This window comes from Humibacter ginsengisoli, assembly GCF_054780095.1.
In genome coordinates this window covers 230,686-456,500 of the sequence record NZ_BAAGWZ010000001.1, presented here as the reverse complement: position 1 = coordinate 456,500, position 225,815 = coordinate 230,686, and the positions used below count along the sequence as shown (strand labels likewise).

At 66.8% G+C, this 225,815-nt stretch carries 213 protein-coding genes and 2 pseudogenes (2 of these 215 only partly in view); 61 read left to right on the top strand and 154 right to left on the bottom strand.

Going from position 1 to position 225,815, the window contains the following annotated elements:
• A protein-coding gene (locus ACYVI5_RS01870) for a hypothetical protein (protein ID WP_460578750.1) crosses the window boundary here: on the top strand, positions 1–714 show its 3' portion. Its footprint begins 345 nt before the window's first position; the window shows 714 of its 1,059 coding nt (coding positions 346–1,059); its start codon lies off the left edge, out of view; it ends in the stop codon at positions 712–714.
• Positions 715–1,037: 323 nt separating this feature from the next.
• Here the strand turns inward: ACYVI5_RS01870 and nagB are convergent, their stop codons facing one another.
• The 3 genes from nagB to ACYVI5_RS01855 are packed head-to-tail and all read right to left on the bottom strand — an operon-like array spanning position 1,038 to position 4,368.
• Positions 1,038–1,817, bottom strand: a complete 780-nt coding sequence (gene nagB, locus ACYVI5_RS01865; RefSeq protein WP_460578749.1) for a glucosamine-6-phosphate deaminase — start codon at positions 1,815–1,817, stop codon at positions 1,038–1,040.
• Positions 1,805–2,773 carry an ROK family protein gene (locus ACYVI5_RS01860; protein ID WP_460578748.1) on the bottom strand — a complete coding sequence of 323 codons (969 nt, stop codon included), beginning with the start codon at positions 2,771–2,773 and terminating at the stop codon, positions 1,805–1,807. Before ACYVI5_RS01860 ends, nagB begins: the two co-directional genes overlap by 13 nt.
• A complete protein-coding gene (locus tag ACYVI5_RS01855) occupies positions 2,770–4,368 on the bottom strand; it encodes a glycoside hydrolase family 3 protein (RefSeq protein ID WP_460578747.1) in 1,599 nt (532 codons plus the stop codon). The genes ACYVI5_RS01860 and ACYVI5_RS01855 overlap by 4 nt, the downstream gene beginning before the upstream one ends.
• A gap of 127 nt (positions 4,369–4,495) precedes the next feature.
• Here ACYVI5_RS01855 and ACYVI5_RS01850 point away from each other — a divergent pair, with 127 nt between their 5' ends.
• The 3 genes from ACYVI5_RS01850 (at position 4,496) to ACYVI5_RS01840 (ending at position 7,500) form a co-directional block, all read left to right on the top strand.
• Positions 4,496–5,608, top strand: coding sequence for an ROK family transcriptional regulator (locus ACYVI5_RS01850; protein WP_460532064.1), 1,113 nt, complete (start codon positions 4,496–4,498; stop codon positions 5,606–5,608).
• Positions 5,609–5,844: 236 nt separating this feature from the next.
• Positions 5,845–6,612: an enoyl-CoA hydratase/isomerase family protein gene (locus ACYVI5_RS01845; protein ID WP_460578746.1), complete on the top strand. Its 768-nt coding sequence runs from the start codon at positions 5,845–5,847 to the stop codon at positions 6,610–6,612.
• Between the two features lie 63 nt (positions 6,613–6,675).
• Complete coding sequence (locus ACYVI5_RS01840) at positions 6,676–7,500, top strand: SDR family oxidoreductase (RefSeq protein WP_460578745.1); 825 nt, start codon at positions 6,676–6,678, stop codon at positions 7,498–7,500.
• A 4-nt stretch (positions 7,501–7,504) separates the two neighbouring features.
• Here the strand turns inward: ACYVI5_RS01840 and ACYVI5_RS01835 are convergent, their stop codons facing one another.
• From ACYVI5_RS01835 to ACYVI5_RS01780, 12 genes are all read right to left on the bottom strand, one after another.
• Positions 7,505–9,220 (bottom strand): beta-N-acetylhexosaminidase, encoded by a 1,716-nt coding sequence (locus ACYVI5_RS01835; protein WP_460532055.1) that lies wholly within the window; start codon positions 9,218–9,220, stop codon positions 7,505–7,507.
• A gap of 4 nt (positions 9,221–9,224) precedes the next feature.
• Entirely contained in the window at positions 9,225–9,857 is a 633-nt protein-coding gene (locus tag ACYVI5_RS01830; RefSeq protein ID WP_460578744.1) for a bifunctional 4-hydroxy-2-oxoglutarate aldolase/2-dehydro-3-deoxy-phosphogluconate aldolase, read from the bottom strand.
• Positions 9,858–9,924: 67 nt separating this feature from the next.
• Positions 9,925–11,907 (bottom strand): FUSC family protein, encoded by a 1,983-nt coding sequence (locus ACYVI5_RS01825; RefSeq protein WP_460578743.1) that lies wholly within the window; start codon positions 11,905–11,907, stop codon positions 9,925–9,927.
• 24 nt (positions 11,908–11,931) lie between these two features.
• Positions 11,932–13,239, bottom strand: a complete 1,308-nt coding sequence (locus ACYVI5_RS01820; RefSeq protein ID WP_460578742.1) for an acyltransferase family protein — start codon at positions 13,237–13,239, stop codon at positions 11,932–11,934.
• A gap of 59 nt (positions 13,240–13,298) precedes the next feature.
• A complete protein-coding gene (locus ACYVI5_RS01815) occupies positions 13,299–16,295 on the bottom strand; it encodes an alpha-mannosidase (RefSeq protein ID WP_460578741.1) in 2,997 nt (998 codons plus the stop codon).
• On the bottom strand, positions 16,285–16,608 hold the full coding sequence (locus tag ACYVI5_RS01810; RefSeq protein ID WP_460532040.1) for a hypothetical protein: 324 nt from the start codon (positions 16,606–16,608) through the stop codon (positions 16,285–16,287). Before ACYVI5_RS01810 ends, ACYVI5_RS01815 begins: the two co-directional genes overlap by 11 nt.
• Positions 16,605–17,606 carry an ABC transporter ATP-binding protein gene (locus ACYVI5_RS01805; RefSeq protein WP_460578740.1) on the bottom strand — a complete coding sequence of 334 codons (1,002 nt, stop codon included), beginning with the start codon at positions 17,604–17,606 and terminating at the stop codon, positions 16,605–16,607. Before ACYVI5_RS01805 ends, ACYVI5_RS01810 begins: the two co-directional genes overlap by 4 nt.
• Complete coding sequence (locus ACYVI5_RS01800; RefSeq protein WP_460578739.1) at positions 17,603–18,637, bottom strand: ABC transporter ATP-binding protein; 1,035 nt, start codon at positions 18,635–18,637, stop codon at positions 17,603–17,605. Before ACYVI5_RS01800 ends, ACYVI5_RS01805 begins: the two co-directional genes overlap by 4 nt.
• Positions 18,637–19,488 carry an ABC transporter permease gene (locus ACYVI5_RS01795; RefSeq protein WP_460532031.1) on the bottom strand — a complete coding sequence of 284 codons (852 nt, stop codon included), beginning with the start codon at positions 19,486–19,488 and terminating at the stop codon, positions 18,637–18,639. Before ACYVI5_RS01795 ends, ACYVI5_RS01800 begins: the two co-directional genes overlap by 1 nt.
• Positions 19,485–20,525: an ABC transporter permease gene (locus ACYVI5_RS01790; RefSeq protein ID WP_460578738.1), complete on the bottom strand. Its 1,041-nt coding sequence runs from the start codon at positions 20,523–20,525 to the stop codon at positions 19,485–19,487. Before ACYVI5_RS01790 ends, ACYVI5_RS01795 begins: the two co-directional genes overlap by 4 nt.
• Before the next feature lie 149 nt (positions 20,526–20,674).
• Positions 20,675–22,495 (bottom strand): ABC transporter substrate-binding protein, encoded by a 1,821-nt coding sequence (locus ACYVI5_RS01785; protein ID WP_460532025.1) that lies wholly within the window; start codon positions 22,493–22,495, stop codon positions 20,675–20,677.
• 259 nt (positions 22,496–22,754) lie between these two features.
• Entirely contained in the window at positions 22,755–24,560 is a 1,806-nt protein-coding gene (locus ACYVI5_RS01780) for a periplasmic substrate-binding domain-containing protein (RefSeq protein ID WP_460578737.1), read from the bottom strand.
• Positions 24,561–24,811: 251 nt separating this feature from the next.
• On the opposite strand from ACYVI5_RS01780, the gene ACYVI5_RS01775 reads away from it, so the two are divergent.
• Together ACYVI5_RS01775 and ACYVI5_RS01770 are read left to right on the top strand one after the other, a co-directional pair.
• Positions 24,812–25,792, top strand: coding sequence for a Gfo/Idh/MocA family protein (locus tag ACYVI5_RS01775; protein ID WP_460532020.1), 981 nt, complete (start codon positions 24,812–24,814; stop codon positions 25,790–25,792).
• Entirely contained in the window at positions 25,789–26,811 is a 1,023-nt protein-coding gene (locus tag ACYVI5_RS01770; protein WP_460578736.1) for a Gfo/Idh/MocA family protein, read from the top strand. The genes ACYVI5_RS01775 and ACYVI5_RS01770 overlap by 4 nt, the downstream gene beginning before the upstream one ends.
• Positions 26,812–26,829: 18 nt before the next feature.
• Here the strand turns inward: ACYVI5_RS01770 and ACYVI5_RS01765 are convergent, their stop codons facing one another.
• The gene (locus ACYVI5_RS01765; RefSeq protein ID WP_460578735.1) at positions 26,830–28,137 is read right to left on the bottom strand and encodes an ROK family transcriptional regulator; all 1,308 of its coding nucleotides are present in this window, start codon (positions 28,135–28,137) and stop codon (positions 26,830–26,832) included.
• A 253-nt stretch (positions 28,138–28,390) separates the two neighbouring features.
• On the opposite strand from ACYVI5_RS01765, the gene ACYVI5_RS01760 reads away from it, so the two are divergent.
• Positions 28,391–28,816 (top strand): hypothetical protein, encoded by a 426-nt coding sequence (locus ACYVI5_RS01760; RefSeq protein ID WP_460578734.1) that lies wholly within the window; start codon positions 28,391–28,393, stop codon positions 28,814–28,816.
• Between the two features lie 208 nt (positions 28,817–29,024).
• Here the strand turns inward: ACYVI5_RS01760 and ACYVI5_RS01755 are convergent, their stop codons facing one another.
• The 6 genes from ACYVI5_RS01755 to ACYVI5_RS01730 form a co-directional block, all read right to left on the bottom strand.
• Positions 29,025–30,590, bottom strand: a complete 1,566-nt coding sequence (locus ACYVI5_RS01755) for an aldehyde dehydrogenase (NADP(+)) (protein ID WP_460578733.1) — start codon at positions 30,588–30,590, stop codon at positions 29,025–29,027.
• Between the two features lie 23 nt (positions 30,591–30,613).
• Positions 30,614–31,417 carry an NAD-dependent epimerase/dehydratase family protein gene (locus ACYVI5_RS01750; RefSeq protein ID WP_460578732.1) on the bottom strand — a complete coding sequence of 268 codons (804 nt, stop codon included), beginning with the start codon at positions 31,415–31,417 and terminating at the stop codon, positions 30,614–30,616.
• On the bottom strand, positions 31,414–32,568 hold the full coding sequence (locus ACYVI5_RS01745; protein ID WP_460578731.1) for a hypothetical protein: 1,155 nt from the start codon (positions 32,566–32,568) through the stop codon (positions 31,414–31,416). Before ACYVI5_RS01745 ends, ACYVI5_RS01750 begins: the two co-directional genes overlap by 4 nt.
• A 5-nt stretch (positions 32,569–32,573) precedes the next feature.
• Entirely contained in the window at positions 32,574–33,812 is a 1,239-nt protein-coding gene (locus ACYVI5_RS01740; protein WP_460578730.1) for an enolase-like domain-containing protein, read from the bottom strand.
• Positions 33,813–33,816: 4 nt separating this feature from the next.
• Positions 33,817–34,746 (bottom strand): 5-dehydro-4-deoxyglucarate dehydratase, encoded by a 930-nt coding sequence (kdgD, locus tag ACYVI5_RS01735; protein ID WP_460578729.1) that lies wholly within the window; start codon positions 34,744–34,746, stop codon positions 33,817–33,819.
• 78 nt (positions 34,747–34,824) lie between these two features.
• Positions 34,825–35,745, bottom strand: a complete 921-nt coding sequence (locus ACYVI5_RS01730) for a LysR family transcriptional regulator (RefSeq protein WP_460578728.1) — start codon at positions 35,743–35,745, stop codon at positions 34,825–34,827.
• A 180-nt stretch (positions 35,746–35,925) separates the two neighbouring features.
• On the opposite strand from ACYVI5_RS01730, the gene ACYVI5_RS01725 reads away from it, so the two are divergent.
• The 7 genes from ACYVI5_RS01725 to ACYVI5_RS01695 all read left to right on the top strand — a co-directional run bounded on the left by ACYVI5_RS01725 (position 35,926) and on the right by ACYVI5_RS01695 (position 42,902).
• Positions 35,926–36,891, top strand: a complete 966-nt coding sequence (locus ACYVI5_RS01725) for a carbohydrate ABC transporter permease (RefSeq protein ID WP_460578727.1) — start codon at positions 35,926–35,928, stop codon at positions 36,889–36,891.
• Positions 36,888–37,709 (top strand): carbohydrate ABC transporter permease, encoded by an 822-nt coding sequence (locus ACYVI5_RS01720; RefSeq protein WP_460578726.1) that lies wholly within the window; start codon positions 36,888–36,890, stop codon positions 37,707–37,709. The genes ACYVI5_RS01725 and ACYVI5_RS01720 overlap by 4 nt, the downstream gene beginning before the upstream one ends.
• A gap of 69 nt (positions 37,710–37,778) precedes the next feature.
• The gene (locus tag ACYVI5_RS01715) at positions 37,779–39,056 is read left to right on the top strand and encodes an ABC transporter substrate-binding protein (RefSeq protein ID WP_460578725.1); all 1,278 of its coding nucleotides are present in this window, start codon (positions 37,779–37,781) and stop codon (positions 39,054–39,056) included.
• 170 nt (positions 39,057–39,226) lie between these two features.
• Entirely contained in the window at positions 39,227–39,655 is a 429-nt protein-coding gene (locus tag ACYVI5_RS01710; protein WP_460578724.1) for a hypothetical protein, read from the top strand.
• Between the two features lie 92 nt (positions 39,656–39,747).
• On the top strand, positions 39,748–41,949 hold the full coding sequence (locus ACYVI5_RS01705) for an NADP-dependent isocitrate dehydrogenase (protein ID WP_460578723.1): 2,202 nt from the start codon (positions 39,748–39,750) through the stop codon (positions 41,947–41,949).
• Between the two features lie 111 nt (positions 41,950–42,060).
• Positions 42,061–42,513 (top strand): GNAT family N-acetyltransferase, encoded by a 453-nt coding sequence (locus ACYVI5_RS01700; RefSeq protein ID WP_460578722.1) that lies wholly within the window; start codon positions 42,061–42,063, stop codon positions 42,511–42,513.
• Between the two features lie 20 nt (positions 42,514–42,533).
• The gene (locus ACYVI5_RS01695) at positions 42,534–42,902 is read left to right on the top strand and encodes an MGMT family protein (RefSeq protein ID WP_460578721.1); all 369 of its coding nucleotides are present in this window, start codon (positions 42,534–42,536) and stop codon (positions 42,900–42,902) included.
• 32 nt (positions 42,903–42,934) lie between these two features.
• Here the strand turns inward: ACYVI5_RS01695 and ACYVI5_RS01690 are convergent, their stop codons facing one another.
• From ACYVI5_RS01690 to ddaH, 13 genes and pseudogenes are all read right to left on the bottom strand, one after another.
• A complete protein-coding gene (locus ACYVI5_RS01690; protein WP_460578720.1) occupies positions 42,935–43,375 on the bottom strand; it encodes a globin family protein in 441 nt (146 codons plus the stop codon).
• A 167-nt stretch (positions 43,376–43,542) separates the two neighbouring features.
• Positions 43,543–45,204 carry a chloride channel protein gene (locus ACYVI5_RS01685; protein WP_460578719.1) on the bottom strand — a complete coding sequence of 554 codons (1,662 nt, stop codon included), beginning with the start codon at positions 45,202–45,204 and terminating at the stop codon, positions 43,543–43,545.
• The gene (locus ACYVI5_RS01680; RefSeq protein WP_460578718.1) at positions 45,201–45,677 is read right to left on the bottom strand and encodes a MarR family transcriptional regulator; all 477 of its coding nucleotides are present in this window, start codon (positions 45,675–45,677) and stop codon (positions 45,201–45,203) included. Before ACYVI5_RS01680 ends, ACYVI5_RS01685 begins: the two co-directional genes overlap by 4 nt.
• Before the next feature lie 61 nt (positions 45,678–45,738).
• Complete coding sequence (locus tag ACYVI5_RS01675) at positions 45,739–46,761, bottom strand: tellurite resistance/C4-dicarboxylate transporter family protein (protein ID WP_460578717.1); 1,023 nt, start codon at positions 46,759–46,761, stop codon at positions 45,739–45,741.
• A 294-nt stretch (positions 46,762–47,055) separates the two neighbouring features.
• Complete coding sequence (locus ACYVI5_RS01670) at positions 47,056–48,870, bottom strand: ABC transporter ATP-binding protein (protein WP_460578716.1); 1,815 nt, start codon at positions 48,868–48,870, stop codon at positions 47,056–47,058.
• Positions 48,867–50,618: an ABC transporter ATP-binding protein gene (locus tag ACYVI5_RS01665; RefSeq protein WP_460578828.1), complete on the bottom strand. Its 1,752-nt coding sequence runs from the start codon at positions 50,616–50,618 to the stop codon at positions 48,867–48,869. Before ACYVI5_RS01665 ends, ACYVI5_RS01670 begins: the two co-directional genes overlap by 4 nt.
• A 463-nt stretch (positions 50,619–51,081) precedes the next feature.
• A complete protein-coding gene (locus ACYVI5_RS01660; RefSeq protein WP_460578715.1) occupies positions 51,082–51,228 on the bottom strand; it encodes a hypothetical protein in 147 nt (48 codons plus the stop codon).
• Between the two features lie 235 nt (positions 51,229–51,463).
• A complete protein-coding gene (locus ACYVI5_RS01655; RefSeq protein WP_460578714.1) occupies positions 51,464–51,940 on the bottom strand; it encodes a hypothetical protein in 477 nt (158 codons plus the stop codon).
• 7 nt (positions 51,941–51,947) lie between these two features.
• Positions 51,948–52,400, bottom strand: a complete 453-nt coding sequence (locus ACYVI5_RS01650) for a PEP-utilizing enzyme (protein WP_460578827.1) — start codon at positions 52,398–52,400, stop codon at positions 51,948–51,950.
• A gap of 1,291 nt (positions 52,401–53,691) precedes the next feature.
• Positions 53,692–54,471, bottom strand: a pseudogene (locus ACYVI5_RS01645) (PEP/pyruvate-binding domain-containing protein); the annotation flags it as partial.
• 93 nt (positions 54,472–54,564) lie between these two features.
• The gene (locus ACYVI5_RS01640) at positions 54,565–57,489 is read right to left on the bottom strand and encodes an ATP-binding protein (RefSeq protein WP_460578713.1); all 2,925 of its coding nucleotides are present in this window, start codon (positions 57,487–57,489) and stop codon (positions 54,565–54,567) included.
• Positions 57,490–57,530: 41 nt separating this feature from the next.
• The gene (locus ACYVI5_RS01635) at positions 57,531–58,610 is read right to left on the bottom strand and encodes a Glu/Leu/Phe/Val dehydrogenase family protein (protein WP_460578712.1); all 1,080 of its coding nucleotides are present in this window, start codon (positions 58,608–58,610) and stop codon (positions 57,531–57,533) included.
• 139 nt (positions 58,611–58,749) lie between these two features.
• Positions 58,750–59,958, bottom strand: coding sequence for a dimethylarginine dimethylaminohydrolase family protein (gene ddaH / locus ACYVI5_RS01630; RefSeq protein ID WP_460578711.1), 1,209 nt, complete (start codon positions 59,956–59,958; stop codon positions 58,750–58,752).
• An 80-nt stretch (positions 59,959–60,038) separates the two neighbouring features.
• Here ddaH and ACYVI5_RS01625 point away from each other — a divergent pair, with 80 nt between their 5' ends.
• Both ACYVI5_RS01625 and ACYVI5_RS01620 read left to right on the top strand, forming a co-directional pair.
• Positions 60,039–60,551: a PadR family transcriptional regulator gene (locus tag ACYVI5_RS01625; RefSeq protein WP_460578710.1), complete on the top strand. Its 513-nt coding sequence runs from the start codon at positions 60,039–60,041 to the stop codon at positions 60,549–60,551.
• A complete protein-coding gene (locus ACYVI5_RS01620) occupies positions 60,548–61,909 on the top strand; it encodes an MFS transporter (protein ID WP_460578709.1) in 1,362 nt (453 codons plus the stop codon). Before ACYVI5_RS01625 ends, ACYVI5_RS01620 begins: the two co-directional genes overlap by 4 nt.
• Here the strand turns inward: ACYVI5_RS01620 and ACYVI5_RS01615 are convergent.
• Positions 61,886–63,124, bottom strand: a complete 1,239-nt coding sequence (locus tag ACYVI5_RS01615) for an MFS transporter (protein ID WP_460578708.1) — start codon at positions 63,122–63,124, stop codon at positions 61,886–61,888. The two genes, ACYVI5_RS01620 and ACYVI5_RS01615, sit on opposite strands and share 24 nt — an antisense overlap.
• Before the next feature lie 252 nt (positions 63,125–63,376).
• Between ACYVI5_RS01615 and ACYVI5_RS01610 the strand changes: the two genes are divergently transcribed.
• Positions 63,377–63,724, top strand: coding sequence for a phosphomannose isomerase type II C-terminal cupin domain (locus ACYVI5_RS01610; RefSeq protein ID WP_460578707.1), 348 nt, complete (start codon positions 63,377–63,379; stop codon positions 63,722–63,724).
• A 956-nt stretch (positions 63,725–64,680) separates the two neighbouring features.
• On the opposite strand, the gene ACYVI5_RS01605 is transcribed toward ACYVI5_RS01610, so the two are convergent.
• From ACYVI5_RS01605 to ACYVI5_RS01585, 5 genes are all read right to left on the bottom strand, one after another.
• Complete coding sequence (locus ACYVI5_RS01605; protein WP_460578706.1) at positions 64,681–65,436, bottom strand: phosphotransferase family protein; 756 nt, start codon at positions 65,434–65,436, stop codon at positions 64,681–64,683.
• A 37-nt stretch (positions 65,437–65,473) separates the two neighbouring features.
• Positions 65,474–67,063: a bifunctional phosphoribosylaminoimidazolecarboxamide formyltransferase/inosine monophosphate cyclohydrolase gene (gene purH / locus ACYVI5_RS01600; RefSeq protein ID WP_460578705.1), complete on the bottom strand. Its 1,590-nt coding sequence runs from the start codon at positions 67,061–67,063 to the stop codon at positions 65,474–65,476.
• Positions 67,060–67,656: a phosphoribosylglycinamide formyltransferase gene (gene purN / locus ACYVI5_RS01595; RefSeq protein WP_460578704.1), complete on the bottom strand. Its 597-nt coding sequence runs from the start codon at positions 67,654–67,656 to the stop codon at positions 67,060–67,062. The genes purH and purN overlap by 4 nt, the downstream gene beginning before the upstream one ends.
• A gap of 185 nt (positions 67,657–67,841) precedes the next feature.
• Positions 67,842–69,620, bottom strand: coding sequence for a cell division protein PerM (locus ACYVI5_RS01590; RefSeq protein ID WP_460578703.1), 1,779 nt, complete (start codon positions 69,618–69,620; stop codon positions 67,842–67,844).
• Positions 69,621–69,708: 88 nt separating this feature from the next.
• On the bottom strand, positions 69,709–70,596 hold the full coding sequence (locus ACYVI5_RS01585) for an alpha/beta hydrolase (protein WP_460578702.1): 888 nt from the start codon (positions 70,594–70,596) through the stop codon (positions 69,709–69,711).
• A 106-nt stretch (positions 70,597–70,702) separates the two neighbouring features.
• Between ACYVI5_RS01585 and ACYVI5_RS01580 the strand changes: the two genes are divergently transcribed.
• Complete coding sequence (locus tag ACYVI5_RS01580) at positions 70,703–71,143, top strand: MarR family winged helix-turn-helix transcriptional regulator (protein WP_460578701.1); 441 nt, start codon at positions 70,703–70,705, stop codon at positions 71,141–71,143.
• A gap of 63 nt (positions 71,144–71,206) precedes the next feature.
• Here ACYVI5_RS01580 and sucD read toward each other — a convergent pair whose 3' ends face one another.
• Together sucD and sucC are read right to left on the bottom strand one after the other, a co-directional pair.
• Positions 71,207–72,115, bottom strand: a complete 909-nt coding sequence (gene sucD, locus ACYVI5_RS01575; RefSeq protein WP_460531941.1) for a succinate--CoA ligase subunit alpha — start codon at positions 72,113–72,115, stop codon at positions 71,207–71,209.
• Positions 72,116–72,127: 12 nt separating this feature from the next.
• Entirely contained in the window at positions 72,128–73,291 is a 1,164-nt protein-coding gene (gene sucC, locus ACYVI5_RS01570) for a succinate--CoA ligase subunit beta (protein WP_460578700.1), read from the bottom strand.
• Between the two features lie 234 nt (positions 73,292–73,525).
• Here sucC and ACYVI5_RS01565 point away from each other — a divergent pair, with 234 nt between their 5' ends.
• Complete coding sequence (locus ACYVI5_RS01565) at positions 73,526–74,383, top strand: oxygenase MpaB family protein (RefSeq protein WP_460578699.1); 858 nt, start codon at positions 73,526–73,528, stop codon at positions 74,381–74,383.
• 100 nt (positions 74,384–74,483) lie between these two features.
• On the opposite strand, the gene ACYVI5_RS01560 is transcribed toward ACYVI5_RS01565, so the two are convergent.
• Entirely contained in the window at positions 74,484–74,699 is a 216-nt protein-coding gene (locus tag ACYVI5_RS01560; RefSeq protein ID WP_460578698.1) for a hypothetical protein, read from the bottom strand.
• 177 nt (positions 74,700–74,876) lie between these two features.
• Positions 74,877–75,848: an N-acetylmuramic acid 6-phosphate etherase gene (gene murQ / locus ACYVI5_RS01555; protein ID WP_460578697.1), complete on the bottom strand. Its 972-nt coding sequence runs from the start codon at positions 75,846–75,848 to the stop codon at positions 74,877–74,879.
• A 122-nt stretch (positions 75,849–75,970) separates the two neighbouring features.
• Between murQ and ACYVI5_RS01550 the strand changes: the two genes are divergently transcribed.
• Positions 75,971–77,506 (top strand): hypothetical protein, encoded by a 1,536-nt coding sequence (locus ACYVI5_RS01550; RefSeq protein ID WP_460578696.1) that lies wholly within the window; start codon positions 75,971–75,973, stop codon positions 77,504–77,506.
• Here the strand turns inward: ACYVI5_RS01550 and ACYVI5_RS01545 are convergent.
• On the bottom strand, positions 77,478–79,979 hold the full coding sequence (locus ACYVI5_RS01545) for an ATP-dependent helicase (protein ID WP_460578695.1): 2,502 nt from the start codon (positions 79,977–79,979) through the stop codon (positions 77,478–77,480). The genes ACYVI5_RS01550 and ACYVI5_RS01545 overlap by 29 nt on opposite strands.
• A 74-nt stretch (positions 79,980–80,053) precedes the next feature.
• Positions 80,054–81,070 (bottom strand): PI-PLC domain-containing protein, encoded by a 1,017-nt coding sequence (locus ACYVI5_RS01540; protein ID WP_460578694.1) that lies wholly within the window; start codon positions 81,068–81,070, stop codon positions 80,054–80,056.
• An 86-nt stretch (positions 81,071–81,156) separates the two neighbouring features.
• Here ACYVI5_RS01540 and ACYVI5_RS01535 point away from each other — a divergent pair, with 86 nt between their 5' ends.
• A complete protein-coding gene (locus ACYVI5_RS01535) occupies positions 81,157–82,011 on the top strand; it encodes a Bax inhibitor-1/YccA family protein (protein WP_460578693.1) in 855 nt (284 codons plus the stop codon).
• Between the two features lie 94 nt (positions 82,012–82,105).
• On the opposite strand, the gene acs is transcribed toward ACYVI5_RS01535, so the two are convergent.
• The 11 genes from acs to ACYVI5_RS01480 form a co-directional block, all read right to left on the bottom strand.
• Positions 82,106–84,073 (bottom strand): acetate--CoA ligase, encoded by a 1,968-nt coding sequence (gene acs, locus ACYVI5_RS01530; protein WP_460578692.1) that lies wholly within the window; start codon positions 84,071–84,073, stop codon positions 82,106–82,108.
• 4 nt (positions 84,074–84,077) lie between these two features.
• Complete coding sequence (locus ACYVI5_RS01525) at positions 84,078–84,713, bottom strand: acetate uptake transporter family protein (RefSeq protein ID WP_460531911.1); 636 nt, start codon at positions 84,711–84,713, stop codon at positions 84,078–84,080.
• Between the two features lie 240 nt (positions 84,714–84,953).
• Positions 84,954–86,543 (bottom strand): glutamine-hydrolyzing GMP synthase, encoded by a 1,590-nt coding sequence (guaA, locus tag ACYVI5_RS01520; RefSeq protein ID WP_460578691.1) that lies wholly within the window; start codon positions 86,541–86,543, stop codon positions 84,954–84,956.
• A gap of 87 nt (positions 86,544–86,630) precedes the next feature.
• Positions 86,631–87,167 carry a DUF3817 domain-containing protein gene (locus tag ACYVI5_RS01515; RefSeq protein ID WP_460578690.1) on the bottom strand — a complete coding sequence of 179 codons (537 nt, stop codon included), beginning with the start codon at positions 87,165–87,167 and terminating at the stop codon, positions 86,631–86,633.
• 4 nt (positions 87,168–87,171) lie between these two features.
• Positions 87,172–88,059, bottom strand: a complete 888-nt coding sequence (locus tag ACYVI5_RS01510; protein WP_460578689.1) for an SURF1 family protein — start codon at positions 88,057–88,059, stop codon at positions 87,172–87,174.
• Between the two features lie 37 nt (positions 88,060–88,096).
• Positions 88,097–89,578 carry a cation:proton antiporter gene (locus tag ACYVI5_RS01505; protein WP_460578688.1) on the bottom strand — a complete coding sequence of 494 codons (1,482 nt, stop codon included), beginning with the start codon at positions 89,576–89,578 and terminating at the stop codon, positions 88,097–88,099.
• Between the two features lie 2 nt (positions 89,579–89,580).
• Entirely contained in the window at positions 89,581–90,093 is a 513-nt protein-coding gene (locus ACYVI5_RS01500; RefSeq protein WP_460531897.1) for a cation:proton antiporter regulatory subunit, read from the bottom strand.
• A 108-nt stretch (positions 90,094–90,201) separates the two neighbouring features.
• Entirely contained in the window at positions 90,202–91,923 is a 1,722-nt protein-coding gene (locus ACYVI5_RS01495; RefSeq protein WP_460578687.1) for a glycerol-3-phosphate dehydrogenase/oxidase, read from the bottom strand.
• A 7-nt stretch (positions 91,924–91,930) separates the two neighbouring features.
• The gene (locus tag ACYVI5_RS01490) at positions 91,931–93,049 is read right to left on the bottom strand and encodes a GuaB3 family IMP dehydrogenase-related protein (protein WP_460532815.1); all 1,119 of its coding nucleotides are present in this window, start codon (positions 93,047–93,049) and stop codon (positions 91,931–91,933) included.
• A 256-nt stretch (positions 93,050–93,305) separates the two neighbouring features.
• On the bottom strand, positions 93,306–93,590 hold the full coding sequence (locus ACYVI5_RS01485) for a DUF2277 domain-containing protein (RefSeq protein WP_460578686.1): 285 nt from the start codon (positions 93,588–93,590) through the stop codon (positions 93,306–93,308).
• Between the two features lie 60 nt (positions 93,591–93,650).
• Positions 93,651–94,166, bottom strand: coding sequence for a MarR family winged helix-turn-helix transcriptional regulator (locus ACYVI5_RS01480; protein ID WP_460578685.1), 516 nt, complete (start codon positions 94,164–94,166; stop codon positions 93,651–93,653).
• A gap of 153 nt (positions 94,167–94,319) precedes the next feature.
• Between ACYVI5_RS01480 and ACYVI5_RS01475 the strand changes: the two genes are divergently transcribed.
• The 3 genes from ACYVI5_RS01475 (at position 94,320) to ACYVI5_RS01465 (ending at position 96,855) form a co-directional block, all read left to right on the top strand.
• Positions 94,320–95,846: an FUSC family protein gene (locus ACYVI5_RS01475; protein ID WP_460578684.1), complete on the top strand. Its 1,527-nt coding sequence runs from the start codon at positions 94,320–94,322 to the stop codon at positions 95,844–95,846.
• Between the two features lie 82 nt (positions 95,847–95,928).
• A complete protein-coding gene (locus ACYVI5_RS01470; RefSeq protein ID WP_460536723.1) occupies positions 95,929–96,363 on the top strand; it encodes a DUF1707 SHOCT-like domain-containing protein in 435 nt (144 codons plus the stop codon).
• 21 nt (positions 96,364–96,384) lie between these two features.
• Positions 96,385–96,855, top strand: a complete 471-nt coding sequence (locus ACYVI5_RS01465) for an Lrp/AsnC family transcriptional regulator (protein WP_460536725.1) — start codon at positions 96,385–96,387, stop codon at positions 96,853–96,855.
• A gap of 90 nt (positions 96,856–96,945) precedes the next feature.
• Here ACYVI5_RS01465 and ACYVI5_RS01460 read toward each other — a convergent pair whose 3' ends face one another.
• The 4 genes from ACYVI5_RS01460 to ACYVI5_RS01445 form a co-directional block, all read right to left on the bottom strand.
• On the bottom strand, positions 96,946–97,956 hold the full coding sequence (locus ACYVI5_RS01460) for a glycine betaine ABC transporter substrate-binding protein (protein ID WP_460578683.1): 1,011 nt from the start codon (positions 97,954–97,956) through the stop codon (positions 96,946–96,948).
• Entirely contained in the window at positions 97,953–98,663 is a 711-nt protein-coding gene (locus ACYVI5_RS01455; RefSeq protein WP_460578826.1) for an ABC transporter permease, read from the bottom strand. Before ACYVI5_RS01455 ends, ACYVI5_RS01460 begins: the two co-directional genes overlap by 4 nt.
• 110 nt (positions 98,664–98,773) lie before the next feature.
• Complete coding sequence (locus ACYVI5_RS01450) at positions 98,774–99,979, bottom strand: ATP-binding cassette domain-containing protein (protein WP_460578825.1); 1,206 nt, start codon at positions 99,977–99,979, stop codon at positions 98,774–98,776.
• 34 nt (positions 99,980–100,013) lie between these two features.
• The gene (locus tag ACYVI5_RS01445; protein WP_460578824.1) at positions 100,014–100,661 is read right to left on the bottom strand and encodes an ABC transporter permease; all 648 of its coding nucleotides are present in this window, start codon (positions 100,659–100,661) and stop codon (positions 100,014–100,016) included.
• Between the two features lie 466 nt (positions 100,662–101,127).
• On the opposite strand from ACYVI5_RS01445, the gene pdhA reads away from it, so the two are divergent.
• From pdhA to ACYVI5_RS01425, 4 genes are all read left to right on the top strand, one after another.
• Positions 101,128–102,285, top strand: coding sequence for a thiamine pyrophosphate-dependent dehydrogenase E1 component subunit alpha (gene pdhA / locus ACYVI5_RS01440; RefSeq protein WP_460578823.1), 1,158 nt, complete (start codon positions 101,128–101,130; stop codon positions 102,283–102,285).
• Entirely contained in the window at positions 102,282–103,304 is a 1,023-nt protein-coding gene (locus ACYVI5_RS01435; RefSeq protein WP_460578682.1) for an alpha-ketoacid dehydrogenase subunit beta, read from the top strand. The genes pdhA and ACYVI5_RS01435 overlap by 4 nt, the downstream gene beginning before the upstream one ends.
• The gene (locus tag ACYVI5_RS01430; protein WP_460578681.1) at positions 103,304–104,650 is read left to right on the top strand and encodes a dihydrolipoamide acetyltransferase family protein; all 1,347 of its coding nucleotides are present in this window, start codon (positions 103,304–103,306) and stop codon (positions 104,648–104,650) included. Before ACYVI5_RS01435 ends, ACYVI5_RS01430 begins: the two co-directional genes overlap by 1 nt.
• 250 nt (positions 104,651–104,900) lie before the next feature.
• Positions 104,901–105,716: an LLM class flavin-dependent oxidoreductase gene (locus ACYVI5_RS01425; RefSeq protein ID WP_460578680.1), complete on the top strand. Its 816-nt coding sequence runs from the start codon at positions 104,901–104,903 to the stop codon at positions 105,714–105,716.
• 22 nt (positions 105,717–105,738) lie between these two features.
• Here the strand turns inward: ACYVI5_RS01425 and ACYVI5_RS01420 are convergent, their stop codons facing one another.
• From ACYVI5_RS01420 to paaA, 6 genes are read right to left on the bottom strand one after another with little or no spacing between them, the layout of a single operon-like run.
• On the bottom strand, positions 105,739–106,503 hold the full coding sequence (locus ACYVI5_RS01420) for an enoyl-CoA hydratase/isomerase family protein (protein ID WP_460578679.1): 765 nt from the start codon (positions 106,501–106,503) through the stop codon (positions 105,739–105,741).
• Between the two features lie 14 nt (positions 106,504–106,517).
• The gene (gene paaE / locus ACYVI5_RS01415) at positions 106,518–107,699 is read right to left on the bottom strand and encodes a 1,2-phenylacetyl-CoA epoxidase subunit PaaE (protein ID WP_460578678.1); all 1,182 of its coding nucleotides are present in this window, start codon (positions 107,697–107,699) and stop codon (positions 106,518–106,520) included.
• A complete protein-coding gene (paaD, locus tag ACYVI5_RS01410) occupies positions 107,699–108,202 on the bottom strand; it encodes a PaaD family protein (RefSeq protein WP_460578677.1) in 504 nt (167 codons plus the stop codon). Before paaD ends, paaE begins: the two co-directional genes overlap by 1 nt.
• A complete protein-coding gene (gene paaC / locus ACYVI5_RS01405; RefSeq protein WP_460578676.1) occupies positions 108,196–109,017 on the bottom strand; it encodes a 1,2-phenylacetyl-CoA epoxidase subunit PaaC in 822 nt (273 codons plus the stop codon). Before paaC ends, paaD begins: the two co-directional genes overlap by 7 nt.
• Positions 109,014–109,352 (bottom strand): 1,2-phenylacetyl-CoA epoxidase subunit PaaB, encoded by a 339-nt coding sequence (gene paaB, locus ACYVI5_RS01400; protein ID WP_460578675.1) that lies wholly within the window; start codon positions 109,350–109,352, stop codon positions 109,014–109,016. Before paaB ends, paaC begins: the two co-directional genes overlap by 4 nt.
• Positions 109,352–110,338, bottom strand: coding sequence for a 1,2-phenylacetyl-CoA epoxidase subunit PaaA (gene paaA, locus ACYVI5_RS01395; RefSeq protein ID WP_460536748.1), 987 nt, complete (start codon positions 110,336–110,338; stop codon positions 109,352–109,354). Before paaA ends, paaB begins: the two co-directional genes overlap by 1 nt.
• An 89-nt stretch (positions 110,339–110,427) precedes the next feature.
• Between paaA and paaI the strand changes: the two genes are divergently transcribed.
• The 3 genes from paaI to ACYVI5_RS01380 all read left to right on the top strand — a co-directional run bounded on the left by paaI (position 110,428) and on the right by ACYVI5_RS01380 (position 113,115).
• Positions 110,428–110,862, top strand: coding sequence for a hotdog family protein (gene paaI / locus ACYVI5_RS01390; protein ID WP_460578674.1), 435 nt, complete (start codon positions 110,428–110,430; stop codon positions 110,860–110,862).
• Between the two features lie 133 nt (positions 110,863–110,995).
• The gene (gene paaK / locus ACYVI5_RS01385) at positions 110,996–112,318 is read left to right on the top strand and encodes a phenylacetate--CoA ligase (RefSeq protein ID WP_460578673.1); all 1,323 of its coding nucleotides are present in this window, start codon (positions 110,996–110,998) and stop codon (positions 112,316–112,318) included.
• Positions 112,319–112,491: 173 nt separating this feature from the next.
• Positions 112,492–113,115, top strand: a complete 624-nt coding sequence (locus ACYVI5_RS01380; protein WP_460578672.1) for a TetR/AcrR family transcriptional regulator — start codon at positions 112,492–112,494, stop codon at positions 113,113–113,115.
• 123 nt (positions 113,116–113,238) lie between these two features.
• Here ACYVI5_RS01380 and paaZ read toward each other — a convergent pair whose 3' ends face one another.
• Complete coding sequence (gene paaZ / locus ACYVI5_RS01375) at positions 113,239–115,296, bottom strand: phenylacetic acid degradation bifunctional protein PaaZ (protein ID WP_460578671.1); 2,058 nt, start codon at positions 115,294–115,296, stop codon at positions 113,239–113,241.
• 66 nt (positions 115,297–115,362) lie between these two features.
• Between paaZ and ACYVI5_RS01370 the strand changes: the two genes are divergently transcribed.
• Positions 115,363–115,776, top strand: a complete 414-nt coding sequence (locus ACYVI5_RS01370; protein WP_460578670.1) for a PaaI family thioesterase — start codon at positions 115,363–115,365, stop codon at positions 115,774–115,776.
• Positions 115,777–115,780: 4 nt separating this feature from the next.
• Here the strand turns inward: ACYVI5_RS01370 and ACYVI5_RS01365 are convergent, their stop codons facing one another.
• The 7 genes from ACYVI5_RS01365 to ACYVI5_RS01335 form a co-directional block, all read right to left on the bottom strand.
• Positions 115,781–116,638 (bottom strand): 3-hydroxyacyl-CoA dehydrogenase family protein, encoded by an 858-nt coding sequence (locus ACYVI5_RS01365; RefSeq protein ID WP_460578669.1) that lies wholly within the window; start codon positions 116,636–116,638, stop codon positions 115,781–115,783.
• Positions 116,635–117,408: an enoyl-CoA hydratase/isomerase family protein gene (locus ACYVI5_RS01360; protein ID WP_460578668.1), complete on the bottom strand. Its 774-nt coding sequence runs from the start codon at positions 117,406–117,408 to the stop codon at positions 116,635–116,637. Before ACYVI5_RS01360 ends, ACYVI5_RS01365 begins: the two co-directional genes overlap by 4 nt.
• Before the next feature lie 336 nt (positions 117,409–117,744).
• Positions 117,745–119,247, bottom strand: coding sequence for an IMP dehydrogenase (gene guaB, locus ACYVI5_RS01355; protein WP_460578822.1), 1,503 nt, complete (start codon positions 119,245–119,247; stop codon positions 117,745–117,747).
• Positions 119,248–119,407: 160 nt separating this feature from the next.
• Complete coding sequence (locus ACYVI5_RS01350) at positions 119,408–119,788, bottom strand: hypothetical protein (protein WP_460536761.1); 381 nt, start codon at positions 119,786–119,788, stop codon at positions 119,408–119,410.
• A gap of 99 nt (positions 119,789–119,887) precedes the next feature.
• On the bottom strand, positions 119,888–120,949 hold the full coding sequence (gene rarD / locus ACYVI5_RS01345; protein ID WP_460578667.1) for an EamA family transporter: 1,062 nt from the start codon (positions 120,947–120,949) through the stop codon (positions 119,888–119,890).
• Positions 120,950–120,996: 47 nt separating this feature from the next.
• A complete protein-coding gene (gene groES / locus ACYVI5_RS01340; RefSeq protein ID WP_170024899.1) occupies positions 120,997–121,293 on the bottom strand; it encodes a co-chaperone GroES in 297 nt (98 codons plus the stop codon).
• A gap of 151 nt (positions 121,294–121,444) precedes the next feature.
• Positions 121,445–122,008 carry a flavin reductase family protein gene (locus ACYVI5_RS01335; protein ID WP_460578666.1) on the bottom strand — a complete coding sequence of 188 codons (564 nt, stop codon included), beginning with the start codon at positions 122,006–122,008 and terminating at the stop codon, positions 121,445–121,447.
• A gap of 297 nt (positions 122,009–122,305) precedes the next feature.
• Here ACYVI5_RS01335 and ACYVI5_RS01330 point away from each other — a divergent pair, with 297 nt between their 5' ends.
• Complete coding sequence (locus ACYVI5_RS01330) at positions 122,306–123,496, top strand: class I SAM-dependent methyltransferase (RefSeq protein ID WP_460578665.1); 1,191 nt, start codon at positions 122,306–122,308, stop codon at positions 123,494–123,496.
• Between the two features lie 54 nt (positions 123,497–123,550).
• On the opposite strand, the gene ACYVI5_RS01325 is transcribed toward ACYVI5_RS01330, so the two are convergent.
• The 9 genes from ACYVI5_RS01325 to glmS form a co-directional block, all read right to left on the bottom strand.
• On the bottom strand, positions 123,551–124,252 hold the full coding sequence (locus tag ACYVI5_RS01325) for a DUF4190 domain-containing protein (protein ID WP_460578664.1): 702 nt from the start codon (positions 124,250–124,252) through the stop codon (positions 123,551–123,553).
• Positions 124,253–124,341: 89 nt separating this feature from the next.
• Positions 124,342–124,797 (bottom strand): DUF4190 domain-containing protein, encoded by a 456-nt coding sequence (locus ACYVI5_RS01320; RefSeq protein ID WP_460578663.1) that lies wholly within the window; start codon positions 124,795–124,797, stop codon positions 124,342–124,344.
• Positions 124,798–125,045: 248 nt separating this feature from the next.
• Entirely contained in the window at positions 125,046–126,107 is a 1,062-nt protein-coding gene (gene tsaD / locus ACYVI5_RS01315; RefSeq protein WP_460578662.1) for a tRNA (adenosine(37)-N6)-threonylcarbamoyltransferase complex transferase subunit TsaD, read from the bottom strand.
• A complete protein-coding gene (gene rimI, locus ACYVI5_RS01310; RefSeq protein WP_460578661.1) occupies positions 126,104–126,589 on the bottom strand; it encodes a GNAT family protein in 486 nt (161 codons plus the stop codon). The genes tsaD and rimI overlap by 4 nt, the downstream gene beginning before the upstream one ends.
• Positions 126,586–127,221 carry a tRNA threonylcarbamoyladenosine biosynthesis protein TsaB gene (gene tsaB / locus ACYVI5_RS01305; RefSeq protein WP_460578660.1) on the bottom strand — a complete coding sequence of 212 codons (636 nt, stop codon included), beginning with the start codon at positions 127,219–127,221 and terminating at the stop codon, positions 126,586–126,588. The genes rimI and tsaB overlap by 4 nt, the downstream gene beginning before the upstream one ends.
• A gap of 130 nt (positions 127,222–127,351) precedes the next feature.
• The gene (tsaE, locus tag ACYVI5_RS01300) at positions 127,352–127,867 is read right to left on the bottom strand and encodes a tRNA (adenosine(37)-N6)-threonylcarbamoyltransferase complex ATPase subunit type 1 TsaE (protein ID WP_460578659.1); all 516 of its coding nucleotides are present in this window, start codon (positions 127,865–127,867) and stop codon (positions 127,352–127,354) included.
• Entirely contained in the window at positions 127,860–128,978 is a 1,119-nt protein-coding gene (gene alr / locus ACYVI5_RS01295) for an alanine racemase (protein WP_460578658.1), read from the bottom strand. The genes tsaE and alr overlap by 8 nt, the downstream gene beginning before the upstream one ends.
• The gene (locus ACYVI5_RS01290; RefSeq protein ID WP_460578657.1) at positions 128,975–129,352 is read right to left on the bottom strand and encodes a holo-ACP synthase; all 378 of its coding nucleotides are present in this window, start codon (positions 129,350–129,352) and stop codon (positions 128,975–128,977) included. Before ACYVI5_RS01290 ends, alr begins: the two co-directional genes overlap by 4 nt.
• Positions 129,353–129,459: 107 nt before the next feature.
• The gene (gene glmS / locus ACYVI5_RS01285) at positions 129,460–131,310 is read right to left on the bottom strand and encodes a glutamine--fructose-6-phosphate aminotransferase (RefSeq protein ID WP_460578656.1); all 1,851 of its coding nucleotides are present in this window, start codon (positions 131,308–131,310) and stop codon (positions 129,460–129,462) included.
• A gap of 59 nt (positions 131,311–131,369) precedes the next feature.
• Between glmS and coaA the strand changes: the two genes are divergently transcribed.
• On the top strand, positions 131,370–132,320 hold the full coding sequence (gene coaA, locus ACYVI5_RS01280; RefSeq protein WP_460536788.1) for a type I pantothenate kinase: 951 nt from the start codon (positions 131,370–131,372) through the stop codon (positions 132,318–132,320).
• Positions 132,321–132,366: 46 nt separating this feature from the next.
• Here coaA and glmM read toward each other — a convergent pair whose 3' ends face one another.
• The 6 genes and pseudogenes from glmM to aceB all read right to left on the bottom strand — a co-directional run bounded on the left by glmM (position 132,367) and on the right by aceB (position 137,659).
• A complete protein-coding gene (gene glmM / locus ACYVI5_RS01275; RefSeq protein ID WP_460578655.1) occupies positions 132,367–133,728 on the bottom strand; it encodes a phosphoglucosamine mutase in 1,362 nt (453 codons plus the stop codon).
• A 29-nt stretch (positions 133,729–133,757) separates the two neighbouring features.
• Positions 133,758–134,249: a 30S ribosomal protein S9 gene (rpsI, locus tag ACYVI5_RS01270; RefSeq protein ID WP_440292534.1), complete on the bottom strand. Its 492-nt coding sequence runs from the start codon at positions 134,247–134,249 to the stop codon at positions 133,758–133,760.
• 52 nt (positions 134,250–134,301) lie between these two features.
• On the bottom strand, positions 134,302–134,748 hold the full coding sequence (rplM, locus tag ACYVI5_RS01265) for a large ribosomal subunit protein uL13 (RefSeq protein WP_460536792.1): 447 nt from the start codon (positions 134,746–134,748) through the stop codon (positions 134,302–134,304).
• A gap of 209 nt (positions 134,749–134,957) precedes the next feature.
• Positions 134,958–135,869 (bottom strand): tRNA pseudouridine synthase A, encoded by a 912-nt coding sequence (truA, locus tag ACYVI5_RS01260; protein ID WP_460578654.1) that lies wholly within the window; start codon positions 135,867–135,869, stop codon positions 134,958–134,960.
• Between the two features lie 68 nt (positions 135,870–135,937).
• Positions 135,938–136,045: pseudogene (locus ACYVI5_RS01255) on the bottom strand (DUF6986 family protein); the annotation flags it as partial.
• A gap of 15 nt (positions 136,046–136,060) precedes the next feature.
• The gene (gene aceB, locus ACYVI5_RS01250) at positions 136,061–137,659 is read right to left on the bottom strand and encodes a malate synthase (protein WP_460578653.1); all 1,599 of its coding nucleotides are present in this window, start codon (positions 137,657–137,659) and stop codon (positions 136,061–136,063) included.
• Positions 137,660–137,885: 226 nt separating this feature from the next.
• Between aceB and ACYVI5_RS01245 the strand changes: the two genes are divergently transcribed.
• Together ACYVI5_RS01245 and ACYVI5_RS01240 are read left to right on the top strand one after the other, a co-directional pair.
• Complete coding sequence (locus ACYVI5_RS01245; protein ID WP_460536798.1) at positions 137,886–138,650, top strand: IclR family transcriptional regulator; 765 nt, start codon at positions 137,886–137,888, stop codon at positions 138,648–138,650.
• Complete coding sequence (locus ACYVI5_RS01240; protein ID WP_460578652.1) at positions 138,647–139,426, top strand: SDR family oxidoreductase; 780 nt, start codon at positions 138,647–138,649, stop codon at positions 139,424–139,426. The genes ACYVI5_RS01245 and ACYVI5_RS01240 overlap by 4 nt, the downstream gene beginning before the upstream one ends.
• Positions 139,427–139,467: 41 nt before the next feature.
• On the opposite strand, the gene ACYVI5_RS01235 is transcribed toward ACYVI5_RS01240, so the two are convergent.
• A complete protein-coding gene (locus tag ACYVI5_RS01235; protein ID WP_460578821.1) occupies positions 139,468–140,343 on the bottom strand; it encodes an HpcH/HpaI aldolase/citrate lyase family protein in 876 nt (291 codons plus the stop codon).
• 225 nt (positions 140,344–140,568) lie between these two features.
• Entirely contained in the window at positions 140,569–141,909 is a 1,341-nt protein-coding gene (locus tag ACYVI5_RS01230) for a cation:dicarboxylase symporter family transporter (RefSeq protein ID WP_460578651.1), read from the bottom strand.
• 139 nt (positions 141,910–142,048) lie between these two features.
• Between ACYVI5_RS01230 and ACYVI5_RS01225 the strand changes: the two genes are divergently transcribed.
• Both ACYVI5_RS01225 and ACYVI5_RS01220 read left to right on the top strand, forming a co-directional pair.
• Positions 142,049–143,749, top strand: a complete 1,701-nt coding sequence (locus ACYVI5_RS01225) for a sensor histidine kinase (RefSeq protein WP_460578650.1) — start codon at positions 142,049–142,051, stop codon at positions 143,747–143,749.
• On the top strand, positions 143,742–144,422 hold the full coding sequence (locus ACYVI5_RS01220; RefSeq protein ID WP_460578649.1) for a response regulator: 681 nt from the start codon (positions 143,742–143,744) through the stop codon (positions 144,420–144,422). Before ACYVI5_RS01225 ends, ACYVI5_RS01220 begins: the two co-directional genes overlap by 8 nt.
• Before the next feature lie 56 nt (positions 144,423–144,478).
• Here the strand turns inward: ACYVI5_RS01220 and rplQ are convergent, their stop codons facing one another.
• From rplQ to rpsJ, 30 genes are all read right to left on the bottom strand, one after another.
• Positions 144,479–145,081, bottom strand: a complete 603-nt coding sequence (gene rplQ, locus ACYVI5_RS01215; RefSeq protein ID WP_460578648.1) for a bL17 family ribosomal protein — start codon at positions 145,079–145,081, stop codon at positions 144,479–144,481.
• 45 nt (positions 145,082–145,126) lie between these two features.
• Positions 145,127–146,116: a DNA-directed RNA polymerase subunit alpha gene (locus ACYVI5_RS01210; RefSeq protein WP_440293699.1), complete on the bottom strand. Its 990-nt coding sequence runs from the start codon at positions 146,114–146,116 to the stop codon at positions 145,127–145,129.
• 124 nt (positions 146,117–146,240) lie between these two features.
• A complete protein-coding gene (rpsK, locus tag ACYVI5_RS01205; protein WP_170024924.1) occupies positions 146,241–146,639 on the bottom strand; it encodes a 30S ribosomal protein S11 in 399 nt (132 codons plus the stop codon).
• 40 nt (positions 146,640–146,679) lie between these two features.
• Positions 146,680–147,054, bottom strand: coding sequence for a 30S ribosomal protein S13 (gene rpsM / locus ACYVI5_RS01200; protein WP_440293700.1), 375 nt, complete (start codon positions 147,052–147,054; stop codon positions 146,680–146,682).
• Positions 147,055–147,287: 233 nt separating this feature from the next.
• Entirely contained in the window at positions 147,288–147,404 is a 117-nt protein-coding gene (gene rpmJ / locus ACYVI5_RS01195; RefSeq protein ID WP_460536811.1) for a 50S ribosomal protein L36, read from the bottom strand.
• A gap of 77 nt (positions 147,405–147,481) precedes the next feature.
• Positions 147,482–147,703: a translation initiation factor IF-1 gene (gene infA, locus ACYVI5_RS01190; RefSeq protein WP_011186713.1), complete on the bottom strand. Its 222-nt coding sequence runs from the start codon at positions 147,701–147,703 to the stop codon at positions 147,482–147,484.
• 233 nt (positions 147,704–147,936) lie between these two features.
• Positions 147,937–148,809: an aminodeoxychorismate lyase gene (locus tag ACYVI5_RS01185; RefSeq protein WP_460578647.1), complete on the bottom strand. Its 873-nt coding sequence runs from the start codon at positions 148,807–148,809 to the stop codon at positions 147,937–147,939.
• A 38-nt stretch (positions 148,810–148,847) separates the two neighbouring features.
• Positions 148,848–149,630 (bottom strand): type I methionyl aminopeptidase, encoded by a 783-nt coding sequence (gene map, locus ACYVI5_RS01180; RefSeq protein ID WP_460578646.1) that lies wholly within the window; start codon positions 149,628–149,630, stop codon positions 148,848–148,850.
• A 58-nt stretch (positions 149,631–149,688) separates the two neighbouring features.
• A complete protein-coding gene (locus ACYVI5_RS01175) occupies positions 149,689–150,318 on the bottom strand; it encodes an adenylate kinase family protein (RefSeq protein ID WP_460536930.1) in 630 nt (209 codons plus the stop codon).
• Positions 150,319–150,320: 2 nt separating this feature from the next.
• Positions 150,321–151,643, bottom strand: a complete 1,323-nt coding sequence (secY, locus tag ACYVI5_RS01170; protein WP_460536817.1) for a preprotein translocase subunit SecY — start codon at positions 151,641–151,643, stop codon at positions 150,321–150,323.
• Between the two features lie 111 nt (positions 151,644–151,754).
• Positions 151,755–152,327 carry a large ribosomal subunit protein uL15 gene (gene rplO / locus ACYVI5_RS01165; RefSeq protein WP_460536819.1) on the bottom strand — a complete coding sequence of 191 codons (573 nt, stop codon included), beginning with the start codon at positions 152,325–152,327 and terminating at the stop codon, positions 151,755–151,757.
• Positions 152,327–152,509, bottom strand: a complete 183-nt coding sequence (gene rpmD, locus ACYVI5_RS01160) for an uL30 family ribosomal protein (RefSeq protein WP_460536821.1) — start codon at positions 152,507–152,509, stop codon at positions 152,327–152,329. Before rpmD ends, rplO begins: the two co-directional genes overlap by 1 nt.
• The gene (rpsE, locus tag ACYVI5_RS01155) at positions 152,509–153,201 is read right to left on the bottom strand and encodes a 30S ribosomal protein S5 (protein WP_460536932.1); all 693 of its coding nucleotides are present in this window, start codon (positions 153,199–153,201) and stop codon (positions 152,509–152,511) included. Before rpsE ends, rpmD begins: the two co-directional genes overlap by 1 nt.
• A 35-nt stretch (positions 153,202–153,236) precedes the next feature.
• Positions 153,237–153,596 (bottom strand): 50S ribosomal protein L18, encoded by a 360-nt coding sequence (rplR, locus tag ACYVI5_RS01150; protein ID WP_460536823.1) that lies wholly within the window; start codon positions 153,594–153,596, stop codon positions 153,237–153,239.
• Between the two features lie 2 nt (positions 153,597–153,598).
• Positions 153,599–154,135 (bottom strand): 50S ribosomal protein L6, encoded by a 537-nt coding sequence (rplF, locus tag ACYVI5_RS01145; protein ID WP_460536825.1) that lies wholly within the window; start codon positions 154,133–154,135, stop codon positions 153,599–153,601.
• Between the two features lie 4 nt (positions 154,136–154,139).
• Positions 154,140–154,538 carry a 30S ribosomal protein S8 gene (gene rpsH / locus ACYVI5_RS01140; RefSeq protein ID WP_460536827.1) on the bottom strand — a complete coding sequence of 133 codons (399 nt, stop codon included), beginning with the start codon at positions 154,536–154,538 and terminating at the stop codon, positions 154,140–154,142.
• Between the two features lie 93 nt (positions 154,539–154,631).
• Positions 154,632–155,216, bottom strand: coding sequence for a large ribosomal subunit protein uL5 (gene rplE / locus ACYVI5_RS01135; protein ID WP_460536829.1), 585 nt, complete (start codon positions 155,214–155,216; stop codon positions 154,632–154,634).
• Positions 155,216–155,575, bottom strand: a complete 360-nt coding sequence (rplX, locus tag ACYVI5_RS01130; protein WP_460536831.1) for a 50S ribosomal protein L24 — start codon at positions 155,573–155,575, stop codon at positions 155,216–155,218. Before rplX ends, rplE begins: the two co-directional genes overlap by 1 nt.
• 3 nt (positions 155,576–155,578) lie before the next feature.
• A complete protein-coding gene (rplN, locus tag ACYVI5_RS01125) occupies positions 155,579–155,947 on the bottom strand; it encodes a large ribosomal subunit protein uL14 (protein ID WP_460520105.1) in 369 nt (122 codons plus the stop codon).
• Positions 155,948–155,982: 35 nt separating this feature from the next.
• Positions 155,983–156,330: a small ribosomal subunit protein uS17 gene (gene rpsQ / locus ACYVI5_RS01120; protein ID WP_460536833.1), complete on the bottom strand. Its 348-nt coding sequence runs from the start codon at positions 156,328–156,330 to the stop codon at positions 155,983–155,985.
• A complete protein-coding gene (gene rpmC, locus ACYVI5_RS01115; protein WP_460578645.1) occupies positions 156,330–156,650 on the bottom strand; it encodes a large ribosomal subunit protein uL29 in 321 nt (106 codons plus the stop codon). Before rpmC ends, rpsQ begins: the two co-directional genes overlap by 1 nt.
• Entirely contained in the window at positions 156,650–157,069 is a 420-nt protein-coding gene (gene rplP / locus ACYVI5_RS01110; RefSeq protein ID WP_460536837.1) for a large ribosomal subunit protein uL16, read from the bottom strand. The genes rpmC and rplP overlap by 1 nt, the downstream gene beginning before the upstream one ends.
• A 2-nt stretch (positions 157,070–157,071) precedes the next feature.
• Positions 157,072–157,830 carry a small ribosomal subunit protein uS3 gene (rpsC, locus tag ACYVI5_RS01105; RefSeq protein ID WP_460536839.1) on the bottom strand — a complete coding sequence of 253 codons (759 nt, stop codon included), beginning with the start codon at positions 157,828–157,830 and terminating at the stop codon, positions 157,072–157,074.
• The gene (gene rplV, locus ACYVI5_RS01100) at positions 157,830–158,195 is read right to left on the bottom strand and encodes a 50S ribosomal protein L22 (RefSeq protein ID WP_325454887.1); all 366 of its coding nucleotides are present in this window, start codon (positions 158,193–158,195) and stop codon (positions 157,830–157,832) included. The genes rpsC and rplV overlap by 1 nt, the downstream gene beginning before the upstream one ends.
• Positions 158,196–158,221: 26 nt before the next feature.
• Positions 158,222–158,503, bottom strand: coding sequence for a 30S ribosomal protein S19 (gene rpsS, locus ACYVI5_RS01095; protein WP_022900930.1), 282 nt, complete (start codon positions 158,501–158,503; stop codon positions 158,222–158,224).
• A gap of 13 nt (positions 158,504–158,516) precedes the next feature.
• Positions 158,517–159,356 carry a large ribosomal subunit protein uL2 gene (gene rplB, locus ACYVI5_RS01090; protein WP_460536843.1) on the bottom strand — a complete coding sequence of 280 codons (840 nt, stop codon included), beginning with the start codon at positions 159,354–159,356 and terminating at the stop codon, positions 158,517–158,519.
• A gap of 17 nt (positions 159,357–159,373) precedes the next feature.
• A complete protein-coding gene (gene rplW, locus ACYVI5_RS01085) occupies positions 159,374–159,673 on the bottom strand; it encodes an uL23 family ribosomal protein (RefSeq protein ID WP_460520086.1) in 300 nt (99 codons plus the stop codon).
• Complete coding sequence (gene rplD, locus ACYVI5_RS01080; protein ID WP_460578644.1) at positions 159,673–160,326, bottom strand: 50S ribosomal protein L4; 654 nt, start codon at positions 160,324–160,326, stop codon at positions 159,673–159,675. Before rplD ends, rplW begins: the two co-directional genes overlap by 1 nt.
• Before the next feature lie 4 nt (positions 160,327–160,330).
• Complete coding sequence (gene rplC / locus ACYVI5_RS01075; RefSeq protein ID WP_460578643.1) at positions 160,331–160,990, bottom strand: large ribosomal subunit protein uL3; 660 nt, start codon at positions 160,988–160,990, stop codon at positions 160,331–160,333.
• A 10-nt stretch (positions 160,991–161,000) separates the two neighbouring features.
• A complete protein-coding gene (rpsJ, locus tag ACYVI5_RS01070) occupies positions 161,001–161,309 on the bottom strand; it encodes a 30S ribosomal protein S10 (protein ID WP_022900935.1) in 309 nt (102 codons plus the stop codon).
• Positions 161,310–161,884: 575 nt separating this feature from the next.
• Between rpsJ and ACYVI5_RS01065 the strand changes: the two genes are divergently transcribed.
• Both ACYVI5_RS01065 and ACYVI5_RS01060 read left to right on the top strand, forming a co-directional pair.
• Positions 161,885–163,690 (top strand): polysaccharide biosynthesis tyrosine autokinase, encoded by a 1,806-nt coding sequence (locus ACYVI5_RS01065; RefSeq protein ID WP_460578642.1) that lies wholly within the window; start codon positions 161,885–161,887, stop codon positions 163,688–163,690.
• A gap of 2 nt (positions 163,691–163,692) precedes the next feature.
• Positions 163,693–164,325, top strand: a complete 633-nt coding sequence (locus ACYVI5_RS01060) for a low molecular weight phosphatase family protein (RefSeq protein WP_460578641.1) — start codon at positions 163,693–163,695, stop codon at positions 164,323–164,325.
• Here ACYVI5_RS01060 and ACYVI5_RS01055 read toward each other — a convergent pair.
• From ACYVI5_RS01055 to ACYVI5_RS01040, 4 genes are all read right to left on the bottom strand, one after another.
• The gene (locus tag ACYVI5_RS01055) at positions 164,311–165,432 is read right to left on the bottom strand and encodes a glycosyltransferase family protein (protein WP_460578640.1); all 1,122 of its coding nucleotides are present in this window, start codon (positions 165,430–165,432) and stop codon (positions 164,311–164,313) included. The two genes, ACYVI5_RS01060 and ACYVI5_RS01055, sit on opposite strands and share 15 nt — an antisense overlap.
• Positions 165,429–166,562, bottom strand: a complete 1,134-nt coding sequence (locus ACYVI5_RS01050) for a glycosyltransferase family protein (RefSeq protein WP_460578639.1) — start codon at positions 166,560–166,562, stop codon at positions 165,429–165,431. The genes ACYVI5_RS01055 and ACYVI5_RS01050 overlap by 4 nt, the downstream gene beginning before the upstream one ends.
• Before the next feature lie 183 nt (positions 166,563–166,745).
• Positions 166,746–169,766: a glycosyltransferase gene (locus ACYVI5_RS01045; RefSeq protein WP_460578638.1), complete on the bottom strand. Its 3,021-nt coding sequence runs from the start codon at positions 169,764–169,766 to the stop codon at positions 166,746–166,748.
• The gene (locus tag ACYVI5_RS01040; RefSeq protein ID WP_460578637.1) at positions 169,763–171,088 is read right to left on the bottom strand and encodes an O-antigen ligase family protein; all 1,326 of its coding nucleotides are present in this window, start codon (positions 171,086–171,088) and stop codon (positions 169,763–169,765) included. Before ACYVI5_RS01040 ends, ACYVI5_RS01045 begins: the two co-directional genes overlap by 4 nt.
• A 327-nt stretch (positions 171,089–171,415) precedes the next feature.
• Between ACYVI5_RS01040 and ACYVI5_RS01035 the strand changes: the two genes are divergently transcribed.
• Both ACYVI5_RS01035 and ACYVI5_RS01030 read left to right on the top strand, forming a co-directional pair.
• Complete coding sequence (locus tag ACYVI5_RS01035; RefSeq protein ID WP_460578636.1) at positions 171,416–172,627, top strand: ABC transporter ATP-binding protein; 1,212 nt, start codon at positions 171,416–171,418, stop codon at positions 172,625–172,627.
• Positions 172,624–173,442, top strand: a complete 819-nt coding sequence (locus ACYVI5_RS01030) for an ABC transporter permease (RefSeq protein WP_460578635.1) — start codon at positions 172,624–172,626, stop codon at positions 173,440–173,442. Before ACYVI5_RS01035 ends, ACYVI5_RS01030 begins: the two co-directional genes overlap by 4 nt.
• 712 nt (positions 173,443–174,154) lie before the next feature.
• Here the strand turns inward: ACYVI5_RS01030 and ACYVI5_RS01025 are convergent.
• Both ACYVI5_RS01025 and ACYVI5_RS01020 read right to left on the bottom strand, forming a co-directional pair.
• A complete protein-coding gene (locus tag ACYVI5_RS01025) occupies positions 174,155–175,090 on the bottom strand; it encodes a glycosyltransferase family protein (protein WP_460578634.1) in 936 nt (311 codons plus the stop codon).
• The gene (locus ACYVI5_RS01020; protein ID WP_460578633.1) at positions 175,074–175,937 is read right to left on the bottom strand and encodes a hypothetical protein; all 864 of its coding nucleotides are present in this window, start codon (positions 175,935–175,937) and stop codon (positions 175,074–175,076) included. Before ACYVI5_RS01020 ends, ACYVI5_RS01025 begins: the two co-directional genes overlap by 17 nt.
• 72 nt (positions 175,938–176,009) lie before the next feature.
• Between ACYVI5_RS01020 and ACYVI5_RS01015 the strand changes: the two genes are divergently transcribed.
• The 6 genes from ACYVI5_RS01015 (at position 176,010) to ACYVI5_RS00990 (ending at position 181,360) form a co-directional block, all read left to right on the top strand.
• Positions 176,010–176,630 (top strand): acyltransferase, encoded by a 621-nt coding sequence (locus tag ACYVI5_RS01015; protein WP_460578820.1) that lies wholly within the window; start codon positions 176,010–176,012, stop codon positions 176,628–176,630.
• Between the two features lie 51 nt (positions 176,631–176,681).
• Positions 176,682–177,911 carry a glycosyltransferase family 4 protein gene (locus tag ACYVI5_RS01010; protein WP_460578632.1) on the top strand — a complete coding sequence of 410 codons (1,230 nt, stop codon included), beginning with the start codon at positions 176,682–176,684 and terminating at the stop codon, positions 177,909–177,911.
• A 92-nt stretch (positions 177,912–178,003) separates the two neighbouring features.
• Positions 178,004–178,261 carry a PqqD family protein gene (locus tag ACYVI5_RS01005; protein ID WP_460578631.1) on the top strand — a complete coding sequence of 86 codons (258 nt, stop codon included), beginning with the start codon at positions 178,004–178,006 and terminating at the stop codon, positions 178,259–178,261.
• Positions 178,258–179,334: a glycosyltransferase WbsX family protein gene (locus ACYVI5_RS01000; protein WP_460578630.1), complete on the top strand. Its 1,077-nt coding sequence runs from the start codon at positions 178,258–178,260 to the stop codon at positions 179,332–179,334. Before ACYVI5_RS01005 ends, ACYVI5_RS01000 begins: the two co-directional genes overlap by 4 nt.
• Positions 179,331–180,377, top strand: coding sequence for a glycosyltransferase family 4 protein (locus ACYVI5_RS00995; protein WP_460578629.1), 1,047 nt, complete (start codon positions 179,331–179,333; stop codon positions 180,375–180,377). Before ACYVI5_RS01000 ends, ACYVI5_RS00995 begins: the two co-directional genes overlap by 4 nt.
• A gap of 155 nt (positions 180,378–180,532) precedes the next feature.
• Entirely contained in the window at positions 180,533–181,360 is an 828-nt protein-coding gene (locus tag ACYVI5_RS00990) for a class I SAM-dependent methyltransferase (RefSeq protein WP_460578628.1), read from the top strand.
• A gap of 25 nt (positions 181,361–181,385) precedes the next feature.
• Here ACYVI5_RS00990 and ACYVI5_RS00985 read toward each other — a convergent pair whose 3' ends face one another.
• From ACYVI5_RS00985 to ACYVI5_RS00925, 13 genes are all read right to left on the bottom strand, one after another.
• Positions 181,386–183,083: a hypothetical protein gene (locus tag ACYVI5_RS00985; RefSeq protein ID WP_460578627.1), complete on the bottom strand. Its 1,698-nt coding sequence runs from the start codon at positions 183,081–183,083 to the stop codon at positions 181,386–181,388.
• Complete coding sequence (locus tag ACYVI5_RS00980) at positions 183,080–185,584, bottom strand: glycoside hydrolase family 2 protein (protein WP_460578626.1); 2,505 nt, start codon at positions 185,582–185,584, stop codon at positions 183,080–183,082. Before ACYVI5_RS00980 ends, ACYVI5_RS00985 begins: the two co-directional genes overlap by 4 nt.
• On the bottom strand, positions 185,574–186,557 hold the full coding sequence (locus tag ACYVI5_RS00975) for a DUF1839 family protein (protein ID WP_460578625.1): 984 nt from the start codon (positions 186,555–186,557) through the stop codon (positions 185,574–185,576). The genes ACYVI5_RS00980 and ACYVI5_RS00975 overlap by 11 nt, the downstream gene beginning before the upstream one ends.
• Positions 186,548–187,474: a class-II aminoacyl-tRNA synthetase family protein gene (locus ACYVI5_RS00970; RefSeq protein WP_460578624.1), complete on the bottom strand. Its 927-nt coding sequence runs from the start codon at positions 187,472–187,474 to the stop codon at positions 186,548–186,550. The genes ACYVI5_RS00975 and ACYVI5_RS00970 overlap by 10 nt, the downstream gene beginning before the upstream one ends.
• A complete protein-coding gene (locus ACYVI5_RS00965; RefSeq protein WP_460578623.1) occupies positions 187,474–188,631 on the bottom strand; it encodes an acyl-CoA dehydrogenase family protein in 1,158 nt (385 codons plus the stop codon). Before ACYVI5_RS00965 ends, ACYVI5_RS00970 begins: the two co-directional genes overlap by 1 nt.
• A 7-nt stretch (positions 188,632–188,638) precedes the next feature.
• Positions 188,639–188,887 carry an acyl carrier protein gene (locus ACYVI5_RS00960; RefSeq protein ID WP_460578622.1) on the bottom strand — a complete coding sequence of 83 codons (249 nt, stop codon included), beginning with the start codon at positions 188,885–188,887 and terminating at the stop codon, positions 188,639–188,641.
• A 114-nt stretch (positions 188,888–189,001) separates the two neighbouring features.
• Positions 189,002–189,373, bottom strand: coding sequence for a holo-ACP synthase (locus ACYVI5_RS00955; RefSeq protein ID WP_460578621.1), 372 nt, complete (start codon positions 189,371–189,373; stop codon positions 189,002–189,004).
• Positions 189,373–190,140, bottom strand: coding sequence for an FAD-dependent oxidoreductase (locus ACYVI5_RS00950; RefSeq protein WP_460578620.1), 768 nt, complete (start codon positions 190,138–190,140; stop codon positions 189,373–189,375). The genes ACYVI5_RS00955 and ACYVI5_RS00950 overlap by 1 nt, the downstream gene beginning before the upstream one ends.
• A 148-nt stretch (positions 190,141–190,288) precedes the next feature.
• Positions 190,289–191,437 (bottom strand): nucleotidyltransferase family protein, encoded by a 1,149-nt coding sequence (locus ACYVI5_RS00945; RefSeq protein WP_460578619.1) that lies wholly within the window; start codon positions 191,435–191,437, stop codon positions 190,289–190,291.
• Positions 191,434–192,375 (bottom strand): hypothetical protein, encoded by a 942-nt coding sequence (locus ACYVI5_RS00940; RefSeq protein WP_460578618.1) that lies wholly within the window; start codon positions 192,373–192,375, stop codon positions 191,434–191,436. The genes ACYVI5_RS00945 and ACYVI5_RS00940 overlap by 4 nt, the downstream gene beginning before the upstream one ends.
• On the bottom strand, positions 192,372–192,761 hold the full coding sequence (locus tag ACYVI5_RS00935) for a lasso peptide biosynthesis B2 protein (protein ID WP_460578617.1): 390 nt from the start codon (positions 192,759–192,761) through the stop codon (positions 192,372–192,374). The genes ACYVI5_RS00940 and ACYVI5_RS00935 overlap by 4 nt, the downstream gene beginning before the upstream one ends.
• Before the next feature lie 61 nt (positions 192,762–192,822).
• Positions 192,823–193,989, bottom strand: coding sequence for an asparagine synthase-related protein (locus tag ACYVI5_RS00930; RefSeq protein ID WP_460578819.1), 1,167 nt, complete (start codon positions 193,987–193,989; stop codon positions 192,823–192,825).
• 64 nt (positions 193,990–194,053) lie between these two features.
• Positions 194,054–194,182, bottom strand: coding sequence for a lasso RiPP family leader peptide-containing protein (locus ACYVI5_RS00925; RefSeq protein ID WP_460578616.1), 129 nt, complete (start codon positions 194,180–194,182; stop codon positions 194,054–194,056).
• A gap of 154 nt (positions 194,183–194,336) precedes the next feature.
• Between ACYVI5_RS00925 and ACYVI5_RS00920 the strand changes: the two genes are divergently transcribed.
• On the top strand, positions 194,337–196,175 hold the full coding sequence (locus ACYVI5_RS00920) for an ABC transporter ATP-binding protein (RefSeq protein WP_460578615.1): 1,839 nt from the start codon (positions 194,337–194,339) through the stop codon (positions 196,173–196,175).
• Positions 196,176–196,303: 128 nt separating this feature from the next.
• On the opposite strand, the gene ACYVI5_RS00915 is transcribed toward ACYVI5_RS00920, so the two are convergent.
• From ACYVI5_RS00915 to ACYVI5_RS00900, 4 genes are all read right to left on the bottom strand, one after another.
• Positions 196,304–197,842, bottom strand: coding sequence for a sugar transferase (locus ACYVI5_RS00915; RefSeq protein ID WP_460578614.1), 1,539 nt, complete (start codon positions 197,840–197,842; stop codon positions 196,304–196,306).
• A gap of 762 nt (positions 197,843–198,604) precedes the next feature.
• Positions 198,605–200,419 carry a DUF4012 domain-containing protein gene (locus ACYVI5_RS00910; RefSeq protein WP_460578613.1) on the bottom strand — a complete coding sequence of 605 codons (1,815 nt, stop codon included), beginning with the start codon at positions 200,417–200,419 and terminating at the stop codon, positions 198,605–198,607.
• Between the two features lie 112 nt (positions 200,420–200,531).
• Positions 200,532–202,151: a hypothetical protein gene (locus tag ACYVI5_RS00905; RefSeq protein WP_460578612.1), complete on the bottom strand. Its 1,620-nt coding sequence runs from the start codon at positions 202,149–202,151 to the stop codon at positions 200,532–200,534.
• A gap of 59 nt (positions 202,152–202,210) precedes the next feature.
• Positions 202,211–202,996, bottom strand: a complete 786-nt coding sequence (locus ACYVI5_RS00900; RefSeq protein WP_460578611.1) for a glycosyltransferase family 2 protein — start codon at positions 202,994–202,996, stop codon at positions 202,211–202,213.
• A 68-nt stretch (positions 202,997–203,064) separates the two neighbouring features.
• Here ACYVI5_RS00900 and ACYVI5_RS00895 point away from each other — a divergent pair, with 68 nt between their 5' ends.
• Positions 203,065–203,508 (top strand): GtrA family protein, encoded by a 444-nt coding sequence (locus ACYVI5_RS00895; protein ID WP_460578610.1) that lies wholly within the window; start codon positions 203,065–203,067, stop codon positions 203,506–203,508.
• On the opposite strand, the gene ACYVI5_RS00890 is transcribed toward ACYVI5_RS00895, so the two are convergent.
• A complete protein-coding gene (locus ACYVI5_RS00890; RefSeq protein ID WP_460578609.1) occupies positions 203,492–205,171 on the bottom strand; it encodes a DUF4012 domain-containing protein in 1,680 nt (559 codons plus the stop codon). The two genes, ACYVI5_RS00895 and ACYVI5_RS00890, sit on opposite strands and share 17 nt — an antisense overlap.
• A gap of 373 nt (positions 205,172–205,544) precedes the next feature.
• Between ACYVI5_RS00890 and ACYVI5_RS00885 the strand changes: the two genes are divergently transcribed.
• The 10 genes from ACYVI5_RS00885 to ACYVI5_RS00840 are packed head-to-tail and all read left to right on the top strand — an operon-like array spanning position 205,545 to position 216,599.
• The gene (locus tag ACYVI5_RS00885) at positions 205,545–206,663 is read left to right on the top strand and encodes a DegT/DnrJ/EryC1/StrS family aminotransferase (protein ID WP_460578608.1); all 1,119 of its coding nucleotides are present in this window, start codon (positions 205,545–205,547) and stop codon (positions 206,661–206,663) included.
• 38 nt (positions 206,664–206,701) lie between these two features.
• Complete coding sequence (locus tag ACYVI5_RS00880; protein WP_460578607.1) at positions 206,702–208,564, top strand: sugar transferase; 1,863 nt, start codon at positions 206,702–206,704, stop codon at positions 208,562–208,564.
• Positions 208,561–209,367: a GNAT family N-acetyltransferase gene (locus ACYVI5_RS00875; protein ID WP_460578606.1), complete on the top strand. Its 807-nt coding sequence runs from the start codon at positions 208,561–208,563 to the stop codon at positions 209,365–209,367. Before ACYVI5_RS00880 ends, ACYVI5_RS00875 begins: the two co-directional genes overlap by 4 nt.
• Positions 209,342–210,292 (top strand): aspartate aminotransferase family protein, encoded by a 951-nt coding sequence (locus tag ACYVI5_RS00870; RefSeq protein WP_460578605.1) that lies wholly within the window; start codon positions 209,342–209,344, stop codon positions 210,290–210,292. The genes ACYVI5_RS00875 and ACYVI5_RS00870 overlap by 26 nt, the downstream gene beginning before the upstream one ends.
• Entirely contained in the window at positions 210,289–211,347 is a 1,059-nt protein-coding gene (locus ACYVI5_RS00865) for a GNAT family N-acetyltransferase (protein ID WP_460578604.1), read from the top strand. The genes ACYVI5_RS00870 and ACYVI5_RS00865 overlap by 4 nt, the downstream gene beginning before the upstream one ends.
• A 48-nt stretch (positions 211,348–211,395) precedes the next feature.
• Complete coding sequence (locus tag ACYVI5_RS00860; RefSeq protein WP_460578603.1) at positions 211,396–212,451, top strand: SDR family NAD(P)-dependent oxidoreductase; 1,056 nt, start codon at positions 211,396–211,398, stop codon at positions 212,449–212,451.
• Positions 212,448–213,542, top strand: coding sequence for a polysaccharide biosynthesis C-terminal domain-containing protein (locus tag ACYVI5_RS00855; RefSeq protein ID WP_460578602.1), 1,095 nt, complete (start codon positions 212,448–212,450; stop codon positions 213,540–213,542). Before ACYVI5_RS00860 ends, ACYVI5_RS00855 begins: the two co-directional genes overlap by 4 nt.
• A complete protein-coding gene (wecB, locus tag ACYVI5_RS00850) occupies positions 213,539–214,672 on the top strand; it encodes a UDP-N-acetyl glucosamine 2-epimerase (RefSeq protein WP_460578601.1) in 1,134 nt (377 codons plus the stop codon). Before ACYVI5_RS00855 ends, wecB begins: the two co-directional genes overlap by 4 nt.
• Before the next feature lie 32 nt (positions 214,673–214,704).
• On the top strand, positions 214,705–215,349 hold the full coding sequence (locus tag ACYVI5_RS00845) for a NeuD/PglB/VioB family sugar acetyltransferase (protein ID WP_460578600.1): 645 nt from the start codon (positions 214,705–214,707) through the stop codon (positions 215,347–215,349).
• Positions 215,346–216,599 carry a hypothetical protein gene (locus ACYVI5_RS00840; RefSeq protein ID WP_460578599.1) on the top strand — a complete coding sequence of 418 codons (1,254 nt, stop codon included), beginning with the start codon at positions 215,346–215,348 and terminating at the stop codon, positions 216,597–216,599. The genes ACYVI5_RS00845 and ACYVI5_RS00840 overlap by 4 nt, the downstream gene beginning before the upstream one ends.
• Here ACYVI5_RS00840 and ACYVI5_RS00835 read toward each other — a convergent pair.
• Genes ACYVI5_RS00835 through gmd form a run of 4 tightly spaced genes read right to left on the bottom strand, consistent with a single transcriptional unit; the run spans position 216,559 to position 221,132 of the window.
• Positions 216,559–217,794 carry an MATE family efflux transporter gene (locus ACYVI5_RS00835; protein ID WP_460578598.1) on the bottom strand — a complete coding sequence of 412 codons (1,236 nt, stop codon included), beginning with the start codon at positions 217,792–217,794 and terminating at the stop codon, positions 216,559–216,561. The two genes, ACYVI5_RS00840 and ACYVI5_RS00835, sit on opposite strands and share 41 nt — an antisense overlap.
• 34 nt (positions 217,795–217,828) lie before the next feature.
• On the bottom strand, positions 217,829–218,938 hold the full coding sequence (locus ACYVI5_RS00830; protein WP_460578597.1) for a DegT/DnrJ/EryC1/StrS family aminotransferase: 1,110 nt from the start codon (positions 218,936–218,938) through the stop codon (positions 217,829–217,831).
• Positions 218,935–220,125 (bottom strand): glycosyltransferase family 4 protein, encoded by a 1,191-nt coding sequence (locus ACYVI5_RS00825; RefSeq protein ID WP_460578596.1) that lies wholly within the window; start codon positions 220,123–220,125, stop codon positions 218,935–218,937. Before ACYVI5_RS00825 ends, ACYVI5_RS00830 begins: the two co-directional genes overlap by 4 nt.
• Positions 220,122–221,132, bottom strand: coding sequence for a GDP-mannose 4,6-dehydratase (gene gmd / locus ACYVI5_RS00820; protein WP_460578595.1), 1,011 nt, complete (start codon positions 221,130–221,132; stop codon positions 220,122–220,124). The genes ACYVI5_RS00825 and gmd overlap by 4 nt, the downstream gene beginning before the upstream one ends.
• Before the next feature lie 76 nt (positions 221,133–221,208).
• Between gmd and ACYVI5_RS00815 the strand changes: the two genes are divergently transcribed.
• Positions 221,209–222,393, top strand: a complete 1,185-nt coding sequence (locus tag ACYVI5_RS00815; RefSeq protein ID WP_460578594.1) for a glycosyltransferase family protein — start codon at positions 221,209–221,211, stop codon at positions 222,391–222,393.
• Here the strand turns inward: ACYVI5_RS00815 and ACYVI5_RS00810 are convergent.
• The 3 genes from ACYVI5_RS00810 to ACYVI5_RS00800 all read right to left on the bottom strand — a co-directional run.
• Positions 222,380–223,648 (bottom strand): nucleotide sugar dehydrogenase, encoded by a 1,269-nt coding sequence (locus ACYVI5_RS00810; RefSeq protein ID WP_460578593.1) that lies wholly within the window; start codon positions 223,646–223,648, stop codon positions 222,380–222,382. The genes ACYVI5_RS00815 and ACYVI5_RS00810 overlap by 14 nt on opposite strands.
• 91 nt (positions 223,649–223,739) lie before the next feature.
• Positions 223,740–225,605 (bottom strand): polysaccharide biosynthesis protein, encoded by a 1,866-nt coding sequence (locus tag ACYVI5_RS00805; protein WP_460578592.1) that lies wholly within the window; start codon positions 225,603–225,605, stop codon positions 223,740–223,742.
• 55 nt (positions 225,606–225,660) lie between these two features.
• On the bottom strand, positions 225,661–225,815 hold the final stretch of the coding sequence (locus tag ACYVI5_RS00800; protein ID WP_460578591.1) for a beta propeller repeat protein. The gene runs 814 nt beyond the window's last position; 155 of the gene's 969 nt are visible here — the last part of the coding sequence; the start codon falls outside the window, past its right edge; the stop codon is at positions 225,661–225,663.

Here is a 225,815-nt window from a genome sequence, read left to right as displayed (position 1 = left end):
CTGAAGACCACACACAGGGACGGACGGCCGGTTCCCCCACGCGGAATCGACGTGGGCGTCATAGCGCCACGACGCGCTCCGAAAGCGGCTGGAACCCGCGGAAGAGAGTTCTCAGGGCGGTTGACGACTGTTCGTGTTGCAGACGATCTCCGGGTGTCGAGCCCGGCATCTACCTGGGCGATGCTCGCGGGTGAGCTCACCCTGGACGAACTGATCGAGTTCGGCGACGCCATCGTGCGGATTCCGCGCCGACAGGGCATGGTGCGCGGCACGGAGTCCGACGCGCTCGCCACGATCGACGAGCTCGTCCGAGCTGCGAACGCACCGTACCGGCGGCATGCGGACAAGCTGGCGGCGGCATTGGCATTGATACGAGTCGGCAGCTCCTCGGCCGCTGAAACGAGGACGCGTCTCGCCTTTAGTCGTGCGGGACTGCCTGAACCGGAACTCGATTACGACGTGTACGCCGAAGACGGCACGCCTATCGGGTTCACTGAGTTCGCATATCCCAAGTTCCACCTGCTCGTCGAGTATGAAGGCGACCATCATCGCACCGATCGCAAACAATGGCAGCGCGACATCGACAAGCACGCGGCGTGTTTCGAGGCCGGTTGGCATGTCGAGCGCCTCACCGCCGCGAGCGTCTATCCATCGACGAGACCGGCGGTCGACCGGGTGCGCGCTGCGCTTATCCGTGGCGGCTGGCATCCCTGACCTTCGCACACCGCACACTGATACCGAGCGTACGGAACACGAGCGCACCCAGAATTGCCGTCCGTGTCTGCCGTTATTCGTGCCTGAAGCGACAACCCGGAACGGTAATCCTGCGTGCTGACCCTTAGGCGCACGAATTCCAGGCCGAAGTTGCCGTCATTACCGCGTAAAGCGACCATCTGGGACGGCAATTCGCCATGAACTCACGGTGGCGGTGGCGGAGGTGCTGGGCGCGGCGCCAGAACTGCCAGGCGCACGCCGCGATCAGCGGCGTGCCGACCAGCACAGTCTGGAAGCCGGCCTGGCAGCTCTGGGACGCAGGCCTAGAGCTGCCACGCCGGCTTGTTGTCGTACGTGTACTTGTAGTAGTCCGCCAGGTGCAGCTTGCTCGCGGCGGCCTCGTCCACGATCACCGTCGCGTGCTCGTGGAACTGCAGGATGGATGCCGGGCACACGCTCGACACCGGCCCCTCGACCGCGGCGGCGATGGCATCCGCCTTGCCCTCCCCCTGTGCGACGAGAACGAGCCTTCGGGCATCCATGATCGTGCCGAGCCCCTGCGTGACGCAGTGCGTCGGCACCTGCTCGAGCGAGTCGAAGAAGCGGGCGTTGTCCGCGCGCGTCTTCGGCGCCAGCGTCTTGATGCGGGTGCGCGAACGGAACGACGACGACGGCTCGTTGAAGCCGATGTGCCCGTTGCCACCGATGCCGAGGATCTGGATGTCGATGCCGCCGGCATCCGCGATCGCCTGCTCGTAGTCGCGGCACGCCACCTCGATGTCGACCGACCGGCCGTCGGGCACCTGCACCAGAGTCGGATCCATGTGCAACGGTTCGACCACCTCCGTGCGGATCACGGACGCGTAGCTCTGCGGATGGTCCTCGGGAATGCCGACGTACTCGTCGAGCGCGAACCCGCGCACACCGGTGAAGTCGAGAGTGCCGGCATCGACTCGCTGCGCGAGGCTGGCGTAGATCGCCAGCGGCGACGATCCGGTCGCCAGTCCGATCACCGCGCGCGGCTTCGACTCCACGACCCGCTCGATCAGATCGGCGGCGAGCACACCCACCTCATCGGCGGTCTGCTTGATCACGACTTCCACGGATGCCCCTCCAGAAGCTCTCGAGACTCGGTACCAGTCTGCTCTACCCGCGCGACGGGAGCGGACCCTCCCACCAGTGCTGCGCCGACGGCCGCGGCCGGCAGCCGCGATGGCAGTATGCGCACTCGCTCCGCAAGCCGGAGCGACGCGAGGAACGGCGACTCCCCGCCCCACTCGTGCAGCGCGTCACGCACCGGCTCGAGCAGCCTGTCGCCGAGGTTGCTCAGCCCGCCGGCGAGGATGACGGCGCCGACATCGACCGTGAGCGCGAGAACACGCACCGCGGATGCCACACCCTCCGCGAGCGCGCGCCGCACTTGCTGCGCGCGCGGGTCGCCGGCATCCGCAGCGTCGAACAGGGCGACGGCGGCCGGTTCGGTCTCGCTGGGCCATAGGCGGGCGACCGCGGATCCGCTGGCGACGGTCTCCAGGCATCCGCGCTGGCCGCAGCTGCAGAGCACGCCTCCCGGCACGAGCGGGATGTGACCGATCTCGCCGGCGCCGCCCTCCGCGCCGCGCCACAGGCATCCATCGACGACGATGCCGGCCGCGAGCCCGGTGCCGAGGTTGAGCAGCGCGGCCGACCCCCGCAGCCCGAGCAGGTGATAGGCGCCGAGCGTGGCCGCCTTCACGTCGTTCTCCACGCGAACCGGTGCACCGATGCGGGCGGCGAGCTCGTCGGAGAGCGCGAGGTGCTCGACGTCGAGGTTCACGGCGTGGCGCACTTCGCCGGTCGAGGCATCCACCATGCCGGGAATGCCGACGCCGACGGAGCTCACCTCCACCAACGACGCGCCGTAGGTCGTCAGCACCTCACGCACCGCTCGCTCGGCGGATGCCAGCACGCCGTCTGCTCCGCGCCCGCTCGGAATGCGCACGTTCGCCGCCGCCGTGAGGTCGTCGTCGAGTACGACGGCGTCGATCTTGGTGCCGCCGATGTCGAGGCCGACCCTCATCGCCGGTTCTCCGGGCCCGAGGGCGGATTCAGCAGCGACATCAGCGCCCGGCCGATCAGCCGAGACGCTCCGAACGTCGCGATGTCGGCATATGCCCGGTCGTCCGAGGGCCAGCCCAGGTCGACCACGAGGGTCGTGCGAGCCGATCGCAACGCGTCCACGGTCGCCCGTGCGAACGGATGCCTGTGCACGGCCTTGCCGATCACGACGACCCCGCGCTCCGCAGGCACCGCAGCCAGCACCTGGGCGATGCGGTGGTCGAGCTCACCGCGGGCCGCATCGGACTCGGAGACGATGAACTCCGGGTGCCCGGCCCACTCCACGGAGTCCGCGGATTGCGGCTCCGCGACGACCTGCGCGAACGGACCCCAGGGCGCGACACCGACGGCGATGTTCGCCTCGGTCTCCAGACGAACGACGGCGAATGGTCCGCGCGCGTCCCGCAGCGCATCCAGTGCACCGGGTTGCACCTCGAAAGCGTCCATGGCACGGTCCGGCGTGACGGCTACGCCGGAATCGTCGCCACCCGGCTGCGGGATTCCCGCCCGTAGCGCCTCGAGCCGCCGCCCCAGCGCGCGCACCCGGTGTGCGGCATCCGCCACGCGCTCGACGCTCAACTGTCCCGCGTCGATGGCCTCGCCCACGGCGTGGATGATCTCGCTCAGCAGTTCGTCGCTCGTGTCGGTGCCGAGGCAGAGCAGGTCACAGCCTGCGGCAAGTGCGCGCACCGCCGCCTCGGGGATTCCGATGTCACCGCTCGCGCCCTTCATGTCGAGCGCGTCGGTGGCGATCACGCCCTCGAAGCCGAGCTCGTCGCGCAGCAGACCCTGCAGAATGCGCGACGAGAACGTCGCCGGTGTGCCGGCATCCACCTGCGGAAGCACGATGTGCGACGTCATGATGCTGAGCACACCGGCGTCGACCGCGGCCCGGAACGGCACCAGTTCGCGCTCGCGCAGCTCGCTCAGCGAGCGATCGATCACGGGGAGCGCCAGGTGGGAGTCGAGTGCCGTGTCGCCGTGGCCCGGAAAGTGCTTCGCGCACGCCGCGACACCGGTGGACTGGATGCCGGTGATCCAGGCGACCCCGTGCCGTGCGACCAGCTCGGCCTCGGCGCCGAAACTGCGCACACCGATCACCGGATTGTCCGGGTTCGAGTTGACGTCGATCACCGGCGCGAAGTCCAGCGTGCATCCCGTGCGTCGGAGCGCCACGCCCACATCGTGGCCGACACGCTCGGTGAGCGAGACGTCGTCGAGTCTGCCCAGCACGGCGTTGCCGGGGTACGGCGAGCCGTGCGCGTAGTTCAGGCGCGTGACGTCTCCGCCCTCCTCGTCGATCGCGATCACCGCGTGCGGTGCAACGGAGAGGATGTCGTCGTTCAGTTCGCGCAGCTGCTGCTCCGACACGATGTTGGGCCCGAACACGCATACTCCGCCCAGCCCGTCGGCCAGTCGATCGCGCAACGCGCCGGGCAGGCGGATGCCGCTGAATCCGGGGAGCAGAGTGGCCGCGATGGCGCGGGCACGGGCATCCGCATCCGTCATGTCGATCAGCGGCTCGGCGAAATCGGGAGACACCTCTGGGTCGGACATGTTTGTTAGTAAAGCTTACGAAGGCGTGCCCGGGCAAGCCAGGTGACTTGACATGCAGTTTGTAAGCACAGTTCACTAATAGGGGTGGCACGGTTCCGGGCGACCGAGACACCTGTTGGAGGCGAACATGGCGCAACTGCGGGTGACCTCGAAGGCGCTTCCCGAGCACAACCGCCAGCACAATCGGTCGCTGCTGCTGCAGACCCTGCTGCACGACGGCGCCATGAGCCGTGCCGACCTCGCGCGCGCGTCGGGACTCACTCGCGTGACCGTCTCCGATCTGGTCAGCGAGCTGGCATCCGAGGGGCTCATCAGCGAGCTCGGCCCTCGTACCGACGCCCGCGTGGGCAAGCCGGCACAGCTCATCGGCCTGAACGAGAACGCATACCATGTGGCGAGCCTCGATCTCTCCGCCGCTGACCGATTCGTCGGCGCGATCGTGTCGATCGGAGGCGAGGTCGTCCATCGGGCCGACATTCCGCTCGACAATGCTTCCGGAGAAGACGCGCTCACCAAGGCCGTCGCTCTCGCCCGCGATCTCGTCAAGCGATCCACGGTGCGGTTGCTCGGAATCGGAATCGGCACACCCGGCGTGGTGGGCCCTGCCGGAGTCGTGCTGTCGGCGCCGAACCTCGACTGGACCGGCCTCGACCTCGCCGGCGCATTTCGCGCCGAGTTCGCAGTGCCTGTGCACGTGGGCAACGATGCGAACGCGGCGGCGCTGGCCATCAACACGTTCCGCGAGGCGGCGCCGAGCTTCATGCTCGTCGAGATCGAGCACGGCGTCGGGGCAGCGCTCGTGATCGGCGACATGCTCGTCGAGGGCAGCAACGGCAACGCGGGCGAGATCGGCCACCTCGTCGTCGACGAAGACGGCGAGCTCTGCGCCTGCGGACGGCGCGGATGCCTCGAGCAGATCGTCGCGGTCCCTCACCTGCGTGCACGCCTGCGTGCGGCAGGTCCCGGCGCACGCGAGACCGTGCTGTCGGATGCCGGCCGCTCGCTCGGGCTGGCTCTCGCGCCGATCGTGGCCGCACTGGGTCTCGACGACGTCGTGCTCGCCGGCCCGAGGGACCTCATCGAGGGTCCGCTTCTGGATTCCGCGCTCGACGTCGTGCGTGCGAGAACTCTGTCGACGGTGGGTGGCGGAACGCGCATGAGCATCGCCGACGACAGCCACGACCTCGTGCTGCTCGGCGCAGCGGTGTTCGTGCTCTCTGCTCAATTGGGAGTGTCGTGACTCAATTGGGAGTGTCGTGACGAGCACGACACCCCGGGCCGAATTGGGGGTGTCGTGACGAGCACGACATCCCGGGCCGATTTGGGGTGTCGTGATGCTGCTCCTCATTCCCCGGCCGCCGCAGAACGCCGCGCTGACGGATGCCTACAACACCGCAACCGCGCCGCGCACTCGCGACTGTGGCCCGCGTGCAGCGACTCGGGGCGGGCATCCAGAGCGGAGTAGGTTGCACGATTATGAGCGACACGATCCTGTTCGACGTCACCGACGGTCTGGCGCACCTCACCCTGAATCGCCCGGACCGGTTGAACGCCATCGACGGTGAAGCGGCGTACCGGTGGCGCGACCTGGCACGGGAGGTCGCCGAGCGCGACGACATCCGGGCCGTGCTCTTCGACGCGGCGGGCCCCGCGTTCTGCGCAGGCGGCGACGTGGCGGCGATGGCAGCGACCGGAGGCGACGGGGAGGTCGTCGCGGGTCTGGCCGACGTCATCCACGAGGGTCACCGCATCTTCAACGAGGCGGCCAAGCCGATCGTCGCGGCCGTTCAGGGCGCCGTAGCGGGAGGCGGCCTTGGCTTCATGCTCGTCGCCGACTACGTGGTCGCCGGCGAGGCCGCGTTCTTCGTCTCGAAGTACGCCGACATCGGCCTCACCCCGGACTGCGGCGTCAGCACGCTGCTGCCGCAGGCGGTCGGCGTACGCAGGGCCCTGCAGCTTCTGCTCACCGACCGCTCCCTCACCGCCGTCGAGGGACTCGAATGGGGACTCGTGGCCGAGGTGGTTCCGGACGACCTGCTGCACGAGCGCGCCCGGGCGATCGCCGACCACTGGCTCACCGGCGCTGCGGGCGCATACGGGCAGGCGAAGCGCCTCGTGCGTGGGTCCGTCGCCCGCAGCTACCGCGACGGGCTCGACGACGAGGCCCGCACCATCGCGGCTGCCTTCGAGACACCGGATGCCCGTGCCCGCGTCGCCGCCTTCGCCGCACGATCCGCCCGCTGACGGCATCCGAACCGACGATCCGCCCGCTGACGGCATCCGACGATCCGACCACGAGGAGACTCCATGACCACTCTCGAAGGACGCACCATCCTGATGTCCGGCGGCAGCCGCGGCATCGGCCTCGCGATCGCCGTCCGGGCCGCCCAGGACGGCGCGAACGTGGCCCTTCTGGCGAAGACCGACACCCCCGACCCGCGTCTGCCGGGCACCATTCACACCGCGGCAGACGACATCCGCGCCGCGGGCGGCAATGCCCTCGCCATCGTGGGCGACGTGCGCAACGACGACGACATCGCACGTGCCGTCGAATCGACGGTCGCGGAGTTCGGCGGCGTCGACATCGTGGTCAACAACGCCAGCGTGATCAACCTCTCCCGCACGCTCGATCTCGAGCCGAAGCGCTACGACCTCATGCAAGACGTCAACGTGCGCGGAACCTTCATGCTCTCCCGCGCGGCGATCCCGCATCTGAAGAACGGTTTCAACCCGCACATCCTCTCGCTCAGCCCGCCGATCAACCTCGAGAAGAAGTGGCTCGGTGCTCACACCGGATACACGCTGGCGAAGTACGGCATGAGCATGGTGACGCTAGGCCTCGCGGCCGAGTTCGCGCGCGATGGCATCGCGGCGAACACCCTCTGGCCGCGCACCACGATCAAGACCGCAGCGGTGGGCAACATCCTCGGGGGCGAGGCACTGCTCGCCAAGAGCCGCACGCCGGAGATCTACGCGGATGCCGCGTACGAGGTTCTCACGAAGCCCGCCCGCGAGTTCACCGGCCGCTCCCTCATCGTCGAAGACGTGCTGGCGGATGCCGGCATCACCGACCTCAAGACATACTCGCCCGGAGTGGACGAGAGCGAGCTGTTCCCGGACATCTTCCTGTAGGGCTCTAGAGCGAGGGTCCCAGCCCGTAGTCCGTCACCCGCGAGACCGTCGCTTCGGCCGGCGTTCCCGCCGACGCCGGCTCCGGCTGCTCTGCCGTTGCGATGCGAGCCGTCAACGGTGCGAAGTACGCGGCACGCTGCTGCGGCGTGACGGGGCGCCCGGTCACACCCGGCCGCTGCTGCCACGGGAGCGGGCCCGACGAGCGGCGGTACTCGACGCCGAAGGCATCCAGCCGCGTGAGGTGCTGGTCGAGCCGGCCGGCGAACTCGTCGTAGTCGCGCTCGCCGTCGAGCCAGAGCGCTTCGGCGAGTGCGCACATGCGCGGGAAGGCGAAGTAGTCGACCGTGCGCGGCGAATCCATGTGCTCCGTCCAGATGTTGCCCTGGCCGCCGATCACGTGGTGCGCGTCCTCCGGCCCGAGCTCGGCTGGAACCGGGTCGAAGCGGTACACGTCGGCGATGGTGAGCACGGTGCCGACGGGGATCGGCTCGTCCGAGCGGTCCGACTGCCGATAGTCGAGATACGCCTGGTCGTCGGGACAGGCGACCACGTCGTGGCCAGCACGCGCAGCGGCGATCGCCCCGGTCATCCCGCGCCACGACGCGACGGTCGCACCCTGACTCACCGACCCGGCCAGACCGCCCTCGAGGATCTCGTCCCAGCCGTAGAGCCTGCGGCCGCGGCGGGAGAGGTGGTCGTCGAGGCGGCGGATGAACCACGCCTGCAGTTCCTCCTCGGTGGACAGTCCGAGCTCGGCCTTGCGCTGCTGGGTGCGCTCGTCGAGCATCCAGCCGGTCTTCGGGCACTCGTCGCCGCCGACGCCGATGAACGGCGACGGGAAGATCTCGATCACCTCGTCGAGCACGTTCGTGAAGAACTCGACGGTGGACTCCTCGAGGTTGATGATGTTGTCGTCGATGCCCCACCTGGTCCAGACTCCGAGCGGATCGCTCTCCTCACGAGCCAGCCCGAGCTCCGGGTAAGCAGCGATCGCGGCCTGCGTGTGGCCGGGCGACTCGATCTCGGGCACGACGTTGATCGCCCGGTCCATCGCGTACCCGACGATCTCCCGCAGGTCGTCTTGCGTGTAGAAGCCGCCGTGCGGCCGGGAGTCGCCGCGCGAATAGGATGCCGCGCCCAGCTGGCTCTCGCGCCGCCACGACCCGACCTCGGTCAGCTTCGGGTACCGCTTGATCTCGACGCGCCAGCCCTGGTCATCCGTGAGATGCAGGTGCAGCGTGTTGAGCCGGTGCATGGCCATCAGGTCGATGAACCGCATGATGTCGTGCTTCGGCATGAAGTACCTGGCGACGTCGAGCATGATGCCGCGCCAGCCGAAGCGCGGCGCGTCTTGGATGCTCACCACCGGAACAACCCACGGCACGTCGACGACGCGGCCCTTGCGGTAGATCTGCGGGGGGAGAAGCTGCAGCAGGGCCTGGCATGCGTAGAACACCCCGGCCGGGCCGCCACCGGCGATGTGCACGCCCGCCGGCGTCACGTCGAGCGTGTAGCCTTCCGGAGCCAGCTGCGGATTCCACTCCAGCTCGATGCCGCCGTCCTGCCCCATCTCGAGCGGGAATCCGGTTGCCGGACGAAGCGCTCCCTGCAGCCACGAAGCGGCTCCGGCGAGTTCGGCCGGGGCTGTGATTCGGGCGATGCGGGTCAGCTCGAACTCGCCCTCGCCGATGGTGAGCGTCGTCGGTCGTGGAAGCAGCATGCCTCTACTCTCTCAGGTGCCGCACAGCATCCGCGAACGCCTCGGCGCGACGGCGGATGTCCGCCCAGTCCGATACGGCCAGCGATTCGGCCGGGACGACCGACGATCCCGCGGTGACGGCATACGCTCCGGCATCGAGGAACGAGCGCGCGTTCTCGGCGACGATGCCGCCCGAGGCGATGAGCCGCGCCATCGGCATCGGGCCCAGCAGGTGCTGAAAATGCTCTGGCCCGGCGGTCTGCGCGGGAAACACCTTCACCGCCCATACACCCTGGGCGAGGGCCTGCATGATCTCGCTGGGCGTGAACGCCCCCATCATCATGGGAACGGATGCCTGTGCCGCGATCTCCGCGACCGCGGGACTGAGCCCTGGGGTCACGATGAACTGCGCACCGGCATCCAGTGCGGCTCGAGCCTGCGCGGGAGTGAGCACGCTGCCCGCACCGATCAGGGCGCCTGTATCGCGTGCGGTGGCCCGCTCGATGTGCGCTTCGACGTTGGGCGTCGTGAAGGTGAACTCGACGGTGCGGATGCCCCCGGCGACGAGCGTGTCGGCGAGCGCCGCGGCATCCGGGATGACACTGGCCCGGATGAGTGCCATGGCGCGGTCGTCGCCGATGATGCCGATCGCCGCCATGAACGCCCTTTCGTGCTCTGCCGATTACTTCGCACAGTACCGCTCCCCTGCGACACGGCGGCGGCACCTACGACGCGAGAACGGACCTCGCCGCACCCACCTCATCGCTGATCGAGCGCAGCAGCTGGTCGGCCGGTAGCTCGATCGTCTCGGGCGGCCGGTCTGCCCGCACGGCGTCGGCGAGGTCGGTGAGGGCGTCGTGGAGCGTGCCGACGGCATCCTGGTTGGCGCGCAGCCGGGACTGCGCCGCGTGGATGGCCGTCGACGTCACCGCGTCGGTCACTCGTTCCAGCGCCACGATCTCCGGCCACCACGCGGCCGCCGCGGTGCTGATGGGTGGCGGTTCCGCGAGGGTCTGCTGCACGAGCGTGCGCAGGTCGGAGAGCCTTCGATACGTGGTGCGGCGCGCCGAGGACCTGTCGCGAGCGGCGGCAGGACGCTCCTCCTCGTCCGAAGGAAGCGGAGCGAGGGCCACCTTGAGGTACCCGGCGACGTCGGTGGCGACATCCGCCACCCGCCCGCTGAGCTGGCGCGAAGGCCGCCACGTCGATGGCCACGGCAGATAGCCCACCACGAGCACGATCGCACAGCCGATCAGCGTGTCGGCCACCCGGCTCACGATGAGTCCGGTGTCGCCGCTGTGCACGAGCTCGAGAAGGATGACGATCACCGGTGTGATGAACGTGGAGAACAGCCCGTAGTTGCGGCGGATGGCGATGGGCATCCCGCCCGCAAGCAGCGCGAGGGCCACGACCTGCGGCCACCCGGTGGGCAGGAGTTCCACGACGGCTGCACCGACGAGCACGCCCACCACCGTGCCTAGGCCGCGCTGTACCGCCCGGGCGAACACGGAGCCGAAGTCGGGCTTCATCACCACCGCGACAGTGAGCACGATCCAGTACGGACGCTCCAGCGGGAACAGCACGCTGACCGCCTCGGCGACCGCGACGCAGACCACGAGCCGCAGCACGGCGAACCAGGTCTCGCCGCCGCTGACCAGGTGATCGAGAGCCGTGCGCGCGCGCTGCCGCACCGTGACGCGCGGCAGGCCAACGGCATCCGGTCGCTGGATCGGCACGGTGGTCGTGATGGGACCGTCACCCTTCAGGAGCGAACCGGCCAGGCGCAGCGACGACGACAGCGCGGCGCGTCCGGCCGTGGACCGATCAGGAGGCGGCATGGTCGGTGGTGGCGCCTTCGGATCCTCGATGGATCTCGCGAGCGACCGAAGCGCATTCGGCAGCGGCGGCGGCAGCGTCTCGCCCTCTGCCGCGACCGTGGTCGCGGCCTCCACGATCGGGGTCGCCGCGTTGAGCTGCGTGACGAGCATGCGCCATTTCGGGTCGCGTCCGGCGAGCGTCGTACGGGCGGCGATCATGAGGTCGTATGCCTGGTTCATCGCGGTCGTCACGTCGCGTCGCGCGGCGTCGATGGCCGGGGTGCCGATGGCGTCGAGTTGCGCGGCGACGGCGGTGTAGACGGATGCCACGGCCGCCCGCTCCGGTGCCCGCGCGCGCCCCGTGATCGCGATCGCGATGCCGGTGAGGCCGAGTCGCCAGGCGGCGCCTACGAGCAGCGGGAGGGGCGCGATCCACAGCGGGCGCAGCCCGAAGTCGATGCCGCTGCCGACGATCACGTAGATGAGGAACTGCAGGGCGGCCTGCGAAGCGTTCGCGCTCACCACGCCGGCGATGCCCGACAGCACGGCCGCGGCGACCACGACGATCACCGTGGCGACGTCGTGGCCGAGGGCGAGGCATCCGGCGAGCAGTCCGATCGCGGCGGAGACGGCTGTGGTGAGGATGCGCCGCACGCGGTCGACCGCGGCGCCTCCGCGATCGGAGACCGACGTGATGAGCGCGCCGATCGACACGAGAACACCGAGCCCGAGGATCTTCGGGTCGCCGGGGAAGATGACCAGCGACACCCCGACCGGTACGGCGACCGCGATGGCCGTGAGCACCGCAAGATCCCAGGGCGCCGGGGCGGACTTCGGCCGCACCAGCTCGCGCACCCAGGAGCTGCTCGGGGCTCCGGGCGGTGTCGGCATGTGGTCGACGTTAGTCGTGTCGGCCTACGACACCAGCACCCGTTCCCGCGCCAGCCGCGTTCGGTGCTCGTCGAGTTCGGCGGCGACGGCGATGGGGCGCGTGACGGCGCCGACGGCGGCGGAGACGCGGCGTCCCGCCCACCCGGCGAGGTGCCGCGACGGCCGTTCGACGAGCACATACATGAGAATCGCCAGGGCGAAGCTGGTGCCGATCGCAAGGCCGGCGCCCAGGGGCCACTCCGATCCGGTGAAGTTGAGACCGAACAGCACCACGATCGGCGAGTGCACGAGGTAGAGGCTGAAGCTCACCTTGCCGAGCGCCGCGAACGGACGGGCCGCGAAGATGCGACCGGCGGCCGGCCAGAACGCGACGGCCGCGACGAGCAGCAGCGCGCCGGGCACGCGCATGGCCATCGCCACGTCATCGCCTGCCGTGCCGAAGAGCGGTCGCACGAACCAGTAGCAGATGGAGAGCAGAGGTCCGCCGACGAGGATGGCAGCGAACACGAACGTGAGCGCCCTGCTGCCCTGCCACCTGTCGACGAGGGCGCGAATGCGGTCGGCGTTGGCGCCCAGCAGTGCGCCGAGGGCGAAGGCGGGCAGGAACATCGCCGCCTCGATGTTCGCGAGATATCCGTAGACGCTGATCGCGATGAACAGCAGGCCCCACAGCACGGGGACGCGACGGCTGAACAGAGCGATCAACACGACGAGAGGAAGCAGCAGCGAGAACCACATCTCCCACGTCAGCGACCACAGCGGCGGATTGACCGACGGATGATTCGGGTCGACGATCAGCAGCGTCTCGGTCCAGAGGTTGTGAAAGCTGGTATCGGGATGCGCCTGCCTCGTCAGCCAGGACCCGTCGGATCCCTTCGATGGATGCGGGAACAGCGTGATGACGAAGTACGCCAGCACCATGGAGGCGACGACCGGTACGCCAAGCCGCAGAACACGTCGCGGGTAGTACGCGAACCAGTCGTACGCGCTGCGCCGCCTCCCGAACCCGGGGCGCCCCGAGAGCGGAGTGCGAGCATCCGCTCCGCTCCATGACTTCAGCGGCGCGAGCGCCAGCACGAACCCGCTGAGCACGAAGAACACGAGCACGAACTCCGGGCCGGCCACGAAGACCTTCAGCGGCGTCGCGACGAGCCACCACGCCGGCGCGAAGACGTCGAGGTCGCTCGCGCTGTCGTACCCGTTCGACACCGCCGGAATGGTCATCGACAGGTGGTGCAGCAGCACGATGCCGGCCGCCACACCCCGCAGACCGTCGAGCGAGCGGAGCCGGAGCTGAGGGTCGGAAACCGATGGTTCTGAAGCCGATCGCATCCACTCGACGGTACCGACGCAACCTAAGAACCCCCCGAATGCGGGTCAGGAGAGTGTCATCACGCCCTTCGAATGCGCAACGTGACGACCTGAAACGGCCGCACCGAGAGCATGCCCGTGCTCGCGTCGAAGCCGTCCGGCTCCTCGAGCGGCTGCTCCAGCAGGTCGGTCTGCACGACGGATGCCGCCTCGAAGCCGAGCCCGACACGCGCCGACGTGCGTCGCCCGAGCGCCTCGTACAGCCGCACGATCACGTCGCCGGAGCGGTCCTCGGCGAGCTTCACCGATTCGACGAGCACACCATCGCCGTCCACCGACACCAACGGCTCGATGGGAGCCGCGACCGCCCTGGGCGGGAGGTTGATGGCGTAGCCGGCGGCGATGGCATCCGCGATCTCCGCACCGACGGTGAGCGACGAGCGCACGAGGTGCTCCCCCTGGTCCGCCTCGGGATCCGGGAACAGCGGCGCGCGCAGCAGTGACTGCCGCACCAGGGTCATCGTTCCGCCGCCGAGTCGCTGGCGACGCGAGATGTCGTGACCGTAGGTCGAGTCGTTCGCGACGGCGACACCGAATCCGGGCTCGCCGACGTGCACCCAGCGGTGCGCCGAGGTCTCGAAGCGCGCGGCATCCCACGACGTGTTCTCGTGCGTGGGCCGGTACACGTGCCCGAACTGCACCTCGCTCGCTGCCCGATCCGCGCGCACATCGAGCGGGAATGCTAGCTTGAGCAGCTTCTGCCGTTCGTGCCAGTCCACCTGCGTCGTGATCTCGAGCGTTGCGGTGTCGGGCGCCAGGGTGAACTCCTGCTCGATCGTCGACTCCCCCACTGAACGCGTCACGCGCACTGCCGCCCGGCCGTCGTCGACCTCGAGCGAGACGACGGCGTCGAGCTCCTCCTCGTGCCTGCGGTAGTGCTCGTCGATGTCCCAGGCATCCCACAGGTTCGGGGTGTCGCGGAAGAGCTGCAACCCGGCGGACTCGCCGGGGGCGATCGCCTCGCGACCACTCGCGAGGTCGACGGCCGAGATCACGCGGCCACGGGCATCCAGGGTGAAGCGCGCCAGCGCGTTCTCGAGCACCACGACGTCGCCGTCGCGGCGGAGGGATGCCTGTGCCGCCGCATCCGGGATCCCCGCTCCCAGCGCGGGCACGCCGCGGACGGGCACGGGTGCCGCGTTGACCAGCGCTCCTCCATCGTCGCCCGCATCGTCGAGCGCCCTGAGCGCCCGTTCGATCAGCGCTTCCACCTGCTGCGCGACCACTGCGTAGTTGCGCTCCGCCTCGCGGTGCACCCACGCGATGGAGGAGCCGGGCAGGATGTCGTGGAACTGCTGCAGCAGCACGGTCTGCCACGCCGCATCCAGCTCGTCGTACGGGTACTCGGCTCCGGTGCGCACCGCCGCCGTCGTCGCCCACAGTTCCGCTTCGCGCAGCAGGTGCTCGCTGCGCCGGTTGCCCTGCTTCGTGCGCGCCTGCGACGTGTACGTTCCGCGGTGCAGCTCGAGGTAGAGCTCGCCCGACCACACCGGCGGATGCTCGTACTCGGCCTTGGCCCGCGCGAAGAAGTCCTCGGGTGTGCCGAGTTCGACGACAGGTGAGCCGTCGAGCGAGCGGGCCCTGCGTGCCGACGCGATCATCTCGCGCGTCGGTCCGCCGCCCCCGTCGCCCCAGCCATACAGCGCCAGCGACGAGTTCGCCGCGCCCTTCTCGGCGTACTGCCGGTCCGAGCGCGCGAGTTCGCGCGGCGACAGGTTGGAGTTGTAGGTGTCCATCGGCGGGAAGTGCGTGAACATCCGCGTGCCGTCGATGCCCTCCCAGAGGAACGTGTGGTGCGGGAAACGGTCGGTGTCGTTCCACGAGATCTTCTGCGTGACGAACTGCCGGATGCCCGCGCCCGCGAGCAGCTGCGGCAGCGCGCCCGTGTAGCCGAAGGAGTCGGGCAGCCAGCCGGTGACCGCCGGCTTGCCGAACTCCCGCTCGAAGAAGCCCTGGCCGGCAACGAACTGCCTCACCATCGCCTCGCCGCCAACCATGTTCGTGTCCGACTCCACCCACATGCCGCCGACCGGCACGAACCGGCCCTCCGCGACCCGCGCGCGGATGCGTTCGAACAGCTCCGGGTAGAACTGCTTCACCCACGCGTACTGCTGCGCAGACGAGCAGGCGAACACGAAGTCCGGATGCTCGTCCATCAGCGCCAGCACGTTGGAGAACGTTCGCGCGCACTTGCGGATCGTCTCCCGGGTGGGCCACAGCCAGGCCGAGTCGATGTGGGCGTGCCCCACGGCCGTGATGTGGTGCACGTTCGCGGCAGCCTCGTCGTGCAGCACCTCACCGAGCGCGTCGCGCCCCGCCTGGGCGGTTCCCGCGACGTCGTGCGGATCCATCACATCGCACATGCGCTCCAGTGCCCGCAGGATCCGCGCCGCCCGGTTGGATCCCGGAACGAGCTCGGCGTGCAGCCCCAACAGCGTGAAGACATCGCGTTCAAGCTCCCAGACGGTCACGTCGCGACGGGCGAGGGCGATGCTGCGCAGCCGGTAGATCGGCTCGGTACCGGCGGTCGCCTTGTCGCCCATCGGCGTTGCGCCCCAGCCCCACGAACCACCGATGTTCGGGTTCGATGCGGCCTCGACGTAGAGGTCGACCTCGTCACCCTCGATCGGCACGGCCGCGTTGAAGGGCTCGACCGCTTTCACGATGGTCCCGTCCGGCGCGTACACGAGACCCTCGGCCTGGAAGCCTGCACCATCGCCCTCAAATCCGAGGTCGACCACGAGCTCGACTTCAGAGGCGTCGGATGCCTCGCGCCAGGCATCCGGAACCCGCCCCTTCGCGTGGAACCACGTCGTGCCCCACGGCTTGCTCCACGGCTGCCCGAGCGCGAACGGCTCGAACGACTGCCCGACCGCCTCGGCGAACGGCACGGGTTCGTCCGGCACCTCCCAGGCCGTCAGCTCGACCGGAACGCGCTCCGGGTGGATCGCCGGGGCGATGCGTTCGCCGAGAAAGCGGTTGATGCGCTCGAGAACGAGGCGCGAATCATCGTGCACTGTTGTGCTCCCCTTTGGTCTTGGCTGAGTCGAACGCCGTTCCAGGCGCCACCCGTGTGCCGGTTCTCTTCGCGGCAGTCGAGAAGTCCTCGGCGCTGCCTCCGGGTTGTGCTTCGCGGGGGCGATCCCTCTCATCGTGCCCGCCGAATCGAAGGTAGAGCCCAGCCACGATCGTCAGAGCGATACTCGCGAGGATCGCCAGGTTGTCGCCCATGACGCTCGCCGAGGTGGTCGCGATGAAGCGGCACAGCACGCACAGAATGATCATCGCGATGCCGATGCGCATCAGCGCCTTGGCCGCGAGCCGGGTCATGCTGCTTCTCCTTTGTCGAGTTCGACATGGAGCAGCGGAGGAACCTCGTCGGCGTAGTGACAGGCCGCCGAGTGTCCGCTCCCCTGATCGACGAGCTCAGGACGGTCGGTGCGGCATCGCGCCCGTGCGAGCGGGCAGCGGTTCGCGAAGACGCACCCGGTTTCGGCGGGCGCACCGATCAGCCTGGCCGCCTCGTCGCCCTGGGCACGCTCGCGAGCCAGCACCGGGTCGGGGATCGGGATCGCCTCCAGCAACATGTGCGTGTAGGGATGCTTCGGTGCCGTGATCACCTCCTCCGTCGGACCCTCCTCCACGATGTAGCCGAAGAACATCACGGCGATCCGGCCACCCTGCGCGAAGTATCGCACGACACCGAAGTCGTGGCTGATGAACACGAACGCGATGTTCTGGTCCTTCTTGAACGAAAGCAGCAGGTCGAGAATGGCCACCCGCATCGACACGTCGAGCATCGACGTCACCTCGTCCGCGACGATGAGGTCAGGCTGCAAGGCGATAGACCTCGCGATCGAAGCTCGTTGTCGCTGCCCGCCCGAGAGCTGGTGAGGATAACGCTGCAGGAATTCCTTCGTGGCATCGAGGCCGACCGAACGCAACAGCGCGATCATCTTCTGCTGCACGTCACGGCCTGTTGCCAAGCCATGCTTGAGCATGCCAGGTGCGAGAGCGGAGCCGATGGTCAAGCCAGGGTTCAGGGAACCGTACGGGTCCTGATGGATCATCTGAACCTTGCGTCGCCAAGCCTTCTTCTGACGCCCCCTCAGGTTGGCGATGTCGTTGCCGTCGAAGGCGATCACTCCCCCGGTCGGCGAGTAGAGACCGGCGATCATTCGTCCGAGCGTGGTCTTGCCGCAGCCCGACTCACCTACGATCGCGACGACTTCGCCGCGATCGACGCGCAGGCTGACGTCTTTGAGAACCGGGCGCCCGGACCCCGATGCGTACGTGTGCGTTACGTTCCGAATATCCAGCATGCTCATCGTGCAAGCACCTCCAAACTCCGATTGGTGACATGGCACGCCACGAGGTGCCCCTTCCCGTCATCGATCAACGGCGGCTCGATCACCCGGCATTCGGCTTCGGCGAGCCTGCAGCGGGGAGCGAAGCGGCAGCCGGCCGGCGGATCCGCGAGCGACGGGACCGAGCCGCCGATCGGCTGAACCTTGAGTCCGGTATTGAGCACGCTGGGGATGGCATCGATGAGCGCGGCGACATACGGATGCCGACGTCCACGGCGCGCGAATATCTCGTCCACCGTGCCCGACTCGACCAGCTTTCCCGCATACATCACCGCGATGCGAGTGGCGAGCTCGGCGACGACCGCAAGATCGTGTGTGACGAACAGTACCGTGGTCCCGAGTTCGGCATGCAGGTCCTTGAGGATGTCGATCACGAGGCGCTGATTGAGCACGTCGAGGGCTGTGGTGGGCTCGTCGAGGATCACGAGTTCCGGTTGCAGCAGCAGCGCAACGGCGATCGCGACCCGCTGCTTCATGCCGCCCGACAACTGGCTTTCATACGAACGCCAGATCCGCTCGGGGGGAAGTTGCACGAGGTCCATCAGGTGCTCGAAGTAGGCCCGGCCGTCGGACTTGCGCGGGTAGACATCCGGATGGGCCTCGAGGATGTGCTCGACCTGAGCGCCGATGGTGAGGACGGGATTGAAGGCGTTCATCGCGCCCTGGAACACCATGGAGATATCGCGCGCACGAAGCCGGTCGAACTCGTGTTTGGACAGTTTGACGACGTCGCTGCCCTTGAAACGCACGGCACCGTTCGTGACGCGCCCCGGGGAGGGGACGATGCCCAGGAGGGCATACCCCAGCGTGGACTTGCCGCAGCCGGACTCGCCCACGAGCGCGACGATCTCGCCCCTCGGGATGCTCAGGCTCACGTCGTCTACTGCCTTCACGGATCCCGGGCCCTCCCCGAATCCGACGACAAGGTGCTCGACCTCGATCAGCGGCGGCTCGTCCGCGGCGGTCGATTCGTTGATCAGTGGAATAGACATCATTGGACTCGCAGTCTCGGGTTGAACACGCTGTCGAGTGCGCGGGAGAAGAACACGAAGGCGACCTGCAGCACCACGATCGCCACCATCGGCGAGAAGAGATACAGCGCGCTTCCCGGGGTGTACAGGGCGCCCTGCGACATGGCCAGATTGATCATGATTCCCCAGTTGGTGCCCGAGATCGGAGCGATCCCGAGCAGGAAGAGGCCGACCTGCGCATAGATCGCGCCGGTGATGCCGAGGAGGAAGTGGATCGCCACGTACGGCCCGACGTTCGGCAGCAGCTGCCTGCCGACGACGTTGCCGAGGCCGAGGCCCTGCACTTTCGCTGCCTCGATGAAATCGCTCGACCGCAGTGAGAGCGCTTGGGACCGAATCGCTCGAGCAAGCCCCGGCCAAGCCGTGACGGAAAGGATCAGGGCGAGCACGAACGGATTGGTCGTGTGCACGATCGCGGCGATGATGATGATCAACGGCAGGCCCGGAATGGTGAGGAAGACGTCGGTGACGCGCATGATCACCGAGTCGGCGAAACCTCCCACGTAGCCCGACACCAGACCCACGACGACACCGACCACGATGGTGATGATCGCCGAGACGACGCCCACGATCATGATCGGCCGGCATCCGACGATGATCTGAGCGAGAACGTCTTGACCTAGCGCGTCTGTTCCGAGCGGATGCTGCAGCGACGCGCCGGCGTACGCCGCCGCAGCGTTCTGCGAGGAGCTGATATGCACCAGCATGGGCCCGAAGATGGCCATAAGCACATAGATCAGAACGATGATGCCGCCGACGAGTGCGGGCTTGTCGTTCTTCAAGATGCGCCAGAGATCGCTCCAGAACCTCATAGGTCACCTCCCTGGGTCGCGATAGCGACGGTCTCGGTTGTCGTACCGACGCCAGGCGGCGCCACTTTGCGTCGTGATGGCCAGGCGATGCGCGGATCGATCAGCGGATATAGCAGGTCCACCAAGAAGTTCGAGACGACCACGGCGACAGTGATCAGGACGAAGCAGCCCATCATCAGCGAGTAGTCGCGAGAGTCGACGGACTGGATCATGTAGTAGCCGATTCCGGGGTATTGGAAGTAGGTCTCGACGAAGACCGAGCCCCCGAACATGAATCCGACGGCCAGCGCGAGTTGCGTGATCATCGGCAGCATGGAATTCCGACCTATATATGAGCGGCTGATGACCTGGTTGGAAAGACCTCGTGCTTCGGCCGCTCTCACGTACTCCGAGCCGAGCACGGAGACCGCGGACCCCTTCATCGCGAGTGCCCAGCCGCCGAACGCAGTAAGAATCGACGCCAGGATCGGCAGGAACGCGTGATAGGCGACCGAGACGATGAAGTCCCAGTTGAAACCCGGAGTGACATCCACTCCATAGGCGCCGTTGCTGGGGAAGATGCGCCATATTCCGGTGAAGAAGTAGAGCAGCACAATAGCCACCAGATAACTGGGCACGGCGCCCATAACGGAGACGATGAACGTCCAGACCTTGGCGAACACGCTCCCCGGATGAATGGCCATCCTGTTGCCGATATACACGCCGATCACGAAGCTGATCAGTAGTGACACCGCGACGACGAGGATGGTCCACGGGAGTGCCTGACCGATGACGGCGACCACGGTAGTTCCCGGGTTCGTGATCGGCCGACCGAGGTTACCCCGCAGGATGTTCACGAGGTAGTCGATGTACTGGGTCCACAGCGGCGCCTTGGGCGTCAGACCATAGATGGTCTGCACACGCTGTTGGATCTCTTGTTCCGTCATTCCCCCTTGCACGCGCAATTGCGCTTCGAGGGCGGACATCGGATTTCCTGGCATCAGCCTCACCATGAAGAACGACAGCGTGAGCACCACGAAGATGATCACTAGCGACATGGAAAGGCGCTTCAGGACATAGGACACCATTGTTGTTCCCATCAGATGCGAGCCGGCAGCGGCTCATGTCCATTGGATGACGAGTCGTGACCGGAGACTCCGGTCACGACTCGTCATCGTTATATCGGGCGCGTCCGTGCGGACCGCAATCACTTCGGCTGGATGTATCCGTTCTCCATCGCGTAGACCACTCCGGCGCTCTGGTTGTTTCCGATGATGTCCCAATACGACGAGGTGCCGTTGGAACCGACCTTCGGCCAGTTGGTGTAATGCGAATCCGAGAACGAGAACTGATAGACCTTGGTGGCGTACCAGATGTACGGCACCTGCTTGTTCACCAACTGCGCCCAAGACCAGGTCAACTCATTCATCTTGCTGCCAGGCCCGACGGTTCGTGACTGGTTGAAGATCGTCGTCGCCACATCGACATTGCCCAGCCCCGGAACGTCGGCCGTCGGCCCGAATCCCATTCCCTTCTTGCCCGCGTAGTTCCCCGAGGTCTGGAAGTTCTGGTCATGCAGCATCGCAGAGAGGGAGAGGAGCGGGGTGGCTCCGCTTGGGAAGTAACCGGCGATCTGGAAGTTGCCGTTCATCTCGTCAGCGGACAGCTGCGCACCCGAGGTCGCATTGACATCCGACTTGATGCCGAACTCGGTCAACGCCTTCGCCGCCGACGTGAAGGAAGTCACGATGTCGGACGTGTTGGAGTTCGCCTCGAAAGTGAGGGTGAACTGGTCGCCCTTCGGTGTGTACCACTGGCCGTTCTTCTTCGTAAATCCGGCACCGGTGAGGAGTTTCGCAGCCGCGGAGGTATCGGTGTTGTACTTGTTCAGCTTCGACAGCTCGCTCTTGGTGAGGTAGGTCGAGTTCTGCTGCGGGGACAGCCCCGTGATGTACTGCTGCCATACGCCACCCGCGCCCTTCGCGGACCCGTACGCAGCCTCGGTCATCTGCTGGCGGGGAATCGCGTAGGCGAGCGCCTGCCGAACGGGGGTGAGGTTCAGCGGGTACTGCTGGTTGTTGAACGCCAGCGCGAATCCGAAGGCTTGCGGCAATGCCAGGTTCGAGCCCGCCGTCGAATTCCAGCGCTTGAGCAGCGGCGGCGCCAGATAGACGTTGGAGAAGTCTGCGTTGCCCGAGAACAGCTGCGGGTAGATCTCCTGATTCGAACCGTTGCCATAGGTGATCGACGGTACGTGGATCTTGTCGGCGAGCCAGTACGTGTTCGACTTGACGAGCTTGGCTTCCGATCCCGTCACGCCCTGGAGCTTGAACGGCCCATCACCTGGCACTTTGCTCGGGCTGAGCGCGGCCAGTTGCTTGAACACAGCGTTGTTACGCGTGTACTCGGGCATGGTCACGGCCTTCGCGGGATCCGTGTTATACACCGCGTAGTACGCCGGAACGTCCTTCTCGACCTGCGGTGTCACGAACGACCCGTAAACGCTGGCCGGGTACACGACCGTATTCGCCAGGATGTCGTTCTCGGCCAACGCCACAGGCTCACCCTGACGCAGCGTGAACGCGACTGTGGAGTCGTCGACGATCTTCACGCCTGTGATGTCATTCCACGCCGCGGCCCCGTTCAGACCGTTGAGCAGCACCGTGTCGTAGACATCCTTCGACGTGACCGGAGTCCCGTCCTGCCACTTCGCCTTCTTCTCAAGGTTGACCGTGAGAGTTTGACCCGAGACCTTCCAGGACGACGCGAGTTGCGGCGCGTATTCCGTGATCGAAGGGAACTTCTGTATAGCGAGCCGCTGAAACACGAAGTCGCTGAACGCGGTGGCGTCGGTGTTGACGTTCCACGGGTTGATCGAGAACGTCGCGGTCGGCCAGGAGCAGCACGGCTGATACGAGAGCGAGGCCGCGCTGGCGTTGCTGCCGCTGCTTGCGCTCGCAGCGCCGCCATCCGGATTCGCCGCCGTGCACCCGGCAAGCGCGAGCGCCACCGTGCCTGAAATGCCCACAGAAGCCAGCCAGGCGCGTCGCCTTCGCCTTCGCGGGACTCGATCGCTCGGCCCTCGTTCGGCCCTGCGGGGGCGGAACATCGTTGCGAGTTGCTCCGCCCACCATGAAGTCGGCTGTGCCATTGATCCTCCTCGATCCAAGACAGGTTGAACACTGTCCGCCGATCCCCCCGATGGGGTACGTCGGCCGGGTGTGCTCACCCTATTAATAAATGCACTCGATGAAAAGACTTGTCAGAAACTTGTACCCCGGTGGTACTCAACCGGGCAGGATGTATCCGTTCTCCATCGCGTATACGACGCCCGCTTGCTGGTTGTTGCCGATCAGGTTCCACATGGCCGATGTGCCGTCGGAACCCACTTCTGGCCAGTTCGTGTAGTGCGATGTCGAGAAAGAGATCTGACGCACCTTCGTGGCGTACCAGAGGTACGGAACGTCGCGGTTCACGAGCTGCGCCCATGACCAAGTCAGTTCGTTCATCTTGCTTCCGGGTCCGACATTGCGTGACTGTCCATAGATCGTCGTCGCCACGTCCACGTTGCCCTGACCCGGGACATCCGCTGTCGGCCCGAACCCGATGCCGCGTTTGCCGGCGTAGTTGCCCGAGGTCTGGAAGTTGTTGTCATGCAGCATGGCCGAGAGCGTCTGGAGCGGGGTGACGCCATTCGGGAAGAAGGCCGCCACCTGGAAGTTGCCGTTCTGCTCGTCAGCAGTCATCTGGGCGCCGGACGTGGCGTTGACGTCAGACTTGATTCCGAACGCTGTGAGTGCTTTCGCGGCCGATGTGAACGACGTCACGATGTCCGAGGTGTCCGACTGCACCTCGAACGACAGCGTGAACTGCTGCCCCTTCGGGGTGTACCACTGACCACCGCGCTGCGTGAACCCGGCGCCGGTGAGCAGCTTGCTCGCTTTGGCGGTGTTCAGTGCGTATGGGTTCAGGCTCGAGAGCTGCTTCTTGGTCAAGAAGGTCTCGTTCTGCTGCGGAGTCAACCCGGTCATGTATTGCTGCCAGACGCCTCCAGCGCCCGAGCCTGTTCCGTAGGCGGCTTCGACCATCGTCTTGCGCGGCAGCGCATAGGCGATCGCCTGCCGCACAGCCGTGAGATTCAGCGGGTATAGCGCGTTGTTGAAGCCGATGACGAAACCGTTCGCCTGGGGCGTCGCGAGCTTCGCCCCGGGCGTCGTCTTCCACCGTTGGAGCACGTTCGGAGGCATCGTGGCGTTGGAATAGTCGACGTTGCTCGAGAGCAATTGCGGGTAGATCTCCGCGTTAGAAGCGTGGGTGAGTGTGATTCCGGGAACCCGGATCTTGTCGGCCAGCCAGAAGCCATCCCACTTGACGAGCTTGGACTGCGGCCCGTTCGTGCCCTCGAGCTTGAACGGCCCGTCACCCATCATCCGGCTCGGGTTCACCGCCGCCAGCTGCTTGAAGGTGGCGTTGTTCCGTCCGTATTCCGGCATAGTCACGGCCTTAGCGGGATCAGAGTCATACACCGCGTAATACGCCGGGACATCCTTCTCCAGTTGCGGTGTGACGAACAAGCCGTACACGCTCGAGGGATACACGATCGTGTTGGCGAGGATGTCGTTCTCGGCAAGCGCCACCGGTTGGCCGGGGCGCAACTGGAAGGCGACGGTCTCTTCGTTCACGATCTTCAGCCCCGTGATGTCGTTCCACACCGAGGACCCGTTCAAGCCGTTCAGCAGAACGGTGTCGTACAGGTCTTTGCTGGTGACCCTGGTGCCGTCCTGCCACTTCGCCTGCTTCTGGAGATTGACCGTCAGGCTTCCCCCTGATGCGGACCATGACGCGGCCAACTGCGGTGCATAGTCGGTGAGGGAGGGGTACTTCTGCACAGCGAGCCGCAGATAGACGAAGTCGCTGATCGTCGCGGCGTTCGTGCTCCATGGGTTGTACGAGACAGTGGGCCCAGGAGCGCAGCACACTGTGTACTTCAGCGGCGAGGCACTTGCGCCGGTATGCGTCGCGGTGGTGTCCGGTCCACTCGCGGTACACCCCGCTAACGCCATCGCCGCGGACGCCATGATCGCCAGTCCCACGAGCCTTCCGCGCCTACCGTGAACGATGCGTCTCGGTGACCGACGGTCCGACAAGAACACCCTTCCGAACCGCTTCGCTCGTGTCGTAGCCCCAGCCATCGTCGGCCTCCCTCGGTCAAGCGACGGGTTGCGTCCGCGCCTGCGCCCGAAACCCGAACCTGATCGCGTGACCCATCCTCTGCTTTAGTAAATATGCTATAAGAATTAAAACAATCTGACCACCCTCAAGGTCGAAGGGACGAAATCTCGTCATGTCATCTCCACTTCGTGTGGCCGCATTGAGCTTCTGGCATGTCCATGCCGGCGACTATGCGAGGTCTGCGCAGAACCATCCAGGGACGGAGCTCGTGGCCGTCTGGGACGACGACCCGGATCGAGGCCGAGCCGGCGCGGAGCAATTCGGCGTCGAGTTCGTGCCCGATCTCGACGCGTTGCTCGCTCGCGACGACATCGACGCGGTGACGATCACAACCTCGACAGTGGATCACCGCGACGTGATTCTCAAGGCGGCCGCCGCCGGCAAGCACGTCTTCACGGAAAAGCTTCTGGCTCCCACCGTCGCTGAGGCGACGGAGCTCATCCGCGCGTGTGACGACAACGGAGTAGCACTCATCGTGTCGCTCCCAAGGCTCTATCACGGTTATACGCAGACGGTGAAAGAAGTCCTTGCGAGCGGCGTGCTCGGCAAGATCACGTATGCACGAGTGCGGCTGTCACACGACGGCGCCGTAGCGAACTGGTTGCCCGACCGGTTCTACGACGCAGCCGAAGCGATCGGCGGTGCGCTCACCGACCTCGGATGTCACCCGGTTTACCTCACCCAGCTGTTCCTCGGTGCCGCTCCGGCAACGATCTCCTCGACGTATGCATACGCGACCGGCCGGGCAGTGGAGGACAACGCCGTCGTGAGCGTCACATATGACGACGGCGCCATCGGTGTCGTCGAGGCAGGCCTCGTATCAAGCAATCCGTTCGTCATCGAGATCGGGGGCTTCGATGGATGGCTGAGCTACACGGCATATAACGACCACCTGGAGCTGGCGCTGGGCGGCGACCGGGTTGAGCGAATACCCGTTGCCGAGGACCTTCCAGGCGCCTTCGACCAGTGGGTCGAACACATCGCGAACGGAACCCGTGCCGATGACAATCTCGCCCGCGCCGTCGAACTCACCAGGTTCGTCGCTGCGGCCAACCACGCAGCAGAGACAGGAAACACGGAGGACTACTCATGATCAAGGTCGGGCTCATCGGCGGCGGCGGAATCGCTTCTGCCCATATTCACGGCTACCAGATGCACAGCGACAAGATCGCCGTCGCCGCGGTCACCGACGCGGTCGAGGAGACTGCGAGGCGACGAGGTGACGAACTCGGTGTCCCGTGGTTCACCGACTACCGGCAGATGATCGCCGATCCGACGCTGGCCCTGGATGCAGTGGATATCTGCCTACCGCACCACCTCCACGCCGAGGCCATCATCGCGGCCGCGAATGCAGGGCTCAATGTGCTGTGCGAGAAGCCGCTCTGTCTCACCGCTGACGAAGCACGCCGCGTCAACGACGTGGTGAAATCCAATGGCGTGACACTGATGTGCGCACATAACCAGCTCTTCATGCCCGCTGTGGCCAAGGCCAAGCAGCTCTTGGAGGACGGGACCATCGGCACCGTGTACGAGGTGCGTACCACGGACTCGTTCTACAACGATTTCGATCCGGCCAACATGGGATGGCGAGCGCACGCGAGCACCTCGGGCGGCGGTGAGCTGATCGACACGGGCTACCATCCCAGCTACCTGCTACTCCACTTGGCGGGCGGAAAACCAGTCGAGGCTACCGCGATGCTGTCGACGCATCGGCTGAAGTTCATGGAGGGCGAGGACTCCGCGCAGGTTCTGATTCGGTTCGACAATGGTGTGGTCGGACAGATGGTCACCAGCTGGGCGTATCAGCCTGCCACGTCCACCGAGCGGTTCTCTGCGGTCGGAGAGTTCGGCGCACTCACCAGCGACGGCACGACCGTCAGTTATCGTCTGCGCACCGGCGAGGAGGAGTCTTTCACCTTCGAACCCGTTGAGACCATCCCGGCGGAGATCGGCCATTTCGCCGATTGCCTCACCACGGGCACGCGTCCTCCGCATACGGAAGACGAGGGCATCCAGGTTCTCGGCATGCTCCTCGCCGCGTACGAGAGCGCGAGGGAGAAGACGGTCGCGCCAGTGCTGGATGTGCTCGCCCGGGTTCCAAGCACGTTGTGAAGCCAGTTCGCCGGCCCGTCATCGCGCCGCGGTGACGGGCCGGCGAATGAGCATGTCCTGTGGTTTGGGAGACAGAGTGTCATCGAGCACGAGACATGCCGCACCACGCGCCGCAACGGCTTCTCCGGCTGAGGATATGACGAACTCGATGTCGTGAGGGACGGATGCACGCACCGACGCCCGTACACGTCCCGGCAGGACCTCCAGAAGCACCTGCCCGATCGGTGCAATGAACGGGCCGCCGAAGACGACTCGGTCCACATCGAGCAAGTTCACCAGCCGCACGATGGCGTCGGCGATTCCGTCGAACATCAAGGTGAAGAGTCCCTTCGCTCGAGGATCGTCGCGCAACATCATCAGGTCGGCGAGCGCGCTGCGCAGTTCCGTGATGGCCATTCCCGACGCGTCCCCGTTGACGAGCTCCGAGGGATCCCCCGGCAACAGGCCGTGAATGATCGCCTGTCCTATCAGGAACGGGGCTCTGAGCGCGTCACCCACCGGCCACGTGGTCGGATGGCTGACGCCGTCGAATCGCATAGTGTCCAGCCAGCCGATCCCGCCCGCATTGCCGGAGCTCCCACGAATCGCTTCACCGCCGATCGCGAGTCCGGCACCCACGCCAGTGCCTGCATAGAAGAACACGATGTCGTCGCTGGCTCCGGTGGAATCGAGCCAGAGCTCGGCGATCACGGCGGCGGTCACATCCTTTTCCAGCAGCACGGGCATCCCGAGCCGATCGGAAAGCACTGAGCGCACCGGAACGTTGCGCCACCCCGGCAAGAGCGGGGGGTCCAGTACGATCCCGTGGGTGACGTCGATGGGCCCTGGTGCGGCCACGCCCGCTCCTAGCACTCGTCCCGGCTCGATCCGCTGCTTCTTCAACATCGCGGGAATGGCGGCGGCAATGCGCTCGACGGTCTCTTCGGCTCGCGCCGTCGACGCGGTCAGAAGCTCGCGTCGAGCGACGACCTCTCCGGCAAGATCCAGCAGCACCAGCGTGACCACCGATGGATCGAGATGGATACCGATCGCGAAGCGCGCCCGCGGGGCGAGCCGCAGAATCGTACGTGGCTTTCCGACGCCGTTCACCCGTGTGCCGTCCTCGACCACGAGGCCCTCGTCCATGAGCCGGCGCACGATGTTGGTGACGGTCTGGGCCGAAAGCCCGGTGTTCTTCGCCACCTCGATACGGCTGACGCCGTCGACGGCATGGCGAACGGCGTCGAGAATTACCGCGTAGTTGTAACCCCCGACGGCAGGAAGGTTGCTTCCTGCGCGCATAAACGAGCCCGCCTCACCCACGTCGGCCGCGCGACGCGTTCGCATGACACTATCTCAGTCCTTGAGGTCGCATCCTTGCCCGGCATGGACCACGCCCCATAACTTACCCACGACGCTACGTCAATGCGCACCATCGTGAACCGGACGTCTTGTCCCGGATCGCGACTGAGGCCTGTCCGCCGTTCGCGGGCGCGCCACAGCACCTGCACCGTGGACAGATAGGGTGTCATGGGCTCCGTCCGGGGCTCGATGCATCCATCGGCGGTCCGGTGGGGGGAAGGACACTGTGGAGAACACCTTGCACATCAGAAAGCGCGTCGCGACGATCGCCGTCGCCGTCGTACTCGTGGGCGGTGCGCTCAGCGGCTGCAGCGCAGTGAGCGGCCTCAGCAAGGCGGCCGGATGTGCCGAGCTCGCCAAGGCGGGCAACACGCTGAGCTCCGCCGCGAGCGGCGCGATGACCGAGGCCACGAGCGACCCGAAGAGTGCAGCCGCCAAGCTGGACTCCGCCGCGGACAAGTTCGACGCCACCGTGCAGAAGATCACGGATGCCGGTGTCAAGGAGAAGGCGCAGGCCATGTCGACCGCGTACAAGAAGTTCACCACCGACTTCAAGGCGTACGCGGACGACCCGGCGAACGGCGACCCGGCATCCATCACGTCCGACGCATCCGCGATCTCCGACGCAGCGACAGCGGTGGGCAAGGTGTGCGGCGGCAAGTAAGCAGGAGCGCGCACCTCAGGCTGACCACGCCTCATCAGACACACCGCACTCCGAGGACCAGATGACGAAGGGCCGCCCGGGCAGCTAGCCGGCGGCCCTTGCACTGCCCACTTGACAAAACTCGGCACGTATCTGCCGATGGGGACGTTGAGCGCGTCCGGGGCCGCACCTATTGCCTGTGTGACCTCGATCGTATTGCCCCGGGCTCTCACTGCGACGCCGGCGACGGCGAGCGCGTCGCGCCACCGGCCGGCGGAAGGCTGATCGCGGTCGCTTCGCCGGCGAGATCCGCAGGTATCCCGTCGCATTGGTGCACACCGTCGATGCGTCTGACGATTCTCCATGGGTTGTCGTCCTGCAGCGGCGGGGGCAGGAGCGATCCGGGTACGTCCTGATAGGCGACCGGGCGCAAGAAGCGCGCTATGGCAGCGGTTCCTACGGACGTCGTGGCGGGTGCGGTGGTGGCCGGGAAAGGCCCGCCGTGCTGCTGCGCGTAAGTAACGCTGACCCCGGTCGGCCAGCCGTTGTACAGAACCCGGCCGGTCTTGCTCGATAAAGTTCGTAACAGTTTCGCGGCATCGTCGGTGTCCGCGTCGGCGTGCATGGTTGCGGTGAGTTGACCGCCGATCCGTTCGGCGAGTTGCAGCAGCTGCGCGGATGTCTCGTACTCGACAATCACGCTCGCCGGACCGAATAGCTCGTGTTCCAACAGCTCCGGTTCAGCAAGAACCGTGGTCGCGCTGGTGATCAGCACCGTCGTACCGGGCGCAGTCTCAGCTCCGGGCGACCTGGCGATCACCTCAACGCCGTCGGCGTTTTCAAGTTCAGCCAGTGAGCGTTCGAACGACGCTCGTAGCGACGCGGAGAGCATCGGATGCGACGGCACAGGTGAGGCGTCGAGCAGTCCTCTCGTGATCTGGTCGCGGTCGCCAGCGGGGGCTATGAGGTAGCCCGGTTTCGTGCAGAACTGGCCCATACCGATCGTGATGGACTCGACGAAGCCGGCGAGGATCGATTCGCGTCGAGCCGCCCATGCGTCGGGCATGACGAAGACCGGATTGGTGCTCCCGAGTTCGCCATAGAACGGGATGGGCTCGACGCGGCCCGCGGCAAGTGCCGCGAGGGCGAGCCCGCCGCGAGTGGACCCGGTGAATCCGACCGCCTTTACAAGCGGATGCGTAACCAGCGCAGGGCCGTCGTCGTAGCTCTCGATCAGGGAGAACAGTCCGGATGGTGCGCCGGCATTGTCGAGAGCATCCACGGCAAGTCGGGTTGTCATGCGTGCGAGACGGGGGTGGGCGGGGTGCGCCTTGTGCACGACCGCGCAGCCGGCGGCTAGGGCGGAGGCGGTGTCGCCTCCGAGCACGCTGAACGCGAGAGGGAAGTTTGATGCACCGAAAACGCAGACCACACCGACCGGTTCGCCGACGCGTCGGATGTCGGGGCGAGGCCCCATGGCCCATCCGGGGTCCGCATGGTCGATCGTGGCCGCGAGCGGCTCACCCGTGGCGGCGTACACGCCGAGCAGTCTCAGCTGGAAGGCAGTTCGAACGAGCTCTGACCGCAGGCGGCTGGTCGGCAAGCTCGTTTCATTGTGCGCGAGCGCCACGAGTTCCTCAGCGTGCGTCTCGAGTGCGGTCGCGAGCGCGTCCAGCCAGGTCGCTCGGATCGCGGGACTGAGGTCACGGGCAGCCGAGAACGCAGCATCGGCGGCTGTGACGGCGTATTCGACCGATCTGTGAACAGTGTTGCGGGTGAGTTCAAACTCGATCATTCGTTGCGCGAGCCCTTCGCGGATCAGATCCAGGGGCTTCCCGGCGGGAACCGGTCGGTTGCGAGCGGTCCGCCGAGAAACTGGCTAGCCGAAAGCACCTGCTCGGCGTCCGCTCGAAGCTGGTCGGAAGCGCACATCTCGGCGTCGTCGAGTGGGAAGTAGCCGATCTCGTGGCCCGGTTCGAGGTCGAACCACCGCCTCGAGTTGTTCGAGACGCCCCAGATGACACGGTGACCCGGCTGGTCGAACGTGAGGCATGCCTCGACGATTCGTGAGGCGTCGTCGGCGGACAACCAGGTGGCGAGCATCCGTGGTTCACGCACCGTAGTGCCGAAGGTTCCGATGCGCACAGACGTGATCGACATCTCATAGCGGTCGGCGTAGAGGCTGCCGAGCGCTTCGATCGCAGCCTTGCTTACTCCGTAGTACGAATCAGGACGCGGAGGGGGCGCAGGTACATCGCGGGCGTGACCGGGCGCGAGGAAGCCAACGGCGTGGATTGAGCTGGCGAGCAAGATGCGAGGAACGTTTGCGATGCGGGCGGCTTCCAACAGCTGCTGGGTACCGCTTACGTTGACGGACATCAGTTCGGACCAGGACTGCTCCTTGCTGTGTCCACCCAGATGGACGATGAGATCGACGCCTTCGCAGGCTTTTGCTGCGACGGCCGATTCGGCGAAAGATCCGACCACGACTTGCTCGCCATCGGCCGGACTCGCGGGCTCGACAGTATCCAGGAGTCGTAGGGTTCGCCCGGGCCTGGCGAGTCGGGGGCGGAGGGCGCTGCCGATCATTCCGGTCGCCCCGGTCAGCAGCAGTGTCGTCACCGGCGCCGCCCCGAGAAGGAGCTGCGCTCGAAGGCAGCGGTCATCGTGTCGATTCTGCCCTGAGAAGCCAGGCCGTAGTGGTATCCGTGCACGCTGCTGATGCCAGCGCCGCTGAGGGCAGCGAGTCTGTCATCGATGGTCGCGCTGAAGTCCTCCGTGAGGAGGCTGACGTAGGCCGCGATCGCGGCGGGAGCCAGACGCGCGAGCGCGGCCGCCCGCATCGCATCGTCCTGCCAGTCTCCGAAGCAAGGCAGGAGCCAACGGTCGACCCCGTCGATGCTGCCGAGAGGCGTGATCGTTGCGCCTGTAGTCCACGGGTCGGGATCTGCGAAGACCGTGACATCACGTGCGCCGGCTGCTCTGGCGTGACTCACGACCTCACGTAACAACTCATCGTCGGCTGCTGCCCGCGCCGGCGGCACGACCGACGACAATCTGGCCCGAAGCCTGGCAGCCGCCTCCGCGTCAGCGAGGGCGTCAGCGATTTCGGAGCGCATAGCGGCGGGTTCGATGCCGGCCCGCGTATAGAGCTTCTCGCAGGGCGTGCAGAAGCAAATTGAAAGCAGAGCCTGTTGCGCCCGCGACCAGTCGGCTCCGGCGGTCTTCTCGTGGGCGGAGCCGTGCTCGAACCCCAGCTGGCCGGCCGCCTCGAGCACGATCTCCTCGACTTGGCCCAGCAAGACGATCTCGGTGACGAGCGTGGCGGCGTACTCGCGCACCTCGGGCCGTGCGGGACAGAGGGCGTACGAGAAACGGTCACCGAACGCGTTCCGCACGGTGTGCTCCCCGAAACGGCTTTCGAACGAGCACGAATGCGTGAGCACAGACCAGGCGGCCACTCGAAGCCCCGCCTGCGCCAGCGCTTCACGCGCACGCACGAAGCTGTCTGCCCCGGCCCACGCCTCAGCGCTTTGCGGAACGAGCTCGTGCCCTTCCCATACGTGGGCTCGAATCGCAACGTACGCGGCGCCGTGCGGGGCTTCGACGATCTTGTGCCGGGGATGATGCGGTGTAGCCGCGCGAACGGCGTGGTACGAGGCCGCCAACGCCACTCTGGTCACACCGGCGTCAACGAGCCGCGCCGCCGCATCCGGGTCGCCGTTGACGTCCCAGGGGTACAGGTGAGCGGTGATCTTTTCCGATGAGGTCACATGCATCAGAATCTCGGGAGAGCGGGGTCGTAGTGCGCGTCGACGCGCCGCATGTAGGCGGTGTCGTCTCGCGTGGTGCGTCCGGAACTGAGGTAGAGATCGTGGAGTTCCGCCACCTTGCCCTCGTCGACATCGACGCCCAGTCCAGGCGACGTCGGGACCGCCAGCGCGCCATCCTCGAACTCGAAGCTTCCCGGCACGACGACATCATCCGCGCAATTCCAGGGGTAGTGCGTGTCGCAGGCGTAGTCGAGGTTCGGTGTTGCTGCTGCCAGATGCGTCATAGCTGCGAGGCTGATGCCGAGGTGGGAGTTCGAGTGCATCGAAAGTCCGAGGCCGAAGCTGTCGCAGAGCTTGGCGAGTTCGCGCGACCTGCGCAGACCGCCCCAGTAGTGGTGGTCTGCGAGCACGATCTGGACGGCGCCGGCCTCCAAGGCCGGCCGGATCGTATCGAAGGAGGTCACTGCCATGTTCGTCGCAATCGGAAGACCGCCCCGTTTCGCGACGATCGCCAGGTTGTCCAGACCGAGCGTGGGGTCCTCTAGATACTCGAGCTCACCGGCGAGTTCCCGGGCGACGCTCAGCGATGTCTCGACCGTCCAGCCTCCGTTCGGGTCGATGCGCAGCGGATATCCGGGAAAAGCTTTGGCAAGTTCCCGGATCGCCTCGATCTCGACTGCAGGCGGAAAGACCCCTGCTTTGAGTTTGATCGACTGAAAACCATATTGCTTAGTCAGGATGCGCGCCTGGGAAACGATGCCCTGCGGGTCAAGTGCCGCACCCCAGGCATCCGTCTCGACGTTCCCGTCAACGTCTGGGTGACCGGCCCATTTGAAGAACAGGTAGGCGCTGTAGGGCACGCTGTGCCGCACCCTACCGCCGAGCAGTTCGGCGACCGATACTCCCGCGAGTTTGCCCTGCGCGTCGTGACAGGCGACTTCGATGATGGCGAAGGTTCCTGCGATGTCCCGGGCGGACCGCGTTCCGGTGCGGAGCCGTCTCGCGATCGCTTGCTCGATGGCGCCCAGTTCGAACGGACTCCGGCCGACGACACACTCGCGTACCTCGTTCAGAGCGGCGAGAACGGATGCTTCACCCGAGCCTTCGCCCCAGCCGACGACGCTGTCGTCGACGACGATCTTGACCAAGCAGCGCAGCGCCAGCGGCTCATGCACACCCCACGAGTTGAGCAGAGGCGGGTCCCGAAAAGCCAGAGGGATGACGGTGAATTCGGTGATCTGCACGGGTTCAACCTCTCGATGCGTGGATGCCGTCGACGAGGGCGTCAAGCTCGCCTTGTTCCGACGTGGTCAGATCTCGCAGCGGTGGTCGCACCGCGCCGGCGTCGCGTCCGATGGCACGCAGCCCCGCCTTGATGATCGAGACCGCGTAGCCACCAGCGCGGTCACGGATCTCCGTGAGCGGGATCACGAACGCGTTCAACCTGCGGTAGACCTCCTCACGGTCGGCACGCAGTACCGCGTCGTAGAAGTCGAGGGCGAACTCGGGGACGAAGTTGAAGATGGCGGAGGAGTAGGTCGTGAATCCGAGTTGCAGCAGCGGCAGCGCGAATGTCTCCGCGGTGGGCAGCCCGCCGATGTAGATCAGCCGGTCGCCGAGGCGCGCAAAGGTGCGAGTCATCTTCTCGATGTCGCCGACGCCGTCTTTGACCGCGATCAACCTGGGATTGCGTTCGGCGAGCCTCTCCAGGGTTCGATCACTGAGAACGCCGTTGGCTCGGCTGTAGACGACAACCCCAAGATCAGTGGCAGCGCAGACGGCGTCGATCCGGGCTGCGAGGCCATCTTGTCCCGCCTCGGTCAGATAAGGCGGGAAGAGCAGGATGCCCGCCGCACCCGCCTCCTGCGCTGCCCGCGCATGAGCAACGGCCTGCGCCGTGGCGCCCATCGCCGGAGCCATCACGGGGACGGCTGTCCCCACCTCGCTCACGGCGATCCGAACCACCTCATCGAGCTCTGCGCCGGTCAGCGAGAAACCCTCGCCGGTGCCGCCGGCGGCGAAAAGCCCGGCGATCGGGTAGCCGACCTGCCATGCCAGGTGATCGCGGTAACGCGACTCATCGAGCCGGAGGTCGGGGTCGAAGGGTGTCACCGGAAAAGACAGCAGTCCAGAACCGAGTTGGCGGGCGAGGTCTGCAGGAGACCAAGGTGCGGGCATGTGCATCCTCACTGATTGCGTGCGAGCGCCGGTGAGAGGCGCTCACGGATGCGGTCAGCCTAGAAAGCCCGATCGATATCAGTCCAACACCGATTTTGGATGCTGCGATACCTCAGCGGCATCCTCCTGCATACGGTCGAGCAGCGTCCGGACCCTGGGCAGGATCGGATTACGACCGCCCCGCACCCAGACCGCATGCAACTCGACCTCCGGAGCATCGACGAGCTCCGCAAAACCTATCCCCTCCAGTCCGAGACGACGCGCCGAATCCGGCACCAGGGCGATCCCACGCCGCGCGGCGACCAGCAGCATCATCGTGAGCAGCTGGCTCACCGTATGAGCAGTGACCACATGGCGGCCGGCAAGTGCCTGAACCGTGAGGCCATAGAAGTACTGAGCCCCGGTCGAGGAGTGCATGATGAAGTCCTCACCGCCCAGATCGTCGCCGGTCAGCGGTCGTCGAATGCGCAGCAGATGATGCCCGACCGGCGCTGCCACCACGAGCGGTTCATGCTCGACACGGATGCTCTCGAACACCGTGTCATCAAACGGTGGCCTGGCGAACCCCAGGTCTAGATCCCCCTTGAGTAGGGCATCCAGCTGCTGACTGCTGGCGAGTTCCGTCAGCTCGAGACTCACACCCGGAAGGCTAACGCTCATGTGCTTGAGGAAGTCGTCGAGCAGGCGATACGCCCAACTCGCCGTGAACCCGATGTTCAGCGACCCGCTCCAACCCTCCGCGACGCGACGCGCAGCATCCGGTGCCGCCTCGGCCAGACGCAGAAGGCGGCGAGCGTCTTCGAGGAACGCGCTACCGGCGGCGGTCAGCTGAACCCCGCGAGCGTTGCGCTCCAGCAGTTGCACGCCGACCTCGACCTCCAACCGCTGAATCTGACGCGACAACGGCGGCTGGGTCATGTTGAGCCGTTCCGCGGCTCTTCCGAAATGCAACTCCTCCGCAACCGCGACGAAGCCGCGCACCTGCTCGAGGGAATACATACGACGACCATACGGCAGAGTCGGCTCCGATACCCCCACGGCATCGCTCCATCCAAGAACGGTCTTGGACGTGCATGGATGTCCGTGCGTACGGTGGTGCGGTCCGGAGCGTGAACCCGCAACAACGGTTCTGTGACCGCCCGGCACTCGATGACGAGGAGCGACGATGGAGGCACACGGATGGCGACCGTGACGTTGAGCCGCGAAGACCGATCTGTGTCCCCACCGAACGGACGCGCCCGGGCTGCAGGCCGCCGACGGCCATTGCGGGCTGCGCCGTTCTACTTCATCATCCCCGCCGCAGCGTTCTACGCCTTCGTTGTGCTTTGGCCGAGCATCCAGGGCGTGGGCTTCGCCTTCACCGACTGGAACGGGCTCTCGCCTGAGAAGCACTTCGTCGGCATCCAGCAATTCGTCAAAGCGTTCCAAGACGACGCAGCGCTCGCGGCGCTCGGCCACTCGATCGAGCTCGCCGTCGGTATCACCGTGGTGCAGAACCTGATCGGCCTGCTCCTGGCGCTCGGCGTCAACACTCGCATCAAGAGCCGGAACATCCTTCGCGTGTTCCTCTTCGCCCCGGTGGTGATCACCCCTGTCGCTGCGGCGTTCATCTGGCAGTACCTGTTCACGCCCACCGGAACCATCAATGAACTGCTGCAGAGAATCGGCCTGGGCGGTCTTCAGCAGAACTGGCTGGGCGACCCCCGCCTCGCGCTCTTCTCCATCAGCATCATCGTCGTGTGGGAATACGCGGGCTATTCGATGGTGATCTTCCTCGCCGGTCTGCAGGGAGTTCCGGAGGAATCGATCGAAGCATCGCTGGTCGACGGCGCCGGCCCCTTCCGCCGGTTCTGGTACGTCATCCGGCCGGAACTCGCACCCGCTATCACCATCAACCTGATGCTCTCCGTCATCGCCAGTCTGAAGCTGTTCGACCAAGTACAGGTGACCACGGGTGGTGGCCCGGGCCACGCCACCGAGACCCTGTCGACCCTGATCTACAAGAACGTGTTCCAGTTCAACCAGTTCGGGTACGGCATCGCCCTGGCAGTACTGCTCACGATCTGCGTCGGCATCATCTCCGTGCTGCAGTACCGGGGCCTGAACCGATCAGAACGCGTGTCGAAGCGGAGGACCGACTCGTGAGGAAGTACACCTACCGCACACTGGTACTCGAACTGGTGATGATCGCCGTCGGGTTGCTATTCATGATTCCCCTGTACGTGCTGGTCAACCAGTCGCTCAAGGCGCCGTCCGATCTGACCGATCCACTTGCGATCGTGACTCGTCCGACGCTGCAGAACTACGCCGACGCGTGGAGTCAAGCCGGACTGGCTCACGCACTGCTGACGAGCGCCCTGATCACTGTGGTCAGCGTGGTGGTGCTCGTCGTCATTTCGGCGATGGCCGCCTACCCGCTCGCACGCAGCACCAAGCGCTGGTCGACGGTGGCCTTCTACGTCTTCATGATCGGCCTGCTGTTGCCCTTCCAGCTCGCACTGATCCCGCTCTACTCCACGATGCGCGACCTGGGTCTTCTGGGGTCACCGCTGTCGCTCATGATCTTCTACTCCGGTCACCTGGCACCGTTCTCGATCTTCCTTTACGCCGGATTCCTGCGAGCTCAACCCGCCGAGTACGAAGAGGCCGCTGCGGTCGACGGCTGCGGTCCAGTGGGAACGTTCTGGCGCGTCGTGTTCCCCCTGCTGCGCCCCGTCACCGGCACCGTCGTGATCCTGAACGTTCTGAACATCTGGAACGACTTCTTCACCCCGCTGCTCTACCTCAGCGGGTCCGGCAACGCGACCGTTCCCGTCGTTCTGTATTCGTTCGTCGGGGAGTTCGTCAGCCACTGGAACCTGGTCTTCGCCGGACTCGTGATCACGATCGCGCCCATCCTGCTCGTCTACTTCCTCATGCAGCGCACCATCATCAAAGGCTTCGCGAGCGGCCTCAAAGGTTGACCGCGGACACCCTGCACCACCCGAAACATCCATCTGTCCCAACATCCACCCGTACAAGGAGGACGAACCGTGTCCCAACACAGCCGTCTGATCGCGCTCCCCGTCGTCGCGGCACTCGCCGTGACCCTCGCCGCGTGCTCGAGCACACCATCAACATCGGCTCGCACTGCCGGAGCGCCAGAGAAGACGCTGACGATCTCGACCAACCAGAACGACAAGACGCCGCTCGAGCCGATCATCACCGCGTTCGAGAAGAAGTACCCGAAGATCAAGGTCACCCTCACGGCCGCCGAGACGACGACGTACCAGACGACGTTGCAGACACAGCTCTCCGCCAACAACGGACCCGACGTGTTCTACACCTACCCGGGCGCCGGCAACCCGGCGGGCGAGTCACTGCTCGCCGAGGCGGGCTACGTCAAGGACCTCTCCAATCAGCCGTTCGTCAAGCAGCTTCCGAAGGGCATCCGCCCGCTCGCCGAGTACAAGGGCAAGGTATACGTGCGCCCGATGACGGTCGGCGGCATCGGCATGATCTTCAATATGCAAGCGCTGCAGAAGGCCGGCCTGAAGGTGCCGACGACCTTCAGCAGTGTTCTGCAGCTCTGCTCGGATGCCGAGGCTAAGGGAAAGGTGGCCTTCGCGCTCGGCGCCGCCACCCCATCGAACACACAGCTCATCGACTATGCGCTCATTCCCACCTTGGTGTACGCCAAGGACCCCAACTTCAATACCGAGATGTCCAAGGGCAAGGCGACCTTCGCCGGTTCCGCGGGCTGGAAGAAGGCGATGGACATGAATGTCCAAATGCTGAAGGCCGGGTGCTTCGAGAAGGACCCAACGGGCGTGCAGTACCCGGATGCCGCGAAGATGGTGGCAGCCGGTGACGCCCTAGCCATCGTGCAGACACAAGGCGCCATCGCCCAGCTTCAGCTCGACAACCCGAGCGGTGACTTTCGGATGAAGGCGTTCCCCGCGACCGATCAGCCGAAGGACACATACCTCGCATCGTCCATCGGCTCGGAGTATGCAATCAACGCGCACGCGAAGGACCCCAACGCAGCGCAACTGTTCCTCGACTTCCTCTCCACACCGGATCAGCAGAACACCTACGCGAAGAACAGCAACTCCGTCCCCGCCATCCCGAACGCGAAGAGCTCGATCCCGGCGTCCATCGCGGTGATCGGCGAATACCAGAAGGCGAACAAGACGTTCGGATACCCCGACCAGTACTGGCCCAACGCGCAGGTACAGCAGGCGCACCTGACCGGCATGCAGGAAGTGCTGTCCGGGCAGAGCGCCCCACAACAGGTCCTGAAATCAATGGATACCGCCTACAAGGGCTGATACCGAGCTGGATTCGTCGCGGAGACGGACGATGCGCCGCCGGGCTGGCTACCGGCGGCGCATCGTCGTTCGCCGGCAGCCCGTCTCCGAGAGCACCAGACGGCAGCTCGAACGACGACCTACAACTCCGCCGACGGGCGCCGTCATCCGTCTGCCCTATCGTGAAGGGCATGACGACTGCCACTCGCCGGCGAACCGGCCGGTTCATCGGCATGCTCGGCGGGATCGCGATCACCGCCCTTCTGCTGTCCGGATGCTCCGCCGTCAACGGGCTCAGCCGCGTCGCATCCTGCTCCCGGCTCGCATCGGCGGGATCCGACCTGAAGGACGCGCTCACCGGGCTGAGCGCTCAGAGCGATCCCGCAGCCGCTCTCAGCACCGTGACCCAGGCGACGGATGCCTTCTCCTCCGCTATGAAGGACGTACGCGACGCGCAGGTGAAGGCCAAGGCGGATGCCGTGACCTCGGCTTTGCACACCCTCGCCGCGGAACTGAAGGCGGCTCCGGGCATCCCTCCGGCGCAAGCCGAGACGAAGGTGGAAACCGACAAGGCAGCCGTGCTCGACGCCGCATCCGCAGCCAAGGCGGTCTGCGAGTAGCGCCGTCGTCCGGTATCGTCTAACCAGACGATTTATCTTGACGTCAAGATTCTTTTTCCCGCAAAACCGCCGACAAGGAGCGTGCTGACGCGATGACGAAGATCATCTACACCCACACCGACGAGGCTCCGCTGCTGGCGACGTACTCGTTCCTGCCGATCGTGTCCGCGTTCGCGGAGAAGGCCGGTGTCGAGTTCGAGACCCGCGACATCTCTGTGGCCGGGCGCATCCTCGCGCAGTTCGGCCTGGCCGACGACGCTCTGGCGGAACTCGGCGAGCTGACCGGTTCCCCCGACGCGAACATCGTCAAGCTGCCCAACATCTCGGCATCCATCCCGCAACTGAAGGCGGCGATCAAGGAGCTTCAGGAGAAGGGCTACGACGTTCCCGACTACCCGGACTCGCCCGTCACCGACGAAGAGGCCGAGATCCGCGCGAAGTACTTCAAGGTCATCGGGTCGGTGGTGAACCCGGTGCTGCGCCAGGGCAACTCCGACCGGCGCGCACCCCAGTCTGTGAAGGCGTACGCGAAGAAGCATCCGCACACCAACAAGCCGTTCGCCGAAGGCTCGAAGACGACCGTGGCCACCATGGGTGAGCACGATTTCAAGAGCAACGAGAAGTCCGTCACGATCCCCGCAGACGACACCCTGACGATTGTGCTGGAGACCCAGGACCGCGAACAGAACGTGCTGCTCGAGCAGCTGCCGGTCAAGGCCGGCGAGGTCGTCGACGCGACGCACCTCTCCGCCGAGCACCTCGACGCGTTCCTCGCGAACGCGCTGAAGCGTGCTCAGGCCGAGAACGTGCTGTTCTCCGTGCATCTGAAGGCCACCATGATGAAGGTCTCCGATCCGATCATCTTCGGTCACGTGGTGCGCGCCTACTTCAAGGATGTCTTCGACACGTACGGTGCCGACCTCGCCGCTGCCGGAATCTCTGCGAACGACGGACTGGGCGCCATCCTCAGCGGCATCCAGGCGCTGCCGAACGGGGCCGAGATCCGGGAGGCGATCGACCTCGCCCTCGCGGCCGGTCCGCGACTCTCCTACGTCAACTCGGACAAGGGCATCACGAATCTGCACGTGCCCAGTGACGTGATCATCGACGCGTCGATGCCCGCTCTCATCCGCAACGGCGGCAAGCTCTGGGACGGTGAGGGACACGAAGACGACACTCTCGCCGTCATCCCCGACTCCTCGTACGCCGGCGTGTACGCCACGGTCATCGAGGACGTGAAGAAGAACGGCCCGCTCGACCCCGCTGTCATCGGATCGGTTTCCAACGTCGGCCTCATGGCTCAGGCCGCCGAGGAGTACGGCTCGCACAACAAGACGTTCGAGCTCCCGGTTGCGGGCACAGTGAAGGTGCTGAACAAGGCAGGCGACGTGCTCCTGGAGCACGAGGTGGGCGCAGGCGACATCTGGCGCGCTTGCCAGACCAAGGATGTCCCGATCCGCGACTGGGTGAAGCTCGCCGTCGCCCGTGCGCGCGCCAGCCAGACGCCTGCCGTGTTCTGGCTCGACGAGACCCGCGCACACGACGCTCAGCTCATCGCGAAGGTGCGCGAGTACCTGGCGGACTCGGACCTCGTGGGCGACACGACCGGCCTCACCATCGAGATCCTCGCGCCCGAGCTCGCCACCGCCTACTCGCTGGAGCGGATGCGCAAGGGCGAGGACACCATCTCGGTCACCGGCAACGTGCTGCGCGACTACAACACCGACCTGTTCCCCATTCTCGAACTCGGCACCTCCGCCAAGATGCTCTCGGTCGTGCCGCTCATCGCCGGTGGAGGGCTCTTCGAGACGGGTGCCGGCGGATCCGCACCGAAGCACGTGCAGCAGCTCGTGCAGGAGGACTACCTGCGGTGGGACTCGCTCGGCGAGTTCTTCGCTCTTGTGCCCTCGTTCGAGAAGTACGCCGAGCAGGCCGGACGTCCCGCCGCCAAGGTGCTGGCCGAGACGCTCGACCGCGCCACCGCGACGTTCCTCGACGAGGACCGCAGCCCCGGCCGCAAGCTCGGCACCATCGACAACCGCGGCTCGCACTTCTACCTGGCGCTGTACTGGGCGCAGGAGCTGGCGAAGCAGACGGATGACCCGCAACTGGCATCCGTGTTCGCTCCGCTCGCCGAGGCACTCACCGAGAAGGAGCCGGCCATCGTGGACGAACTCGTCGCGGTGCAGGGCAAGCCGGCAGACATCGGCGGCTACTACCTGCCCGACCCGGAGAAGGCGAGCGCTGTGATGCGGCCGTCCGCGACGTTCAACGAGGCACTGGCCGCCTTCTGACGCGACATCGACACGTGATGGAGGGCACGAACATCCACTGGGTGTACGTGCCCTCTTCACGTTTCCCGAGGCCGACTATCGACGCCGTAGACGGCACGTTACCCTTGTGCCATGGCTGAGCTGCGTCTTGAGGAACTGTCCGCTTCGAACATCTCCGCAGCGAACGCGCTGACACTCAAGCCCGGCCAGGAACAGTTCATCACTCCGGTGTCGTACTCCGCCGCTGCGGCCGTGAACGACCCGAACATGACCTGGCAGCGCGTCGTGGTCGACGGCGACCACGAGGTCGTCGGCTTCATCATGGGCAGCTTCGACCCTGATGCCGACGACGAGTTCCGCTCCATCCTCTGGCGCATCAACGTGGACGCCGAAGTGCAGGGTCGCGGCATCGGCCAGTTCGCCGTCGACGCGCTCGCCGACGAGGCTCGCAAGCGCGGGCAGGACCGGCTCTATGTGATCTGGGAGACCGGGGAGCTCGGCCCAGAGGCGTTCTTCCTCCGCACCGGGTTCTCGCCGATCGGCGAGACGCAGTACGGGGAGACCATCGGCGCAATGGACCTCTGAGCCTCGTCCGCCTGTTCGCGATGACACCGTCGACCGCGCAGCGGCGGATGCCCGAACCCGCCGAGGGCTTCGTCGAGGCCGTCCTCGAGGTGGTGTCGGACATCCCGCCGGGCCGAGTCATGACGTACGGCCAGATCGCGGCGCTCCTCGGGTCGCGGGGTGCCCGAGTCGTGGGCAACGTGATGGCCACGTACGGAGCGGATGTGCCGTGGTGGCGGGTGATCCGGGCATCCGGCCAGCCGCCGGCCTGCCACGAGGGCAAGGCGCTGGAGCACTATCTCGAGGAGAGCACGCCGCTGAAGGGGATGACCCGCGAACAGGCATCACGCGAGGATGCCGTGGAGCGGTACCGCGTCGATCTCGCCGCCGCGCGCTGGTCGCCTTACTGAACCGACCAGCGCCACTCACATCGGGTAGCGCTTCACTCCGCGATGGCCAGCCGGTCGGATGTGGTCGCCGCCTCCGCCGCTTCGATCATGGCTGCGGAAAGGGCAGCATAGACGGACGACCATGCCTGCTTCACTTCGGTGGTGAAGTCTTCACCGAGCCCCAGCGAAAGGGTCGCGAGCAGCGCGGCGCCGACCGTGGGATAGTACTCCGGTTTGACGCCGTAGCCAGCGTGCCGGGCGCCGAGATCGGCGACGATGCGCCGCAGGCCGTCCCAGTCGTTCAGGCCGTTCACTGCCATGCCGAGCATCGTCATGAGCTTGCGGCGCTGTTCGGCCATGTCCTCCGGAAACAACCCCCTCAGCGAGGGATCGCGCTCGAAAAGCTCCTCATAGAAGATGGTCGCGGCCTGATCGGCGATCGGTGTCACCTTCGCGAAACTGGTCCGTACGAGTTCGATCTGCTCGGAGTTCATCTGCTGTCCTCATCTCGAGTCGGATGGCGTCTGCTGAGCGTCCGCCCTCGGGCAACGCCCGGTATGACGCAACAGTAGGAACGCGCCGTTACGGCCGAGGTGCCGCTCGCATCACGGCGTGTGACAACCGGCTCACGCCCGTAGGTCAGCGATGTGAGAGACCGAATCTAGATCGGCGCCGGGTCGCCTTCCGTCGATGCGGTGCGGAAGCCGAGCGTGCGGGATCGGTGGTGCTCCTCCGTGAGGTCGTGGAGTCGAGGCTGGAGCAGGTCCGCAATGCCGACCCGACCGATCACGGTGCCGTCGGCATCCAGAACGTCGGCCTCGGTGCATCCGTTCTCTGCGAAGAGATAGGCAAGGGCGCGCACCGTCAGCTGTCCGCGCACCGCGAAACGATCACCCACGGGCACGTCGTCATCGGGGATCGGATGCATGACATCGCGAACGAAGAACGTCTCCAGCGGATCGGTGGAGTACTCCCGGGTGAGATGAAGACCGCGGCGCGCGATTTTCTCCGTCAGGACAGACCGCTTCAGCACCAGCACCGACAGCGCGTACGCCGCGGTGGCCGACAGGAGGAGCGCCGGCAGGGCGTTCCACGCGTGTGTCAGCTCGAGTGTGAACACGGTGCCGGTGAGGGGCGAGCGCATCACCCCGCCGAGCACCGCGGCGAGCCCGCACATGGCCCAGAACCCCGGCATGACGTCGGGAAGAACGGTGCCCTCGAGAGCGCCCAGCGCGCCGCCCACCATGAACATCGGCGCCAGCACGCCGCCGGACGTGCCCGAGCCGAGCGACAGCGACCAGATCAGCGTCTTGACCACAAGGATGCCCAGAATCAGCGACATCGTCGCCCTGCCGGTCAGCAACTGATCGATGACGTCATAGCCGACACCCAGCGCCTGCGGCTCGATGAGGCCACCCGCGCCGATGATGAGGCCGCCGATCGCCGGCCACCACATCCAATGGATCGGGAGTTTCGTGAACCCGTCCTCCGCCTTGTAGACCAGCCAGGTCGCACCGACAGCGAGGAGGCCGCCGGTCAGTCCCACCGCCGCGGCGATGCCGCACACGAGGGGCGACAGGTGCAGGTGCGATGCGTCGACCGGAAAGACCGGGCCGGTGCCGAGCAGGACCCCGCGCACCATCGTGGCGACCGAGACGGCGGCGACCACCGGCACGAAGCTGCGCGGCCGCCATTCGAACAGCAGCAGCTCGACGGCCAGGAGCACCGACGCCAGCGGCGAGTTGAACGTGGCGGCCATACCTGCCGCGGCGCCCGCGACGAGCAGCGTCTTGCGCTCATCCGCTGTCAGCTTCAGCAGTTGGGCGAGCAACGACCCGAGGGCGCCCCCGGTCATGATGATCGGGCCCTCCGCGCCGAACGGACCACCCGTGCCGATGCTGACTGCTGCGGAGATCGGCTTCAGCACGGTCACCTTGGGCGAGACCCGGCTTCCGCCGGTGAGGATCGCCTCGATCGCCTCCGGCATGCCGTGGCCGCGGATCTTCTCCGAGCCGAACCGTGCCATCACACCGACGATGAGACCGCCGAGGACCGGGGCGAACAGGATGATCCACCACGGTGCGTGCGCGGCGCTCGGGGCGACCAGCGCGGTGTCGACGCGACCGAAGAACACGAGGTTGGTGACCAGGCCGATCAGCCTGAGCAGAACGAAAGCGGCCACGCCGGCCAACGCGCCGACGGGCAGGGCGAGTGCGGTGATGACGAGCATGCGGCGGTCGACCGCGAAGTCGCCCAGCACAAGGCGGGCATGACCGGTCCTCGAGGCGCCGCCGGTTGCGCGCCTCGGATTCGTGTTCCTCACAGCGGCAACCACCCGAGGTGGGAGTGCTCCGGCCGGCTGGCGGCCGCACTGTGGAACGTCGTCAGGGCGCGAACGGCTGCGGCCCGATCGGCCGCATCCACGGAGTGCAGGATGCGGGCCAGTTCGACGTGACGCCATGACAAGACCTCGTGCACGGTCTTGACACCGAGCGGGCTGAGGGCGAGTGCGACGATCGAGCGCTTCTCACCGTCGCGATCCCTCGTCACATGACCGGATGCCACGAGGCGGTCGGCCATGCGCGTCACGGACGAGGGCGAGACGGCCAGCTCGCGGGCCAGCTTGGTGGAGGGCGTCACCCCAAGGTCGTCGAGCACGAGCATCAGCCGGAACTGCGGCAGGGAGACGCCGGGAGCCACGACCTCGACGCTGCGCACGGCCACGTCGATGAGGTCTCTGGTCGCGACCTGGAACGCGGTGACCTCCTCGTCGGAGGGAGGGACATTCGTTTGCACTAAGCAAGTATTGCAGAGAGCAAGTCCTTCGGTCGAATCGGCATCTCAGCGATCGCCGTCTTCAGCGCAAGCGCCATAGGCGCCCTGCGACATGCACGACCATCGACACGGCGACGATGGCCCAGACCACGAACGCGACCCAGATGCTCACCGCCCCGATGCCTCCGAGCGTGGGCAGCCGGTCAGCTTTGCCCAGATACATGCTTGCCACGGCATACATGCTCATCGGGAAGACCATGCCCCACAGCGCGACGTCGTATCGCAACGGAACCCGATGCACCACGTGCCGCCACCATCCGATGCTCACCAGCGCGGGAACGAGCCAGGTGGCGAACGACCACAGCACGACGCCCGCGCCGGCTATGAGGCCGCGCGAGGCGTCGATCATCGGCATGTCGGACATCTCGACGAGCTTCGACGCGGCGAGAACGGTGATGGCGGCGGCGCCCATCGCCACCCAATAGTCCGGTCCCAGTTCGGCTGCCGAGATGCCTTGAGTCAGCATGCGCACGACGATGACCACGCCGATCACGGCATAGAGCACGAGGCCGACGGACCACGACAGCACCGCCACGATCGCGAGCAGTTCGGCCGATGCCCTCGCCAGCGGCTCGAGCGAGGCGGCCACGAGTGCGACCGATTGGCTCGCGACCGGCCAGATGAACCAGGTTCCGTTGACGTCTCGCAGCGCATCGATGTGCCAGGGATGCGCCAGCACCACCCCGCCCGGAATGGCGTACTCGAGCACGAGCCAGGTCGCGAACGCGACGATCAGCAGCACGCACGGCAGAGCGAAGCCGATCGCAGGGATGAGCCTGGCCGCGATCACATCGGTCGCGGCCACGAACGTGAAGAATGCAAACCCCGTTCGGACCCTCGTGAAGTCCGCGACGATCTCATGACGGTAGGCGACCAGCCGCCACCCGGTGAGCACCACAAGAACGACGTAGGCGACGACCGCGAGCCACAAGAGGACCCACGAGAGCCCGGAGAACCCGACCTGGGCCACGCCGACAGACACCGTGCCGGTCGCCATCACCACGGCGAAGTACGTCGGCGACAGCGTGCGTACCGCTTCGCTCAACCCTCGACGCTGTGCCTCCAGCACCTTCTCAGCGTATGCCGCCGGGCGCCGCCAGCCGTTCCCGATGGGGCCGCGCCGCCGGATGACCCCCTGTGGCCTTCTCCCGATGCAGACCGTCACCGGCACGCCCGCTGTGGCTGCCGGCATCCGCTGCGCCTTCGATCTCTCGCGCTCCCGCCGAAAACAGGCAAATCCCGTGGGAACAGGCAACTCCTGCCTGTTCCCACGGGGTAGGCGCTTTCCCGCCTGTTCTCGTGCTACTGCGGGTGGACCGTAACGGAAGCAGACAACCGGCTAGACCAGTGAGTCGCGCCAGGCTGCGTGCAGCTGCGCGAAGCGCCCGGTGCCGGCGATGAGGTCGGCCGGTGAGCCGTCCTCGACGACACGGCCGTGCTCCATCACGAGCACGCGGTCGGCGATCGCGACCGTGGAGAGCCGGTGCGCGATGATCAGAGCCGTGCGGTCCTTCAGCAGGGTCTGCAGGGCATCCTGAACCAGACGCTCGCTCGGGATGTCGAGCGAGCTCGTCGCCTCGTCAAGGATGAGCACCGCCGGGTTCGCGAGGAACGCCCGCGCGAACGAGATCAGCTGCCGCTGGCCCGCCGAGACCCGCCCGCCGCGCTTGTTCACATCGGTGTCGTACCCGTCGGGCAGACCCTGGATGAACTCCGCCGCGCCCACGGCTTCGGCCGCAGCGCGGATCTCGTCGGGCGTGGCATCCGGCTTGCCCAGGGCGATGTTGTCGGCGACTGTTCCGGAGAACAGGTACGCCTCCTGGGTGACCATGACGATCGCGCGGCGCAGATCTTTCGGGTGCAGATCGCGTAGATCGACACCGTCGAGCGTGACCGACCCCTCGGTGGGGTCGTAGAACCGCGCGATCAGCTTCGCCAGCGTCGACTTGCCCGCTCCCGTTGATCCCACGAGCGCGATCGTCTGACCGGCGGGAACGTCGAGCGTGAACTCCGGCAGGATGACGCGATCCTTCTTGTAGGCGAACGTCACGTCGTCGAACTTGACGTTCCCCTTGGCCTCCCAGAGGTCGACCGGATGCACCGGGTCGGGCACGCTCGGCTCCTCCTCCAGCACACCTGAGATCTTCTCAAGCGCTGCCGCGGCCGACTGGTAGGAGTTGTAGAACATCGCCATCTCCTCCATCGGGTCGAAGAACCGACGGGTGTAGAGCAGCACGGCCAGCAGGATGCCGATGGGGAGGGCCCCCATCGCCACGCGGAATCCGCCGACCAGCAGCACCACCGCGACGGTGATGTTGCCGATCATCACGAGCCCCGGGTCGAAGATTCCGAACAGCTGGATCGTCTTGGCGTTGACGTCGCGGTAGTCCTCGACGAGGTCGCCGAACTCCTTCTCGTTGCGCTTCTCCTTGCGGAAAGCCTTGACGGCACGGATGCCCGTCATGGTCTCCACGAAGTGCACGATGAGCTTCGCGGATGCCACGCGCGAACGCCGGAACAGCACCTGCGACCGCTTCTGGAACCACCGCGTCAGGAAATACAGCGGAACCAGCGCGCAGAACAGGATGACGCCAGACACCCAATCGTTCACGAACATGAAGACCGCGATGAAGCCCGAGTACAGCACGCCCTGCACCAGCTGGTTGATGCCAGAGTCCAGCAGTTCCCGGATGGAGTCCAGGTCGCTGGTCTGCCGCGAGATGATGCGGCCCGACGTGTACGACTCGTGGAATTCCAGGCTCAGCCGCTGCGTGTGCAGGAACACCCGCTTGCGCAGATCGAGCAGGATCGCCTGGCTGATGCGCGCCGACATGACGGTGTACCAGGACACCGTCGCCGCGCCGATCACACCGGTGATCAGGTACGCAGCGCCGGTGAGCGCGATGGGCCACCAGTCCTGCGATTTCAGGGCCGAGATGCCCTGGTCGACGCCGATGCCGATCAGTGTCGGTCCGATCACCTGCGCCAGCGTGGAGACCACGATCACGACGAAGGCGAACGCCACTCGTCCGCGCAACGGCCGCAGCAGCGACCCGAGCAGCCGTAGCGACCTGCGACGGATCTGCCGCGACTCCTCCTTGGAGAAGTCGTTGCGCTCCTCGCCCTCGACTCCGAGAACAGTTGCGGTGCTCACAGGCTCACCTCCTCCAGTGCTTCTTGCTCTTCGTCGTCTTCGAGACTCGAGATGACGAATCGGTAGTGCTCGTTGGTCGCCAGCAGATCGTGGTGCGTGCCCACGGCCGTGATGCGTCCGTCTTCGAGCAGTGCGACGCGGTCGGCCAGCATGACGGTGGACGGCCGGTGCGCAACGATGAGCGCCGTTGTGGACGCGAGCACTCGCCTCAGCGCCGCCTCCACGAGCGCCTCGGTGTCGACATCCAGAGCCGACAGCGGATCGTCGAGCACGAGCACCTCCGGGTTCGCGGCGACCGCGCGGGCAAGCGCCAGGCGCTGCCGCTGGCCACCGGAGAGGCTCAGCCCCTCCTCCCCGACCTTCGTGTCGACGCCGTCGGGAAGGTCGTATGCGAAGCCCGCCTGGGCGACCTCGAGCGCTTCGGTGAGCACGCCATCCGCTCGCTTCTGCGTCTCGGGATCGTCGCCCGCCAGATCGGCGCGGCCGAGCAGCACGTTGTCGCGCACGGAGGCGGAGAACAGCGTGGCATCTTCGAACGCCATGGCGATGTGGGTGCGCAGCTCGTTCCTGCTCAGGGCCCGGATGTCGACGCCGTCGAGCGTGATCGATCCGCCCGTCACGTCGTACAGACGGGTGGTGAGCGCCGTGAGGGTCGACTTGCCGCAGCCGGTCAGGCCGACGAGCGCCATGGTCTCCCCCGGCTCCAGCTCGAGGTCGATGCCGTCGAGCAGATCGGGGTAGCCCGCCGGTGTGTCGGGGTACCGGAAGTGCGCTCCGCGGAACGCGAGGCGGCCCTGCGGGTTCGTCACGACCTGCGGATGCTCCGGGTCATCGATCGCGTTCGGCGTGTTCATCACGTCGAAGAACCGGTCGGCTGCCGTTCGGGTGTCGAACGTCATCGACAGCAGGAACCCGATCGACTCGATCGGAAACCGCAGCACGGTCGCCGTGGCGAAGAACGCGAGCAGCTGACCGGCGGTGAGCGAGTTCGCCGACACCAGCCAGACGCCGACGACGAGGCATACCGCGAACGCGACATCCGGAACCAGCAGCAGCCACAGCCAGATGCCCGCGATGGCCTTCGCCTTCGCGATCTCGGTGCCGCGCAGGTCTTCCGCCTGCTTCTCGAAGTTGCGCAGCGCGTGGCGCCCACGGCCGAACGCCTTGAGCACGCGGATGCCGTGCACCGACTCCTCGACGGCCGTCGCCAGGTCGCCCGCCTGGTCCTGGCTGCGTCGGGCGATGACCGAGTACCGGCTCTCGAACACGTAGCCGTAGATCCACAGCGGAATCGAGCAGACCATGAAGATGACCGCGAGCAGCCAGTTCCACGTGAGCAGCACGACGAAGCCGATCACGATGGTGAGGATGTTCACGAACAGCAGCACGAAGCCGAAGCTCAGCCAGCGGCGGATCAGGTTGAGGTCGCTGACGGCGCGGCTGAGCAACTGGCCAGATGGCCAGCCGTCGTGGAAGCTCACCGGCAGGTCCTGCAGCTTGGCGTAAAACGCGTTGCGCAGGTCGGCCTCCACCTTGGTGCCCGGCGTGAGCACGAACCAGCGGCGCAGCGAGATGAGCACCGCCTCCGCGGCGCCCAGCACCAGCACGAGCAGCGCGGACGGTATGACTTCGGACGGGTCGCCGTCTTTCATCGGACCGTCGACGAGCGCCTGCAGCACGATGGGGATCAGCAGCGCGACGATGGATGCTCCGATCGCCGCCACCATGCCCAGGTAGATGCGCGACATGGCCGGCTTCGCGAACGGGTAGATGCGCGCGAGCGACTGGAAGGTGCTCAGCCGCTTGCCGCCCGTCGCCTCGTGCTCCGCAGCGCGCGTCTCGCGCTCATGCTCGCGCGCCGGCTCTGGTTCCGGAGGGTGGAGAAGGGGTGTCTGGTTCTGTGCCTCAGAGGCAGACATGGTTCACCGTTTCGTGTGGAAGGTGTGTGGTGTGGTGTTTCGCGGATGCCTGGTGAGGCATCCGCGAGGCGGGAATCGCGAGTCGAATCGATTCTGCCGCTGGGGAGCGACACTCGATCCGTGGCGGGCACGAGATCGGTCGCGAGCGAAGTGGTCCGAGCGGTGGGCGGGGGTCGCAAGAGCCGACAGTCGTCGGATGCCCCGAGCGGGTCGGACGTTCGCTTGGGCGGCGGAGTACTCCGCGCGCTTGGCCGGAAGGGCTGAAGGGTGAGCTGGTGTGGTGCCTTGTCAGCTAACCGATCGCAACGGGACTTCCGGCGCGATGACCGGCGGGAGACGCTGCATACCTATACCCAGCCGGACCGCTGAAGGCGGTCGGCACGAGGAGGACCGCGACGCCCGCGCGCAGCCGCGGCGTGATCTCGGTCTTCGTCATCATGGCGTCCTCCTTGCGGTGCCGGGAGGCTCGCACGTGGAGCGACCCGGGTCTCGACCAGTCATCCGGATGCCGCTCTCGGTAAACCCAAAGGCGCGAAGAGCGACAGCAGATCAGGCTATACCGACACAGCGTGAGGGTTCAAGTGGCGGAGGGAGAAGATTGCGAACACAGCGAAGCAGCAGTCTTCGCGACACGAGCGCGGAGACTGCTGCTTCGCCTACGACAGGGCTGCCGGTCAGCGCTGCAGAAGAGGATGCCGCGCGCGGTCGACAGTCAGCCAGACGAACCCTGCGGTGATCACCATGCCGTCGAAGGCGTGCAGCGCGCCGAACCACGGGTTCACATCGAACCCCAGACCCACCAGCAAGCCCTGAACCACGAAGAGGAGCACGGCCAGCACGAGTGGTATGACCCACGACTTCCAGCCCGCCCAGGCGATCAGTCCGCAGATCAGAAGAACGACGGCGAGGTACTGCAGCACCTGACCGGTGGCGGCGTGCGGGAGGAAGGCTGCGCGGTCGGCGGCTTCGTCGCCCGGGTGCCGCGTGCCCTGCCAGAACCCGAAGGCGGCGAACGCCACCTGCAGCGCGCAGATCACCATGCCTGCGATGGCACCGACGAACTGCACGCGGTCGAAGACCACCCGGTATCTGCGTACGCCCGACGTGCCCCTTTCCGCTTGCCTCCGCTGCTGCTTCATGGTCGTACTCATGATGTCCTCACCCTTTCCACACCGGGTCGCACACCTCGATGCGCCCCGTCGAACCGTCCACTACCACGTTCATGCCCGTGCGAAGCACCGTCGTCGCGCTCCCGGTGCCGAGTACAGCCGGGATGGCGTTCTCCCTCGCGACGATCGCCGCGTGCGACAGCGCACCGCCCCGGTCGGTCACGAGCGCACCCGCGATTCCGAACACCACGCTCAGCGCCGGATCGGCGGTCGCGCAGACCAGTACCTCGCCCGCTCGAAGATCTCCGGCCGATGCGCCATCGGTCAGAACGCGGACCGGGCCCGAATATCTGCCAGGCGATGCCGGAACACCCGTCAAAACCAGGTTCCTGTCGTCGGCCCCGATGGTTCCGACCTCCGAGTCGGCCGCGCCGCCGCGCGCCCAGAGGAGGGCACGATTCAGTTCCCTCGCTGCGGCCGGCAGACCGCGCAGGTCGGGCATGCGGACGACCGGACCAACGGCATCGGGTCCCGGATGGGCGCGCGTCCACGCGCGCTCCCCGGCCGCCCTGGCGACCCGTGCGCGCAATTGCCCCCTCACCGGTGGCGTCCGCGGCCGCGCTCACGCCGCCGATCAGCGCACGGCAGAGCGTGTCGAGGTCGAGTTGCACGGCATCTTCACGGCGGCCAAGCGCGCCGCGAGCCACCAGGCGTCGTCCTGCCTCGAGCGCGGCCAGCCGCAGCAGGCCACCGAACACGGCGCCTGTGCGCTGGGCGACGTCGTCACGAACGCCGTGCGCGGATCTCGCGCCGCGCAGCACCGCCAGGAACCGTTCTCGATCCGCGGGCTTCAGCGCCCGCAGAGCCGCCTCCTCCATGGATGACCCAGTGGCCTCGGCGCTGACGGCGGGATCCGGCATCACTCGCTCTCCGGCGAATGCGTCCGCGATCAGTCGCTCCAGCAGCGCCGGACGCTCCCAGAACACGGGGGCACCCGGATCGTCGCTCATGCCCAGAAACGCATACCGTTCGCACCAGGCTTCGAACTGCGGAGCCAGACGCGGAGCGGCATCCGCGAATCCCTCGAGCACGCGCCCTCGCGGCAGGGCGAGAACGGCACGGCGCTCGACGGCGTTCGCGTTCGCGGCGAGCCGTCGCAGCGCTCTCGACGGCTCAGCACTGGCAGGTGATGAACCGGCCAGCAGCTGAAGCGAACGCGCCGTCGACCAGCCCAGCTCGCTCTCGCAGAACGAAACGAGCCGGTATACGAGCACAGTGATCGGCACGGTGAGCTCGAAGTGATGAGCCATGGCCATCCGAGCCGCATCGGCCACCGCTTGAATATGGCGAGCGAGTTCCGTTTCGGTGAGCCCGCCGAGCGCCACACGACGCAATTCGGCGGCACGCCGGTCGCATTCGGGGCCGGTCTCCTCGCGCCACCTCCGCAGGGCCGCGTCGAGGGCGCCGTCGGAAAGCATCCGCCGTGCCCTTCGTGCGCGGCTTCGCAGGACCGGCTGCGTCCTGGCCAGGAGCCCGAACACCCACCATGGCGGTGGCGCCGCCCCGGGCCTGCCCGGCGTATGCATCGACAGGTAGAGCTCGCCGCCGATCACGCGAGCTTCTGCGCGGTCGATCAGCGCGCCGTAGGTTGTGAACGCCTCCGTCAGACCGCGAGCCACCACCTCGCTCGCGAACGACGCCCCGAGGGCTGAGAAGGGCTCGGCGTACCGTTCGCGCTCCTTGGTCCACGCGATCCCGGCCGGTAGCGACTCGGCCGGCGCGACCGGCAATGCGGTGATCGGACGGGCCTGGAGCACGAACAGCGTTCCGTCGACCGAAGCCCACTCGACGTCCTGCGGTGCGCCGCACCGCTCCTCGATACGCCGGGCCAGCGCCGCGACCCCGGCCGCTTGCTGGGCCGTGAGAGCGCCGAGCTCGGCGCTCTCAGCTCTTGCGCCCTGCTCTCCGATCAGCCACTCGTCGGGCTGAACCGCGCCCTGTGCCACCTGGTCACCGAGGCCGGGAACCGCCGAGACGAGAACAACATCACGCGCACCCGTGACGGGGTCGGCGGTGAAAGCGACACCTGCGGCGTCCGCGTTCACCTGCCGTTGCACCAGCACGGCGAGCGGAGCGGATGCCTGGCCGCCGTAGGCACCGATCCTCGCGTCGAACGCCCCGGCCCAGCATCTCAGCACGGCTTGCCTGAGCGAAGGCAGGCCTCGTACACCGAGCACGCTTTCGTACTGACCCGCGAACGAGGCGTCCGCGCGATCCTCGGCGACCGACGATGACCGCACAGCCAGCGTCGCATCGGGCAGCTCGGCGACGATCTCCTCGAGTGCGTGCTCGACCTCGAGAGGAAGCCGGCCGTCCGAGAGTGCGGATGCAGCGCTCCGGAACGCCGCGGTGGTGAGCACGATCCCCTCGGGCACGGCGAATCCGTCGTGCACCAGCCGACTCAGGACGGCGGCCTTGGAACCGACGAGCGAGGCGTCACAATGTGACGCCGAGGCGAGCGCGACGATCAGCGGCTCTGCCTGCGTCGTCTCCACGGAGACCGTGTCGGTCATCGTCCGCCTCTTCTCGTGGGCTCCCGCCCTTCATCGGCATTCTCGTCGCGGCGCAAGGCGGCACACATCCGTACGTTTACGTATTCGGCGTGCTTACGCCTCCCGGCCGCTCGCTCGCTCCGGCGGCTCGGCCAACCCGGAATCCAGCACGAACCGGGTGAGCCCGACCCGGGAGCCGAACCCCAGACGTGCATAGACGTGCTGCAGATGCGTGGTGACCGTGCGCGGACTGATGTAGAGGCGGTTCGCGATCTCGGCGTTGCTCAGACCTGCAGCCACGAGCCGCGCAACATCGAGCTCTCTCGGGCTGAGGCCGCCACCCGGCGTTCGCCTCGCCTCTGCGTGCGCCGACGGAACACCCAGCCTCGCGAGCAGTCGCGCGGCGCGCTCCGCCTCCGCGACCCCGCCGACGCGGCGAGCGGAGCGCTCGGCGTCGTGCGCTCGGGAGATGGCCGCCGCGCGATCATCTCCCGAGGATGTGGCCGCTTCCAGCCCTGCCCGGGCGGCGAACCGCGTCAAGCCGAGCTCGGCGAAGCCGGCGGCCGCCGCGTCGAAGTCGGCGGCGACGGAATTGATCCAAGCCCGTAGCCACGTCGTCACGGCGGCGGGCAACACCGTTCGGCTTGACCGCACCTGCTCGATTCGCCGCAAGAGGACCTCGATCTGCGCCATGCGTCCTGCGCGCGCGTAGGCCTCACCCAGAAGCGCGATACCGATGAGCGGCAGCCAGCCCGCCGAAGGCCCGCCGAGCACGCTGACACGCGACAGCGCCTCCGCAGCACGGTCCTCGGCCAGCGCGACGGCCACGTCGGCGAGTTCCACTGTGGACCGCACGTTCCGGTCGAACTCCAGCTCGTCTGCCACAACCCTGAGCGCTCCGTCTACTGCGGCGCGCGCCGCCGCAGTACGCCCGAGATGTTCGAGCACGAGCGCGTGGGTGGCAAGCGCCGCCGCAAGGGCGCGCGGCTCCCGCGCTCGCTCTGCGACCTCCACGGCCTCCGACGTCGTGTGCAGAGCGGAGTCGCATTCGCCCGCCGCCAGGTCGGCGATGGCGACCCTGGAGCGCGGCCATGCCGCCAGCAGCGGGATGCCCGACGACAGTTCCTCGCTCGCCGCGCTGTGCAGGCGCAGAGTTTTCAGGTCGCCCTGTACGGCCGCGGCGATCGCGAGCTGGTCGTGTGCTCGCATCTCCAGCAGCACGTCGCCGCTGCCCGTCACACTGGCGAGACCGGCTGCGCACAGGGTCTCCGCGCGCACGAAGTCGGTGTCCATGAGCGCTGCGGCACCGTTCACCAGGGCGACGCGGCCCTTCAGCTGCGGCGAGCGCATCCGCTCGGCCACCTTCTTCAGGCGATCGGACGCCGCGCGCAGCCCTTCGGCGTCGCCCACCCGTACCGCATTCACCGCCTGGGCATGCAGGAGCTCGGCATAGGCATCCGTCGGCTCCAACCGGGAGAGCGCATCGACGGCGGAATTCAGGCGCGACCGGGCGCCGGCGAGGTCGCCGTCCGCCCAATCCGCCTCTGCCAACTCGCGGTCGGTCACGGCACGGCCCACCGGATCGCCGACCTCCGCGAACGCACGTCGGGCGGACATCCATTGCTGCCGCGCGTCGGCGATGTGGCCTTGCTGCCGCAGGAGTCGTCCGTACTCGAGCCGTAATTCGGCGCTCGTCTCCGCGCGCATCCGATCGCAGCGATCCACGGCTGCGGCGAGGAGTCGCTCGGCATCGGACGGCGATCCGAGCCGCAGCATGCGGTTCGCGGCCGAGACGACCGTGGATGCCAGACGCTCGGCGTCGACGAGGCCACCCGCCGCGAGGAGCTCGGCCGCTTCCAGTCCAACCCGGCCCAGGACACGGTAGGCGTCTGCCAGCCGGGCGTGCAGTCGCTGCTGCTGGCCGCGAGACAGATCGCCCAGAACGACGTCGCGCAGTACTCCGTCGCCCAGCGTGTACCGTCCGCCGGCGTCGCACTCGACCATCCCGGAGGACTCGAGGGCGTCAAGGGTGCCGACCAGCACGATCCCGGAAGGATCGCACAGCGGACGCAGCACTTCGATGCCGAGGCCCCCGGCAGTAGCGAGCGCGTTCACCACGTCCCTCGCTTCGTCGTCGAGTGCTGTCAGTCGTGTGAGGACCCGCGCAGAGAGGTCATCGGGCACGGGGAGGGAGGCGCCGTCGCTGAGGGATCGCTCGAGCTCCCGTCCGATGGCGATGAGAAAGGCCGGGCGGCCGGCACAATGCCGGACCACCCGATCGAGAACGGCACCGTCGATGTTTGCTCCCGCGGCGGCGGCGAGCACATCACGAGCGTCGGCGGGCTGTAGCGGCGCCACCACGTGACGGTGCACCCGCCAGGACGTCGACCCGTACGCCGCCCGCAGCGCCGCATACGCGTTGTCGTTCTTTCCCGGATGCATCGTGGTGACCAGGAGCACAGCGCGGTCTGCGAGGGCCGCGGCGAGGTAATCGAGCAGACGACGACTGGATTCGTCGGCCAGATGTGCATCGTCGAGCAGGATCGCCAGTGGACGGCGTCTCGCGAGACGCTCGAACAGACGAGCGAACGCGTCGAGCAGACGCATGCGTTCCAGTCCCGGGTCACCAAGCGGGGCGGGCTCGGACGCGTCGAGGCCGCTGAAGACCAGAGCCAGCGGGTCAAGGCCTTGCGCGATGTGTTCGGCGCCCGGCCCTCGCAGCAGGGGGCCGAGCGCCTCGACGAACGGCGCGAACGGGGCCTCGTGCTCCGGCATCGCGACCCATGGGCCGGCTCCGGCGCGCGCAAGAATGGTGGTGAATCCGGACTGTGCGGCAAGTCGCATGGCCTCGTGACCCAGCCGCGTCGTCCCGACACCGGGAACACCGTCGAGTTCGAGAAAAACGGGCGCACCGCCCGCGACGTCGGCCACTGCGTCGCGAAAAAGAGCGAGTTCCGATGCTCGCCCGATCAGCGGAACGGCTCGCGCCGAGTGGCCCGCGCCGTCGCCGGGTGCTGTGCCATCGGCGCTGGCTGGCATAGCAGCATGCTACGCGGGACGCAGCAGGCTCACAGTATCGGTCACGCCAGAACGGGGACGGCGTCCAGCCGCTCCATCGCAAGCGCCTCGGCGGCGGCGAGAGTCGTGACGCCACGGTCACGGGCATCCTCGAAGATCCGCACGACCGTGTCGCCGATCTGCTCGACCCGCTGCCTGGTGGCATCGGCCGAGGCACCTGGCCGAGTCAGGGTGTCGAGGAAGATGACGCCGCCGGCGTTCACCACGAAGTCCGGTGCCCAGGCGATGCCGCGGTCGCGCATCAGGTCGACGACGCCGCGCTCGGCGAGTTGGTTGTTCGCAGGGCCGCACACGGCGCGCACCTGCAGCGCGTCGACGACCTCTGGAGTGAGGATGCCACCGACTCCGGCAGGCACGAACACGTCACCGGGCACGCGGGTCGCCTCGTCGGGCTCCGTCCACTGGGCACCGAGCCGGACGGCCAGCTCGCGCTTGACCGGGTTCACGTCGGTGACGGTGAGGATGCCGCCGTCGCCTGCCAGACGCGTGGCCAGCAGCGAACCGACATGGCCGAGCCCGAGCACGGTGAAGCGGCGCCCGGCGACCGTGCGGTCTCCGAAGACCGCCTCGAGGGTGGCGAGGATGCCCGCATACACTCCCTGCGCGGTCGCGTCGCTCGGCTCGCCGACACCACCCTTGTCCGAGGGCAGTCCGCACACGTCGGACGTACGCTCTGCGACGACCGCCATGTCTTCTGCGCTGGTGCCGACATCCTCGGCAGTCATGTACGCGCCGTCGAGGGACGCGATCGCGTCGCCGAGGTCGAGCATGACGGCGCGACGGCGCTCGGCATCCAGCTGCATGCCGCGCGGGAGGTAGATGACGGTCTTGCCGCCGCCGCGACGGAGGCCGGCCGCGGCGTTCTTGTACGTCATGCCCTCTGCGAGGCGCAGCGAGTCGTGCACCGCCTCGACCCAGTTGTCGTACAACCACAGCCTGCAGCCGCCGAGAGCCTGGCCCAGCTTGGTGGAGTGCACCGCGATGCTGATCGTCAGTCCGCTCCGCGGCCCCTTCACGATCAGAAGCTTCTCGTGCGGAAGGTCGGTTCCGAACGCTTCGGTGAGTTCGGGCATGGCGGACATCGGTGTCTCCTTAGCGGGCCGCGGCAACGGGGTGGTGTGTCACAGGCATCCGCTCCGCTTTGTGGGCGGAACGTGCACAACTATCTTGCCACCTCGCGCGGGCGCCGGAGCACGGCGCAGCCTTGGCCGAGGGCGCCGCTCAGCCGATCAGGATGCTCAGGCAGGTGACGCAGCCCTCGAGCTTCTCGAACTCGGAGATGTCGACCGTGACGACACGGTAACCGAGGTCGGTGAGGAGCTCCGCGGTCTTCGGGGCCGATGCCGCCAGCAGCACGGCATCCGGACCGAGTACCAGCACCGCGACACCGCTGCGCTCAGGCACCGGGAGGAAGCGGTCGAAGACGGTCGGGTCGACGTGCTCGGTGCTGCCGATCACGGTGCCGTCGGGCAGCGCGGTCACGGCGGACTTCAGGTGCAGTGCGCCCTTCACCGGGACCGCGACGACGTTGTAGCCCTCCTCGGCGGCGATGCCGCGCAGTTGACGGATGCCCTCCCCGTTGGTGCGCTCGCTGCGGCCCACGTAGAGCGTGGTTCCCACTCGCAGCACGTCGCCGCCGTCGAGCGTTCCCGGCTCCTGGATGCGGTCGATCCGCAGGCCGAGGTCGGTGAGCACCGCCTCGGTTCCCGGGGTCTCGCCGCGTCGCTGCTCAGCGCCGGACCGCGCGATGACGGCGCGGTCGCCGAGGATGACCGCGGTGTCCTCGACGAAGACCGAGTCGGGAAGCACCTCTGCGGAGGCCACCTCGACCGTCTCCCAGCCGTTCTCGGCCAGGGCGGCGACGTAGGCATCCCACTGCTCGTCGGCCTTGGGCGAGTCCACCTCGACCCGGTCGATGTTCGTGACGATGCCCTCGGCCAGGTTGGTGGCGGGGATGCGCACCAGCGCGACCCTGCGACCGCGCACGGTTGCCGTGTCGTACTGCGCGATCACGCGGTAGAGCCAGCGGCCGAAGGTCGGCGTCAGTGCGGTGACCAGGGCGATGAAGAGCAGGTTGCGCTCGCCCGTCACGCTCCAGAGCACGGAGATGTCGGGCTTCTGGGCGTTCACCGCCAGGTAGATCATCGTGTCGAGGGCGGTGGAGATGACTCCGATCACGAGGCCGGCGATGAGCGCACCCCACCAGGTGGCGAAGACATCGAAGATCGCGGCCACCGCCAGCAGCACGAACGTGAAGACCGACGCGAGTGTGAAGTATCCGCTGATCGAGACGATGGCCGCCCAGCTCGCACTCTGAGCCGCGAGGTACGCCTCGTTCGTCAGCACCACCGTTCCGACGTGCACGAGGAGTGCGACGAGGAAGGCGGTGAGAACGGATGCCGCGATGCGGCGACCCCAGGCGACAGTCATGCGTACGACCCTAGCCGAGCGCATGCTATGGGCTTGCTGATGCTTCTCGTCTATGACGGACTAGGTTATCTTAACCTATTATGGCCTATCCCGAGATCCTGATCCTGCGCCACCTCTCCCGCCGTCCCGCGCACGGCTACGAGCTGCGGAAGCGGATCGAGGAGACGACGGGCATCGTCATCAACAACAACTCGCTCTACCCGGCGCTGAAGCGATTCGTCGAAGCCGGCGCCGTGGAGGTGACGGTCGAGCAGCACGAGTCGAAACCGCCGCGCCACGTGTACACCCTGACCGATGTCGGCAGGGAGCTTCTGCACGACCTCCTCTCAGAACTGCCCGCCGCGCAGGCCGGGGACGATCTGGAGTTCCTCACGCGGCTCGGACAGTTCGCGTTTCTGGATGCTGCGGAGCGCGCCGCGATCATCGACGTGCGCTCTGCGGCACTCGAGGCCCTTCGAGAGCGGCTCGCCGCACTCGAGGGGCGCACCTCAGACGAGTTCTGGAGCTCCGCGGTCGTCGCCCATCTGCGCGAGCAGATCGAGTCTGAGCTGCGCTGGCTGAAGCGGCTTCGAGCCGAAGTGAGTCGCTCATGACGACCGGGGTCGCTCCCCGGCTCGGAGTCGCCGCCCAGTACGGACTCCTCGCAGGCCCGCTGCTGTCGATGCTCGACTCGAGCATCGTGAACGTCGCGATTGCGCCGATCGCGAAGGACCTGAACGCGGGTCTCGGCAGCGTGCAGTGGGTGACCAGCGGCTACCTGCTGGCGCTCGGGACGGGGCTGGCGCTGACGTCGTTCCTCGCGCGTCGCTTCGGGACGCTGCGCACGTACGTCGTCGGTGTCGTCGCCTTCACCGCTGCATCGGTGCTGTGCGGGCTGGCACCGGACATCCAGTTGCTCATCGGCGCGCGCATTCTGCAGGGCTTCACCGGTGCGACTCTCGTTCCGCTCGCCATGAGCATGCTCCTGGGCTCGGCGGGCGCGTCACGCAACATCTCGCCGTTGGCCGGGATGGTCCTGTTCCTCGGGCCCGCACTCGGCCCGAGCCTCGGAGGACTGCTCATCGGCGCGTTCGGCTGGCGCTCGATCTTCTTCATCAACCTGCCCGTGGGCATCCTCGCCGCATTCGCGGTACGCGCCATTCCTCGCGACATCGCCCCGCGCCGCAAGAAGGATGCGCCCCTCGACGTGCTCGGGCTGGTGCTCTTGGCGGCCGGGCTCTTCGGTGTGCTGTTCGGCCTCGACCGCGGTGCGAGCGACGGATGGTCTCTCTCCTGGCTGCCCTTGGGACTCGGCACGCTCCTGCTGGCCGGCTACGTTCTTCGTTCCCTGCGGTCGCCGCGCCCGGCGCTCGATCTGCGGGTGTTGCGCGATCGCGGTGCCGCGGTGTCGTTCGTGCTCTGCGCGGCGGCCTCGGTCGCGGCGTGGTCGGTACTGTTCCTGCTGCCGATCTTCCTGCAGCAGGTGCAGGGATACACGGCATTCGTTGCGGGGCTGGCGATGCTGCCGCAGGGCATCCTCACCGGCCTCGGCACGGTGCTCGGGCAGAAGGTGGCAGAGCGGATCGGCGTGCGCTCCACTGTGCTCATCGGGTTCGCCGTGCTCGTCGCATCCAGCCTCGGTCTCTTCGCGGTCGACGCGACGACGTCGCTCTGGATCACCTCGGGCATCCTCGCCGCCCGCTCGGCCGCGATCGGCCTGGTCGTCACCCCGCTCCTTACCGTCGTGAACCGCAGCCTGCAACCGGAGGAGCAGGCCGACGCCAACACCGTCTTCAACGTCGTTCAGCGGATCGCGGGTTCTCTCGGCATCGGACTCCTCGCCGGATTCTTCGCAACACAGAGTGCCGCTGGCGGGCCGGTGGATGCCCTCCACGAGGTCGCGACCGTCATCGCCGGTCTGGCGGCGGTCGCGGCTGCCGGCGCTGCGCTACTCCCCCGACGGAACGGGTGATTCGGGTTCTTCGACCGGGCGGCGCTCCGCTGTCTTGAAGGCGCGCACGCTCAGCAGCACCAGCAGGACCGGTACGGCCGCCGAGCATGCGACGACCACGAACGCGGTGCGCGGCCCCGCAGCGTCGTTGATGAGGCCGCCCGCGAACGAGCCCAGTGACATCCCGCAGACGACGAGCGTGTTCAGCCATGCCAAGGCTTCGGTGATGATCGCCGGCGAGACGATCTCGTGCGCGATGTGGTTGACGGCGATGAAGAACGGGGCGATCGTCGCGCCGGCCAGGACCCCGAGCGGGTAGAACCACCAGATACCGGGGAGGAGCGCCAGCGATGCCCACGTGACGAAGAGGGCCAGTGCTGTGCCGACGAGCATCTGCCGCGAGCCGAGCCTGGTGGACAGCGCACCGAAGAGGAACCCGCCGGATGCGCTGCCGATCGAGTAGGCGGTGAGCACGGTTCCGGCCAGCTCTGGCACACCGTTCGCGGTCGCCAGCGACACGATCGACAGGTCGTTGATGCCGAAGCCGATGCCCGTGGCGAAGCTGGCGACCAGAAGGATGACGAACGGCGCTGAGCTCAGGAGCTGACCGGGGCGATGGGCGTGTTCTGTCGCGGGCGCGGGTTTCGCGTCGGGCATCATCCGCAGGAAGAGCGCGCCCAGCGGCCCGATGATGCCGGAGAGGATCAGGCCTCCTGCCGGCGCGACGCCTGCCGCGAGGAACGCGGCGACCGCTGGTCCGAACACCCACACGATCTCGTCCGCGACGGCCTCGACCGCGTAGGCGGTACGGAGCAGGAACGCGTCCTCGACGATCGTGGACCAGCGGGCACGCATGAAGGCGCCGACGGGTGCGACGGTGATGCCGCAGAACACCGACATGATCACCAGACCCACCATCGAACCGAGGTAGCCGCAGGCGACGGCGCCGGCGATGGCGAGCGGATGAGTGATCGCGGATGCCAGCAGCAACTGCCGCTGTCCGCGGCGGTCGGCGACGCGTCCGGCGAGGGGGCCGACGAGACCCATCGATGCGATCGCCAGCCCGGAGGTGAGGCCGCCGAGTGCGTACGACCCGGTGCTCGCGTGCGCGAAGAAGAGGAAGCCGAAGCCGAGCACGGCGATCGGGGTGCGTGCGAGCAGACCCGCGACCACCATGAGCGTGCGGGAAGGTGCGGAGAGAAGCCTGCCGTAGGCGCGGAAACCGAGGTTGCTCATGGCACGATCCGCGCGCTCGGGACTCGCCCGATCACCGTCTCGTTCCGCGCGTGTGCCACAAGGTTCTACGCTATCGCGCCGGTCGCGGCGAGGCTGGACGGTGCGTGCTCAGATCAATCCACGGGTCAACCGCGAGCTCGGGATGTGCCAAGCGTCAGCGCGCCTGGAACGAGGCGCAATGGCATAACGAGTTCCTATGGCAGTCTCGGGTCGGGGCGGGATCGGCGACTCACCCCTTGGGAAGGAGATCCTGTGATCGGAGAATCGGACGAGCGCCCGTGGGGAACGTGGACCATCCTCGACGAGGGCACGGCGTTCAAGGTGAAACGGATCGAGGTGAAGCCTCGTTCGCGACTCTCGTATCAGACGCACGAACATCGCGCTGAGGTTTGGGTGGTGGCCTCGGGCGTCGCTTCAGCCGTCATCGACGGCAAGACCGTTGTGGCTCGACTCGGACAGACCATCAACATCGCCGTCGGTCAGCCGCACCGCATCGTGAACGAGCAGGACGAGCCCCTGGTCATCGTCGAGGTACAGCTGGGCGACTACCTCGGCGAAGACGACATCGTGCGGCTCGAGGACGACTTCGGGCGAGCGTGAGTGGGTGGCGTGACCGCTCCAGCTACCTCGCGGAGTGCTCGCGCTACGTGTATCGGCATCCGCTACATGTTCTTGCTGTTGTTTCCGGCGAATGCTGATTTGTGTCGCGCCTGCCGGTATCCGTAACGGGTGGCCCGTGTGGGCGGTCTGGAGCCGTTGAGCCGCCTTGTGGTGTCTTTCCGTCCCCAGGCGCCGAGCGCCGGGACCGCAGTATCTGAAGTCGTGGCGGGGAGTCCGAACGACCACCTCCTCACGCCCCATCGAATGTTCGGGCATCCGCGACCGGGGTGGTGCGCCGGCGCTCGTTGCAGGATTGTGACCACCACTCATCAGGTGCGTCACTAGCCTGCGGTTATGGGCCGGCGGACCTGGTGGGTTGCGGTGTGTGCCGCCGCCGTGCTCGTTGGCGGCGGCTTGATTGCGAACAGCGCAGCTGCAGCGAATTCAGCGCCGATCCCTGCCACATGCCCGCCCGATCCCCCGACGGATCCCGGATATAGCGGACTGTTGGGCTCGGAATTGAAGTTGGTTCCGTTCACACCGGAGCACGCACTGCTCTGTCGATACACCGGTATGAACGGCGCCGGCGGATCGCCCGCATGGTCGCTTGCAGGCGAGGCTCGGCTGAACGGCGGCAAGGCGGCTCAGCTGGCCACATCGGCGAATGCTGCGGCGCACCCGCCGCCCCTCGGACCCGTCGCCTGCCCTGCAGACGACGGATCCAGTTCGGATGTCTATTTCTGGAACTTGAGCCATCGCATCAGAGTGCGGTTCTTGACCAGTGGATGCGCGACGGCCAGTAACGGCGGAGTCGTCCGCCCTTCGATTGCCCAGAGCGACATAGTTCGACTCCTGGAGAATCTCGCCCCCGGACGCCGGCCCCTCCCCTGATCCCGCCACGCCCCAGGGGACGTCCCATGGTCCGAGACGGACCGGGCGGCCGACGGTTCCGTCGCCTACGACTCCTGCATCCGCGCTCTGAGCACATCGAATTCGCATCCGGGAGCATCCGGATCGAAGCCGTGCTCGATCAGCCAGCGCGACGCCGCCAGACTGCGCAGCGACCACCAGGCGCGGATCACGTCCCGGTCGACGTCGTCGCCATAACCGGCGAGCAGGTCATTCAGTCGCTCTTCGTGCCCGAGCGTCAGCGTCGCGAGGTCGAACATGGCATCACCCGGAGCAGCCTCCGACCAGTCGATGACACCGGTGACCGTATCACCGTCCACGAAAACGTGGGTGATCTGCAGGTCACCATGGATGAACACCGGCTTCCACGGGCGAAGGGCGACCTGGGCGATCTCGCGGTTGCGAAGGATCACCTCGCGTGGCAGAACGCCGTTGGCAAGCAACCACTCGCATTCGCTCTCGAGCTCCCGCGCGATGTCGTCGAGCTCGCGCCCCGGCCATGGTGGTAACGGCGCGTCATGCAGCCTGCGTATCGCGGCACCCACAGCGGCCCACGCGACCGGGGACGCAGGAGACGGTTCTGCGAGGACGCCGAGCGCGTTGCCGGGCACGGCGGCGATCGCGAGCACGGGCGGCCGATGCCAGAGGACCGGCGGCGTGGGTGCCGGTGCCATGGCCATCGCCTGCACCTCGACATCGGCGTGCGAGGGGTCGCCATCCACCTTCAGGAACACGTCCCCGACGCGCAACGTCGCGCGCTGGCTGTGCGCGACGACCACCTCGACCTGGTCCACATCAGTCATCCTGACGGGTACCGCGGACACGAGACCCGCCAAGTCGTCAATGAAAGAAGTGGCGCTCGCCCGTGAAGTACATCGTGATCCCCGCGGCCTTCGCCGCGTCGATCGTGAGCTGGTCGCGGATCGACCCGCCGGGCTGCACGATCGCTTTCACACCGGCCTGGATGAGGATCTCGGGGCCGTCCGGGAACGGGAAGTAGGCATCCGATGCCGCGACCGAACCTGCAGCGCGATCGCCCGCACGCTTGACCGCGAGGTCGCACGAGTCGACCCGGTTCACCTGTCCCATTCCGACGCCGACGGATGCCTCGCCCGACGCGAGCAGGATCGCGTTCGACTTCACGGCGCGGCACGCGGTCCACGCGAACTCGAGGTCCTTCAGCGTGGCCTCATCGGCCGCTTCACCGGCGACGAGCGTCCACTCGGCGACGGGTGCGAAGTGCCGGTCGGCATCCTGCATCAGCATCCCGCCGGAGAGTTGCTTGATCTCCGTCGTCGGCAGCGAGAAGCCCTCGCGCAGCTTGAGGATGCGCAGGTCCTTCTTCGTCTGCAGCAGCTCGAGCGCCTCCGGCTCGTAGTCCGGCGCGATGATCACCTCGGTGAAGATCGGCTTCACCGACTGCGCCATGGCGAGCGTGACAGTGCGGTTCGCCGCGATGACCCCGCCGAACGCGGACGTAGGGTCGCACTCGTGCGCCTTGCGATGAGCATCCGCGATGTCGTCGGAGACGGCGATGCCGCACGGGTTCGCGTGCTTGATGATCGCCACCGCGGGACGCTCGAAGTCGTGCGCGGCGCGCAGGGCGGCATCCGCGTCGACGTAGTTGTTGTACGACATCTCCTTGCCGCCGAGCTGCTCCGCCTGCGCGATGCCGTTGCCGCCGGGCGAGGTGAACAGCGCGGCCGCCTGGTGGCTGTTCTCGCCGTACCGCAGCGACGCCTCGCGCTGCCACGTCGCACCCACCCATGCTGGCAGGTGAGAGTCTGCGTCGTCGGGGGCCAGCACGTTGCCCAGCCACGAGGCGACAGCAACGTCGTATCCCGCCGTGTGCCGGTAAGCGTCCCGCGCCAACTGCGTGCGGAACTCGAGGTTCGTGCCGCCCGAAGCGATCGCATCCGCCACCTCGGCGTATCGGTCGGGTGAGACCACGACCGCGACGTTCGCGAAGTTCTTCGCCGATGCGCGCACCATGGCGGGCCCGCCGATGTCGATCTGCTCGACGATCTCGCGAGCATCCGCACCGCTGGCGACCGTCTCGGCGAAGGGGTACAGGTTCACGACCACGAGCTCGAACGGGCGGATGCCCAGCTCGGCGAGCTGCGTCTCGTGGTCCTCGAGGCGGAGGTCCGCGAGCAGCCCGGCGTGCACGGCGGGGTGCAGGGTCTTGACGCGGCCACCGAGCGACTCCGGGAATCCGGTCAGCTCCGAGACATCCGTCACCGCGATGCCCGCGTCACGGATGGTGCGTGCCGTGTTGCCGGTCGACACGAGCTCGACGCCAGCGTCGTTCAGCGCGGTGGCCAACTCGGCGATGCCCGTCTTGTCGGTGACGGAGAGCAGTGCGCGACGAACCGGTACGACGTCGCGTTCGCGGTAGAGGCTCGGGTCGGCGGCGTGTGCGGCGCTCATGCTGTGGCCAGTTCCTTCAGGTCGATGTGTCCGTTGGCGATGTCGAGCACGGCCTGGATGAGCAGGCGTCGCTCCACGATCTTGATGCGCTCGTGCAGTCCGGCCTCGGTGTCGCCGGGCAGTACGGGCACGCGTTCGCGAGCGATGATCGGACCGGTGTCGACTCCGTTGTCGACCACGATCACGCTCGCACCGGTCTGACTCACGCCCGCCTTCAGGGCGTCGCGCACTCCGTGCGCCCCGGGGAACTCGGGCAGGAACGCGGGATGCGTGTTGATCATGTGCGGGCTCAGCGCGTCGACGACGCGCGGTGGGAACAGCCGCATGAATCCCGACAGGATCACCAGATCGGGCGACCACTGGGTGATCTGCTCGAGCATCGCGTCGCCCCACTCGGCACGGTCTTCGAACGACGAGAACGCAACCGTGAACGTCGGGATGCCGTACTCCTCCGCCACCTGCAGACCCCCCGCGTCGTCGCGGTCGCTGCCCACGGCGACGACTCTGGCGGGAAACTCGGCGTCGCCGGATGCCTCGAGCAGCGAACGCAGGTTGGATCCCTGGCCGGAGACCAGCACGACGAGCGACAGCACGCACTCAGCCTACCGGCGGCTGGAGTCTTCCCACGCCGCGGGACGTTCCCCGCCGGGCGTCATCACCTCACTCGCGAGCTCCGCCGGAATTCGCACGATCGGCCGGACAGAAGCCAGGCTTCGGTGCGGCGTGTCGTGCGTTATCCGGCGGATCGTGCGACGGCGCCGGCTGCGTTGTCGAGGTCCTAGCCCTCTTCGGTATCCGAGGTCTCGTGGCGGGAGAAGTCCGGAGAGGCGAACCCGGATTCCCGGTACACGCGCGGCAGACGGCCACGCGGTGTCGGCACGCGCGGCGCCGACGGACGCACGAGCCCGGAGGCGGATCGGGCCGGGGTGCGCGGAGTCGCCTCCTTCGGGCCGGCCGATCGCTCGGACTCGCGCCCGGCCGGCTCGCCTCGCTTCGGCGTCGCCTTGCCCGGCCGCTTCCGTTCGGCGGGATTCTCTTGCTCGAGGATCGCGCTGATCCAGTCCGCATCGTCGGCGTGCTCGGGCGCATCCACCGCGTCATCGAACGACGCGAACACCGTGGACACGTCGATCGGACCCGTGACCGCTGTCGGCGGCGCCGTGCCGGCGCCCCGCCCCCATGCCGGAGCGGGCCGTGGAGGCACCGCAACCGGCGACGGCTCGGCGCTGCTCCGGCGCTCCCGCAGGCTCAGCCGCGCCGTGCTCACCGCGTGCTCCCGGCGCACGGCGACGCCGATCGCCGCTCCGACCAGAACCTCGACCGCGACTGCGCCCGCCACGAAGAGCGGGTTCGGCCCGGCGTGCTGCAACCTGCCCGGTCCGATCGCACCCGACGCCCACCAAGCAAGCAGGCCGAGAACGGCGCCGGAGACGACGGCCGTTCCGAGTACGACGAGCGACAGGCGCGCCGCGCTCCAGTCCCGGGAGCCGTAAGGACCGCTGCCGCGCGGTGCAGGCATCCGCTCCAGATGCTGCCGGATGAGGAACCCTGCGGCGACTCCGCACAGCACGGGAACCATCACCGCGATGAGCCCGAAGCCGGGGTCGCTCTGCGGCAGCACGCCGAACAGTGGAACGCTCGGCAGCGGACCGAGCGTCGTCTCGGCGACGTCGACCGAGGAGCCGGATCCGACCGCGAAACCCGGGCCGGCGATCCACGAGGCCGCCCAGATCACGGCGTTCGGCAGCAGCGCGAGCTGAGCGAGTGTGAGGGCGATGGCACCGAGAACACCGGGTTGCAGCGTCTCGTAGAGACCGACGATGCGCCCGTAGTTCACGGCCATGAGCACCGCGAGAAGCACGGCGGATGCCGCCACGACGAGGGCGGATGCCGCCACCCCGCCGCGGAGGGACGCAGCGAGCACGGCGCGGGTCGCGGGGCTCCATCCCTCGACCGGCCACGGCAATCGTCCCCGGCCCGCCGCACGAACGGATGCCGCGCCGTCGCCGCGCGAGGCATCCGTCGCCCCCCGCTCGTCCGCACCCGACGGCTCTCGCATGTTGCCCGCGATCATGCCGATCCCGATGCCGATCGCGAAGACTGCTGCCGGCAGCAGCGAGCCCTGCAACAGCGAAGGAACGGCGGGCAGGTTGTGCACGCTCAGGGTGACGAGGCCGGAGAGCACCGCGAATGTGACGACGCCGGCGATGGCCGCCGTCCACGGGTGCGGCGTCGCCCAGGCGCGCCGCCCCGTTCGCGTGCCGAGGAAGACAGTGAGGAGCGCGAACCCGAGCGCCGCGATGCTCACGGTGAAGACGTTCGTGCCGGTCAGATCGAAGGCTGCAGAGGCGACAGGGTCGAGCGTGACCGTGACATCGACGCCGTGGCCGAGCAGCCAGATGTCGGCACCGGCATGCCAGAACGGCAGCCAGTCGTTCGAGAGGTCGAACTGCAGTCCCCAGGCGACGGTCAGCGGAACGAGCGGGATCGCCACGCCCACGCCGAGCGCGATCACCGCGTCGAGCGCGGCCAGCAGGATGACGGTGATGCGGTTCATGCGCTGACGACCCTACCGGCGCGCGGCGGAGCCGACGGGCGGGCGCGCCAGAGCACAGGCATCCTGCACGAAGCCGCCGCTCGCCCCGCTACGCGCCGAGCTGCGTTCGGATGAACGCCCCGACCCGATCGAGCGCCGCGTCGGCCTCGTCGAGTTCGCCGGCGCGGTTCTGGAAGACGTGCGGCAGGCCGGCACCGATCTCGAGGGACACCTCGACGTCGACGAGCGCCGCGGCCCGAGCCAGCCCGATCGAATCGTCGAGCAAGATCTCGTGCCCACCGACCTGGATCAGGAGTGGCGGCAGCCCGGTGAGGTCGGCGAACAGCGGGCTCGCGAGTGGCGTGGCGGGATCTGCGGACCCGACGTACTTCGGGCCGTACCAGTCGAGGGCTTCCGGCGTGAACAACGGGTCGATCCCGACGAGATCGCGGATGCTCCGCCCGGAGTGGGTCTGGTCCGTGAGCGGCGAGAACACGACAGCAGCGGCCGGCATGGGCAACCCTGCATCGCGAGCTGCAACGAGGGTCGAGATCGTCAGACCGCCGCCTGCGGAATCGCCGGCGACGACGAGGGCGGCCGGGTCGATCCCGCGCTCGATCAGCTCGCGATAGGCCGCCAGTGAGTCATCCACGGCCGCCGGGAACGGATGCTCGGGCGCCAGCCGGTAGTCGAGGCTGTACGCCTGCAGGCCGGCGCGCTCGGCCACGAGTCGAGCGAGTTTGGCTCCTGTGCGGTGCGATCCGACGACGTAACCGCCGCCATGCAGATACAGCAGTGTGCCGGTGCCGGCTCCCTCCGGGGTCAGGCGGAGGGCCGGCCGGCCACCGAGCCTGACGTCCTCGACCGCCACGCCTGCGGGCACCGGCTCGATGGCGAACTCGTCGAAGCCCCGGCGGTGCTCGTCGACTGTCTGGTTCGGATCGAAGGGGAACGCTCGCAGCCGTGCGATGATCGCCTCACGCTGGGACGTGCTCATGGGTTTCTCCCTGTCTGTGTCATGATCGTTCCGAGATTCATTCCTCGGAATGTATTACGCAACCACGTTAGCAGCATTTGTATTCCTAGGAATATTCGGGAGGACCATGGGCAGGGGCATCGACTTCTTCGACGACCTGGTACGGGCCGAGATCGCGGTCTACAACCAGGTCGACGAGCGCATCAAAGCCGCGCACGGCGTGACGGTGGGCACCGTGAACGTACTGAGCCTGATCGAGCGCACCGAGAACGCGCGGGTCGACGATCTCGTGCGGGCGCTCGAGCTGCGCGTCGGAACGGCGAGCAAGATCGTCGACCGGTACGTCGAGGCGGGCTGGCTCGAGCGCGTGCCCAACCCCGGCGACCGGCGCTCGTCCTGGCTGGTGCTGACGGATGCCGGGCGAGAGCTGCTCGCGGCCGGCGCGCCGACCTTCGAGGCATCCGTCACCGACATCGTCTCTGGCGTGCTCACGAACGCGGAGACCACGCAACTGCACGGGCTGCTCGCGAAGCTGCGCGCGGGTCTGCGCGGCGAGCAATCGTCCTAGGCGGATACCGAAACGACGGATGCCGCGAGCACCTCGGCCCGCGGCATCCGTCGTCGTTCGTGCTTACGCGTTGACGCTCGCGACCACCTCGCGCAGAAGCTGCGCGGTCTCGCTCGGCGTCTTGCCCACGCGCACACCGGCGGCCTCGAGGGCCTCCTTCTTGGCCTGTGCGGTACCGGCGGAACCAGACACGATGGCGCCGGCGTGCCCCATCGTCTTGCCCTCGGGAGCGGTGAATCCCGCGACGTAGCCGACGACCGGCTTGGTCACGTTCGCCTTGATGAAGTCGGCCGCGCGCTCCTCGGCGTCGCCGCCGATCTCGCCGATCATCACGATCGCCTTCGTCTCGGGGTCTGCCTCGAACGCGGCGAGCGCGTCGATGTGCGTGGTGCCGATGATGGGGTCGCCGCCGATGCCGATGGCAGTGGAGAAGCCCAGATCACGCAGCTCGTACATCATCTGGTAGGTCAGCGTGCCCGACTTCGAGACCAGGCCGATGCTGCCCTTGCCGGTGATCGTCGCCGGGGTGATGCCGACGAGGGACTCGCCGGGCGTGATGATCCCGGGGCAGTTCGGCCCGATGATGCGGGTCTTGTTGCCCTTCTCCTTGGCGTGCGCCCACGCCTCTGCGGTGTCCTGCACCGGGATGCCCTCGGTGATCACGACGAGCAGCGGGATCTCGGCGTCGATGGCCTCGACCATCGCGTCCTTCGCGAATGCGGGCGGAACGAAGATGATCGAGACGTCCGCCCCGGTCTTCTCGATGGCCTCGACGACGGTGCCGAAGACGGGCAGTTCCACCGCAGAGCCGTCGGCCGCGGTGTGCGAGACGGTCGTGCCGGCCTTGCGGGCATTGACGCCGCCCACGACCTGCGTGCCGGCCTTGAGCATGAGCGCGGTGTGCTTGGTGCCCTCGCCGCCGGTGATGCCCTGGACGATGACCTTGGAGTCCTTGTTGAGGAAGATCGACATTGCTTGACGTCCTTACTTCGAAGCCAGTTCGGCAGCCTTGTCGGCGCCCTGGTCCATGGTCTCGGCGAGTGTGACGAGCGGATGGTTGTAGTCGGTGAGGATGCGGCGCCCTTCGACGACGTTGTTGCCGTCCAGTCGCACGACGAGCGGCTTCGACGCCTCGGATCCCAGGATGTCCAGGGCACCGACGATGCCGTTGGCGACCGCGTCGCAGGCGGTGATGCCGCCGAACACGTTCACGAACACGCTCTTCACCTGCGGGTCGTTCAGGATGACATCCAGACCGGCCGCCATGACCGATGCGGATGCGCCGCCTCCGATGTCGAGGAAGTTCGCCGGCTTCACGCCGCCGTGGTTCTCGCCGGCGTAGGCCACGACATCCAGGGTGCTCATCACGAGTCCCGCGCCGTTGCCGATGATGCCGACCTCGCCGTCGAGCTTGACGTAGTTGAGGTCGTGCTCTTTGGCCTTGGCCTCCAGGGGGTCGGCCGCGGCCTTGTCTTCCAGCGCCTCATGCTCGGGATGCCGGAAGTCGGCGTTCGCGTCAAGCGACACCTTGCCGTCGAGCGCGATGATGTCGCCCTCGCCCGTGAGCACGAGCGGGTTCACCTCGACGAGCGTCGCGTCCTCGCCCTTGTAGACGTCGTACAGCTTCACGAGAACCGGTGCGACCTTCTCGATCAGGTCATCGGGGAAACCGGCGGCCTTGGCGATGTGCTTCGCCTTCGCCTCGTCGATGCCGGTCGCCGGGTCGACCTCGATGCGCGCGAGCGCTTCGGGCTTCTCGATCGCCAGTTGCTCGATCTCCATGCCGCCCTCGACGCTGGCCAGCGACAGGTAGGAGCGGTTGGCCCGGTCGAGCAGCACCGAGAAGTAGAACTCGCGGGCGATGTTCGCACCGCCGGCCACCATGACGCGGCGAACGATGTGCCCCTTGATGTCGAGGCCGAGGATCGCCTTCGCGGCCGCCTCGGCGTCGTCCGGGGTCTTCGCCACCTTGACGCCGCCAGCCTTGCCGCGTCCACCGGTCTTGACCTGCGCCTTGACGACGGTCACGCCGCCGAGCTTCTCGGCTGCCGCGCGCACCTCTTCCGGCGTGTCGGCGACGATACCCGGCAGTACCGGGACCCCGTATTTCTCGAACAGGTCACGTGCCTGGTACTCGTAAAGATCCACTGCTTCCCAATCCGTGTGCGAGTGAAATGGCGATCGGTGCGGGCCGGACCGTCTCGCCGGCGCTGGTCGGTGACGCTCTGTCGGTGACGCAGTGTCGTAAGACGACGGCTGATGGGCACTTCAGTCAGATAGCTCGACGCCGAGATAAATTGCCACCGACAGCCTACCCGAGCGCCATACGGGTTCCCGACGTGCACCCAGGGCACTGTCCGCGCATCCGGTTACCCTTGCGGCATGCCGCAGCGACCATCAGAGCCGCGACCGCCCGAGCGGCGATACCCCGGGCCGCCAGCGCGGCGATCCCCTGGACCGCCATCGCCGAAGGGCCTCGCGGATGTCGGTGCCGAGTGGATCATGCTCGCCGGCGGCGGATGCGCCATCCTGCTGCAGCTGGCGCATCCGTCCGTCGGGCGCGGAGTCGCCGAGCACAGCGACTTCGCGTCGCGTCCCTATGACCGGCTGATCGGCACGCTCACGTACGTGACCGCGGTCGCCTGCGGCACGGAGGAAGACGTCCGCACGGTGCACCGCGCCGTCGGGCGCGCGCACGCGCCGGTGCATGGACCCGCCGATTCCGACACACCGGCGTACTCCGCGTTCGATCCCGACCTGCAGCTCTGGGTGACCGCGACGCTGTACTGGACGGCAGTACGCGTGCACGAGCGGGTCTTCGGCGCGCTGGATGCCGCATCCGCCGACCGCTTCTACCGCGAGTTCGCAGCGGTAGGAACGTCGCTGCAGCTGCCGCACGATGCGTGGCCCGTCACCCGCGACGACTTCGACCGGTACTGGGATGACGCGCTGCGACGCCTCATGGTGCTGCCCGCGGCGCGCGTCGTGAGCCGCGAGCTGCTGCGCGCCGAGCACGCCCCGCTGTGGATGCGCCTCATCATGCCGTGGGCACGGCTCGCCACCGTCGCGCTGCTCCCCGAGTCGCTGCGAAGCCAGTACGGCCTGGTGCTGAGCGAGCGCAACCGGCGCAGGTACGAGCGGATGATGTCGCTCACCGCCGCCCTCTACCCGCGCCTGCCCCTTCGCGTTCGTCACATCGTGCGCGACCGGCTGCTACACCGCCTGCGCGCCGAGATGTGAGCGCCCTCTCGACCTGCGCCGCTCCTCCCCTGTGCTGCGGCGCAGGCAAGCGCGTCAGCGGAACACCAACACCGCCGAGGCCCGATCCGGGAACGCGCCGTCAGGCGGCGCGAGCGTGCTGCTCGGCGTAGGTCGACGCCTCCGCGTCGCGCTCGTCGGCGCAGCCCGCGCACAGCCAGAGCGTGAGACCATCGTCGCCACACACTTCGAGGAAGGCGTACTCCGCGCAGTCAGCGCAGCGGTGGGTGGCCAGCAGCAGGTCGAGGTCGTCGTCTGCCGCCGCGTTCTCGATGATGAACTGCTCGTCCCTGGTCATGTCTCCATGGTGCGACGAGCCACCGACATGCGATTGAGGCCTCGCCGCGAATGCTCGCATTCGGGGCGAGGCCGATTGAGTTTGTTGAGCGGCGAAGCCGCGATCACATGCGATTGAGACTTGCCGGGGAATGCTCGCATTCGGGGCGAGGCCGATCAAGCATCGCGCTGTGCGCGCTCACGCAGTGGATGTACCAGTCGGCGTCGCTGCGGCGATCGCCTCGCGCAGCATTCCGTCGTGGCGGTTCAGCAGCCGCACGGCGGCGTCGCCGTCCAGGCCGGTGACGACGACGAGGATGGCCGCTTTCACCCACCCGTCGACGGTGGCAAGAGCGCGAGCGGCGGTGGTGGCATCCGTTCCAGTCGCCAGCATCACGATGCGCTCCGACCGCGCACGCAGCTTCTCGTTCGTGGCGCGCACGTCGACCATGAGGTTGCCGTAGACCTTGCCGAGGCGCACCATCGCGAGGGTCGAGATGGTGTTGAGCACCATCTTCTGGGCGGTGCCGGCCTTCAGCCTGGTCGAGCCGGTCACGACCTCGGGTCCGACCACGGTCTCGATGGCGACATCCGACGCCTCGCCGATCGCGGACCCCGCATTGCACGCGAACCCCACAGTGGCGGCGCCGAGTTCCCGTGCGCGGCGAAGCCCACCCAGCACGTACGGCGTTCGACCTGAGGCGGAGATGCCTACGACGGTGTCGTGCCGTCCGACACTCAGTTCATCGACGGCCGCGGCACCCGCGGTCTCGTCGTCTTCCGCGTTCTCCACGGCCGTGCGGATGGCGGTGTCCCCGCCTGCGATGACGCCGACGACGCGCGAGGGGTCCATCCCGTAGGTCGGCGGGATCTCGCTCGCGTCGAGCACTCCCAGGCGTCCGGGCGTGCCTGCGCCGACATAGATCAGCCGGCCTCCGGCCCGCATCCCGTCAACGACGAGCGTGACCGCGGCCGCGAGCTGCGGCGCGCAGGCGGCGACGGCATCGGCGACCGTCGCGTTCTGCTCGCACATCACCGCGATCTGCTCGTCGAGCGGCAGCCGGTCGAGCTCGCGTGTCGCCTCGTTGACGGCCTCCGTTGCGAACGAGTTCAGCCGTTCGCGCAACTCACCGCGTTCATCCGAATCCCGCACGCTGGAGGTGTCTGTCATGCCTACACCGTACGAGACTTCGGGCTCCGTCCCGTCCTCCACAGGTGCGGCCGCCCCCGGGTTGTGCACCTGCGACGGTTCGAGCGCCTCGCCACGGTCGGGAACCTGCGAGCGTTCCCGGCATGACCAGCATCCATCACGACCACGCACACCCTCATCGCCGCCGGCATTCCGCGCTCCTGGCGCTGCTGGTGGCGATCGTCGCCCTCGCAGGCGCTCTCTTGCTCCCGTCGCCGGCGCGTGCCATGCCTGCTACCGGAACGGGCATCGGGTTCTGGTCGGCCGATGGCTGGTGGATCGGATCGTGGACGCTGGCCGACGGCACGCGCGGCTTCTGCATCGATCTCGGTGGCCGGGCACCGACCGGGCACGACCTCGAGCCCACGGATGCCGTATCACTCGGCCGGTTCTCCGACGATGACCGTGCCCGCTTGGCCTACATCTCCCGGACGTGGGCGGGAACCGACGATCCGGTGACCGCCGCGGCGGCACAGCTGGCGACGTGGACGATCACCGGTCTGAACGGGCACAGCGTCGAGTCGCTCGCCGCGAGGGCCGGGGCTCGAGCGGACGAGGTGCTGGACCGCTCGAACGCCATGCTGGCTGAGCTGGCCGCACCCTCTGGCGCATCGCGATCGGCTACCGCGAGAGTCACAATCGATAGCGACGACGCCGGAGCGAGCTCGCTCGTCGCATCGGTGGACGTCGACTATCTGGCCGGGTCTGCGACCGCGACGCCGGACACCCTCGACGGGGTGGCAACGGTTCAGGGCGCGGTGTTCGCCGACGGCTCGCACGAGCACAGGGTGCGCAACGGGTTGGCCTACCCGCTGACACCGGATGCCGGAAGCGCGGTGGCCGATCTCTCGGCATCCGTCACGTTCACCGATCTGCCGTTCGGCGCAGCCGTCACTGTGGCTCGCGCCGAGCCGGGTGTGCAGAGCGTGCTCACGTCGTCGCCCGGACGAGCGTCGGCGCGGGCAGAGGCCTCGGCCCAGCGACCGTCGTCGCTGCCGTTCCAGCCCGTGGTCGCGACGAAGGCCAGCGACACCGTCGCCGTGGCCGGCGCGACCGTGCACGACGTGCTCCAGGTCGCCGCACGCAGCGAACCGGGATCCACGTCCGAGTGGGGCGTCTACGGCGAAGACGGCGGACCGTACACTCCGATCCCGGTGACCGTGCGGAGTCGACTGCTGGGTCCGTTCTCCACTCCTCCGGCGGCATCGGACCAGACGCCGGCGGATGCTGCTCCCGTGTGCGAGGTTACGACAGTGGTGGACCACGGGCCGGGCGAGTACTCGACGCCGTCGTGCACGCTTCCGAGTGCCGGGTACTTCGTCTGGGTCGAGACGATCTCACCGGACGACACGGCGTCGGAGCACGGGCGATCGCGCGTTCGCGCGTGGACCTCCCGGTTCGGTGAGGCGACGGAGACGGTCATGGTCAGTGCCCCACCCGCCCAGCCCTCGGCCGACGTCGACCGGCTCGCCGAGACGGGAGCGATGGACGGCCCCGCTCGCACCGCTGCGGCACTCGCGGCGATCTCCGGGCTGTTGTTCGGCGTCTCCGCCCTCTGCGCACGCTGGGCGCGCCGCACCTCGCGAAGTGCTCGCGATCGGGACTACGCGGTCAGAGCTTCTCGATCGGGGCGATCTTGATCAGCAGCTTCTTCGCCCCCGCCTTGTCGAACTGCACGTGGGCCACCCGTTTCGTGCCCTCGCCGGTGACAGCGGTGACGCGCCCGTCGCCGAAGTCAACGTGACGGATGCGATCGCCCGGCTCGAGGGTGAGGTCGCCGTTGTCGCGCACCTGAGCCGTGACCCGGTTCGGCCACGCGCTCGCCGGGATCTCCGGCTTGGCGCCGAACGAGCCGCCAGCGCCGGTCAGGCCGCGGTCCTGTCCCCGCTCCGGTCGCCGCGCATTCAAAGCACGCGACTGCGTGCCGCCACGCGAGTTCGCGAACCCTGGGGACTGCTTCCAGTCGATCAGCTCGGCAGGGATCTCCTGCAGGTACCGGCTCGGCAGAGCCACAGCGACATCCCCGAACTGAGCGCGGGTCATCGCAAGGGAGAGATAGAGGCGCTTGCGTGCTCGCGTGATGCCCACGTAGAACAGACGGCGCTCCTCTGCAGGGCCGCCGGGCTCGTTCGCCGACATGCGGTGCGGCAGCAGCTCCTCCTCGACACCCGTGATGAACACGGCGTCATACTCCAGGCCCTTTGCCGTGTGCAACGTCATGAGCGACACCGTTCCGCTGGCGTCGTCGATCTCATCCGCTGCCGCGACCAGCGACACTTCGGTGAGGAACTCGACGAGGCCGCCCTCGGGGTTGTTGCGCTCGAACTCCTTCGTGACCGCGACAAGCTCCTCGACGTTCTCAGCACGCGCCTCGTTCTGCGGATCGCGGCTCGCCCTCAAGGCATCCACCAGCCCGGATCCCTTGATGAGATGCACGAGCACGTCGCTCACCTTCGCGGGGCCGCCGGCAGCATCCGGGTCGATCATCACGGCGCCCTCGTCGAGCAACGTCGCCAGGTCGACGATCGCCTTCGTCACCTTGGGACCAAGCCCGAGAGACCCGGCATCGCGCATCGCCTGCCGGAAGCTGAAACCGTTCGCCTCCGCGTATCCGGCCAGCTGTGTCTCGGTGGCCGGCCCGATTCCGCGCTTGGGCGTGTTCAGGATGCGGCGCAGCGCCATCTCGTCGGACGGGTTCGCGACGGCGATGAGGTAGGCCATCGCATCCTTGATCTCGGCTCGCTCGTAGAACTTCGTGCCGCCCATGATGCGGTACGGAAGCGCCGAGCGGATGAAGATCTCCTCCAGCGCACGCGTCTGCGAGTTCGTGCGATAGAAGACCGCGATCTCGTTGTAGGGAACGCCCGCCGAGTGCAGCTTCTCGATCTCGTCGGCCACGAACTGTGCCTCGTCGTGCCCGGAGTAGCCGGTGTAGCCGACGATCCTCTCGCCGTCACCGCCCGCAGACCACAGCTTCTTGTCTTTGCGGTCGAAGTTGTTGGCGATCACCGAGTTGGCTGCGGACAGGATGTTCTGGGTCGACCGGTAGTTCTGCTCCAGCAGCACCACCTTGGCGCCCGGGAAGTCGCGCTCGAACTCCGAGATGTTGCGGATGTCCGCACCCCGGAACGCGTAGATCGACTGATCCGAGTCACCCACCACCGTCAGCGACGCTCCCGGTACCCGGCCGGTGGCATCCACCAGTCCGCGCATGGTGAAGTCCTTCGCCTCGAGCGACGCCACCTCCTCCGGTTCGATCGGCTGCGTGAGCGTGTGGATCAGCTCGTACTGCGCGTGGTTCGTGTCCTGGTACTCGTCGACGAGGATGTGCCGGAACCGTCGCTGATACAGCGCCGCCACGTGCGGAAAGGCACGGAACAGATACACGGTCTGGCCGATCAGGTCGTCGAAGTCGAAGGCGTTCGCCCGTTCCAGATCGCGGCTGTACTGCCGGAAGATCTCGAGGAACATCGCCTCCTTCGGATCCGACCGATTCGCGGTGCGGGCGAACGAGTCGACGTCCGACAGCTCGTTCTTCAACTTCGAGATGCGGGCTGCAGCACTGCCCGGTGTGAACCCGAACGTGTCGGCCTCGAGCTCCTTGATGATGCGCTTCAGCAGGGCCTTCGAGTCGCCGGCGTCGTAGATCGTGAAGTTGCGGTTGTAACCGAAGTGCTCGGCCTCGCGCCGCAGAATGCGAACGCACGCGGAGTGGAACGTGGAGATCCACATGCCCTTCGCGCTCTCACCAACGAGCGCTTCGACGCGCTCCCGCATCTCGGCTGCGGCCTTGTTCGTGAAGGTGATCGCCAAGATCTGGCTGGGCCACGCCTCCCGGTTCGCCAGCAGGTTCGCGATGCGGTGCGTCAGCACCCGCGTCTTCCCGGAGCCTGCGCCGGCGACGATCAGAAGCGCCTGACCGCGGTATTCGACCGCCTCGCGCTGCTGTGGGTTGAGGCCGTCCAGCAGCGAATTCCCGCCCACGTGCGGCCGGAACGAGCGCTCGTCCATGCCGACATCCACCCCGTCGAGAATGATCGGAGCGGATGCCCGGAACGCTTCGGGGTCGCGCGTGGCGTCATCGAGAACAGGGGTGTCGGAAGGGCTCGTCATGCTGCGTCAAGGATATGCGCGGCGACCGACAGTGGATGCCCCGCGCGAACGGCGACGCGGCCCGATCAAGCCGATCATCCCAAGGCGTCGCGGGCGAGCGCTGCGAGGTCCGGCTGATCGGCGAACACCCCGTCCACGCCTGTCGACATGATCAGCTCGAACTCGCCGGCCCAGTCGCCGTAGTGCTCGGCGGCTTCGCCGCGGCGGAACGGTTCGGCGAGGAAGCGGTTCTCTGCCCGCATCGTCCACACGTAGATCTGGAGGCCCGCGCCATGCGCGCGATCCACGAGGTCCGTGATGCCGTCACCCGCGGCATCCAGCAACAGCGTCTTATCCACGCTGATGCCGTCGATCGCGCCGTCGCCACTGGCGCCGGCCAGCTCGTACAACCCCGCCTCGTCGATCTCCTGCGCATACTCGCGGGCTGCCGCGCCGTCTCGGGCGACCGCATCATACGGGGCACCGCCTGCCTCGACGAGATACACCGACCTGCCGCGGATGCCTCGCCTGCGCACCTGCGCGAGCACCGTTCGCTCGAACGACTCGACCACGAGCCGCCCGTGCGAGTAGTTCCACGCCGCCTCACGAACCGCCGCCGAGAACAGGTCGTCCAAGGGCAGGCCGAGCTGCTCGAAGTAGGTGGCGTGCTTGAGTTCGACGACGAGCCCGAGCTCACGGTCCGCCCGCTCTGAGCACCGGTCGACGAGTTCGAACAGGTCGGAGAGCCGCATCAGCGGATAACGCCCGTCGAAGGTTGAGCTCGCCTGACGCACCTCCGGCAGCCGCTCGACGCAGTGCAGTGTCGACAATTGCTCCCACGTGAAGTCTTCCGTGAACCATCCAGTGCGCGTCACGTCGTCGACGACCTTGGTCGTACGGAGGTGCTCGAACTCGTGACGGGATGCGACATCAGTGGTCGTGGAGATCTCGTTCTCGTGCCGCAGCACCAGAACACCGTCCTTCGTCGCCACGACGTCGGGCTCCACGGCATCCGCACCGAGTGCGAACGCCAGCTCGTATGCTGCGCTCGTATGCTCCGGGCGGTATGCAGAAGCGCCTCGATGGCCGATGATGAGGGGCGCAGAGGTCATGGCCTCACGATAACGAGTGGGTTGAGCAGCGATCTGCACAGCAGAACCTCAGCCCGAACATGACCGATCTTCGGTAACGTTTCATCATGGCTCTCTCGAACCCCGCGTTCTCGCGCAATCCGGCCTTCAAGCCGAACAATCCCGCGGCAGGTGCCACGACGGCGACCGACACGAATGCGCTCGCCACGGCCGAGGGCATCCAGTCGCTGTACGAGGCCCCGGCTGCGACGTCGGCCGACACCGGCCGTATGACCTACGAAGACACCATCGTCAAGACGGTGCTGCTCTTCGCGGTGATCCTCGCCACCGCCGTGGTGGGCTGGTTCTTCCCCGTGCTGACCTTCCCCGGCGCCATCGTCGGTCTCGTGCTGGGGCTCGTCAACTCCTTCAAGCGCAAGCCATCGCCTGCGCTCATCCTGTCGTACGGCGCTGCCCAGGGCCTCTTCATCGGCGGCATCTCGGCCATCTTCGAGCAGCTCTGGAATGGCGTCGTCATTCAGGCGATCCTCGCGACGCTGGCCGTGTTCGCGGTGACGCTCGTGCTGTTCGCCAGCGGCAAGGTTCGCGCATCCGCTCGTGCGACGAAGGTGTTCCTCGTCGCCCTGATCGGCTACGCCGTGTTCGGTGCGGTGAACCTCGTGGTGATGATGTTCGGCGGATTCAGCCAGGCCACCACGGGTGGCCCGTTCGGCATCTACTCCATGCACGTGCCGTGGTTGTTCAACATTCCGCTCGGCGTTCTGATCGGTGTCTTCGCCGTGATCCTCGCCGCCTACTCGCTCGTGCTCGACTTCGACTTCATCCAGAACGGCGTGAAGAACCGGGCACCGCGGGTGATGGGCTGGTACGGCGCGTTCGGCCTCGCCGTCACGCTGATCTGGCTGTATGTCGAGTTCCTGCGTCTGTTCGCGATCATCGCGGGCGGCGGCGGGCGCAACTAGCCGAAGCCTCACGAAGGAGCCCCGCCCGGGTCCGACCGGGCGGGGCTCCTTCGTTACCGGGTGCGTTCGACAGGCCGAGCAAGCGGGCAGGCGCTCAGTCGTCGTGGGCGCCGCCCGCCATGCCCGCAGCGATTGCATCCATCACCGTCGAGTCCGCCAGCGTGGTGACGTCGCCGATGGGACGGTTCTCGGCCACATCGCGCAGCAGCCGTCGCATGATCTTCCCGCTGCGCGTCTTCGGCAGCTCCGCGACGACCATGATCTGACGCGGCCTGGCGAGCTTGCCGATCTGCACGGCGACGTGCTCGCGCAGCTCGGCGACGACATCCTCGCCGCCGTCGCCGGCTTCGGCCCGGAGGATGACGAACGCCACGATCCCCTGCCCGGTCACCTCGTCGGTCGCTCCCACGACGGCCGCCTCTGCCACCTTCTGATGCGAGACCAGAGCCGACTCGATCTCCGTCGTGGAGAGGCGATGACCCGAGACGTTCATGACGTCGTCCACGCGGCCGAGCAGCCACAGGTCGCCGTCCTCGTCCTTCTTGGCGCCGTCGCCGGCGAAGTACACGCCAGGGAACCGCGACCAGTACGTGCTCACATACCGCTCGTCGTCGCCCCAGATCGTGCGCAGCATGCTTGGCCACGGCTCGGTGACGACGATGTAGCCACCCTCTCCGTTGGCGACCGGTTCGCCCGCTTCACTGTAGACATCCACCGAGATGCCGGGCAGCGCACGCATTGCCGCGCCCGGCTTGCCCGCTGTCACGCCGGGCAGCGCACTGACCATGATCGAACCGGTCTCGGTCTGCCACCAGGTGTCGACGACCGGCGTGCGGTCGTGTCCGATGTTGTGCCGGTACCAGACGTACGCCTCAGGGTTGATGGGCTCACCGACCGACCCGATCAGCTTCAGGCTCGACAGGTCGTACTTCGCCGGGATCTGTGCACCCCACTTCATGAGCGTGCGGATGGCCGTGGGCGCGCAATACAGCTGCGTCACCTTGTACTTGTCGATGATCTCCCACCAGCGACCCTGGTGCGGAGAGTCCGGCGTGCCCTCGTACATCACCGACGTCGTGCCGTTCGCGAGCGGTCCGTAGACGATGTAGCTGTGGCCGGTGACCCAGCCGATGTCGGCCGCGGTCCAGTACACGTCCCGGTCGGCCTTGAGGTCGAACACGGCCCACTGCGTGTACGAGCATCCGACGAGGTAACCGCCCGAGGTGTGCAGGATGCCCTTCGGCTTGCCTGTCGTGCCCGACGTGTACATCACGTAGAGCGGATGCTCCGAGTCGAAGTACTCCGGCTCGTGCTCGGTGGATGCCTGCTCCACCGTGTCGTGCCACCACACGTCTCGGCCGTCTACCCAGTCGACATCGGAGCCGGTGCGCTTCACGACGAGCACGGTGTCGACATCCGCACCGTCGGCGATCGCCTGATCCACCGCGGGTTTGAGCGGTACCGCGTTGCCCTTGCGATACGCACCGTCGGCCGTGATCACGACGCGGGCCTGGCAGTCCTCGATGCGGCTGCGCAGCGATTCGGCCGAGAACCCGCCGAACACCACGGTGTGCGGAGCGCCGAGGCGAGCGCAGGCGAGCATCGCCACGACGGTCTCCGGGATCATCGGCATGTAGATGGCGACGCGATCGCCGGTATTCACGCCGAGCTCGGTCAGGGCGTTCGCCGCCTGGCAGACCATGTCGGTGAGCTCCCGGTAGGTGATCGTCCGGGTGTCGCCACGGTCCCCCTCGAAGTAGTACGCAACGCGGTCGCCGAGTCCGGCGGCGACATGACGGTCGAGGCAGTTCACGGCCACGTTCAGCCTGCCGCCCACGAACCACTTCGCGAAAGGCGGGTTCGACCAATCGAGCGTCTGGTCCCAGTGAGTCTCCCAGTCCAAGCGGTCCGCCGCACGGTCCCAGAAGGCGAGCCGGTCGGCATCCGCTTCGGCGTAGGCATCCTGTTTCACGTTCGCCTGCTCCGCGAACTTCGGCGAGGGTTCGAACCGCCGGTTCTCGCGCAGCAGGTTGGCGATGGTGGGTTCTTGCGTGTCCGTCATCGCGTCATCCCTTCGACATCGGCACGAGTGGGAGCACCGTGCGCTTGTACGTGAAGTTGGTGACGGTCGCGAACGACGTGTACCAGGCGAGCAGCGCGGTGAGTACTCCGAGGTACCCGCCGATGTAGTTCCACGGGCTCGCCCCGACCCAGGCGCCCAGCACGAGGGCGATGTAGGTGAGCGTCAGCACGACGAACACGAGGAACACGAAGAGGTTCGTCCGGAACGACGCGATCGTCATGTAGCAGGTGAAGATCGCCCAGGCGAGCAGGTACAGGCCGATGCCCTTGGAAGCGTCGGAACCCAGCTTCGTGGCCGTGTTCAGATACCAGAACGACATCCAGAACGCTCCGTATGAGCAGAACGCCACGGCACCGAACGTGTTGTGGTTCGCGAACTCCCAGATGCCGGCGATCGCCTGGATGGCGCCGCCATAGAACAGGGCGAGGCCGAGGACCACTCCTCCGGTATCCGCGGGCACCCAGCCCGCGTTCACGACGCTGAGTACGAAGGTGGTCATCCCGAAGCCGGCGAGGCCGAGACCCGCGGGATCGCCGAATGGAACGTGCAACGGTCGGGGCGCTGACTCGGTCGCGGGTTCCGGAGGAACGAATGCGCGATGCGCTTGCGGTGTGGACATGTCCAATCTCCTCAGTGGCCGGCATCGTCGCCGGTCATCATTCCCACGCTACGCTCGCTGCACTTGACCGAGATCATCGAATTCACACAGGCAGCTCACTGGCATGAGCTTTCCTCATGCGATCCGGTGGCAACCCTGCCACGCAGGGTGCCATCGGAACACCACCCACCGGGAATCCGCGTCGGTCCGGGATGGCTGGTCAGCTCAATGGTTGCTCGCGAGATTCCGCTCCCTGCGCCATCACTCCCACTCGATCGTGGCCGGGGGCTTCGAGGTGACGTCGAGCGCCACCCGGTTCACGCCCTCGACCTCGTTCGTGATGCGGTTCGAGATGCGCGCCAGCACGTCGTACGGCAGGCGCGTCCAGTCGGCGGTCATGGCATCCTCCGAGCTGACCGGACGCAGCACGATCGGATGCCCGTATGTGCGTCCGTCGCCCTGCACGCCCACCGAGCGCACGTCGGCCAGCAGCACGACGGGGCACTGCCAGATCTCGCCGTCGAGACCGGCGGCGGTGAGTTCGTGCCGCACGATGGCATCCGCTTTGCGCAGCAGGTCGAGCCTGTCGCGTGTCACCTCGCCCACGATGCGGATGCCCAGCCCGGGGCCGGGGAACGGCTGCCGCGAGACGATCTCCTCCGGCAGGCCCAGCTCACGGCCGACGGCGCGCACCTCGTCTTTGAACAGGGTGCGCAGCGGCTCGACGAGCTCGAACTGCAGGTCTTCGGGGAGGCCGCCGACGTTGTGGTGGCTCTTGATGTTCGCGGTGCCTGTGCCACCGCCGGACTCCACCACGTCGGGGTAGAGCGTGCCCTGCACGAGGAAGCGGATGGGGTCTCCCGCCGCCTTCGCCGTCTCGACCAGTTCGCGCTGCACCTTCTCGAACGCGCGGATGAACTCGCGGCCGATGATCTTGCGCTTCTCCTCCGGGTCGCTCACACCCGCCAGCGCGTTCAGGAACGTGTCGGCAGCGTCGACCGTGATGAGGCGGACGCCGGTCGAGGCGACGTAGTCCTTCTCGACCTGCTCGCGCTCCCCCTCACGGAGCAGGCCGTGGTCCACGAACACCGCGGTGAGCTGGTCGCCGACCGCCTTGTGCACGAGCGCGGTCGACACCGCGGAGTCCACACCGCCGGAGAGCGCCGAGAGCACGCGGCCGTTGCCAACCTGCTCGCGGATCGCCCTCACCTGCGCCTCGATGACGTTCTCGCTGTTCCACTCGGCCGGGATGCCCGCTGCGCGGTGCAGAAAGTTCTCCAGCACAGCCTGCCCGTGTGCGGAGTGCTTCACCTCCGGGTGCCACTGCACGCCGTAGAGCCGCCGCTCGTCGCTGGCGAACGCCGCGACGGGCGTGGAGTCGGTCGAGGCGAGCACCTCGAATCCCGCCGGCGCCTTCGTCACGGAATCGCCGTGGCTCATCCACGCCGTCTGCTGCGCCGGCTGATCGGCCAGCAGCGTGCCGGCATCGGTCACCCGCACGTCGGTCGAGCCGTACTCGCGCGCGCCCGTCTTCGACACCTCGCCCCCGAGTGCCGACGCCATCACCTGAAAGCCGTAGCAGATGCCGAGCGTCGGCACCCCGAGCTCGAAGATGGCCGGGTCGAAGCTCGGCGCCCCGTCTTCGTACACGCTCGACGGACCGCCGGAGAGCACGATGCCTGCCGGATGCTTCGCCGCGACCTCCTCGGCCGTGATCGTGTGCGGCACGATCTCGGAGTAGACGGATGCCTCCCGCACGCGCCGCGCGATCAGCTGCGCATACTGCGCCCCGAAGTCGACGACAAGCACGGGATGCTCGCCAACGGCCGCATCGTCATCATCAACGGTCATTCATGCCTCTTTCGTGATACCCGACCGTCGAGACGGCGGTCGGCGCGGCGGTGGCCAGAAGCGGCCTCCGCTTTTGGCTCCAGCGCGCTACTGGGATGCCTCAACGGTGCTCGATGCTGCCTTGGACTTGACGGGGTTCTCGGCGAGGAATCGATGCACCTGCCGAGTGATGAAGTGCTCGACGATGAACGACATGAACGGCACGACGCCGCCGAGAGCGATCTGCACGAACTTCGTGAACGACATGCGCATCAGCGACCACAGCCGGAAGTCGGCGATGAGGTAGAGCACGTACAGCCATCCGTGCGCGATGAGGATCGCCGTGGAGACGTCGAGTCCGGGCAGTTCGCCGCCTGCGGGGTTATACGGCACGAGCGCGAGCACCGGATGTCCCGGCGCGAACGCGTACACCGAGTACCCGATGCCGTACTTGAGGATCATCTCCGCCACCAGGAGCAGCAGCATGATTCCGGTGATGTATGCGGTCACGCGGTAGAACGTCAGGGCGCCGGGGATCTTCGGGATGTCCACCGCGCGGGGCCGGGCCGAGTTCGCCGATCGCAGCTGCTCGATCGTGCGTTTGAGGAGGCTTCCGCCGTCCTCGTTCTGGGGGGAGTTCGGCATGAGTTCAGTCTAAGTTCTGGTCGGTTGACGGCTGGCTGGGAGCGGGCTCACCGGCGGCGCCCGACCACGCGGCGAGCGCCTCCTCGTACGCTGCCTCGTCGTCTTCGCGCTGCTTCTCCCAGGCATCCTTCACGAGCCGGTACCAGAGGAAGATCGCGAATCCGGCGAAGATCGCCCACTCGGCCGCGTAGAAGATGTTCAGCCAGTTGACCGTCTCCTGCTCGATCGGTGGCGGCGAGTAGATCGCGGTGAGGCCGGCCGGCGGTGTGCCGTGCTCGACGACGTAGGAGCTGTAGATGTCGGAGTCGCCGATGCCGTGCCACAGGTTGACGAGCGCGGCGACCGACATGTCTTTCATGATGAACGGGTCGGTGTTCTCTTTCGGCGCTTCCGGCGCCTCCGATGGCAGCAGGCGTCCGACGAGCGTGACCGTCGCGGGATCCTGCGCCTTCAGGCGTGCGATCGCCGCTTTCGCCTCCTGCTCGGTGGGCGCCCAGCCGCGCGCCACCGCGAGCTGCGCGGTACGGCCCTTGACGTCATCCGCCGAGGGGGTGAACCGGGCGATGACCCAGTAGCCGGCGGTTCCGTTGTTCAACCGTCCGGCGAGCATCCCGTAGTCCTGCTGTGCGAACGTGCCGCGCGTGCGCACGAGCTGGCCGATGCCGGCATCCGTCGGCGGCGAGTTCACGGTCGCGACCTTGTTCAGCGGCATCACCGTCTCGGTCGGATGCTCGACGACGTGCCCCGACTGCACCGCGCGTTCCAGCTGCCACTGCCCGAGCCACGCGAAGGCGGCCGCGATCGCGAGAGCCAGCACGAGCGCCGCGATCCACTTCGGGCGCACCATCGTGCGGCCGAGCGACTCGGTTCTCGGCGGAACCGGCTTGTTCATGGATAGGCCGGTCGCCGGTCGGGTGTCACCGGAGATGTCAGTTCTGCTTTCGTGTGTCGTCGTTGTTCGTCTGCCGCATGGCCTGCTCGATCACGCGATCGAGATCCGCGCGGCTCGGCTCCGCGTCGGTGTCGTCCGCGGCGGGCTCCTGCCCGCGGCTGACGGCATCGACGAGGTCGATCTCCTCGTCGAGAACGGGATCGCGCTGTTTCACGGCCGTTCTTCGACGCGGCCGGATCAGTGCAACACCGATCCTCTCAGAGTTGGCTGTGAGCACCGGACCGAGGATGGCCATGATCAGCACGTAGAGACCGGCGAACGGCTCCAGTTTCTGGTTCAGCCCTGCCGCCAGGGAAAGCGTCGCGAGGATCAGGGTGAACTCGCCCCTGTTCATGAGCACGGCGGCGATGTTCAGCCCGGCACGGGCATCCAGCCGGTTGAAGTAGGCGATGAGCTCGCCGGAGAGAACGTTCAGCGCCACCGTCATCACGATGGCGATGAGCACGATCCAGGCCACGCTGCCGAACTCGGCGATGTTCAGCGCGAGGCCGAAGTTGAGAAAGAAGAACGCGGCGAACACGTCGCGCAGCGGTATGGAGATGCGCTCGACCTTGCCGGAGAAGCGCGTCGCGCCGAGCACGAGACCGATCAGGAACGCGCCGATCGCATCCGTCACCCCGATCAGCTCGCCGATGCCGGCGAAGAGAAGGGCCAGCCCGAAGAACAGGATCGTGAACAGCTCGTCGTCTCGCGTTCGGAAGAACCGCGAGACGATGCGCCCGCCCCATCGCGCGACGGTGAACATGGCGACGAGGAACGCGGCGGCTATCGCCAGTTGCAGCACAACCGGCCAGAACTGCGTCTGGCCGCTGAGCACGACGGAGACGATCGCCAGGTAGACGGCGATGAACACGTCACCGATGACCGTCGCCCCCAGGATGGCCGGGGTCTCGTTGTTCGCCAGGCGCCCGAGTTCGATCAGCATCTTCGTGATGATCGCGCTCGAGGAGGTACCCACCATGCCGGCGATGATCAGCGCCTCGCGGGTTCCCCAGCCGACCAGTTCGCCGAACAGGAAGCCGACGCCCATGTTCAGAACGATGTAGGTGCCGCCGGAGATGAGCAGCCGGCCGGCGTTGCCGAAGAACTCGTCCTGGTCGAACTCGAGACCGAGATTGAACAGCAGCAGGATCAGGCCGAAGACGGCGATCAGCCCGATGTCGGCGGTGTCGAAGTTGAGCGGGAAGAAGCCGGTGTGCGGGCTGGCCAAGAGGCCCACGATCATGTAGATCGGGATGGCCGGAAGCCTGATCAGCTTGCCGAGGCGCCCGAGCCCGTACGCGATCACGAACAGGGCGCCGAGCACCATGAGGTCGGTCGCCACGGAGTCGGTCGCGTGCGGCGCGCGAGCCGTGAGCACGGAGGCGGGGTGGGCATCCGGATGCCCGTGCGCGGCGACGCGAGTGACGATGTCGTCACCGAGGGAGGAGAGGAACGCGGGCACGGCGGCGACGGCCACGATCACACTCCGGGCGGAGCGTCAGCGAGAGCCGGCTTGGCCACCTCTCCGGTGCGGAAGAACGTGAACGCCTTGGCGACCTTCTCCGGGGATCCCGCGACCACGAGGGTATCTCCGGGGAACACTTTGAAGTCGGCGGCGGGCGCCGGGTTCGTGGAGTCCCCGCGCACGACGGCGACCACGGTGAGGCCGACCATGCCGACCTCGGCGGGGCTGCCCAGCCGCTGCCCGGCGATGTAGTCCTCGTAGTCGACCGTGAACCAGTCGATGGAGAGACCGGGGATCTGGTCGAGCGCCGTCAGCGACTCGGTGATCTGGGTGCCGCCGAGCAGTTCGGCGAGGGTGTGCGCCTCGTCTTCGTTCAGGCGCAGCGACACCTTGGTGACGTTCGTCGCGTCCTGGTCGTCGGAGAAGGTGATCAGATCCGAGTGTCCGGAGCGGTGCGCGATGACTCCGACTTTGCCGCCGTCATCGGTCACGAAGGTGTGCAGCACACCGACCCCGGGAAGCTTCACTCGTCGAACATCAACCATCGTCAAGGACTCCCGTGCATTTGCGTGATTGCAAGTCTAGTTAGTGGGTCGCGGACCGCCCTGCGCTGTGGGAGAACGCGCCAGGTGCCTTCAGCCGAGGTCGGGCGCCTCCAGGCGCACGCGGTCGGCGGAGGCGTCGTCCGGTTGCTCCTGCGACGCGCGCTCGGCGGCGACGCGGCGCAGGTAGTACGCGATCTCGCGCTCGATGCGCTCCTCGTCCCAGCCGAGTTCCGCACCCATCAGGCGTGCGGTGACCGGAGCGGCGGAGACGCCGCGGTCCCACGCCTCGATCGAGATGCGGGTGCGCCGGGCGAGCACGTCGTCCACGTGCAGTGCTCCCTCGTGCGACGCCGCATAGACGACCTCGGCGCCAAGATAGTCATCGGCTCCTGGCAGCGGCTCGGCAAGCTCAGGACGCGCGGCGATGAGGTCGAGCACCTCCTGCGCGAGCGTGCCGTAGCGGTTCAGCAGGTGCTCGACCCGGGTGACGTGGATGCCCGACTTGCGCGCGATCCGCGACCTGCGGTTCCACGCGGCCCGGTATCCGACCGCGCCGACCAGCGGGATCTCCGACGTGGCGGATGCCGGCACCTTGCCGTCGAGGGCGCTCGCTGCCGCGTCGATGGCATCCTTCGCCATGACACGGTATGTGGTCCATTTTCCGCCGGCGATCACGACGAGCCCCGGCACGGCGTGCGCGACGATGTGCTCGCGCGAGAGCTGGGACGTCTCGTCCGACTCGCCCGCCAGCAGGGGCCGCAGTCCCGCGTAGACGCCCTCGACGTCTTCGCGGGTGAGCGGAATGGTCAGCACCTGGTTCACGTGCTCCAGCAGGTAGTCGATGTCGGCCGCGGTGGCGGCCGGGTGCGCCTTGTCGAGCTGCCAGTCGGTGTCGGTGGTGCCCACGAGCCAGTGCCTGCCCCACGGGATGACGAACAGCACGCTCTTCTCGGTGCGCAGCAGCAGGCCGGCCGCGGATTGGAAGCGGTCGCGCGGCACGACGAGGTGGATGCCCTTGGATGCGCGCACCTTGAACTTGCCGCGCTCCCCCACCATCGACTGGGTGTCGTCGGTCCAGACGCCGGTGGCGTTGACCACCTGCTTGGCGCGGATCTCGAAGACCTCGCCGGTCTCGCGGTCCCTTGCGCGCACCCCGACGACGCGTTCCCCGACCTTGAGGAATCCTTCGACTCGCACCCGGTTCGCAACGTGCGCGCCGTAGTGCGCGGCGGTGCGGGCCACGGATGCCGTGTAACGCGCGTCGTCGACCTGCGCGTCGTAGTACGTGATGCCGCCGACGTAGGCATCCGTCGCCAGCGAAGGCGACAGCTTTCGCACCTGTGTGCGGGTCAGGTGCCTGTGGTGCGGCACACCGGGCGGGCGCAGGCCCGTGTAGCTGAACAGGTCGTAGAGCAGCATGCCGGCGCCGATGTAGAAGCGCTCGATGAGCGGTCGCCGCAGCGGGTAGAGGAATCGCACGGGCTTCACGAGGTGGGGGGCGAGCTGCTGCAGCAGCAGACCCCGCTCGATGAGCGCTTCGCGCACGAGCCGGAAGTCGAGCTGCTCCAGGTAGCGGATGCCGCCGTGCACCAGCTTCGACGAGCGGCTGGAGGTGCCGGATGCCCAGTCCCGCTGCTCGACGAGGCCGACGGTGAGTCCGCGGGTGACTGCGTCGAGTGCCGCCCCTGTGCCGACGATGCCGCCGCCGATGACGAGCACGTCGAGCTCGTCAGAGCGCATCGACTCGATGGCGTCGGCGCGTTGCTTCGGGCCCAGCTGTGCCGAGTGTTCGATGTGTGCTCGCGAGCTCATGGCGCCTTCAGTGAGATAGGTAGGGGGCCACGACGACCTCGACGCGCTGGAACTCCTTGAGGTCGGAGTACCCGGTGGTGGCCATCGAGCGGCGCAGCGCCCCGACCAGGTTGGCGGTGCCGTCGGCAACCCGAGCCGGTCCGTACAGGATCTCCTCCAGGGTGCCGGTCTGCGCGACCTGCACGCGGTGCCCGCGCGGCAGCTGCGGATGGTGCGACTCGGCGCCCCAGTGCCAGCCACCGCCAGGGGCGTCGGTGGCGCGAGCGAGCGTGGTGCCGAGCATGACGGCATCCGCTCCGCAGGCGATGGCCTTGACCACATCACCTGACGAGCCGAGGCCGCCGTCGGCGATGACGTGCACGTAGCGTCCGCCCGACTCGTCGAGGTAGTCGCGACGAGCACCTGCCACGTCGGCTACGGCAGTGGCCATGGGGGCATGGATGCCGAGGGTCGCCCTGGTCGTGGATGCCGCGCCTCCACCGAACCCGACGAGCACGCCGGCCGCGCCGGTGCGCATGAGGTGCAGGGCGGCGGTGTAGGTGGCGGCGCCGCCCACGATGACCGGCACGTCGAGTTCGTAGATGAACTTCTTGAGGTTGAGCGGCTCGACGTTCTTGGAGACGTGCTCGGCCGACACCGTGGTGCCGCGGATGACGAAGAGGTCGACGCCTGCGTCGACGACCGTCTGGTAGAACTCCTGGGTGCGCTGCGGCGACAGGGATCCCGCGACCGTGACCCCCTCAGCACGGATCTCAGCGAGGCGGTCGCGGATCAGTTCCGCCTTGATCGGCTCGGCGTAGATCTGCTGCATCCGTTCGGTGGCCTGCTCGCTGGGCAGCGACCGGATCTCCGCCAGCACCGGCTCCGGGTCGTCATAGCGGGTCCACACGCCCTCGAGGTCGAGCACGCCGAGGCCGCCGAGCCGTCCCATCATGATCGCGGTCGACGGCGAGACGACGGAGTCCATCGGCGCCGCGAGAATGGGCACGTCGAACGTGTAGGCGTCGATCGACCAGGAGGTCGAGACGTCTTCCGGGTCACGGGTGCGGCGGCTCGGCACCACTGCCACGTCGTCGAACGCGTAGACGCGGCGGGCGCGCTTGGCGCGGCCGATCTCGATTTCCATGGTCACCCGGCCAGCCTACCGACGACTGAGGTGAGCGCCGGGCGAGCTTGCTCGCGTGGCCGAACCGATGGAGTCGGTTGAGCGGTGAAGCCGCGAACACCCCTCCCGAACCCGCCTCACCCTCCCGAAAACAGGCAGGAACGCGCTTACCACGCGGCAACAGGCACAATCTGCCTGTTCCGCCGAGATCTGCCTGTTTACCCGACCGCAAGGCGGACACCGGCGCGGCCGGGCCGCTCTCGTGCCACGGGCCGGCTCAGGCGGATGCCGGGGCGTAGCGGCCGGAGCGGATGGCGCGTGCCCTCGCCTTCGCCGCCTCCTCCTCGCGGTTCTTCGGCGGCGTCGTGGCCACGAGGTCGTCGAGGAGATGCTGCGTGATGTGCGCGATCTCGTGCACGGCGTGATCGAAGGCATCCTGATTCACCTTCGACGGCTTCGTCGTACCGGCGATCTTGCGCACGTACTGCAGCGCGGCAGCATTCACCTCGTCCGACGTGGCGGCCGGTTCGAAGTTGTGGAGGGTGTGGATGTTGCGGCACATACCGCGACCATAACCCCGGGAACGGTCGGCGGAACAGGGGTGTTCAGGGGTGAGCGACGGTCAGGCGACGACCCCGTCCGAACGCCGCAGCTGTTCGTCGACGGGCTCCAGTGCCGCCTCACCCATCGCCATCCGTTCCATGATGCCGGCGGCGAGTTCGAGAACACCACGCTCCGTGGGCGACAGCTTCTTCATGGCCTCGGCGAGCCAGGCATCTCGCTGAGCGAGGTCGGCGGCGAGCGCCGCTCGCCCGGCATCCGTGATGGAGAGGATGTGCTCCCGGCGATCCGTCTCGCTGCGCTCGCGGGTGATGAGCCCCTCGAGTGCGAGCTCCGCGAAGATCCTCGACAGCGATTGCGGCCTTTGGCGCTCAACGACTGCCACTGCACCGGCGGGCAGCGGGCCGAGGCGGCTCAGCGTTCCGAGCACGCTGAGCTTGTTGCTGCTGAGCGACCCCAGCACACGCTCGGTGCGCAGTCGCCGCGCCATGTGCATGACGCCACGGCGCACAACCTGCACCGATACGGATGCCTGCCGCTCGACGAGCACGTCCCCTCGCTTCCGGTTCGAATTCATTAAGCAGTATCGTACTATCTAGTCTTCGCCGATGCTGGTTGCCCGGAATGCATATCGGCCAGAACTAGCCGAGCCGATGAGAAACCTGGAGGCGAAACCAACCAGCGGATAGGCCCATCGATCGGTACGAACGTGCGAAACAGTTTACGAGCGTTGGCGCGCAGCCTCGCCGATCCCGGCCTGCTGCGCCTTCGGTCGGCGGCCGTCACGTACGCCACGGTGCTGATCAGCGCCGCGATCGCCTGCGTGCCGGCCGTGCGGTTCGGCCTCGGGATCTCGATCGTGGTGCTCGCGGTGATGCTCTCGATCAGCTTCACGCCGGAACGGGCCGGAGCGAACGCCCGGCAGCGCTGGGTCTCCATCGTGGTGCTGCCGCTTGTCGGGGTCGCGGCGGGCGGAGTCGGATCGCTGATGTTCGAGGCGCCCGTCGTCGGCGATTCGCTCTTCGTGATCGTGCTCTCCGGTGCGATCTGGATTCGCCGCTACGGCCCGGTCGCGACACGCATCGGGACGCTCATCGCGCTCCCCTTCGTCACCGTGCTGATCGTGCCGGCACCGATCCAGCCGGGGGAAGGGTTCGCACCGTGGGCCGCCGCGACGGCGTTCGTCGTGGCCGTGGTCGCCCTCGCCCTGCAGTGGGCGGCACGGGCATCCGGATTCCTGCCGCGCCCGGCGACCGGTTCGGTCGCCGGCAGTCGGACTCCCTCTGCGGCGGCCCGCTCGACGATGCGCCCACGCGGCAGCACGCGCATGGCCGTGCAGATGGCGATGACTCTCGCGGGCGCGTTCCTCATCGGTCACCTCGTGTTCGGCGAGCACTGGTTCTGGGCTGTGCTCACCGGCTACGTCGTCGCCAGCGGAAACCGTGGGCGCGGCGACGTGCTGTTCAAGGGCATCCATCGCACGCTCGGCGCCCTCGGAGGCACGGTGCTCGCGACCGGGCTGTCGACGTTCGCCTCGCAGGGCGCCGAGACCGGGCTGACCGCGGGGATGTCGGTGCTCGCCATCGGCGTCATCCTCGCGCTCGGCCTGTGGCTGCGCCCTACCGGCTACGGCTGGTGGGCGGCGGCGATGACCGCGATGATCTCGATCCTGCACGAACTGGAGGGCACCTCTCCCGGACCCGCGATGCTCGTGCGGCTCACTGCCATCGTGGTCGCCGGCGCCTTCGCGGTCGCCGTCGCGTGGTGGGTGCTTCCGGTGCACACCGCGACAGTGCTGCGCGGACGCGTCTCCGCCGCGCTCGCCGCGCTCACCGACCTGCTGGTGGCGTGCATCAGGCAACCGGACGAGGTCCCCGGCCACCGCGCGGCCCTCGACACCGCGCTCACGGGCATCCGGCAACTCGGTCCCACCCTGCGCCTGGAGCGCACGGCCCGCCTTCGCAACAGGGAGAGGACGCATCGCGCCGACATCATTCCCGCACTCGAAGCGTGCTGGGAGCCGGCCGACGCGATCGCCGCACGAGTGGAGCACGGGCATCCGTTGTCACCCGAGGAGTCCCGCGAACTCGGCGCCCTCGCTCGCCAGGCCGGAGCGTGCCGCAGGATGCTCGTTGGCGCGCCTCCGCCACCACTCACCGACGCGCCACGCGCGTTCCCCGAGCTGCATGCGGCGATCACCGGCCTGGAGGCTCCTCTTCCGCTCATCGCCCGGTCGCCCGAGCCGCAGCCGTCGTGAGCGAGCGGATGCCGGTGCCTGCGGCATCCGCTCTCCCGCGCGGACACTGGCATCCACGCCCGGAACCGGGCAGGCTGTGCTCATGGTCGACTACGCGAATCCCCTGCGGCCGAACGAACGCATCGCCGACCGCGATCGGCAGGATGCCGTCTCCGCGCTCTCACGCGCCCGCGACGAGGGGCGGCTTACTGCCGACGAGTTCGAGCAGCGCTCAGCCGCGGCGAGGTCGGCCGTGACCTGGAGCGACCTGGCACCGCTTTTCACCGATCTGCCGCGGCCGGCGACGCCGTCGGAATCCGTGCCGCACGACGACTGGGGCAGGCACTCCCGGGCGCTCGGCGGGGCGTGGGGAGCGACGATCATGTCGTTCGTTCCGTTCGTGGCCCTCGGGCTGTTCTTCATCGGCGGGTACGCGTTCAACGGCTGGACGTGGAGCTGGCTGTTCTTCCTGCTGATCCCTCTGGTCGGAGCGATCATCTACGGACCGGGAGCCGAAGCGCGCCGTCGACGGTACTGAGGGCGAGGGGCTTCTGTGGCGATGAACGTGGACAAAGTCGACCGGGCGATCATCGCGCAACTCAGCGCCGATTCCCGTCTTTCCGTGCGGGCTTTGGCGGAGCGCGTTCACGTGTCGCGCAGCGCCGTCGCGAACCGGCTGCAACGGCTCATCGCCGACGGTGTCATCGAGGGGTTCGGCGCCCGCGTTGACCGCAAGGCGATCGGGCTGCACGTGACGGCTCTCGTGATCGTCAAGGTGGAACGACAGCCGGGCTGGCAGGATGTCGCCTCCGCCCTCACGGCCCTCCCGTTCGTCGAGTCCGTGCTCGCGGTGAGCGGTGACATCGACTTCGTGGTCACGGTGAGCGCACCCGATCACGAGAGCCTCAGCGACGTCATCATGCGGCAGCTCCACGAGGTGGACGGCGTCGCATCCACCCGCTCCTACATCGTGCTCGAGTCGTGGGACGGCACGGCGCCCGGCATCGCCCGCGACTCCTGGGACGTCTGAGCGCCGTCGCCTTCGTTCAGGTCGCAGTTTTCGTCGGAATCCGACGCTCATAGCGACAAAAAGTGCGACTTGAACGAGACTCGCCGACCGCTACTGGGGTGACGAGATGAAGCCCTGTTCTTTCATCCAGTCGAAGGCGACGGTCGCGGGCTCCTCTCCCTTGACGTCGACCAGGTAGTTCAGCTTCTGCTGCTCGGCGTTCGAGAGCTTGTCCGTGATCTGGGCGAAGATGTCGGCGAGCTGCGGGTACTGCTGCAGCGTCTTGGTGTTGACCACCATCGACACGTTGTACGCAGGGAAGAAGTGCTTGTCGTCGTCGAGCACCGTGAGGCCGAGCGCTTTGATGCGGCCGTCGGTGGTGAAGACCTCGCCGAAGTTGCAGCTGCCGCGATCCGTGGCCGTGTACACGGTGCCGGTGTCGAGGATCTTCACGTTCTTGGTCGGGACGCCGTCGGGTGAGCCGAGGGTGAGGCCGTAGTGCGCCAGCATCGGCTTGAATCCGTCGGAGCGCGAGTTGAACTCGGACTCGACGCAGAAGGTGCGCTCGTCAACCGGGAGATCCTTCAGCTGGGACAGCGAGGTGATACCGCCGAGCTTCTTGACCGCCTCGGATCGCACGGCCAGCGCGTACGTGTTGTTCAGCTTGGCCGGCGGAAGCCAGGTGAGCCCGTTCTTGCGGTCCTCGTCGCGCACCGCCTCGAACTGCTTCTGCGGATCAGGGATGCCCTGCTTGTGGTCCAGGTATGTCAGCCACGCGGTGCCCGTGTACTCCCAGGTCAGCTGTCCCTTGCCGCTGAGCATGAGCTGACGCACGGCGACGCTGCCTGGCACGTCCGTCATGTCGGTGACGTCGAACCCGGCGGCCTTGGCGGCCAGCACCGCCATCTTGCCGAGGATGAGCTGCTCGGTGAAGTTCTTCGCGGTCACCGTGATGGAGGCACCGGCCGGCAGGTCGTCGATGGGATGGATGGATCCCTCGGCCACGGCGGGAACGAAGGCGGTCGCCGGCTGCAGCCCGCACCCGGTCAGGGTCGTCGCTGCGGCGACGGAGGCCGCCAGCATCAGAGCGCGCCGGATCGATCGCGTACGAGGTATCTTCACGCTTGCAGTCCTTTCGGGCGCGCGTAGTGCTCGACCACGCGACCCGCCCAATCGACGAGAAGCGCCAGCAGCGCCGTGAGCAGCGCCCCCGAGATCAGCACGCGGGGCAGGAACAGGTTGACGCCGGTCGTGATCAGGAGGCCCAGTCCCCCGGCGCCGACGAACGTCGCCAATGCGGCGGAGCCGACCAGGAGCACCAGTGCGGTGCGGATGCCCACGAGCATGACGGGCACGGCGAGCGGCAGCTCGACGCGGATCAGCACGGCCAGTGCGCTCATCCCCATTCCGCGGCCGGCCTCAACGAGGCGCTCATCCACGCTCTGGATCCCGATCATCGTGTTGCGCAGCACCGGCAGAGCCGCGTACACGACCAGCGCCACGACGGCCGCCCAGAATCCGAATCCGAGCCAGAACGCCAGCAGCACGATCAGGCCGACCGCCGGCGCCGCCTGCCCGACATTCGCCAGTGCGAGGATCGCACCGCTCGCGCGGATGAACGGCCGACGGGTGAGCAGGATGCCGAGGGGAACGGTGATCACCAGCACGATCGCGGCAGACACGAACGTGAGCGCGAGATGCTGCCCCGTGTAGGCAAGGAGATCGTGCGGATTGAGCGTGCTCCGCTCGGTCGGGGACAGGTCGGCGGTTGCGAGCCACACCACGAAGCCCGCAAGGATCAGCGCCACGACGATCGGCTGGATCAGCAGCCCGCGCCAGCTTCGCGCGCCGCCCGGCGCGTCCCCGCGGACGGGCTCGGCAAGCGCCGTCTCACCACGAGTCGTCTCGGCACCCGTCGTCTCGGTGCCTAGCGTGTCCGTCACGCGGCGCCGTCCGTCACGATCTGGAGCGAATCGGTGTTGGTGCCCACCGGCGCGACCGCCGTGCCGCGGGCATTCGCGCGGGCCGTGGTGATGGCATCCATGATGACTTCGACGGTGATCACGCCCGCGAACGAATCGCGGCGGCCGGTCACCAGCGCGGCTCCTGCATTGGAGACGAGCATGGTGTCGAGGGCGTCGTTGAGCGTAGAGCCCTGGCCCACCACCGGAAGCTCCGGATCGGCAGACGCCGAGATCGTCGTGAGCCGGCCGAGCTGCCGGCGCGACGGCCAGCTCAGCGGCCGCTGCCTGTCGTCCAGGATGACCGCGTGGTCGTGCCCGGCCGCGACGATGCGTTCGAGCACGTCGACCGCCGCCTCGCCGGGGTGCCCGATGACGGCGTCGGCGAGCGCGACATCCTTCACGCGGTTCAGCGTGAGCTGCTTCAGCCCGGCACCCGACCCGATGAAGTTCTCCACGAACTCGCTCGCCGGCTCCGCGAGGATGCGCTCGGGACTGTCGTACTGCACGATGTGCGCGCCTTCGGAGAAGACCACGATCCAGTCGCCGAGCTTCACCGCCTCGTCGAAGTCGTGCGTGACGATCACCATGGTCTTCTGCACCTCGTCTTGGATCTTCAGCAGCTCGTCCTGCAGCCGCTGCCTGGTGATCGGGTCGACGGCGCCGAACGGCTCGTCCATGAGCAGAACGGGCGGGTCGGCCGCGAGCGCCCTCGCCACGCCGACGCGCTGCTGCTGACCGCCGGAGAGCTCCCGCGGATACCGGTCGCGGTGGGCGGCGGGATCGAGCGAGACCAACTCGAGCAGCTCGTCGACACGGGCGGCGATCTTCGCCTTCGGCCAGCCGAGCATCTTGGGAACGAGACCGATGTTGGATGCCACGGTCATGTGCGGAAAGAGTCCTCCCGCCTGGATGACGTAGCCCATGCGACGACGCAGCTCGTCGCCGTCGATCGTCGTGACGTCTTCGTCGCCGAGCTTGATGCGACCCTCGGTCGGCTCGATGAGCCGGTTGATCATCTTCAGGGTCGTCGTCTTGCCGCAGCCGGACGGGCCGACGAGCATGACGATCTTCCCCGCGGGGATCTCGAGCGTGATGCCGTCGACGGCCGCCTTGGCCTGTCCCGGATACCGCTTGGTGACCTCGTCGAGAAGGATGCTCGTCGAGGTCGCGCTGGTGGACACGGTCGCCGACTCGGGTGCGTCGGCGAGTGCGTTGTTAGTGGCTGACACGAATACCTCGCGAAATGGTCAGGCGGCCGAGGCCGAGGAGAAGGAGATCGAGGATGAGGGCGAGGACGATCACACCGACCACGCCGACGACGACGGACTCGAGCGAGTTCGCACCGCCCAGCCGGGAGAGCCCGGAGAAGATGAATCCGCCGAGGCCCGGTCCCAGCGCGTACGCGGCGACCGCGGCGATTCCCATCACCATCTGGGCCGAAATGCGCACCCCGGTCAGGATGATCGGCCAGGCGATCGGGAACTCGATCGTGAACAAGACCCGCAGCCGGCTCATCCCGATGCCGCGCGCCGATTCGACCACCGAGCGGTCGACGGTGCCGAGACCGACGATCGCGTTGCGGAGAATCGGGAGCACCGCGAAGAACGTGACCACGAACACCGAGGGGGCGACGCCGAATCCGAGCGGCGTGATCAGCAGGCCGATCAGCGCGAACGACGGGATGGTGAGTCCCACGGCCGAGACGCCGTTCGCGATCGAGCTCAGCTGCGGAACGCGGTACACCAGGAACGCGATGAGCATCGCGATCAGGACGGCGAGCGCGAGCGACTGCACCACGAGTGAGAAGTGCTGCCACGATGCGAACCAGATCTGGCCCCATCTATCGACCAGAAAGTTCCACAACATGCATCGCCCTTCACACCGGTTACGTATTGTGAGTCCCTCGTCGCCGCGGTCATCCGCTCCGGGCAACGAGCAAGAACCCTAGCGATGCTCGAGCACCGGGTCACAGTCGAGTCGGGCGTCTCGCGCCGCCTTCTGCGCCAAATCGTTATATTCGGGCCCAGCGGAATGGCTGATGAAAGCGGATAAAGAGATTTCGACGGCAGGAAAGGATAACGATCGGTGCGGCGGCAGCCGATTCGTCGTGATCCCGGTCCGCCGCCGTCGGTCTCAACGCGTTCGACCGGTGCAGGCCTGCAGTGGATCTACGGCTGCTGCGGTGGACGAATGGCACGTTCCACGACCGGTTCCGTGCCTGATTGTCGCGACAGGCGCGCCACTTCTGCCGTCTGAATCGACGTGAGCGGATGCCCACCCGGACGCTCCTGCGGCAGCCCACGATGGAAGGGTGAGTGACGAGGAAGTCATGGGTGGTGCACGCCCTCCGGGGCAGGCTGCGCCGCATCCTGTCGTGCCGACCGCGGAGTCGATCCGCCTGATCGACGAGCACGGGAGACGAGCCGGGAACGACCGAGCCGCGGGGTTCGAGCTGCCTGATGCGGGCATCCTGCTCGATCTCTATCGCCGCATGGTGCTGGCACGGCGTTTCGATGTGCAAGTGAGCGCCCTCACCAGGCAGGGCAGGCTCGCGACCTACCCCAGCGCACTCGGCCAGGACGCGTGCGAGATCGGCGCAGCCGCCGCGCTGGCCGAGGCGGACTGGCTGTTCCCGACCTACCGCGACTCGATCGCGCTTCTCACCAGGGGCGTGCAGCCGGTTCAGGTGCTGTCGTTCTTCCGCGGCGACTGGCACTCGGCGTTCGATCCCGCTGAGCACCACGTGGCTCCGCAGGTCACTCCCCTGGCGACGCAGGCGCTGCACGCTGTCGGCTTCGCTCACGCCGCGAAGCTCAGAAGCGAGCCGACCGCCACCCTCACGTTCCTCGGCGACGGCGCCACCAGCGAGGGCGACGCCCACGAGGCGTTCAACTTCGCGGCCGTGTGGCAGACGCCGACGGTGTTCGTCATCCAGAACAACGGCTATGCGATCAGCGTGCCGTTCGCCAAGCAGTCTCACGCCCGCACCCTGGCCGACAAGGCGATCGGCTACGGCATGCCCGGCCACTTCGTCGACGGCAATGACGTGGCGGCCGTCTACGCCGTGGTGACGGATGCCCTCGAGCGTGCCCGCAGCGGCGGCGGCCCGACGATGATCGAGGGCCTCACCTACCGCATGGAGGCGCACACCAACTCCGACGACCCCACCCGCTACCGCACCGACGACGAGGTCGAGCGGTGGCGGGTGCTCGATCCGATCAGCCGTCTGGAGTCGTTCCTGGCCGCCGAGGGCATGCTGACCGAGACGCTGCGCGCCGAGATCGCGGATGCCGCAGAGCAGCTCGCGGCATCGACGCGGGAGGCGATGAACGAGTCGCCGCACCTGGATCCGCTGGAGCTGTTCGACCACGTGTACGCGTCGCCGCGTGCATCGCTGGCGGAGCAGCGAGCGTACCTGGCCGACGAGCTGGCGGCATCCGGATCGCCCCTGGCGTCCGCCGACGACGACACGAGGAGCAGGTCATGACGATCGCACACCACACGGAATCCCCGGCGACTGCGACGAGGCAGGCGCCGGCATCCATCACCCTCGGTGGCGCACTGAACGCGGCACTCTCCGACGCGCTCGCCGACGACCCGAGCGTCGTCGTCTTCGGCGAGGACGTCGGCCCGCTCGGCGGCGTCTTCCGCGTCACCGACGGCCTCGCCGCGCGGTTCAGCGAGACGCGCGTGTGGGACTCCCCTCTGGCGGAGGCCGGCATCGTGGGCACCGCGATCGGCATGGCCATGAACGGCATGCGGCCGGTCGTCGAGCTGCAGTTCGACGCGTTCAGCTATCCGGCGTTCGAGCAGATCACCTCGCACCTGGCCAAGATGCGCAATCGCACGAAGGGACGCGTTCAGCTGCCCGTGGTCATCCGCATTCCGTACGCGGGTGGCATCGGCGGCGTCGAGCACCACTCCGACTCGTCCGAGGCGTACTGGACGCACACGCCAGGCCTCACCGTGGTGACGCCGTCGAACCCGGCCGATGGCTACTGGATGCTCCGCCAGGCCATCTCCAGTGACGACCCGATCGTCTTCCTGGAGCCGAAGAGCCGCTACTGGATGAAGGATGCCGTCGACCGCTCGCGGCCGCAGGCACCGCTCGACCGTGCCAGGGTCATCCGTACCGGAACAGACGTGACGCTCATGGCGTACGGCCCGACGGTGAAGACCGCGCTGGATGCCGCGGAGCTCGCCGAACTCGAGGATCTCTCGATCGAGGTGATCGACCTGCGCACCCTCTCGCCATTCGACGACGAGACCGTCGGCGCGTCCGTGCGCAAGACGTCGCGGGCCGCGGTGATCCACGAGGCGGCGCAGTTCGGCGGATACGGGGCGGAGGTGGCCGCACGGGTCACGGAGCGCAACTTCTTCCACCTCGCGGCGCCGGTTCTGCGCATCACCGGGTTCGACATCCCGTACCCGTCGCCGAAGCTCGAGGAGTACTACCTGCCGACGGCGGAGCGCGTGCTCGCGGCGCTCGACACATGGGAGTGGTGATGGCCGGTACGGAGCGTTTTCTGCTGCCCGACCTCGGCGAGGGGCTCACCGAGGCGACGATCGTGTCCTGGCTGGTGCAGCCAGGTGACATCGTCGCGGTCGACCAGCCGGTCGTGGAGGTGGAGTCGGCGAAGTCGATCGCCGAGTTACCGTCGCCCTACGCCGGACGTGTCGATGAGCTGCACGCGGCGGTCGGCGACACGGTGAAGAAGGACGACCCGCTCGTCACGATCGCGGTCGGCGCGGCCACGCCCGCCGGCTCGGATGAACACGACGAACCATCGGTGGAGACGCCGTCTCCGGAGGCCGCCGAGCTGGTGCCGGGCACGGCGTTGCGACCGGATGCCGCGGGCGCGTCCGGCGCCGTGCTCGTGGGCTACGGCGTCAGCGAGTCGACGCGCACGTTCGCGCGTCCGGCCGGCGGTCGGTTCGGGCGCGGTCGCCGGCAGCACACCGGAACGACGACGCGCTCCCCCGTGGTGTCACCGATCGTGCGCAAGCTCGCGCACGATAACGGCTTCGACGCGACCCAGCTCAGCGGCAGCGGTCCCGGCTCGCTCGTGATGCGGGAGGACGTCGAGAGGGAGATCGCGGCGCGCCATGGAGCGACCTCGCACACAGGCGTCGGCGAGGCGCGTAGCGGCGATCCACGGGCATCCGACCAGCGCATCCCGATCACGGGCGTGCGCAAGATCGTCGCCGAGCACCTCACCCACTCCAGGCAGACGATTCCGGATGCGACGATCTGGCTCGACGTCGACGCCACCGAACTCGTGCGAGCCAAGGAGCGGCTCGCCGAGAGCACCGGGGAACGGTACAGCGTCACGGCGCTCGTCGCACGGTTCGTCGTCGCGGGTCTGCGGCGGTTCCCGGTGTTGAATTCATCCGTCGACGAGACGGCGGGCGAGATCGTGCAGCACTCGGCCGTGAATCTCGGGCTCGCGGCCCAGACGGGTCGCGGTCTGATGGTTCCGGTCGTGCGCGACGCGCAGGCGATGACGCTGAACCAGCTTCGGGATGCCGTCGCCACCCTCGTCGAGCACGCCAAGACCGGCGACTACCCGCCCTCGGCGCTCACCGGGGGCACGTTCACGCTGAACAACTACGGCTCGCTCGGCGTCGACGGGTCGTCGCCGATCATCAACCACCCCGAGGTCGCGATGCTCGGCCTCGGCCGCCTCATGGAGCGTCCGTGGGTCGTGAAGGGCGAGCTGGCGGTGCGCACCGTGACGACGCTCTCACTCGTGTTCGACCACCGGGTGTGCGACGGCGACGTGGCATCCGGGTTCATCACCTACGTCGCGCGCTGCATCCAGGAGCCGCTGCTCGCCCTCACGGAGCTGTAGCCGGACGCAGGGCCTTCTCACCGTCGCGCAGTGTCTCAGAAAGTGCCAGCTCGAGGCGGCGACGGTCGCGTGTTCGCAGACACGAGTACTGACGGCGTCGCATAACCTGCGGGCTCTTGGCCCGGAACCCGCAGGAACTGAGACACGCCAGCGACCCGGCCGAGGCGTACTCGCTCCGGCTGACGCTCCCGCCCCGGAAGCACTCCATCTGGAGGATGCGCTGCCCCGCGCCGCGAGACAGGCTGATGCTATGACATCATTCCGATTCGGCGTGGTCAGCGGCGCTCACGGCGACGCCCGCGCCTGGGGCGAGACGGCGCGACGACTGGAGACGAGCGGGTATTCCGTGCTGCTCATTCCCGACACGCTGTTCACCCCGTCACCGTTCCTCGCCCTCACGGCCGCCGCGGCGGCGACCACGACGCTGCACATGGGCACCTGGGTGCTCTCGGCTCCGCTGCGCACCCCGGCCGAGACCGTGCGCGAGACCCGCACCATCGCCGAGCTCTCGAACGGGCGGTTCGAGTTGGGCATCGGCGCTGGCCGACCGCAAGGAGACGGCGACGCCGCGACGCTGGGCGTCGCGTGGGGCTCGCCGCGGGAGCGCGTCGATCGAGTGCAGGCGACGCTGGAGGCCGTGAAGGTGGCGTTCGGCGACGAGGTACCGATCACGCTGGCGGCAAGCGGGAACCGGATGCTCCGTCTCGCCCGTGAGCACGCCCGCACCGTTGCGCTACCGCTGAACCCGACGGCCCTCATGTCCGACGTCAAGGCCGCGGTCGAACGCTTGCGCGCTGCAGCGGTGAGCGACCGGCCGCTCCCCGAGCTGGCGCTGCAGATCTCCGGCGTCGGCGACGATGTTCCGGAATGGCTGCGACACAATGCCGGCGCCACGCCCGAGACGCTGCGCGACGCCGGCGCGGTGGGCCTGCTCTCCGGCGACGCATCGCGGGATGCGGATGCCCTCGTGGCGCTGCGCGAGAAGACCGGCGTCTCGTTCATCACGATCTCCGACGAGTTCTCCGAGAGGCTCGCGCCGCTCGTCGCCGCGCTCAGCGGGCGGTGAGGGGCCGAAGGTGGACAGTCCGTCAGCGGCCGGTGAATCGGGGGCGGCGCTTCTCGCGGAACGCGGCAAAACCCTCCGCGTAGTCGTCGGTCGTCGAAAGGGCGACCTGGGCATCCGTCTCTTCGGCCACGGACTGCCACAGCCCGACTCGATCGTCGCGGATGCGTGCGACGAGCCGCTTCTCCACGAGGAACGCGGCCGTGGGGCCTGCCGCGACGGCAGCGGCCTTCTCCCGGGTGAACTCGAGCACGTCGTCGGCGGGCACGACGCGGCTGAAAACGCCGGATGCCACGGCATCCGCCCCGCTCATCAGCTCGCCGGTGTAGATGAGGTCGAGTGTGCGGTGCGTGCCGAGCCGCTCGACGAACAGCGCGTGGCCGCCGGAGTCCAGAGCTGCGCCGAGCCCGGCGAACGGCGATCCGATCTTCGCCGAGTCGGCGACGTAGACCACGTCGCACGCGATGAGCAGGCCGAGCCCGACACCCAGGCAGGCACCCGTCGCCACACCGAACGTCGGAGCGGGGAAGTCGCTCAGCCGGTGCTGCACGGCCGTGAGCCGGTCGAGGTAGCCGCGCGGGTCATCCGTCGCCGGATCCACCTGCGACACGTCGCGACCTGCGCAGAACGCCCTGCCCTCCCCGCGCAGCACGAGCGCACGCGCGCCGAGCGCGGACTCGAGGGAGGCATCCAGCTCGGTCAGCCCGTCGAGATCGAGCGCATTGAGCTTCTGCGGCCAGTCGAGCACGACCTCGGCGACGTCACCGCTGCGTTCTACGCGTACCGGCATGGCGTTCCTCTCCTTCAGGCGTCGTAGTCGACCACTACCTTCTCGCTCGTCGGGATCGACTGACACGTCAGAACGTAGCCGCGATCCAGTTCCTCCTGCTCGAGCGCGTAGTTCTCGACCATGTCGACCGTGCCCTCGCGGAGCACCGCGCGGCACGTGCCGCACACTCCGCCGGCGCACGCGAACGGTACATCGCCTCTCACCCGGAGCGCGGCGTTCAGGATGCTCTCCTGCGAGTGCTCAGCGGTCGTCACCGTCGAGGTCGTGCCGTCGAGCCGGAACGAGATCGTGCACGTCTTCTCGCCGGGGTCGACCACGATCGGTCGCCCGCGCTGCGGCGACGGACTGCCCGGCTCCCCCGTGGTGAACAGCTCGTAGCGGATGCGATCGGCCGGCACCCCGCGTGCGCCGAGCGCGTCCCGACACAGCTGCACGAGTTCGAACGGCCCGCAGAGGAACCACTCGTCCACGTCGTCGACCGGCACCAGATCGTCGAGAATGCGGTTCAGCTTGCCGGCATCCAGGCGGCCGCTGAGCAACTCGGAGCTTCGACGCTCGCGAGTGAGCACGTGGTACAGCGCGAGCCGCGACGGATACCTGTCCTTCAGGTCGGCGAGCTCGTCGACGAACATGGTGTCCATCGCCGTGCGGTTGGAGTAGACGAGCGAGAACCTGGTCGTCCCCGACGCCGCGAGAACGCTCTGCGCCAGCGCGATGACGGGCGTGATGCCGCTTCCCGCCGCGATCGCGGCACAGTGCACCGGCCCGGCCCCGTCACCCGACGTCACCCGCGACGTGAACCGCCCCTCCGGGCTCATCACCTCCAACGTCATGCCGGGGTGGAGGTTCTCCAGCGCCCAGGTCGAGAACACGCCGCCGAGGTCCCGTTTGATGCCCACCTTCAGCTCACCGGTGGTCCCCTGTTCACCGATCGGGTGGGATGCCGGTGCCTGGCAGATCGAGAAGCTGCGGCGCAGCACGTCACCGTCGATCTTCGTGCGAATCGCGATGTACTGCCCCGGCTCGTAGTCGTACGCGTGCGCCAGCTCGGCGGGCACGGCGAACGTCACCTCGACGGCATCCGGCGTCAGCTGCCGAACTGCCGAGACCGTCAGCGGGTGGAATGCCCCGCGTCGCTTCGACTGCGATGGCAGCGGCGACGACTCCGCCGGTGCCTCCGCAGAATGGGCTGCCATCAGTGCGCCTTGAAGTGGTCGAACGGCTCTCCGCACTTCTGGCACACGTACAGCGCCTTGCACGAGGTGGACCCGAAGTGCGAGAGCTCGCGGGTGTGCAGCGATCCGCAGTGCGGGCAGCGGATGCCCAGTCCCAGCCCCACGCGCCCGTCGCGCGCACGCGGCCCCGGCGGTGCGATTCCGAACGCCTCGAGCTTCTCCTTGCCGGCCTCGCTCATCCAGTCCGTGGTCCAGGCGGGAGCGAGGACTGTGCGTACGTCCACGTTCCGGTATCCGGCATCCGTGAGCGTCGTCACGATGTCGTCGCGCATCGCGTCGACGGCGGGGCAGCCGGAGTACGTGGGCGTGATCTCGACCCGCACCGTCGCATCCGCACCCTCTCCGGCCACGTGCACGGAGCGCAGCACCCCGAGGTCCTCGATCGTGAGCACCGGCACCTCCGGGTCGCACACCTCGGCGGCGAGCGCCCACACGCGGCGTTCTTCCGTGGTCGCAGTCACCATGTCGCCCCCGGATGCTGCCTCGCGAGCACCTGCATCTCCGCCAGCAGGTGCCCGAACGCCTCGGTGTGCACACCGCGCCGTCCGCCGCCGCCGGCAGCGGGAACCTCGGGCAGCTCGAGCCCGGACTCCGCGATCACCGCAGGCACCGTGCGGTCGAAGGCGTCGCGCAGGGTCTCCGGCGGCACTGCCACGCCGTCGAGCGCATCGGCTGCCGGGTCCGCGCGAAACAGCTCGTCGACGAACGGCCACATGGCATCCAGGCCCGCCTGCATGCGCTCGTGCGAGACATCCGTACCGAGTCCCAGACGCCTGGTCCACTGCACGCTGTGGTCGAGGTGGTACTCGACCTCTTTTGCAGCCTTCGCGGCGATCGCCGCGAGCGTCGGGTCGGCTGATGCCTGCAGCCGCCCGTACAACGCGTCGAAGTACACCGAGGCGATGAGCTGCCTGGCGATGGTGTGCGCGAAGTCCCCGTTCGGGCGCTCGAACAGCTGGTGATTGCGGAACTCCGGCTCGTCGCGGAAGTAGGCCAGGTCATCCTCGCTCTTGTCCCACGCGGAGCCCGCGTAGGTGAGGAACGAGCGCGCGTGGCCGAGCAGGTCGAGACCGATGTTCGCCAGCGCCACGTCTTCCTCGAGCTCAGGGGCGTGCGCGATCCACTCGCCGAGGCGCTGCGCCAGGACGAGCGCGTCGTCGCCGAGCCCGAGCGCGTAGCGTGCGACCTCGTCGCCCGGCCGCTGCAGTCCGTCGGCGAGTTCCCGCTCGATCGTCTCGGCCGAGACGGCGGTGGAGACGGCGCGTTTCGTGTGCCTCACAGGTGCGGCACCCCCTCGGAGGCGGTGTAGTACGTGGCGTGCCGGAACTCCTTGCCCTCCGCGGACTCGAAGAACGCGCCACGGGCATCCACATCGGATGCCGTGATCGCACTCGACGGAACCACCCACACCGAGACGCCCTCGCCGCGCCTCGTGTACAGGTCGCGGGCGTTGCGAACCGCCATGACGGCATCCGGTGCATGCAGGGAACCCGCGTGCACGTGCGACAGCCCGCGGGAGGAGCGGATGAACACCTCCCAGAGCGGCCACGTCTCGCGACCCGTCACGCCGACCCCACGGCCAGCGGCGTCCGCGTCCGAACCGGGTTCGGCCATCACGCGATCCTCTCCAGGGCGGCCGACCGGTCGGCGTCCTCTCGCTCGGCATACGCCCGGGCGGCCTCCCGCACCCAGGCGCCCTCCTCGTGCGCGGCACGACGGTTGGCCAGACGCACGGTATTGGCCTGGCCGTGCCCGGCCAGCACGGCGTAGAACTCGTCCCAGTCCAGCTCGCCGAAGTCGTAGTGCCCGCGCTCCTCGTTCCACTTCAGGTCGGGGTCGGGCAGTGTCACGCCGAGGATCTCCGCCTGCGGCACGATCATGTCCACGAACCGCTGCCGCAGGTCGTCGTTGCTGAACCGCTTGATCTTCCACGCCATGCTGCGCTGCGAGTTGGGAGACTCAGCATCCGTCGGCCCGAACATCATGAGCGCGGGCGCGTACCAGCGGTTCACGGACTCCTGCGCCATCCGCTGCTGCGCCGGCGTGCCGCGCATGAGCGTGAGCAGGATCTCGAATCCCTGCCGCTGATGGAACGACTCCTCCTTGCAGATGCGCACCATCGCGCGGCCGTACGGGGCGTACGAGCAGCGGCACAGCGGCACCTGGTTGCAGATCGCGGCGCCGTCGACGAGCCATCCGATGGAGCCCATGTCGGCCCAGGTCGGCGTCGTGTAGTTGAAGATCGAGGAGTACTTGGCTTTGCCGGTGAGCAGCTGCTCGTACATGGTCTCGCGGTCGATGCCGAGCGTCTCGGTGGCGGAGTAGAGGTACAGGCCGTGTCCCGCCTCGTCCTGCACCTTCGCCATCAGGATGGCCTTGCGCTTCAGGCTCGGTGCGCGCGTGATCCAGTTGCCCTCCGGCTGCATGCCGATGATCTCGGAGTGGGCGTGCTGCGACATCTGGCGGATAAGCGTCTTGCGGTAGGCATCCGGCATCCAGTCCGTGGGCTCGACCCGGGAGTCCTCATCGATCAAGCGCTGGAAGGCCAGCTCCTCCTCGGCCAGGTCGCCGGTCAGGTCGTCCGCAGTTGCTGTGGACATCGTCGTCTCCGCTTCTATACTTACCGAACGTTCAGTTAGTATATCAACACCCGGTCGATGACGAGCGGGCACGTTCGATGAGGAGCGACATGAGCAGCCAGACGATGATGCAGCGCGACCGGGCATCGGCGGCCCTCGGCATCGAGGTCGTCACCGACGAGGCCGGTTATGCGGTGGTGCGGATGCCTGTGCGCGACGACATGCTCAACGGCTTCGACATCATCCACGGCGGCCTCGTGTTCGCGCTCGCCGACACCGCGTTCGCGATCGCCTGCAACGAGGACGACGACGTCACGGTCGCCGCGGGTGCCGACATCACGTTCCTCAAGTCGACGAGCGCGGGCGCCGTGCTCACCGCCACCGCCCGCCGCGTCGTACGCAGCGGCCGCACCGGGCTGTACGACGTGAGCATCCTCGACGACACCGGCGACCGCGTCGCGGAGTTCCGCGGGCGCTCCGTCACCACCCGGCGGCCCGCGCCGCCTCTCGAGCCCGCGCAAGCCATGGCAAACCACCGAAACTAGGCGTTTGCGCCGGCACTACGTGCCATGCACGTGGTCTCGGCGCATACGCCTAGCCTCACCTGCGGGGCGCGGCAGCGGGGCACCACGCGGGCAATCCGTAGGCACACCGGCACCACTGAACAGGAGGCCGTCGATGACGACGACACAGACCGCGGCGCTGCGGATGGCGCCGGCCGACCCCGAATCCCTTGACCCGGCAGAGCGGATGAGTGTGGACGAGCTGCGCGGCCTGCAGCTGGAGCGGCTGCAGTGGACCGTGCGGCACGCCTACGAGAACGTGCCGCTGTACACGCGAAAGCTGGACGAGGTGGGAGTCGCGCCCACGGACATCCGCTCGCTCGACGACGTGCATCTGCTGCCCTTCACGACGAAGGCGGACCTGCGCGAGACGTACCCGTTCGGCATGTTCGCGGTGCCGATGTCGAAGGTGGCGCGCATCCACGCATCCAGCGGAACCACCGGACGGCCAACCGTCGTCGGCTACACCATCGGCGACCTGGAGCGCTGGGGCGATCTGGTGGCGCGATCGCTGCGGGCCTCCGGCGTGCGGCCCGGCATGAAGGTGCACAACGCGTACGGCTACGGCCTGTTCACGGGCGGGCTCGGCGCCCACGCCGGCATCGAGCGGCTCGGTGCCACGGTCATCCCGGTCTCAGGAGGGCAGACGGCCAGACAGGTGCAGCTCATCGTCGACTTCGAGCCGGATGCCATCATGTGCACGCCCAGCTATCTGCTGACGATCGCGGATGCCATGGAACAGGCCGGCGTCGACCCGCGCTCCACCAGCCTGAGAGTGGCGATCCTCGGTGCCGAGCCATGGACGAACGAGCTGCGCCGCACTATCGAACAGCGCATGAACCTCGACGCCGTCGACATCTACGGGCTCAGCGAGGTGATGGGGCCGGGCGTCGCGAACGAGTGCGTGGAGACGAAGGATGGCCCGCACATCTGGGAAGACCATTTCCTCCCGGAGGTAATCGACGCGAACGGCCGGCCGCTGCCCGATGGCCAGACCGGGGAGCTCGTGTTCACCTCGCTCACCAAGGAGGCGTTCCCGGTGCTGCGCTACCGCACCCGCGACCTCACGCGGCTGCTCCCCGGCACCGCGAGACCGGCTATGCGACGCATGGAACGCATCACCGGACGCAACGACGACATGATCATCCTTCGCGGCGTCAACCTGTTCCCGACGCAGATCGAGGAGCTCGTGCTCAGCATCGAGACACTGACCCCGCACTTCGTGATCGAGCTGACGAAGTCCGGCGCGATGGATGCCATGACCGTGCGCATCGAACGCCACCCGTCCCTTCCCCGTGAGACGTGCGAGGCAGCCGCCGTGGTGCTGGCCGAGCGGATCAAGAGCCGGCTCGGCTCCACCGTGGAGATCAAGCTGGAGGAGCCCGGAACGCTGCCGCGCAGCGAAGGCAAGTACAAGAGGGTGTACGACCTGCGGTGACACCAGCCCCGCCGCCTGTCCGCCCGCGACCCCGACCCGCGGGAAAACAGGCAGGAAAGCGTGTTCCCCGTGAGAGCAGGCAAGATGTGCCTGTTCCGGCGCGATGTGCCTGTTTTCGGGCGGTGTCGAGTCTTGTCCGCACGGCCGCGCACGTACTGAAAGACTGACGGATGATGACCGAGGCGAAACCAGAAGCACCCGAGGTGAAGCGAGGGCGTCCGGGCTACGACCAGCGCGGCGTGCTCGAGGTTGCGGTCGCGGCGTTCAACGAGTTCGGCTACGACGCGACCTCGATCGGAGTGCTGGCCGAGCGGCTGGGGCTGTCGAAGTCGGCGATCTATCATCACGTGGCATCCAAAGACGAGCTGCTCGAACTCGCGCTGAACGAGGCGCTCGACGGTCTCGAAGGCGTGCTGCTCGAGGACGGCGCCCGCAACGGCGCCGCGGCCGATCGCCTCGCACACGTTCTGCGCGGTGCGGTGCTCGTGCTCGTCGAACGGCTGCCTTACGTCACGCTGCTACTGCGTGTTCGCGGCAATACGGATGTCGAGCGCAGGGCACTGGCGCGGCGTCGCGCCTTCGACCGCTCGGTGGCCGTCCTCGTGAAGGATGCCCGCGACGAGGGATCCCTGCGCGCCGACATCGATCCTGGCATCGCCACCCGTCTTCTCTTCGGCATGATCAACTCGATCGTCGAGTGGTACCGGCCAGGCGGACCCGAGAGCGCCGCGCAGCTCGCGGACGACGTGCTGACGGTTGCGCTCGACGGGTTGCGGGTTGCTCGCCCGAGGGCGTAGTCGGCGTCGGCCGAAGGCACTGACGGTCGGAGCCGCAACCCCGAAATTGGCGCGCCGTCTTGCCGCTTCAAGCGGCCTCATCTTGCCGATCGCCCGGGAGAAGCCGAAGTACGCCTCCAGTGCCTACTCCTTAGCCACCAGGGTCAGCACGTCGTACGTGGCCACCGTCTCGTCGCGCTGGTTCGTCAGCACGGCGTCCCAGCGCACCTCGCCGTAGTCATCCGTCTCGCGCGGCGTGATCTGCTTCGCCGTCAGGTCGACCCGGATGCTGTCACCCGGCGACACCGGCGTCAGGAACCGCAGGTTCTCGAGTCCGTAGTTGGCCAGCACGGGGCCCGGGTCAGGGTCGACGAAGAGCCCGGCGGCGAACGACACCAGCAGGTAGCCGTGCGCGACCCGTCCGGGGAAGAACGGGTTCGCGGATGCCGCCTCCTCGTCCATGTGCGCGTAGAACGTGTCACCGGTGAACTCCGCGAAGTGCTCGATGTCCGCCAGCGTCACCTCACGCGGCCGGGACGAGATGCGGTCGCCGATGCGCAGCTCGGCCAGCGACTTGCGGAACGGATGCCTGCCACCGGCATCCGCCGCCGCACCGGCGTGCCACTCCCCCGTGATCGCCGTGAGCATGTCAGGGGACCCCTGGATGGCGCTGCGCTGCATGTGGTGCAGCACCGCCCGGATGCCGCCCAGCTCCTCACCGCCTCCCGCACGGCCCGGGCCGCCGTGCACGAGGTGCGGCACGGGGGATCCGTGGCCCGTCGACGTGCGGGCGTCGTCGCGGTCGAGAACGAGCACGCGCCCGTTGTAGGCGGCGATGCCGGAGACCAGGTCGACGACCTCGGCGGGATCGTGCGACGCGACGCTCGTCACAAGCGAGCCGCGGCCGGCGTTCACGAGGGCGATGGCATCCGCGGTCTCGCTGTAGCCGAGCACGCTCGCGACGGGACCGAAAGCTTCGATGCGGTGCACGGCATCCGTCCATGGATCCTCGAACTCGAGGAGGATGGGCGCGACGAACGCACCGTCGGTGTCCGCGCCGCGGCTGCCGTCTGCACGCACGACCTCTGGCGCGTCGAGCGAGCCGAGCACGATGCGTCCGCCGGCGTCGACGAGGCGGCCGACCTGCCGGAGCACCTCCTCGCGCTGCTGCAGGGAGGCGAGCGGACCCATGGTGACGCCGTCGGCGCGCGGGTCGCCGATCACCACGCGCTGCGCGATCCGGTCGCCGATCGCGGCCATGACCGCGCCGCGCATCCGCTCAGGCACGATCACGCGGCGGATGGCGGTGCACTTCTGACCGGCCTTCACCGTGAGCTCGGCGACGACGCTCTTGACGAAGGCGTCGAACTCCGGTGTGCCGGGTGCGGCATCCTTGCCCAGCACCGACGCGTTGATGGAGTCCGTTTCGCTCGTGAACCGAACGCCGCCGGTGCGCACGGACTCGTTCCCCCTGAGCCGCTCCGCCGTCGACGCGGATCCGGTGAACGACACCAGATCGCCGAGCCGGAGCGCGTCGAACAGCCCGGGAACGCTGCCGGAGACGAGCTGCAGCGTGCCGTCGGGCAGCAGTCCGGAATCGACGAGGATGCGAACATACGCCTCGGCGAGGTACCCGGTCGGGGTGGCGGGCTTGACCAGTGTCGGAACGCCGGCCAGGAACGCGGGCGCGAACTTCTCCAGCGACCCCCACACCGGAAAGTTGAACGCGTTGATCTGCACCGCGACCCCCGGCAGCCGGGTGTATACATGCCGCCCGAGGAATGTGCCGTCCTTCGACAGCCGCTCCGCCGGTCCGTCGACGACGACCTGCGTGTTCGGCAGCTCACGCCTGCCCTTCGATGAGTAGGTGAAGAGCACGCCGATGCCGCCGTCGATGTCGACCATGGCATCCGTCTTCGTCGTTCCGCTGCGTGCCGAGAGCTCGTACAGCTCGTCCTTGCGCTCGGTGAGTGCCTGCGCGAACTGCTTGAGCAGCAGTGCGCGCTGATGGAACGTAAGCCGGCAGAGGGATGCCTGCCCCACCGAGCGCGCGTATTCCAGCGCCCCCGGGAAGTCGAGTCCGTTCGTGCTGACGCGGGTCACCACCTCACCGGTGGATGCGTCGCGCACGTCGACGGCGTCGCCATCGTCGTCGGGCGTCCACCAGGCTCCCTGCACGTAGCTGGGCAGTATGTCGGTCATCGTGTGCCTCCTGCTGTCGGCTGATACCCTGCCGAACGTTCGGTCTGGACTGAATCGGGGTGCGGCATGGCGGCTGTGAGCGAAGACGACGGCACGTGGCGCATCGTGCTGGGCGAGCTCGACGTCAAGATGGGCGTGACGATCCTCGAGCAGTCCGCGCAACGCGTCGTCGCAACCATGCCGGTCGAGGGCAACCGCCAGTCGTTCGGGCTGCTGCACGGCGGGGCATCCGTCGCGTTCGCCGAGGCGCTCGGATCGTGGGCTGCGGTCATCCATGCGGGCCCTGGCAGGTCCGCGGTCGGGCTCGACATCAACGCCACGCACCACCGCTCGGCGCGATCTGGCCTCGTCACCGGCGTGGCCGAGGCGATCAGTCTCGGTCGCCGCGTGACCTCGCACGCCGTCACTATCACCGACGAAGAGGGCCGCCTGCTCTGCACCGCCCGCATCACGAACCTCATCGTGGACCCGCACGCCTGAGGGATCACGGCGCGTTCCACTCGAAGAAGCCCCGGCCCGTCTTGCGGCCGAGTTCCCCTGCGGCCACCTTGTCGCGCAGCAGCTGTGGCGGCTCGAACCTGTCGCCGAGCCGGCCGTGAAGGTACTCGGCGATGCCGAGACGCACATCCAGACCCACGATGTCGGTGAGCCGGAGCGGTCCGACCGGATGCCGGTAGCCCAGCTCCATCGCACGGTCGATGTCTTCAGCGCTCGCCACGCCATCCTCGAGCATGCGGATCGCCTCCAGCCCGAGCACGACGCCGAGCCGGCTGGATGCGAAACCGGGGGCATCCGCGACCGTCACGGCGGTCTTGCCGATGGCGGCCACCCAGTCCTGCGCTGCGCGCAGGATCGTCTCGGCGGTCGCGGCTCCGCGCACCACCTCCACGAGCTTCGAGGCGGGAACCGGATTGAAGAAGTGCAGTCCGAGGAACCGTTCGGGCTCCGGTAGCGTCGCCGCGAGGTCGTCGATCGAGATCGACGAGGTGTTGCTCGCGATGACGGCGTCTGGCGCCGACCGGGCCACTCGCGCCAGGGAGTCGATCTTGAGCTGGAACTGCTCCGGCACCGCCTCGACCACCAGGCCGCACTCCGCGAACGCCGCGTCGTCCGCGCCCACCGACAGCCGATCGTTCAGGGCTTCGACGCTCTCCTCCGTCGTTCCGCGCTCGACGCTGGCCGTGACGGCACGAAGCACGCGAGCGGATGCCGCCTCGCACTGCTCGTCGTCACGCTCGACGACGCGCACGAGGCATCCGGCGACCAGGAACGCGTGTGCGATTCCGGCGCCCATTGTTCCGCCGCCGAGCACGCCGACGACCCTCGGCAGGCCGGCCGTCATCGTGCGCTCCCGTCCGTCGCGCGCTGTTTGCGTTGCCTTCGCTCCAGAAAGTCCGTCATCCGCCGGTGCTTCTCCGGCGACTCGAAGAGTACGGCCTGCTCTCGAAGGTCGATCTCGGGATGCTCGTCGGCCGGCGCCGCGAACACCGCCTTCGTCGCGATCGTGGCCGCGGCATCCATCGAGGCGATCCGGTCGGCCAGCCGCTGCGCTGCCGCCATCAGCTCGGATGGCTCGACGACCTCGCCGAGCAGGCCCGCCTGCAGCGACTCCTCGGCATCGAGGCGACGACCGGCCAGCAGAATCTGCTTCGCCAGCGGCTCCCCGATGAGCTCGCGGAGCCGCCAGGTGGCGCCGGCGGCGGCGATGATGCCGAGCCCGGTCTCAGGGTTGCCGAACACGGTGCGCGGCGTGCCGATGCGGAAGTCCGCCGCGTACGCGAGCTCCGCACCGCCACCGAGAGCCCACCCGTCGACCGCGGCGATCACGGGCATCGGTAGACGCGCGATGCGTATGAACAGGCGTGTGTTGATGCCGGCGAGCGCGTCCCGCGCCGTGCGGTCGCGCAGCTCCGCGATGTCGGCACCCGACGCGAACACGCCGTCGCCGCCGGCGAGGATCAGGATGCGCGGCTCGACCTCCAGCTCGGCACACACCCCGTGCAGCTCGTCGACCATGCGCTGATCGATCGCATTGCGGGTCTGCGGCCGGTCAAGCGTGACCACCATGCGATCGTCGCCGCGCTCGATGCGGGTAGTCCGAGCGTCGGTCATCCGCTCCCGCCCTTCATCGCGCCAGAACTGCCACAGCCAGGTCTGCACGGCCGCCTTTAGTTACCGACCGTTCGGACAGTAATTCTCGCAGAGCGACCCGGCCCGGTCAAACGACGGGGACTTCCGGACACCGAATACCGCAACACGTGAGACGCACCGCTGAAGCATGTCTCAGATCCTGCGGGTTCGGGATCCCGAAGTCTCAAGAAGTGAGACACGCTGCTCAAGCATGTCTCACAACCTGCGGGTTTGGCGTCCCGAAACCACAACAAGTGAGACACGCTGCTCCAGGACCGGCGTAGCGGCGTCAGCGAGGAACCGGCGGCGGCCGGCGCGTCAGCGGGTGTAGTTGGGCGCCTCGACGACCATCTGGATGTCGTGCGGGTGCGACTCCTTGAGGCCCGCCGGCGTGATGCGCACGAACCTGCCGCGCTCCTTGAGCTCCGGGATCGTGCGTGCGCCGACGTAGAACATCGACTGCCGAAGGCCGCCGGTGAGCTGGTAGGCGACCGAGGAGAGCGGTCCGCGGTAGGCGACGCGGCCCTCGATGCCCTCGGGGATCAGCTGGTCGTCGCTCGGCACATCCGCCTGGAAGTAGCGGTCACGCGAGTACGACGTCTTCTTGCCGCGCGTCTGCAGAGCGCCGAGCGACCCCATGCCGCGGTAGTTCTTGTACTGCTTGCCGTTCACGAAGACCAGGTCGCCCGGGCTCTCGTCGCATCCGGCGAGCAGCGAGCCGAGCATGACGGTGTCGGCACCGGCGACCAGCGCCTTCGCGATGTCGCCCGAGTACTGCAGGCCGCCATCCGCGATCACCGGAACCCCAGCTGGACGTGCGGCGAGGGACGCCTCGTACACGGCAGTGATCTGCGGAACGCCGACGCCGGCGACGACCCGGGTGGTGCAGATGGAGCCGGGACCCACGCCGACCTTGATGGCGTCGGCACCGGCATCCACCAGCGCCTGCGCTCCGGTGCGAGTGGCGACGTTGCCGCCGATCACCTCGACGTGTGCCGAGCGCGGCTCACGCTTGAGCCTGTGGATGATCTCCAGTACGCCCTTGCTGTCGCCGTTGGCGGTGTCGACGACGATCACGTCGACGCCCGCGTCAACCAGGGCCATCGCCCGGTCCCAGGCGTCGCCGAAGAAGCCGATCGCCGCGCCCACGCGCAGCCGGCCCTCGGAGTCCTTGGTGGCGTTCGGGTATTTCTCGCTCTTGTCGAAGTCCTTGACCGTGATGAGCCCGCGCAGCTTGCCCTCTGCGTCCACCAGCGGCAGCTTCTCGATCTTGTGCTGCGCGAAGATCGCGATCGCGGAGTCGGGGTCGACTCCGACAGGGGCGGTGATCAGAGGCGCCTTCGTCATCACGTCGCGCACGAGGGTCGACGACTTCTCGAACTGCGAGACGAAGCGCATGTCGCGGTTCGTGATGATTCCGACGAGCGTGCCGTCATCCTCGACGACGGGGAGGCCCGAGACGCGGAACTGCCCGCACAGAGCGTCCACCTCTTCGACCGTCGCGTCGGGCGTGGTCGTCACGGGGTTGCTCACCATGCCGGACTCGCTGCGCTTCACCTTGTCGACGAAGGTCGCCTGGTCCTGGATGGAGAGGTTGCGGTGCAGCACCCCGAGGCCACCCTGCCTGGCCATGGCGATGGCCATGCGCGACTCGGTGACGGTGTCCATGGCGCTGGAGAGCAGCGGGGTTGCCACGCTGATGCGCTTGGTCAGGCGCGAGGACGTGTCGGCCTCACTCGGAATCACATCCGTGTGCCCCGGCAGAAGCATCACGTCGTCGTACGTCAGTCCCATGAATCCGAACGGGTCCGCCTGGTCCATCTCTCCCCTGTTCTCGTCTGTGCTCGTCGCATCCGGCTCGCATGGAGTAGCCACGGGCTTCGCTGCAGGGTCCTGAGCGCGGATGTTCCATCTTAACGCCGCGCATCGGCTCAGCATTCCGGATGCCTGTGCCCGGCTGCGCGCGCGCCTGTACGGCCGCTCAGGCGGGAACCGGTGCCCCGACACCCGGAGCCGGACGCAGCGCGGCCGCCAGCCTGCGCACCCCCGAACGGATGCGCCGTCCGGTGCGTTTGAACCAGTCGTCGTCGTCCTTGTCGCGGTTGAGCACGAGTACCACCACACGCATCGCCGCGATCGCCAGCCAGAGCGCCGCGAAGAACGTGTCGCCCTGCATCACATCGAGCACCGCGATGGCGCCGGAGATCACGGCGACCAGCATCGCGAGCACGATGTAGCGGCTGCGCCACACGTAGCGTTCCCGCGAACCGCGCACCGCGCGGCGGTAGAGAGCAAGCGCGTAAGACTCCGCGAAGCTCGTACCGAGTGCAGCGCTGACGAGCAGCAACGCGCCGATCGACATGCCTCCACTATGCGCTCTGCGCCCGACGATCGGCCCAGAATCCCCATTCCCGAGAGGGCGCGTCCGACCGCCCGAGAGTGCGGGATCGTTCAGGCAGTCCTATTCGGGCAACGGGTCGGAGGAGACCGCATCCGTCGACGGCGCATCCCCCAGCACCGCCGCACGTCGATCGCGTCGCACCGCGAGCACCATGTCGACCGTGAGCACGACGAGCGCGACCCAGACCAGGGCGAATCCGATCCAGCGCTCCAGCGTCATCGTCTCGTGCAGGAGCACGACTCCGACGATGAGCTGCAGGATCGGCGTGAAGTACTGAATGAACCCCATCACGATGAGCGGCAGCCGGCGCGACGCCGCCGCGAAGAACAGCAGCGGCACCGCCGTGATCACGCCGACACCGACGATGCCGACGGCGTGCAGCAGGCTCACGTGGCCGAATGTGATGCCCGTCGTCACACCGACCACGATCAGCTGCACGATCGCGACGGGCGTGAGCCACGCGGTCTCGAGCGTGAGGCCGCTGAGGGCATCCACGTTGCGCCCCACCTGCTTCTTGACCAGCCCGTAGAGGCCGAACGAGAACGCCAGGAGAAGCGCGATCCAGGGCAGCCGACCGTATCCGACAGTCAGCACGACAACAGCGACGACCGAGACGCCGATCGCGATCCACTGCGTGATGCGCAGGTGCTCGCGCAGCACGATCACGCCGAGCAGAACGGTGACGATCGGGTTGATGAAGTAGCCGAGGGATGCCTCGACCACCTGACCCGACGTCGTCGCGTACACGTACGTCTGCCAGTTCACGTAGATGAGCGCGCCGGCCGCGCCCATGATGAGCACGATGCGCGGACGCCTCAGGATGACCGCGAAAGCGCGCCACGCCCGTGTGACGACGATCGCGATGGCGCAGAACACGAGCGAGAACACGACGCGCCAGGCGACGATCTCGAACGGACCGGTCGGCGCGAGCGCAATGAAGTAGATCGGGAGGAATCCCCAGATGAAGTACGCCGAGACCGCATACACGATGCCGCGGCCGGCACGAGCGGGCGCGGCTACAGCTGGTGACGTGGTGGGGTCGTTTCCCGCGGATTCGGACACCGCACAATCGTAGGGCGAAGCCACCGACACGGACGCCGAAGGGGCCCGGATGCCAGGCATCCGGACCCCTTCGAAGCGTTACGTCTGCTGCGACAGCAGACTGAGCGTCAGCGCTCGATGACGGCCAGCACGTCGCGAGCCGAGAGCACCAGGAACTCGTCGCCGCCGAACTTCACCTCGGTGCCGCCGTACTTGGAGTAGAGCACCTTGTCGCCGACGTTGACGTCGAGCGGAACGCGGTTGCCGTTGTCGTCGATGCGACCGGGTCCGACGGCGATGACCTCGCCCTCCTGCGGCTTCTCCTTGGCGGTGTCCGGGATGACCAGGCCGGACGCAGTGGTCTGCTCAGCCTCGACCTGCTTGATAACGATGCGATCCTCGAGCGGCTTGATGGAGACCGACACGGTTGACCTCTTTCTGTACTTTGTACTGAAGACGTAGTTAGCACACTGACAGTGAGAGTGCTAATGAGCAGTGTAGGCGCACCGTTGGCACTCGTGCAACGTGAGTGCAAGCGAGGGACGCGATTCCATGAGCGGCGGTGCTCGAGCCGCGCTACGACGGATCGGAGAGCGCGCGGTACGCCCGATCGAGGTAGGCGACCGGCTCGCCCGGTTCTCCGGCATGAATCTCGAGCACCTCCGCCAGCACGAGCACGGACGATCCGACCGGAGTGCTCTGAAGGATGCGACACCGCAGCGCGACGCGCGCGCTCGGCAGATGCGGTTCCCCGGTGGGCAGCGCCGACCAGCCTTGTTCCAGAGTGAAGCGGTCCGTTCCCGAGTGCGCGAAGACATCCGCCAGCCCCACGTGCGCGGCGTCGAGCAGGTGTACGAGATGGGTCGGCGCCGACAGGATGCCGCCGGCGCTTCCGGTCGCGCGCGTCACGGAGAACGCCAACGCCGGTGGATCTGCGCTCACGGATGCCACGCTCGAGGCGGTGAGTCCGACAGGCCCGTCTGCGGTGAGCGCGGTGATCAGCGCGATGCCGGCAGGATGCAGCCGGAAGGCGTCCTTGAAGGCTTCTGGGGTCGCCGTTCGGGGAGCCGGCACGGCGATGCGCCGAGCCAGGGCCTCGGGAGACGAAGCGGGAGTTGCCAGGGGTTCAGTTGCGGTCATGCGTTCGGGTCGTGTCTCGGGTTCCGGGAGGTGCTCGGGTCGTGCAGGTGAGGGCGGAGGGAGGTGCGGGCATCCTCGGGCGGTTGCCCAGAGTGGCGCTCGATGCAATACCCGTGCCGCCCTCCGCTCTGATGAGCCTAGGACCTCAACCAATGTTGAGGTCAACTCGTACCGGGCGTCCGGGGAGAACGCGCACCCTCGCCGGAACGGACGCGCACCCTCGCCGGAACGAACGCGCACCCTCGGCGAAACGGACGCGCACCCTCGCGCGTGGAGTTGTCGCGATAGGTTGTCGCAGTGGAACGCGCGGAACTGGTCGAGCTGCTGAGCCCGGAGGGTCTGCGGCTGCTGGACTCCCTGCCGCCGTACGAGAGCGCGGCCGACGTGGTGCGCATGGTGAGCGCGTTGCGCAAGCAGGGGCATCCGCCCGGGCTGGTGGCGACGGTGCTGACGCAGTCCAAGCTGCGCGGCAAGGCCGCGGCGAAGTTCGGTCCATTCGCTTCGCGCATGCTGTTCACGGAGGCAGGGCTGGAGCAGGCGACCCGCCTGCAGGTGGCCGCCCGTCACGCGGCACGCTTCACCCGAGCGGGCCTCACTCGGGTGGCCGACCTGGGGTGCGGCATCGGAGGCGACGCCATGGCCATGGCCGCGCTCGACCTCGACGTCACGGCCGTGGACGCCGACGAGGTCACGGCCGCGATCGCGAGCTACAACCTGGCGCCCTTCCCGAACGCCACGGTGCGCCAGTCACGGGCCGAAGACGCAGAGCTGACCGGGCAGGACGCCGCCTATCTCGACCCAGCTCGCCGCACCTCCGGGCACGCGAACACGAGACGGCTCTCCGACCCGGCCGAGTGGTCGCCGAGTCTCGACTTCGTCTTCGGTCTTGCCGAGCGGATGCCCGTGGGCGTCAAACTCGGACCAGGCGTCGACCGTGCCCTTATCCCCGACGGCGCTGAGGCGCAGTGGATCTCGGTGGACGGGCAGGTGGTGGAGGTCGGCGTCTGGACCGGGCCGCTCGCACGAGACGGCATCCGCCGCGCGGCGCTCGTCATGCACGGAGACGAAACGACCGAACTCACCGGCGGGGCCGATTCCGCCGACGAGCCGACCGGGGACCTCGGCGAGTATCTGTATGAACCGGACGGCGCTGTCATCCGTGCGCGGCTGATCGGCGACCTCGCCCGCACGCTGAAGGCGAGGATGCTCCGCCACGACATCGCTTACCTCACGGCCGACACCCTGACGCGCACCCCGTTCGCTGACGCGTTCCGGGTCATCGAGGAGTTGCCGGTCAAGGAGTCGGAGCTGCGCGCCGCGCTCGCAAGTCGCCGGATCGGAACCCTCGAGATCAAGAAGCGCGGAGCGGATGTCGACCCCGCGGCACTGCGCAAGCGGCTCCGGCTGAGGGGCGAGGCATCCGCGACCCTCGTGCTCACCCGGATCGGCGCACGCCATGTTGCGCTTCTCGTCGAGCGCGCGGGCTGAGACAAACGAGGGCCGTTCCGATGATGCGGAACGGCCCTCGTGTCGTTTCGGTGCTCAGTAGCCGGAGTTGTAACTGGCCGAGGCGATCGCGCCGATCACGATGATGAGAATCCAGAGCAGGATGAAGGCGACGGAGACGAAGCCGAGGATGATTCCGGTGAGCCAGAATCCCTTCGCCTGCGGCTCGCGCGACTTGCCCAGGAATCCGAGCACGATACCGGCGATGCCGAACAGCACGCCCCAGCCGACCGAGATGACGCCGACGATGCCGCCGATCAGAGCCAGGATGCTCAGGATCGGGGTCTTCGAGGGCGTCGGCGCGTACGGCTGCCCGTACTGCGGAGCGCCGTACGGAGGCTGCACGGGAGCCCCATACTGCGGGGCAGGCGGCTGCTGCGGAGCATAAGGCTGCTGGGGCGCACCGTAGGGCTGCTGCGGGGCACCGTACGGCTGCTGGGGCGCACCGTACGGCTGCTGCGGCGCGCCATACGGCTGCTGGGGCGCACCGTACGGCTGCTGCGGCGCGCCATACGGCTGCTGCGGCGCGCCGTACGGCTGGGGCGGAACGGGCGGAGCCGGCGGGGCGCCGTACGGCTGCTGAGGAGGCACGTTCGGCTGCGGAGGCTGCGGAGGAGCAGCGGACGGCTGCTGCGGCACCGGAGGTGCCGACGGCGGTGCGACCGGCGGCTCCTGCCGGGGCTCGCCACCCGGCGCGGGCACCTGCTCCGGATTCTGCGGAGCATTTGGATCGGACATCGGACCTTCCTTCGTCAGTAGACGTCAGCGGCGCAGCGCTCGGAACGAAATCCGAGTCGCCGCGCCGCAGATGGATCAGTGGTGCTGAATCAGTAGTTGTTGAGTGACGAACTCACCGACGCGAGGATCACCACGAGCACGATGATGACGATGATCTCGAGCGCGATGGCGACGAAACCGAGGATGATGCCGGTCAGCCAGAAGCCCTTGGCCTGCGGCTCCCTGCTCCGCCCGATGAAGCCGAGGATGACGGCCGCGATGGCGAACAGACCACCGAAGTAGAAGAAGGAGCCGATGATTCCGACGATGCCGCCGATCAGCGACAGGATGCTCAGAATCGGAGACTTCTGCACGGGAGCGGCGTACGGCTGCCCGTACTGCGGAGCCTGCGGTGCGCCGTACTGCGGTGCGGCCGGCTGCTGTGGTGCACCGTACTGCGGCGGCGCGGGCTGCTGAGGTGCAGCCGGCTGCGGCGCGGCCGGCTGGGACGCCGGCGGCTGCTGCGGCGAGCCCGCCGGGTCCTGAGGAGCGTTGGGATCGGACATGTGCTTGATCCTTTCGAATGGGCCGGCCGTCAAAAGCGGCCGGTCGTTCATCGCTCGGAATCGAACCTGAGCGAAAGCTGTGTATGCCAATGCTGGCATCCGCCTTCAGGGGTGTCAATGCATGCCGCGCGCGGCGTGTCGAACCGTTACCCCGATGAGCGAATGCGCATTCCGCACGCTATTCGCCGTCGCGAAGCACCGCGATGGGTACCTGTCCCCATGCACGCCGGACCATCCTGTGGATGTTCTCAGACCTGCACGTCGGTCACAGGCAGGGTCGAGTCCGCACCGAAGTCGAGTCCGCTCGGAGCGTGCCCAGCCATGATGCGCTGCGCGGCGAGCGCCGCGATCATCGCGCCGTTGTCGGTGCACAGAGACAAGGCGGGGATGCGCAGCCGGATGCCCGCGGCATCCGCTCGTTCCTGCGCCAGCTGGCGCACGCGCGCGTTGGCGACCACTCCGCCGCCGAGCAGCAGCCTCGGCACCTCGCGGTCGATGCACGCGGCGATCGCCTTCCGCAGCAGTACGTCGGCAACGGCCTCGCGGAAGCTCGCGGCGACGTCGGCGACGGGAACGGGCTCGCCGGCATCCTCTCGCCGCTCCACCCAACGTGCCACGGCGGTCTTCAGCCCCGAGAACGAGAAGTCGTAGCGGTGCTTCGCCAGGTCTTTGGGCAGCGAGAGTCCGCGCGGAAAGCGGATGGCATCCGGATGCCCGTGCGCGGCGACTCGGTCGATCTGCGGCCCCCCGGGGTACGGCAGTCCGAGCACACGCGCGACCTTGTCGAACGCCTCGCCGGCGGCGTCGTCGATGGTCTCACCGAGCAGCTCGACATCGTCGGTGAGGCTGCGCACGTGCAGCAGCGAGGTGTGGCCGCCGGAGACGAGCAGCGCGATCGTCGGCAGCTCCAGCTCACGGCCCGGACCTCCGTCGGCGTCGAGCAGGTCGGCACCGACGTGACCGACGAGGTGGTTCACGCCGTACAACGGCTTGCCGAGCGCGACGGCGAGCGCCTTGGCCGCCCCGACGCCGACCATGAGTGCGCCGGCGAGCCCTGGCCCGCTGGTCACGGCGACGGCGTCGACCTCCTCCAGACGGATGCCGGCACGCTCGACCGCCTCCGTGATGGCCGGCTCCAGCGCTTCGAGGTGCGCACGCGCGGCGACCTCCGGCACGACTCCGCCGTAGCGGGCGTGCTCCTCCATGCTGGAGGCGATCACGTTGGCGAGCAGCCGGGTGCCGCGCACGATGCCGACGCCGGTCTCGTCGCACGACGTCTCGATGCCGATCACCAGTGGTTCGTCGATCACGCGGAGGCCTCCCCGAGCGTGAGGCGCATCACGATCGCGTCGACGTCGTCGGGCTGGTAGTAGTGCGGACGTACCGCGAGCGACACGAAGCCCAGCGAATCGTAGAGCCGCTGGGCGTTCGGGTTGTCCGCCCGCACCTCGAGGAACACCTCGCGGGCGCCGCGGCGTGATGCCTCGCCGATCATGGCGACCATGAGCGCGCGGCCCAGGCCCAACCGCCTCGCAGCCGGGGCGACCGCGATCGTCTGGATGTCGGCATCCCCGGAACCGGGGACCGCCCGCAGGCCGGAATACGCCACCACGTCCCCATCGCGCTCCACCACGAGGTAGCAGGAGTGCGGTGCGGTCAGCTCGGCGCGCATGAGGGCGGGCGACCAGGCATCCGTGACGAAGATCGAGGTCTCGAGCGCCATGATCGCCTCGAGATCGTCCGCGGTGGCCAGCCGGAGACCGGCGACGGCGTCGGCCTGCACCGCGCTCATGCCGTCACCCGCTTCGGACCACTCGAGGGCGTGACGTCGGGCGAGCGCAGGTAGAGCGGACGATCTTCAGCGAACGGACGCCTCGCCGCGTACAGCCATTCCGCGAGCATGCCGAGCTGCCCGGCCGAGACGGATGCCGCGTCGTGTCGCGGCACGTCCGCGCCGTGCAGGGCAGCGCGTTCGAGCTCGTCGGGCTTGGACAGCCCCGGCCCGCCGGTGCGCAACGGGATGCCCAGCTCGTCGACGCCGCCGTACGTGCTCCAGTACAGCTCGCGCCTGCGGGCATCCGTCACCACCAACAGCGGGCCGGTGTGGCCCCAGGCGTATCGCTCGAGTGCGACAGCGTCGTGGCTCACGATCGGCACGGCGGGCTTGCCGATGCCGAGCGCGAACGCCTTCGCCGCCGCAATGCCGACGCGCAGGCCGGTGAACGGGCCCGGTCCCATGCCCGCGGCGACTCCGGACAGCTCGGCGGGGACGACGGATGCCTGTGCCAGCGCGTCCCGGATCATCCCGCCGATCACCTCGGCGTGCCGCATCGTGTCCGCGACGCTCAACTCGCTGAGCACGCCGCCCTCCCGGTCCACCACAGCGACGGATGTGCCGGCCGAGGTGTCGATCGCGAGGAGCATCGTTCCAGCGTAGTCAAGCAGCGCGCGCTCCCTCCGGCCGACGCCGTGTCGGCTCGGACGCGATGGTGCAAAATGCGCATTTTGCGTATTTTGCAGCAGGTCATTTTCGGGAGGGTCGCCACGGGTCAGGTCAGGCCCAGCGGGGACCGTGCGGCGTGACCGTCACGGTGCGCGGCTCCTCTGGGGCGTCCTCGTCCAGGCCCGCGTAGGACGCCGACGCCTCTCCCGCACCGGTCGGGCGGTCGATCGCGACGTCGAGCCACGAATCGGCGACGCCGTCGAGCATGCCGCTTCCCCACTCCACGACGACGACCGAGCGGGCGAAGTCGATGTCGAGGTCATCGAGCTCCAGCGCGGAGCCGAGCCGGTAGGCATCCACGTGCACGAGCGGCGTTCCGCCGTTCAGCGACGGATGCGTGCGGGCCAGCACGAAGGTCGGGCTCGTCACCGGGCCGCGTACGTTCATCGCCTCGCCGATGCCACGCGTGAGAGTCGTCTTGCCCGCGCCGAGCGGACCGGACAGCACGACGAGGTCGCCCGCCTGCAGCAGGCGCCCGAGCTCGTGGCCGAACGCCTCCATCCCGTCGGACGTGGGCACCGTGCGCGAGCCGGCCAGAGGCATCCGACCCCGGCCTGCGTCAGACATAGCTTCTCGTCACCCGCCTGCCCAGCCTCGTCACGATCTCGTATCCGATGGTGTCGGCGGCGCGCGCCCAGTCCTCGGCCGAAGGTGCACCCGTCGCCGGATCTCCGAACAGCACGACCTCGTCGCCGACCTGCACCGGCTCGTCGCCCACGGCGATCACGATCTGGTCCATCGCCACGCGGCCGGCGATCGGATGCCGCCGCCCGCCGATCAAGACCTGCGCGCGCCCGGATGCCTGCCGCGGCACGCCGTCCGCGTACCCGACAGGAACGAGCGCGAGCGTCGTGTCGCGCGGCGCCCGGTACGTGTGCCCGTACGACACGCCCTGCCCCTCCTGGATGCGCCGCACCGCGACCACGCGGGAGCGCAGCGTCATCGCGGGGCGCAGGCCGAACTCGCCCGGATCCCGGTCGGGGAACGGGGAGACGCCGTAGATCGCGATGCCGACCCGCGCCGTGTTGTATCGGCAGCGCGGCAGGGTGAGCGCCGCGCCGCTGGCCGCCAGGTGCACGAGCTCCGGGTTCAGGCCGGCGCGGGCTGCCTCCGCGAGGCCGCGGCCGAACGCGTCGGCCTGGGCGGCATCCGATTCTGCGTCGGTGCCGGAGAGGTGGCTGAAGACGCCGGCCACACGCAGCAGGCCGGCCGTCTCCGCGGCGCGCGCGGCGCGAACGACCTCGGGCCAGGCATCCGGGGCGACGCCGTTGCGGCTAAGACCCGTGTCGAGCTTGAGGTGCGCCACGGCAGTGCCGCCGGCTCGCTTCGCGGCGGCGGTGAGCGCGTCGAGCTGGGCGAGGGTCGAAACCCCCACCTCGATGCCGGCGGCGATCGCCGCGTCGAAGTCGGGATCCGAGTCGTGCAGCCAGGCGAGCACGGGCGCGGTGATTCCGGCCTCGCGCAGCTCGATCGCCTCGGCGAGATCGGCGACGCCGAGCCGGTCCGCTCCTCCGGCCAGCGCGGCGCGGGCGACCGGCACCGCCCCGTGTCCGTAGCCGTTCGCCTTGACGACGGCGATGAGGTGCTCGGTTCCGATCGTCCGCCGCAGCGTCTCGACGTTGCCGCGGATCGCGCCGAGGTCGACAACGGCCTCCCGCAACGGCGAGAGCTCGCTCATCGTGAACCCCCGCCGGCCGCGTCGTCGGTCTCGGCGACCACGAACGCGCACGCCACGCCCGCGTCGTGCGTCATGCTGAGGTGCCACCGGGTGATCCCGCGCGCTGCCGCCTCCTCGGCCACGGTGCCGTGCAGCACGAGTCCCGGGTTGCCGTGCTCGTCCGGCACCACCTCCACGTCGGATGCCACGACCACGTCGGCCCGCCCGAGCGCCTTGACCACCGCCTCCTTCGCCGCGAACCGGGCCGCGAGCGAATGGATGGGCAGTCCTTGTTCGCTCTGGGCGAACAGACGGGTGAGCAGCTTCGGGGTGCGTGCGATGGCGCGCTCGAAGCGCTCCAGGTCGACGATGTCGACACCGATGCCGGCGATCACGAGCGGCGCCCTTGCGCCGTGGTGCGGTTCGCACGATCGCGTCCGCTGCAGGGGACGCAGCCGTCCGCAGCGGAACGGGCGGCACGCGCGCCGCGGTGTCGCATCCGCTACTCCACCGTGACCGACTTGGCCAGGTTGCGCGGCTGGTCGACGTCGAGGCCCTTGGCGGTCGCGAGCTCCATGGCGAAGATCTGCAGCGGGATGACCGCGAGCAGCGGTTCGAACAGCGGCGCGGCCAGCGGGATGCGCACCACCTCGTCGGCGAACGGCAGCACGGAGGCGTCGCCCTCCTCGGCGATCGCCAGCACCCGAGCGCCGCGGGCGCGGATCTCCTGGATGTTCGAGACCACCTTCTTGTGCATCTCGTCGCTTCCGCGCGGGCTGGGCACGACGACGAAGACCGGCTGGCCTGGCTCGATGAGCGCGATCGGACCGTGCTTGAGCTCGCCGGCCGCGAAGCCCTCGGCGTGGATGTACGCGAGCTCCTTGAGCTTCAGCGCGCCCTCGAGCGCGATCGGGAAGCCGACGTGCCTGCCGAGGAACAGCACCGCGCGAGTGTCGCTCATCCAGTGCGCGAGCTGGGCGATCGCGTCGCTGGACTCCAGCACGCGTTCGAGCTTGCCGGGGACCGCGGTCAGCTGGTCCAGATTCGCGTGCTGTTCGGCATCCGTCAGCGTTCCGCGCAGCCGTGCCAGGTGCAGGCCGAACAGGTAGAGAGCGGTGATCTGCGCGACGAACGCCTTCGTGGAGGCCACCGCGACCTCGGGCCCGGCGTGCGTGTACACGGCGCCGTCCGACTCGCGCGGGATCGTCGCGCCCTGTGTGTTGCAGATCGACAGTGTCTTGGCTCCGGCTTCGCGGGCGAACTTCACCGCCATGAGCGTGTCCATGGTCTCGCCGGACTGGCTGATCGAGACGACCAGCGTCGACGGCGTGATCACCGGGTCGCGGTAGCGGAACTCGTGGCTGAGCTCCACCTCGACCGGGATGCGCGCCCACTTCTCGATCGCGTACGCGCCCACCTGACCCGCGTACGCCGCGGTGCCGCACGCGATGATCGTGATGCGCTCGATGCCGGTCAGCAGGTCGTCGAGGTCCTCGAGCTCGGGGATGACGGCGCGGCCTTCGTGTACGCGGCCGCGCAGGGTGTTGGCGACGGCATCCGGCTCCTCCGCGATCTCCTTGGCCATGAAGCTCGGCCAGCCGCCCTTGTCGGCGGCTGCGGCATCCCACGCCACCTCGAACGGCTCGACCTCCACGGTGTCTCCGGCGAAGTCGGTGACGGTGACGTCGGTCGGCGTGATCACCACGATCTGGTCCTGACCGATGGCGACCGCGCGACGGGTGTGCTCGACGAAGGCGGCGACATCCGACCCGAGGAAGTTCTCGCCGTCGCCGAGCCCGATGACCAGCGGCGAGTTGCGGCGCGCTCCCACCACGACGCCGGGCTGGTCCTCGTGCACGGCCAGAAGCGTGAAGGCGCCGTCGAGCCGCGACACGACCCGCCGGAACGCCTCGGCCAGATCGCCGGTCGCGCGATACTCACGGCCGAGCAGCGCAGCGGCCACCTCGGTGTCGGTCTCGCTGGCGAAGGTGAAGCCGTCGGCTGCCAGTTCCTCGCGCAGCGCCGCGAAGTTCTCGATGATGCCGTTGTGGATGACGGCCAGCTTGCCGTCGTCGCCGAGGTGCGGGTGCGCGTTGCGGTCGGTCGGACCGCCGTGCGTCGCCCAGCGGGTGTGGCCGATCCCGGTGGCGCCGTCGGCGATCGGATGCCTGCCCAGCTCGTCTTCGAGCACGCCCAGCTTGCCGGCGCGCTTGGCGACGCCCAGCCGGCCGGTCACCGCGTCGATGACGGCCACGCCCGCGGAGTCGTAGCCGCGGTACTCCAGCCGCTTCAGACCGCCCAGCAGCACCTCAAGGGACCGGTCGCTGCCGACGTATCCGACGATTCCGCACATGGGGACCGATTCTAGCGGGGCGACTCTGACACTCCCCTCGCTCACTACACTGGATGCCCATGGCCCCGAACGGCGCGACGCAGTCCGCGCGGATCACCCCGTTCGTCGAACTCGATCGTTCCGCCTGGGCCGAACTGGCCAGAAGCACACCTCAGCCCCTCTCCGAGCTGGAGATCGCCCAACTCCGCGGGTTGGGCGACACCCTCGACATTCGCGAGGTGGCAGAGGTCTACCTCCCCATGAGTCGCCTGCTCAGCATGTACGCGACCGGCACGCAACAGTTGCAGCGCACGACGAGTGACTTCCTGGGTGAGCGCACCGAGCGCACCCCGTTCGTGATCGGCGTCGCCGGGTCGGTCGCCGTCGGCAAGTCGACGACCGCGCGACTGCTGCGGGAGCTGCTCAGTCGCTGGCCCACCACCCCGAACGTTCAGCTGGTCACCACCGACGGATTCCTGCTCCCGAACGCGGAGCTGGAACGCCGCGGCCTGATGGGCCGCAAGGGTTTCCCGGAGTCGTACGACCGTCGCGCGCTGCTGCGCTTCGTCACCGCGGTGAAGAGCGGCGTCGATGAGGTGCGCGCGCCGTTCTACTCGCACCTCAGCTACGACATCGTGCCGGACGCGCAGGTGGTGGTCAGGCATCCGGACGTGCTCATCGTCGAGGGCCTCAACGTGCTGCAGCCGGCAGGCGGGGGCAACCGCTTGGCGGTCAGCGACCTCTTCGACTTCAGCGTGTACGTGGATGCCCGTGCCTCCGACATCGAGCGCTGGTACGTCGAGCGGTTCCTCAAGCTGCAGCGCGGCGCGTTCGCCGACCCGCAGTCGTACTTCCACCGCTACGCGAGCCTCACCGAGGAGGAGGCCCGCGCGCAGGCGCTGTCGATCTGGCACGCGATCAACGAGCCGAACCTGCTGCAGAACATCCGTCCGACGCGGTCGCGGGCGAAGCTCGTGCTGCGCAAAGACAGCGACCACACGGTGTCGTCCGTGCTGCTCCGCAAGCTGTAGCGACCGCGCCGGCCCGTGCTCCCGAGAGCACGCTCGCGTGCGCGGGCTACAGCGCGAGCTGCACGCGCACGACCTCGGCGAGCGTTCGAGCGTGATGGTCGGCGGTCTCCTGATCTGCGGCCTCCACCATGACCCGCACCATCGGTTCGGTTCCAGAGGGGCGCAGCAGGACGCGCCCGGTCTGGCCCAGCGCGGCTTCTGCCTCCGCGATCGCTGCGGCGATCACGTCGTCCTCGTGCAGGCGATGGTGGTCGACGCCTCGCACATTCACCAGGATCTGCGGATACACGGTCATGCAGCTCGCCAGCTCGTGCAGGCTCTTGCCCTTGCGCGCCATCTCGCTCACGAGGTGCAGCCCGGTCAGGATGCCGTCACCCGTCGTGGCGAACTCGCGCATGATGACGTGACCCGACTGCTCACCACCGAGCGAGAAGTCGTTCTCGTTCATCTTCTCGAGCACATAGCGGTCGCCGACACTGGTCTGCACGACGTCGATGCCGTGCTCGGCCATGGCCAGGCGCAGCCCGAGGTTGCTCATCACCGTGGTGACGAGCGTGTTGTGCTTCAGAACGCCGCGCTCCGCCATGCTCAGGGCGAGGATCGCCATGATCTGGTCGCCGTCGACGATGTTTCCGTTCGCGTCGACCGCGAGGCACCGGTCAGCGTCGCCATCGTGCGCGATGCCGACGTCGGCACCGTGCGCCACGACCGCCTCAGCCAGGTTGTCGATGTGGGTCGAACCGACCCCATCGTTGATGTTGATGCCGTCCGGGTCGTCGCCGATCACGGTGACGCGAGCACCGGCATCCGTGAACGCCTCGGGTGAGATGCCCGCGGCAGCGCCGTTCGCGCAGTCGAGCAGCACGTGGATGCCGTCAAGCCGGTGCGGCAGGCTGGCCAGCAGGTGCAGCACGTAGCGGTCTTCGGCATCCGCGAAACGGCGGATGCGACCAACCTCGCCACCGGTCGGCGTGAGCTTCGGCTTGCCGAGTGCGGCCTCGATGCGGTCCTCGACGACGTCGGGCAGCTTGGTGCCGCCGCGCGCGAAGATCTTGATCCCGTTGTCGGGCGCCGGGTTGTGCGACGCGGAGATCATCACACCGAAGTCGGCGCCGATGTCGGCGATCAGGAACGCCGCGGCCGGGGTCGGGATGACTCCGGCGTCGAGAACGTCGACGCCGGAGCTGGCCAGACCGGCGGCCACCGCCGCCAGAAGGAACTCACCCGAGACGCGTGGGTCGCGCGCGACGACTGCCACCGGGCGCTTGCCCTGCGCACGCCGGGCCTCCGCGCTGCGTCCCTGCCCGAGCACGACGGCGGCCGCCTGGGCGACGCCCAGGGCGAGGTCCGCCGTCAGCTCGGCGTTCGCCAGTCCGCGAACGCCATCCGTACCGAAAAGACGCGCCATAGCAGCTGCGGGCCTTCTGGGAGGCCGGATCAGCGCTTCGAGTACTGAGGAGCCTTGCGGGCCTTCTTGAGACCGGCCTTCTTACGCTCCTTGACCCGCGCGTCGCGGCTCAGGAAGCCGGCCTTCTTCAGCGTCGGGCGGTTGTTCTCGACGTCGATCCCGTTCAGCGCACGGGCGATGCCGAGACGCAGCGCGCCGGCCTGGCCGGAGGGGCCGCCGCCGGTGATGCGAGCGATGACGTCGTAGCTGCCGAGCAGGTCGAGCACCTTGAACGGGTCGGTGATCAGCTGCTGGTGCAGCTTGTTCGGGAAGTAGTCGGCGAACTCACGGCCGTTGACCGTGATGTTGCCGGAGCCCGGAACGAGGCGCACGCGGGCGATGGCCTGCTTGCGACGGCCGACGGCCGCACCGGGAACATTGAGAACCGGGCGGGGCGCGGCGGGCGCCTCGGTAGCCGGCGTTTCGGTTGTGAAGCTCTGCGGCACGTCCTGGGCCTCGAGCTGGTCGGAGATCTTCGCCACGATGGAATTCAGTCCTTGTCTAAGTCGAGAAGAGTTCTGGTGAGGCCGGCGCTTACTGGGCGACCTGGTCGAAGGTGTACGGCTTCGGCTGCTGAGCCGCGTGCGGGTGCTCGCTGCCCGTGTAGACCTTGAGCTTGCGCAGCTGGGCGCGGCCGATGGAGTTCTTCGGCAGCATGCCGCGAACGGCCTTCTCGACGGCGCGAACAGGGTTCTTCTCGAGAAGCTCGGAGTACGAAACGGCCTTCAGACCGCCCGGGTAGCCGGAGTGGCGGTAGGCCTTCTTCTGCAGCGCCTTCTGGCCGGTCAGGGCGACCTTGTCGGCGTTGACGATGATGACGAAGTCACCGGTGTCGACGTGCGGAGCGAACGTCGGCTTGTTCTTGCCGCGCAGAATGGCGGCGGTGTGGCTGGCCAGGCGGCCGAGCACCACGTCGGTGGCGTCGATGACGACCCAGTCGCGCTGGATCTCGGATGCCTTCGGGCTGAAAGTGCGCGTCACAGTAGTGGCTGCTTTCTTGTGTCGTGGTTGGGTTGGTCGTGAATCCCACTCCGGCGCGGAGTTGCCGTTTCGATGAAGCGGAAACGCCACTGGTGGAGGGCTCAACTACGGATGCCGCGCCGCAGTCGGCGGACACCAACGGTAAAGCTTACCCGACGCCTTGAATTCCCGCGAATCGTCGCCGGATCCACCCGATGGGCCGGCCCCGATCAGAGCACCCGGCGGGCACGGGTCTGCTCGGCACGCGCCGCGAGCTCGGCGCCGTGCGGATACCCCACCTCCATGAGAGTGAGTCCTTTCGCCGGCATCACCTTGAACGCGCTCGTCCGCGCACCGACGTCGCGCAGCAGAACGAGGTCGTCGCGCTCGAGCTTCCCCTCCCCCACCGCGACGCACGCTCCGACGAGAGCCCGCACCATGCTGTGGCAGAACGCGTCGGCCTGCAGCCGCGCGACGAGCACGCCGTCCGCGTCCCGGCGCCAGGAGAACTCCTGCAGTGTACGGATGGTCGTCGCCCCCTCACGCGGCTTGCAGTATGCGGCGAAGTCGTGGAGGCCGAGCAGGGTGCCTGCGGCCGCATCCATCTCGTCCGCCTCGAGCGCGGCCGGGTACCACAGCGTGCTGGAGCGGGTCATCGGGTTCTTCGGGGCCGCGGCGTCTGCGATGCGGTACTCGTATCGCCGCCAGAGGGCGGAGAAGCGGGCGTCGAACCCCGGTTCGGCCAGTTCGGCCGAACCGACCACGACGTCGGCGTCGGCGGCGCCGAGGATGCCCGTGAGCCGCCTGCGCAGAGCGGCCGCGGCATCCGCGTCGTCGGCCGCGTTGCGCGGCTTGCGCGGGCGCAGCAGGGCGTCCACCTGATCGACGGTGAGGTCCACGTGGGCGACCTGCCCGAGCGCGTGCACGCCGGCATCCGTGCGCCCCGCGACCGTCAGCGTGGGCGCCGGCTCGTGGCGGCGGAAGAGAGTGTGCAGGGCCTCCTCGAGCACGCCCTGCACGGTGCGCAGCCCCGGCTGTCTGCTCCAGCCGTTGAACCCGGAGCCGTCGTACGCGATCCCGAGCCGGATGCGTGTGGCGGGGAGCGGTGCGACATCGGTCTCGGTCGCGCCCTCCCCTGCCACTCGGTCATTCTATGAGGCGGGCGAGATGACTCAGATGCCCGGCTGCGGATGCGGTCCGCGCCGAAAGCGGCGACGGCATCCGCAGCCGCCGCTCCCCACTGGGGCGGCAGATCCGGCCTGAACCGGTCGGCCGTCACGTAGACGGTACGCACGGGCTGACGCGAGCCGTCGGGCAGCGGAACCAGCCGTCGTCACACCACGATCTCGTACGCCGGCGTCGTCAGGAAGTCGATGTAGTCGTCCTCCGTCGTCAGCCTGCGGATCAGCTCGCGGGCCGGCACGTAGTACCGCTCGAACGACGAGGCGTCCACTTCGTTGCGCAGCCGCTCCGACTCCTCGTCCAGCAGACGTCCGACGAGCTCCGGCGTGGCCTCATTGCCGGTGTCGCTGTATCGCACCCGGTTGTGCACCTGCTGCCACACCTGGGAGCGCGAGATCTCTGCGGTCGCGGCGTCTTCCATGAGGTTGTGGATCGCGACGGCGCCGTTGCCGGAAAGCCACACCGCGGTGTAGGCGACAGCCACGTAGAGGTTGAGGCGCAGTCCGGCCTCGGTCACGTTGCCAGGTGTGGACGACACGTCGAGCAGCTGGTCCCCCGTGACCTTGACGTCTTCGCGCAGCTTGTCCAGCTGGTTCGGCTTGTCGCCCAGCACGGCGTCGAAGACGTCCATGCAGACCGGCACGAGGTCGGGGTGCGCCACCCACGAGCCGTCGAATCCGTCCGTCGCCTCGCGCAACTTGTCGTCGCGCACCTTGGCGATCGCCGCATCCGTGATCTCCGGATCTTTCCGGTTCGGGATGAACGCCGCCATCCCTCCCATGGCGAACGCGCCGCGTTTGTGGCAGGTGCGCACCAGCAGTTCGGTGTACGCGCGCATGAACGGTGCCGTCATGGAGACGTCGGCGCGGTCCGGAAGGATGAACTCGCTCCCGGCGTCGCGGAAGTACTTGATGATGCTGAAGAGGTAGTCCCAGCGGCCGGCGTTGAGCCCGGATGCGTGCTCCCGCAGCTCATAGAGGATCTCCTCCATCTCGAACGCCGCCGGGATCGTCTCGATCAGCACAGTGGCGCGCACCGTGCCGTGCGGGATGCCCAGCTCAGCCTCCGCGAACGTGTACACGTCGTTCCAGAGTCGCGCCTCGAGGTGGCTCTCCGTCTTCGGCAGGTAATAGAACGGCCCCTGCCCGGTCTTCGCCAGGTGCGCGGCGTTGTGGAAGAAGTGCAGCCCGAAGTCGACGAGCGCGCCGACCGCATCCCGGCCGTCGAACTGCAGGTTCGACTCGTCCATGTGCCAGCCACGCGGACGCACGATCACGACCGCGGTCGGCGCATCGGTGCGCAGCGCGTAGGTCTTGCCCTCCGGCGAACTGTAGTGCAGGGTGCCGCGCGCGGCATCCTTGAGGTTCACCTGCGAGTCGATCACGTTGAACCAGTGCGGGGTGTTGGCGTCTTCGAGGTCGGCGAGCCACACCTTCGCACCGGAGTTCATGGCGTTGATCGCCATCTTCGCCGGGGTCGCGGGACCTGTGATCTCGACCCGGCGGTCGTGCAAGGCCTCCGGCGCGTCCGCGACGCGCCAGTCGCCGGAGCGCACCTCGGCGGTCTCGGGGAGGAAGTCCAGCCGGCCGGTGCGGGCGACCTGCTCGCGGCGCACCCGCCTGGCCGCGATCAGCTCGTCGCGGCGGCCGGCGAACCTCGCGTGCAGCGCGTCGACGAACGCGAGCGCCTCATCGGTCAGGATCTCGTTCGCCCGCTCCACGGTGCTTTGTCGTTTCGCTGTCACGGACACGGCGTGTACTCCTCTGGCTGACGGATATCCAACAACTTTCGCAATATGGATATTATTCTCTACGTACCGGAATTACAAACCCACCGCACCAGCCTTCCCGCTCCGCGGTCTGCGGGTCTCTCGGAGAAGCATCCGCAAACTCGGACAGGGGTAAGGAAATGCAGCGCGGTTCGACAAGCGGGGCTTTTCGCATGATGGAATGATCGAACCACGATCAGGAGGAACTGTGACCGATACGCAGGCCAAGGCACCACCGCGAGTGCAGTCGGTGGAGCGCGTGTTCGAACTGCTCGAGCTCATCACGGATGCCGGCGGCGAGGTGACGCTGAGCGAGCTCGCCGCGTCGACGGACCTCCCCCTGCCCACCATCCACCGTCTGCTCCGCACGCTCGTCTCCCTCGGATACGCACGCCAGGTACCGAACCGCCGATACGCGCTCGGACCCCGTCTCATCCGTCTCGGCGAGGGCGCCAACCGCATCCTCGGTTCACTCGCCCGGCCGCAGCTGGCCTCGCTCGTCAACGACCTCGGCGAGAGCGCGAACATGGCCGTGCTCGACGGTGACATGGTCGTCTACATCGCCCAGGTGCCCTCGCAGCACTCGATGCGCATGTTCACCGAGGTCGGCCGCCGAGCCCACGCGCACGACACCGGCGTCGGCAAGGCGATGCTCGCCCAGCTGCCCGAAGACACGGTGCGCGGCATCGTCTCCCGGGTCGGGATGCCCACGCCCACCGCCCACAGCATCGGCAACGTCGACGACCTGCTCACCGAGCTCGCCGCCATCCGCGAGCGCGGCTACGCGATCGACGACGAGGAGCAGGAACTCGGCGTGCGCTGCTACGCCATCACCGTTCCCGGGGCACCGTCGCCGACGGCCATCTCGGTCTCCGGTCCGCTCGCGCGCGTCGACGAGGACTTCGGCGAGCGCGCCGTCCCGCTCCTGAAGGCCGCCGCGGCGCAGATCGCCTCGGAGCTGAACGTCGCATGAGCGGCGCCGATGCCGACGCCACGGGGTCGCCCCACGAACGCGTCGCCGTCGTGACGGGTGCCGGCTCCGGCATCGGCCGTGGCGTCGCCCGCGCGATGCTCGACGACGGCTATCGCGTGGCGCTTCTCGGGCGGCACAGGGACACTCTGGAGGCGACGGCGGACGGGCATCCGCGCGCCCTCGTCGCCCCGGCCGACGTCTCGGACCCGGCCGCCGTCGACGACGCGTTCGGCCAAGTGGAGACCGCCTGGGGACGCGTCGACGTGCTCTTCAACAACGCCGGCATGTTCCCTCCCGCCGCGTACGTGGACGAGCTCGACCTCGCTGACTGGAACGCCGCCGTCGCCGTGAATCTGACCGGTGTCATGCTGTGCAGCGCGGCGGCGATGCGCATCATGAAACGGCAGCGTCCACAGGGCGGCCGCATCATCAACAACGGCTCGATCTCCGCGCACGTTCCGCGGCCGCTCGCCGCCGCCTACACCGCGACCAAGCACGCCGTCTCAGGGCTCACCAAGTCGCTCGAACTCGACGGCCGCGCCTTCGGCATCACGTGCGGCCAGATCGACATCGGCAACGCGGCCACCCGCCTCACGGACGACCTCGGGGCGGATGCCGGTGCCCTGCAACCCAACGGATCGCTGCTCATCGAGCCGACGTTCCCGGTCGAGGATGCGGCATGCGCCGTGCTCTTCATGGCGAACGTGCCGGCATCCGCGACCGTGAACTCGCTGGTGATCACGGCATCCGGCATGCCGTTCGTCGGCCGCGGCTGAGGCGCCCGACGAGCCGTCGGCGTGCGGCGATGGGATGGGCGTCAGCGAGGAGGCGGTGCGACTCCGAACGCCGCTGCCAGTTCGAGGATCTTGCGGGCACGACCGAGGCGAGGCAGGTCGCTGCCGTCGCGGATGATGCGTCCCCTGGCCTCGAAGTCGTCGAGGAACTCCTTCGCCCAGGCGACATCGGTGGGCGTGGGGCTGATGACCTCGTTGATGATCGGCACCTGGTCGTTGGTCAGGCAGAGTTTGCCCGTCATGCCCATGCTGACGGTGACCTGCGACTGCTCGCGCAGAACAGGATGGCTCGTTCCGACCGTCGGGCCGTCGATCGGGCCTGGCAGTTTGCCGCACCGGCTGGCGACGACGAGCTTCGCGCGCGGGTAGGCCATCGCCATGTTGTCGGCGGCCATGCCCGTGTCGCGGCGGAAGTCGCCCGAACCGAACGCGAGCCGGAAGGCGCCCTCGGCGCGCGCGATGTCGGGGGCGCATTCGATCCCGATCGCAGACTCGACGAGCGCGATCACTCGGGTGCGAGCCCCGAGCACGTGGTAGGTGTTCGTCACCTGAGACGGGTCTTCCGTCTTGGCGAGCATGACTCCCTGCAGGCCGGGAAGCTCGCGCAGAGCACGCAGATCGTCAGCCCAGTAGGGGGTGGTCACATCGTTGACGCGCACCCACGCCTCGCCGCCGCCGACCAGCCAGCGGGCGACATCCTCACGCGCCTCCTCCTTGTGCGAGGGGTCGACCGCGTCTTCGATGTCGAGGATGACCGCATCTGCCGATCCGTTCGCCGCCGCGTCGAAATCCTCAGGCTTCGTGCCGGGCACGAGCAGCCACGAACGGGCGTGCTCTGCCGGGGGGCGCGGTAGGCGCTTCGGGGTCGAAGCGGGAGTCTGCGACTCCTCCGCGATCATGTCGTCCACACTGACTCCTGGGACTCGCTATTCCGGATGCTTTCGCAATCTGGAATATGGATGTTGCGTAGTGAAAATACTACGAGGTTCTGTTCAATTTCAAAGCGGGCACCGCGGCTGACCACGGTGCCCGCGCTCGCGTACCGGAAAACGGAGCCTCGGCCGTGAGCTGGGCACGCGGGCAAGTCTACGAAAGCGAGCCCGCGTGGCCCTGCGCGCTGCGGTCTATTCCTTGGCTACCGGTGGGGTGAGCTGGCGTTCCGGCGTCTCATCTGTGGAAACGCTCATGGTCTGCTCATCGAACGGCAGCTCGCCGTGGAGCACTCGGTGCGCACGGCTCTTGTCGATCTCCCTGGTCCAGGTGCCCACCAGCACGGTGGCGACCGCGTTGCCGGTGAAGTTCGTCAGCGCACGGGCCTCCGACATGAACCGATCGATCCCGACGATGAGGCCGACACCGTCGAGCAGCTGCGGACGGTAGACCTGCAGTCCCCCGGCGAGTGTGGCGAGACCGGCTCCGCTGACCCCGGCAGCGCCCTTCGACGCGATCATCATGAACAGCAGCAACGCGAGCTGCTCGCCGATCGACATCGGCTTCCCGACGGCGTTGGAGACGAAGATCGACGCCATCGTGAGATAGATGGCGGTGCCATCGAGATTGAACGAGTAGCCGGTCGGTACGGTGATGCCGACGACCGGCTTCGAGACCCCCAGATGCTCCATCTTGGCGATCAGCCGGGGAAGCGCCGCCTCCGACGACGATGTCGAGAAGATGATCAGGTACTCCCGCGCGAGGTACTTCATCAGGCTGAAGATGCTGATGCCGCTGGCCAGGCGCAGCACTGTCCCGAGCACGAGCACGATGAACACGACGCACGTGATGTAGAAGCCGCCCATCATGGTCGCCATCCCCACGAGTGCTTTGCCGCCGCTGGCGCCCACCACCGCAGCGATCGCGCCGAATGCGCCGAGCGGTGCCACCCACATGATCATCATGAGGATCCGGAAGACCAGCACCTGAGCGATCTCGATCACCTTCAAGACGGACCGGCCAGCACCGCCCATGCGCTGCAACGCGAACCCCGTGATGAGGGCGATCAGCAGAGCCTGCAGCACGTTCCCGCTGGTCAACGCGGAGAACAGGGAGACCGGGATGATGCCGAGGATGAAGCCGGATGCCGTCGAGTCGCCCGTCGCGGCCGCCTGGTAGTGCGCACCCGAGAGATCGAGCCCGCTTCCCGGGTTCAGCAGGTTGCCCACCAGGAGTCCGATACCCAGTGCGAACGTCGACATGATGATGAAGTAGCCGAGGGCGAGCCCGCCGATCTTGCCGACCGTTGCCGCTTTCGAGATGGATCCGACGCCCAGCACGATGGTGCAGAAGATCACCGGCGTGATCATCATCTTGATCAGGTTGACGAACCCGGTTCCGATCGGCTGCAAGGCGACCGCGAATCCAGGGAAGATGAGCCCGACTGCGATGCCGGCGACCACGCCGACGATCACGAGCAGGTAGAGGAGATGCGTCTTGTCCAAGCGCTTCTGTCGTAGTGGCGTCGTTGCCATCTGGGGTTTCCTTTGATCTAGCCTGCGTCTCGCAGGTCGTCCGACGGGATCGCCCCATACTCGCCGTGGCCCGTTTCGTCTCGATGCTTGTGTTCATACTGTTCGCGCCGCAGCGTTCCGTCAGGGGAGAGAATGACGTGTGATCAAGCGGCTGATCCATCGAGGTAGCGTCGCCTCCAGGCTCTTCGCCGCGCAGTCCGTCTTCGTGCTCGCGCTCAGCGGCGTCGCCCTGATCGGTCTCTGGCTGGATGCGAACCAGCGCGTCGACCAGACCGCCCGGGCGCGCACGCAGTCGGTCGCGGCATCCATCGCCGACGACCCCTACGTCGTGGCGGCCGTGCAGAAGCCAGGCCCGTCGGCGACGCTCGAGCCGTACGCCGTGCGGCAGATGCGCGACTCCGACGTCGACTTCATCACGATCATGAGCACGGCCGGTATCCGCTACACCCACCCGGATCCCGCCGAGATCGGCAAGACGTACATCGGCACCATCGGACCGGCTCAGCGCGGCCACTCGCTGACCGAGACCTACACAGGCACGCTGGGCCCGTCGGTTCGCTCGGTCTTTCCGGTCTTCGGCGCCGGTCACAAGGTAGTGGCGCTCGTCTCGGCCGGTGTCACCGTGGGTAGCGTGGCCGCCACGGTGAACGCGCAATTGCCGTTCGTCGTCGGCTCAGCCCTCGTGCTGCTCCTGCTCGGCGGCCTCGAGGCGCTGCTGCTGCATCGTTACCTGAATCGGGTCACGCACAGCATGGGTCCGGAGCAACTCGAGCGCATGTTCTCGTATTACGAGGCGGTGCTCTACTCCGTTCGGGAGGGGCTGCTCCTGGTGGATGCCGACGGAGCGGTCACCCTCTACAACCAGCCGGCCGCTCAGCTGCTCAACCTGCCGCTGCCGGATGTGAACGACAGGCGGGCCAGGATGCCGGTGGCCGAGATGCCGATACCGGAGACGTTGCGCGACATCCTCGCCGGTGGCGGCCGTGTCCACGATCTGGTGCAGCTGACGGATGACCGAGTGCTCGTCATCAACCAGGAGCCGGCGAGAGCGCCCGGTGGTTCGCGCCTGCCCGCCAGGCTCGGAACGGTGACCACGATCCGCGATCACACGGAGCTTCAGCAGCTGACCGGTGAACTGCAGACGATGCGCACACTGGCCGACTCACTGCGCGCCCAGACCCACGAGTTCTCCAACAAGCTGCACACGATGGTGTCGCTGATCGAACTCGACCGCACCGACGAGGCCCTGGATTTCGCGACCGAGGAGTTGCAGGTCAATCAGCTGCTGGCCGATCAGGTGGTCGGTGCGATCGACGAACCCGTGCTGGCCGCACTCGTGCTGGGGAAGACGAGCCAGGCCCAGGAACGGGGAGTGCAGCTTCGGGTGAGTACCGAGTCGGCGAGCATGCGACCGAACCTGAACCAGGCCGATCTGGTCACCATCGTCGGCAACCTGCTCGACAACGCGATCGACTCCGCCGCGGATTCGGCGGACTCCTGGGTCGCCCTCGAACTGTCGATGGGGAGCGAAGGCGGCGTCGGTCCGGCGTTTCTGATCAGGGTCTCCGACAGCGGTCCTGGCATAGCGCCCGAACACGAGGACGTCATCTTCGAACGCGGTTACTCCACCAAGCAGTCCGGCCACAACCGCGGATACGGCCTCGCACTCGTCGCTCAAGCCGTTCGGCGCAGCGGCGGGTCGATCCGGCATCTGAAGGGCGCGACGGGCGCTGTCTTCGTCGTCGCCCTGCCTCTGCCCGCGACGACGGCGCACCCGGGCGCGGCAGAGTCCGAAGACGACGCGACAGCATCAGGCAAGGCCACGGCATCCGATGATTAGCGTCCTGGTCGTCGAAGACGAGGAGATCGCGGCCGCCGCGCACGCGGAGTACGTGCGGCGGGTCGAGGGATTCCGGCTCGCCGGCGTTGCCAGGACCGGTGAAGAGGCGATGCGGATGCTCCGCGCGGCCCGCGCCGGCGACATCGACCTGGTGCTGCTCGACATGAACCTTCCCGACCTGCCGGGCCTCATCGTCGCGGGGCGGGTTCGCGCCCTCGGAATCCCGGCAGACATCATCGCGGTCACGGCCGTGCGGGAACTGGGTATGGTGCGTGGCGCGCTCTCCCTCGGCGTCGTGCAGTACCTGATCAAGCCCTTCACCTTCGCCGCGCTGCGGGACAAGCTGGAGCACTATCGGCAGTTCCGGCAATCGCTGCCGCACGGGTCCGTTCAGACGACGCAGGCGGAGGTCGATCGGGCACTCGCGGCGCTGCGCGCTCCGTCGCCGCTTTCGATGCCTAAGGGCCTGTCGCCCGACACGCTCGAGCGGGTGACGGATCTGCTGCGCGCCGAGGGTCACGCATTCTCGGCCGCCGAGGTCTCTTCGACTCTCGCCATCTCGCGCGTCACAGCACGGCGATACCTGGAGCACCTGGCAGACAGCGGCCTCGTCCGCAGGTCGCCTCGCCACGGAACGCCGGGACGTCCTGAGCTCGAGTACCGACTGAAATGAGCGGAGCCCCCGGCCATCCATCGGATGTCCGGGGGCTCCAGCGTCATGCGCTGACGCTACTTCGTGGCGTCCTCGCCGGCGTCGACGCTCTCGTCGTCGGTGTCGGTGGCCTCGACCGCCTCGGCGGCCTCCTCCGAAGCCTCGGCGTCTGCCTGCTCCTCGACCGGTGCGCTCTCCGGGGTCTCCTCGACCTCGGCGGCGGCCTCGTCGTTCGTAGCAGCCTCGGCGGCTTCGGCCTCCTCAGCGGCGACCTTCGCGGCCGGCGACGGCGGCGCGGCGGGAGCCTTGCGCTTCGGCGTGACCGGCTCGAGCACGAGCTCGATGACCGCCATGGGGGCGTTGTCGCCCTTGCGGTTGCCGATCTTGGTGATGCGGGTGTATCCGCCCTGGCGGTCGGCCACCTGCGGCGCGATCACGTCGAACAGCTCGTAGACCACGCCCTTGTCGTGGATGGTCGCGAGCACGCGACGACGAGCGTGCAGGTCGCCGCGCTTGGCGAACGTGATCAGTCGCTCGGCGAGCGGACGAAGGCGCTTCGCCTTGGTCTCGGTCGTCGTGATGCGCTTGTGCGTGAACAGCGCGGCGGCCAGGTTCGCGAGCAGGAGTCGCTCGTGGGCAGGGCCGCCTCCGAGACGGGGACCCTTGGTCGGCTTAGGCATTGTCTTTCTCCGTTGTCAGTAAGGGGATGAGCTGCGTGCGACGACTCAGCGGTACTCGTCGTCGCCGGCGCTGTAGAAGTGGGTGCCGTCGAACCCGGGGACCGAGTCCTTGAGCGACAGGCCCATCTCCGTCAGCTTGTCCTTGACCTCATCCACCGACTTCTGACCGAAGTTGCGGATGTTCATGAGCTGCGTCTCGGAGAGCGAGACCAGTTCGCTGACGTTGTTGATGCCCTCACGCTTGAGGCAGTTGTACGACCGCACCGAGAGCTCGAGGTCCTCGATCGGCATCGAGAGCTCGGAGCTGAGCACCGCGTCGACCGGCGCGGGGCCGATCTCGATGCCCTCGGCCTGCGAGTTGAGCTCGCGGGCCAGGCCGAACAGCTCGGTGAGCGTGCGACCGGCGGAGGCGATGGCATCCCGCGGGCTGATCGCCGGCTTGGTCTCCACGTCGACCACGAGGCGGTCGAAGTCGGTGCGCTCACCGGCACGCGTGGCCTCCACGCGGTACGTGACCTTGAGCACGGGCGAGTAGATCGAGTCGATCGGGATCTGCCCGGCCTCGCTGTACTCGTTGCGGTTCTGCTGTGCAGAGACGTAGCCGCGGCCGCGCTCGATGGTGAGCTCGACCTCGAAGCGGGCGTTCTCGTTCAGGGTCGCGATGACCAACTCGGGGTTGTGGATCTCCACGCCGGCCGGTGCGGAGATGTCCGCGGCGGTGACCTCACCGGAGCCCGTCTTGCGCAGGTAGGCGGTGATCGGCTCGTCGTGCTCGCTGGAGACGACCAGTCCCTTGATGTTGAGGATGATCTCGGTGACATCCTCCTTCACGCCCGGGATGGTGGTGAACTCGTGCAGCACACCGTCGATGCGGATGCTGGTGACCGCCGCGCCCGGAATGGACGACAGCAGCGTGCGGCGAAGCGAGTTCCCGAGCGTGTACCCGAAGCCCGGCTCGAGCGGCTCGATCACGAACCGCGAGCGGAATTCCGAGATGTTCTCTTCGGTGAGCGTGGGGCGCTGTGCGATGAGCACTATTGATTCCTTTCGGCTAAGCGTCCGCTATATGACGCTTGCTCTGTTCAGGTATTGAGTTATATCCACTCGCGGGCGGCGACCGCGAAGCGGCCGCCGCCCGCTTGAGCGGAAAGTGTCACCGTCAGACGCGGCGACGCTTCGGCGGGCGGCAGCCGTTGTGCGCCTGCGGTGTCACGTCGTTGATCGAGCCCACCTCGAGACCCGCGGCCTGAAGCGAACGGATCGCGGTCTCGCGGCCCGATCCCGGTCCCTTGACGAAGACGTCGACCTTCTTCATGCCGTGCTCCTGCGCCTGGCGGGCGGCCGACTCGGCGGCCAGCTGGGCCGCGAACGGCGTGGACTTGCGGGAGCCCTTGAACCCGACGCCACCGGAGGACGCCCAGCTGATCACGGCGCCGTTGGTGTCGGTGATGGAGACGATCGTGTTGTTGAACGTCGACTTGATGTGGGCCTGGCCCACTGCGATGTTCTTCTTTTCCTTCTTGCGCGGCTTGCGAGCGGCCGTCTTGGGTGCTGCCATGTTTTCCTACTCCTGAGATCTCGAAGCGCTGGCTGAGGGCCTAGCGGGCCTTCTTCTTGCCGGCGACGGTGCGCTTCGGTCCCTTGCGGGTGCGCGCGTTGGTCTTGGTGCGCTGGCCGCGCACGGGCAGGCCGCGACGGTGGCGCAGGCCCTGGTACGAACCGATCTCGACCTTGCGGCGGATGTCGGCGGCGACCTCGCGGCGAAGGTCACCCTCCACCTTGTAGTTGCCCTCGATGTAGTCGCGGAGGGCGACGAGCTGGTCGTCGGTGAGGTCCTTGACCCGGACGTCACCGGAGATTCCGGTTGCCTTCAGGGTCTCGAGCGCCCGGGTGCGGCCGATTCCGTAGATGTAGGTGAGTGAGACCTCCACGCGCTTCTCGCGCGGGATGTCGACGCCTGCTAGACGTGCCATGTGCGGCTTCTCCTGTTGATCAGGTGGAGGTGTGGAACAGCATCGGTGCCCGGGCCTCCGACCCGAGGTGTCCACCGCTCACACGCGCGCTGGAGCTAGGAGCGAAGGCCATTTCTGGCCTTCGCCGCGACGCCAGCGCCGACGTCCGTCTCGGACGTCGGTGAGTGGTGTATCGATGCTGCGCTTTCTCGATGTTCAGTTTTGTGACCGGATGTCAGGCATCCGGAAACCTTTTAGCCTTGCCGCTGCTTGTGGCGCGGGTTCGATGAGCAGATGACCATCACGCGGCCGTTGCGGCGAATGACGCGGCAGTGCTCGCAGACGGGCTTGACGGAGGGCTTGACCTTCATGAGTGATTCCTTATCGCTGTCGTCGTGCTCCACGACACACGTGTCCGTGGTGTGGGCCGTTACTTTCCGACGCCGATTTACTTGTAGCGGTAGACGATGCGGCCACGGGTGAGGTCGTAGGGGCTCAGCTCCACGATCACGCGGTCCTCGGGGAGGATGCGGATGTAGTGCTGGCGCATCTTGCCCGAGATGTGGGCGAGAACCTTGTGTCCGTTGGTGAGCTCAACGCGGAACATCGCGTTGGGCAGCGCCTCGATGACAGATCCCTCGATCTCGATAACGCCGTCTTTTTTGGCCATAGCCTCACTATCGCTTCAGGCACATCGGTGCCGGTCGTGCGGTGGATGGATGGTGCCCGGTCGAACCATGCGGACGACCCGGGGAGCACACCGCGAAAACGGGTGCAAGACACCAAAGATCTATCCTAGGCCATCGCAGGCCGCTTCGCCACTCGGATGCCGCGTGGCCTCTGGTGCAACGCGGGCGAGCGGCGTATGATTCCCGCTGCCCTTCCGCCCGAACGGTGTCGCGCTCAGTCCTCCCGGGCGAGCAGCGCCTCGTTCATCGCGCGGGTCAGCTCCGGATCGACAGCCACTTCGGTCCCGTCGACGTGGGTGATCGGGGTGGCCAGCCGCACGCTGGAGACCAGCCAGAGCGCATCCGCCCGCAGCAGATCGGACGCCGGCACGAGGGCCTCTTCCGTGCTCAGCCCTCGGTCGGTCGCGAACGCGAACACGCTGAGCTGGCTGGTGCCCGGCAGGATGCCGATGTCGGTTCGCGGCGTCACGATGCGGTCGCCGAAACGCAGGATGACCGTCGAGGTAGGCGCCTCCATGACGTAGCCGTCGGAGGTGACGAAGATCACATCGTCGGCTCCCCGCCTTCGTGCCTCACGGAGCGCCGCCATGTTCACCGCGTACGACAGCGTCTTCGCGCCGGGCAGCAGCCACGGTGCACGTTGCGCGACGTCGCTGGTGTATCCGCGATCGAGCGTCACGACCCGGATGCCGGTCTCCCGCTCGGCGAAGTCGCCATCGGCCGGTGACGCGACGATCCAGGCGGTCGGCTTTCCGCTGCCCTCGATGCCGCGCGTCAGCACGATCTTGAGCCCGCCCTGACGATCGGTGGGCAGGGATGCCGCCGCCTCAGTGATCGCGTGCCGCCACTGCTCCTCGTTCGGCTTCGGCAGGTCGAGCAGGGCCGCGGAGTGCGCGAGCCGCTTGAGGTGCGCATCCAGTGCCTGCGGATGCCCGCCGACGACGCCGATCGTCTCGAAGACGCCGTCGCCGCGCGCAGGTCCCAGGTCGCGAACGTCGAGCGTGGGAACGCCCACCTCGACCCGATGCAGCGCCGACTCGGAGGCCGGCGCGCCGGCGGGAAGCACATCGAGCATGAACACGGGCATGGCTCGAGCCTACGCCGCGGCTCGCCGTGTTCCGGTTCTCACGCTGGCCGCACCGGGGTGATGCCGAAGGGCTTCAGGCCGGCTGCCCCACCGTCGTGCGCGGTGAGCACCCAGACGCCGTCCTTGTGCACGGCCACGGAGTGCTCCCAGTGCGCGGCCGAAGCGCCGTCTTCGGTGGCGACCGTCCAGCCGTCGTCGCGCACATACGTGTCGGGCGATCCGCTCACCACCATCGGCTCGATCGCCACCACGAGCCCTGGGCGCACCTCAGGGCCCTTCTGTCGCACGCTGTAGTTGAACACCGGCGGAGCCTCGTGCATGCGGCGGCCGATGCCATGACCGATGTAATCGGTGAGGATGCCGTACTCCCCCTGCGAGAGGATGTACTCCTCGATCGCGTCCCCGACCTCGTTCAGGTGTGATGCCCGCGAGAGCGCCGCGATGCCCTGCCACAGCGACTGCTCGGTCACCTCGCTGAGCGCACGCCGCTCCGCCACGAGATCGGCCCGATCCGGATCGTCCAGCACGACGGTGAACGCGGCGTCGCCGTTCCAGCCGCCCAGGATCGCCCCGGAGTCGACCGAAAGGATGTCGCCGGGCGCCAGCATCCGTTCGCCCGGGATGCCGTGCACCACCTCGTCGTTCACCGAGGCGCAGATCGTGTGCCGGTACCCGGGCTCGAGCTTGAAGTTGGATGCCCCGCCGCGCGCGACGATGGCGCTCTCGGCGAGGCTGTCCAGCTCGAGCGTCGAGACGCCGGGTCGCACTGCGCTGCGAACGGCGTCCAGACTGTCCGCGGTCGCCAAACCGGGCTCGAGCATGAGTCTGAGTTGTGCGGGCGTCTTGTAGATCGACCGCCGGATGCCTACCACTGCGGGACTAGGCGGCAGCGGTGTCGCCGACCACCCCGATGCCCCGGGTGGCCAGCGCCTCACGGATGCGCGCCGCGACCTCGTCGACGCTTCCGATGCCGTCCACCTCGACGAGCAGATCACGGTCGCGGTACACGTCGATGATCGGTGCCGTCTGCTGGGCGTAGACGTCCTGCCGGTGCCGGATCGCCTCTTCGGTGTCGTCAGCACGTCCCTGCTCGTGAGCACGATGCGTCAGGCGGCGGACCAGCTCGTCGCGGTCCGCGGTGAGGCGCACGACGGCCTCAAGCTTGCCGTCGGCTGCCAGAAGCTCGTCGAGGTACCGCACCTGCTCCAGCGTGCGCGGGTATCCGTCGAGCAGGAAGCCCTTTGCGGCGTCCGGTTCGGCGAGCCGGTGCGCGACCAGCTCGTTCGTGAGGTCGTCGGGAACGTAGTCGCCGGCATCCACGATCGCCTTCACCCGCACCCCGAGCTCGGTCTGGTGCGTGATGTGGAAGCGGAAGATGTCGCCGGTGGAGATGGCCGGAATGCCGAACGCATCGGCGATGAAGGTCGCCTGCGTACCCTTGCCCGATCCGGGCGGGCCGACGATGAGGAGCCGTGCTCCCCGTTCCCGGTTGGACTCTTGGAGCGACACGGTCAACGGAGCAACCCTTCGTAGTGCCTCTGCTGCAGTTGCGAGTCGATCTGCTTGACCGTCTCGAGTCCGACGCCCACGATGATCAGGATCGAGGTGCCGCCGAACATGAAGTTCTGGCTGGTGCCGAGCAGCGAGAACGCCACCAGCGGGATGAGTGCGACGATCGCCAGGTAGATCGACCCGGGCAGGGTGATGCGCGTCAGCACGAAGTCGAGGTACTCGGCGGTGGGGCGGCCGGCCCGGATGCCGGGGATGAAGCCGCCGTACTTCTTCATGTTGTCGGCGACTTCTTCCGGGTTGAACGTGATCGCGACGTAGAAGTACGTGAAGCCGATGATCAGGAGCGCATACAGCAGCATGTACAGCGGATGATCGCCCTTGGTCAGGTAGTCGGTGATCCAGCTCACCCATGGCGCGGGTGCCTTGCCGGGCGCCGGCTGATTGAACTGTGCGATCAGCGCGGGCAGGTACAACAGGCTCGAGGCGAAGATGACCGGGATCACGCCCGCCATGTTCACCTTGATCGGGATGTACGTGTTGTTGCCACCGTATGTTCGACGCCCGACCATGCGCTTCGCGTACTGCACGGGGATGCGCCGCTGCGACTGCTCGACGAACACCACGGCCGCGACGATGAACAGCCCGATGACGATCACGACCAGGAAGATCTCGAAGCCGGAGGTCTGCTCGACGGCCCAGAGCGAGGCGGGGAACTGCGCGGCGATCGACGTGAAGATCAGCAGCGACATGCCGTTGCCGATGCCCTTCTCGGTCACCAGCTCGCCCATCCACATGATGAGACCCGTGCCGGCGGTCATCGTGACGACCATGAGCAGCACCGCGTACCACGAGTCGTCCGTCACCAGCTGCGAGCACTGCGAGGTGCTGTTGGAGCCGAACAGGGCGCCGCTGCGCGCCACCGTGATGAGCGTCGTGGACTGCAGAACGCCCAGCGCGATGGTGAGGTAGCGGGTGTACTGGGTCAGCTTGGACTGGCCGGCCTGGCCCTCCTTGTACAGGGCCTCGAAGTGCGGGATGACCACACGCAGCAACTGCACGATGATCGACGCCGTGATGTACGGCATGATCCCCAGCGCGAAGATGGAAAGCTTCAGAAGCGCACCACCGCTGAACAGGTTCACCAGCTCGTACAGGCCCGTCGTGCCCTGGTTCGCCGACAGACACGCCTGGACGTTGCTGAAGTCGACGAACGGCGCAGGGATGAACGAGCCCAGACGGAACAACGCGATGATCCCCAGGGTGAAGCCGATCTTCTTGCGAAGATCAGGCGTGCGGAGAATTCGCACGATGGCGTTGAACAAGTGGGTCCTGCTTTCCGGTAAGGAATCGGGCCGGGCGACCTTGGGGGCCACCCGACCCGACTACTTTACTTCGGTCGATCCGGATGCCTGGCATCCGGATGCTGCCACGGGCTACTTGACGGAGCCCCCGGCGGCGACGATCTTCTGCTCGGCGGAGCCGGAGACCTTGTCGACCTCGACGTTCAGCTTCACCGAGATCTCACCGCCTCCGAGAACCTTCACCTTCTCGTTCTTGCGAACGGCACCCTTGGCGACCAGGTCGCTCACGGTGACGTCGCCGCCTGCCGGGTACAGCTCGGCGAGCTTCTCCAGGTTCACGACCTGGTACTCGACGCGGAACGGGTTCTTGAACCCGCGCAGCTTCGGCGAACGCATGTGGAACGGAAGCTGGCCACCCTGGAAGCCGGGACGCACCTGGTAGCGCGCCTTGGTTCCCTTGGTACCGCGACCGGCCGTCTTGCCCTTCGAGCCCTCACCGCGACCGACGCGGGTGCGGTCCTTCTTGGCACCGGCCGCCGGACGCAGGTGGTGCACCTTGAGGACGGGCTCGCGCTTCTCCGGCACGTCCTTCTTGGCAGGCTTGGCCGCGGAGGTCTTCTCAGGCTTGGCGTCGGAGGTCTTCTCCGCGGGCTTCTTGGTAGAAGCCTTGGCCTTGGTCTCAGTGGCTTCGTTGTTTTCGGCCATTAGTCGATCTCCTCAACCTTCACCAGGTGAGCGACGGTGGTGACGTATCCGCGGTTCTGCGGGGTGTCCTCGCGGACCACGACGTCACCGATGCGCTTCAGACCCAGGCTGCGCAGGGTGTCGCGCTGGTTCTGCTTCTCACTGACTTTGGACTTGATCTGGGTCACCTTCAGGCGCGCCATTATGCACCAGCCTTAGCGGTCCTGGCGGCCTCGGCCGCCTCTGCCTCAGCACGCAGCAGACGCGCCGGGGCGACCTCGTCGAAGTCGAGCCCACGGCGGGCGGCAACGGCACGAGGCTCCTCGAGCTGCTGCAGCGCCGTCACGGTCGCGTGCACGATGTTGATGGTGTTCGACGAACCGAGCGACTTGCTCAGCACATCGTGGATGCCGGCGCACTCCAGCACGGCACGCACCGGACCACCGGCGATGACACCGGTACCGGCGGCGGCCGGACGCAGGAGCACGACACCGGCTGCGGCCTCGCCCTGCACCGGGTGCGGGATCGTGTTGCCGACGCGCGGAACGCGGAAGAAGTTCTTCTTCGCCTCCTCGACGCCCTTCGAGATCGCCAGCGGCACCTCGCGCGCCTTGCCGTAGCCGACGCCGACCACGCCGTTGCCGTCGCCCACCACGACCAGCGCGGTGAAGCTGAAGCGGCGACCACCCTTGACCACCTTCGAGACGCGGTTGATGGTCACCACGCGCTCGAGGAACTGGCTCTTGTCGGCGTCCCGGCTGCCGCGGTCGCGGCCCTGGTTGCGGTCACGACCGCCACGGCGGCCGTCGCGAGAATCGCGGGCGTCGCGACTGGTGGTGTCGGTACCGGCCGCGGTCTCCACGGGCTTCTCGGCAGTCGTCTGCTCGGCGGCCACGTCCTGCTCCTTCTTGTTGTCGTTCTGGACGTCACTCACAGGTTCAGCCCACCTTCCCGGGCGCCCTCGGCGATCGCCGCGACTCGACCCGCGTACTTGTTGCCGCCGCGGTCGAACACGACCTCTTCGATGCCGGCCTGCTTCGCACGCTCGGCGACCAGCTCTCCGACCTTGCGTGCCTTGGCGGTCTTGTCACCGTCGAACCCGCGCAGGTCCGCCTCGAGAGTCGAGGCGGAGGCGAGCGTGTGGCCCTTGGAGTCGTCGACGACCTGCACGAAGACGTGCCGCGCGGAGCGGGTCACGACCAGACGCGGACGCGCATCCGTGCCCACGACCTTCTTGCGAAGGCGCGCGTGCCGGCGGTCGCGTGCCGCTGACTTGCTCTTGACGCTCATGGTTACTTACCAGCCTTTCCGGCCTTGCGACGGACGACCTCGCCTGCGTAGCGGATGCCCTTGCCCTTGTACGGTTCCGGCTTCTTGATCTTGCGGATGTTCGCGGCGGTCTCGCCGACAGCCTGCTTGTCGATGCCGGCGACGGTCACCTTGTTGTTGCCCTCGACGGTCAGCGTGATGCCCGCAGGCGGCTCGACCGTGACCGGGTGGGAGAACCCGAGCGCGAACTCGATGGACGAGCCCTTCTGCGCCACGCGGTAACCCGTGCCGACGATCTCGAGGCCCTTGGAGTAGCCCTGGGTGACGCCGATGATCTGGTTGTTGATCAGCGTGCGGGTGAGGCCGTGCAGCGAACGCGAGTTGCGCTCGTCATCCGGACGGGTGACGAGAACCTGCTTCTCTTCGAGCTTCACCTGGATGGGCTCGGCCACGGTGAGCGAGAGCTCGCCCTTGGGGCCCTTGACGGTCACATCCTGGCCGTCGATCTTGACGTCGACGCCTGCCGGGATGTCGATGGGGAGTCTTCCGATTCGGGACATCTCGCTACCACACGTAGGCGAGGACTTCCCCGCCGACGCCCTTCTTCTCGGCCTCGCGGTCGGTGAGAAGACCGGAGGAGGTGGACAGGATGGCGACGCCGAGTCCGCCGAGCACACGGGGCAGCTCGGTGGACTTCGCGTACACGCGCAGTCCCGGCTTGGAGACGCGCTTGATGCCCGCGATCGAACGCTCGCGGTTCGGGCCGAACTTGAGGCTCAGCGTGAGGGTCTGCCCCACGCGTGCGTCGGCCAGGCTCCAGTCGGAGATGTAGCCCTCGTTCTTGAGGATCTCGGCGATGTGAGCCTTGAGCTTCGAGCTCGGCATCGACACGCTGTCGTGGTACGCCGAGTTGGCGTTGCGCAGTCTGGTCAGCATGTCTGCGACCGGATCTGTCATGGTCATGGGTTGTTTCCTTTGTTCATCCGGTATCCGGGCCCTTTACAAGAGAACGGACCGTAGATGGAGGGACCGGCCGGTTGCCGGCCCCGGGGTGGATCAGTCGTTCGACTTGAACGGGAAGCCGAGCGCCTTCAGCAGCGCGCGACCCTCGTCATCCGTCTTCGCAGTGGTGACGACCGTGATGTCGAAGCCACGAGGGCGGTCGATCTTGTCCTGGTTGATCTCGTGGAAGATCGACTGCTCCTGCACGCCGAACGTGTAGTTGCCGTGCCCGTCGAACTGACGGTCGGACAGACCACGGAAGTCGCGGATGCGCGGCAGCGCAAGAGCGAGCAGGCGGTCGAGGAACTCCCAGGCGCGGTCGCCGCGCAGCGTGACGTGCGCGCCGATCGGCTGTCCCTCGCGCAGCTTGAACTGCGCGATCGACTTGCGAGCCTTCGTGACCTGCGGCTTCTGGCCGGTGATCTTGGTGAGGTCGGCGACCGCACCGTCGATGATCTTGCCGTCGCGGGCGGCCTCGCCGACACCGGTGTTCACGACGATCTTGACCAGGCCGGGGATCTCGTGAACGTTGCCGTAGCCGAACTGCTCCTTGAGCTGGGGCGCGATCTCGTTCTTGTACTTCTGCTTCAGGCGCGGCTGGATCTTGCCAGCCGGCGCAGCAGCCAGTGTGTCGGTCATTACAGGTCCTTACCTGACTTCTTGGCGTAGCGGACGCGCACGGTCTTGGTGCGGCCGTCCTTCGTCACCTTCTCCTCGCGGAAGCCCACTCGGGTCGGCTTCTTCGTCTCGGGGTCGACCAGCGCCACGTTCGAAACGTGGATCGGCGCCTCGTGCGTCTCAAGACCACCGGTCTTGGAGCCGCGCTGGGTCTGACCGACCTTGACGTGCTTGGTGACGTAGTTCACGCCCTCGACCACGACGCGGTTCTGGTCCACCAGCACCTCGATGACCTTGCCCTGCTTGCCGCGGTCTCCACCGCGTGCCTGGCTCGGGCCCGAGATGACCTGTACCAGGTCGCCCTTCTTGATGTTCGCCATGGATCAGATCACCTCCGGCGCCAGCGAGATGATCTTCATGAACTTCTTGTCACGGAGCTCGCGACCGACCGGCCCGAAGATGCGGGTGCCGCGCGGCTCGCCGTTGGGGTTCAAGATCACCGCGGCGTTCTCGTCGAATTTGATGTACGAGCCGTCTGCGCGGCGCGTGTTCTTCTTGGTGCGCACGATGACCGCCTTGACGACATCGCCCTTCTTGACGTTGCCGCCGGGGATGGCATCCTTCACGGTCGCCACGATGGTGTCGCCGAGACCGGCGTACCGACGGCTCGAGCCACCGAGAACGCGGATCGTCAGCAATTCCTTGGCACCCGTGTTGTCGGCGACCTTGACGCGTGATTCCTGCTGAAGCACTTGTCTAACTCCTTGTCACAAGCAAGCCCGAGGGCCTACTTGGCCTTCTCGAGGATCTCGACCAGGCGCCAGCGCTTGGTCGCGCTGATCGGACGGGTCTCGTTGATGATGACGAGGTCGCCGATGCCGGCGGTGTTGTTCTCGTCGTGCGCCTTCACCTTGTTGGTGCGGCGGATGACCTTGCCGTACAACGGGTGCTTCACGCGGTCCTCGACCTCGACGACGATGGTCTTGTCCATCTTGTCGCTGACGACGTAGCCGCGGCGGGACTTGCGGTAGCCGCGGGCGCCCGCCTCCTTGACGTCGTGCTCGGCGTGCTCGTGACCGGCGGTCTCCGCCTTGTCCACCTGGGCCTTGTCGGCCGATGCCTTGGTGGCTGCCATTACTCCGCCTCCTCCTTCGTCTCGGCCTCTGCCTCAGGGCTTGAAGCCTTCTTGCTGCTCTTCTTCGCGGCCTTGGCGGGGGCCTCGACCGGCGCCGGCGTCGCACGGATGCCGAGCTCGCGCTCGCGGATGACCGTGTAGATGCGAGCGATGTCGCGCTTGACGGCGCGCAGGCGGCCGTGGCTCTCGAGCTGGCCGGTCGCCGACTGGAAGCGCAGGTTGAACAGCTCTTCCTTGGCCTTCTTCAGTTCATCGACGAGCTTCTCGTCGTCGAAGGTGTCGAGCTCGGCGGGAGCGAGCTCCTTGGATCCGATCGCCATTACGCGTCGCCCTCCTCGCGCTTGATGATGCGTGCCTTGAGGGGCAGCTTGTGGATTGCACGGGTGAGTGCCTCGCGGGCCAGCGTCTCGTTGACGCCGGCGACCTCGAAGAGCACTCGGCCCGGCTTGACATTGGCGACCCACCACTCGGGCGAGCCCTTGCCGGAACCCATGCGGGTCTCTGCCGGCTTCTTCGTGATCGGGCGGTCCGGGTAGATGTTGATCCACACCTTGCCGCCACGCTTGATGTGACGCGTCATGGCGATACGAGCGGACTCGATCTGACGGTTCGTCACGTAAGCGGGGGTCAGGGCCTGGATGCCGAACTCGCCGAAGGTGACCTTCGTGCCACCACTCGCCTGGCCGCTACGGCCCGGGTGGTGCTGCTTGCGGTGCTTGACTCTGCGGGGAATCAACATGGTTATGCACTGGCTCCTTCTGCCGCGGGGGCCTCGGCCTGAGCGCGGGGCGCACGGCGCGGGCGGTCGCTGCGGTCGGGGCGGCCGGACTTGGCGGCAGCCTGCTCGCGCGCGAGTTCCTTGTTGGTGATGTCGCCCTTGTAGATCCAGACCTTCACACCGATGCGGCCGAAGGTGGTCTTGGCCTCGTAGAACCCGTAGTCGATGTTCGCGCGCAGCGTGTGCAGCGGCACACGACCCTCGCGGTAGAACTCCGACCGGCTCATCTCGGCGCCGCCGAGGCGGCCGGAGACCTGGATGCGAACACCCTTGGCACCGGCGCGCTGCGCGCCCTGCAGACCCTTGCGCATCGCACGGCGGAACGCCACACGAGCAGACAGCTGCTCGGCGATGCCCTGGGCGACGAGCTGGGCATCCGTCTCGGGGTTCTTCACCTCGAGGATGTTCAGCTGAATCTGCTTGCCGGTGAGCTTCTCGAGGTCGGCGCGGATGCGCTCGGCCTCGGCTCCACGGCGACCGATCACGATGCCGGGGCGTGCGGTGTGGATGTCCACCCGCACGCGGTCGCGGGTGCGCTCGATCTCGATGCGCGAGACGCCGGCCCGGTCGAGCTGCGTCTTCAGCAGCGTGCGGATCTTGACGTCTTCCGCGATGTAGTCGGCGTAACGCTGACCGGGCTTCGTCGAGTCCGAGAACCAGTGCGACACGTGGTCCGTGGTGATTCCCAGACGGAAGCCGTAGGGGTTGACCTTCTGACCCATTACTTCGTCCCCTCGTCAGGTGTGGCCAGCACGACGGTGATGTGGCTGGTGCGCTTGTTGATGCGGAACGCGCGGCCCTGTGCGCGGGGCTGGAAACGCTTCAGCGTGGTGCCCTCGTCGACGAAGGCGCGGCTCACGTAGAGATCCCGCTCGTCCAGGTACTGGTTCGAGGCGTCGGCCTTCACCCGGGCATTCGCGATAGCGGATGCGACCAGCTTGTAGACCGGCTCGCTCGCACCCTGAGGGGCGAACTTCAGGATGGCCAGGGCCTCCTGCGCCTGCTTGCCGCGGATCAGGTTGACGACGCGACGAGCCTTCTGAGGCGTAACGCGGATGTGTCGCACACGTGCGATCGACTCCACCATTTCTTTCTCCTCCTTATGTCACCGCGTCAGCGGCGACGACCCTTCTTGTCGTCCTTCACGTGTCCCCGGAAGGTGCGGGTCGGGGCGAACTCCCCGAGCTTGTGGCCGACCATCGTCTCGGTGACGAAGACCGGGATGTGCTTGCGGCCGTCGTGCACGGCGATCGTGTGGCCGAGCATGGCCGGCACGATCATCGAGCGACGCGACCACGTCTTGATGACGTTCTTGCTGCCGGACTCGTTCGCGCGGACCACCTTGGTAAGCAGGTGCTCGTCGACGAAGGGGCCCTTCTTGAGACTGCGAGGCATCTTCTTCTAACTCCTACTTGCGCTTCTTGCCAGCGGTGCGGCGGCGGACGATCAGCTTGTCGCTTTCCTTGTTCGGGTGGCGCGTGCGGCCTTCCTTCTGACCCCACGGGCTGACCGGGTGGCGGCCACCGGAGGTCTTGCCCTCACCACCACCGTGCGGGTGGTCGATCGGGTTCATCGCGACACCGCGCACCGTCGGGCGAACGCCCTTCCAGCGCAGGCGGCCGGCCTTGCCCCAGTTGATGTTCGACTGCTCGGCGTTGCCGACCTCGCCGATCGTGGCGCGGCAGCGGGCATCCACGTTCCGGATCTCACCGGAGGGCATGCGCAGCTGGGCGTAGGGGCCGTCCTTGGCGACGAGGCGAACGGATGCACCGGCCGAGCGGGCGATCTTCGCACCTCCACCGGGCTTCAGCTCGATGGCGTGCACGACGGTACCGGTCGGGATGTTGCGCAGCGGCAGGTTGTTGCCCGGCTTGATGTCGGCGTTCGGGCCCGACTCCACGATGTCGCCCTGCTTGAGCTTGTCGGGAGCGATGATGTAGCGCTTGGTGCCGTCCACGAAGTGCAGCAGCGCGATGCGCGCGGTGCGGTTCGGGTCGTACTCGATGTGCGCGACCTTGGCGTTGACGCCGTCCTTGTCGTTACGACGGAAGTCGATGACGCGGTACTGGCGCTTGTGGCCACCGCCGATGTGGCGGGTGGTGATGCGGCCCTGGTTGTTGCGGCCGCCGGACTTCGACAGCGGCTTGAGCAGCGACTTCTCGGGCGTCGACCGGGTGATCTCGGCGAAGTCGGCCACGGACGAGCCGCGGCGACCGGGGGTCGTCGGCTTGTACTTGCGAATAGCCATAGTTGTTCCCTTGCTCCCTAGCCGACAGCCGTGAAGATGTCGATGGAACCGGACTTGAGGGTGACGATGGCGCGCTTGGTGTCCTTGCGCTTGCCCATGCCGAACTTGGTGCGGCGCGTCTTGCCCTGGCGGTTGAGAGTGTTGACGGATGCGACCTCGACCTTGAAGATCTTCTCGATCGCGAGCTTGATCTCGGTCTTGTTCGAGCGGGGGTCGACGAGGAAGGTGTACTTGCCCTCGTCGATGAGCGAGTAGCTCTTCTCGGACACGACCGGAGCGATGATGACGTCGCGCGGGTCCTTGTTGATGGCGGGCATTACGCGTTCACCTCTTCCTTCTTCGCGGACTTGCTGGCGACAAAGGCGTCGAAAGCAGCCTTGGTGAAGACGATGTCGTCGGACACGAGCACGTCGTAGGCGTTCAGCTGGTCGAACGGCAGCGTGTGCACCGTCGGGATGTTGCGAACGCTCTTCACACCGGTGACATCGTCGCGCTCGGTGACGATGAGCACGTGCTTCGAGCTCGCCACGCCGCTCAGCAGCGAGACGGCTGCCTTCGTCGAAGGCGTCTCGCCGGCGACGAGCGACTCCACCACGTGGATGCGCTCACCGCGGGCGCGGTCGCTGAGCGAGCCCAGCAGCGCGGCGGCGATCATCTTCTTGGGGGTGCGCTGCGCGTAGCTGCGCGGCGTCGGGCCGTGCACGATGCCACCGCCGGTCATCTGCGGGGCGCGGATGGAACCCTGGCGGGCACGGCCGGTGCCCTTCTGCTTGAACGGCTTGCGCCCTGCGCCGGAGACCTCACCACGGTTCTTGGTCTTGTGCGTGCCCTGACGTGCGGCGGCGAGCTGCGCGACGACGACCTGGTGGATCAGGGGGACGTTGACCTGAACGTCGAAGATCTCCGCGGGCAGCTCGACGGAACCGGACTTCTTGCCGGTGGCGTCGAAAACGTCGATCGAGGTAGCCATGTGACTACGCTCCCTTCACTGCGTTGCGGACGAAGACGATGCGGCCGCGAGCGCCGGGAACCGCGCCCTTGACGAGCAGCAGGCCCTTGCCGGCGTCGACCGAGTGCACCGTGAGGTTGAGCACGGTCACGCGCTCGGCACCCATGCGACCGGCCATGCGCATTCCCTTGAACACGCGGCTCGGGGAGGAGGACGCGCCGATCGAACCGGGCTTGCGGTGGTTGCGGTGCGAACCGTGCGAGGCGGAGACGCCCTGGAAGTTGTGGCGCTTCATGACACCGGCGGTGCCCTTACCCTTCGAGGTTCCGACGACGTCGACCTTCTGGCCGGCCTCGAAAGTGCCCTCGACGGTGAGCTCCTGGCCCGCGGCGTAGTCGGCGGCATCCGCAGTGCGCACCTCGGTGAGGTGGCGACGCGGGGTGACGCCCGCCTTCTCGAAGTGGCCGCTGGCCGGCTTGTTCACCTTGCGCGGGTCGATGGCGCCCGTGGCGATCTGCACGGCGTTGTAGCCGTCGACCTCGGGGGTGCGGATCTGCGTGACCACGTTCGGCGTGATCTCGATGACGGTCACCGGGATGAGCTTGTTGTTCTCGTCCCACACCTGGGTCATGCCGAGCTTCTTGCCGAGCAGACCCTTGACGGTCTTGGTCTCAGTAGTAGACATGGATGAACCCCTACAGCTTGATCTCGATGTTGACGTCAGCCGGCAGGTCGAGGCGCATGAGCGAGTCGACGGCCTTCGGCGTCGGGTCGATGATGTCGATCAGCCGCTTGTGCGTGCGCATCTCGAAGTGCTCGCGGCTGTCCTTGTACTTGTGGGGCGAACGGATGACGCACACCACGTTCTTCTCGGTGGGGAGCGGCACCGGCCCGACGACCTGAGCACCGGCACGGGTCACCGTGTCGACGATCTTGCGCGCCGAGGTGTCGATGACCTCGTGGTCATACGACTTAAGCCGGATGCGGATCTTCTGTCCCGCCATATCTGACTCTCTCTCTACTGTTCAGGCGTCGTACGGCAGTCAGAGCCGCATTGGACGCGTCGCGTTCGGTGCGTTGCGCACCGCCACGTTTTGCTGGCGCCACGTGGTGCCGCCGCTGTTTATCTGTCAAAGGCTTCGCGGATGCCGGTTGCTCGCGCTCCAGGCATCCCTCACCCTCACCGACCCCCGCGCTCGGGCGTGTCGCCCTCGCAGAGCACATGGATAGCCCATGGGCTCTTCGGGTGTCGATTAAGCTCGTTCTTCTGCCCGCGGCCTAACCTGAACTCAGAGGGCTCGATCCTTGCGAGGATCAGCCGGCTCGAAGCGGCTATGCACTGCCTGGCAGTGATTCGGGGAACCGCGCGCAGACGCACGGCACCGAAATGTTGAACCCCAAAAGTTTGCCAGATTCGACCGCCCCGTGCAACTCGGGCGTGTCGCGGCCCGGACCGACTCCGGTTCCGCCCGTTCAGCTCATCAAAACTGCGGCACCCCCGCACTTATCCCCCGTTGTGGGGCCTTCACGGTGGTGGCCGGTAGTCTGAAAGGCGGTCGGGACGCCAGCGGGAGACAAAGTGACTTTTCGGCAAGCTTTGAGCGCCATCTGGCAGCGGCGACTGCTCATCATCGCGGTCGTCGTGATCGCCTTGGGAGTGGCTGCGATCTTCCTCGCGCGCCAGACGCCCGTGTACACGTCTAGCATCACGGCGCGCATGAGTTCGCTGGCGGCGGGCGCCTCGACGAGCGGTCAAATCGGTACCGCGTCCGTCGACTTCGACCCGGCTAGTATCACGTCACCCGCCGTGCTGGACGCCGCTGCAAAAGACGTCGGAGAGCCCGCATCGGCGACAACCGCGTGGGCGGTCACCGAGGCACCGGTCCAGGCACAGGCACAGGGAGTGTCGAAGTCGATCGTCATCACCGCGAACGGCACCAGTGCAGCGCAGGCGCAGAAGCACGCAACTGGTGTCGTGAGGTCGTACAACGACTATTTGAAGGGCCAGACCGCGAAGGCCAGAACGGCTGCAGAGGCTCAGGCAGCGAAGTGGACGGCCTCGGCGGAGGCTTACCAGGCGCAGGTCAACCTGAACCCGGCGAACTCGATCGCGCAGTCGAACCTGGCCAACGCCATCAACTCCCTGGCGAGCGCGAACAACACGGTGCAGAAGATCGACAACGCCGGAGAGCCCCTGACCGTGACCAAGGCGGCGACCCCTGGTCAGTTCCAGGGCACGAGCCCGCTCGTCGCCATCGCGGTCGCCCTCGCGGCCGGGCTCGTGGCCGGCATCGGCATTGCGCTGATCTGGGATGCGTTCGACGACAGGCTGCGCGGAGACGATGACATCGAGTCCATCACCGACGTGCCCGGGCTCGGCGAACTCAGCCTCGATAAGCGGATGCAACGGCGCGGTGACTGGCTGCCCGCCGCAGGCCGCAAACGCACATCGCTCAACGAGGGCCTTCGTGCCTTGCGTACGACCCTGCAGGTGCTCCTGCCGCAGGGGAACGACATTGTCGTGGTGACGAGCGTGGAGCCCGGCGATGGCAAGACGTTCATCTCCTCGAACCTCGCTTTGGCCTGGGCGCGCACGGGCAAACGCGTCGTGCTGGTGGGCGGGGACCTGCGCAAGCCGAGCCTCGCAGACTACTTCGGCGACGTGGCCACCGGCCGCGGTCTGACCGAACTCCTGCAGTCGGCGGCGACCAATGGCTCGGCTCCGAATGCCGAGACCATCGCGGCCTGCCTCAACCGCACCAAGTTCCGGGGTTTGAGCATCCTGCCCGCCGGCTCGGAGCCGTACGACCCGGCCGACCTCCTGGCCGTGACAGCGCTGGGCGACATCCTGGATTCCGTGCGCACCATGTGCGACATCGTCGTCATCGACTCGCCGCCTTCCCTCGCGCTCGTGGATGCGACCCTTCTCGCCGCGCACGCCGATGGCGCCGTGCTCGTGGCATCCATCCGTCGCACCCGGCGCAAGCGGCTGGTCGAGACGGTGCACGCGTTGACCAGCAACGGCATCAGTGTGCTGGGAGTCGTCGCCAATCGCTCGAGGCGGCGCATCCCGAAGTCCTACTCCGCCTATTACGGCTCGGGATCGTCCCGCCGCCGCGTTCCGGCAGTCGTGCGAGCCGGATCGGCGCAGCGGGATGCGCCGGAGCAGGCGTCGTTAGAGGAGGACGACCTCTTCGAAGACGTCGCGGACGACAGCCGGGACAGCGCCACGGCCATCGACTTCCCGGCGCCGCCTGCGGATGCCGCCCCCGAGCAGCCTGCAGCGACGGGGGAACTCGCGGATTGGCAGGAATCCGGCGAGAGCGATGAGGGCGCGGACGACGATCGGCGTCGGCGCGACTCCGCTGAGGGCGAGAAGGTCTGATCGTGACCGGCTCGCCGTACGCCGACGAGATGGGTGGCCCAGACGCGGCGCCCGGAGTGACGAGCATTCTGTTCATCTGTACGGCCAACCAGTGCCGCTCGGCCATGGCCGAGGCGATCGCGCGACGCCGGTTCGCCGGCCTGCCGTTCGCGTTCGGGTCGGCCGGGCTCATCGAGGGCGGGCGACCGATGCCGCCGGCCGGTCTCCAGGTCGCTCGCGAGAACGGGTTCGACCTCTCCGCCCATTCGAGCAGGCGAGCCGATCGGCGGCGCCTTCGCGGATGGGACGTCATTCTCACCATGTCGAGGCAGCACGTGCGGGAGCTCGTCGCCTCAGACGCAGAGCTCTGGCCGCGCGTCTTCACTCTGCGGCAGTTCGTGCGGTGGCTCGACGAGCATCGCCCGCGCCGGCACGTGCTGCTGGGCGAGTGGATCGATCTGGCCGCCGAGGACCGTCCGCGGTCGGACATGATCGGCTCGAGCAACGAGGACGACATCGCCGACCCGGTCGATCAACCGCCGGAGGCATGGCGCGTGCTCGTGGCCGAGCTGACGCGTGACATCGATCATCTGGCGGAAAGACTCGCCCCCGGCGTCGGATCGCGGAGCCTTAGCGGGTCGCTACGCGCTCGGTAGCCTGGTGCTGGATCTGACACCCATCCACGTCAAGACGCGATCGCCGAACGTCGAGCCGTCGAAGAGCCGAGCGCGCGCACGACACGCCTCCGAGTCCATCATCAGCGCGGTCTCTACCGCTCTGCGCAACTCGGCTCGGTCGGTCGAGCGGAAGAGCGAGCCGGTCACTCCGTCCTCCACGGTCTCCGCTGTTCCCCCGATCGCGTTGCCGACGACGGGCGTGCCCGCGGCCATGGCTTCGACGGGCATGATGCCGAAGTCTTCGATGGGCGCGAAGAAGAAGACTGCGGCCCTGCGATAAAGGGCGCGCAGCAGTTCATTGGATGGGCGGGCGACGAAGGTCACGCGGCCCGCGTGCTCCGCTGCCAGCGACTCCAGCCGCTCTCGCTCAGGGCCGTCGCCGGCGATCACGACGGGCAGATCCCCTGCAACGCCGGCCTCGATCGCCAGATCGAGCCGCTTGTAGGGCACGAAGCGGGAGGCCCCGAGCAGGTACCCGCCAGGCAGCGACTCGATCACCTTCAGCTCGTCGGCTGTCAGCTCGTCGTCATCGCCCGGGAAGACGCTCAGATCGACGGGCGGATAGATCACAGTGCTCTCGCGGTCCCAGCAGCGAGCGATGCGTGCGGCCACGAATCTGCTGTTGGCGGCAATCTTCTCCGGCTCGCGAGCTCGGCGACGATCGATGGACCGCAACGGTGCGGCGGCCAGCCGGACAAGCGGCCCATCGCCTCGCTGATCGATCTCGGGCTCCCAGATGTACCGTGCCGGGCTGTGAGTGTAGACGAACTTCGGCACGTCCCGCTCCGGCGGCCGCATCCTCGCGTGGTGCGCGAAGAGGTGCGTGGAACACAGCATCCACTCGACGTCGAGGGCAGGCAGGCGGCGCCACCACTCGAGCAGGAACGGTATCGATGCCGCCTTGTGCCTTCGCAGCGGGGTGCGTGCCAGCCAGCTCTCCCTGACCCGCCCGGCCGCGTACCGGCCGGGCGCGTCGTCCCACGGTGTGACGATGGGAGCGTCGGGGAAGGCCGCGGCAAGCGCGTCGATGACCCGTTCTCCGCCACCCACCGGCTCGAGCCACTCGTGCACGATCAGGCCACTCATGCCTCTCCTCCAGGGGCGACGCGAGCGTGCGCCGACTCGATCACGGCATCGAAGGCGTCGACCCGATCTCGCCAGTCGGGCACGCTCCCGTAGTCGATCGACGGGCGGCGGGTCGCCAGATCCATGGCGACCGTCGCGGGAAATGCATGCGGCCGTGCGATCGCGATCCCCTTCGTCTCGCGGAAGCCGGCTACGGGCGTGCTCACGATCGGACGGCCGACCGCGAGGTATTCGTAGAGCTTGATCGGGTCGAGGCTGTCGGTGAACGCGGTGACGACGTGCGGAACGAGCAGCACGTCGGCGTGCCGCAGGTAACCGGGAACGGTGTCATGATCGCGAGGCCCCAGCACGGCGACGGCAGGATGCCCTGCGAGGCGGTCGCGATTGCGTCCTGTCAGCGCGTTGGGACCGACGAGCACCACGGTTCCGCCCGCGGCGCGCGCCGCGTCCGCCGTGCGAAGAACGAGGTCGACGTCGAGCCGGTCCTCGTGAAGCGTGCCGACGTAGAGCGCCACCGGCCCCTCCGGCAGATCGCTCGGCCGTGGAGCATCCGCCCGATAGCGCCCGACGTCGACCGCATTGGGAATCAGGTGCACCGAGCGTGCGGCGCCCTTCGTGGCCGCGAGCGCCGTCGAGCAGACCACCACTTCGGCGCTGCGCTTTAGCAGCATCCGGTCTGCCGCCCTGATGCGCGAGTGCTCGCGGCCGCCGCGATCGGCGTGTACCCAGTCATCCGTCACGTCGTAGAGCACGGGCCAGCCGAGCGCGTCGACCAGCGGCGCCGAACCGGGATCGTTGATCCACAACACGCCGTCGGCCCAGCCGAGGCGACGAACCGCCTGCAGCACGCCGCGAACCAGAAGCGAGTCGGCGGCAGGGCCGGCCAACCGCGGCAGCGCCTTGGTCGGCTGGTAGAGCACGAGCCGGCCGTCGTAGCCGCCGACGCGCGCACCGCGCGCACGTTGCGGACGCCGACCGCTGAGCACGTCGTGCAGAGGGTCGGTGGGCGGCTCGACGAACAGCACCTCGGTATCCGGGCGCAGCCTGAGCACGCCGTCGACCAGGTACTGGTTGCGGCGCCACACGCCGTCCCACGCTTCGAGGGAGACGACCACGAGCCTGGGAGTCATGCGACCCGCTCGCGCACTGAGGCTTCGCGCAGCGATGGTGCCAGGTGGCTGCCGTCTTGGCCGGTGATGCCCGTGATCGGGGCGGTCTTACGGACGCCGTCCATCCTTGTCCCGTCCGTCGCGCTCGGATTACGCGACGTCGCTGCAAACGCTACCGACTGCTACGAACGGCGAAAGACCCCATCAGGGGGTGGATGCCCGCGCCGCAGCGTGCAGCACTACGAGCGTCGCCTCGGTCTGCGCCTCGACGGTGAACTGCGCACGCTGTGCCTCCCGGAGCGCCTCGCCGTATTCGCGGCGCCTGGCTCCGTCGCGGATCAGGGCGGCAAGAAGGTGACCGGCGGCATCCGCGTCTCCTGGAGGGAACAGTTCTGAGCCCTGCACGCTACCGACTGTCTCGAGGTGGCCCCCGGCGGCTGCGGCGACCACGGGCAGGCCGTGCGCCATCGCCTCGAGAACCGCGAGCCCGAGGCCTTCCCGCGGCGTGGGAGCGAGGAAGACGGATGCCCGCCGTAGCCAGTCCCCCACGTCGCTCTGGAACCCCACGAAGTCGACCGAACCCTCGACACCGAGGTCCGCGACCAGCCGGCGCAATGCCGGCTCGTCGGCACCTTCACCGGCGATCACGAGCCGCCAGCCCTCGGGTACCCGGGCCGATGCCCAGGCTCGCACGGCGACATCCGTGCGCTTCTCCGATTCGAGCCGCTGCAACACCAGAACGAACGGCTCGCGCTCCGCAACGGCGACATCGGGGACGTCCGCGACACCCGTGTGCACCACGATGCTGTCGCCCTCGACGGCGACGGCGACGAAGCGCGAGATGGAGATCTGCGCACGCACTCCCGGAGCGAGGATCCGCGCGAGGGCGCGGTTCGCCCGGCTGCCGCCACGGGGCGCGGCGAAGTGCCGCACGCTCACGACCGGTACGTTGCCCAGGCGGCCGGCTGCGACTGCTGCAAAGTCCGCGAGCGTCATGTGGCTCACGATGACGTCGGCCGTCCGAATGCGGCGTAGCCGCCGGTACGCCTCGCCTACGGTCGCGCCGGGGTACCAGTCGATTTCCGCGTGTTCGAGCGCCGCGCCCATGGTCTGCCGGCCTCCACCGACGACGGTGACGCGGCATCCGCGTGCCTTCAGCGCGAGCGCTGACTGCAGCACGTAGCGCTCGACACCCGCGAACGCCTCGGAGCACACGACGTGAACCACGTGCAACTCTCGGCGCGATCTCGTGCGGCGCCGTGCCGGCAGCCGCCCGGACTCGACTGCGACCGGGCCGTGCCGGAACAGAGCAGCCCGGCGCCGCGCCGCCGCGCCCCGCTCTCCCGGAAGAATCGCACCACGGATGGCCGCGCCGAGGAAGGTGCCCGCCCGGTAGAGCTGCCAGCCGATCGCCCCGTAGTGTTTGCGGACGTAACGCTCGGCGCTCGCGTAGAAGTGCCGTTCGCGCTGTCGCGGATCCCCACCCGTTCCCGCTCCGACGTGCGTCGCGTCCACATCGGCGACGGCGATGTCCCATCCTCGCGAACGTGCACGTCGCTGCCAGTCAGTCTCCTCCGCGTACAGGAAGAACCGCTCGTCGAGTCCGCCCAGCTCGCTCAACGCCTCGCGACGCAGCAGAAGCGCCGAGCCGATCGCGAAGTCGTGCTGCCGGCGGAGCCCACCGAGCCCGGCGGCCTCGATCCACGCGCCGATCGGGGTCGGGAACGGCCACCACACCCGCACTGGCGCTCCGGTCTCGGGATCGGTCTGGGTCGCGCCGACAGCGGCCAGACGGGGGCGCGAGCGGAGCATCCGGTGCATGCTGTCGACCCCGGCTCGACCGATCCTCGCATCGGGGTTCAGCAGCAGCACGTCGCTGTCGCCGGCACCGGATGCCTCGATCGCCTTCAGCCCCAGGTTCACGCCGCCCGCGAAGCCGAGGTTCGATCCGGCGTCGACGTAGTGAGCCCCATGGCGCTCCGCCACGGCCTTCGTCTCGGCCGAGGACGAGTTGTCCACGATCGTGACCGGCAGTCCCTCGCCGAGCTCGGTCAGGCATCCGCCGAGCAAGTCCGGCGGACCGTACGCGACGATGAGCACGTGCGGGGCCTGCGCCGGGCCCCCGGCTGCGGCTGTCCCGCCGAGGACCCGTTCGTACAGTTCGCGCTGCACCGTTGCCACGTTCTCCCAGGCGAACCGCTCGCAGCGGGCGAGGCCGCGTGCACGGTACTCGCTCCAGCGCTCGGGTTTCAGCACCTGCTCGAGCGCGGCACCCAGCGACGCGGGATCGCCCGGCGGCACCAGCACGCCCGCGTCACCCACGACATCCGGTATCGCGCCGGAATCGCTCGCCACCACAGGCACGCCCGATGCCATCGCCTCCACAGCCACCCGGCAGAACTGCTCGAGCCAGTTCGGGCGCGGCAGCGACGGCACGGCGAGCGCGTCGAGTGCCCGGTAGCGGTCGGCGAGTTCGGCGCCGCTCGCGAACCCCAGGAACTCCACGCGCTCCGCGATCCCGAGGCTGACGGCGAGCGCCTGCAGCTGCTCGCGCTGCGGGCCGTCGCCGGTGAGCTGCAGGCGCCAGTCCCTGTGCCCGGCCACGGCGCGAAGGAGCACGTCCACTCCCTTGTGCTCCTCGAACCGGCCGACGTACCCGATCGTTTTGATCTCGCTGACAGGAGGTTGCCGCTGCGTGGGCTCGAAGGTGTGCAGATCGACGCCGAGCGGGATGTCCGCGGCCGGACCGGTGAGACCCTTGGAGATCAGGATCTCGCCTGCCTCGGAATTGCACACGTACGCCGCCGACGCGCCACGCAGTGCGATCCGCTCGAACCACCGGAACGGCACCGGATATCGTTTGCGGATGTTCTGCGCCGAGTAGAGCATGTACGGTGCCGTGCATCCTCGAAGCCGCCGGATGAGCAGCACCTCGGCGGTGGCGAGCGCGTTGGGCTCCTCGTGCAGGTCGATGAGATCGGGGCGACGGCCGATCGCGCGCCAGATCGCGCGCGGATCGTACGCGAACACGCTCGGATGCCGGCCGATGGTGCGCGCGCCCCTCACGAAACCGTCGTCGCCGGCATCCAGACGGACATCCCTGCCGCCCTCGTTCCACACCTTCGAGGAGATGAGTTCGACGTCGACACCCTGCCGACGCAGTTCGCGCTCGCGCTGACGCCAGGCGGAGACGACGGCATGGTGGGCGATGCGGAGCACTCTCACGGCTGTACCACCACCGATCGCTGCCATGACAACGGTTCACCCCGCGCCCACCGTTGCTCGTCCAGTGCCCGCACTCCGTAACAGATGCCGACCACGATCCAGAGCAGGGACGCCTGGCCGGCGACCCAGTACAGATCGAACTGCGCCTGCGTGAAACGCGTCGCCACGACGGCGAACCCCACCGTGCCGTACACCGGATCCATCTTCCACAGGTACCAGCCGGCCACAGCGAACATCACCAGGAAGCCGATGAGTCCGAAGATGCCGACCGTCGTGGCCACCTCCAGCTCAGCGTTCGGCGGTTGGAACGACTGGTACTGTCCTGCGAGCCTGTCGGTGTACCACCAGCGCATGCCGACGCCGAATATGGGCGACTTCAACCAGATGTCGAACGACTGGGCGTACCAGTCCACGCGTTGATGCGCCGAGTTGAACTGGTTGTCCGACGCCAGCTGCGAGGTGAGCGCGCTGACGACCCACGCGATCCCGGGGATTGCGGCGAGCCAGACGATGCGCACCCGGCGACCGGTCTGCGGCCGCGCCCGGATGCTGACGATGAGGATGCCGACGATCTCGCCCACGAGCCCCTGCCGCGACTGCGCCGCGAGAACGCCGAGCGACGAGACGATGACGACCAGCCACGACCACCCTGGAGACCAGCGCAACCACACGGGTCTGGCGAACGCGATGACTGCGGCGATGCCGAGCATCCCCCCGATCGTGTTCTTGTTCAGGTCGGTCAGATACACCGGCTCGAACGTGTGGGTGTGGAGGTACGTCACCGCGGACACGACGATGGTCACGATGCCGATGCCGACGCAGCCGAGTACATAAAGAGTCAGCGCAAGGCGCGCGCGATCCGCTCGGCCGACCACGAAGCCGACGATCAGACTGCCCAGGACGAGAAATACCTCATGCACCCACTCGACGACGTTCGCCGAATAGGGGTTGAGGATCTGTGTCGGGATGGCCGTGCCCAGATAGAAGAGACCCGCCCAGATCAGCGGCTGCATGATGGATGCCCCGCGCCCGCGCAGTGAGAACAGGCACAGCACCGCGGCTAGGGCGAGCACGACGTCGGACACGCTGAGTGCTCCGCCGACGCGGGTGAGCACGAGCGTGGCGGGCACCGCGAGAACGGGAATGATCGTGTAGTCGCGTGCCGCGACGCCGGCCAGTAGCACTGTCACGCCGACCGCCAGCGCGATGAGGCTGCTCTTCACGCTCAGCACCCCGAGCGCGACGCCGACGACGATCGCGAACGCGCCGATAGCCGCCACCGCCGGAGCGGTCCCGGAGATCCTCACCCTCACGCGCTCCATGGACACATGCTATGGCGGCACATGCTAGGCGTGGCCCGTCGTCGCACGCTCGACCGCGCGGTCGAATGTGGCTGTGGCGACGGGCCACGTGTTCGCTCGAGCGCGCCGAAGCGGCGGAGACGAGATGGGGTGTACCTGTTGATGCGTCACCTCATCCTCCGCACACTGCTCACGACACCTCGATAATGAGATGCTCTCACTATCTTGAAGCTCGCCGCGTCTCCCGATGTGGGGGTGCCTCAGGCCGTATGCCGGTGAAGGCCTGCTGCTACCATCGAACGGTCGTGCCGTCGGCCGGCGTGTTCAGATCAGCGGGAGAAGCGGACCATGCGCGACACCGCCATCAGCGTCGAGCACCTGACGAAGACCTACCGCATTGCGCGCGGGGCCGCGAACAACAATCGGATCACAGAAGCCGTGCTGGAGCGGATGCGTCACCCCTTCCGCCGTGCGGACTACACGACGTTCTCCGCGATCGACGACGTCACGTTCGACATTCCCTGGGGCGAGGCCGTTGGCATCATCGGCCGCAACGGCGCAGGTAAGAGCACGCTGTTGAAGCTCCTGACGAGGATCGCTGCGCCGAGCGCCGGCCTGATCGATCTCGGCGGCCGCGTCGGGAGCCTGCTCGAAGTGGGCACCGGCTTCCACCCGGAACTGACGGGCAGGGAGAACATCTATCTCAACGGATCGCTGCTGGGCATGAGTCGCAAGGAGATCAAGCGACGCTTCGACGAGATCGTCGAGTTCTCGGGAGTCGCGAAGTTCCTCGACACCCAGGTGAAGCGTTACTCATCCGGCATGTACGTGAGGCTCGCGTTCTCCGTCGCCGCTCACCTCGAGACCGAGATTCTCGCCATCGACGAGGTGCTGGCGGTGGGCGACGCGGAGTTCCAGGCGAAGTCGCTGGCCAAGATGCGCGAGGTTGCTCGCAGCGGACGCACGGTGCTCTACGTCAGCCATCAGGCGAGCACCGTCACCTCGCTCTGCACGTCCGCAATGTTCCTGGAGCAGGGAAGCCTCACGTACTTCGGAGACGTCGACGGCGCGATGGAGCGCTATCGGAGCACGTTCGAGACGTTCCAGCTGGAGCAGCGCGAGGCGTCGAAACGCCCGGGAACCGGTCAGCTGAGGTTCGCGGGAGCGCGAGTGGCAGACCAGTCGCAGGATCCGATCGACGACATCGTCATCGAGTTCGAAGTCGGATCCAACTCTGACGTAATCGGAAAGTACTTCATCTCGTGCCACATCAACGATGCGGACGGGAACACCATCGTGCAGTGCGATTCCCGTCTGGTCGGCGCGTGGTTCGATCCGGCGAGGCCGCAGAAGAGCTCGCTTATCGTGAAGTCCCTGTGGTTGAAGCCAGGCCGGTATTTCGTCGACCTCTTCGTCTGCCAGGCCGGCGTCATGGACTACTGGGAGGGCGCCGACACCTTCGAGGTGCTCCCGTCGTCTCCGTACCCGGAGCTCACTTCGGACGAAGCGATGTCGCACGGTGTCGTGCTGGCCGATTTCAGCTTCGAGGCCGAGCCGTGAGCCGCATTCTGATCCGCCCCCCCGGCCGTCTGAACCTTCCGCCCTGGCGAGAGCTCTGGGAGGCTCGCGAAGTGCTCTGGCGCTTCGGAGTTCGTGACATCGTTCTCCGCTACCGGCAGACCGCGGTCGGAGTCGCCTGGGTCGTACTACAGCCGCTTGTCGCCGCCGGCATCTTCTCGATCGTGTTCGGTCAGGTGGCAAAGCTCCCCACGGGAGGCGTGCCCTACTTTCTGTTCAGCTTCGCCGGCATGCTCGCCTGGAACGTCTTCAACAACGTCGTGAGCCGCTCTGCGTCCTCGTTGGTAGCCAACCAGGCGCTCGTGTCAAAGGTCTTCTTCCCTCGACTGGTCGTTCCGCTCTCGAGCGTGATCTCCGTGCTGATCGACTTCGTCGTGGCCTTCGCGATGTACATCGTCTTGCTCTTCTTGATGCGCGTGAACCCCGGATGGCCCGTGGTTCTCACGCCTGTCTGGCTGCTCCTCGCGTTGCTGCTCGCGTGCGGTATCGGTGCGGCGGCGTCCGCCATCACGGTCAAGTACCGTGATGTCACATACGTGCTGCCGTGGATTCTGCAGATCCTCCTCTATGCAACACCGATCGCCTATTCGCTGTCTGCTGTACCGCAGAACCTGAAGTGGCTGTTCGAGCTGAACCCGCTGACGTGGCTCATGGAGGTGGTTCGCTGGTCGACGCTTGGCCAGCCCATGCCGTCCGTGTGGCAACTCGTGGCACTGCCCGTCACGGCACTGATCGTTTTCTTCGGCGGCATCGTCATCTTCCAGAGCCACGAGCGGGGATTCGCGGATGTCATCTGACGACGGCATCTCTGTCATCATTCCGGCCCACAATGCAGCGCGGTCTGGGTCGGACTCTGCGACTCCGACGACTTGTGGCACCGCGATCGGGTAGGTCCGTACTCGACCTCGCTGCCCGTCGTCCCGATGCCATAGCAATCGCGAGCGACGTGCGAGGTTTCGCTTTGGTCGACGACCGCGAGGAGTCGGCGCGGCATCATCGGACATCGTCTTTGCCGCGACGAGTGTCTGTTACAGGCGAAACGCATACGCGACCGCAGATGGTTGTGCCGTCTGGAGCGACCTCTCGGACGACTACATGCTGAACGTATCCATGGCGAGGTTCGGCCCTGTGCTAGTTATCGGCTCGCCACTTGTGCTGTACCGCGTACGGCCGAACTCGCTGTCGCATTCCGATGCACAGGTTGCGCTCGGATACATCGCTGCGAATGTGGCCGCGCGATTCGGTGTCGGCACGCTTCATGAAAACGCCGGACCGTTGTATCGACATCTTCTCCTTGGAGTAGCGCGTGCCGCCACGCTGCCGTCCGTGTTCGTTCTCGGCTTTGCAGCGCTCGCCAGGATGCCACTTCACGACTTGGCCCGCTTCTTGGTGACCCAACTGGGCGCAAAGCTCCGCTCTCGCAAAGCTGCGCGTGTCCACGAACACCGTTGACTCGCGGAGCCTCACCGGTTCGCCGCTCCCCTATGAGGCGCCCACCGTTTCGGTGACTCACCGATTCCAGCTTGCCGCTAGACGCTGTAAAGGGTGCGGTGCCGGACCGTAACGACCGACCGCGTATGCGGCGATCGCCCATCCCACAACGATGACCGTACGAACCCTCGCCTTCCAACTCTGCGTCCGGATGCCCGTCAGCACCCGCCTGCGCAGGAATCGGACGCGAGAGCGGTATGTTCCGCCCACCGTTCGATTGAACAGCAGCCCATTACGCGTGTAATAGAACGTGCCCAGCGTCGCTGCCGCTCCGCTGAAGGAGGCGGAAACGGAGTGCGCGATCCGCACATTGCATGCAACACGCAGAGCAACACTGCGCTGGTGCGCTCGCATGCTCCACTCGGAGTCCTCGAAGTTCAGAAAGTAACGCTCATCGAACATTCCGACACGGAGCCAGGTGGAACGCGAGGCGGTGACGCAGCAACCAGCCATCAACTCCGTGATCCGTACTCCGTCGCTGCACAGCGGGAGCTCATCGGCGCCCAAATGGTGGGGGAAGCCGTCTTCGACCGCCCCGCCCGCAAACCACAGCCGATCGGGCTCGTCAAGGTAGTAGATCTCGGGACTGGCTGCACCGTCATCCCCCGCGACTTCACGCATCGCCGCAAACACGCCCGCGGGCACGATGGTGTCGTTGTTGAGCACGGTGATCCACTCGGCGTCGTGGTCCATCGCGACCGCAATACCGGAGTTCATTCCGCCTGCGAACCCGAGATTCCGCCCGTTCTGATGTGTGACGACCCCCGGAAAGCGTTCGTTGACCGCCTCGATCACGCCATCGAACGATCCGTTGTCGATTACGAGCGGCGTCACTTCAGGTGAGCCGGTCACGAGGGACTCGACGCACGCGAGCGTGTCGGTCTTGCCGTTCCACGAGAGCACGACCACGATGTGACGGACGCTGCTGGCGAGCGGATCAGTCGCCGAGAGCACCGGTCGACTTCCGTCGCGCCAATCGTGGCCAGAGCCCTCTGGAAAACGGGTGGAAGTCTCGCAGAAAGCGCCACGTGAGAGGTGCCGGCCACCAGATCACCCAATAGTAATAAGCACGATGGAAGTCGCCAGAATGACCCCAGCTCCGAAGCTTCGCACCTATTCGGCGCGGTGACCGCGCCCAGGAATTGTGCACGATCGCCTGTTCGTGCCCGATGGCAGCGAAGCGGTGCTCCAGAGGCGCGGTCGGTCGCCGAAGTTGCAGCGATCGTTCGTCGCCACGAACGGTGACACGAAGGTATTCTCCCTCTGCCCTTCGCGCATCGACCAGCCTGGCTGACGGACGCACCGCGATCGCTCCCGGGTACTCGTAACGCGGCCCGCCGTCGTCCGCAACGACTTCGAAGACGTACGACGAAGTTCGCCGGTAGAGCACGCGCATCGGCCACTCCACGGATTCCAGGCCGCGCTTCTCGGCCTCGTAGAGCACGTCGAGAAGAGCAGCGCAATCGGGCAAGAATTCGTCGTTGTCCAATTGGACCACCCAGTCGACACCCTCGTCGGCGAGTGCTAGGAGTGCTGCCTGTCGCTGGGATGTGTCGGCGTGCATCGGCCGCTCTGGATCGACCCAATCCCCTGAGACGATCCGGACGATCCCCCGCACGTCCACTCGACGCACAATCCCCTCGACCTCATGCACCGGTATGGTTGTGCCGTTCCAGCCCCGGCCGCTTACCGGCATCGGCACGACCAGCACATCGACGATGTCGTAGTACTGGGCGAGCGTCTTCTCAAGCCAGACAGGGTCGCCAGGCAAGACGTAGGCGCCAATTCGTCTGGGCACCATGCAGCTCCGCTCCTGTCGGGTCGCGGGAGGCGTCACGCTGGCCCCGCGTCTGACCATTCAACTAGATTGACGATGACTCACCTAGCGAATGGACTCGAAATGGGCACGCTGCGCGAGACCGCGAAACGGTACGCACCGGGCCCCATCGTGCACGCCGCGCGCTGGTACAGGGACGTTTGGTCGGACCTACGGCTCCGGCTCCTGACCGATCTCGGGTACTTCCCGTCGCATAGGGTCCGCGGGTTCTTCTATCGGCGAGCGGGCCTCACGATGGATCGCTCGTCTAGCATTCATTGGCGAGCAGAGTTCTACGCGCCGGAACGCATCGCGATCGGTCCTCACTGCACGATCGGGGACTCGAGCTTTCTCGACGGGCGAAGCGGTCTCACAATCGGCGAGTCAGTCAATCTAGGCAGTCACGTCACCATCTACACGCGCCAGCATGATGTCGATTCGCCCGACTTCGCCGAAGTGGGCGGCCCGGTGACGATTGGTGATCACGCTTGGGTGTCCAGCCACGCGATCATCCTTCCAGGCGTGACGGTTGGCCAAGGAGCCGTTGTCGCGGCTGGAGCGGTGGTGACCAAGGACGTCGCCCCTTACACGCTGGTCGGTGGCAATCCGGCGCGATATATCCGGGATCGTTCGCGCGACCTCCACTACAAGCTCGGGTACGCGAAGCGATTCGTGTGAGTCGATCGCGATCAGGGCCCGCAAGCGCCCCATCCTGCAGAAAGGGGAGAAGTGCCGCGGCCCCATCGCATCCTCGTCATCGACCACACCGCGCAGCTCGGCGGCGCCGAGGTCGCCATGGCGAGGCTTCTAGGCGCCATCGATCCGGTGCGCTTCGACGTGCGAGTCCTTCTCCTGGCCGACGGACCGCTCTGCGAACTGCTACGCGGGTCCGGCATCCGCTTTGCCGTCATCCGCGCATCCGAGAGTCTGACAACGGCCGGGCGGGACCAGGCCACGGCGTCACTCGTTGCGACGCTCACGAACGCCTGGCGCACGCTGAGCCTGGTTCCGAGAATTGTGCGTGCGATCCGGGGGGCGCGCGCCGACCTCGTCGTAGCCAACACGTTGAAGGCCGCGGTGCTCACCTCGATCGCCGCCCCATTGTCCGGACGACGATGGGTGTGGCATCTGCACGACCGCCTGGCGCCGGACTATCTGCCGAAGCGACTCGCGCAGGCAATGCGGGCGCTCGCGGGGATAGGGCCACGCTCGATCGTCGCGAACTCGGAATCCACGCGGCGAACACTTCCCACGCTTCCCGGCGAGCGCGTCGTCGTGGCGTATCCCGGTATCGAGGTCGGGCCGAATCACAAGCCACCGGAGCCCGCAGCCGTCGGCGAAAACGGGCACCCGATGTTCGGACTTCTCGGACGCATCGCACCCACGAAGGGACAGGACGAGTTCCTGCGCGCAGCGGCGAGGGTATCCCCCGTCCACGCGCACGCCCACTTCATGGTCATCGGGGACGCGCTCTTCAACGACGCTGCGTTCGCCAGTGGCATCCGCGCGCTACCCGAATCACTCGGCATCGCCGACCGGGTGACCTTCACGGGCTGGGTGGATGATCCCACCACCGAACTGCGAAAGCTGACGGCGCTCGTGCACGCGTCACCCGTCCCCGAACCGTTCGGGCAGGTGCTGGTGGAGGCGATGCTGACGGGCGTCCCGGTGATCGGGACGGATGCCGGCGGCGTGCCGGAGATCCTGGACGCCAGCGACGGTGAGGAGGAGGAGGTTTCGCCTGGAGTGACGCGCACGCGACTCGGCCTCCTCGTGACGCCCGGTGACGTCGATGCGCTGCAGCACGCGATGGTGTGGATGCTCGACCATCCGACAGAGCGCGCGTCGATGGCCGAGAACGCACGTTTGAGTGCCCGTGAACGCTTCGACGTGCGCAAGAGTGCCGGGGTGGTGCAGGCATCCTGGACCCGCGCTTTGGGGCATACCGGGACGGCGTAGATGCCGCCGATGGCCGATATCTTGGTGGGACGACCCGAACGCCAGGGCCGGCGAACCCGAAGACCGGAACCCGAAGACTTGGAGACGACAACGTGAGACTGCGCACCGAGGGGATCACCTGGCAGGAGATCGATGGCGAACTCGTCATCCTCGACCTGCAGTCGTCGATGTACCTCACGACGAACGGCTCCGGTGCATTCCTGGCCAAGCTCCTCATCGAAGAGCGCACCGAACAGGAACTTGCTACCGCGCTCGCCAAGGAGTTCGACATCGCCGATGACGTCGCTGCCGCCGACACCGTCGACTTCCTCGAACAGCTCGCCGACAAGAAGCTGCTCGTCTCCTCATGAGCGACAGTGTGGCTCGAGCGATCGCTTTCTATCTGCCACAGTTCCACCCGATTCCTGAGAACAGCGAATGGTGGGGCCCCGGCTTCACCGAGTGGACGAATGCCGCTAAGGCGCGACCGCTCTACCACGGACACAATCAGCCCCACCTTCCCGCGGATCTCGGTTTCTACGATCTGCGCCTTCCGGAGTCCCGGCACGCCCAGAGCGAGCTCGCCCTCGAGTACGGCGTCGAGGCCTTCTGCTATTGGCACTACTGGTTCGGCAAGGGCTCCCGCATCCTCGAGCGCCCGTTCACCGAGGTGCTGGCATCCGGCGAGCCGTCGATCTCGTTCTGTCTCGGCTGGGCGAACCAGACGTGGACCGGGATCTGGCACGGCGCTGAGAACCGCGTGCTGCGGCAACAGACCTATCCGGGGCCCGAGGACGATCAGGCGCACTTCAATGCGATCCTTCCCGCCTTCACGGATGCCAGGTACCTCCGGGTTGGCGGCCGTCCGATCTTCTACGTGTTCCGTCCGGAAGAGCTTCCGAACGCGGCCGAGTTCGTCGACCGATGGCAGTCGATGGCGCGCGCGGCCGGCCTCGACGGCCTCTACCTCGTCGCCGAGGTGAGCGACCTGCTCGGACGCGGGCCTCGCTATACGACCGTCGCCACCGACGGATTCGACGCTGGCGTCTACGTGCGTCTTCCGGCGCGCCAGGATCGAGCCGACGTGCTCCGGATGCGCGTGCGCCGCAAGCTCGGCGGTCCAGAGGTCTACCCATACTCGACGGATGCCTCGCCCTGGGATCCCGTGCGCGACGACCCGATGCTGCAGCCCAGCGTGTATCCGAACTGGGACAACACGCCCCGCTCCGGCGCTCGCGGCCTCGCGCTCCACGGATCGGAGCCGACCAAGTTCGCCCAGAACCTCAAGCACGCCGTCTCGGCGCTCGATGGGCGGCCTGCCGAAGAGCGCCTGCTCTGGATCAAGTCGTGGAACGAGTGGGCGGAAGGAAATTACCTCGAGCCCGACCTCGAGCACGGGCGCGAGTGGCTCGCCACGTTGCAGCGCGGGCTCTCACCGGCATGAGCACTGTGAACGAGCGCCCGATGCGCATCGCGGTCATCTCGTACTATCTCCCGAGCGGCAGCAAGATCGGCGTCGGGTATCAGGTACACGAACTCGCCACGGAACTGACACGGCGGGGACACCACGTCGACGTCTTCAGCGAATGCCCACCGGTGGAGGGCGCGATATACGGGCACCGCCGCATCGCGCTGTCGGGACCTATGCGCACCTTCCGTTTCGCGCTCGAGCTGCGCAAGGTGGACTTCTCCTCGTACGACGTGCTGCACGCGCATGGCGACGACTACTGGCTGTGGAAGCGGCGCGTGCCCCGCCACATCCGCACGATCCACGGCTCCTGTTTCGAAGAGGCCCTGCACATCAAGGGATTCGGCGAGAGGCTCCGCATGGTCGCGTTGGGCTTCAGCGAGGTGCTCGCGAGCCTCGTGGCGGATCGCACGGTCGTCGTCTCACCACGCACCCGGCGGTGGACGCCGTGGGTCCGGCGGGTCATCCCGAACGGTGTCGACGATAGGCGGTTCCGGCCCGATCCATCCCGGCGAGCGAAGAAGCCGACCATCCTTTTCGTCGGCACGTGGGGCAACCGCAAGCGAGGCGGAGATCTGGCAGAGGCCTTCCAACAGTATGTCCTTCCCGCGGTTCCGGATGCTCGTCTCGAGATGGTCTGTCGAGACGCTCCCGCCGATCCCGGGGAAGGCATCCACGTTCTCGGGGGGCTCAGCGATGCCGAGCTCGTCGAGGCATACCAGCGTGCGTGGCTGTTCTGCCTGCCCTCGGATTATGAAGGTTTCGGCATCCCGTATGCGGAAGCCATGGCATCGGGGGTTCCCGTCGTCGCGACCCCTAACATTGGAGCACGCTACGTAACGGACGACGGTCGTGCTGGTGTGCTGGCGCCGCTCGACCGGCTCGGCCAGGTGCTGCGAGAGTTGCTCGCTGACGATGAACGATCGGCTGAGTTGAGTCGTTCCGGCTTGCGCAGGGCTAAGACATTCTCGCTGGAGCGCATCGTGGACCAGTATGAGAGCCTTTACCGCGCGCACTGACCCGCATTCTCTTTCGGAGAGCGTCGTCACCCGAGAAGGGGAGGCGAAGATGAGCAGGTCTCGGCTTAGACTGACGGCACGCTGACCGCCATTATTGAGGGTTCCACCCCCACGCACGCTCCGGCCGGCGTGGTCTTCGAAGGGACGCACGGATCGTGACCTCGAACCAGGTTCTGAACAAGCTCGACGCGGTGAATCGCCCGACGTGGTCGAGGCACGTCCATGAATTCGTCGCGGCGGATTCCTGGACGGATAGAGGCGAGCGCGACATCCTCAACCGCCTCGCACCCCGGCTGCGGGGACGGCGCCTCCTCGACGTCGGTGTGGGCGCCGGACGAACGGCATGGCTGCTCTCGCTGATCAGCGATGACTACGTGGGGATCGACTACACCACAGAGATGGTCGAAGCCGCCCGGCGGAATCATCCGGGCCTGGACATGCGGGAAGGGGACGCCCGGGACCTCCACGACTTCGAAAGCGAGTCGTTCGACTTCGTCATGTTCAGCTTCAACGGCATCGATGCGCTGGACCACGCCGACCGTCAGTTGGCGTTATCGGAGTTCTACCGAGTACTCGTGCCCGGCGGAATCCTCATGTACTCCACCTTGGACAAGACGGGCCGCGATTTTCGGACGGTTCCGGGGCACCATTCCGGCGTACGCGACGGCCGCAGCGTGCTCCGCAAAGTCGTCTCGTACGCCGGTCATCTTCCATCGAACCTGTCTCGTTACCGCCGAGAGCTCACCAACTGGAAGAGACTCAAGGAGCAGTCTGAGGATCATGGCGACTGGGCGCTTCACCCACTGGGCGCGCACGAGTTCGGCCTGCTCGTGCACTACATCACTCCGGATGCCGCACGTAGAGAGATGGAAGAGCACGGGTTCGAGGTCGAGTCGCTGATCGATGATGCAGGGATGCCGGTCGACCGCACAACGCCGGAATCCGAACGCGGATTCTTCCACGTGGTGGCGACCAAGCGCTGACCGCCCTAGGAAGCGCTGACCAGCGCTACCTAGGGCCGTCCGCTGCGATCGCGTCTAACCTGCGGACGACAGCCTGAACCACCTCATCCTGTCCCGCGCTGACCCGGAGCGAATGGTCGGCGTCGGGCACGTGGACCATACGGAATCGCCCCGATCGTCGGAGCACCCGACCCCAGGTACCGGTCCAGAACCGGTTCATCGTGACCTGCGACACGTCGTCGTCGCCCACGAGAAGCGTGGCCTCTCCCCCGGCTCGGATGCTGTTGCGGACGTGCCAGAGACCGGCTCTGCGAGGATCCACGGCACTGGATGCGCGCCACAGGCCCGTCGCCGCCCGGCGATGTTTTACCTGCAGATCAGTGAGCCATCGCGGCATGCGCCGGAACGTCGCCCATGCCGCCGGCAGTCTGGTGTCGGCATCCACAGTGAAGACCACGTTCGTGACGATGGCCTCTCGCACCGCACCGGCTCCCAGTGCCTCCAGTGCGCTTGATCCGGACGAGCAGAGGCCGACCGCTATGACATCTGGGCGCGCCTTCTCGGACAGCCCACGCGCGACATCGGGGATGTCGCCCAACCAGTCCTCGTTGTAGATCTCGTCGTCGTCGTGCCCGGGTCGCGTCGCACTATCCCCCACGCCACTGTGATCGAGTCGGATCGAGACGAACCCGGTACCGGCAGCTTGGCGCCCGATCCGAACCCAGCTGCGGCCCTCCCCGAGATGCCGTTCCGCGGCGACACCGATCGTCAAGACACGTGGCAGGATCCCATCACCGGATGCCGCCGTTGTGCTCATCCCGAAGAGGTCGCGTCGCGATCCGTACCATCCGGCCTCTTCGGAGATCCGGATGCCTCCCTCCGTCCACGTCGCGCAGGTACGCTGCCTCGGCTGGAGCGCGACTTCCGTTCGGGGTAGCGCGGAGTCCAGGTCGTCGACCACTGCTTGCAAGGTGGTCGACGGTACAGCTGCGACAAGCGTCGGAACATCGAGCAGGAGGTCCTGGTCTACGGCATCCATCCACGCCGCCTGCTCCGTCGGGAGCGCTTCGCGTAAGACCGGCGACACCTTGCGGTCCGGGCGCGTCAGCACGATGGTGCGCCGAGCTAGTGTCGCAACCTCGGGCGGGTCTGTCATCGCGAGCCCGCGAACCTCGGCAGCGGCATCTGGAGTGAAGCGATACGATGGCGTCTCCACCCAGCCTTCAGGCGCGCGCTGGCGCCCTTCCAGCCACGGTGCGTGCACGAGCTGCCATTCGCGCAGGAACGTTCTGCCTGCTGCGCATGGATCCCACAGCACCAGCTCGTCTAGGTCGAGGTCGCCGTCAGCCGCCGCACGGTAGGCAAGGGTCGCTCCCAGCCGCATGCCGACGATACTGACGCTCTCCGCGTTCCACGCCCGCACGGCCGCCACCGCATGCCGCACGGAGGCGAGCCAGGCCTCTCGACGGCCCGGGTCCTCGAAGGAGCCCGCACTGTCACCGGTGCCGTCGTAGTCGAAGCGCAGCGCGAGAAAGCCGACGGATGCCAGCCGTTGCGACAGCCGACGGAAGGTGCGGTAGGCCATGTTGCCTTCCTCGGCCAACGGCTGGCAGAGCACGACAGCGCCACGGATGCGCAGCGATTCCGGATACACGAACCAGCCGAACAAGGGGCGGTCGTCCGGCCCGAACCAGCTCGCGGACTCCACGATGCCGTCGTGGCGCAACCCCTCGGTCGCGGTCATCCCCGCACTTCCCGAAACGCGAGCTGATTGCCGTTCAAGGCTCGCACGGTGCCGACGAGCCGCGCTCCGCGCTCGATCGGGCGCAGCCGCACGAGAGCCGTGCTTCCCGGTGCGAGCTCGAACGCCGTATCGTCTGCGATCCATCCCGGGACCGCGACAGTGACGAACTGCGCGAATCGCCTACTCGACACCTCGAGCTCGGCACTAGATTCATCGGCCCGGCGTACCTCGACAGCGAGCCCCAGATCGCGCTCGAGCGGACGACCGAGACCGCCGGGCAGCTGGCACGTCCTGCCGATCACGTGCCCCGCCTCGTCGAGGAGTGTCGCGGAGATCACGTCGTGGGCAATGGGACCGAACCGATGGGCCCACGAAAGGTCGCGGAAGCCGTCGAAGAGCGCGTCCACCCCCACCTCCGCGGAGGACCGCGGAGGAATCGACAACGATCGCTCCGCACTGTCGACCATCAGCTCACCGTCCACGAACAGCTCGACCCGCAGCGTGGCATCCATCGCCGTAGGAGTGTCGTTGTGCACGTGCGCTACCAGGCCGTTGAGGCCCTCGTCGGAGAGCGAGACGGCGACCGGGGCGAGCGCCCTCCGCATCGCGTGCCACGCCTCTTTCGGAAGGCCGGTGGAGTCGATCAGGCCCATGCCCGCGCCCGGCAGACTGTCGCGCAGGTAGAACACCAGCCCGCCGCTCGACGGCGACTCCGTACGACGCCACTCGGCGAACGTTCTCCCGACAAGGTGGGCGACGGCGGCACGCCCCAGATCCAGGTAACGGTCGGGGTCGGCGTAACGCACGGTGAGCGGCTCGACGCCGAACAGTTCGCGCACATAGTGGTCACGGACATCCTCGAAGTCCCACGATGCCCCCGCGTCACGGAAGACGGCGCGCTTCCATTCGGGTGCGTGGCCGGCTGCCGCAGCGTTGCCGAAGTATCGCTCGACCGTCTGCCGCCCAGGTGGGATGGCGAACGCAAGACATTCCGCCGCGAACCGGGGGCGAGCCAGTCGGGCGTCCTCAGGTGCACGGAGATAGGCGCCGACTCCGTAGTAGTGCGAGACACCGGAATCCGGACGCGTCGGCACGTCTCCTCCCCAGGGCGACGTCGGCAGGAAGGGGACCTTGCCGAGGCACTCCTTCACCACAACCGGCAAGCGCTCTGTCAGCAACGGCAGACCGGCATCCAGTGCGACACCCGCGTACGCGGCCTGCTGTGCGATCTCGCTTCCACCGCTTACCAGTGCGATCGACGGGTGCCCGGAGAGCCTGTCGAGGTTCTGTCGCACCTCTCGCAGGAAGAGGCACTCCCATTCGAGGTCGTCCGGCGGGTCCGCGAAGGCCAGCATGCAGTCCTGCCACACCATGACGCCCAGCTCATCGCAGAGCTCGTAGAACGCATCGCACTCGTACACGGTGTCGCCGGACACCCGGAGCATCCGCTGGTTGCCGTCGACGACCTGCTGAATCGCAGCTCGGAGGGATTCGCGGTCCTCCCGCAATCCGATCGGGTCGAGAGGCATCCAGCACGACCCGCCGACGAAGATGGGCACACCGTTTACCACGAAACGGAATCCGCCATCCGACTCGTCGACCACAATCGTGCGGAACCCGACGCGGCCCACGGAAAGTTGTCGTGCGCCGAGGCTCAGCTCGACCTCGTAGAGCCGCTGCTCGCCAAGGCTATGCGGCCACCACAATCGCACGTCGTCCAGGGACACGGATGCCCGCACCGACCAGGTAGCGCTCTCGGCGTCGAACTCGGCCGCAACGGGCGCGTCGGAACCGGCAACCCGCAACCGCGCTGCAGCCAGGTCCGCCTCCTCGATGTCGCCGCGGAGCTCGAGCTGAGCGTCGAGCACTCCGGAACCATCCCCGGTCGGCACCGCAACGAGCCGGCGCCTTGTGATGCGCACCTCGGCGACAGGCACCAGACGCACGGGCCGCCACGGGCCGACGATGGGCGGAACAGGCACCGCACCCTTCAGCCGGCCCAACAGCGACGCCCGTGTCCAGCGCAGGTTCCCATCGGCCAGCCGTGCGACCCGCCAGCGAGGTCTCGGACGCCGACCGGAAAGCTCGGCCGACAGACTGCGGAACCGGATGGCGAGACGGTTCTGCTCCGCGAGTCCTTCCAACCGAACGCGATCGGTGACGAACATGTCTGCTGTCGATGCGACGAGGCCCCCGTTCAGCCACACCTCGGCGGACACCGCCAGACCCTCGAGCACGAGCTCTGCGCGTTCGCCCGCGCGGGCCGGGAATCCGGTCTGGTACCACCAGTCGAGCCCATCGATGTCGGCTTCGTCCCAGCGTCTTCCTGCCTGGAGCAGCGCCGACGCCACTGTTCCGGGCACCGGCGCTTGCGCCCACTGCAAGTCCATCGCCTGTTCGGGCGACGAGATCTCGCCGGGCCGGCAGGACGCGAACTTCCAGACGGCATCGCGAAGCAGATCAGGTTCGCGCGCACCCGCTCCGGCCGGCTCAGAGGCCATGGTGCGCGGTCAGCGTGTCGCGAACTCGGGCCCAGGCATTCGCCATGGCATCGAAGGTCGGAGCGATGTCCACGTCGCGTCCACGCGCGAGCCGCGCGAGAGCGAACTCAAGGGACTTGCAGTCATGCGCAATGTCGTTGAGGGCCTCGATCGCGGCATCCATGTTCATCGCTGCCGAGTGCTCCTGCAGCCAGGCGAGATGCGCGGCGCCGACCTCGGCGCTGGCACCGCACTGCCGGAACGTGCCGAAAGCCCACTGATGGAAACCGTCGATCCCGGCGCTTCGAAGCCATGGCAGGTCGGCGTCGAGACGCGCCTTGAATCGTGGCATCGGGTTCTCCGAAGGCATGACCGCGATCTGTTCCTGGAGCATGCGTCTGGAGAGGGCAGCGAGCTCGCCTTCCGCCGGTCGAACGAGCCGGTCCAGGCGAACGGTCTCGACGTACGGTGGTAGCGCATCGACTTGCGCTGTGTCGCCCAGCCGGAGCACGCCGTCGAAGTCCTCGCCCTCCAGCTCGAAGTAGGAGGGTCCGTGGAAGTATCCGAGCCACCGGCGATCCGGGTCGATCGCGTTCGGGACGATCGTGGTCTTCGTGTGCTCGATGCGATACGAGACGCCTGCGGTGTCGGGCAGATACCATGAGTCCACCTCGACCGTAATCAGTCGCCCGGAGGCGAGGTGCTCGATGACGTGGTCGACGACGGGGCGCCACGGGTTCATTTCGAACACGCGAATGCCGTACAGCCGCCGCAGGTCGTCGGGAAGGAACTTGAAGAACGTCCACTGGTCGCCCTCGAAGTCCGTGGCGAGTGCGAACGACGCGGCGGCCAACGGTTCCAGGCCGAGCGCGTGCAGCACCTCGATCCAGATGTCGACATAGCAGTTCGTCTCGCCCCAGGTGCGCTCCGAGCGGTGCAACAGGTGCGGCTCGTAGGTCGCGGCGTCGAGGTCGAGTACCTGCGTCAGGGCCACAGCGAATTCCTCACGTGCGCCGGCCAACCGTCGAGCGCGGTTCCATACCGTTTGAAGAGCGCGAGAGCGATGCGTTCGAGGCCGAATCCGATGCAAGCGGAATGAGCGTGCGCCGCATCCGGTGTGCGGAGGTCGAACGAGTCTCCGAAGTGCGACTCGTGACAGTTCGCCGACGTGATCGCCGTGCGCACCTCGACAGAGCTGACCGGGCAGGTGATCTCGAACTTCAGTGCGGTGGCGCGTTGGTTTGCCGCGAGCATCCGTCCGGCACGGCCGAAGAACGGGTCGTTCGCCTCTTCGATCTGCACGTCGAGACCGAGGCCGGAGAGCAGCTCGAAGCCGCGTTCCAGCCACGTGTCCCGATGCTCCAGCGCACCCGCCGGGTCACCGATGAACACGAACTCGTGCTGGCGGAAGCTCTGCATTCGCACCGGATCGATGCTCGGCTCGTGGCGGAAGCAGTAGCCCTGTACCTCGTATCGCCATCCCTCTGCGGGAACGTTCGAGGGGAGCGTTCCATACAACGGATGGCAGGCCGCCGAGCACAGCGCCACCTCAGCCGGGGTGAGCGCCTCGGTCCAGTCGCCTCCAGAGTCGGCTATGCGCAACAGGGCCGCGTGCTCGGCGTCGCCCCCACGGAAGATCTCGATCGCACCGATCAGGTCGGGAAACGATCTCAGATAGTCGGTCTTCTCGAACGCTTCGACCGCCATGATCGGTGGGAAGTAGTACTTCGGACCGCCTCCGCCGCCGGATGCTCGTGAGGCGAGGCTCTCGATGCCGCGCACAACGTGCTCGAAGTCGCCGGATCGCTGATAGAGCCCGTCGACACCGCCGCTGACCAGTACCCCGGCGTCGAGCAGTTCCGAACGGAAGGCTGCCCGTTCGGCCTGCACCGCCTCGCTGAGCTCGGCCATCAGCGCTCCCTCTGTACGAGGAGCAGTTGCGCGTTGTTCGCGTTGATGCGGTCGTTGTTGACCATGAGCTGCGCCCCATACGCGTCACGCAGCAGCCGACCGAGGGTGAAGGGCGAAGCGTTCGCGTAGCCGGCCATTCCGCAGATGAGCAGCGCCTTCTGAATCACCTCGATCAGCAAGCCAGATGCGGCTACCTTGAGGGAGTTCATCGAAGTGGCGTAGCCGATGGATGCGCCCAGATCGGGATCCCGGTCAGCCGCGCGGAAGCGACCACGCGCTCCGTGTACGAGGTCGTGCAGCTGCTGCATCGTGAGCGCAAGCTCGGCCAGACGCATGGCGCTGGGCGGCACCACCCCGGGAGTCTTGCGCGCGGCGCCCTGGACGAACCGCCGCGCACGGGCATCCGCTTCAGAGGCCATGCCGAGCCACAGTGACGACCACAGGATGTGAGAAACGGGAAGCATCGTCTGGCTGGACATGTCGCCGTAGGGAGTCGCGAAGACCCGATCGAAGCTTCCGCGGGCCTCTAATACGAAGCCCGAGCTGCACGTGCCACGGAATCCGAGGGCGTCCCAGTCGGTGGTGCGCTCGAGCGTATAGCCGTCCTTCTCGCAGACGACGAGTACTTGATCGCTCGCGGCGCTCTCCGGGGTACGTCGAGCTGTGGCCAGGATGGCGTCTGCGTACTCGCCGTATGAGATGACAGGCGCCTGCTTGCGCAGCCGGTATCCGTCGCCGTCCGCCTCCACCGCGCAGGTGCTGCTACGCACGTCTCCTCCGATACCCACTTCCGTTGTCGCGGAAGCGAGTAAGAGTCCTTCGTTCGCGACGCGCCGCCGATAGTTCGCGAACGCCGAGGAGTCGCCGTGACGAACGAGACAGGCGACCTGGATCGAGTGCATGGCCAGGATCATTCCCGACGACGCGCACCAACGGCCGAGTTCGGTCACCGCATCGGCGACGTCGTCTACGCTGGCGCCGAGCCCGCCCTCGTCCTCGGAGATCAGCGCGCGCAGCAGCCCCGCGTCTCGGAACGCGTCGATCGATTCACGCGGGAAACGGCCCGTGGCATCCACGTCGGCGGCGTTCGGTCCGGCCACCTGTTCGCCGATGGTGCGCGCGACATCCTTCAGGTCGAGCGTGGCTTCAATCGACATGCCGGCCTCAGACAGACGCTGGGTCGACGAGGCCGCTGAGTGCCTCGGCGATATCGGCGATGGACTGGAACGTGTCCTTCCTCAGAAGCGCATCGGGAAACTCCACATCGAACGCGTCTTCCAGTCCGAGCATCACGTTGACGCTGGCGTGAGAAGTCAGGCCCAGCGAGTAGAGATCCGCGTTGCGGTCGACATCGGCGATGTCGACCGGCAGCTTTGCGTAATCAGCGAGGACCTTACGAATGGTTTCTTCCATGGCGTGCACTTTCCACGGCTGGCGCCGTTCTCAGACTTTCCTCATGGTATCCGCTGTCAGCAGCGGCGAAGAGGGCTCTCCCACCCCTCCTTAAGGGGCAGCATGTGCCCGCGATCACGCGGCGATCACCACGGCTATCGCAAGATCGGATGCGTGTGTCAACGAGACTTCGAACTCGGTGAGTCCGGCTTCCGCGGCGAGTTCGCCGGCGAGCCCGGACAGCCGAAGCCCCACGGGCCCGGACTGTTCGCTGACCACTTCGATCTCTTGCCAACCCGGTACTCGGTCCGTGACGCGGAGTGCTTTGAGGGTCGCTTCCTTGGCTGCGAACCGGGCGGCAAGACTCGCCGCGGCCACGCGCCCCTCGCGCCCGCCGCAGGCGGCGATCTCCTGCTCCGTGAAGAGGCGGTTCAGGTACCGGTCGCCGTGACTCGACATCGCGTCGGCGACCTCGCCGATCGGCTGGGCATCGACTCCGACTCGCATCAGCTCTGATCCTCGAGCGAGACTTCCCATTCCGTGCGGATGCGTGCGGCCGGGTGTTTGGTCTGTACGAGCATGCGTGTCACGGACTCGACGAACGATGCCGGCCCGCACACGAAGCACTCCGGTTCAGCTGAAGGCGGAAGCCCGAAGAGCTCGAGGTCGAGGGCGCTGAGACGCCCACCGCCACGCCCGCGCAGCCCGGATTCCGTCCCATCGCCCGTGATGATGGTGGCGACCTCGGCGTCCCCCTGGCCGCCGATCACGTCGAGCCGTGACCCGTAAAGGCGTCGCTCGAGGGATCTGACGGAGTGGATGATCTGCAGCGGACCCCTTTGCCGCTGCAGAAGCCACGTCTCGGCGATGGCCATCAGCGGAACGATCCCGGTGCCTCCGCCGATCAGCAGGAGCGGTCTGAAGTCGGTGTCTCCCGGGGTCCAGGCCATGCGCTCCCCCTTCGGACCGTCCACGTGGAGTCCGGTACCGATCGGGATATCGGCGACCGCTTGGGCCGGAACAGCCAGGGCGATCCGGGTCGAGGACTCCCGCGAGGGAGGGTTCGCAATCGAGTAGCTGTGCGGGCGCTCCCAGCGGCTCGCGCCGGGAAGACGCACGTCGACGTACTGGCCGGCACGATGACCGGGCCACGACGGTACATCGATGGTCACCTCTGCGATGCCGTCGGCGAGGTCCGCAACGTGCGCGACCGCAGCGGAACGCCACGGTTCGTCATCGAGTACGGCGACGCTCGCCACCGCTTCATTCAGCATGAGCGCACTCCCCCAGCCGTCTTCGGGTCACGGCTGCAGCCCTTTCACTCTAGGCGAGCACGGCAGACAACGGGTTCCCCCTGTTTGGGGCATCGGGCTAGCGGTCCCCCGTATCGTCTGCTTCCGTCGGATGCGCCAACCACCTCGCTCACGCCGCTCGCGCCACCGCCGACAAGTACTCGCGCCGCGCGTCCATGTCCGGTATGTCCTCATCGAGCGGGTTCGGCATTGTGCCCTGCCGGCGTACCCGAGCCTCGATCTGACGTACCTCCACCCACTGCGCAAGCACTGTGAAGGCGGTAAGGGCGGCACTGTCCCTGGCGCTCGAGTACTCCGTGCCGGAAAGTGAACTGTCGCCAGGGAGTCCCGGGAATGGATGCCTGCTCTCGCGATAAGCCGCGATCCGGCCCGCCAACGACCGCTGCATCGTGTGGCGAAGCGACTCGCTGACGGGGAATCGTTCGCCGAAGGTGCGCTCGACGCGCCCCAGTACGACAGCCGCCATCGTCGTCATGTTCGCTTGCGCGGCACGGATGTCGAATGCCTCCCAGTCGACACCGGAAGCGCGTGCCGCGTAGTGGATGTCTGCGATCCACATCAGGCGATTCGCGCCGGCCTGCGCTGCGTGGTACGCGGTATGCAAGACGGTGTCGGTCGGATCCAGGGTCGGAACCTCCAGGCCGTTGCCCATGCTCACCGATCTCCGGCGAGAGAGCATGCCAGGAAGGTCTGTGGGGAACGCACGGCGCGACCGCAACGCGACGGCGATATCCCAGTGCAGATCGAGTGGGAACCCGGAAGGCCCGCGCATCGCCAGCTCGGCGCGTCCAAGCCGATGGATCTCAGGCCAGTTGCGATCCACGAGCACGAACTGAAGGCGCTCCAGTGTCTCGAGTGCGATGGCGAAGTCCGCGGGATGCACGAAGACATCCAGATCGGTGTACTCCCGCATGTCGGGGTGAGGCCAGACCACATCGGCCAGTACCGGCCCCTTGGCCACGGCCCAACGCACGCCTCTCGCCTCGAAAGCAGGAACGATGGCGCCCAGATCATGCAGAGCTTGTAGATGGCGGAAGATCTGCTGTTGACGCGTGGCCTTGAGCCGCTCCGACCATTCCGGTGGAACCCCTTGCCTCTCCGCAATCCGCCGCCAGATAGCTGGATTGATCCGGTGAAGGGAGCCGGCACGAATGAGTTCGCCTAGGTTCGCTTTCGCCACGTCGACCGGCAGTGGACCATCACAAGCTGCCGCACTTTCTATGAGGAGGCGTGACAGCGGCCGGAGGTCTGGGCTCATTCCCCGGTCTCCGAGATGTCGAGGTATTCGAAGAGCGATTCGGTCACAGACTCGGGAAACGGCGGCCCCCAGGGTATGTGCCCGACCACGACGGGGACCCGACGGGCAAGCGCCGAGGCGTCCGCCAGCATGGTCGCGAGAACGCGATCATCGCGCCATCCCATCAGACGTGGGAACGAGAGGAGGGCGAGGGCTGCATCACGTGGCTTCAGGCGCTCGAAGCGCATCGGCGAGCCGTCACGAGTCGGGTTCGGGATGACGATGGCCGCAAGCGGAACGCTGGGCGCGGCGGTCTGTCGAGGTGCAATCACCTGACGTTCGTCAGCGCTTGTCCGGATTCGCGCATCGCTGATCTGCGAGGCGAGCTGGTCGATACCAGGTCGCAATCGAAGCTCGCGTGAACCACGTCGGATGGCCGGCGCCGAAACGATGTCGTCTACCACGAGTACGTCATCAGTGACGACGGAAGCGCCCTCCACGCAGAACAGTGTCGCCAACGTGGTCTTACCTTGACCCGAGTGCCCCACGAAACCGACACCCCGGCCGCTGACGTCCACTGCGCTCCCATGGAATACGGTCGTGCCGCGTAGATAGAGCATGAGTGCTAGAAGCGCTCCAGTCGTCATCACGCCGTCCATCCCGGACGGCGCATCGACGTGCATCGCGAGCAAAACCGTACGCAGGTCGGGCTGAATCGTGTAATCACACACCGTAGGCACGCGGAAGTGATACGTACCGTCAGAACCTCTGACAAGCGTGTACCAGTGGTCCTCGCCTCGTGCGAAATCGAGCAGCGGATCCGTCTTAGGCAGCGGAGACCAGTTCGTAAACGGCTCCTTGGAGGTGACCACGACGTCAGGAGGTGCCGGGGTGACCGCTCCCGCATCGTGAAGGTCGAAGTCGGCGTCGATGCCGAGGCCATAAAGGTTGGTCGTCACGTCGCTGTCTCCATCGGGCTTCGCAGAACCGGATACTTGTCTGATCCGTCGGGATCGAGCCCGACTCCATCGACTTCCACCCAGGCGTGAGCGGCGACTTTGCCGCTGGACTTCGTCACGCCGACCCGAAGGACAGGGTCGCGGTCCCGAAGGAAGTATCCCCCGACGATTGCCCTACGGAGACAGGTTCCGTTGAAGGGTCGCTGTCGGAGCACCCGCCACGCCACATCGAGCTTCTCGAGTTCGCGGTCACTCAACGCGACGTCGGTGACGAGCGCAACAGGCGCAGCGGCTCCATCCAGGCCAACACGCAGGTGCCCAATCTTCGCCGCACGGTCAACACCACCGCGTCTCAATGCCGCTTCGACACGGGCGGCCACTGCCATCGCCGTAACGAGATCAACCCAACGTCGCGGCGGATAGGCGAGGACGGTCCGAATGCGATGTCTAAGTGCCATCGGGTACAAACGGTAGTCGGTTATGTGCGAGCCACGCCGCGTGGAGTTGGAACGCGGTGCCCGCCCACTCTCCACGCAACCAGGACGCCTGCAAGACATCCGGTCGGACGTACTCGTGATCGACGCCCTGGCCGTCCCAGGTCCTGGCGAACTCGTCCTCACGAACGCCCCAGCGAGTGTTATTGAACGACGCCTTCGTCGTCCTGGCCAGGACGCGGTCGGGCAGGATGTCCGCGAACAGGCGCCGCATCATGGCAGTGCGATCTCCCAGACCAAGAGCGCCGCCCTCGCGTGCGAGGGCACCGATGAACTTGGGGTGAAAGAACGGGTTGACGGACCGGAGGCCGAACTCGCCGGCGACCGCTACGAAGTTCCGCTCGCCGACGTACATCGTGGGGAGCCGCATGTGTTGACGGATGCCTCGTCCGGCGTGGAGCGGCTCCCGTTCCCACTGTCGGAATGCATCGAAGACAAGCGACCGTCCTCGGTCAGTGAGCCAAGGAAGGCCGCTCCCTCCCGTGATTCGCCGGCCCGGGAAAGCAGTCGGTCCGAGCAGTCGCATCGCTCGGCGAGGGTGGCCAGTGCGAACGGCCTCGACGAACGGCCTCGCGCGACGCGCGGCTATCACCATGTCGCCACCTTCGCCCGACAAGAGGGTCCCTGGTGTGAGCCGCTCATAAATGGCACCGTGAAGTTGAAGCGCTTCCGGCCAAATCAGGCCGTGGCGCCTCAGGGAGTCCTGGGTGGCCGGCGCCAGAAGGGTCTGATCGCCCTCGAATTCCAGGATGATCCGATCATGAACGGACAAGTGGTCGAGAACGATGTCCTGCCATTCCGACTCGTCCGAATTCCGGTCACCTCTGTGCTGAACGGTCACGGGCACGGGGTCGTCTGCCCCCGCTGCACGAGCGGCATGAACGGCGAGTGCCAATATGGCGGAGGAGTCTCTTCCGCCGGAGAACAGGACGTAGACGCGCTCAGCCCGAATAGCCTGTCCGACTATGTCCTCGAGGACTGAGCGTGGGTCTTGATAGTTGAGTTGGATTGGGTTCGTACTGAGGGGGTGCGCCACGGGCAGCCCGACGCTCAGCTCTTCGCCGACCAGCCGGTCGAAGCGCCCGCAGATGCCGTCGAGGACGGGCTCGTGTTGAGTCATGGATCTCTTAGACATGAATGTGGGTGGGCAACCAGCAGGATGCCCACCCACATGGTCGGATTGCTCAGCGCGAGCCAGCCGGCGATGTCGGCCAGAACCACGAGTTGTCCGCGTTGTCCCAGTCGGTCGTGCTTCCGAGCGTCAGGTCATTGAACCGACCCGCCTCGATGATCTTCGGTGCTTCGTATGTCATGGTGTCTCTCCCCTAGAGAAGATTCGGGTACACCCACAGAGAAGTCCTCAGCGGATGAGGAAACCTTAGCTTTTTGCACTGCCGACCAAAAGGGTAAAGGGCAAGATGCTCTTGCCCCAGATAGGGGCACGCGGTCTCCGAGTACGCTCAGGGCGTGAGCGAAACGAGGTCGAAAGGAGGCGAGCGCAAAAGTCTCGGCCGACTCTGGCGATTGATCGCCTTCAGCCTCACCCTGGTGTGGTCGGCCGCGCGAGGACCCTTCCTCTGGTTGGTAATTCTCCAACTAGCCGGTGCGGGCTTGTTGGCAGTGCAGGTGCTCTCGGTGCAGTGGGTGCTGTCGGGGATACTTGCGCTGCACACGCCGGCTTCGTCTCTTACCGAACTCGTGGCCGCCGTAGTCGTGCTCGCCCTCTCGACTGCTGCGAGCGCCGTCGTGGGTTCCATCCAGAGCTTTTTGAGTCGTTATGTCGGCGAGTCGGTCACCCGAGCGATGTGGGAGCGGCTGCTCGACGTCTCGACGACTGTGGGATTGAGACGGTTCGAATCCCCCGAATTCTTCGACCGCTTGGATCGCGTACGCAACAACGCTCTGAACCGGCCTTTCCAAGTCACGAACGGGCTCATCGCCGTGATCGGCTCTGTTGCATCTGGACTCGGCCTCGCTATCACGCTGGCCACCTTCAATCCTCTCTTGCTTCCGTTGCTCATCTTGAGTGGACTTCCGGTACTGCTGACCAGTCGCCGCGAGAGCCGGCTGGAGTTTCGGTTCAATGTCGAACAGACACAAGCGCTCCGCCAGCGCATGTACACCTCGATACTCCTCACCGGCCGCGATGAAGCGAAGGAGGTACGGGCATTCGGTTTGGCGCGCTTCCTCAGGGCGCGATTCAACGACCTCTACGCGCGATATCTCGGCGATCTCAGCGCGCATCTCCGGCGGCGTGGGGGCTACAACGTCGTCGGACAGCTCGTCTCCGCGATCGTCCTCGGCGTCACGCTCCTGATGCTGGTATGGCTGATCTCCATCGGCGGCCTGACCGTTGCTTCCGCCGGTGCGGCACTGGTCGCAGTCCGAATGCTCGCATCGCAAGTGCAGTCGCTCACGGTCGGCGTGCAGACGATTTTCGAGTCCGGGCTGTTCATCGACGATTTGGAGGAGTTCATCTCGCTGACTCCTCGCGACTCCGAGGTAGAGGCGCTCGCAAGCCCGCTCGATTTTCAGCAGATCGACGCGGAAGGGATCGTCTTTTCATATCCCGGACGCGACGAGCCGGCTCTCAACGACGTGAGCATCCGGATTCGCAAAGGAGAGGTCGTCGCACTCGTCGGCGAGAACGGGTCGGGCAAGACGACGCTCGCAAAGATCATCGCCGGGCTCTATCCGGTGGACCGAGGGTCGATTCGCTGGGACGGCACAAGCGCCACATCGCTCGCGCCCGGAACAGTGCGCGCAAGCACGGCCATGATCTTCCAAGACTTCGTCCGCTTCGCAATGGACGGCCGAACAAACATAGCTCTCGGACGCGCCGACGACGAACCGGACGACAAACGGGTGCGGGCCGCAGCGATGGCGTCAGGCGCCGACGGATTCCTCTCTGAACTTCCGAACGGCTACGAGACGCCGCTGACGCGATGGTTTGACGGCGGTAGCGATCTGTCCGGAGGGCAGTGGCAACGGGTAGCCATCGCACGCGCGTTCTATCGCGACGCGCCCCTTGTCGTGCTGGATGAACCGACGTCGGCACTCGATCCACGCGCCGAGTACGACCTGTTCTCGTCGTTGCGCAGCGTGATCAACGGCAAGTCGGCGCTAGTGATCTCTCACCGGTTCTCGACGGTGCGCAACGCGGATCGCATATACGTCATGGACGCCGGTCGCGTGGTCGAAAGCGGCACTCATGACGAGCTGATGCGCCTGGATGGTGTCTATGCAGAACTCTTCACTTTGCAGGCCGCTGCGTACCTTCCGGAGGAGGACCCGCAAAAGGAATAGCCGATCGACGAGATGCACGCACCAACCACGGATGCGTGCGGCACGTGCGGGCACGGTTCCGTGGCGTACGGGTTGAGAAGCCGGCGTCAGCGGCCGCTCCTCGGTGCTAACCCTCGCCGTGCAACCCCTCAGTACGCGCCGACGGGCTTCACCAGCACCTTCGCCGTACGCCACAGAATGATGAGGTCACCGGTCAGCGACCAGTTCTCCACGTAGTACAGGTCGAGCCGCACGCTCTCGTCCCAGCTCAGATCGCTACGGCCGTTGACCTGCCACATGCCGGTCAGTCCTGGCTTGATGAAGAGCCGGCGCTGCACGTGGTTCTCGTACGCAGCGACCTCCTTCGGCAGCGGTGGCCGCGGTCCGACGAGGCTCATGTCGCCGGTGAAGACGTTCCACAGCTGAGGCAACTCGTCGAGCGAGTACTTGCGGATGATGCGGCCGACGCGCGTCACTCGCGGGTCGTCCTTCAGCTTGAAGAGCAGTCCGGCACCGTCGTTCTTCGAAGCCAACTGTGCGGCATCCGCCTCCGAAGAGGCGACCATGCTTCGGAACTTGTACATCGTGAAGCGCTCGCCATTACGGCCGACTCGCTGCTGGCTGAAGAACGCGCCGCCAGGGCTGTCCAGACGCACGAGGACGGCGAGCACCGCGAAGAGCGGCGCGAGCACGAACAAGGCAAGCCCTGAGAGCACCACGTCGAGTGCTCGCTTGAGAACGTGCTTCGCCCCATCGAACTGCGGTATCTCCACGTGGATGAGCGGCAGCCCCTCGACTGGCCGGAAGTGGATGCGCGGTCCCGCCACATCCGTCAGCCCCGCCGCCAGTACGAGGTCGGTCGCCGCTCCTTCCAGCTGCCAGCTCAGGTCGCGCACGAACCCGCGATCGTCGCTCGGCTGCCCTGCCAGGATCACGGTGTCGACCTGCAGGTTCGCTGCGGCCATCGCCAGGTTCGCGAGGTCGGCAACGACCGGAACGCCGGGATTGGGATGCTCGGACTCGCGGCCCGTACCGTCGATCGCAGCCCCGACGATGTGGTAAGTCGCGCCCGCGTTGCGGTCGATCTGATCGACTACGTAGGCGACGTCCGCCGCCGAACCGCCGACGAGCGCACGGGAGAGGTAGCGGCCGTTGGCCCGTTGTCTCGTCAGCCACTGGCGCCAGAGCCACCTGCTGACCGTCAGTGCTGCCAGCCCGAAGGGGAGCGTAAGCACGAAGAAGCCACGAGCCACCTCCACCTTGCCGACCAAGAAGATGATGGCCAGCGACCCGAAAGTGAAGGCGCTCGCGCTCGCGACCCTGCGATATTCGGCGAACCCTACACCGATGATCCGCGGGTCGCGGGTATGGAATGCCGCGAGCAGCGCCAGCCAGGTGGCGACCACCGTGAAGGCAATGACCCAGTACAACTCATCGAGGCCGCCGAGGTCGGTGCTGCTGACACCGAAGCGTGCGAGAAACGCTCCCGCCACGGACGCCGTGACAATCAGGCCGTCGCTCGCGATCAGCCGAGTGCGGTAGCTGCGGCTCCACCGCTGTTCGGCGGAGAGGTGGCCGGCGCGAGTACCTGCGCCGAGGCGCGGGAACGCGGGCCGTCCTACAGTTATCGACCGGCGGTCATCCAGCCCGGTCATGCTGCACACTCGCAGCGCTCTGATGCTGTGCACGCACGGCAGGCGAAAGCCTGGTGGTGCGGCGCATAGGGGCGGCACGCGGTTCGGGTCTCGCGTGTCGCCCCGGTCCATGCGGCCACTGGGGCACCTCGGGTTCGGGTAAGCGGGCTTTGAAGCCTGCGAGGTTCGCCGCTTGTTCTCCTCGGTTTCGGGTCCGAGAAGGCGAGTGAACCTCGACTAGGAAGAGTGTATCGGTTCCTGAGGATTCCTCATGTCCCTAATTGTGGGCATCCTCATTAGGGGTAGACGAGGGCTCAGAGGGCGCGTTCTTCCGTCCGGTCGTGCCAAGAGCGACGACGGAGAGACTGGAACGACTCGAGCCTCAGCTCGATCGATGCGAGCGGCGCCGAGAGACGACGAGTGCGCCTCCGCCGACGACGACTGCCGCACCGGCCAGGCCGATGAGCGGCCAGGAGACGGTGCTGCCGGTATCGGCGAGGCCGCTGCTGGGCACATTCACCGAGTTGCTGCAGCCCCCATTTTCGCAGGGGTCAGTGGGTACGTAACTGTCGGCTGCCGCAGCGAGGGGCGCGGATAAAGTGACTGCTGCCACTATTCCGAGCCCGCCGAGGCACGCCAAAAGACGGCGTTTCATTGGGGAGCCTACCTTCGGGTTGGTGAGGCATTTTCGGGTTAAGAAGAGCGTATCGAGAGCGGATGCTTGAAGCAGTCCCCCGATCGGGTGTAAAGGGATCAAGATTGCCGCAAGACCTCAAGATCAGCGCAGTATGCCGGGCGAAGCAGGCACCGTGGCCCTCACTGGAGCACATCGGAGCACTCGAAGGATGCCTGCTTCACCTCGGTCGCCCACACGCCCGGTGTCACCTGTGCGCCGGAACTGGTCGACGGATCCGCCGACCCGGTGACAGGTGCGCCGACGTACTGGAAATCATAGGTGGCGCTCTGCCCCGGCTTCAGCCTGACCAGCAGTTGGGCAACACTGCGGCCCTCGTCCGTCACACGCCGGATGTCGACATTCTTGCCCGCGCTGGTCGCGCCGACGGTGACGAAACCCGTGGGCGCATAGATGGCGAGCGTCGTGTCGGTCTGCCCTGCCGGCACCCCCGAAAGCCCACCGCCCGTGACGTACCACGGCAACGACTGCGCGGCATCGGCCGGTGCGTCGCTGGTCAGCGTGACCCGCACAAGGTAGCTCACTCGACCATCGTTACGGCACTTCGCGCCCCCGAGACCGACCGTCGTGTGGAGGTAGTAGTCCATCTTGGCGCCGGTCGCATCGTTCAGATAGACACCGAATCGCGGCGCATCCTGCGAGCCGGCGGGCAGGCCTCCCGCGAGCGGCGTGCCGGCGATGATCGCTTGCTCGTGCTTGTCGCCACTCCACAGCAGCAGTCGGTGCTCGTCGGATGCCTGTGTCAGCGCATGCAACATTGCCGTGGTGTCGAACTGACCGCTCGCTACTTTGCCGAAGACGGCCGCGGCGGCAGCGGCGAAGAACGCGTTCTGCGCCAAGGGGTCGTTGAAGCGGGCGTACGACTCACTCAGCAGCACCTGTACCGCGTTGTCGCTCGTGAGCTGCTCTCCATCCGGCAGCGGAATCGGCCCTGTCCCCTTGAGCAGATAGCTGAGCGCCACCGGGTCCATCGAGACCACGCCGTCGATCTTCGTACCGAACCGCTTCTGCCACATGGCGCGCACGAGCTCCCCGGATGTCGCGAAGTTCGGCGTCATCGTGACGTCCTGGATGAATTCCCCTGGCAGGTTGCCGTACAGCTTGGTCGTGCCGGCGGGCAACGCCATCACGGGGCTGTCGAGTTGCGGGAAGTCGGATGCGGATGCCTGGCTCACCAGCGAGATCGCGCCGTCGTCCGCGCGCAGCAGCGCCAGCGCACCGACGATGCCACCGGTGGAGCGTGCTTCCGCATTGTTCTGCACCACGAGCACGTATTCGCGTGGACCATCCTCACCGAGCATGCCGGGTAGCAGTTGCGCGGCCCGGCTGGCGGCATCCGTAACCGCTCCGGCCTTCTCGAGCGCACCCCGCAGCTTCTGAACCGCATCGCGCACCGGACCGACCGTGCCGGAGGCGTCGATCGAGCGGACCGTGGCGAGGTCCGACTGCAGAGCCGCGTTCGCCCGCGTGATCGTCGGCGCCGCCTCCGCCACCGGCTTCAGCGGAACCTTGCCGTTCACCGGGCTGAAGCTCGAGAGATTCATGGTGCCGGCCAGCCCGGCCAGCGGAACAAGAGCTCGATCGGTCACATCGGACGCCGAAGCCGCCACCAGCCGTACGGCGGAGAGGTTCGGCCCGATGCCGGGGATGATCTCGGCCGCCCGCCAGATCGGGTCTCCCGTATCGTCCCGAGCCGTACGCAAGCGATCGGACAGTACCCGGGCGCTTGCTGCTGCACCCTTCGCGTCGCCCGAGGAGATCTGCGACTCAACCTTGTCGACGAGCGGGAGGGATGCCTGCAACGCATCCTTCGCCTGCAGCCCGCGTACCGCGATCCACACGCCGCACGCGATGAGGAACACGACCACGCCGACGATCGACCAGACGACGACGCGCCCGCGCCTGCGGCGCGCTGGCACAACGGTGGAGTCGGGCATGCCGGTCATTCAAGCAGACCGCTCTTGAGGGCTGCTCATGCGAGAAGCAAGTGGCACGAGAAAGGGGGGTGCTCGGGCGTTCCTTGTTGTGAGGCGTCCAGCAGGTGGGCCCTTAGCTGATGCGGCACACCGCGTACTGCGCCGCGATGCGCACGACATCGCGCTTGCAGGTCGACCTGATCAGCCCGTCGAGCGCGGTTTGTCCCGGATCGTTGAACTCTGGCGTCCACAGCACGGTGGGCAGACGCGCGGCATCCGGGCCGCTCATATTCGTGAACGGCACGCCGCTGAGCAGAATCGCACCGAGCTGACTTCCCCACGGTGTCGCGAACTTCTTGTCATCGAGCGCCGCCAGCTGACGGGCGACATCGCGTTGCTGCGACAGTGTCTCGCCGTAGTCGGGAACCTGCGCCGCGACCGCGTGCCGCTGCACGCTGACCCCGGTAGACACCACGATCACCGCACATGCGATGGCCGCGACGACCGCGATAAACGATCCCAGAGGGCGTCGCATCTTCGGTGAGATCCACCCGGGCGAGGAGCTCGGCATGGCGTGAGAGTCCGCGTCGGGCCCGCTACCAGCCACGTAACTGCGGGTCCACAGCAGCCGCACGCAGAGCACCACGCCCGCGGCAAGCATCGGGATGCTCACCACCAGTCCGGCCGCCGGATACCGGATCCACGTGGGTGTTCCCCGCGACAACGTCCACCAGCCGACCCAGGTGGCCAGATTGATTCCGGCTGCGATGAGAAGGAGCACCACATCTCGGGCGGATGTCGTCGCACCGGCTTCCTGCACCGATTCATCCGCTGAGGTACCCCTGCGAGCAGCGGCGCGGACTGTGATTACCGCCAGGGCGCCGGCAACGATGGCCGTCACGATCACCGCGATCACGGCCCAGCTCTGAACGAACCAGCTGTCCGCTAGCACGGTCAGCTTCTGATCCGGGGGGACTGATGCCGTCTGGCCACCGGTCTTGAGGAACCAGAGGAACTGGTGCGCATTGGTCACGAACGCGGCTGGGCCGAGCGAAATCAGCACGACAAGCCAGTACAGCGCCGTGGGTACAGCGGCCCAGACCGTGAACCAGACACAGCGTCTCAGGCGAACCCGCCACGGCTCCCCAGCGACCGATAGCCACAAGAAGGCAAGCAGCGCCGGTGCGGCAAGCAGAGAGATGAACTTCGTCTGGATCGCCAGTCCCAGCAACAGCCCGGCCAGCCACGGGCGCCGGCGTGCGCAGACCATCGCCCATGCGATGAGCGCGGCCGCGGGGAACTCGCCGAGAATGTCGACCGGACCTTGCACTGGTGAGGGCAACTGGTTGGTGTTGAGCGCGAGCGGAAGGACGACGGCGATCAATGCTCCCCAGCGGCCCGCGATCCGGTGGCCGAGCAGCCAGAGTGCGACCAGAAGTCCTGCGTAAAACAGCAGCGAGACGAAGCGCCCCCCGGCAACGGGATCGATGCCCGTCGAGAGCACTGCCACTACCGGCAGCAGCACGACCGGCCCCGTCGAGATGCGTATGTCGAAGGGCGAAAGTGTTCCGGTGCCGAGCAGGCCGGCGCTCGAGTATCCATGCCCGGCGAGTAGGTTAAGGGGAACCGTGAGGTTGAACGCCTCGTCCTCCCAGAGGCGGGTCGTGAAGAACTCGGGCGCCACCACGACGACCTGCGAGAGGATCACGACCGCGAAGACCAGCCAGAAGAGCACACCCGTTGCCCTTCGCATGAATCTGGCTCGCGCGGCGGCAACATCCATCCGGCTCGGGACGGCACGTGTCTCCGCGCTCACGTCGGCTCTTCCGCGATCGTAGGCGATACCGTGCGGCGCAGCACGTCGTATTGCCAGACTTCGCGGGCAGCTCGCGCGCTGAACTGGATGAGACGCTTGGGTGGCAGCTTGGGCTTCGCGGGAGCGGCGCCCCACATGGTGCCCGTGGTTGAGGCGCCGCGCCTCGGGATGCTGCGTACAGCCACAAACGCACGCGGCACGTGGTGGCGCTGCTCGGCGATGGAGAAGTGCACGTGAGGCACAAGTGCATCGGGCGGGCAGACATCCAGAAGCCGGCGAAGCGTCGGGGTGCGGTACAGCCGAAGCGGTGTATTCACATCGGGCACACGGCCGTGCGCGAGCAACGCGACTCCCGCACCAACAGCGCTGGTGAGGGCGCGCCGGAACCACGGCTCTTCCCTGCCGCTACGCACACCATGCACGACCTGAACCCCCTCGAGTGCTTCCAGCACACGGGGAAAGTCCTCCCCCCTGAACTGTCCGTCACCGTCTACGTGTAGCACGGCATCCGGCGACGTTTCGAGCGCTGCACGGTACGCGGCGAGGGCGGTGGGTCCATGCCCCTTGTTCTTCGGCGAGCGCACGACATCCAGCTCCGGCATGTCGAGACCGAGCACCTCGAGAACCTGGGCCGTGTCATCCGTCGAGCGGTCGTCGACGACGACGACGCGCAGCGAGTCGGTGTACGGATGAGCGGCCGCGACGACTTCGCGAATGAATCCGGGCAGTCCGTCGGCTTCGTTGTATGCGGGCATCACCACGGTGAGGGCATGCAGGTGCATCGTTGCTCTTTCGGGTGGATGCCGCGGGGCTCTTGGCGGCGACTGTCACGATGTAGCGTAATGCAGTCATGATCACGTCAGAACGCGTCCGTCGAGCAGCCGGCATCAGTGCCCGGTTTCTGATCATCGGCGCGTTGAGCACGGTGATCGAGATCGGCCTGTTCAACCTCTTCTTTCTGGTGTTCGGTTGGAGTCCGGTGTGGGCGAAGGTGGCCTCGTCGCTGATTGCTTTGATCAATGCCTACTTCGGCAACCGCGAGTGGGCGTTCCGCAATCGCGGCAGGCACGGCCGGATGCGCGAGGCTGTGCTCTTTCTGCTGGGCAACGGCCTCTGCACGGTGCTAGGTGCTGTGATCGTGTGGGCCGGTGAAGCGATGCTCAGTCGCGGCGGCCTCGTCGTGAACGCGGTCAACATCGTGAGCATCGGCATCGTCGTGGTCGTGCGTTTCGCGTTGTATCACTGGGTGGTGTTCCCGGGGCGCAAACCGGTTGCGTCTACTTCTTCCCTATAGCGCATCCCGGCGTGCTCACCGTAGCCGGAGTCGGCCACACCATTGGAGTCGTCTGCTCCTCGAGTGGGCCGTACTCACCCTTTGCTCCCTTGAAGGTGTAGGTGAATGTCGCGCTCTGCTGCGGCGACAGGCCCAGGAAGACCCGCAAGACCGGTCGTCCACCGATCTCGCCCAGTGCCCGTACCTGTGCTGCCGCGCCGTCCACCCTCCACGACGAAAGCGTCGAGCCCACAGGCCCGTACACAACGACATCCGTACCGATGTCGCCGGGCTTGTAATAGGGTCCGGTCACGTATCGAGGCAGTGATGGGATCTGAGCCGTCGTGACCGTGTTCGAAAGGGTCACGATCTGGGTGAACGTCGGCGTCTTGGTCGTGCACTGGTTGGAGGTGCCAGCCACCTTCGCCTTGACGAAGTAGTCCATCTTCGCCCCTGTGACGTCATTGAAATAGGTGCCGATGACGGTCTGCTTGGAATTGGATGCCGGTAGCACTCCCCCGATCCGCGACGCGGTGAAGATCTTCTCCTCAGTTGGGTCGGCGCTCCACAGAAGCAGTCGACCCTCTTTAGTTGCATGTTGGAGTGCTGCGAACATCGCGGCCGGGCTCCCCTTGCCGGATGTCAGCGCCGAGAAGACGGAATTCGCGGCCTCGGCGAAGAACACGTTCTGGTCGACAGGATCGGGATAGATCGAATACACCTGGTTCAGCAGTAGCGGGACAGCGTTCTGGGCTGTCAGCGTCTGCCCCGTTTGAAGCGTCACCGGGCCGGTGGCGGCGAGCAGGTAACTGAGAGCGACCGGATCGAAGGAAACCACGCCGTCGATATGCGTGCCATCGAGCTCTTGCAGGTACGCGAGAGCAAGTTGTGTCGTCAACGTGAAGTCCGGAGTCGACGTGATGTTGGGTGTATACGTTCCGATGATCTTCGAATAGATGTTTTCGACATCGGCGGGCAGTGGAATCACAGGGTTCGCCCGCGCCTGCTGGAACTGGTTGCTGTTGTACTGAGCCGTGATGCCGATCCTGCCGTCCGAGACGGTCAGCAGCGCCAACGCGGCCGGGTTGCCGCCCTCGGCACGCACCTCGGAATTGCCCTGAAACAGCATCAGGTAATGACGTGGCCCGTCTGCGCCCAGCGCTCCAGGAAGAATCCGTACGATCGGATCGAGAGCGTCGACGACCGCGCTCGCCTTTTTGAGTTGCGTATCGATACTGGTAACGGCCGAGTCCACTTGTCCGATCAGTCCGCTGCGGTTGATACCAGAAACGCTGCTGCGTGCTGCGTCAACCGCAACCTTCGCCTCTCCAACCGTTCCTACGAGGGAGCGGATGGCCTGCGGGTCGATGCGACCGTCCACCGGTTTGAAGGCGTCCAGATTGATCGCGGCGGCCGGGCTGAGTCCATGCTGAGCGAGACCGTCTGCGGCGCTGGCCAAGGTGCGAACGGCAGAAAGGTTCTTGCCGAGCCACGGAACCCACTCGACTCCGCGCCACAGCGGTCCGTTCGTTTCATTCAGCGCGGCTGTCGTCTTTTGACTTACGTCGAGCGCCGTTCTTACTGCCGCGGCATTGTCGCCCGCAAGGATCTGCACTTCCACCTTCGCGGCAAGCGGAACCGCAGCCTCGAGGTCGTTCTTCGCGGCGACGGCATGGGCTCCCACGCGTAACGCGATCAGCCCGAAACAGATCAAGACGAGTGCACATCCAACCGGAAGCCACAACCGCACGCTTCGTAAGAGCGGTCTGCGCTTCTTTCTGTGGATCGAACGGCGGGTCGAACGCTCGTCGTCGGACATGCGGTCATTCAATCAGAGCGGGGACAGCGAAACCTGACCGTTCTCGTCACAAAGGCGCCGGTAGACTCCACAGTGCATTCGCTCTTCGAGCGCACGGAGCTTCTGGGACTTCGGGCGACAGAGAAGTGGGTTCGGTCTCGATGGCTTGGTGATCGCATGGTCCCCCGCCGTGGGCAGTCCGAGGGGGGACGTTGGCATGATTGGAAGGCCGCCAGTGCCGGTGCTCGAACGGGTTCTCATGTCGTCCCCGGATGTGGGCGAGGTAGAGGAGCAGTACCTGCTGCAAGCGTTCCGCTCAGGCTGGATTGCCCCATTGGGTCCGGACGTCGACGCATTCGAGCAGGAGGTGGCGAAGCGGGTTGGCGTGCAGCATGCCGCCGCGCTCGTCTCAGGAACAGCCGCACTGCATCTGGGCCTTTTGACACTAGGTGTACTGCCTGGAGACGTGGTGGTTACATCGACCCTCACCTTCGCCGCCACAGCAAACGCGATCGTCTACACAGGCGCACGGCCATACTTCGTGGACTCCGAGTTCGAGTCGGGAAACATGGACCCGGCTCTCCTGGAGCGCGCGCTTACCGAGTTGCGGGCGTCGGGCGCCCGAGTGGGGGCCGTCGTACCGGTCGACCTTCTCGGCAAGGCCGCCGACTACACGCGGTTGCTGCCGATCGCTGAGCGCTTCGGTGTGCCAGTGCTCGCGGATGCCGCAGAGGCGCTCGGAGCGAGCCACCGCGGCCGGCCCGCTGGATCGTTCGGTGCAGCGTCCGCGTTGTCGTTCAACGGCAATAAGATCATGACCACTTCTGGCGGAGGGATGCTCCTCACTGACGACGGAGACCTGGCGGCCCGTGTCCGCTACCTTTCGACGCAGGCGAGACAGCCCGCCGTGCACTACGAGCACACGGAGATCGGATACAACTACCGTCTCAGCAACCTGCTAGCCGCGCTCGGCCGCGCACAGCTGACTCGGTTAGACGAGATGATGACCCGACGCCGACGTGTCCGTGACGCCTACCGTGCCTTGATCGAGGCCGTACCCGGCGTCGCCGTCTTCGGCGGCGCCCAGGACGACGAAGACAATTGCTGGCTGACCTCGATCATCGTCGACCCTAAGACCGCAGGCTGGACGGCATCCGACCTCCGCGTCGCCCTTGTCGAGGCGAACATCGAAAGCCGTCCTCTCTGGAAACCAATGCACCTCCAGGCAGTCTTCGCCAATGCGCCAGCGGTCCTGAACGGTACTGCCGAACGCCTCTTCGCGACCGGCCTTACGCTCCCAAGTGGTTCGGCACTCCGCGAGGAGGATGTGGAGCGAGTGCTGTCTGTCCTCGACGAGTTCTTCGGCGGACATGCCTGAACGTGCCACCGTCGCGGCCGAATGGGAGCTACGGACTGATGAAGATCCTCATGATTACTCAATGGTTCGATCCTGAGCCGACCTTCAAAGGGCTGCTGTTCGCCAAAGAGTTGATCCGACTCGGTCACGACGTGCAGGTTGTCACCGGATATCCGAACTACCCAGGTGGCAAGATCTACGACGGCTATCGCATCTCCGGATATCGCAAGGAAAGCGTGGACGGTGTGCCCGTTCTCCGGGTGCCCCTGTACCCGAGCCACGACGGCTCGGCGGTCAAGCGGATCGGCAACTATGTTTCATACGCCATCGCAGCCGCTTTCGGCGTTCTCGCCGCTCGTCGACCCGACGTCGCGTACGTGTACCACCCGCCGGCGACAGTCAGCATTCCGGCGATGGTATTGAAGGTCTTCAAGGGCGTTCCGTATGTCTACGACGTGCAGGATCTCTGGCCGGACACCCTTGCCGCAACCGGAATGCTCACGCACCCTCGTGCCCTAGCAGTCGTCGGGCGCGTGATGAAACGCGTGTACACGAGCGCCGCACGCGTTGTCGTTCTCTCTGATGGCTTCAAGAACGCTCTGGTCGCGCGCGGCGTGCCACGCCGCAAGCTTGCCGTCATCCCGAACTGGGCAGACGAGGCACAGATTGATGTTGGCTCCGATACCTCGTACGCGTCATCTCCTGACGACGAAGCCTTCCCCGACGGCCGATTCGTGATCACCTTCGCCGGCAACCTCGGCAAGGCACAAGGGTTAGGCACGCTTCTCGACGCCGCGGAGCTACTACGCGACCGGGCGGACATCGGCTTCGTGCTCGTGGGAGACGGCCTGGAACGGAACGCCCTCAAGGCCGAGGCGCAGCAACGGGAACTGTCGAACGTGACATTCCTTCCGCGCCGCCCCATCTCAGAGATCGGCCCGCTCCTGACTCGCTCGGATGCTCTGCTCGTTCACCTCAAGGATGACCCGCTATTCGGCATCACGATCCCCTCCAAGACTCAGGCCTACCTGATGGCCGGGCGGCCGATCCTCATGGGTGTACGCGGCGACGCGGCACGGATGGTGGAAGAGGCCGGCGCTGGACGAACTTTCGACCCGGAGAACGCGCAGCAACTGGCCGAAGTCGTGCGGGAGATCGCTGCCCTTGACCCTGTTGCGCGCGACGAGCTTGGCCGAGCCGGCCAACGCTATTACAGCGAGCACCTCTCCCTGCGTGTCGGTGCCACCCGATTCGCCCGCGTACTCGAGGTAGCTAGCCTCTCGAAACCGCATGTGCTCGCAGCCAAGCGCGCCTGCGATGTCGTCGCCTCGAGCGTGGGGTTGGTTGTATTCTCCCTCCCCATTGCGGCGCTCTCCCTCGCAGTCCGGCGCAAGCTCGGGAGTCCCGTGATGTTCCGCCAGGTCAGGCCGGGACGCTACGGCGAGCCGTTCGAGCTTGTGAAGTTCCGCACCATGACCGACGCAACTGACGAGTCCGGAGCGCCGCTGCCCGACGGCGAACGTCTCACCGCATTCGGGCGACTCTTGCGGTCGACGAGCGCTGACGAACTACCGAGCCTCTGGAACGTACTACGGGGGGACATGTCACTAGTCGGCCCCCGCCCGCTCCTGGTTCGTTACACCGAGCACTTCACTGAAGAGGAGATGCTCAGGCTGGAGGTACGCCCGGGGGTCACTGGCCTAGCACAGATCAACGGACGCAATACCGCCTCGTGGGATTCACGGCTCGCCGACGACGTAGCCTATGTCCGCTCCCTTTCACTGCGGCTCGACTTACGGATCGTCGCTCAAACAATCGCACGCGTCTTCAAACGTTCGGGTGTGGTGGAAGACCCAGAATCCGTCATGCGGAACCTTGATGACGAACGCCTGGCGGCCCGAGAACGGCCGGTTTCTCGATGATCCGCCGCCTCCGAAGTGAGGACATCCCGGTAGTCACAGCGATGATACGTGAGTCCTTCTCCCCGTCCCTGTGGCCATATATGACGGCGACCCAACACGGAATAGGTGCGTTTCTCGAAGTAGCTATCCGCTACCCTCGCTCGGTCGAACCACGACATCTCGTTGTTGCAGTCGGGGAGGGCACGGACGTGCCAGCCGGGTTCGCTGATTTCAAGGCTGGCCCCGACGGGTCTGCCGTGCTGTCGTACATCTGTGTCGCCCCGTCCGCCCGCGGCCAAGGGCTCGCGACCGCCATGTTCCAGGACTTTCTTGGCGCCTACCCCAATCTTCGTACGATCGCATTGGACACATTTCGAGAAAACGAGAGGGCACGTTCCCTCTATGAACACTGGGGGTTCTCGGCTGTGACAACGGCCTCGTGGGTCACCCGTCCGCTCCCGCCCGCGGCGGAGCCGCCTCGCGTGAGTGGTTTGCCGGTTTCACTCGCCGCGCACAACAGTTATGGGTTTTGCGAGTTACAACTTGATCCGCCCGGCATCGCACCCAAGCTCGGCGTGCTCGGCGAGACGGTTCTGCGCTGCTTTTCACGTGACACCTTCGAAGACGACGCTCTCCTCGGGAGTGCTCGCGGACTTCTCGGTAGTCTCACCACAGCCTTCGCCGTCGTGCCCGAGTCCGTCGAAGAGAAGCTGGATGTCCCCCACGATGTCCTTCTTCTCTCCGACAGGATGAGTCTCAACGTCGGCCGGGCTGAACCCATCCGTGAGGAGCGATCAAATGATCGTGCAGAAAACCGCGCTTGAAGTAAGCACGGCTCGCCGGCCAACGCTGTTCTACGAATCTGCGCGAGCGGGCATGCGCGACTTCCTGACCAACACGCTGAAATCGCCGGATGAAGGCGTGCTACTCCCTGGCTACATCGGCCAATCTCCTCGCGAAGGCAGCGGAGTACTCGATCCCGTGCGCGAGGTCGGTGTACGAAGAGGGTTCTACGATCTTCGGAGCGACCTGACCGTGAACCTCGACGACCTGCAACGCGCGCTCGCCGAGCAGATCTACCGCGTGGTGGTGGTAATTCACTACTTCGGCCGTAGCGAGCCACGGATAGCGGAGGTGCGCGCTCTAGCCGACAAGTATGGAGCGTTGCTGGTCGAAGATCTCGCCCACGGGTTCTTTACTGCTCACGTCAGCGGAGGCGCCGGGAAACATGGTCACGTCACCCTGTACTCGCTGCACAAGATGTTCCCGTTCGCCGATGGCGGGATGGTGCAATATCTATGCCCGGAGCTGATGACCCGGCAGGCGTCCAGTCGCCCGGAACTGGCTCAACGCCTCCTCGACTACGACTGGGGTGGGATTGCGCACACGCGGCGACGCGTCTTCCTGGAGCTGACCGATCGTCTCGCATCGCTGCCCGAGCGGGGACGCGACTTCGAGCTGCTCTGGCCGAGCCTGGCATACAACGACGTCCCTCAAACACTTCCAGTCGTGGTTCTCGGGGACGGGCGCGACAACATCTACTTCGGCATGAATGCCGACGGTTACGGTGTGGTGAGTCTCTACCACACACTCATCGAGGAGTGTCAGGGCCGTTTCCCGGAACTGACAACGCTCTCGCGTCACATACTCAACTTCCCGGTCCACCAGGATGTCCAGACCGGCGACCTCGGGGGCATGATCGAGTCCTTCCGACGTCACCTCGCCAGTGAGCCAAGGGCGGCCTCATGATCGACACAGAGTTCAGAGTGCTCGACTCGTCCCAACCAAACGAGCGGCAGGATTGGCTCGATCATTGGAACAGCTGGGCCGCACGGGAGGTTCAAGCGCATCCCGCGTACGTCTCACTGTTCGCGGAAGAGCACAGTCGGGCTTTGGCCGCGGTCGTACACTCTGACGCGGGTTCAGTGCTCTTTCCCTTCGTCCTTCGGCGCGTGCCCTCGACAGCTGCCGGCCAAACTGACCTCACCGACATCATCACTCCGTACGGGTACGGCGGCGCCTACGCCTGGGACGTGGTAGACCGGAACGCGCTCGCGCATGATTTCTGGCGCGCTTTCGCGGGCTGGTCCGTCGACAATCGAGTCGTAACAGAGTTCGTACGGCTGAGCCTGTTCGACGACGCGCTGTTGCCCTATCCAACTGAGCCGACGGTGAAGCAGGACAACATCGTCGTCGACCTCGGGCGCACGCCGGAGGACCTCTGGATGAGTTTCGAGCACAAGGTGCGCAAAAACGTCAACAAGGCGCGCCGCTCCGGTATCGAGGTCCGAGTCGACACAACAGGTGCGTTGTTCGACGACTTTGCCAGCATTTACACCGCGACGATGGACCGGCGAGGCGCCGCGAGCAGCTACTACTTCGGGCCGGACTTCTTCGCGACAATCCATGGTGAGCTTCCAGGACAATTCGTCTACTTCCACGCACTCCAGGACAACATCGTCGTCTCAACAGAGTTGGTGCTGCTGTCGGCAAAAAGCGTCTACTCATTCCTTGGCGGAACACTCGGCGAGGCTTTCGCGTCGCGGCCGAACGACGCCTTGAAAGTCGAGATAATGCGTTGGGCAGCCGAGTCCGGGCGGCGCTGGTTTGTGCTCGGCGGAGGATACGCTCCCGACGATGGGATCTTTCGGTACAAGCGCTCGTTCGCGCCGGACGGCGTCCGCCCCTTCAAGGTCGGGACACGAATCATTAACGACGAGGAATACCGGCGGCTGAGCCACGCGCACGCCGCTTCAAGTGCTGCGTCGGACCGGGACGGCTTCTTCCCCGCGTACCGGGCTTGAACCTTCCGCTGAACAACAGCAAGAGAACCCCAAGTCAAGGAGAGACCGGTGAGCGAAACGGAGTACGCGAACAAGCGCGTTCTCATCACAGGCGGAACAGGGTCATTCGGTCACACTGTTGCCGAGAAGCTCCTTTCCCGCGACGTGGCAGAGGTCCGTATCCTCAGCCGCGATGAGGCCAAGCAGGATCTTATGCGCCACGAACTGCAGGACTCTCGTGCTCGGTTCTACGTCGGCGACGTTCGTGATTTCGACAGCGTGGCACGCGCCGTCAAAGACGTGGACTACGTGTTCCATGCGGCCGCCCTCAAGCAGGTGCCTTCGTGCGAGTTCTTCCCGATGGAGGCCGTGAAGACCAACGTGGTCGGCAGTGAGAACGTCGTACGAGCCTCTGAGGCGGCCGGCGTCCAATCGCTCGTCTGCTTGAGTACGGATAAGGCCGTCTACCCCGTCAACGCGATGGGCATGAGCAAGGCGATGATGGAGAAGGTGGCCCAGTCGCACGGGCTCAATAACCCACACGCCGAGACCACCGTATGCTGCGTGCGCTACGGCAACGTGATGTACTCGCGGGGGTCTGTCATCCCGCTCTTTATCCGCCAGCTGAAGTCCGGTGGAAAGCTGACGGTGACCAATCTGGATATGACACGGTTCATGATGTCGCTGGCCCAATCGGTTGACCTCGTCGAGTTCGCGTTTCGCCATGCCGAGCAAGGCGACCTCTTCATCCGCAAGGCACCCGCGTGCACCATCGGCGATTTGGCGAGAGCCGTAGCGAACCTCTTCCACGTTTCCCCTCAGATCGAGGTGATCGGCACTCGGCACGCCGAGAAGGTCTCTGAGGTACTGGCCAGCCGCGAGGAATTGGCGCGCGCTACCGACCACGGCGACTATTTCAAAATCTCCGCGGACAAGCGAAACCTGAACTACAACGTGTATGTCGAAGAAGGCGACACAACGCAGACCGAATATTCCGATTACGACTCGCACACAACAACACGTCTGTCCGTCTCCGAGGTCGAGGAGATGCTCCTCGACCTCCCGGAGGTCAGGACCGAGTTGCTTGCGGCCGGGATCGAGCCGGCGCGGACGGCCGTCCCGTGACGATCGCCGTAAGCGGAGCAGGCGGGTTTCTCGGCTGGCATACCCGGTGTGCCGCGCACGCTCTGGGGCTGCCGGCCAGCACGCTCAGGGTGGGAGCCCGGTTCGACATCGCGGCTGCGGCTGACACGGTCTCGGGCGCTTCCCGTCTCGTGCACATCGCCGGCGTCAACCGTGGGTCGGAAGAGGACGTGCTCGACGGCAACCTGCTCTTCGCCCGGCAGATCGCCGAGGCAGTGGAGCGAGCAGCATGCCCACCCTCGGTGGTGGTCTTCGCCGACTCGATCCAGGCCGGTAACGGCACGGTCTATGGTGAGGCGAAGGCGAAGGCGGCCGACATCCTTCATTCTGCCGCCGAGCGCGCCGGTGCCATGTTCATCGATGAACGACTGCCCAACTTGTTCGGCGAACACGGCCTGCCGTACTACAACTCCGTAGTCGCGACGTTCGCCCACCAGATCGCGGTCGGCGAGACGCCCCGCCTCGACGTGGATCAGGAGCTCGCGCTCTTGCACGCTCAGAATGCTGCGGACCTACTTCTGGGTGCGCTCACGCAGGAGGCTGCCGCGAAGTTGCAGGTTCGGGAGACCGTCTCTGGCATCCTGTCCCGACTAACGGCGATCGCAGAGACCTATGCGCGCGGCGGCCAGATCCCGGACTTGTCATCGCACTTTGACCGAGACCTGTTCAACACGTACCGCGCCGCAGCCTTCGCGTCGACGACGCCCATTCCGCTCGACCGGCACGCGGACGCGCGCGGATCGTTCTTCGAGGTCGTTCGCGCCCAGGGTGGCCCTGGCCAGACCTCGTTCTCGACAACATCCCCGACGATAACGCGAGGGCAGCACTACCACCGTCGCAAAGTCGAGCGCTTTACTGTGCTTGCCGGCGAGGCGGTCATTGCGTTGCGACGGCTTTTCACTACCGAGGTGCACACGTTCAGCGTGACGAGCGAGTCGCCCGTCAGTATCGACATGCCGACGTTGTGGGCGCACAACATCACCAACGTAGGCGATTCACCGCTGTGTACATCCTTCTGGTCCAATGAGCTATTCGATCCCCAACGCCCAGACACAATCCCGGAGCACGTATGACCACGCCTCTAATCAAAGTGCTTACGGTCGTCGGCACCCGCCCGGAGATAATCCGACTCGCAGCCACGATCAAACTGCTCGACGAGACGACCGATCACATACTGGTACACACGGGCCAGAACTATGACTACGAGCTCAACGAGGTGTTCTTCGAAGATCTCGGGCTGCGCCGACCCGACCACTTCTTAGAAGCAGACACGAGCTCCCTCGGTGCTGTTCTTGGGTCGGTGCTCACCAAGATCGAGGCCGTGCTACTCGCGGAGAAGCCTGATGCCATGGTTGTGCTCGGGGACACCAACAGTTGTATCTCTGCCCTCATGGCGCGCCGGCTGAAAATTCCCGTCTACCACATGGAAGCCGGCAATCGATGCTTCGATGAAAACGTGCCGGAAGAAGTCAACCGTCGCATGGTTGACCATGTCTCCGACTACAACTTGGTGTACACAGAGCACGCCCGCCGGAACCTCCTCGCCGAAGGTATCCACCCGTCACGGATTCTGCTTACGGGGTCGCCCCTGCGTGAGGTTCTCGCGGCGAACGGGGAGGCCATAGCAACAAACAACGTCGTCCAAAGGCAGGGTCTTACCGAGGGCGGGTACTTTCTCGTGAGCCTGCACCGCGAGGAGAACGTCGACAACCCGGACCGACTCACGTCTGTACTGAGCGCGCTGAACAGCCTCGCGGATGAATATGACGCCCCAGTTCTGGTTTCGACACATCCGCGCACGAAAAAGCGCCTCGAATCACAGCCGACCGATCTTAAGTCGAGGCTGCGCTTCCATCCACCGTTCGGCTTCAACGATTATGTGCGGCTTCAACAGTCAGCAAAGCTTGTCCTTTCCGACAGCGGCACCATCAGTGAGGAGTCGAGCATTCTCGGCTTCCCTGCCGTCACCCTTCGCGACGCGATCGAGCGCCCCGAGGCGCTCGACGCCGGGGCGATTGTGATGGCGGGTGTCGCGACCGACGACGTTCTGCGGTCCGTGCGCCTTGTGCTCGGGCGCGGGGAGCGGCGGCGAAAAGCGGAGTTGCCAACGGGTTACGAAATCGACGACACGTCTTCGCGGGTTGTTGCCTTCATCCACTCGACCGCGACTCGCCATCACCAACGCGCGGGTATCCGCCGATGACAATTCCCCTGCTTACGGTGGGTCCCACGCAGGTGGTCATCATCGGCGGAGGCGGCTTCGCACGAGAGACCCTCGACGTTATCGAGGCGCACAATAATGCGCGCCCCGAGGTCGCGATCGAGGTAGTGGCTGTAGTCGATGCAACGCTAGACGCCGACGCCGGAGCGCTACTGGCGGCCCGTTCCAGACCTGTCTCGGTCTTCGGCGGTGATGAGGAGTGGCTCCTGGAGGGCGACCCTTCTATTCCTTACCTGGTATGCGTGGGCGACCCAGCCGCAAAGAAGCGCATTGACGAGCGCTACCAAGCTGCGGGCCTACGGAGCCACCCCGGAGTTGTACATCCCAGAGCGTGCCTCGGCACGGAGGTTACGTTGGGGAAGGGATCGGTGATCTGCGCCGGTGCCCAGCTCTCAACGAACGTTCGTACCGGTCGGCACGTTCATGTGAACCCGAACGCGACTATCGGACACGACGTCGTATTAGCAGACCACGTATCGGTGAATCCTGGAGCGGTCGTCTCTGGCAACGTTTTCGTTGAAGAGGCCGTGCTCATTGGTGCGGGCGCCGTGGTGCTCGAGCGTCTGCGGGTTGGCTCAAGCAGTGTCGTGGGGGCGGCTGCCTGTGTCGTGCGCGACGTTCCCCCTAGAACCACCGTAAAAGGGGTTCCGGCGCGATGAACGCGCCGGAACCCCTTGCACCGGTAGGCGGCGGCGCGCGTCATACTCCGGAGGCTTCCTCCTCGAAGCCGAAGCCTCAGGTAAAAGGACGCGTCCTGCAACTCTTTCCGGCGAGCTTGTTCGTTGTCGCACCCTACTTCGGCTTCATCATTCCGATTGCGATCATCGAGTCCAATCCCAAACTCTCATTCCTCCTGGGGCTGCTCGCGCTTGCACTGCTCGGCACATTCGCTGCCGAGACGCTCCTGCTACCACTCCGCCTCCGTAGGACCTCAGGGGTGCTGGCAACAGCGCCGCGCAGCACGGCGCTCAAAGTCACGACTGTTGCAGTGATTGCGGTGGCCGCATTGGCACGGATTGCGTTCGTCGCATCAGGCGGCGGATCGCTACTGTCACAGTTGACCGGTCAGCAGCGATCCGCCTTTACCAGCGTCGCGGGCCTGTTCGCATCGTGGAATCTGTTCGCGGTCGGCCTTCTCTTTGCTTGCGCGATGCAAGGAATATATCCCAAGCGGGTCGCGTGGCTCGGCACACTTATGCTCGCCCTCATCGAGCTGTGGGGTGCCTTACAGACCACTGTTACAGCACCATTGGTGCAATTTGTCACCGCGGTACTGCTTTTCGCGCTCCTCATGGGCTTTGTTCGCCTGCGAACGCTGGCTATCGCCCTGCTTCTCGTACTGCTTGCTTGGCCCACTCTCTTCTCGCTGAGGAATGCGCTCCGTGTTGAGGTTGGAGCATCGGTAGACAAATCGGTTTCAGCGTGGGACCGCTTGCGATTCGACGAACAGCTCACCGCGGTTGCGCAATTCAACGTGCCCGTCAATGCGGGGCAATTGGACGCATTCCAGGTGATTCGATACGGCATTGTGCCGCGCGTCCTAGACCCAGGACGGCCCGACATTTCCTCGGCACGCCTGATCAACCAGATCCTTGGCGGTTCCTCGACTTCGTCGTTCAACTTCCTCTCGATCGGGACGCTGTACTTCTTCTACGGGCCGATTGCGATCGTCGTTTTCTATTTCGTGGCTGCAGTGGTGTTCTGCTTGCTGGTGAGCCGCGCCGTCCGCGCCGGGCCGATCGCGCTCTGTATGGTTGTGCTGGCCGCATCACTTCTCTTCGGCTGGTCCTCGACGTTCCCGGACACGGTGGTTGGTTACCTGCAGGCCCTCGTCTCGTTCGTGCCGATCCTCGTCGTGCTACTTGCGTTCAGGCCGCGGGCACAGCGCCCCGGTCCGTCGCTCGACTGAGCTGCCAATAGCTCGTCCACCAGATCAAGACATTGAGCACGGCAAGCGCTGCCATGGCCCAGGCCGCGCCGGGAGCGCCCATCGTCGCTGCCGCCACGATCACAATGAATGGGCGAGGGATCCCGACTGAGAGCCGCAAAGCAAGTGACCGTGACCCAGCGAGTCGCGAGCGGTGTCCCGCCGACGCGATGTTGCCCACAAGTGCCAGAACGGACTCAATCGCCAACGCAGGGAGCAGCGGTGCCGCTGCGTGCCACGTCGCGCCGAGTAGAACCGTGCCGACAGAGGTCGGCAAGAGGCAAAGCAATGCAGCCGGGACGCCCAGCGCCACCGCCAGAGCCAGTGCGATTCCCGCGGCACGGCTGAACTCGTAGCGGCCACCGACGCGCCGAGCGCGAGTGAGGTAGGGGATGATCAAAGAGCGCACAGTCGTAGACAGAAGGCTCACCGGACCGAGGATCGTACCTCCGCCGCGCAGCGCCCCGACTGTCGTCGCCGAACTCGTCACACCGAGCAGCGCCGTGCTGAGGGCCGATCCACCGGATCCCGCGGCGTAATCGAGGGAAAAGAGCCACGCAGCCCGGGTCTCTTCCGCATGCCGCGCCCACCAGGGTGCCAGCGACAGCCGGGCCCGCAACGCGGAGACATAGCCGATGAACGCGCCGCTCACCGCCCAGACTGCGAAGACAACGAGAGGGTCGAAGTGCCCAAACAACGAGGCGACTGCCACAGCCCCGGCAACCGCAGACCACAGAGTGCCCTGTACGAGGGAAGTTTGCGCTCTGTACAGAGCTGCCTCCACCGTACGGAGATAGTCCAGGCAGACTAGGCCATTCAGCGTGACCGCCAGTATGACTATGTACGCATTCTCGGCGATGAGCCCGACGACCACCAACACGGCGGCGGCGGCGATCGATACGAGCGCGGCCCGGCGGAAGCCGCGACCGTTGCTACTCTCTGTTGGTTCGACGGCCAGCGTGGTCTCAGTAATCGCAGCTCGTATCAGCCCGATGGCGAAAAGGTACACCACCATAGCGATGGAGAACTGACCAAAACCCCAGGTGTCCGAACTGCGAGCGATCGCGACGGAGAGTAGCAGGCTGGTCAGACTCACGAAGCCGTTCGCCGCGATCGCGAAGATCACTCGGCGTCGCCCCAAGGCCTTGTCCGCGAAGGCTCTTATGTCTCTGCTCAACGGACCAGCAGACCGCTGCTCGTCAGTGAATGCATTACTGTTCCCGCTCGACGATGGAGGAGAGGCGAACACAGACTAGGTCCACCTCCTCTTCGGTTAGGCCGGGGAACGTCGGCAGGCTGATTCCTTCTCGGCCGATGCGCGAGCTTACGGGTGTGGTCGTGGCTGCAATAGCGTCAGAGACATACGGCATGTCCTGCATCGGAACGAACGCGGGGCGCGTTTCGATGCCCTCTTGCGCGAGCATTTCGATCGCGCCCTCTCGGTCGTCGGCCGACCACCCGTCGATACACACCGTCATCATCCAGGGAGAGCGCTCGGCACCCGAGGCAACCTGCTGTAGTCGGATCCGGGGAACGTTGGCCAGGCGCTTCTCATACCAGTCGAGAACGAGCCGCCGCTGCGATACTAGGTCGTCCAAGCGCTCGAGCTGGCCACAGAGGATCGCGGCTGCCAAGTTGGTCATTCTGTAGTTGTAGCCGAGCACATCGTGAAAGTACCGGCGCGTAGTGGAGTTGCCCTGATTGCGTAGCTGACGGACAACGCCGTCATAGTCGCCGTTGCCGGTCGTGACCGCGCCGCCTTCGCCGGAGGTGACTACCTTGTTGCCGAAAAACGAGAAGACGGAGATGTCGGCGATGGAACCGGTCGGTCGGCCGTCGAAGCTCCCGCCGATCGACTCTGCGGCGTCCGCAATGAGGACGATCTCACGGGGTCCTGTCAGTCGACGCAGCGCTGCGTAGTCGGCCAGGTTGCCGTAGAGGTCGACTGCGACTACTGCGCGCGTCCGTGCCGTTATAGCGCGCTCGACCTCATTTGGGTCGATGTTCCAGGTCATCGGGTCGACATCCACCAAAACCGGCCGGGCGCCAATATAGAGCGCCGCATTCATCGTCGCTACATAGCTCAGGCTGGGCATTACGATTTCGTCGCCCGGGCCGACGCCTGCGGCAAGAAGTGCGAGGTGCAAGCCCACCGTCCCATTGCTTACCACCGCAGCGCGCTCAGCCCCGGTCGCCTCCCGTAACGCCTCCTCGGCGCGCTCGACGAACGTGCCACGCGAAGATATCCAGCCGCTGTCGAAGGCATCGAGTAGGTAAGCGCGCTCGAGCGCAGTGAGGCTTGGAGCCGAGATCGGAATCATCGTACCGTCGCCTCCGGCTGCAGGTCCGTCGGTTGCTCTCCAACCCCGGCTACCCAGGCAAAGACACGATGATAGTCGGACGCTGTAGAGTCCCACGTGCGTTGTCCGACTATGTTTGCAGGGCCTTCCAACGCCATAACGCGTTCTTCGTAAGACGCCATCGTCGCTGTCACGGCGTCGGCCAGAGCTCGTTCATCGCGTGCACGGAAGGTCCAGTCTCTTACCGGTAGCCCCAGGTGTCGTACCTGCGCCGTGAGCGGAGCGATGTCCGAAGAGACGAATGGGATTCGACGAATGACGGCCTCGAGTACCGGCCCGCTTGCTGCCTCCCACAGCGATGGCATCACGAGAATGTCCGCCTCGTCGTATGCCTTATCCAGATGGTCCTCATCGACGTATCCGCGCCATTCGATTCGGCTTGCAACCCCGAGCTGCTCAGCGAGCATGCGCACGAAACGCCCGTGTTCATTCTCGACTCCAGTGAGGATCAGCCGCGCGCCGGGAAGAAGTGGGAGCGCGCGAATGAGCGTCTCGTGATTTTTGTGCTCGGTGATATACGCAGGGTAGAGCAAGGTCACGTCCCCTGTCGGCGTCTTCCGACGCTCCCGGGGCGGGCCTGCGTTGAGTACGGGTAGCGGGATCTGGAAAGCCTTCTCGCGCGCTTCAGGAAACCGCTCGAGCAGTGACTCATAAGGATGCGGCCAGCTGCAGACAATCGCCTTCGCACTCTGGACGTTTTGTGCGATTATCCGTTGATCCATCACGGAGGCCAGCTGTGGTTCGAAGACTCGAAGATCGTGGACGGTCACGACACTGTTCGTTGCGGTCGCCAGGCTTCGATGGAACGGGTACCAGACCACGTTGTTGCCCGCCTCGGATCGGACCGCCGCGCTGCGGATCCGGCGAACCGCGCCGACCAGTCGACTGGTCTTAAGCGACGGGGGAAGGATCGATCGCAAGCGAACCTGCCAGGCGCTCCCGGCCGACATGCGCACGGCGACCTCGTCGATTTTCGTTTCGGGCAGCGCCGCCACCCATTCGAGCAAGGTGCCAGACCCCACAAGGCAGCGGAGGTCGGCACCCGATCGAGCGAGACCATCGACGACACCGGTTGCGACCCTGCCGATGCCACCACCAGTCGTCGGCGAAACCGATGTCAGATCGACAATGAACTCAGGCGGCGTCACAGTTCGACTCGGACCAGACGCCCCGCGAGCTCATGCTCAAGTAGCTCCACATCCGCGTCCACCATACGGTGGACGAGTTCCGTGAAGCGGACCCGTGGCTCCCAGCCCAGCTTCTCCTTGGCTTTTGTAGCGTCACCGATGAGCGCATCCACCTCGGCAGGGCGTACGTAGCGAGCATCCTCGACGACATGCTGCCTCCAGTCGAGCCCGACCCGTGCGAAGGCCGCCTCCGCGAACTCACGAACGGTATGCGCCTCCCCCGTCGCCACCACGTAGTCGTCAGGCTCCTCCTGCTGGAGCATCAGCCACATTGCCTCGACGTACTCTGGGGCGAACCCCCAGTCGCGCACCGCATCGAGGTTGCCGAGGCGCAGTTCTGGCTGAAGGCCAGCCGCGATCCGCGCGACCGCGCGGGTGATCTTGCGCGTCACGAAGGTCTCGCCCCTACGTGCGCTCTCGTGGTTGAACAGGATCCCGTTAGAGGCATGGATGCCATACGCTTCGCGGTAGTTCACGGTCGTCCAGTATCCGAACACCTTCGCGGAGCCGTACGGGCTGCGGGGATGGAATGGTGTTGACTCGTTCTGGGGCGGTGGAGTCGACCCAAACATCTCCGACGATGACGCCTGATAGAACCGTATGCGACGACCTGATGCCCGAATGGCTTCCAGCAGTCGTACGGTCCCGAGACCGGTGATATCCGCCGTGTACTCCGGAATCTCGAACGATACGGCGACGTGGCTCTGCGCTCCGAGATGGTATACCTCGTCCGGCTCGATATCGCGTAGCAGATTCGTGATCGACGCCGCATCCGAAAGATCGGCATAGTGCATCGAGAATCGCTCGGGCCGGCGGCCCTCGCCCCTAAGCGCGTCCTCAATCCGAGCGGTGTTGAACGACGATGAGCGGCGCTTCAGTCCGTGGACCTCGTAGCCCTTCGCAAGGAGCAGCTCCACGAGATAGCTGCCATCCTGCCCTGTCGTCCCTGTTACGAGCGCGCTCTTCACGTCGCCTCCTGATCATCGGGTTCATGCGAAGCTTACTGAACGGCGTTTCCCAGCCGCATATCTGAAGGGCTCGTGAGTGTCCAGCATTATCGGTGTATTTGCACCGCTGTTCGCCCCCGCAAAGAATGGCGGCGGACCGATCCGAACTCTACGGGCGCTTGTTTTGGCGGCGCCATCAGACTTTAAGGTCTATGTCCTCACCGGCGATCGGGATTTAGGTGCAACCGAGAGGCTCACCGTCCCATTCAACAACTGGCAGGCAGGGGAGGGTGCGTCCGTGTACTACACGTCAGCCAGCTCGCCCGTCGGGTTGATGCGCGGCTTCCGTGCTCTCCGGGCCGTAAGACCAGAGGTGCTCTACATCAACGGCTACTTCGATCCGCGCTTCTCAATCCTCCCGCAGTTACTATGGCGCTTCGGATTCTGGGGGCGAACGGTTCGCCTTCTCGCCCCGAGAGGGGAGTTTGGTGAGGGGGCGCTGAACCGGCGAGCGCTGAAGAAGCGTGCCTATATTGCGCTGTATCGCCTGTTACGTCTCCACAAAGAGGTCTATTGGCACGCTTCCTCCGAACTGGAAGCGCAGTCGATCCGCGAGCTTTGGGGCGATGATGCCATCATCCTGGTCCGTGAGAACGAGGTCCTTCTTCCCGCCCTCTCTGACAAGCCGCCGTCGATCGGGTCTACCCAAACGTTGGACGTACCACCACTTCATGCAGCGTTCCTCGGTCGCATCGTCGAGCACAAAGGACTCCATCTCGCCCTTGAAGCGCTGACCCAGGTGAAGTCCGCCGTTGAGTTTGACATATATGGTCCGGAGGAGGACGTCCGGTATCTCGAACGTTGCAAAGTGTTGGCGTCACGTGCCCCCGCTCATGTCTCTGTACGCTTTCGAGGCGTTCTCGAGCCAGATCAAACCCGTCAGACGCTCTCGAATTATGACGTGCTTTTGATGCCGACGGCTGGCGAGAATTTCGGCCACGTTATCGCCGAGGCTCTCTCGGTCTCGTGCCCTGTGATCTGTAGCCCGCATACGCCGTGGACCCCAACACTCGAAGCCGGCGGCGGCGCTGTCGTTCCCCTGGTGACCGTCGAGTGGGTGCGCGCCATTCAACAGCGAGCCTCGACTCCGGCTGTTGATCGCCTGAGCGAGCGACAACGCGCAGGCTCCGCCTACGATCAGTGGCGCGACCGGCCCGCGGCGCCGCATGTGTTCGAACTCCTCGAGCGCCTTCGTACTAACGCAAGTTCTAGAGGCGCGTGATAGTTGGCCCCTGAAGACGGTTCTTGGTATCCAGCACAGGAAGCGTGCCGCGCGCGAGCTGGTCAAGATCGAGATCGTCATGATCGGTTACTAGGATCGCTGCGTCCGCGCCTCGAACTAAGGAGGTCATGTCGGCCGCCTGCTCGACTTTGGCCGGCCAGCGCTGCCGCTCTACGTGCCCATCGATCGCCACGATATTCGCACCGTACTCGTCGAGCAGTTCGATCAGCCTAAGGGCCGGCGATTCTCGAATGTCACCCGAGTTCTTCTTATACGCGAGCCCAACGAGTGCGATGCGCGAGCCATTCAGCGCACGCTTGTCGGCGTTCAGAATGGCGATCAGGCGCTCCACCACGTAGTCCGGCATGTGATCGTTGAGGTCGTTCGCCAGTTCAACGAATCGGAAGTTCTGCCCCAGCTTGCGTCGGACTTGCCAGGAAAGATAGCTCGGATCAACGGGCAGACAGTGTCCCCCGACACCAGGACCCGGAGTGAACTTCATATAGCCGAACGGCTTGCTGCTGGCCGCCTCGATTGACTCCCAAACGTTGACGCCCAGCTGGTGCGCGAAGATCGCGAGTTCATTCACAAGCGCGATGTTGACATGTCGAAATGTGTTCTCGAGCAGCTTCGTGAGTTCCGCCTCTTTCGGCCTACTCACGGGCACGGTTCGTTCGACCAGTTTGTTGTAGAACTGTTGGACATGCTCAAGCGAGTCCGGGTTGATGCCTGAAACAACCTTCGGCGTGTTGACGAAGTTCCATGTCTCGTTGCCGGGATCGATCCGCTCCGGGCTGTAGCCGACGAAGAAGTCAGTTCCCGCCCTGAGCCCTGACCCTTCTTCCAAGATCGGTACAACCAACTCCTCCGTGGTACCCGGATACGTCGTTGACTCCAGAATTACGGTTGCACCCTGTTTGAGCCGCGACGAGAGCGACCGGGACGAGTCCTCGATGAAGGTCAGGTCCGGCAGGCTCTCTCGCAGTGGTGTCGGCACGGTGATCACGGCTATGTCGAAGATGTCGCTCTCGTCGTAATCCGTCGTCGCTAGGTAGCGGCCAGTGGCGAGCGCTTCACGCAGCTGCTGGTTCGAGATGTCGTCGACGTACGATACCCCCGACCGCAGGCTTTCGACGCGAGCAGCGTCGAGGTCAACGCCCACCACGTCGTAGCCCACCTCGACCGCACGCATCGCGACGGGGAGGCCCACATATCCTTGGCCCACGACCACCAGCTTGTACGCGTCCGACTTCATTGGTTTCCAATCCTGAACTGCACAGGTGCTCCGAAGCACTGGCGCTTCAACTGCACAAAGCCATTCGGCCGCCTGCCCACGGAACTGCACATTAAGACCGGTTTGGAGCCCACGCTCGCCTCTCGGTACCCACGTCGATGATCGTCGTGCCAGCATCATCCGTCCGCAGCCGATGCTCCCACCCTGCGTAGTCCAAGACATCGGGGTTCATCGGATTAATCCTCGTGTGCGATATCTTCGGATGCTTTGGCCGCGAGTCGGTCTCGCCGAGTCCGATCAGGTCCTCGTGCAGCTTCTCGCCCTCCCGAAGGCCCGTGTACACGATCGGGATGTCCTTGCCACTAGCGGCAATCATCCGCTTCGCAATGTCGAGAATGCGAACCGGCTCGCCCATGTCAAGAATCAGCACCTCGCCGGGCTCACCGATGCCGCCCGCCTGCACAACCAACTGGCAGGCCTCCGGGATGGTCATGAAGTAGCGGGTTGCATCCGGATGCGTGATGGTCAGCGGGCCACCGGCTTTGATCAGCCGCTGGAAAACCGGGAGCATCGAGCCCCTGCTCCCGATCACGTTTCCGAAGCGAACGGAAAGGTATCGAACGCCAGACTCCTCCGCCGCCCATGCCGTGAGCTTCTCGCCGACTAGCTTGGAGTGCCCGAGCACGCTCGACGGGTTGGCGGCCTTGTCTGTGGAGATGTTGACGAACACCTTGGTGCCGGCATCCATAGCTGCCTGCAGCACGTTGAGCGTGCCGATCACGTTCGTCTTCCATGCCTCATCGGGGTACTGGGCCAGCATGGGCAGATGCTTCAGCGCCGCCGCGTGGAAGACGACCTCGGGACGGCGCCCGGTGAAGATCTTCCGCAGGGTCTCGCTGTCTCGGATATCGGCCAAGACGACGTCCTTGGTGTTCAGGAGCCCATGACCCGAAATGCTCAACTGAGTCCCCTGAAGTCCGGTCTCGTCGCGATCGAGCATGATCAGCTCACGGGGGCTGAATCTCGATATCTGTCGGCACAGCTCAGAGCCGATGGATCCTCCGGCACCTGTGACGAGCACCCTCTTGTCAGCGATGTACCCCGCGATCGATGCGACGTCGGTGTCGACAGGATGCCTGCCAATAAGATCTTCGATCTCAAGGTCGCGCACCTCTGACGGCCCGCGTTCGCCGAGCAGCACCTCATCGAGGGTAGGTAGCACTTTCACGTCAAGACCGGCGCCGGATGCCTTGTCCGCGACGGATCGAAGGAACTCGGCATCCGCACGCGCGATCGCGACGATAAGCACTTCGGCGCCGGTGCGCTCAGCAATCGACGCTAGCTCGTCTCCCGTGCCCAACACCGGGACTCCACGTAACTGACGCGATCTGAGCGCTGGGCTGTCGTCGATAAGTCCGACGGGAAGAAGCGTCGAAAACCTGTCGGTCAGCATGCGTTGCACAAGGTTGGCGCCCATATATCCCGCGCCGTAGACGAGCGCCGGCTTCGCATCGTCTCCCGGCCGCCCGAGCCGATCGACGTACAAACGCTTCATGTACCGCACGGCGCCCATCATCACGAAGGCGAACGGAAGTGCCCCGAAAACGATGCTGCGGGCTAGACCCACCGTTGTGCCGATCAGCGCCAACGGGATGCCGCAGACGGCAGCGACGACCAGCACCGTGTAGAGCAGCGCTCGCACCTCCTCGAAGCTGCCGTAGGTGTAGCGGCCGCGATAGAGCGAGAATGCAGCACCCGCGAAGGCCTGCGCAATGATCAGTGTTACGCACAACACGCCGACTGTGAGCCACGAGATTTGCCCGACCGAGCCGTCATATCGGAGTCCGACGGCCACGAACACCGCAACTACCCAGGCCAATGCGTCGAGCACGACCTGGGAACCGAATCGCACGAACAGAGACGTCCCGCGGCGAGCCGTGTCGGCTCGCACCCGGTCACTGAACAGGGAATGCTTCATGTCGGCCTCTCTGCCGAACGGGGATCAGGGCGATGCCAAAACCGGGTGCCTTTGGTCAGTGCCACGACGCACCTCCATCGCTCGAGCGGGCGAGAGCGTCGCCGGCCCACAGCCATAATGTGCTGCCACCGCTTGCCATCGCGACCGCACCAGGCTGTGGCGCCGCTGTCGCGAAGCATCCGCTCGTCGTCGCCGCACCGTTGCCTGAGT

What these genes read in the sequence shown, in the direction of transcription:
- ACYVI5_RS01860 (WP_460578748.1), bottom strand. Translation starts at nt 2,773, where the DNA reads ATGAGGGTCGGCCTCGACATCGGCGGCACCAAGATCGACGCCGTCGTA.
- ACYVI5_RS01855 (WP_460578747.1), bottom strand. Translation starts at nt 4,368, where the DNA reads ATGTCCGACCCAGAGGTGTCTCCCGATTTCGCCGAGCCGCTGATCGAC.
- ACYVI5_RS01850 (WP_460532064.1), top strand. Translation starts at nt 4,496, where the DNA reads ATGGCGCAACTGCGGGTGACCTCGAAGGCGCTTCCCGAGCACAACCGC.
- ACYVI5_RS01845 (WP_460578746.1), top strand. Translation starts at nt 5,845, where the DNA reads ATGAGCGACACGATCCTGTTCGACGTCACCGACGGTCTGGCGCACCTC.
- ACYVI5_RS01840 (WP_460578745.1), top strand. Translation starts at nt 6,676, where the DNA reads ATGACCACTCTCGAAGGACGCACCATCCTGATGTCCGGCGGCAGCCGC.
- ACYVI5_RS01835 (WP_460532055.1), bottom strand. Translation starts at nt 9,220, where the DNA reads ATGCTGCTTCCACGACCGACGACGCTCACCATCGGCGAGGGCGAGTTC.
- ACYVI5_RS01830 (WP_460578744.1), bottom strand. Translation starts at nt 9,857, where the DNA reads ATGGCGGCGATCGGCATCATCGGCGACGACCGCGCCATGGCACTCATC.
- ACYVI5_RS01825 (WP_460578743.1), bottom strand. Translation starts at nt 11,907, where the DNA reads ATGCCGACACCGCCCGGAGCCCCGAGCAGCTCCTGGGTGCGCGAGCTG.
- ACYVI5_RS01820 (WP_460578742.1), bottom strand. Translation starts at nt 13,239, where the DNA reads ATGCGATCGGCTTCAGAACCATCGGTTTCCGACCCTCAGCTCCGGCTC.
- ACYVI5_RS01810 (WP_460532040.1), bottom strand. Translation starts at nt 16,608, where the DNA reads ATGACCCGGCTCGCGGCCAAGGCGCTGATGCGCATCGGCATCGCGATG.
- ACYVI5_RS01805 (WP_460578740.1), bottom strand. Translation starts at nt 17,606, where the DNA reads ATGAGCATGCTGGATATTCGGAACGTAACGCACACGTACGCATCGGGG.
- ACYVI5_RS01800 (WP_460578739.1), bottom strand. Translation starts at nt 18,637, where the DNA reads ATGTCTATTCCACTGATCAACGAATCGACCGCCGCGGACGAGCCGCCG.
- ACYVI5_RS01795 (WP_460532031.1), bottom strand. Translation starts at nt 19,488, where the DNA reads ATGAGGTTCTGGAGCGATCTCTGGCGCATCTTGAAGAACGACAAGCCC.
- ACYVI5_RS01790 (WP_460578738.1), bottom strand. Translation starts at nt 20,525, where the DNA reads ATGTCGCTAGTGATCATCTTCGTGGTGCTCACGCTGTCGTTCTTCATG.
- ACYVI5_RS01775 (WP_460532020.1), top strand. Translation starts at nt 24,812, where the DNA reads ATGTCATCTCCACTTCGTGTGGCCGCATTGAGCTTCTGGCATGTCCAT.
- ACYVI5_RS01770 (WP_460578736.1), top strand. Translation starts at nt 25,789, where the DNA reads ATGATCAAGGTCGGGCTCATCGGCGGCGGCGGAATCGCTTCTGCCCAT.
- ACYVI5_RS01765 (WP_460578735.1), bottom strand. Translation starts at nt 28,137, where the DNA reads ATGCGAACGCGTCGCGCGGCCGACGTGGGTGAGGCGGGCTCGTTTATG.
- ACYVI5_RS01755 (WP_460578733.1), bottom strand. Translation starts at nt 30,590, where the DNA reads ATGATCGAGTTTGAACTCACCCGCAACACTGTTCACAGATCGGTCGAA.
- kdgD (WP_460578729.1), bottom strand. Translation starts at nt 34,746, where the DNA reads ATGCCCGCACCTTGGTCTCCTGCAGACCTCGCCCGCCAACTCGGTTCT.
- ACYVI5_RS01730 (WP_460578728.1), bottom strand. Translation starts at nt 35,745, where the DNA reads ATGTATTCCCTCGAGCAGGTGCGCGGCTTCGTCGCGGTTGCGGAGGAG.
- ACYVI5_RS01725 (WP_460578727.1), top strand. Translation starts at nt 35,926, where the DNA reads ATGGCGACCGTGACGTTGAGCCGCGAAGACCGATCTGTGTCCCCACCG.
- ACYVI5_RS01710 (WP_460578724.1), top strand. Translation starts at nt 39,227, where the DNA reads ATGACGACTGCCACTCGCCGGCGAACCGGCCGGTTCATCGGCATGCTC.
- ACYVI5_RS01705 (WP_460578723.1), top strand. Translation starts at nt 39,748, where the DNA reads ATGACGAAGATCATCTACACCCACACCGACGAGGCTCCGCTGCTGGCG.
- ACYVI5_RS01700 (WP_460578722.1), top strand. Translation starts at nt 42,061, where the DNA reads ATGGCTGAGCTGCGTCTTGAGGAACTGTCCGCTTCGAACATCTCCGCA.
- ACYVI5_RS01695 (WP_460578721.1), top strand. Translation starts at nt 42,534, where the DNA reads ATGACACCGTCGACCGCGCAGCGGCGGATGCCCGAACCCGCCGAGGGC.
- ACYVI5_RS01690 (WP_460578720.1), bottom strand. Translation starts at nt 43,375, where the DNA reads ATGAACTCCGAGCAGATCGAACTCGTACGGACCAGTTTCGCGAAGGTG.
- ACYVI5_RS01665 (WP_460578828.1), bottom strand. Translation starts at nt 50,618, where the DNA reads ATGTCGCGCATCTACCTGGGCATGGTGGCGGCGATCGGAGCATCCATC.
- ACYVI5_RS01660 (WP_460578715.1), bottom strand. Translation starts at nt 51,228, where the DNA reads ATGATGACGAAGACCGAGATCACGCCGCGGCTGCGCGCGGGCGTCGCG.
- ACYVI5_RS01655 (WP_460578714.1), bottom strand. Translation starts at nt 51,940, where the DNA reads ATGAGTACGACCATGAAGCAGCAGCGGAGGCAAGCGGAAAGGGGCACG.
- ACYVI5_RS01650 (WP_460578827.1), bottom strand. Translation starts at nt 52,400, where the DNA reads ATGCCCGACCTGCGCGGTCTGCCGGCCGCAGCGAGGGAACTGAATCGT.
- ACYVI5_RS01640 (WP_460578713.1), bottom strand. Translation starts at nt 57,489, where the DNA reads ATGCCAGCCAGCGCCGATGGCACAGCACCCGGCGACGGCGCGGGCCAC.
- ACYVI5_RS01635 (WP_460578712.1), bottom strand. Translation starts at nt 58,610, where the DNA reads ATGTCCGCCATGCCCGAACTCACCGAAGCGTTCGGAACCGACCTTCCG.
- ddaH (WP_460578711.1), bottom strand. Translation starts at nt 59,958, where the DNA reads ATGACTGTCGCCTGGGGTCGCCGCATCGCGGCATCCGTTCTCACCGCC.
- ACYVI5_RS01625 (WP_460578710.1), top strand. Translation starts at nt 60,039, where the DNA reads ATGGCCTATCCCGAGATCCTGATCCTGCGCCACCTCTCCCGCCGTCCC.
- ACYVI5_RS01620 (WP_460578709.1), top strand. Translation starts at nt 60,548, where the DNA reads ATGACGACCGGGGTCGCTCCCCGGCTCGGAGTCGCCGCCCAGTACGGA.
- ACYVI5_RS01615 (WP_460578708.1), bottom strand. Translation starts at nt 63,124, where the DNA reads ATGAGCAACCTCGGTTTCCGCGCCTACGGCAGGCTTCTCTCCGCACCT.
- ACYVI5_RS01605 (WP_460578706.1), bottom strand. Translation starts at nt 65,436, where the DNA reads ATGACTGATGTGGACCAGGTCGAGGTGGTCGTCGCGCACAGCCAGCGC.
- purH (WP_460578705.1), bottom strand. Translation starts at nt 67,063, where the DNA reads ATGAGCGCCGCACACGCCGCCGACCCGAGCCTCTACCGCGAACGCGAC.
- ACYVI5_RS01590 (WP_460578703.1), bottom strand. Translation starts at nt 69,620, where the DNA reads ATGAACCGCATCACCGTCATCCTGCTGGCCGCGCTCGACGCGGTGATC.
- ACYVI5_RS01585 (WP_460578702.1), bottom strand. Translation starts at nt 70,596, where the DNA reads ATGAGCACGTCCCAGCGTGAGGCGATCATCGCACGGCTGCGAGCGTTC.
- ACYVI5_RS01580 (WP_460578701.1), top strand. Translation starts at nt 70,703, where the DNA reads ATGGGCAGGGGCATCGACTTCTTCGACGACCTGGTACGGGCCGAGATC.
- sucD (WP_460531941.1), bottom strand. Translation starts at nt 72,115, where the DNA reads ATGTCGATCTTCCTCAACAAGGACTCCAAGGTCATCGTCCAGGGCATC.
- ACYVI5_RS01565 (WP_460578699.1), top strand. Translation starts at nt 73,526, where the DNA reads ATGCCGCAGCGACCATCAGAGCCGCGACCGCCCGAGCGGCGATACCCC.
- ACYVI5_RS01560 (WP_460578698.1), bottom strand. Translation starts at nt 74,699, where the DNA reads ATGACCAGGGACGAGCAGTTCATCATCGAGAACGCGGCGGCAGACGAC.
- murQ (WP_460578697.1), bottom strand. Translation starts at nt 75,848, where the DNA reads ATGACAGACACCTCCAGCGTGCGGGATTCGGATGAACGCGGTGAGTTG.
- ACYVI5_RS01550 (WP_460578696.1), top strand. Translation starts at nt 75,971, where the DNA reads ATGACCAGCATCCATCACGACCACGCACACCCTCATCGCCGCCGGCAT.
- ACYVI5_RS01545 (WP_460578695.1), bottom strand. Translation starts at nt 79,979, where the DNA reads ATGACGAGCCCTTCCGACACCCCTGTTCTCGATGACGCCACGCGCGAC.
- ACYVI5_RS01540 (WP_460578694.1), bottom strand. Translation starts at nt 81,070, where the DNA reads ATGACCTCTGCGCCCCTCATCATCGGCCATCGAGGCGCTTCTGCATAC.
- ACYVI5_RS01535 (WP_460578693.1), top strand. Translation starts at nt 81,157, where the DNA reads ATGGCTCTCTCGAACCCCGCGTTCTCGCGCAATCCGGCCTTCAAGCCG.
- acs (WP_460578692.1), bottom strand. Translation starts at nt 84,073, where the DNA reads ATGACGGACACGCAAGAACCCACCATCGCCAACCTGCTGCGCGAGAAC.
- ACYVI5_RS01525 (WP_460531911.1), bottom strand. Translation starts at nt 84,713, where the DNA reads ATGTCCACACCGCAAGCGCATCGCGCATTCGTTCCTCCGGAACCCGCG.
- guaA (WP_460578691.1), bottom strand. Translation starts at nt 86,543, where the DNA reads ATGACCGTTGATGATGACGATGCGGCCGTTGGCGAGCATCCCGTGCTT.
- ACYVI5_RS01515 (WP_460578690.1), bottom strand. Translation starts at nt 87,167, where the DNA reads ATGCCGAACTCCCCCCAGAACGAGGACGGCGGAAGCCTCCTCAAACGC.
- ACYVI5_RS01510 (WP_460578689.1), bottom strand. Translation starts at nt 88,059, where the DNA reads ATGAACAAGCCGGTTCCGCCGAGAACCGAGTCGCTCGGCCGCACGATG.
- ACYVI5_RS01495 (WP_460578687.1), bottom strand. Translation starts at nt 91,923, where the DNA reads ATGAGCTCGCGAGCACACATCGAACACTCGGCACAGCTGGGCCCGAAG.
- ACYVI5_RS01490 (WP_460532815.1), bottom strand. Translation starts at nt 93,049, where the DNA reads ATGGAAATCGAGATCGGCCGCGCCAAGCGCGCCCGCCGCGTCTACGCG.
- ACYVI5_RS01485 (WP_460578686.1), bottom strand. Translation starts at nt 93,590, where the DNA reads ATGTGCCGCAACATCCACACCCTCCACAACTTCGAACCGGCCGCCACG.
- ACYVI5_RS01480 (WP_460578685.1), bottom strand. Translation starts at nt 94,166, where the DNA reads ATGAATTCGAACCGGAAGCGAGGGGACGTGCTCGTCGAGCGGCAGGCA.
- ACYVI5_RS01470 (WP_460536723.1), top strand. Translation starts at nt 95,929, where the DNA reads ATGGTCGACTACGCGAATCCCCTGCGGCCGAACGAACGCATCGCCGAC.
- ACYVI5_RS01465 (WP_460536725.1), top strand. Translation starts at nt 96,385, where the DNA reads ATGAACGTGGACAAAGTCGACCGGGCGATCATCGCGCAACTCAGCGCC.
- pdhA (WP_460578823.1), top strand. Translation starts at nt 101,128, where the DNA reads ATGGGTGGTGCACGCCCTCCGGGGCAGGCTGCGCCGCATCCTGTCGTG.
- ACYVI5_RS01435 (WP_460578682.1), top strand. Translation starts at nt 102,282, where the DNA reads ATGACGATCGCACACCACACGGAATCCCCGGCGACTGCGACGAGGCAG.
- ACYVI5_RS01430 (WP_460578681.1), top strand. Translation starts at nt 103,304, where the DNA reads ATGGCCGGTACGGAGCGTTTTCTGCTGCCCGACCTCGGCGAGGGGCTC.
- ACYVI5_RS01425 (WP_460578680.1), top strand. Translation starts at nt 104,901, where the DNA reads ATGACATCATTCCGATTCGGCGTGGTCAGCGGCGCTCACGGCGACGCC.
- ACYVI5_RS01420 (WP_460578679.1), bottom strand. Translation starts at nt 106,503, where the DNA reads ATGCCGGTACGCGTAGAACGCAGCGGTGACGTCGCCGAGGTCGTGCTC.
- paaE (WP_460578678.1), bottom strand. Translation starts at nt 107,699, where the DNA reads ATGGCAGCCCATTCTGCGGAGGCACCGGCGGAGTCGTCGCCGCTGCCA.
- paaD (WP_460578677.1), bottom strand. Translation starts at nt 108,202, where the DNA reads ATGGTGACTGCGACCACGGAAGAACGCCGCGTGTGGGCGCTCGCCGCC.
- paaB (WP_460578675.1), bottom strand. Translation starts at nt 109,352, where the DNA reads ATGGCCGAACCCGGTTCGGACGCGGACGCCGCTGGCCGTGGGGTCGGC.
- paaA (WP_460536748.1), bottom strand. Translation starts at nt 110,338, where the DNA reads ATGTCCACAGCAACTGCGGACGACCTGACCGGCGACCTGGCCGAGGAG.
- paaI (WP_460578674.1), top strand. Translation starts at nt 110,428, where the DNA reads ATGAGCAGCCAGACGATGATGCAGCGCGACCGGGCATCGGCGGCCCTC.
- paaK (WP_460578673.1), top strand. Translation starts at nt 110,996, where the DNA reads ATGACGACGACACAGACCGCGGCGCTGCGGATGGCGCCGGCCGACCCC.
- ACYVI5_RS01380 (WP_460578672.1), top strand. Translation starts at nt 112,492, where the DNA reads ATGACCGAGGCGAAACCAGAAGCACCCGAGGTGAAGCGAGGGCGTCCG.
- paaZ (WP_460578671.1), bottom strand. Translation starts at nt 115,296, where the DNA reads ATGACCGACATACTGCCCAGCTACGTGCAGGGAGCCTGGTGGACGCCC.
- ACYVI5_RS01370 (WP_460578670.1), top strand. Translation starts at nt 115,363, where the DNA reads ATGGCGGCTGTGAGCGAAGACGACGGCACGTGGCGCATCGTGCTGGGC.
- ACYVI5_RS01365 (WP_460578669.1), bottom strand. Translation starts at nt 116,638, where the DNA reads ATGACGGCCGGCCTGCCGAGGGTCGTCGGCGTGCTCGGCGGCGGAACA.
- ACYVI5_RS01360 (WP_460578668.1), bottom strand. Translation starts at nt 117,408, where the DNA reads ATGACCGACGCTCGGACTACCCGCATCGAGCGCGGCGACGATCGCATG.
- guaB (WP_460578822.1), bottom strand. Translation starts at nt 119,247, where the DNA reads ATGGACCAGGCGGACCCGTTCGGATTCATGGGACTGACGTACGACGAC.
- ACYVI5_RS01350 (WP_460536761.1), bottom strand. Translation starts at nt 119,788, where the DNA reads ATGTCGATCGGCGCGTTGCTGCTCGTCAGCGCTGCACTCGGTACGAGC.
- rarD (WP_460578667.1), bottom strand. Translation starts at nt 120,949, where the DNA reads ATGCCTGGCATCCGGGCCCCTTCGGCGTCCGTGTCGGTGGCTTCGCCC.
- ACYVI5_RS01335 (WP_460578666.1), bottom strand. Translation starts at nt 122,008, where the DNA reads ATGACCGCAACTGAACCCCTGGCAACTCCCGCTTCGTCTCCCGAGGCC.
- ACYVI5_RS01325 (WP_460578664.1), bottom strand. Translation starts at nt 124,252, where the DNA reads ATGTCCGATCCAAATGCTCCGCAGAATCCGGAGCAGGTGCCCGCGCCG.
- ACYVI5_RS01320 (WP_460578663.1), bottom strand. Translation starts at nt 124,797, where the DNA reads ATGTCCGATCCCAACGCTCCTCAGGACCCGGCGGGCTCGCCGCAGCAG.
- rimI (WP_460578661.1), bottom strand. Translation starts at nt 126,589, where the DNA reads ATGAGCGCGGTGCAGGCCGACGCCGTCGCCGGTCTCCGGCTGGCCACC.
- tsaB (WP_460578660.1), bottom strand. Translation starts at nt 127,221, where the DNA reads ATGCTCCTCGCGATCGACACCTCGGCCGGCACATCCGTCGCTGTGGTG.
- tsaE (WP_460578659.1), bottom strand. Translation starts at nt 127,867, where the DNA reads ATGTCTGACGCAGGCCGGGGTCGGATGCCTCTGGCCGGCTCGCGCACG.
- alr (WP_460578658.1), bottom strand. Translation starts at nt 128,978, where the DNA reads ATGAGCGAGCTCTCGCCGTTGCGGGAGGCCGTTGTCGACCTCGGCGCG.
- glmS (WP_460578656.1), bottom strand. Translation starts at nt 131,310, where the DNA reads ATGTGCGGAATCGTCGGATACGTCGGCAGCGACCGGTCCCTTGAGGTG.
- coaA (WP_460536788.1), top strand. Translation starts at nt 131,370, where the DNA reads ATGGCCCCGAACGGCGCGACGCAGTCCGCGCGGATCACCCCGTTCGTC.
- glmM (WP_460578655.1), bottom strand. Translation starts at nt 133,728, where the DNA reads ATGGCGCGTCTTTTCGGTACGGATGGCGTTCGCGGACTGGCGAACGCC.
- ACYVI5_RS01240 (WP_460578652.1), top strand. Translation starts at nt 138,647, where the DNA reads ATGAGCGGCGCCGATGCCGACGCCACGGGGTCGCCCCACGAACGCGTC.
- ACYVI5_RS01235 (WP_460578821.1), bottom strand. Translation starts at nt 140,343, where the DNA reads ATGATCGCGGAGGAGTCGCAGACTCCCGCTTCGACCCCGAAGCGCCTA.
- ACYVI5_RS01230 (WP_460578651.1), bottom strand. Translation starts at nt 141,909, where the DNA reads ATGGCAACGACGCCACTACGACAGAAGCGCTTGGACAAGACGCATCTC.
- ACYVI5_RS01220 (WP_460578649.1), top strand. Translation starts at nt 143,742, where the DNA reads ATGATTAGCGTCCTGGTCGTCGAAGACGAGGAGATCGCGGCCGCCGCG.
- rplQ (WP_460578648.1), bottom strand. Translation starts at nt 145,081, where the DNA reads ATGCCTAAGCCGACCAAGGGTCCCCGTCTCGGAGGCGGCCCTGCCCAC.
- rpsK (WP_170024924.1), bottom strand. Translation starts at nt 146,639, where the DNA reads ATGGCAGCACCCAAGACGGCCGCTCGCAAGCCGCGCAAGAAGGAAAAG.
- rpsM (WP_440293700.1), bottom strand. Translation starts at nt 147,054, where the DNA reads ATGGCACGTCTAGCAGGCGTCGACATCCCGCGCGAGAAGCGCGTGGAG.
- rpmJ (WP_460536811.1), bottom strand. Translation starts at nt 147,404, where the DNA reads ATGAAGGTCAAGCCCTCCGTCAAGCCCGTCTGCGAGCACTGCCGCGTC.
- infA (WP_011186713.1), bottom strand. Translation starts at nt 147,703, where the DNA reads ATGGCCAAAAAAGACGGCGTTATCGAGATCGAGGGATCTGTCATCGAG.
- ACYVI5_RS01185 (WP_460578647.1), bottom strand. Translation starts at nt 148,809, where the DNA reads ATGCCCGTGTTCATGCTCGATGTGCTTCCCGCCGGCGCGCCGGCCTCC.
- map (WP_460578646.1), bottom strand. Translation starts at nt 149,630, where the DNA reads ATGCTCGAGCCCGGTTTGGCGACCGCGGACAGTCTGGACGCCGTTCGC.
- rplO (WP_460536819.1), bottom strand. Translation starts at nt 152,327, where the DNA reads ATGGCCGAAAACAACGAAGCCACTGAGACCAAGGCCAAGGCTTCTACC.
- rpmD (WP_460536821.1), bottom strand. Translation starts at nt 152,509, where the DNA reads ATGGCGCGCCTGAAGGTGACCCAGATCAAGTCCAAAGTCAGTGAGAAG.
- rplR (WP_460536823.1), bottom strand. Translation starts at nt 153,596, where the DNA reads ATGAGCGTCAAGAGCAAGTCAGCGGCACGCGACCGCCGGCACGCGCGC.
- rplF (WP_460536825.1), bottom strand. Translation starts at nt 154,135, where the DNA reads ATGTCCCGAATCGGAAGACTCCCCATCGACATCCCGGCAGGCGTCGAC.
- rpsH (WP_460536827.1), bottom strand. Translation starts at nt 154,538, where the DNA reads ATGACCATGACAGATCCGGTCGCAGACATGCTGACCAGACTGCGCAAC.
- rplE (WP_460536829.1), bottom strand. Translation starts at nt 155,216, where the DNA reads ATGACCGACACACTGGCTGCTGCGCCGGCTGGCAAGATCCAGCCGCGC.
- rplX (WP_460536831.1), bottom strand. Translation starts at nt 155,575, where the DNA reads ATGGCGAACATCAAGAAGGGCGACCTGGTACAGGTCATCTCGGGCCCG.
- rpsQ (WP_460536833.1), bottom strand. Translation starts at nt 156,330, where the DNA reads ATGGCAGCCACCAAGGCATCGGCCGACAAGGCCCAGGTGGACAAGGCG.
- rpmC (WP_460578645.1), bottom strand. Translation starts at nt 156,650, where the DNA reads ATGGCGATCGGATCCAAGGAGCTCGCTCCCGCCGAGCTCGACACCTTC.
- rplP (WP_460536837.1), bottom strand. Translation starts at nt 157,069, where the DNA reads ATGTTGATTCCCCGCAGAGTCAAGCACCGCAAGCAGCACCACCCGGGC.
- rpsC (WP_460536839.1), bottom strand. Translation starts at nt 157,830, where the DNA reads ATGGGTCAGAAGGTCAACCCCTACGGCTTCCGTCTGGGAATCACCACG.
- rplV (WP_325454887.1), bottom strand. Translation starts at nt 158,195, where the DNA reads ATGGTGGAGTCGATCGCACGTGTGCGACACATCCGCGTTACGCCTCAG.
- rpsS (WP_022900930.1), bottom strand. Translation starts at nt 158,503, where the DNA reads ATGCCTCGCAGTCTCAAGAAGGGCCCCTTCGTCGACGAGCACCTGCTT.
- rplB (WP_460536843.1), bottom strand. Translation starts at nt 159,356, where the DNA reads ATGGCTATTCGCAAGTACAAGCCGACGACCCCCGGTCGCCGCGGCTCG.
- rplW (WP_460520086.1), bottom strand. Translation starts at nt 159,673, where the DNA reads ATGCCCGCCATCAACAAGGACCCGCGCGACGTCATCATCGCTCCGGTC.
- rplD (WP_460578644.1), bottom strand. Translation starts at nt 160,326, where the DNA reads ATGGCTACCTCGATCGACGTTTTCGACGCCACCGGCAAGAAGTCCGGT.
- rplC (WP_460578643.1), bottom strand. Translation starts at nt 160,990, where the DNA reads ATGTCTACTACTGAGACCAAGACCGTCAAGGGTCTGCTCGGCAAGAAG.
- rpsJ (WP_022900935.1), bottom strand. Translation starts at nt 161,309, where the DNA reads ATGGCGGGACAGAAGATCCGCATCCGGCTTAAGTCGTATGACCACGAG.
- ACYVI5_RS01055 (WP_460578640.1), bottom strand. Translation starts at nt 165,432, where the DNA reads ATGAGTGGCCTGATCGTGCACGAGTGGCTCGAGCCGGTGGGTGGCGGA.
- ACYVI5_RS01050 (WP_460578639.1), bottom strand. Translation starts at nt 166,562, where the DNA reads ATGACTCCCAGGCTCGTGGTCGTCTCCCTCGAAGCGTGGGACGGCGTG.
- ACYVI5_RS01040 (WP_460578637.1), bottom strand. Translation starts at nt 171,088, where the DNA reads ATGGAGCGCGTGAGGGTGAGGATCTCCGGGACCGCTCCGGCGGTGGCG.
- ACYVI5_RS01035 (WP_460578636.1), top strand. Translation starts at nt 171,416, where the DNA reads ATGCGCGACACCGCCATCAGCGTCGAGCACCTGACGAAGACCTACCGC.
- ACYVI5_RS01020 (WP_460578633.1), bottom strand. Translation starts at nt 175,937, where the DNA reads ATGGTGCCCAGACGAATTGGCGCCTACGTCTTGCCTGGCGACCCTGTC.
- ACYVI5_RS01015 (WP_460578820.1), top strand. Translation starts at nt 176,010, where the DNA reads ATGACTCACCTAGCGAATGGACTCGAAATGGGCACGCTGCGCGAGACC.
- ACYVI5_RS01000 (WP_460578630.1), top strand. Translation starts at nt 178,258, where the DNA reads ATGAGCGACAGTGTGGCTCGAGCGATCGCTTTCTATCTGCCACAGTTC.
- ACYVI5_RS00995 (WP_460578629.1), top strand. Translation starts at nt 179,331, where the DNA reads ATGAGCACTGTGAACGAGCGCCCGATGCGCATCGCGGTCATCTCGTAC.
- ACYVI5_RS00985 (WP_460578627.1), bottom strand. Translation starts at nt 183,083, where the DNA reads ATGACCGCGACCGAGGGGTTGCGCCACGACGGCATCGTGGAGTCCGCG.
- ACYVI5_RS00980 (WP_460578626.1), bottom strand. Translation starts at nt 185,584, where the DNA reads ATGGCCTCTGAGCCGGCCGGAGCGGGTGCGCGCGAACCTGATCTGCTT.
- ACYVI5_RS00970 (WP_460578624.1), bottom strand. Translation starts at nt 187,474, where the DNA reads ATGGCCGAGCTCAGCGAGGCGGTGCAGGCCGAACGGGCAGCCTTCCGT.
- ACYVI5_RS00965 (WP_460578623.1), bottom strand. Translation starts at nt 188,631, where the DNA reads ATGTCGATTGAAGCCACGCTCGACCTGAAGGATGTCGCGCGCACCATC.
- ACYVI5_RS00960 (WP_460578622.1), bottom strand. Translation starts at nt 188,887, where the DNA reads ATGGAAGAAACCATTCGTAAGGTCCTCGCTGATTACGCAAAGCTGCCG.
- ACYVI5_RS00955 (WP_460578621.1), bottom strand. Translation starts at nt 189,373, where the DNA reads ATGCGAGTCGGAGTCGATGCCCAGCCGATCGGCGAGGTCGCCGACGCG.
- ACYVI5_RS00950 (WP_460578620.1), bottom strand. Translation starts at nt 190,140, where the DNA reads ATGCTGAATGAAGCGGTGGCGAGCGTCGCCGTACTCGATGACGAACCG.
- ACYVI5_RS00945 (WP_460578619.1), bottom strand. Translation starts at nt 191,437, where the DNA reads ATGAGCCCAGACCTCCGGCCGCTGTCACGCCTCCTCATAGAAAGTGCG.
- ACYVI5_RS00935 (WP_460578617.1), bottom strand. Translation starts at nt 192,761, where the DNA reads ATGGCAGTGGCCGCCCGTGTCGAAGCGGCATTGAGACGCGGTGGTGTT.
- ACYVI5_RS00930 (WP_460578819.1), bottom strand. Translation starts at nt 193,989, where the DNA reads ATGACTCAACACGAGCCCGTCCTCGACGGCATCTGCGGGCGCTTCGAC.
- ACYVI5_RS00925 (WP_460578616.1), bottom strand. Translation starts at nt 194,182, where the DNA reads ATGACATACGAAGCACCGAAGATCATCGAGGCGGGTCGGTTCAATGAC.
- ACYVI5_RS00910 (WP_460578613.1), bottom strand. Translation starts at nt 200,419, where the DNA reads ATGCCCGACTCCACCGTTGTGCCAGCGCGCCGCAGGCGCGGGCGCGTC.
- ACYVI5_RS00905 (WP_460578612.1), bottom strand. Translation starts at nt 202,151, where the DNA reads ATGCGAAGGGCAACGGGTGTGCTCTTCTGGCTGGTCTTCGCGGTCGTG.
- ACYVI5_RS00900 (WP_460578611.1), bottom strand. Translation starts at nt 202,996, where the DNA reads ATGCACCTGCATGCCCTCACCGTGGTGATGCCCGCATACAACGAAGCC.
- ACYVI5_RS00895 (WP_460578610.1), top strand. Translation starts at nt 203,065, where the DNA reads ATGATCACGTCAGAACGCGTCCGTCGAGCAGCCGGCATCAGTGCCCGG.
- ACYVI5_RS00885 (WP_460578608.1), top strand. Translation starts at nt 205,545, where the DNA reads ATGTCGTCCCCGGATGTGGGCGAGGTAGAGGAGCAGTACCTGCTGCAA.
- ACYVI5_RS00880 (WP_460578607.1), top strand. Translation starts at nt 206,702, where the DNA reads ATGAAGATCCTCATGATTACTCAATGGTTCGATCCTGAGCCGACCTTC.
- ACYVI5_RS00875 (WP_460578606.1), top strand. Translation starts at nt 208,561, where the DNA reads ATGATCCGCCGCCTCCGAAGTGAGGACATCCCGGTAGTCACAGCGATG.
- ACYVI5_RS00870 (WP_460578605.1), top strand. Translation starts at nt 209,342, where the DNA reads ATGATCGTGCAGAAAACCGCGCTTGAAGTAAGCACGGCTCGCCGGCCA.
- ACYVI5_RS00865 (WP_460578604.1), top strand. Translation starts at nt 210,289, where the DNA reads ATGATCGACACAGAGTTCAGAGTGCTCGACTCGTCCCAACCAAACGAG.
- wecB (WP_460578601.1), top strand. Translation starts at nt 213,539, where the DNA reads ATGACCACGCCTCTAATCAAAGTGCTTACGGTCGTCGGCACCCGCCCG.
- ACYVI5_RS00840 (WP_460578599.1), top strand. Translation starts at nt 215,346, where the DNA reads ATGAACGCGCCGGAACCCCTTGCACCGGTAGGCGGCGGCGCGCGTCAT.
- ACYVI5_RS00830 (WP_460578597.1), bottom strand. Translation starts at nt 218,938, where the DNA reads ATGATTCCGATCTCGGCTCCAAGCCTCACTGCGCTCGAGCGCGCTTAC.
- ACYVI5_RS00810 (WP_460578593.1), bottom strand. Translation starts at nt 223,648, where the DNA reads ATGAAGTCGGACGCGTACAAGCTGGTGGTCGTGGGCCAAGGATATGTG.
- ACYVI5_RS00805 (WP_460578592.1), bottom strand. Translation starts at nt 225,605, where the DNA reads ATGAAGCATTCCCTGTTCAGTGACCGGGTGCGAGCCGACACGGCTCGC.